Below are 228,338 nucleotides of genomic sequence, written 5' to 3'. Positions count from 1 at the left end.
GCCGGCTGGGGCTGGATTACTGGTTTGATTTAGGCAGCCACGGCAGCCTGTCGCTCAATGCTGGTGTCAGTATCAAAAGCAAAACCTATCTGACCGTCAGTAGCAGTGATGTACTGGCACAGCCCGGCTTCGCTCTGTACGATCTGTATCTTAGCTGGCAGAGCCAGAATGAGCAATGGCAACTGAATCTGTTTGGCAAAAACCTGACCGATAAACGCTATCGCCAGCATGGCTTTGATTTAAGTGCCTCACCGGGGGTACAACTGGGTTATTACGGCGATCCCCGCACCTTTGGCCTGCAACTAACTTACAGGTATTTCTAATGAGCATGGATCAAGCAACTGCAGCCCTTCTTGAGCAATTTAACCAACAGGCGGCAGAGCTGCAGCCGCATAAGCCAACCATCGAAGCTTCGCGTGCTGGCGCGCGGGCCATGTTTTTATCACTGGCCGGTGACAGCGACCCAGGCTGCCGGGTTGAGACGCTGCAGTTGGCCGCCACCAACCATTTAGTCCCAGCCCGGTTGTATCAGCCGCAGCAGTTGCAGGTGCCGGATGCCATCGTATTGTTTTTACACGGCGGTGGCTGGAGCCTTGGCGATCTGGATTGTTACGATGCGTTGGTCCGCTCACTGTGCCAGCAAAGCGGTGTGCGTTTTTTAAGTGTGGAGTACCGGTTAGCACCAGATCACCCCTACCCGGCGGGGCTAGACGATGCAAGTCTTGCTCTGCGCTGGTTGCATCATCAAGCGGCTGAGCTCGGCATTTCGGCCACTAAAATTGCCGTGATGGGCGACAGTGCCGGTGGCAACCTGGCGCTGGCACTCAGCATAAGGGCCAGCCGCAGTCTGCACCTGCCCATTGCAGCCCAGTATCTGATTTATCCGGTACTGGATGTACACAGCCCACACGATGCCTACCCATCCCGGCTGCAATTTGGCAATGGCGATTATCTGCTGGCACGGTCTGCCATTGACGATACCCGAAACTGGTATCTTACGGATAATGAGCGCAGCGATAACCCGGAAATCTCGCCCTTATTGCAGTCCCAACTGGACGATCTGCCCCCAACCTCTTTGTTGCTGGCCAACTTCGATCCATTGCTGGATGAAGGAAAAGTACTGGCAGAGCGGCTGCAAGCGCTTGGCTTACTACAGCGGCTGGATAGCTACGATAGCATCCATGCTTTTGTCTCTTTCGGCATCTTACCTATTTCACAGCACGCCAGAAGCCAGCTGGCAAAGCAACTGCGTGAGGATTTGCTGGCTATTGTCTAGGGATAGGATCCTGCACTTTGGTACTGTTGCCAGCTGAGCCAAGTTATGCTTTAGTCATTACAGGATTAAGCAGCGGCAAACAATGATGGCAACAGAGCATGTGACCAAAGACAGCTGGCAGATGTTATCTGAGATGATGGCAGCGCATGATGTCCGCATAGATGCGCTGATTGAGCAAACAGCGCCTGGGGATACAGGCAGCCCTGCCAGTATGTTGCGCTTGCTGGAGCGTTTTGCCATCGAAGTACAGGATGAGTCGCTGCACTTGTCGGAGCGGCCACTAATGCCGGGGACTAATGACTATGTGCTGTCCAGCCTTTGCCACTGCACCACAATTCAGCAGGCATTGCAGCAACTGGCGAATGCGTATAATTTTATTCATGCGGGCAACTACAATCAGCTGGAATGCAACGAGCGGCACTTGATTTACCGCATTGATGATCGCTGTTTTCCCTATACCGCCGATGCCCGCCAGTACATTGCTTTTAACCTGGATATGGTACTGGTGTTTATTCATGGGGTGATCACCACTTTGGCAGGCTCTGCGGTGCCTTTATTGAAGATCAAAAGTCGGAATCAAGCGGCCAGCCAATCCCCCTTGCCTGCCACCTTTACCGAAACGGCACTGAGCTTTTCCGCCAGCTGTTTTGAGCTGCACTACCCGGCAGAGTTGGCAACACGAGCCATTCAGCGACCTGACGGCCAAATCCTGAACTCTGCCTTGGTTTACAGCGAATTGCAGCGCCTTGGCACGGAGCCTTTCGAGCAGAGCGCGACCAACTTTCCGCTTAAAGTCAGATTGGCTTTGGAATCCGGTTTACGCGATCAGGCCAGTGTAGCCCGCACCTTAGGCTGCAGTGTGGCCACGCTGCGCCGGCGCCTGACAGCGCACCGAACAAGCTTTCGCCAGTACAAAGAGCAGTTATTAAACCAGGAAGCTAAGTTGCTGCTGATGCAGCAACTAACCTTGGAAGATATTGCCCATAAGCTGTCTTTTTCCGACGCCCGCAGCTTTAAGCGCGCCTTTCGCAGCTGGAATGGCATTAGCCCACGGCAGTACGCTGAGCGGAAAAGCTGATGGCTGGCAGGGGCTAGCCGTACGGCAAGCTAGCCACCAAACATCTCTTTCGCCCGGCGTTCCAGCTCTGGCTCTGATACATCTTCGATATGGGTCGAGAACATCCAGCTATGACCAAACGGATCCTGCAAACAGGCCATGCGGTCGCCATAAAACTGATCGGCTGGCGGCATGGTTAAGGTCGCACCAGCAGCAACCGCTTGCTCCACCAAGGCATCAACATCCTTCACATAAATCATCACGCCAACCGGAGTGCCATCTAACATCGATGGGCTTTTGGTGCCCCAGTCATCGTTTTGTTCGCTCAGCATAAACAGCGCCTGCCCTACCCGCATTTCAGCATGCATCACACCCCCGCCCGGCATCTCCATTTTTACGATCAACTTGGCACCAAAGGCCTTTTGATAAAAGCCGATGGCATCGGCAGCGTTTTTAATGGTCAGATACGGAATGGCTCCGCTGTAGCCTTCTGGTATTGCTTGAACTTGCGACATAACCCTTCTCCTTGTTGCTTAGGCCCGTCATCATCATCCGGGCATTTGTATTCACCAGGACAGCAACCAACTCTGGTATGGGACATGGCTATCCTGAACTTCAGGATGGCGCAAACTTGGCAAAGACTTCAGCCTCGGTCAAATCCTTGGTTTGCTCACGGAAATTGTAAAAATCCGGCTTTTGATCAATAAAGATTTGCTCCGTCAGGGCCATGCCTGCTTCATCCTGAAACAAGCCAGCAGGCAGAATGTATTCGTTAGCATCCAGCAAATGGTAATACAAATGAGTGCCGCAACGACGGCAAAATCCGCGATTGGCCCATTCGGAAGACGAATAATCGGTGACAAACTCCCGGCCTTCAAATTGAACATCCTGGCCGCAATGCACGGCAAACAAAGGCCCACCGCCCCAGCGGCGACAGATACCGCAGTGGCAGACACTGACCTGATGTTGCTCCTTGGCGGTTACTTTCACGGAACCACATAAACACTGTGCTTGCATCAAAACCTCCTTGCGTAGGAGCCTTTACTATAAAAGGAAAATCCAGCGGCTGCTGGATTTTTTTGTGACAAGTTTTTACCAGCTCAGGGAGCTTTGGCGGCTGGCTTCACCCAGGCTCGAAGAGCCAGGATCCAGCTAAAGTCTGCGCCGGCTCGTTGTGCTCCCTGATGACAGTTCATGCAACTGTCGTACTGATGGTAGGTTTCCATCGTCACATGGAGCAGCCGGCAAGGACGGAACCTTGCACCAGCTTGATTAGGCCCGGATACAGAGCAAAAGAACACCGCATCCAGGAGCAGAGTTTAGTGAATACGCAGTGAGAAAACGCCTTGGCCTGCGCCATAGGCCATCACCTGGATCCGATAGTCTCCGGCAGGAAAGGTTTCATGGATCAATGAGTTGGTACCGATGCCACCATCATCATCCGAGAAGCGGATCCCGGCCCCTTGCACTTCCAGTACGGTATCAAAAGAGTCAGAGTCCAGAGCAATCCGCAGTCGTCGTTCCTGTTGCAGGCTAAAGCTGTACTCAACGACTTCACTCTGCTGCATCATCCCCTGCACTCGTTGCCCCACTTCCAGTTCACCACCTTGCTGCAAATCCTGCATCGTATTGAGCTGCTGCAGCCGAAGTTGGTACTGGCCAAAGCCATGCTCTTCGACACTGTATGAGGTTGAAGCACCCAACTGATAAACCCCGGGTTGCAGCATCAATACAAGGCGAGCATTCAAACCATCTCCACCGTCATCATCGGTCTGGTTTAGTCCCAAACCAGTCAGTGTCAGGTAGCTATCCAGCTTGGAACTGCTCATATCAAATTGATACATGCCGAACTGCTCTATCGTAACCTCGTACTGGTTTACTGAGCCAGTAAGATAACCGGTCACTTCCTGGTTTACCTCCAGGCTCCTTTCGCTCATTACCTCCAGCCATTCCGTTTCCAGCCGAAAAGGCCCATAGGCACTGGCAGAGGCACCACTGACAACCAGTGTTAAAGGTGTTTGACGACTGGTTTCATCAATCAAGACATAAAGCTCATCCAGGACGCTGTTTTGAATGATTTCATGGTCTGCATTCAATAGCGTCAAGTGGCCTTCAAGAGCCCCATGCTGCTGGATGCGCAACAAACCAGCTTGAGCTGGCAGAAATCTGAATGCCTGGTAACGTGAACCATCTTTTAAATTGATGGCACTAGCCTGAGTTAACTCTCCACGGCTAGTACTTCCAAGCTCCAGAGTTGTCAGGCTATGCTGTGAAGCGCCAGTTTGCGGGCCCACCCTATCCAACTGCTTCAATGCAACAGCACCAGCGACCCCACCAAGAATGAAACTAACAACAATAGCCAATGTATTTACTTTCACTTGTATCTCCGAATGAAAAAACTGCATTTAAAGCAAGCTTCAGTGCAGCATTCTATGCTGATTTATCAGTTATTGAGACAAAAATTTCTTACTTAATGAATAAGCTGCCCCCAATCAGAGTAAGACGAACTCTAAGATGAGCTAACAGCGCTTTTAACGGGTGTTTTTTACCACCAAAGTCCCTGCCAGCTTATCGTGCCATCCCTGCTTCTTTTTATCAAAACCCACCCAGATAATACCAAGCAACAGCGGGATACTGGCAAGGTAATACCCCAGATAGCGCAGCACCAATCGACCGGTGGGAACGTGCTGGCCGGTGCTGGCGTCTACCACTTTAAGACCCAGCAGCATTTTTCCTGGGGTTGCCGATTTATAAACCCAAAATAAAACCACAGCGATGGCTGGGAATACATAGTTTAACATCAGGCCCCAGCCTCTTAGCTCGTATGCATCTGCCAACCAGTACTCTTTGCCGTAAATAAGGGTAATGATCGGTAAAATCACCAGCATAAACAGCACACTGTCAATCAAAGCAGCACCCACCCGAACCCAAAAACCAGCGTATTCCACATCCTTCATTTCGTACTCCTGTAAAATAGTGCGCTAAGCAACAACGATAATGTCACTGATTTCCCTAATAAAGCCCCGCTAATGAACGAGCGCGTGCATTGTCTAGAGAACACCAGCAACACCTTAAAAGACTTTATTCCCTTACTCATGAATAATACTGCAGCTAGCGGCTTAGCTCATCAACCACTTGCAAGGCAGGGTAATGCTGCTGCAGAAAATGCAATAGCCGGTTGTTCTCCAAAAAATCGGCCTGGGTGACCTGCAACACTACTGGCAGATACCCTGCTTGTTTAATACTTACTCGATGGCAGGAACGCTGGCTCACTTCATAGTGCATGTACTCTGTATCAGCCAGCTTGAACTCCACACCCAACAAACTGATAGTGCCTTGCTGCACCTTGGCTGCATAAGGTTTAAAAGCACCTCTTGGCCACTGCTCAATCACCACGGTCACTACCGCAAGCAACGCAAAAAAAAGCAATTGCTGCAGCATAGGCCTGCCAACCATATCCGCCAGATAATACGCCAGTGCCGCCCCCAAAAAAGTGCGGTAAAGCACCACATACAACCAGGGGGTGGGCAATTTTTTTAGTTTAGGCAGAGTATCCATTCAATTATCTTTCTCCGTTGAGAGCACAGGTTGTAATCCAAGCACTGCGGGGCTATGGTCCAGCATGGCGATATCGCCATCACGATAAAAAACTGGCCAGAGCCCCGGGAGCAATAGTGATGAGAAAAACTGACAGCCTAAGTTCACTCATCAGGCTGCAACATCATTCATAAATCCAAGGATGACAGGAACAAAAATCGCAAATGTGGCATTGCAATTTTCCTGTGAAGTTGCTTGTTCCAGGTTGTGCTTCTGCAATATCAAGCTATAAGCCAAGCGCTCTAATGGATCAGTTACCTGCGTCTCAACCTCTTTTTTCAAGGCCGCTACAAGCAATGGGTTGTTACCTTCAGACAGATAATTTGTAGTATGTAATAGCCTGATAGCATCCAAATAATGCTGTTTCGTTGATAGAAAATCGTCCTTATTGAACTCTGGGCTCTGACTGGCACGAAGCGTATCAAACACATCCATCATTACATCCTGGATCTGGTCGTTAATCGAAGCGGGAAGATCTATAGTTTTCATATGCTATATCCATACTGGCGGGCAACAACCGGAGTATGCCTGGTGGTGGTTATCAGACTTGTGTATGCATAGACTGTAGATACACTAAGTCCAGAATCCTGAAAGATGCGAGTCTACCCTCACAATAAAATGTAAATCAAGGAATTTCCTGCATTCATCAATGTTACTACAAAGTACCAGAAATAAAACGATGGGTTATTGGGGCAACTCGAAACTAGCAAATATAGATTTGTTAAGGTCTAAAGCCATCTTCTACGCTTTTACAAAAAAGTCCCGGCGTGGTGTCCGGGACTTTGTCTGTTTCAGCTCGAAAAGAAAGCGGTTGGCTTTAGTCGACGTGACATGGCTTTAATTGCCATACCCGGTCGACATAATCCTGAATGGAGCGATCCGAGGTAAACTTGCCAACACAGGCGGTATTCATAATGGCTTTTTTCGCCCAGCCTGCTTTGTCACGATACCAGCCATCAATTTGCTGCTGTGCAGCCTGGTAGGCTTCAAAGTCGGCTAGCACCAGATAGGGATCGCCCCCCTCCAGCAAGCTGTGTTTAATAGCGGAAAGCTCCCCCGGCTTGCCTGGCGTGAAGTAATCGGTTTCTAACCAGTCCAGCACTGCTTTGATTTCCGGGTTGTTGTGGTAGTAATCACGGCTGTGGTAACCACTGCGATGCAGGTCTTTGACTTCATCCACGGTTAAGCCAAAGATAGCAATGTTGTCCGCTCCGACTTCCTCGGCAATCTCAATGTTGGCACCATCTAAAGTGCCTACCGTAATGGCGCCGTTGAGTGCCAGCTTCATATTACCGGTACCGGAAGCTTCCTTACCGGCAGTGGAGATTTGCTCCGACACATCGGCCGCCGGGATCATTTTCTCAGCCAGAGTCACGCGGTAATTCGGCATAAAGACTACTTTGATGCGATCTTTCACCCGTTTGTCATGGTTGATTTTCTCTGCCACCTTATTGATGGCATAGATGATCTCTTTCGCCAGTTTGTAGCCCGGCGCAGCCTTGGCACCAAAGATAAAGACCCGTGGTACCATGTCGTAATCCGGGTTTTGCAAAATACGGCGGTACAACGCCAGAATATGCAACAGATTCAGATGCTGACGCTTGTACTCATGCAGCCGTTTGATCTGAATATCAAAGATAGCCGCCGGATCCACTGCAACTCCGGTCAGCTCATTGATAACTTTGGCCAAATCGGCCTTATTTTGCTGCTTGATGGCCATGAAATCATCCTGCACTTTCACATCATCGGCATAGGCAGCCAACTTGGACAGTTGCTTAAGATCCGTTGGCCATTCGGTGCCAACCAGTCGATCCAGCATGGATGACAACCGCGGGTTGCAAGCTTTAAGCCAGCGCCGTGGTGTTACGCCATTGGTGACATTGGTGAACTTGTCCGGCCACAGAGCGACCATTTCCGGAAACAGATCAGACTGCACCAGTTTGGAATGCACTTCGGCTACCCCATTGACCCGGAAGGAGCCAACCACCGACAAATGCCCCATCCGCACCATCGGCTCATGGCCTTCTTCGATGATCGAGAGTTTGCGCTTTTTGTCGTTATCACCCGGCCAGCGTACATCCACCTGCTCCAGCAGAAAACGGCGGTTGATTTCGTAGATAATTTCCAAATGGCGTGGCAGTACTTTTTCAAACATCCGTACCGACCAGCTTTCCAGCGCCTCCGGTAACAGGGTATGGTTGGTGTAAGCAAACACCTGCTGGCAGATAGCCCAGGCTTCGTCCCACACCATATCAGCGCGATCCACCAAAATACGCATCAATTCCGGTATCGCCACTGCCGGGTGAGTATCGTTCAACTGGATCACCACCTGCTGCGGAAACTGGCTCCAATCATCGCCGTGAGCTCGTTTGTAGCGGCGGATCATGTCTTTTAGTGAACAGGAGCAAAAGAAATACTGTTGGATCAGTCGTAACTCTTTGCCTGCTTCGGTTTCATCGTTCGGATACAGCACTTTGGAAATGGTTTCCGCTTCGATGTTCTCGCGCGATGCATCGACATAACCGCCCGAGTTGAACACGTCCCAGTTAAAGAAGTCACTGGCCCGGCTTTCCCACAAACGCAATACGTTGACCGAGCTACCGTGGTAACCAACCACCGGGATATCCCAGGGAACACCTTTGATAATGCGGCCAGGGTGCCAGACTTTTTTCATCCGCCCTTGCAAGTCGTATACAGTTTCAACATAGCCGTACACCGAAACTTCCTGCACCGACTCTGGCCGGCAGATCTCCCATGGATTGCCGTATTCGCGCCAGCTGTCTGGCCGCTCAATTTGTCGTCCAGCCTGAAATTCCTGCTGAAACAGGCCATGCTCATAATGAATGCCATAACCGACGGCCGGCAGATTCATGGTCGCCAACGAATCAATAAAGCATGCAGCCAGGCGGCCCAGGCCTCCATTGCCAAGTGCCATATCTTCTTCTTGCTCTTCCAGCTCAGTAATATCATGGCCAAGTTCGGCCAGCGCCTGCTTGGCTGACTGATACAATCCAAGGTTATGCAGATTGTTGCTGAACAAGCGACCCATCAAATATTCCAGGCTGAAATAATGCACCGCCCTGGTGTCTTGTTCGTAGTGTTCGCGCTGGGTAGTGCGCAAACCATCAAACACGGACTCATTGACAGCCGCACAGGTTGCCCGCCACCAGGCTTGCGGGCTGGCTTTGTTTAAGTCTGTGCCCAGGGTCGCATGCAGATGACGGACGATACGCTCTTTTAGTTGTTCAGCAGTTAGCGGCTGCGCTGCCGTAGTCGGTTTGTTGGAGGTAGTTTTGTTAGTCATTGCCAATCCTGTTGGTTAGAAGCTCACCGGTCGTGCACTACTCCGGCAGATAAATGCATTCTGCCGGGGTCTTGCTAAGCTTAGCTTGTCGCCAAGCTCAGACAAGTGAAAGATTTCCTGCTATTAAATGTAAAAAGATTACAAAAAACAAGGCAGGAATACGTTTGCAGTGGCATTGACAATAAATTATCGTAAGAATATTACACTATTTAGCGCTTTTACTCCTTAATAGTGGCAAACACGGCCTCGACGAAGGCTTGGGCATCAGCTTCCAACCGGGCCATATGTTTGGCATCGACAAAGCTCTCCAAATAAATTTTGTAGGTATTTTCAGTACCTGATGGTCGGGCTGCGAACCAGCCATTTTTAGTGACGACTTTCACCCCGCCGATCCCTGCCCGATTGCCAGGGGCTTTGGTCATGACTGCCAAAATTGCATCACCGGCCAGTTCAGTTTGCGTAACACTGCTCGCATCCAGTTGTTTCAACGCTTGCTTTTGCGCCGGACTGGCGACGGCATCCAACCGCCGATACAGTGGATTACCCAACTCTTTGGTCAGTGCCTGATATTGCAGATAAGGGTCAACACCGGTCTTGGCCAACATTTCGGCTGCAAGCAGCCCCAAAATAAAGCCATCTTTGTCGGTACTCCAAGCTGAGCCATCAAAGCGCAGGAAGCTGGCACCAGCACTTTCCTCACCTCCAAAAGCAACGGTGCCAGAGGCCAGCCCGTCCACAAACCACTTAAAACCAACCGGCACCTCATACAAGCTGCGGCCACGTGCTGCCACGACCCTATCAATCAATGCACTGGACACCAGTGTTTTACCGATGAGAAGCCCGGCCGGCCAGTCGGGTCTGTTGCTAAGCAGATAATTAATAGCAACTGCCAGGTAGTGATTCGGATTCATCAGGCCGCCACTGCGGGTGACGATGCCATGGCGGTCAAAATCCGGATCATTGCCAATGGCAATATCGTATTGATCTTTCAATTGAATGAGCTGGCTCATCGCATAGGCCGATGAGCAGTCCATGCGGATCACGCCATCTTTATCCAGTGGCATAAAACCAAAGGCCGGATCGACCTTCTCATTGACCACCGTTAAATCCAACCCATACCGCCTGGCAATGACCGGCCAGTAATCAATACCTGAGCCGCCCAAAGGATCGACCGCAATGCGGATACCAGCTTTGGCAATAGCCGCCATATCCACCACTTGCTGCAAATCCTCCACATAGGGCTCAATGTAATCGATGGCTTCACACAAAGGTGATGCCAGTGCCTGCTCCAAGGGGATACGTTTCACACCATGAAGATTGGCCGCCATCAACTGATTGGCGCGGCGCTGAATAATGTCCGTCACATCGCTATCGGCTGGGCCACCGTGCGGTGGATTGTATTTGATGCCACCATCTTGCGGTGGATTATGCGATGGGGTGATGACCAGGCCATCGGCGTGCTCTGAATGCGTTTTGTTGTAGCAAATAATCGCGTGCGATATCACCGGCGTTGGAGTAAAACCTTGCCCTTGCTGAATGCGTACCTGCACCCCATTGGCAATCAGCACCTGCAGCACAGAGGCAAAGGCTGGCTCCGATAAAGCGTGTGTGTCTTTGCCGACAAAGAGCGGGCCAGTAATCCCTGCCTGCTGGCGATACTCGGCAACCGCCTGACTGATAGCCAGTAAATGCGGTTCATTAAACGCATGGGCTAATGCACTACCACGATGGCCTGAGGTTCCAAAGCTCACTTGCTGCAGCGGATTGGCAGCATCGGGCTTAAGTTCATAATAGCTGCTGATCAATTGGCACACATTGATCAACTGGTCCTTGCTGGCTACCTGGCCGGCCTTCGGGTGAACTGACATGGCACTTTCCTTATAATAAGTCGCGAATTTGTTCTGCTTCCGTTTCACTGTAACCCAGCTTGAGCGCCGCTTCGGTTAACATCATTTTTTTCCGGGTGGTATTGGAGTTGCTGATCACCCAAAAGTCACTATCTGGAATAGCTTTGGGGTTGGTGCTGCTGCCCGACTGCAACAGCTCACTGTCGCTGCGGCCAAAATACTGCCGATCGCGGCCTTTAATTTCCAGCACCTTGGCAAATTGTTTCGGATGGGTTTTAGCCAAGGCCGATAAAATCAGCAAAAAGCGGCCAACAATGCTCGACTCGGCCTGCAAATCCTGGCGGTTGATACGATCAAATACCGAGCCGGTGATCTCCTGGCTCGCCGGTTTCTTCCCGGTTTTATCCGTTTTCCCTACGGCAGGAGCCTCTGCCTCCACCACCGGCACAGCCGCCTCAGCCGAGCCTAACAGCAAGCGGCGCAGGATCTGGGAAGCACTTTCCCCGATTTGCTGGGTTTGACTGGCAATGTACTGGTACAACTCTTCATCTATTTCAATGGTTTTCATGCATTACGCCTGTTGCGGAAACTATCGGTATGTTCGGTCTGGCAGCATTATATAAAGCCACCCTGGCAGATGCCAGCCTGTATCGACTGCTTGCTCGTTTCTGCTACCATATACCAGAAAATGAACCAGCCCAATAATCCGGGCATAAAAGTTACAGGATGGTCATGAAACTTTTCACAGAGCAGCGCGGTAGTGGCCCTTATCTGGTGCTGTTGCATGGTCTTTTTGGCAGCCAGGACAATTTGGCAGGCATTGCCCGCGCCGCAGAGTCTGATTTCACGGTGCTGAGCATGGATTTACCAAACCATGGCCGCTCGCCCCACACAGATGCCATGAACTACCGCCAGATGGCGCAGGCGGTGCTGGACAGCCTGCCAGACGATGCCGACAGCTTTTATCTGCTTGGCCACTCCATGGGCGGCAAAACCGCCATGCAACTGGCGCTAATAGCACCACAGCGGGTTAAGGCTTTGCTAGTGGCCGATATTGCTCCGGTCGCCTACGAAGCCCGGCACAACCAGATTATCGAAGCCATGCAGGCTGTTGAGCTTGCCAAGCTGCAGACACGGCAGGATGCAGATAAGCAGTTGGCGCGCTCCATTGCTGAGCCAGGAGTACGGCAGTTTCTGCTGAAAAACTTACTTAAAACAGGCGAACAATTTAGCTGGCGCTGCAACCTGGCCGTCATAGCGAAACGCTATCACGAAGTGCAAGCCGCTCCTAAAGGAGAGCCCTACACCGGCCCGGTGCTTTTTATAAAAGGTGCCAACTCCGATTACATCCTGCCAGAGCACCAGGGCGCAATACAAGCCCTGTTTCCGCAGGCCAAAGCAAAAATCATCCATGGTGCAGGCCATTGGCTGCATGCAGAAAAGCCAGCTGCCTTCCATAAAATCGTGTTGGATTTTTTACACGGCCAGGCAAACTGAAAGCTCGTTTTTTATGCCATGAATTTGTGATAAAACAAGAAAAGACCAGGCATTTTATGCTATAGTGCGTCGGTTTTTTTCTGGCTGTGTGCACATTATGGGTTACGATATTGAGTTGTACGAATCTTTGGCACTCTGGGTTGGTCTGGCCGTGTTGTTTTTCTTTATCGGCATGGCCATTCAGGATGTGTTAAAACGTGGACAAGTGCCGATGTTCGGCCGCGTTTTTGTTTGGATCGTCCTTTTTACCGGTTGCGCCGGCTTTATCGCCAAAGGCATTATTCAGTTTATTTACGAAACACAAGGGCTGGGTTGATGGCCAAAAGCAGTACTGACCGCACCACGCCGGATTTATTCGCGCAGGAAAAGCGCCCCGGTCGCCCCAGAACCAACCTGCTGCCACGGCAGGAACAGTTAAAGTTTAACAAACGCAATCAGGTGAAACGCGATCGGGAAAAAGGCTTGAAGCGTATTGAGTTTAAAGTACCGGACGAGTTGTATCAGCAGCTCTCTGTAGCAGCAGATAAAGCGCAACTTACCCGAAGCGCTTATCTGGAGCAGGTTTTAACCACGATTTTAATTAAGTAAAAGGCATCGTTCAATGGCAACTGTAGGTATTTTTTTCGGCAGTGATACCGGCAACACGGAGCACATCGCCAAAATGATCCAGAAAGAGCTGGGTAAGCAATTGGTCGAAGTGCGGGATATTGCCAAAAGCAGCAAAGAAGACATCGCCAACTTTGATTTGTTATTGCTGGGTATTCCAACCTGGTACTACGGCGAAGCGCAATGCGACTGGGATGACTTCTTCCCTGAACTGGAAGCTATCGACTTCACTGACAAACTGGTGGCCATTTTTGGCTGTGGCGATCAGGAAGATTATGCCGAGTACTTCCTGGATGCCATGGGCACTTTGCGAGACATTATTGAGCCAAAAGGCGCCATCATCGTTGGCTTGTGGCCAACCGAAGGGTACGATTTTGTAGCGTCAAAAGCCTTAGCAGACGACTCTCATTTTGTGGGTCTGGGCATTGATGAAGACCGTCAGCCCGAGCTCACTGAACAACGCGTCAAAACCTGGTGCAAACAGGTGTACGACGAAATGTGCTTAAAAGAGCTGGAAGGCTTGTAATCACAAAATAAAGAGGGTGTGCCAGCCATACCCTCATTTTAGAGGCTTTTCTTCCCGCTTGGCGGCAGACAACGACGTGGCCTCTTTTTGCTCAGCCTCCTCATGCAAAGCCCCTTCTCCATCCTGCAGACCTTTTTTAAAGCTTTTAATGCCCGTTGCCAAATCGGACATCAATTGCGGTATTTTCCCACGACCAAACAGCAGCAAAAATAACACCACCACCAGTAACAGTTGCCAGAAACTAAGCGCCATCACGACCTCCTCCCGTTGATATGCAGCCATCAGCATGGCGCAACATTGTGACGGGAAAATGTCATTCAACAAACGTCCTTAAAAAAGCAGGCATGCCACCGCGTTACTGACACAGAAAAGTCACATTGCTTTGTTAGTTTCTGTGCATCAATACTTACTTTGAGACCGTTATGTTTGACCTCAGTTGGATGGAACTGGTGTTTCTGGCAATCTTGGCTTTGATTGTGGTAGGACCAAAAGATTTGCCCAGACTGGCGCGTGGGCTGGGCCACATCTGGGGTAAAGGACGACGACTTTATCTGGATTTGCAACGTAAGTTGCACCGGCTGGAAACGGAAATGGAGCTGGCAAAAGGAGAGGATCCAACCAAACAACCCAGCTATTACGATTTATTGCCCGAGCATATTCGCCAGGCAATGGAGCGCCCCGAGCCCAGTCGCGATCCAGCAGAGAATCAGCGTGTTGAACAGCAGTATCAACAAGCCATGGCTGATATTAAGCAACAACTTGCACAAAACACTAAGCCGCGGGGTGACCATGAAAAATGATGCATTGGATTTATCCCGCGCCCCCTTGCTTAGCCACTTACTTGAGCTACGCAGCCGGTTGCTGCTTTGCCTGGGGTTGTTCGTGCTCACCTTTATTGGTTGCTACCTGGTATCCGAGCACATCTACAATTTCCTGCTGCAACCTTTGGTCAATAGCTTTGATGATCTCAACGACCGCCGAATGATTTTTACCGGTCTGCATGAAGCCTTCATCACTCAATTAAAAGTCGCACTCTTTGCAGCAACCCTTTGCACCTTACCGCTGGCACTACTGCAATTATGGCGTTTTCTTGCTCCTGCCCTGTATCAGCATGAACGCCTTTCCATGCTTATGCTGCTTCTTAGCACACCTGTGTTATTTCTGGCCGGGGCTGCTCTGGCGTATTACCTGGTATTTCCGCTCGCCTGGGAGTTTTTCCTCAGCTTCGAAACACCTGCCACCGAGCAACGCATAGCCGTACAGCTAGAAGCCAGAGTAAGTGAGTACCTCAGTCTGGTGATGCGACTGGTATTAGCCTTTGGCATTAGTTTTGAGCTGCCAATCCTGTTATTCCTGCTGGCAAAAACCGGTATTGTCAGCGCCAAAAGTCTGGCTGAAAACCGCCGCTATGCCGTTGTTGCAACCTTTGCGGTGGCCGCTATTATCACGCCACCAGACTTGATCTCACAAATCGCCCTGGGTACGCCAGTGCTCTTGCTATATGAGTTATCCATTGTACTGATTCGACTGGAGCAGCGCAGGCAAGAGAGTTTGCAGCGGAAAACCTCGACGTCACACAATAGCCATACCAGCTAAATGAAACATTCATGCCCGCATCATATCATTGTCATTCACTCTGCTTACTTTATCGACTGTGCAGCTGAGCCTTCGCACAATCACAACAACAAACAACGGAGTAAGCAATGGACAACCAGACGATGATCGTAAATGCCGAGCATGCTGCTGCTCAGCCTATCTTAAACCGCCGTGACTTTGTCAAAGGCAGTGCTCTTGGCGCTGCCGCTATCTCTTTCGGTGCCCTTGCCAGTGGTAATGGCGCAACCTTTAGTAAAGATTATGGCCCGCTAGCCCCGGTTGACGACGAAGTCACCGGCCTGCCACTGCTGCAGCTGCCAGCTGGCTTTCGCTACTTATCTTATGGCTGGCAAGGCCAGACTATGCTGGATCGCACTCCGACACCAGGCCTGCATGACGGCATGGCAGTTGTGATGAGCCAGGGCAACAGCATATCACTGGTGCGTAATCATGAAGTAAGAGGCTCTGGTACTGCAGTTCCTTCACCTGCGGTGTACAACCCATCGGCACCGGGTGGTACCAGCAACTTGTTGTTTGATCCTATTGCAGGCCGCTGGCTGGGCTCGTATATGAGCATCAGTGGCACCTCAACCAATTGCGCTGGTGGTTTAACGCCATGGGGAACCTGGCTGACCTGCGAAGAAACCACAACCACCATCAACGGCATACCACATGGCTGGATCTTTGAGGTGCCTGGTTTTGGTCTGGCCAAACCGGTGCCACTCAAAGCCATGGGTCGTCGTGCCCATGAAGCTACAGCAACCGATCCTGTTACCGGCTATGTATACATGACCGAAGATGCAGGATCGTCATCCGGTTTCTACCGTTACAGGCCTTTTGTCTATGGCAATCTGGCCGCCGGAGGCATACTGGAAATGCTGAAGGTATCTGATATTTACAATGCCGACTTGCGTGCAAACTATCCAAATGGCACCAGTTGGCAAGCTGAATGGGTGGTGATCGATGAGCCTGAGTCCATCAATCCGCGAAATTATACTCAGGGATTTGCCAAAGGAGCGGCCCGTTTTGCCCGCTTGGAAGGCGCCTGGTACGACACCGGCTTGATTTACTTTGACTCCACCAGCGGTGGCGCTATTGGACGTGGTCAGATCTTTGCTTTTGATCCGCGCCGAAACAGCCTCACCATGGTATTCCAAACAACCAATGAACTGACACATCCGGTATCCCCTGATAACCTTGCGGTTAGCCCACGTGGTGGCATTATCATTTGTGAAGACCGCAGCGGTTCACTGCAACGTCTGATGGGGCTGACACCAAGCGGTAACGTATTCGAGTTCGCCCGCAACAATACGGTATTAAGTGCATCAGACATTGCCGCAGTAGACAGCATTTACCCGGGTGTAGCTAGCCGTATGAACCCGGGCAATTACCGTAGCTCCGAGATGGCTGGTGTTTGCTTTCACGATCGTTGGATGTTTGTCAATATCCAGACCCCAGGCATCACCTTCGCTATTACTGGTCCATGGAACGATGGTATTTTGTAAAAGGAGCTTCGTCATGAAATATTTTCTAGTTGTGTGTACCTTCTTACTGTCATTCCAGCTAAACGCTCTGCCTATGCATTATTTTGGTGAGCTGAATGGCTCAGGCAGCTATCAAGGCACAATATCGAGCGCCAGCAGCTGGGTAAATCCACCACTATTTGGTTTGAACTCGTTCAGCCAGCAGGTAAACTTGTGGGGGTTTGAAGCCAAAGCTGGCGATATACTCAGTGTAGACATGCTTACCGGTTTGGATTTTGCCGGTGGTTTCAGTATTTATTTTGGTGAAGTCAGTTCGCAGGATCTGTTGCTGGGTTTGTTCAACAACACAGGCGATACCGGCAATGCCCTTTACATTGGTGGAACCAGCACTTTTATGGCCGATCACTGGGTCAGTGACATACTGCTGGATAATACGGGGTTTTATACTTTGATTGCCGGGGGCAAGTCTGGCTTTGGTTTTGGGACTGAATACAACTATGTACTGAATGTGGTACAAACATCGGCTACGGCAGTTGCAGAGCCTGCTTCACTGGCGTTGTTGCTTAGCAGTTTGTTGTTGTTTGGCTGTATCCGCCGCCGTTGACACTCACATTGCGAAGGTGCCAACAATGGCACCCTCGCATTTCCAGCCTAACGAGCAGCACGCTTTTTGCGTACATACACAGTACGGTTTACTTCACAAACAATAGCTCCGCTTTGATCTTTAATGTGCACCAAAAACTCCGGAAAATGTTTGTCACCATCGTCGGTCGCCGCTTTGATATCGCGTAACACCTGATCGGAAAGCCAGAACTCTGCCGTTAAAGGCCCCCTGCCAGGCGCAATAAAGTCGATATCGGCTTTTTTATCCCAGACATAATAATCTGCACCTAACGCCCCCATAATCATTAACGGGTATATCGGATCCGTCATCGCAAACATTGAACCACCAAACTGGCTGCGGTTAATGTTCTTGGTCCAGGGCCGTGATTTAAGTCGTACTTGCGCATAACAGAAATCGTCCCTGATGGTCTCCACCTTGATACCACTGAAGAAAAATGGCGGCCACAGGTTCAGCACCCACTTCATCAACCCTGGCTTCATCGCCCAATTCATCCATCACCCCAACTGGTAAGACCTGATTGCGCTATTCTACCTGAGCCGGAAAACAGCGCAAGCCTAAGACTGCTTGCTTACCTGCTAAGCAGATGGCCGAATTAGCATTTGATAAAAGCTGCATTGGCTTTATAATCAGATCAATTGTTGGCTACCGAAAGCATCTTATGACTGATAATAATACCGAACTTCGTAAAGCGGGCCTTAAGGTCACTCTGCCCCGGGTGAAAATTCTGGAGATCTTGCAAGATCCCAACAATCAGCATATCAGTGCCGAAGATGTGTACAAACTGTTATTGGAATCTGGTGAAGACATCGGCCTTGCTACTGTGTATCGGGTACTGAACCAATTTGATGATGCCGGTATCCTAACCCGCCATCACTTTGAGGGCGGCAAGTCGGTATTTGAACTGACCGGCAACAGCCATCATGATCACTTAGTGTGCCTGAACTGTGGGCGGGTGATTGAGTTTGAAGACGACACTATTGAGCGCAAACAACTGGAAATTGCCAGCAAGAATGGCCTCAAACTCACCAACCACAGCTTGTATTTGTACGGTGAGTGCGAGAAAAAGAACAGCTGTCCACACAATACCGACAACTAAAGTGCAGTACGATTACCACAAGGCCTCACTGCGTTGAGGCCTTTTTTGTATCTGCTTCCGGTTGCCAGCTTTGCCAGCCACGGGTTAACCGGTAACTGGCGTAGCTAAACCACTCACCGCTTAGCTTGGCAAAAAAATCATAGTTGCTTAAATTCACCGTTAGCCAGCAGTGCCAGCGACAGGGTAAAGGGCGGTAGGTACTGGTGCTGGCTGCAGAGAAGCCCGCATTGAATTGATGCAACTGGATCAAACGCTGTACCCGCCAGCCATGATGATCACTGCTGACAAATAGCAAGGGTTGCTGCTGATCAAAACGGGCCGCCAGTCGATAAAACTCCTGATAGGTGTTGTCTCCACCATCAAAACAGTCGATAGCGCCGGCATAGCCCTGCTGCTGCAGATAGCGGGTATAAGGCTGGCAATGACGGGTTGTAATCACCACCGCATGGCTGTCCGTGGCTGTCCGTTGCAGCAAATGATCCAGCCGGTTGCGGGCACAAGCCGGTAAAACGTCAGCCGAGCCGCCACAGCCCAGCACAACCAGAGTAGGCTCCCCGACAAGTACCCTGCTGTTATCCAGTTGTTGCAATTGCCAATGCCGTACCTGATTGGCCACAAAGCTATTGCCAAGCAGATAAAATAGCAGCCACAGCAACCAGAGCCCTTTTTTCCGGTAGCAAACGGCAGCCAGCAGCAAGGAATACAAAAAAAGGTTGTGTGGGTACAAAGCCAACTGAATAAAATCGGTCATGATGCTGTCCTTTTCAAGGGCTGTTGTGCTATCAGCCAGCCACACCAACATCCCCAGGGTAACCAAAGCATACCAGAAGTCAGCACATGGCCGGCTAAAGCAGCCAGCAAAAATAACAAGGCATTGAGCACTATTAAAACACGGCCTGTAACCTGGGCCCTGGCCTGCCAACTGAACCAAAGCAACGCAGCAAACCAGCAAAGTGCATACACCAAAGCCAGTCCGCCAAAAAACAGTGGCAAATCAAAAAAGTCCGACTCGGCAAAATATTTTTTCTGATAGAGGGCAATGCCTGCCTGCCCCACTCCCAACAACCAATGCCAGGGAGGAAAGTGCTCGGCCACTACTTGCAGGTTTTGTTGCATATACAGCTCACGTGATGAGAGCAGAAGACCCAGCAGGCCTTTCTCCTGCCAAACCCAGAGCAATTTCTGATGCAAACCTAATTGCTGCAACACTGGGCTCAGCCACAATGGGCTGCTGCCAAGGAGTAATAAGCCTCCTATACCTATCCCCATCGCATAACGCCGCCGCCGCTCTGCTGTCTGGTGCAGCAAAGGGATCAAAGCCGCCAGCAGCAACACTCCCAGCAAAGCGGTTTTCGTCAGCAATTGCACTGCACAAAAAAGTGCCAGCAGCAGGATAATGCCATAAGGCATCAATCCTTTCGACCAGTGCAGATGCAATTGAAAGGCAGTGAGTATTAGCAACAATGCCGACAACTCATTGGCCGAAATAAAGAAACCACTGCTGCCAAGCGAACCAAGCTCTATCTGTTCCATCGGGCTGTAAGCAGCATAGCCAAAGCCCGCGAAACCCAACATAAAATTCAACAATAGCACCAGGCTAAAACCATGCATCAAGTGATGCAGGGTACGAAGCGCTAACGCGGGTTGCCAGCAAGTCAAACGATAAAAGGCCAGCAAAGCAAGCCATGGGGCCAACAGCTTCACCACCAATGTCAGTTCCCTGGTAAAACCAAGCGGCGGCTGCAAACGCCACTGCGTGAACAGCGGGCCCAGCAAAAATCCTACCACCAGAGCCGCCATCAGCAAGAGTGTGCGGCCATCGCTGGCACGCAGTAGCCATAGCATCGCAGCCAGCAAAAACGCTTTATAGCCTTGCGCCAATGGCAGCAGGGCAAGCCCCAGACTCTGCGCAACCCCTTGCAACATATCCAGCAGCAAACTAAGCGCTGCCAACAAAAAGACCGCGTTCAAAGACCTGGCTGTGTCACTGATCTGTTTAACCAAAGAATCCCCGCCAGCCTTTTTGCATCAGTTTTAACCGCAGCTGACTTAGCCAGCTAAACTTTTGTTTCAGATAATAACGCAGTTTCAGCCTTGTCAGGCCATAACGGCGGCTGCGCCATAACTGACTGAATGTCATTGGTAATTGTTGCATGCTGTAGCGATAAAATGCCTGGTTCTGCAGGTTACGCCCAGACATTAAAGCACGGTGCTTGGCAACAAAGTCATCGTGTGCCTGCAGCCGCTTCGGTGAACCGGTGATACGCCCGGCTTCGTGGCCGGCATTGACCTGATAGCTAATATGGCCAATGCGCCGGGCCGGACCAAAACGTGCAACCACCCGCACCCACATATCGTAATCCTGAAAAGCAGCAAGGCTGGTATCAAAACCACCCAGAGCTCGCATCGATTCAGTTGGCACCAACGCTTGATTGGACAAGGTGTGCAAATCCAGCAATTCATCCAGAGCAATGATAGCATCGCTGTCAAAGCGACGCTTTGTGGTCATGCCGTAATGCCACAGATAGCCAGAGCAAACCATAGAGTCACCCGGTTGAAAGGCTGCCATCAGGCTCGACAGGCGATCCGGATAAAACACATCGTCATCATCCAGCCCGGTAACAAAATCGCCCTGCGCTGCTGCAATCGCTGTGTTGCGGGCGGCACAAGCCCCCTGGCTTTGTTCGTGTCGTAACAAACGAATTTTGGGATCCTGACCATAGCGTTGCTGTAAAAACGACCAGCTGTCATCGGTAGAGCCATCATCGACCACAATCAGCTCAAAGTGCGGATAATCTTGCGCCAGCACAGAGTCAATCGCTGTCACCGCCATCTGCTTGCGGTTATGTGTTGGCATATAAACACTAATCAACGGTAAGTGCTGGCTCATAATTTACCTCGTATTGCCAACCAAAGATAATGCACTAAACGCCCCTGGCGACCGATGCGGCTGGGCTGGCTTAACAAACGGTATGCCCACTCCAGATGCAAACGACACCAGATGGCAGGCGCCCGCTTGACGGAGCCGGTAAACACATCAAAGCTGCCGCCAACCCCCATAAAAAAGCAGTCCGGCAACTGCTGACGCAAGCGCTCTATCAACAACTCCTGCCGTGGCGATCCCATCGCCACGGGTACCACTTTGGCACCACTGTGAAGAATAGCGGTAAGCAGTTGCTGTTCATCCTTAAAGTAACCGTCGGTTGCACCGACCACAGGCACCCCTTGTTGCTCTAGCCTGGCTTTGGTTTGTGCCAGCACCTCAGCTTTGGCTCCAACCAGATACACCGGAACCTGGTACTCGGCACAGCGCAGCATCAGGTTTTGCCATAGCTCACACCCAGGAATACGCTGCACAGGCTGCTTTAAACGCCGACGCATGAGTGCAACCACGCCAATGCCATCAGCATAACGCAGCTCGGCCTTGCTCAGCATCTTTGCCACTCCGGGATCTTCGCGTGCAGCCATTACTTTTTCGGGGTTAATGGCGATAGCCGCACCGGCAAACACCTTGCCATCGGCAGCAATAATGGTTTCCAATAACTGTTGTTGATGCAAAAAAGCACCCACCTGGACTGGTCCTATTTGTACTGTTTCTGTGCCTTTGGTCATAACTGGCCTTGTTGGTTGCAAAGGGATTGATAAAGCGCCATTAATTCAGTCGCAATCACAGGCAACAGCTGACTGACGGCATAGTTCCGACCAGCCTGCTGCATTCGTTGGTAATCCTGCTCCGGCAGTTGCCAGCATAGCTGCAATTGCGCCAGTAGCTGTTTCATCAGTTCATCTTCCGACTGCCGTTGATCTACAATCCAGCCAAAATCCGGCTGCAACTGCGCCCTGGCACCATCTGTATCGGTTGCAAGCACCGGGGTATAGCAGGCCAAAGCTTCCGTCATCACCAGGCCAAAAGACTCCTGGCGGGACAAACTCAGCAGGAGTTTCGAGCGTTGATACCAGACTTTCAGTTGCTCCGGTGTCTGGCTGGGAAACCAACTCAGGTTGGCATAGTGCGTCAACCATTGCCGGACCTGGGGAGCAGCAGGCCCCTGCCCAATAATGCAAATGTTTTTATCTTGCAACTTTGGTAAGAGCAGCTGCAGCCGATCCAAACCTTTGTTGTCATTCAAGGTACCAACAAACAGCAGATCAATATCCTTTTGGGCTAAAGGCAAAGGTTCACAATCGGCAAAGTGCGCTGCGATCCCGGCTGACAATACCCGGCTTTGGGCCGGCCTGATAAAAAAAGACTGCTGCAAAGCCGGACTGGTGAAAATCCACTGATCGGCCCAGCCTGCACACCAGCGATACCAAAATCCAGCTGGTTGATACTGATAAATATCACTGCCGTGGCAAGTCACAATAATACGGGCTGAACGATTACGCAGCCATTTGTACAGAATTGCCAGCCAAATGGTTGGGTAATAAAAATGCACATGCAAAATATCATATCGCTTGCGACTGCAAACAAAACGAAGCAAAAAATCCAGCAACCATACCGGGTATTTCAACAACCGATTTAGGGCGCTATCGCTGTGCCAGCGCATCCAATGATAAGCGGTTGGTTCAGACAATGCCTGACGTTGCTGTTCGATGAACTGCCCCTGCACAGGGGCAGAGGCTTTTGGCCCCATATTGCTTATCAGCAAAATTTGCATCAATCTATCTCAAGTTTCAGTTTTTTTAGCCTCTGTTCAGGTTAGTGCAAGCTGCCTGACTGTAAGCTGAATTCAGAACGGGCACTAACTTGTTGCCCAGCTTAACAAAAAAGGATGGTTATGTATTCGTTGTTTTGGCCAGTAGTGGCTTGCGCTCTGCTGACAATAGGCGCCTTGACAGTATTACGGCCTCTGGCACATCGCCTGGGCTTACTGGATATCCCCAAAGGTCGCAAACAACACCAGGGAAAGATCCCGCTGATTGGTGGTTTGTCAGTCTTTGTTGGCGTAAGTGCCGGCCTGCTCATTGCAGATAGTACCGCTTTTGAGCACTGGGCTTTTATTGGCTGTGCTCTGGTCATCGTTGTGTTGGGAGCCTTAGATGATGCTTTGGATCTGTCGGTTGCTATACGGTTAGTCATACAAAGCCTGGTTGCCATCGCTATGATGTGGTTACTGGATTTGCACCTGGCCCATCTTGGGAATCTTTTTGCTCTGGGCCCAATTGAGCTTGGCTGGCTTGGACCGCCTCTGACCATCATCGCCGTGATAGCAGCCATCAATGCATTTAACATGACCGATGGCATTGATGGACTGGCTGGCAGCCTGAGCTTACTAACTATGCTGGCTCTGACCTTCTTTATGCTGATGTGGGGCCAACAGGATACCGCTTTGTTGCCCATTTTGATGATGGCTGCTTTACTGCCTTATCTGGCAGCTAATTTGCAGTGCTTTGGTTTACGTAAAGTGTTCTTAGGCGATGCCGGCAGCATGCTGATTGGCCTGACCGTGATATGGTTGCTACTGCAAGGCAGCCAGAGCGCAGAAAGCAGTTTTCGCCCGGTTACCGCCTTGTGGATCATCGCAATCCCATTACTGGATATGACGGTGATCATGATTCGGCGCATACGCAAAGGCCAATCCCCCTTTCAAGCCGACCGGGAGCACTTACACCATATTTCTCTGCGACTGGGTTTGGCACCGCGCCATGCTCTGCTGTTTATCATCGGCCTGGCCGGTGTCGGTGTAAGTATTGGTGCCCTGGCCGAATATTTGCTGTTGCCTGAGCTTCTCGTGTTGCTGCTGTTTCTGGCCGTTGGTGCAGGCTATTTTTATCTGTTAACACATGTTTGGCGCATTGTCTCAACGCTGCGCCGTCGACGCAACTAAGCAAGGCTCAGGCAGAAAATGCCGCCTTGCGCCGGTTGTACTCTGCGATCATTGCTTCCATACTGGGCGCATCGTAAGGCGATAAGTTACTCAAAATCATGCGCTTGCGGCCTTTCCCCAGAGTTTCGCCCTGACAAGTCAGGGCGAAATCCAGCATCGCACTGCCTCGTTTACCGGCTACCTCCAGACTGGCATCGGCTAACTGCAGCTCAGGCAAAGTAGCTGGCAATGCCGTTAACTCCAGCGTCATGCTTTCATATATCACCATTGGCCGCTGCGGATGAATCATAACCGCCTGTTGCTGCATCAGAGGATGCAAAATGTGGGGAAAATTTTTCCCGGAAAACTGCACATAATCGGTAGCAATGGTCTCAATCAGTGGTAAATCCTTACTGACAGCCCCCTGTTGCGTCAATGACAGGTAAACTTTGCCATCCCGGTCGCAAATACGAATGTCTGCACCTTCTTGCTCAAAATGCAACCAGACGTCAGCCGCCACCATGCCAGAGAAAGTACAGCATAAGCGCTCACTCAGGCCATACTGGCTTAATAGCCAGGAAAACATCAAATCACCCGGCACACAAAAACGCTTAGCATCCTCATCATGCAATGGATTAAAATCACCGGCCACTTTTTTGGCAAAGACACTGCCCTGCTGACGACTGAAACTAAACTCACCGGCTTGCTGATTGACATAAGGAGTTAAAAACATGATGCTTCCATTGGTTTAATGCAAAACCCGTCGATTCTACCCTAATTTTTACTAAAATTGGTCTAGCCAGTTGTTATTTTCTGTCTTCACGCATCAACTGCAAGTCAACGCCTAACTCTTCGCAAAAAGCTGGCAAGCTTTATGCTTTATTTAACCTGGTGCAGCGAACCAATCAAGCAGCATGAGCAAAACTGCTTGCTGGTCCTCCTATGCTGTTGCAACAAGAGAGCAAATCATGACGTTTAAAACCAGCCGCCAGCATTTAGCGGCCATGAAAAAACTAACTCTGGCAGAGCTGGAAGATAAATTGCTGGAACATCAACAACTGCTGAATGCCCTGGTGAAAGACAGCGGCATCTTATTGCCGCAATTGCTGCAAGCACCTGCCCTGAATGAACTGAACGCCACCATTTTTACCGATGCGTTAAAGGCCTATGCCAAAAAAGATTACGCTATTGCTGCGCAAAAATTCCGCCAGGCAGCCATGCTGGGCCACGCCAAGGCGCAGTACTATTTTGGTTTGATGTTTTTGAAAGGCCTGGGGCTGCCTGCCTCAGCCAAACATGCGTACAGCTGGTTGTTGCTGGCAGCGAAACAACGCGATACATCGGCCGCACAACTGCTGCAATCGTTGCAATCGAAGTTGCCGGCAGAGTTACTGCAACAGGCTACTGAGCTGGCGGCAGAGCGCTATGAAAGTATTGAGGATAGAAAACACGCTTTGATTTAAAAAAGTGCTTGATTTATCATCGATAGCGAACTACTGTATATCCATACACTGTACATAATCACAGTTAGGAGCTTGTATGAACCCAGCAGACAGCCATAATGCTACCGACCTATTTGCCAGCAACCAACCTGGCTTGCATTATTGCACGCCCCTGGCGGCGCAAGATGAAAGCCGTTATCTGAGCAACTTGTTGCAGCAACAACAAGATAGCACCGGCTGGACACTGATCCTGGCGCCAGAGGGAGCCTCATTAAAAGTGCTGGCAGAAATGGAAACCTTGCAGCAAAACCGTACCTTGCTGGTACACCGCAAGCAAATTCAGGATCTGGCGGGCACCTTGAAAAAAGCTATTCTGGCAGGAACTTGCAGCTGCATCATTAACTTTGCTGAATTAACCGATCTGCAGCAATCCCAGGAACTGTCCAAGCTGGCCGCATGCTGTGGCTGTAGGGTATACTGCTTCTCAAGCAATACAGGCTGGTGCCACTAAAGCATCAGCTTTCATCTCCTTTACACGGAAATCTGCCAGATGCATTGTTACTGTGGTTCCGACTTGCCTTTTAGTGCATGCTGCCAACCCTATTTATCCAACCAACAGCAGCCAGAAAACTGTGAACAGCTAATGCGCTCGCGTTACAGCGCTTTTTGTCTGCAACACCTGACTTACCTGCACCAAACCTGCAGCCACGAGCTGCAAGCAGAGCAAGCCCCCGAACAGATGCGGGAGTTTGTTGCACAGGTACATTTTACCCGGCTGCAGATTTTACCATTGCCGGCCATGGCATCTATTGAAGATGAAGGCCATGTGCATTTTCAAGTCTGGTACCTGCAAGGCAATCAATTGCATAGTTTTCGTGAGCTGTCGCGTTTTAGCCGTCAACAGGGCCGTTGGTTGTATCAAAGTGGCACTCTTGCAGAATTGCCTGCTCAGAAAGTTGGCCGTAATGATCCCTGTCCTTGTGGTAGTGGCCGCAAGTTTAAAAGTTGCCAACCACATCTGTTATCGGCTCAGGCAGCAGCCTGAGGCTTGATGTGCTGTAACAACTCATAAAGCGCCGTAGCGTCAACCTCCACCGGCTCCTCTTTCTGCTGCCGGCGTCGACGCCGACTGTGCAAATCAAGGTTATCGGCTACCCGGGCATCCAGCTTTTTAGCATCATCCTGCAGCACTATGGGCAATGGGCTAAGCGCTTGCTGCAAGCGACAGGCAATAAAGCTCTGCTGCAGCGCATGGTTGCAAGCGGCCACACGCGCTATATCACCAGGTTGCAACGCAAAAACTCTGGGCTTTCCCAAACCAAAGCTTTGCCGTAAAGAAGGCTTTTCCGACGATTTCTCTGGCTGTTGCAAAACAAAAGCGGCTTGTTCTTCAACCGCAGCTGACAACAACGATCGCCACAACCGAAAATCGGCTGGTTGCTGTCGTTGCAGGGCCAGGTTCATTTCCGGGCCAATCTGCCATTCATGGATCAGCATGCATACCACACTATTTTTTGCTCTTGCTGGCTTTATCGGCAATCGAACAAATAAATAAAGGGCTTGGCTTTACATCAACGTTTTTTTTGGTATGATGCAGGCCTTGTGTGGAGGGGTTCCCGAGTGGTCAAAGGGATCAGACTGTAAATCTGCCGGCTCAGCCTTCGAAGGTTCGAATCCTTCCCCCTCCACCACTTTTCCTGCAGTACGCATACATTTTCCTTGCTATCCCTACCTATTTTACTGACACTTAGCTTATGAAATTCCAACACCGTTGTTTTAATGGAAAGCAAAGCACTTGAAAATCTGCGCGTACTGATTGTTGATGATCAACGCTCCTTTCAGTTGATGTTCAAAGGCATTCTCTATTCCATGGGCGCAACCAACATTGCTTTTGCCCCAACTGGTGAACAAGCACTGGCCAAGTGCATTAATATGGATTACGACGTACTCTTTGTCGACTATCACCTGGGCACAGGCAAAAATGGCAAACAGCTGCTGGAAGACTTACGTGAAAAGAAACTGCTAAAGCCCGGCAGTATTTTTATGATAGTGACCAGTGAAAACACTGTCCCCATGGTAATGAGTGCCGTAGAACTGGAGCCGGACGATTACCTGATAAAGCCTTTCTCTCAACGCGTATTGCGTAACCGCATCCAGAAAATACAACACAAAAAAAAGCAGCTGAAATCCCTGTATCAGGCGCTGCACGATGAACAATTGGAGCAGGTAGTCAACTTCTGTCGGCAGGAAATTAGTCAGGAGGGCCGGTATCAGCAATTTTGTAAGCGTGTTCTTACCGAAACACTGATCAAGCAACAGCAACTGGATGCAGCGGAGCAAGTCTTAGCGCATAATTTGCAGCAACACCGAAGCGGCTGGGCCTTGATGCTGCAGGCGCACATTTGCTATGAACGTCAAGCTTATGAGCAGTGCCTTGCCCTTTGTAACGAAGCACTGGAGTCCAACCGTTATTTTGCCGAGGCGCTGGATTTAACCGCCAAATGCTATATGGCACTGAGCGCACCGGAAGATGCGTTAAAGGCCATTCAGCAAGCAGTAGAGATAGCCCCACATTCGATGAGTCGCCAGCATCTGGTAATGGAAATTGCCCGGGAGTTGCATGATATTCCGCAGCAGGTCGCTGCCAGCAAACAACTGTACGAGATAACCCGACGTTCACTAAAACAGGATGTGATTCATTTGCAAAATTACATCCGCACGGTCATTGAAGCAGCGATGGAAGCTGAAGATCCTCAACAAAAAAACCGTTACCAACAAGAAACCTTGATTGCTTTGCAACGTGCCCGGCTGGATGAAGCCATGATTCGGGATATCGATTTCGATGTATTTGAAATACTTTGCCAGGCCAGGCTGGAGTCTCTTAGCGGCCAACAATTTCAGGCCAAACGAACCTATGCCAGCATTGCTGATTTATTAACCGAGCAAGAGCACAGCCTGGCAGATGCGGTACTGTTACTCAATCAAATCGGCGAGTACGAAGAAGCTGAAAGCCTTAGACAACGTTTGCCGGAAGCCACCCTGGAAAACCCTGTACTGAATGCCATTATGCGGCGGCAGGTGGATAGCACCGGCGAGCGACGAGCGCACTTTACCGAATTTAACAAAGAGGGCATTCGCTGCTACAAGGCTGGCAACTACCAGGAAGCGGCCAGACAGTTTGAGCTGGCGCTGGAACTGGCCCCGATGAATACCGGGGCAGCACTTAACTACATTCAAAGCCTGCTGCAACAGCTGACTCAACCTGCCAATGGACGTGCCAGAGCCGGAGATACCTTTGAACGCTGCCGTAAAACCTTCCGTGTGGTGGATCATATGCCGCTGCCGGAACATCACCGGGTTCGCTATCAGGAGTTACTAAGTCGCTTCGAAAAAATACGCAGCGAACAACGGCGTTAGGCTGTTTCTTGCAACGCCTGACACAGCTCCTGAAACAAAGTACTGGCGCCAATGCGCAGCGACTGAGGCTGCGCCTGCCGCCCGGTAATGCGCTCATACTGTTCCATCAACGCCAATGCCTGAGCCAGGGTGCGAATGCCGCCTGAAGCTTTAAAACCAACCAGCCGATCAGCACCGGCAATGACTGTCAGCATCACTTCAGCGGCCTCATCCGTTAAGCCTACCGGAACTTTGCCGGTCGATGATTTGACAAAATCAGCTTGGCTTTCAATCACCAACTCCGTTGCTTTAGCAACTTGCTGGCAGGTGATTAACTCACCACTCTCAATAATCACTTTTAATAAAGCGGAGCCTGTGGCTTGACGCACATCATGCAGGAAGCTTTTCACGCCCCCGATTTTGCCAGCCATGAGTTCCTGATACGGCAGCACACAATCAATTTCAGTTGCGCCGGCTGCTAAAGCATCCGTAATCTGCTGACTCACGACGTCTATACTTTGCTGGCCTGAGGGGAAATTCACGACCGTTGCGATACCTAACCTGGATTGTTGCCATACCGGAAACTCTGCCACCAGCGGCAGGTACTCGGGATAGAAACAGATGGCTGCCGGCTGATGCTTCGCCTGCGCAACCTGCTGCAGCCAATGACGCACGCCTTGCACATCATCCGGCTGTTGCAAGCGTGTAACATCAAGTAGTGACATTAATTGTGTAAGACGTTCAAACATGATCATCAGGAGCCTTTTAGATTTTTTTTCTTTTAGTGAAACTTTTTCAGTGTATCAGCGTCTTAAATGTAAGAGTGATAGTACTGTTTTTTTATAGTGTTTTATCTCGTTCTTGTGTTTCAACCTGTCCTTGTGTTTGTCTTGCCGGCCTTCGTGGCCGGTTTTTTTATGTCAGTAACCGAAGCTGGTGCTGCCGTAACCAACGCCTTGCAGCCTCCACATCCGGGTAATAACTGCGCACCAGTTGCCAGAAATCGGTAGAGTGGTCCATCCACTGCAAATGAGCTAACTCATGCACAATAACATAGTCAATCACCCAGTCGGGAGCTTTGATCAAGTGCCAGTTTAGTCCAAGCTTACCGGTACTGCTGCAACATCCCCAGCGACGGCGCCAGCTTTTAAGGTAAAAGCTCGAGCAAAACAGCTGCATGCGCTGCTGCCAGTGTTGAAGGCGCGGCTCCAGCCATAGGTGGGCTTGCTGCTGGTACCAACACTCAATTTGCTGCTGATAACTGTACCAGCGCCGCTCGGGCCGAACCCTGCTGCCAGAGTACAACAACAAGTGGCCCCCTTCAAATACGAAACTGCTTTTCTTGGCTTGTAACAATTGCACAGGAATGATCTGATCCAGCAATAACACACCATCCTCAACCGGGTTGCGTTTTGCTTGCTGCAATTGCAGTTGCTGCTGTTGCAGCTGCCGCTGGATCCAGGCTTTATTCTGCTGAATAAAGGCATGAATGTGCGCTTCACGACAATGAGGCGTCGCCCTGACAAAAAGTGACCCCGCTTTCACCTGCAATGCCAGACGCTTGCGCTTTGCACTGCGTACCAGCGTGTAGTTGAGCCCAGTGTCATCATGTTGCAGCATTTTTCCCGCCACCTATCATCCGGCCATTTTTTCTGGCTGCTAGCATAGGTATTTTTGTCCCTGTACTCAAGCATACATTCACCCCAGGCAGCTGTGGTGGTAAGATCAGCCTTATACTTTTCCAATCAGCAGCGAAAATGGACCAAGCATGAAAATTGTATCTTTTAATATCAATGGCCTAAGAGCACGACTGCACCAACTCGAGGCACTGATCAGCAAGCATCAACCTGAGTTGATTGGTTTGCAGGAAATCAAAGTGCACGATGACGAATTTCCGTTAAGTGCTATCGAAGCTATGGGCTATCATGCCTACTATTTTGGGCAAAAAGGTCATTATGGTGTTGCCATTTTAAGTAAGACACCAGCACTGCAAATGCAATATGGCTTTCCAACCGACGAAGAGGACGCACAGCGCCGCATGCTGATAGGCCACTTTGCATTAAAGGATGGCCGGCAGTTAACACTGCTGAATGGGTATTTTCCGCAAGGTGAAAACCGCAGCCACCCTATCAAGTTTCCCGCCAAAGAAAAGTTTTACGATGACTTGCAGAACTACTTGGTCAATCACCACCAACCGGATGAATTGCTGGCGGTGATTGGTGATATCAATATTTCGCCACAGGACATTGATATCGGCATCGGTGAAGCTAACGCGAAACGTTGGTTGCGGGAAGGAAAAACATCTTTTTTGCCAGAAGAGCGAGCCTGGCTGGCGCGCTTGCAAAACTGGGGACTGACCGATACCTACCGGCAACTTCACCCTGAGACCGGCGAGCAATACAGCTGGTTCGATTATCGCTCAAAGGGCTTTTTGGACAACCGCGGCCTGCGTATTGATGTGGTTCTGGCAACAGCCACTTTAACCAGTCATCTAACCGAATCAGGCATTGATTACGAATTACGGGGTATCGAAAAACCATCGGATCATGCCCCGGTCTGGTCCACTTTCGCACTGTAATCCTGTCACAGACTGTTGCGGATAAAGGCTTTATCCAACTGACGGTAAGCCTGCTGCAACAGCTGACCTAAATCGTAATAACGCAAAGTTTGCTCAGGTGCCTGCGGGGCAGGCACAACCGCAACCCCTTGCAATTGCATTTGTTGCATGATCTGCTGATACCATTGCCGCACAGCCGGGGGCAGGCGCTTGCGAGAACGCACACCTAACCAATACCATCCTTGCAGAGGTATGGAAAGCAATAGCAAGCTCATAGCGATCAGTAAAGGCAGTTGGCTGGCACCATGCCACTGATACTGAAGCACAGCATTCAGCACGGCAATGCCAGGAAGCACTCTCTGAGCCCATTGCGTCAACCGTATCATCCGGTTTTCTGGAAATACGCCATTCAACTCCGGTTGCATTGGCCAAACTTTACTGTAATGCATGCCTGTTCGAATGATCGTATACATCGATTGACGCATGTTTCCTCCTATGATCTGACCTATTCACTTTAGCATAAAACGCCGTGCAAATTTTTTTATTGCACGGTAGCGAACGCACAGAAAATCAAGTCGCATCCCCCTACACAGATAAGGGCTGGCGAGAAAAGTCAACCAAAAAAGTGCCTGAAACCATGACTTTACTGGGATTAACTGTGACTAAAATCAAAATGCACAACGCAAAGTGCGTTTATGGCATTTTTGTCTATATTTTAGCTTATAAACAAACAATCAAAAAATGTGCCAATAGACATAACTAATTTCAATCAATCACTTGCGCCAGTTACACATGAATACCCACAGAATTATCCACAGATTCTGTGGACAAGATAAATGCTGTTTCCAGCCACTCCCCAGGCTTTGTGTCAGTATTTTGTACAGCTAAAATGACACCTTCATCGCAAATTCATGCTTAGTTCATAAAAATATCATTTATTCCAAGGGTGACTAGTGGCAGTAGCTGGATAACGGGTGCATCAAAGCAGCAATTTAGCTATGCTAGAACACAGGGATCATTCACTATCACGAAAACCAGATGCAAACTGTAAACACCAGTAGCGCAAGCCGTCTTCAGGGTTTCTCTGTATTGGCACCAGCAGATGGTTACTTGCAAGCACTGAATCAAGCGCCCAATGCCGTTATTCGGCAGTTAACAAGCCTTGGTTTTTGCCTGCGACTCAGCGCTCCTCATGTGGTCAGCCCCTGCGCCGGTGACGCCCGGCTGGAATTTTGCCCGCACCCCTGCATCCGCTTGCGCCACAGCAGCGGCTTGCATTTGCGACTCGAGCTACCCGAAACACTGTTGTCCCGATATGGCCAGGGACTTCACTGGCAGCTACAGCAGGGCCCTGTCCGCCCGGGCCAGCCATTGCTGACCTTCGATCCTCTTTATTTGCAATACAAACCCATACTCAGCCTTGCCGTCTTCCCTCACCCGGCTATTTGGGCTGAACCGATAGCTGTTAACCGGGCTGTGCAAGCACTGGAGCCTTGTTTTTCAATTCAACTAGTAGGAAAAAATGCATGATTACGCTGTATGGCATTCCCAATTGTGACACCATCAAAAAAGCCTGTCGCTGGCTGGAACAACAACAGTTGCCCTATCAGTTTGTCGATTACCGCCAACACCCCTTAACCGAAGAGCAATTACAAAGCGCCATTGCCGAGCTGGGTTACGACAAAGTATTGAATACGCGAAGCACCACCTTCCGGCAATTGCCAGAGCAGGATAAAAGCCAACTGGATGCCAGCAAAGCACTTCGCTTGCTGCTGCAGCATCCAACACTGATTAAACGCCCATTACTGCATTGCAAGCTGGGGTATCGGGTTGGTTTTTCCGAAAGCAGTTATCAACAATTGCAGGAGCAACTGGCATGAGCGAACCAAGTGCCGTGATCAAACTGGCGATGGAGTTGATGGCCCGGCCATCGATCACTCCGGAAGACGCTGGTTGCCAGCAACTCATGGCGGAGCGGCTTGCTCCGCTGGGCTTTCGCATTGAGTCGATGTTTTTTGAAGATACCCTGAATTTATGGGCGCGCAAAGGCGATGGCAAACCATTGTTTTGCTTTGCAGGCCATACCGATGTAGTCCCGCCAGGTTCACTCGAGCATTGGCATACCCCGCCTTTTGAGCCAACCCTGATCGATGGTACTTTGTACGGTCGAGGTGCGGCTGATATGAAGGGCAGCCTGGCAGCGATGATCGTTGCTACAGAGCGTTTTTTAGCCCGGAAACCACAGCTGACCGGCGATATCGCCTTCTTAATCACCAGCGATGAGGAAGGGCCTTTTATCAATGGCACCAAGCGGGTCATTGAAACCCTGGAAGCCCGGCAGGAGAAAATCCGCTGGTGTGTCGTCGGCGAGCCATCCAGTAGCCATCAGGTAGGTGATGTTATAAAAAATGGCCGCCGTGGTTCATTAAGCGGCAATCTTGTGGTGCAAGGGGTGCAAGGTCATGTTGCCTACCCACAACTGGCTGATAACCCGGTCCACAAAGCCGCTGCGGCTCTGGCTGAGCTGGCAGCACAACAATGGGATCAAGGCAACGCTTTCTTTCCTGCCACCAGCTTTCAAATTTCCAATATCCATGCTGGCTCAGGTACTACCAATGTGATCCCCGGCGAGATGCAGGTACTGTTTAATTTCCGCTTTAGCACTGAGGTTACTGCTGAGCAGCTGCAACAGCGGGTCTATGCCATCCTGGATAAACATGCATTGAATTATCAACTAGACTGGGTATTAAACGGCGAACCCTTCCTGACGCAATCAGGGACTCTACTGGATTCCGCCGTGAAGGCTGTGAAGCAGGTACAAGGCTTTGCCCCTAAGCTGGAAACAAGCGGTGGTACCTCGGATGGTCGTTTTATTGCACCAACCGGAGCAGAAGTGATCGAGCTCGGCCCCTGCAATGCCACTATTCACAAAGTGAACGAGTGCGTGCTGGCGGCAGATCTGGATCGACTGGCCACGATGTACGAACAGATCTTAGAGCATAGCCTGACATGAGCACTGAGCTGTTGACGTCTTGGCAACTTACCGGTCAGGACGACAGCCATTTGCAGAAGCTTGCTAGCGGTGAGCTTTTACAAGCGGAGGCTGCCAATGCCTGGTTACAGCTGCGTCAATTGGCCAGACGGGATGGTATTGAGTTGGTGGCGGTATCCAGCTACCGCAGTTTTGAGCGTCAGGCGCAGATTTGGCAACAAAAGTGCAACGGCAGCCGTCCGGTACTCAACCAGCAACAACAGGCGCTGGATATCCAGCAGCTGTCTGGTTGGGACAAGCTCGAAGCCATTCTGTTGTACAGTGCTTTGCCAGGCACCAGCCGGCACCACTGGGGTACTGAGCTGGATGTGATGGATCAGGCGGCATTGCCTGCTGGTTATCAACTGCAGTTGGTCCCATCAGAATATCAACCCGGAGGGGTTTTTGCCCACCTGGCCGCCTGGCTGGACCGCCATGCGGCTGAAGCTGGTTTCTTTTTGCCTTACAGAAAGTACTGTGGCGGAGTCGCCGCTGAGCCCTGGCATTTAAGCTACCAGCCACTTGCTCACGCCTGCTTAAAGCAATTAAGCCTGGACACCGTCCGGCAGGCCTTATTACGCCAACCGATAGCGGAACAAAGCCTGGTCCTTACCAAGCTGCCAGAGATTTTCCAGCGCTATGTCCAGACCATCTGCGAGCCTGCCGCATGAACTGGGCCCTGTTCACTGCCCTGGTACTTGCCTTTGGTGTGATTCTGGGCAACCTGATGCTGCTGCGCCATCTGGACAAACTATCGGGAGCTAAAACCACAAAGCCAACCGCTAAAGCAGACGAGAATAAAAGCCTTACTGACAAACAGGGCCCTCTATCAGCAAAAAACCAGGGCCAAGCCAGCGAAACAACAAAGCCCGGCCCGGAATAACCACCTAAGACTGAGCGGTTGCGAAAAAACGTTGCAGCTGATCTTTTAAGTTAGGCGGCACACCACGAATGGTAAGTGTATCCTGCTGTGGATCGTATACTACCCGCTCACCCAGGTGCTTCTGTTCAAAGCTGACACTAACGCCGGCACCAGCACCACTGAACTTTACCAAGGTTTTCAGGCTTTTCACTTCCACTGGAAATTGCTCGGCTACGGCCAGTTGTTGCTCGGCACAATAATGCAAAAAGCCATGCTGATCATCCGGGTCCATGGCTTCAGACAACTCTTTTAGCACAACATCCTGCCCTTGCTTGCTTTGTTCTTCGCAATATTGATAGACCTGTTGCCGTACCTGATTTTTCTCGGTCGGATCAAACTCCGCTGCACTCAGGTACTCTTCCACGGAGCTAAGCATTTGCTTGCTGTTTTCTTTTGCATCCGAACCTTCCGCACAGCCAAGGAAATCCAGAAAAAAATCGGCTACTTTGCGGCCGGCACGGCCGCGAATAAAAGAAATGGCGTGCGGATGGTTGCGATTGAGTTGATATTCAGTCAAGTCAATACGAGCAGCCAGCTGCATTCGGGCAATATCAAGGTGTTTGGCGGCCGCCAGATCCAACTCGGCAGTGACGCTGAAATGCTCTTTACTACCCAGCAGGCACAGCAGCAAATAATCGGTGGCCAGATAACGATAGTGGCTAATCAGCAAATAGCCCGACTCTGCCAACTGATGTTCTGTCAGTTGCCGGACCAATTCAGCTGCCGCAGTCTTAGCCAGCTGTAAAAAATCCTCGGGTTGTTGCAGCCATTGTTCAAGGCTGTCTTGCACCAAAGGGGATTTTTCCTCACTAAAGCGGGCATAGCCCTTGGCCGGCTTTCCGTTGTATGACAAGTGCAACTGCTCAAGCAGATGGCAGACTTGGGCATTGGTTGGCACCAACGCCTGAGGCTCGCGGATTTGGGGGGCTTGCTGCTCATCCAGCTCAAGATAATGAATGGTTAACTGGAACACATCGACCGACATAAATTTTCCTAATGTTGCAGATTTCTGTTACTATTCACACCAGATAAGCGGACTTTCCCGGTACTCCCATGCCCATTGTATCAAAGTATTCTTCCTCGCAAATTGAAAATCTGGTCAATGCCCTGTTGGACGAGCTGCGTCAGCAAGAGGCCACCACGGAACTTAGCCTGATGTGTCTGGGCAATGCTGTCAGCCATATCGTCAATCAGAATGTGCCTGTATCGAAGCGTGCTGAACTGGTGCAGCAATTTTGTCTGGCGCTAAGCGACAGCATCTCCAGCAAAACCTGATAGCCTAGTTATGGTACTGGAGCATAACCTTTCACTGGTCAACAAAGTCAACCGACTGCTCAATTGGGGGCATTGGTTTACTTTTTTTAATATCCTGCTGGCCTTACTGGTCACTGCCAGTTATTGGCTTGCTGAGCCTTTGCCGCAAAGCCTGCTTGGCTGGAGTTACCTGCTGAGCAATTGGCTGGGGCATACGGCTTTCCTGTGTTTCTTATTTTTTATCCTGACGGTGTTTCCGATCAGCTTGTTGTTTCCATCACAAAAGCATGTGCGGGGTCTTGGTGCCGCTCTGGCGACCCTGGCCCTGGTTGTACTGATCTTTGATGCTTACGTCTATCGTAGCCTTGGCTACCATATTGGCAATACATCCTGGCAGCAAACCATCGAGTTGATGCAATCGCAGATTGTCACCAATTTGCGCAATTTCGTGCTGATTGTCAGCGTCACCGCAGCCGGCATACTGGCAATCCAACTAACGCTGAGTAATTTTTGCTGGAAAAAAGTAGGTCGGTTGCAGGCAACCCGCAGTGGCCGCCCTATCTGGATTTTCTTTGTTGGTAGCTTTACCCTGAGCCACCTGATCCATATCTGGGGCGATGCCCAACTGAACCTGGATATAGTCCGCCAGGACAATGTGCTGCCATTAACCTATCCGGCAACGGCTAAAAGCTTTCTGGCCCGCTACCGCCTGTTAGACCGACAAGAGCGCGCCAGCAGCCAACAACAGCAATTGGATGCACTGGATTATCTTAAGCCCGTGTCTACCCAGTTGCAGTGCCAGCCAGTGCAAACAGAGCCATTAACTCTGGTCATCACACCAAGATTAAGCCAGCAAGACAAGCAATGGCTGGATCAACAGGGACTGCGCAGGCTGGCTCCGCACTTTGCCCCCACCGAGCCCCAAGAAGCCTTGGTGCACCTGTTGTTTGGCCAGTTTGCTGCCCCAGAATACATCCCTACATTGCTGGAAACACCTCCGTCATGGCTGCTGCAACAGCCTGAACGTTTTGGTATTGAATTGGATGAAAATTTTTCGGTAGTTCCAGCCTGGATGCAAAACTTTTCGCAACCCGATGCTGCCGTGCAATTGCAGTTCCTGCGTCAGCCAGCCGATATCCAGCTACCTGCCGCGGGCCCATTACTGGTAGTGGAGCTGACCGGAAGCCACTCACAGTGGAAGCTGGCTCCGGCATCCGGCTGGTACCTCTGGCCTGAACTACGGCAGCAGCAGCAAGCTGCCGCCGGCTTGCATTTAGATCTGCTGCCTACCCTGCTGGCCTATGCTGGCTGTCAAAGTCAGCCTCTGTTAACCGGTGATAACCTGTTGGCACCACGCAACTTGCCCAAACTGGCGATTAGCCAACACGAAGTGTACAGCTTTTACAAAGATAAGCTGGTGATTATTCGTGAAGATCACAGCTTTGGTGTCTGGTCTGCCGCAACTGGCTTACCGCTGAATGAGCGTTTCGATATGCCGATGCTGGTCGATGCCATGCAGCGGTTACCAATACGCAACAACGATACCACCAGTCCTGATCACTAAAAGCTACCCAACCGCCATTTAAAAAGGAAATCTCATGCTGGCACTTGGTAAAATTAATCGGCTCGCCATTAAAAAGAAAGTCGAGTTTGGCTACTTTATGGATGGTCTGGAGTGGGGTGAAATCCTGCTGCCCAAGCGCTATGCTCCAGCAGATGCTGCACCTGGTCAGTTGTTGGATGTGTTTTTGTATCTGGACTCGGAAGATCAACTCATCGCCACCACTGAAACGCCAAAGATCCAGGTCGGAGGCTTTGCCTTACTGCAGGCTGTCGATGTAAACCGGGTTGGTGCTTTCTTGCAGTGGGGGCTGAGTAAGGACTTGCTGGTGCCCTACAGCGAACAGCAAATCCCAATGCAAGCGAACAAACGCTACCTGGTACATTGCCTGGTGGACAAGAGCAACCGTATTATAGCCTCCAGTAAGCTGGACAAATTCCTGGACAAAACTCCGGCCAAGTACCAAGAGAAGCAAGCGGTTGATATCATTATTGCCAACCACACAGAGCTGGGCTACAAAGCAATTATCAACCAACAACACTGGGGTTTGCTGTTTAAAGATCAGGTGGTCGAACGCTTGTACCCGGGGCAACAGTTGACTGCCTATATCCGCCAGGTACGTAGCGACGGTAAAATTGATTTAAGCCTGAATCCAATAGGTGCAGCCAAAGTTAAAAACCTGGAGCCTGTTATACTGGATGCACTGCAACAAGCGGGTGGGTTTTTACCCTTACACGATAAAAGCAGCCCGGATGAAATTTATCAACAATTTTCAGCCAGCAAGAAGGCCTTCAAGCAAGCCATTGGCAGTTTATTCAAAGCCAAGAAAATTCGTATCGGAGCTGATGGGATCTATTTACTGTAAATCAGCTCTTGCCGCTTTCAGCCAATCCATGGCTTGTTCAGCGCTAAGTGGCCTGGCAAACCAGTACCCCTGGCCGTAATCGCAACCAAGGCGCTGTAAAACCTGTTGCTGGGCCTTGGTTTCAATGCCTTCAGCTACCACACTCAGTTGCAAACCTTTCGCCAGAGCAATGATGGTATTCACAATGGGATGATCGGTTGCATCATCCGTCATATTACTGATAAAACTACGATCAATTTTTAATACATCCAGCCTGAACTCACTCAGGTAGCTCAGACTGGAATAGCCAGTACCAAAATCATCCAGCAGAATACGAATACCGCGCTGTCGCAGCTGCCGCAAGCTGTCTTTGGCCTGGCTGATATTTTCGATCAGCGACCGCTCGGTCAATTCCAGCGCCAGGCAACTGCATGGAATGCCATATTGTTGAAACAACTCATCTAACCAGGTCACAAAGCCCGGCTCCGAGAGCGTGGCACCACAGACATTCACACTAAGGTAAAAGCGCTGACCGGCAGCAAACCAAAAAGCCGCCTGACGCAGGGCTTTTCGCAAGACATAATGATCGATGCGAATAATCAACCTGCTTTGCTCTGCAATAGGAATAAAATGATCAGGAGCAATCAATCCCCGCTCCGGATGCTGCCAGCGGATCAAGGCTTCAAAGCCTTGTATTGCCATGCCCTGCAAAGCAACAATGGGTTGATACATCAAATGAAACTGATCATCCAGTAAAGCAATGGTCAGCTCCTGCTCTATACTCCAGCCAGATGCAGTCTCCGCTTGCATGCTCTCATCGTACACACGGTAGACGCCACGCCCATCTTTCTTTGCTTGATACATAGCAATATCAGCGCGGCGAATTAACTCATCCGGTACCAACCCCGGTGCATCCAGCTCGCAAAAGCTGATACCAATGCTGGTCGAAGCCAGCAAAGACAGGGTGCCAACCTGCACCGGACATTGCAGTGCAGCCAGGATCCGCCGGGCAACTTCTTCGATGGTCGTCAGACCCTCTACATCTTCCAGCAAAATAGCAAATTCATCCCCTCCCAACCGGGCTAAAGTATCACTTTGCCGCATGCAACTTTTTAACTGCTTGCCAACCGCAATTAGAAATGCATCACCGATGGTGTGACCATAGGTATCATTGACTGCTTTAAATTTATCCAAATCCAGATACATCACCGCCAGTTTTTGCTCCGGGAAACGTTGCATCCGTAAAAATGCATGATTCACCCGATCCAGAAACAGCGCCCGGTTTGGTAAAGCAGTCAGGCTATCGTGCAAAGCCTGATGTTGCAATTTTCGCTCGGAAAATACCCGCTCTAAAGCGTTGGAGATATGCTGTGCCACAAAGGTCAGAAGCTCCTGATCGCCGTGATCATAGTGAATTTGTTCAATGTAACTTTGCACTACCACCACACCATGCACACTATCGCCGGAATGAAAGGGAACGCCCAGCCAGCAAGCCGGCATTTTGCCGTACACTTTCAGCTGATGTTGTTGGTAAAAAGTGATCAGTTCATCCCGGTTGATCCGTAAGGGACGATCAGTGCGAAATACATAGCCGGTCAGGCTGCTCTTGAGGATCTCTTTGGGATACACCTTGTTAGGTGTTTCATCACCTCGCGTATCAACAAAGTACGGGAAATGCAGTTGATCTTTTTCATCATCGTACAAAGCGATAAAAAAGTTCGGTGCATACATCAGGGCGCTCACCACCTGATGAACATGACTGTAGAATTCGGACAAATCCTCTGCCAGGTAGGAAAAAGCGGCAATCTCATACAAGGATTTTTGCAGCTTTTCGGCATACTCCAGCTTATCGACCGACTCTTCCAGTTGCGCCATAGTGTGTAAGCTGCGCAGTTTACTGGCTAGAATGGAAGCTATGCTTTCCAGCAACCGCTGGTGACGCACGGTAAAGTAGTTTGCTTGCTGGTGTTCGGAATCAATCACCGCCAGCACCAAGCCTTCATCCACCACAGGGACAGCCAGCTCCGACAAACTGGGAGTAACATCCAGTAAATAATGCTCATTTTGACGCGTGTCATGGGCCAGAATAGTCCGGCGCTGCCTGGCGCAATAGCCCACGATGCCCTGTTGCATTGAGAGCTTGCGGTAACCACCATCATCGGTCAGGTTGCGCGAACCTGCTGCAGCGTAACGTACCAATTGCTGCTGGCTTGCATCGACCAGATAAATGGCGCAATCTTCAAAACCGAGCTCAAAAGCAAGCGTGCTGGCGACATAATCCGTCACCGCCTGCACATCATTTAGTTGATGCAGCTCTATGGCAAGCTGATTAATAATTTTGAGCTCATGATTTTGCTCAGTTAACTGAGCTAACTGGTGGTTTAGCTGGGTGACTTCAGGAGTATCCTGATAACGCTTCGTCATAGCTGCAGGGTCATCGCTCGCCGTTTCATTATTCTTTGTCTCGCTTATAACACAGAATAATGGCTTCATACCAGCGTAAAACCATGCCATGCACTACGTAAAACCATGCTATGCACTAAAGATGGCGCACTTTAGATAAAAATTGGCCATCTGGCAAAGACGGCCAAACACACAACCTTTGCTTTAAAATGCCGCCCGATTTGCAGGCTTACTTAGCACCAAATGCACCGTGCTGGTAGCGCGCTCTAAAAAGCCGCCCTCACAATAACACAGGTAATAATGCCACAGACGAATAAAGTCGCGATCATAGCCAAGCTTTTGAACTTCCTCTTTCTGCTGTAAAAAGCGTTCACACCAGTGGTTCAGGGTTTTGGCATAATCCAGACCAATATCCTGCAGCTGGCGAATCACCAGGTCAGTCCGCTTAGTCACTGCCTCCGACATGCGGTGAATGGATGGCAAGCAGCCGCCCGGGAAAATATAACGTTTAATAAAATCGACTTCCCTGACGTACTGGCGGTAACGTTGATCGACCATGGTAATGGCTTGCAGTACCATGATTCCATCAGGCTTTAACAAAGAAGAACATGCCTGAAAATAAGTATCCAGGTACTCATCCCCTACCGCTTCGATCATTTCTATCGACACCAGTTTATCGTAACTGCCAGTAAGATCGCGGTAATCCTGCAGCAAAAGAGTAATCTTATCTTGCAAGCCTGCAGCTTCAACCTGGCTTTTTGCATACAGGTATTGCTGCTCTGAAATAGTGGTGGTCGTCACTTTGCAGCCATAGTGCTGAGCCGCGTAAATTGCCATTCCCCCCCAGCCGGTGCCAATTTCCAGCAAATGATCATCAGCACACAACTGCAAGCGCTGACAGAGTAATTCCAGCTTGTGTTGCTGTGCTTGTTCCAGGCTTGCATCTGCAGTCGGGTAAACCGCGCTGGAATACATCATGCTCTCATCCAGAAACAAGCGGTACATAGCATTACCAAGATCATAATGGGCCGAGATATTTTTCCTGGCTTGCCGTTTCGAGTTGCTGTTACGCAGGTTTAATAATTTTAGCCAGGGGCGGCTAAGGCGGGTCCAGTTCGAGTCCATTTGATCAAGCACCGTCAGGTTACGGGCAAAAATACGAACCAAATCGGTCAGTTGATCGCAGCTCCAGGCGCCTTCAACATATCCCTCTGCCGCGCCAATAGAGCCACTGCTAAGCATTTTGCGGTAAAAAGCAGGGTCCTGCACCCGAATGGTTACATGCAAATCGGCTGACTTATCACCAAATTCAAGCAGTTGCGAGCCTTCAGTGATACGAATAAAGCCATGCTGAAGTCTGGCAATGAAGTTCAGTACCACACGACGGCTTAGTTTATCCAGCCAACTCAATTTACGGGCAACCGCCCCCTCCGTCAACGACATTGTCATTGGCATTATCCTTTTTTGCTATGGGCATACACTGGGGTTCTTTTCAGAAACAGCTTCAGTGCATGCCAGTAAATTCGTATTTTTACCAATACGTTAGGCCAGGGATTGCGGATCAGTACTTTCCATAGCTGTTTGCTGCACAGCAGCTGTCGCCGCAATGTCATCCAGGCACAAAATACCTGCTGCTCGTCTTTGTAATTCTGAATAGAGCAGCTCAATTGCTCTGCTGGTGCGTTAACACGCCAGTGATATTGCATGGCAATCGGATTAAATGGCGACACATGAAAAGTCTTGTCGTGCTGGAAACGACCATCAGGCCCGACCGGGATCAAATAGTGATGCCGTTCATTCCAGGGGGTATTGCTCACTTCAGCCAACAGATAGATCAACTGCTGGCTCTGATTGTAACAATAGTACAGAGTAAGCGGGCTGAAGTAATGCCCCCAGTTGGCCAAAGGGCTCAGCAAATAAACATCTGTAATGGCAGTTTGCCCACCCAACTGCTGCACTTTATCGCAGACCGCCTGGTACAAACAGGCAGCCCCTGTCAGGTAATCCTTGCGCCGGTAACTAAAAGCAGCAAAACCTTCGTACTTCAATAACCAACTACGGCCGAGGCTGGGTAACTGCTTGCTATTAAGCCAGAAGTAATGCACTCCATAACCAAAGCCATGTGATTTAGGTACGAAACGCTTGTGTCCTAACTCGCCCAGGTAGAAGGCGTGCCCGCAATCAGTCATCACCAAAAGGTACTCCCAGCGCCCGCGCCACATCAACAGCACTACGCACCCCGTCTTCATGAAAACCGTTGTACCAGTAAGCACCACAAAACCAACTGCGATTAACACCATTAATTTCAGCCCGCCGCTGCTGAGCAGCCATGCTGTAGCTGTTGAATACCGGATGATCGTATTGGAAACGTCGCAGGATCTTGTCACTGGCAATGGCAGCCGTATTATTCAGTGTCACACAAATGGTTTGCTTCGAATCCAACTGTTGTAAGATATTCATATTGTAGGTTAAGGTGGCTTTTTCGCTAGCATCCGCCGTCAGATTGTAGTTCCAGGCTGCCCAGGCAGCACGACGCTTTGGCAGTAAGGTACTGTCGGTATGCAACACTACGTCGTTGCGCTGATAAGCAATAGCCCCCAGCACCGCCTGCTCAACCGGACTGGCATCGGCCAGCAGCTTCAAAGCCTGATCGCTGTGACAGCCAAAAACTACCTGATCAAAGCATTCGATAGAGCCATAAGGCATCACCAACTCAACACCCGTGCTGGTGCGACGCACCGATTGTACCGGGCTGTTTAAGCGGATACTCTCTGCGGGTAGTAACTGCTGCAATCGACGGACATACTCACGTGAGCCGCCACAGATCACCGACCACTGCGGCCGGTCACTGACATTCAATAAACCATGGTTATTGAAAAAGCGCAAAAAGAACCGCACAGGAAAAGACGGCATATCGGACAACCCCGACGACCAGATAGCGGCCCCCATCGGCAGTAAGTACTGCTGCTGGACTGCCTCGCCAAAACGATACTTGGCTAAAAAATCTCCCAAGGTCAACTCCAAATCGGCATGATCATCAGCCAACAGCTTTTTCCCAAGCTTGTTAAAGCGCACAATATCAAGCAGCATGCCCCAAAATGAAGGGCGAAACAGATTACGTTTTTGGGCAAACAAAGTGGCCAGACTATTGCCATTGTATTCCAGGCCAGATTGTTGATGTTTCACCGAGAAACTCATCTCTGTCGGCTGAAATGGCACAGAGAGCTCTGCCAAAAAACGGTTGAACAATGGATATGTCCAGTTATTAAAGACGATAAAACCAGTATCCACCGCTAGTGTCTTTCCTGCTACCTCGACATCCACGGTCGCAGTATGACCGCCCAGATAATCATTGGCTTCAAACAACACCACCTGATGCTGACGCTGCAACAAATACAACGACATCATACCGGCGATACCACCACCTATTACCGCAATTTTCATAGGATCCCTTCTCAGGCTTGCGCCATTCGTTGCTTTACTTGTTTGGTTGCCCAGCCAATCACTGGCAAATGACGGTATACCAACTCAGTTAAATCATAATAGTCCCGATGAAAAACAATGCGCCCATCGGCATGCCAGCGCAGCTCTGTGCAACCATCGACTTGAATGGTCTTACCCTTGCCAATGGCTGGGTGAGCGAAGGTCATTTGCCAGCTGATAAAGCCACAATCCCCCTGTTCGCAGTGAGCTTTGGCTTCGAACTTGCAAAAACTCAAACGAGCGTAGGCGTGACTAAAGTAGCGCTCTAGTGCGGTACAGCCCTCCACCTCATGGACCGGATCGACAAAACGTATCTCCGGGTGATACAGATCCGACAGCCGGTGCAGTTCACTGCTAGTTAAACTATTATAAAAATTTAAAAAAGCTTCCAGTCGCTTCATACTATTATCCGTTCTGCTGCCTGGCTTGTTGAAACAATGCCAAAGTAACTTGCCGTGCCTGCGCATGGTCCACCACCGGTTTTGGATAGGACTTCACCATAGTGTCTGAATGCGGCCAGTGGATGTGTTTTGCCGGGCAAGCGGCCAGTGCCGGTAGCCAGGTACGGATAAAGGCACCATCGGGATCAAAGCGCTCACTTTGACTGACCGGATTAAAAATCCGGAAGTATGGTGCGGCATCGGTTCCGGTTGAAGCAGCCCACTGCCAACCGCCATTATTGGCAGCAAAGTCACCATCAATTAATTTGGACATAAAGTAACGCTCGCCCCAACGCCAGTCGATATGCAAATCTTTCACCAAAAAGCTGGCGACGACCATGCGCAAACGATTATGCATCCAGCCGCTTTGGTTCAGTTGCTGCATGGCTGCATCAACTAAAGGATAACCCGTTTTGCCATCGCACCAGGCCTGAAACAAGGCAGGATCATTGCGCCAGCGAATGGCTGCGGTATCAGCCTGAAACGGCTGGTGCTTGATAAGATCAGGCCAGGCTACCAAGACATGTTTGTAAAAGTCCCGCCAAATCAGCTCTGATAACCAAACCGAAGCACCTGAGTCAGCCTGCTGCAAGCTATCACCAGCTTCAAACTGCAACCGCGCAATGCATTGACGTACCGAAAGAGCACCTAATGCCAGATAAGGAGACAGTCTGGAAGTGGCATCCAGGGCTGGAAAATCACGCCTCTTTTGGTAATCTTGCACACGTTGCTGGCAATAGTTACGCAATTGCGACAACAAGGTGTCTTGCACCACTGGCCAGGCGGCAGAACTGTGATCACCAGGCTGCATCACAGCCAGTGCTAATGAGGGTATGCGAAGCGTTGGCTGCGCCTTGGGCCTGGGCAGTACTGTGACACCTTGTTCGGCAAAACGCTGCAGCCAACGTTTTTTAAACGGAGTAAACACCTGATACATAGCACCACTACCAGTGACAAAGCTGCCCGGTGCAAAGCCACACTGACGATCGCACTGCCACCAGCCAACACCCTGCTCTGCCAGCCATTGCTGCAGCATCTGATCACGCTGCTGCTCCCGCAGTTCGTATTCCTGCTCACTGTATACGGTATCAATTCCCAGTGGTAATAATGCAGTAAATACCGATTGCAATGCCCGATAATCGGTACCCTCAACCAGCAGCAAAGGTACTCCCAAAGCTGCCAGTTCGAGCTTTAATGCCTCTGCGCGGCGCCGGATAAGATCTTGTTTCATCGGAGCCATATCATGCTGCTGCCAACTCTTGGGGCAAGCCACAAACAGGGCCATGGTTGGCCCCTGCTCCATTGCTGCCAACAGCGCAGCATTATCGTAGGTACGTAAATCTGAGCGAAACCATACCAACTGCACGTTTTGCGTCATATTACCCCCGCAAACCTAATGCTTCCGGATAGGGCTGCAAGTAGGTTTGCGCAGCCAGATACGGGTGTTCAAAACGAGTCAAATGGTGTTGTAACAATGTCAAGGGTGCCATCAATGGCAGATGACCTACTCGGAAGCGTTCAATCAAACTGCTCAACTCCTGTCGCTCTTTTGCGGTTAAGTGCTTTTTAAAAAAGCCCTGCAGGTGCTGCAGCACATTGGCATGCGTTTTTCGACTGCAAGGCTGTTTCAAGGCATGCATCAAATCCAGCAGGTAACGTTGTTTCAGCGCTCCGGGTTCAAACAGCCGTGCCTGAGCGACCAAGCGACCAAGCTCACGGTAAGCTGAAGGGCTGTGCGCCATAATCAGGAACTTGTATCGGCTGTGAAAGGCTACCAGGGCACCGACGCTAAAGCCACTTCTGCACAGTTGCTGATAATCATGACAGGCAAAAATACGGGTGATAAAACTCTCTCGTAACTCCGTATCGTGCAAGCGACCATCTTCTTCCACCGGCAACCAGGGATAACGCTGCATCAGCTCACGGGTAAACAAACCTACCCCGGCTTTTCCCAGTTGATGGCCTTCTTCAGTGAATAGACGTACCCGCTCCATACCACAGCTAGGCGATTTAGCACAAACCACAAAGCCAGATAGCTGCTCCATCGTCGGCAGCACCTGATCGGTGTAGTCAAGCATAGCCTGGGTGTAATCACGACTTGCGTCTTTGACCTGTACCAGGTGAATATCACCGTGGCTTTTTTTCAGCAATCGAATAGGTGGCCTGGGTGTGCCAAGACCAATGGCATTTTCCGGACACACAGCCTGGTAACGCACAAACGGCTGCAACTGAGTCAAACAAAAATCTGAGGCTTTATGACCTCCGTCATACCGAACCTTTTGCCCCAACAGACAGGCACTGATGCCAATGGCTAATTGCATGCAGATTTCTCACTAAATTGGATAGATTTTGATACAGCACTGACCAAGTATTGGATCAGCGGCCCGGGAAAAAGAATAGCGACTGCTCAATCATTCAACAAGAAGGGAACTACCGTGACCAGCAACATAATCTCAGCCCAAATGATGAACATGCTGGCATAAAGCAAAGCCCTGATGAGTCAGGGCTTTGCGATGGAATACAATCAGAGCTTACTGGTACCTTCTTCAACCCTGGACTTTAACTTCTGTCCGGGACGGAAGGTCACCACACAACGGGCCGAGATAGGAATATCTTCACCGGTTTTCGGATTACGACCAGGGCGCTCATTCTTGACACGAAGATCAAAGTTACCAAAGCCAGACAACTTTACTTGCTCACCGGCTTCCAGAGCCGAGCGGATCTCTTCAAAAAAAGCTTCTACAATAAGTTTGGCATCACGCTTGCTCACCCCATATTTGGTAAACAATCGCTCTGCGATATCTGCTTTGGTCAGTGCCATGATTAATCCCTCAGCGTTGCATTGAACTCATTTTTCAGCGCTGCTACCACCTGATCAACAACCTGCTGGATGTCTTTATCTTCAAGGGTTCGCGCACTATCCTGTAACGTCAAAGCGATGGCGAGAGACTTGTAACCATCGGCCACACCCTGCCCGCTATACACGTCAAATAATTTTAGGCCAACCAGTTGATTTCCGCCAACTTTTTTTATAGTAGCAAGAATATCAGCAAAACGCACATCCGATTTTACCACTACAGCCAAATCACGGCGGTTCGCCGGGTAACGGGAAAGCTCCTGGCTTTGCACGATGGCACGCCCACCAAGCGCGGACAGCTCAAGTTCAAACAGGTAACACTTGCCTTTCACACCCAGCTTTCGCTCGGCTTCTGGATGCAAGGCCCCAACCCAGCCAACATGCTGGCCCTGACAACGGATCTCGGCAGTTTGGCCTGGGTGCAGTGCCGAATGCTCACCCGGTACAAATTCAAAGCGTTCTGAGGCAGAAGTGCTGGCCAACAAAGCCTCTACATCGCCTTTGGCATCATAAAAGTCGTAAGGACGCTCCGTCATATTCCATTGCCCTTGACCGACAGAGCCCACCAGCACAGCACCCAGCACTGGTACCTGACGGATGCCATTTTCCGCAGCTGCATCCGGCACAAACTTCAGGCCTGATTCAAACAGCCGCAGCTGCAGTTGCTGCCTGTTTTGGTTTGCTAACACAGTTTGCAGCAACCCAGGCCAGGTGCTTAATCGCATCGCAGACATATCGACTGAAATAGGATTTGGCAGCACCAGGGCGCTGACCCCGGGATACAACAGCTGCTGCACTTTGGGGTCAACAAAACTGTAGGTGATGGCTTCCTGATACCCTCTGTCAACCAGCATTTGCCGCAACTGACTGAGTGAGATCTCAGCTTCAGAGAAACGGCGCATAGTTAAACGAGCATTTGGTGCCTCATTCGGGATCTGGTTGTAACCATAGACCCTGGCTACCTCTTCAATCAGATCTTCGGCTATCGCCAAATCAAAGCGCCAGGATGGGGTCGAAACCTGCCAGCCTTCAGCCATAGTCTGAACATTAAGCCCCAACTGACGTAAAATACGTTCAACAGTGCTGGCTTCAATGGCAATACCCAGTAACTTGGTAAGGTGGGCAGCAGTCAGATTGATCTGATTAGCAGCTGGCAGATGCGATTCACTGACGGCCTCCACCACAGGACCGGCTTCACCGCCCACGATCTCAAGCAGTAAGGCGGTAGCACGCTCCATCGCCTTGCGCTGCAGCTGAGGATCAACACCGCGCTCATAACGGTGTGAGGCATCGGTATGCAAACCATATTGACGCGCTTTACCCGCCATCGCTGCAGGCGCAAAAAAGGCACTTTCTAAAAATATGTCACGGCTGTGTTCGGTAACACCGCTATGCAAGCCACCAAAAATACCAGCCATCGCCAGAGGCTTGTGCTGATCGGCAATCAGCAGCGTACCGGGCAATAAGGTTACTTCAGACTCGTCCAGTAAAACCAGTTTTTCATCAGCCTTGGCATAACGGACTTGAATATCCCCTTCGATCTTGGCTAAATCAAAGGCATGCATCGGGTGTCCAAGTTCCAGCAGGACAAAATTGGTCACATCAACAACAGGGTCAATTGAGCGCACACCGCAACGACGCAATTTTTCTACCAGCCATAGCGGGCTTTGCACTCCTGGATTGATATTGCGAATCACCCGGCCCAGATAACGTGGGCAGGCTTCCGGCGCCAACAGCTTGATCTGACGCTGCTCATCATGAGCTGGCGCCACTGCGTTGTACTCAGGAGTCTGAAAATCCAGAGCATTCAGCACTGCGACTTCCCGCGCCAAACCAAGTATCCCCAAGCAATCTGCCCGGTTAGGCGTTAAATCCACTTCGATGCTGACATCATCCAACTGCAGGTATTGGCGAATATCCTGGCCAATAGGCGCGTCGGCGGGCAACTCAAGAATGCCATCAGACTCTTCTGCCATACCCAGCTCAGATAAAGAGCACAGCATGCCCATGGATGGCTGACCACGCAGTTTGGCTTTTTTAATTTTAAAATCACCCGGTAATACAGCACCTACTTTAGCCACCGCGACTTTAAGGCCAAGTCGGCAGTTGCTGGCGCCACAGACAATATCCAGCAACTCCTCATCGCCGACATTCACCTTAGTCACCTGCAGCTTATCGGCGTCCGGATGCTGCGCACAGGCCACAACCTCGCCAACTACCACACCGCTAAAATCTCCCGCGACCGCAGTAACCGCATCCACTTCCAGCCCGGCCATCGACAACTGTTCAGACAGCAGCTCCGAACTCACTGCCGGATTGACCCATTCACGTAACCAACTTTCACTAAACTTCATGTCAATCGATCCTGCTTATCTGAACTGTTTAAGGAAACGTACATCATTTTCGAAGAACGAGCGCAAGTCTGTCACACCGTAGCGCAACATGGCTAAACGCTCTACGCCCATGCCAAAAGCAAAGCCACTGTATTTAGTTGGGTCAATGCCAACCGACTTTAGTACATTCGGATGGACCATGCCGCAACCCAGCACTTCCAGCCATTTGCCATTTTTGCCCATCACATCCACCTCTGCCGAAGGCTCGGTAAAAGGAAAAAAGGATGGCCTAAAACGTACCTGCAATTCTTGCTCGAAGAAGTTCTGCAAAAAATCATGCAAAATACCTTTCAGCTCAGTAAAACTAACATCGGTATCCACCATCAAGCCTTCCACCTGATGGAACATCGGGGTATGGGTTTGATCGTAATCATTGCGATACACCCGCCCCGGTGAAATGATGCGCAGTGGTGGTGCTTCAACTTCCATCGTGCGAATTTGCACACCTGAGGTCTGGGTACGCAGCATTAATTTTGGATTAAAATAAAAGGTATCATGATCAGCACGTGCCGGGTGATGCTCCGGAATATTCAGCGCGTCAAAGTTATGAAAATCGTCTTCAATTTCGGGGCCTTGCTTGACACTGAATCCAAGCTCAGCAAAAAAGCTTTCAATGCGCTGAATGGTACGGGTCACCGGATGCAAACCACCCATCTCCAGGCTTCGGCCCGGCAACGTTACGTCGATGCGCTCATTGGCCAGCTTCTCGGCCAGTTGAGCTTGCTGCAACTGATCACGTTTGTCGTTGAGCGCCTGCTGCACTTGCTGTTTTAACTCATTAATGTGCTGACCGGCAACTTTACGCTGCTCTGGATCCATAGCGCCTAACGACTTCAGCAGCTCGGTGATCCGGCCTTTTTTGCCCATATAATCCACCCGCACCTGCTCCAGGCCAGCAATATCCTTGCTTGCCTGAATGGCCTGGGTGGCTTGTTCTAACAATGCATTCAGCTCCATCGTTTCCTCAGCTCACTCAAATCAAAATGGTTTCAATCGTCATCGGCCAGTACCGTTTTGACGAATGGAATAGTAATCTTACGTTGGTGCACAATGGATGCCTGATCAAGCTGATCCAAAATTGCCACCAAAGCACGGATGTCGCGTTGTTGCCGGTTTAGCAAATAACGTGCTACTTCACTGGGTAGTTCGATACCCCGCACATGAGCTTTCAGCTGCAACAGCCGTTGCTTTTCGCTGTCACTCAGTAACCGCAACTGAAAACTGGTGCAGGCCTGTAGTCTGGAAACCAAATCAGCCAACCGGAACCCCAGTTGCATCGGAGGCTCATTTGCTACAATAATCAGACACTTACCTTGCTCTGCCATCCGGTTGTACAAATCAAAGACTGCCGTCTGCCAACTCAAATCGCCGGCAATAGCCTGAATGTTGTCCAGACAGACCAAGTCCAGATGCTCCAGATCATCCAGCACCCTGGCATCCAGTTGCTGCACATGCTCCAGTGCCAGCAACTGGCTGGTTAAGCCCATCTCTTGCGCCTGCACACAGGCAGCATACAATAAATGCGATTTGCCACAGCCACTGGCACCGAAAAGGTACAAGGGGGCTTTACCGGCCGGCTCGGCCAAATAGTGACGGATGTAATCAACCGCCGGATGCGGTGTACTGCTGTAAAAGCTATCCAGTGTTTCATCTTCCGGCAAAGTGACCGGCAATGTAAATTGGGTTGGCTGCATCTATGGGGATTCAAACCGTAGCTGAATCGCATCAGACGATTGTACCGCTGGCGGCAACAAACTCATGGCGCCTGTAGCCGGGGAAGCTGTCAGCAGCGACAGTCTTGGCTCAAGCGCTAGTAACGCCATAAACTCCGGTCGTGCAATGGCTAATTGCAACTCCAGCTGCAACCACTGTCCGGACCACTGCTGCAAGTCCAGTCGTTCAACTCCTGGCAGCCGGCTCATTAGCCGCTGCAACTGCACCCAATCGGCCCAGCTTGCTACCCCACTTACTTGCAGGTTAAGCAGCTCACTTTGCTCTGTATAGCGCACAGCATAGCGCTCTGCCAATTGGTTGGCTAAATCATCTACCCATTGCTCAGCCAGATCGGTTAGCTCGGTAGCTTGCAACTCAAAGCGATCCACCCGCCCTTGCTGGTCCAACTGCCAGTACAGTTGGTACTGCACTCCAGATTCACCTTGCTGCTCACTCAACTGAGCTGTAATAATAAGATCCGCTTGATAACGCACACTGGCACTGCGTATTTGTTGCCAGAAGCCTGCCCAGACATCGGTTTCATTCAGGCTAAGTAAGTCTTCCATATCGTACAAAGGCCAGACCAACGGCAGCATCCGCTCTGTGGCCTGCTGCTGTACCGCAACAATCAATTCATGCTGACGCTGATTTACAAACTGTCGGCCACGACTATCCTGCGCCACTAACCAAATCAGGCTCTGTGGCCGCCGGCTGTCCCAAATAGGTAATTGATGTTCGCGAAACAGCTGCTGAATTTTTTGTTGATCTATCAACACCCGAACTCCAGCTCCCTGCTCTGTCCGTATGGCCTCAAATTGTTTCACATAGGTGTTAGCACGCTGACGCTCTTGCTGTATGGCCGGGTGAGACAACACCTGAGGATCCACCGAAACTCTTCGTACCACTTGCTCGAAAGCGGCCCGTTGCCATTGCTGGCGCGACTGCTCAGCAGAGACATCAGCACTATACAAATGGTTTGTTTGCTCAGCCCAGGCGCTGCCATACCCTAGGCCTGACAGGCACAATAAGAACACCAGAGCCATGGTACGCCATCCACTGCGCTTTGCTTGAAACTGCATTGCCATTGGCTGCCTCATACGTGATAAAGCCACCAGACGGTGGCTTACGAATTAATCTAGTGGCACACCCAGGCGCTGGGCCACTTCTTCGTAGGCTTCTACCACTCCACCCAGACCTTGCCTGAAACGATCTTTATCCAACTTTTTGCGGCTGGCTTTATCCCATAACCGGCATCCATCGGGTGAGAACTCATCTCCCAGCACCACCTTGCCGTGGAACAGGCCAAACTCCAGCTTAAAATCCACCAGCATTAAACCCGCATCATCAAACAAACGACTTAAGACGTCATTTACCCGCAAGGTCAGTTGCTTCATCTCAGCCAATTGCTCTGCGGTAGCCCAACCAAAAGAGACCACATGCGAATCGTTGATCATCGGATCGTGCAACGCATCGTTTTTCAGAAACAATTCGAAAGTAGGCGGTGTTAATGCTTGGCCTTCCTCCACCCCGAGCCGCTTCACCAAAGAACCGGCAGCAAAGTTACGCACAACGCACTCGACCGGGATCATCGCCAGCTTTTTCACCAGCACTTCATCGTCACTGAGCAAAGCTTCTGCTTGGGTCGGAATACCGGCTTGTTCCAACTTCTGCATGATAAAGAAGTTAAATTTATTGTTGACCATGCCTTTGCGAGCCAACTGCTCGATGCGTTCACCATCAAAAGCAGAAGTATCGTTACGAAAATGCAGGATTAGCTTGTCTGCATCGGTGGTGTGGTACACAGTTTTAGCTTTACCACGGTACAATTCGGTTGTTTTTTGCGCCATCTGCGACTCCGGCCTGAGCGAAAATTCAGGGCGCAAAGTATACGAGTCTTTGCGCCATTCTCAAATCTCTTTTTTGCAATCCTGCTTACGCTACAACTCCAAACGTATCTGGCTCACAACATCCACCAGTACTTGCTCAATGTCTGCCACTGTCTGCTCAGGCAACACCTGGCCACTGTTGTCACGGAAACTGATGCTGGTAAGCTGATCGGCCCGGCCAAGTACAACCTGATAATCGCCATTAGCTAATGGCAACACCGGCATGGCTTTGCGGCGGAATAAACGTGACAGCATGCCCTGGGTTGGACGTTCATAACGCAGGTAGTAAGTACTGGTTGAGCGGTTCAGATCGGTTACATCCAAACTAACCTCTTCAAACAAGGCTTCCAACTGTGACCACACCACCTCTAAACTCTGCTCTGAGAGCAAAGCAGGCTGGCCCTGTGCATCGGTACCCACTTGCAGGCTGGTATCGGCAGGTCTGTTGCGTTGAGCCTGGGCTAGCTGAAACTCGTAGTCACCAACGAAGGCAGTAAAACTATTCAGAAAAGACGTTTCTTCCCGTTTAATGCCGGTTGCCAGCAGTTGGCCATCCCGTTGGAAAAACTGATGCTCGAGCATCTCTACCAAAACCGCAACGCTACGGCCATGGGGTCTAGGCTCCATACTTACCCGAAAACGCGCTTGATCGCGCGGCTGCTCAGACTTCCAGAACCACATGCCTTTGGTGTCGGTTTGAACCACCCAGTCCGTTAGCCAAACCAGCTCGGACTCTTGCTGATAATTGATACGGTTGTCGGCAAAAAATTCACCCAGTTTTTGCTCTAAAAAAGGCAATAAATCACCCGTGTAATCGTTACGATCAAACCAGACTCTGGCGCGAGTTTCTTCTTCATCGACCCGGCTGCTGCTGGATAAGGTCAACACCAGGCCCGGCGGTCGGGTGTCTACCCTCTGACTGGTGCCACTGAGTTGCGGGATGTCGTATTGCGCCGGCTGTGGCGGCGCTGTTAAATGTGCGGGCACTTCCAGTGCCTGCCCCGCCACCGCTTTAGGCTCTGACTTTGGTGATGAGAAAAATGAACAGCCGCTAAGCAGCAAACTGGCAATAACACAACTGGTTACCGAATAATGCACCTGATAAACTCCTAAAAATCGATGGTGGCGTGATGTAATGCTTCTTCGATACCGGCCTGGTGAATTGGTTCCAGTGTCGTTAAAGGTAAGCGAACAAAATCAGAGGCTATTAAGCCTATTCGGGCCAATGCCCATTTCACCGGAATTGGATTAGCCTCGACAAACAACTGCTTATGCAGTGGCTGCAAAGTCGCATCAATGGCTCTGCAACGGTCATCCTCACCAGACGCCGCCGCTTGCACCATCTGGGCAATCGCAGCCGGGGCTACATTGGCTGTGACCGAGATCACGCCATGCCCACCTGCCAGCAAAAACTCCGTACTGCTGCCATCATCACCACTGAACAGTGAAAATTCAGCTGGGCAGCAGTCTTTTAGATCCTGCAACCGCTCCAACGAACCAGTGGCTTCTTTAATACCAACGATATTGGCAATTTTGCTCAGCTCAGCCACAGTTTCCGGCAGTAAATCTACCGCAGTACGGCCAGGAACATTGTACAGTAGAATGGGCTTATCCGTAGCTGCTGCTATGGCTTCAAAATGCAACCGCATCCCTTTTTGCATTGGTTTGTTGTAATAGGGTGTCACCGTTAAAAAACCATCGACCGGCAGGGTGGCAAACAATTTGGTTTTTTCAACTGCGGCTTTGGTCGAATTCGCTCCATTACCAACAATGACCGGCACCGCACCAGCGACTTGCTGACACACTGCCTGAATAATGGCCAGTTGCTCTTCTTGCTCCAGGGTGGCTGCTTCAGCCGTGGTTCCCAGCACGACCAGACCTTCAGTGCCCTGCTCCAGCTGAAAGCGAACCAAACGATCTAAGCTGGCATAATCCACCTCACCCGATGCAAGCATGGGGGTAATCAATGCCACATAACTGCCTTTCAACATGCGCAAACAATCCCAAATTCATTCCGGCCGCCTATGTTAAAGATTGCGTCTGCTAAACACAAGGTTCGCTTGTAAAACAAGTTTGCCCACAGTGTTGGCCACATGACAGTCCCGGGCAATATGCTACAATGCGCAGCAGTTTCTCAGTACAGGAATTCATATGACACAGCATTTAGTGGTTACCGCCATAGGCACCGACAGAACAGGGCTGGTCAGTCAGCTGGCCCGGCTGGTAACCGATTGTCATTGCAATATTCTCGACAGCCGTATGGCTATTTTTGGTCATGAGCTCACGCTGATTATGCTATTGGCCGGTGATCCATCCGCTATTAGCCGGGTAGAGCACCTGCTACCCAGCCTGGGGCTGGAGCTCGACTTACTCACCATGATGAAACGAACCCCTGCTCACGAGCTACCCGCTGTGGCCAGCCATTATGTGTTGAGCTACCAGGGGCCGGATAAAGTTGGCACTTTACGCGCCATAACTGCCCTTCTGGCCCAGCATCAGGTATCCATAGCGGCACTGCGCTCAAAAACCATTACTAAAAATGGCATTCAGTGGATGGAAGCCAGCATGACATTGCAATTTCTCCAGGAACAATCCGTCCCCGATGTTGAGCAAGCAGTATCCACCTTGCTGGCAGAGCTGCAACTAAGCGGCGAATTCAGCGCCCAAAATTAAGGAGCCTTTGATGATCCCCGCCCTACCTGAGTTGAATTTGCACGGCAAAGTGTCTGAAGCAGAATGGCAACTGCGGTTGAATTTAGCCGCCAGTTACCGATTGGTCGCCCACTTTGGCTGGGACGATTTAATCTATACCCATTTATCAGCCCGCTTACACGGTACCGATCACTACCTGGTCAATGCCTTTGGTCTGGCTTTTGACGAAGTCACTGCCTCCAACCTGGTAAAAGTGGATTTGCAAGGGAACATTCTGGATGACACCCCTTTTCAGATCAATCCAGCAGGCTTTACCATTCACAGCGCCATTCATGAGGTGCGCGAGGATGCTCACTGCGTGATCCACTTACACACCCCAGCCACCATCGCCGTAGCCAGTATCGAAGGTGGTTTACGCCCTTACAGTCAATACTCCATGTTTTCACTGCCGTCGTTGTCTTACCATCAATACGAAGGCCTGGCGGTGAATGCTGAGGAGAAAGCCAGGTTGCAGAAAGATCTGGGCCAGAACAATCATCTGTTATTGGTCAATCATGGTGGATTAACGGTAGGGCCTACAGTAGGCGATGCCTTTATGCGGATGTACGATTTGCAACGTGCCTGCGAAATTCAGTTGTTGTTGCAAAGCAGCGGCCAAAAAATCATCGAAGTCCCGCAAGCCATTCAGGATGGTATTTACCAGCAGGCGAAGGTAGTGCATAGTGGCAGTACAGGCGGCCAGAAGGCCTGGCCTGCCATGTTACGCAAAGCCTGGCGACTGGATCCTGGCTTTGCCCGTTAATCTGGTTTCTGCTTTAAAAGGAAGCGCTATGAAAGTTACCCGTGTTGAAGTGTTTGATATCCACTGCCCTGAGCGTCCGGCCTGGACCCCGGTCTTTGTGCGCATCCACACCGACGAAGGCATTCATGGCGTCGGTGAAGCGGGCCTGGCCTACGACTTGGGCCACAGCGCAGCAGCAGCCATGATCAAAGAAATGGCCGAAGCTTTTTTGATTGGTCACGACCCTTTCCAAACCGAAAAGCTCTGGTCGCGGATGCTGCGCGAAAGCTTCTGGGGCTTAGGCGGCGGCCCTGTGGTGTATGCGGCCATGTCGGCCATCGACACCGCCTTATGGGACATCAAAGGCAAAGCCCTGGGCGTACCGGTGTACCAATTGCTGGGTGGTAAGGTCAACGACAAGCTGCGTACTTATGCCTCGCAGCTGCAATTTGACTGGGGCCCGGAGTTCAAGGCCTTAGTTCACCCAGAGCAATACGCCGAAGCCGCTTTAAAGGCCATTGCCGAAGGCTACGATGCGGTCAAGGTAGACCCTATTCAGTACGACAAAGACGGCAACACCTATTACGATCGCACCAACATTATTTCCCGCGCCGAAATGAAACTGTACCGTGCCCGGATGCAGGCCATTCGCGAAGCTGTGGGCGATGAAGTCGACATTATTTTTGAGTGCCACAGCCTGCCCGGTGCCACCAGCGCCATTCAGATTGGTGAAATTGCCGCAGAGTTTGACTGCATGTACTACGAAGAGCCGGTCAATTACCTGAACCATTCTTTGCACGACAAAGTCGCCCGTAAAGTCAAAGTCCCGATTGCAGGTGGTGAGCGTTTGTACAACCGCTGGGGCGTACGCCCCTATTTTGAAGATCAAAGCATCGATGTGCTGCAACCCGACATCGGCCTTTGTGGCGGCTTTACCGAAACCAAGAAAGTCTGTGATTACGCCGATATCTTTGACATTCGTATTCAGGCACACGTCTGCGGCGGCCCGGTGGCAACGGCGGCTTCTTTGCATTTGGAAACCGCCATCCCCAACTTCCTAATCCACGAGCACCATACCTATGCATTAAAAGCATGGAACCGTGAGCTCTGCCTGCAGGATCCGCAGCCGGTGAATGGCTTTTTCCAGGTCTCCGAAACCCCGGGCATCGGCATTGAGCTGAACGATGACGTGGTGATGCGCTCGCAACGGGTTGAGATTAAGTAAAGCAATTGGATTTTCAGGAATAAAAGGCGCTGCGGCGCCTTTTTTATTGGCAAAAGCGTCAGGTGCGGACTTGGCATAACAACCACAGCTTGCTACTCTGATGCTACATGTAATTAGCACCGATGAACTTCTGTGACCTACGATGCATTCAATCAATTTTGTGGCACTTTGCCTGCAACCACTTATGTGATGCAGTGGGGCGACGCTCATGTTTGGAAAGTTGGCGACAAGGTGTTTGCCATTGGTGGCTGGAGCAAGGATAAGCAACCAGCCTACACCTTTAAAACCTCGGATCTGAACTACGAATTCCTCTGCCACAAGGATGGCTATATCCCAGCCCCCTACTTTGCCAATCGTGGGATGAAATGGATCCAGCAAGTTGACACCAGCGGTGCTTTGGATGAGGAGCTTTGTTATTACCTGACCGAGTCTTACCGCTTAGTAGTGGCCGGTTTAAGCAAGTCCAAACGTCTGACGCTGGGGCTGATGACACCCTAAATGCCCTTGCAATGGTCAAAAAAAGCCCAATAACCGCAACTCAAACACAGAACGAGGCCTTATATGCTCACTAAGTCAAACATCTGGTGTCTGCTCCCGCTTTTAATCGCTGGCTTTTATCCAGCTACGGCAGAGGCCTGTCGCTGCTCCGATGTTACAGCACTGGACATGTTGAATGATTCCTATACCGCCTATATTTTCACCGGATTGGTAACAGAAGCCCGCTTAGAAAAGGTGAATGGCAACTACGTGAGCATTGAAATAGAGATTAAAGTAGAAGAGCGCTTTAAAGGCATTAGCGCAGAAACCCTGACATTTACAGCTGGTCAATCAAAGTTCTCCACTTCCTGCGGTGGCCCTATCTCCGTAGGTAGCCGCTATGTATTTGCCAGCAGTAAAGAGGGGGCGATTTTCTCTTGCACCAGTCGCCCCATTGATCGCTATGAAATAGACAACCATACCCGCAGATTATTGCAGGACTACCGTAATTTCGCCTCACTTTACAATTAATAGGCAGTCAGCCCATGCAGTGGTAAATAGTGCTAATGCTGCATGGCTGACATGCAGCGCTTAGCGCTGCATAAAACGATGGTTCAGTACCGGCAGTACCAGCAGGGTCAGCAAGGTCGCGCTAACAAGCCCGCCCAGCACCACCACCGCTAACGGGCGCTGAATTTCACTGCCTACCCCGGTTGCCAAAAGCAGTGGCAAGAGGCCCAGTGCCGTGGTACTGGCGGTAAGCAGCACCGGCCGTAAGCGCTGACTGGCACCAGCAAGCACCGCCCGTTTAATCGCCATGCCGCTGCCTTGCTGCTGATTCATCGCATCCAGCAACACCACTCCATTGAGCACCGCCAGGCCAAACACCATCATCAGGCCTATCAAAGCCGGCACCGACAGATACCAGTGCCCCAGCCAGAGCGCCAGCACCCCACCAAACAGTGCCATCGGAATAGCGGTTAGCAACAGCAGCAACTGCCGCACCGAGCGCACACTGGCGTAGAGCAGCAAAGCCATTGCCAGCAACGACAATGGGATCAACCATTGCAGCCGCTGCATCGCCTGTTGCTGCAGCTGATACTGCCCACCCAACTGCCAACTGTAACCGGCCGGCAGCTGCAGTTGACTTAAAGTCTCTTCCAACTGCTGAACGACCGAGCCGATATCCCGGCCTCGCACATTCGCCTGCACCATCAAGCGGCGCTGACCGGCATCCCGGCGAATGATGGCCGGAGCCGGTACAGCTTGAATATGCACCAGCTCCCCCAGCCGGATGCTTTGACCATTGGCGCGCCGCACCGGTAAAGCCGCCAGCGCATCCGCATCCTGCCGATAAGGACCGGCCAGACGCACCGCAATCGCATAGCGTGCATTGCCATCCAGCACGGTGCTGGCCGTGACACCGGCCACCCCCTGACGAATCAGCTGCATCAAATCCGCCACCGTGACGCCATAACGAGCCAGTTGCTCACGTCTGGGCTCAATCAGCAGCTGCATCTCTTGCTGAGTGACCTCGGTGGCTACATCGACTGCGCCAGGGATCTGCTGCAGCAACGCCGCCAGCTGCTCGCCCTGCTCTGCCAGCACCTGCAGATCGGGCCCGGCCAAACGCACCACCAGTTGGCCCTGCACGCCAGCTAGCAGCTCATCAACCCGGGTGGCAATCGGCTGGGAGAAATTGAGCAACAGCCCCGGAAACGCCGATAAGCGTTGTTGCATCTGTTGTTGCAATTGCTGACGATCGCCACCATTGTGCCAGGTTGCCATCGGTGTTAAGCCAACCAGGATTTCGATGTTGCTGACCGGCTCTGGATCACCACCCAGCTCTGCCGCACCAATTTTGCTAAGGGCATAGCGCACTTCCGGAAACTCCAGCAGCATGGCTTCCAACTGAGGGGCCACATATAAGGCGGTCTCCAGGCTGGCCGTTGGTGCCAGGGTCACCCGTACGTTCAACGTGCCTTCTTCCAGCTCGGGTACAAACTCTGTCCCCAACCGGGTCAGTAACACGACTCCTGCTACTCCCAGCAGCAGCACCAGCCCGGCCTGCCAGTAGGCAAAACGCAACAACCGGCGCAGTAAACGCCGGTAGCCCAGCTGCAGCAAGCGGAGCCCCCGTACAGGCCGGTAGCCGCTGGTTGGTTTTAGCAGCACAACCGCAAGCGCTGGTACCAGCAAGAGCGCACAAAGCAGCGCTGCGCCAAGTGCCAGCAGAATGCTGATGGCCATCGGCTGAAACAACTGACCACCAACCCCCGGCAGGGCAAACAGCGGGGCAAATGCCAGTATCACCACAAGGCTTGCCAGCAGTACCGGCTTTGCCATCTGACGCAGCACCTGCTGCATCAGCGCTCGCATGCTTTGTTCTTGCGGGTGCGCTAACGCCATTCGACGTAACAGCGCATCCACCACCACCACAGCACCATCCACCAGAATACCAATGGCCAGAGCCAGCCCACCCAACGACATCAGGTTGGCAGTCATGCCCAACTGCTCCAACACCAGCAGTGCCAACAGCAAGGCAACAGGCACTGTGATCACCACCAGCAGCATGGCTCTCAGGTGACGCAACAACCACCATTGCAGCAGCACTATCAACAACAGGGCCAACAACAGCGCCTGGCTGACGGTACGAATGGCCTGATCCACCAAATCAGCCTGATCGTAAAATACCTCCAGCCGGACACCTGAAGGCAAAGCCTGTTGCACCCGCGGTAATTGGCGCTGCAAGGCGTCGATGGTGGCTTTGGTATTGGCGGTACGATGCTTAACCACGATGCCGGCGACCACTTCACCCAGGCTGTCGGCCTGTCCATCGGCACTGCGCCGCGTCATGCTGACCGCCCCTGCTCTTGGCTCAGCACCCAAGGCGACAGTAGCCAGCATCTGCAGCTCTATGGGCCTGTCTTCCTGCCAGCCAATGGGGAGTTCCCGCAACAGCTGCAGCCCGGACTCGCCTGCCGGGACCAGGCCATAACCTCGCACCACCCATTGTTCCATGCCCTGCGGCAGATACCAGCCACCGGCATTCTGGTTGGCGCTTTGCAAGGCCGACACCACATCATCCAGCGTGAACTGATAGCTTTGCAACCGGTAGGGATCGACCTGTACCTGGTACTGCCGAACCTCTCCGCCAAAAGACAGTACCTCAGTAACCCCAGCCACCGGCATCAACAGCAATTTCACCAGGTAATCGTTCAGACTGCGAAGTGCGGCTGCATCCATGCCACTATCAGCACTGGCGGTCAGCACATACTGAAACACCTCACCAAGGCCAGAGGTATCCGGGCCAATCTCCGGCCGGCCAAAGCCTGCAGGGATCTGTTCACTGGCCCGCTCCAGTTGCTGAAATACCAGTTGGCGTGCCAACTGGGCATCGCTACCCTCAGCAAACACCACAGTCACCACCGACAAGCCGGTGCGTGATAGCGAGCGGATATCGACCACACCGGGTAAGCCAAACATCGCGGTTTCAATCGGGTAACTGATAAACTGCTCCACCTCTTCGGCGGCCAGACCATCGGCCTGAGTATTGATAACAACCTGCACCGGTGTTACGTCCGGGAAGGCATCGACATTAAGCTGCGGCAAACGCCACAGACTGACAACCAACAGTAAACCAAAGCACAGCAGCACCAGCACAGGTCGCTGCAAAGCGGCGCAAAGCCAGGAGTTCCACATGGCAACCTCCTAATGCTGGTGCGGGTCAAAGCCCGCCTTTTGCAGCTCGGAAGCCAGGAAAAAAGCGCCTTGCTTTACCAATAACTGGCCGGGCGTGATGCCCTGTACCAGATGCCAGCCCCGCTCGCTACGCAGCAACTCCACCGGATATGGCACAAAAAGCTCACGCTCCTGCACAAAAACTTGCCAGTGACCATCGGCATCACGACTGAGGGCGGCATCCGGTACCAGCACCCCAGAGACAGCTTCAGCACGCAGCACAATTTCCACAAAACTGCCGGGATGCCAGTGCAAGGCCCGATTATCCAGCCGGGCAAACCAGGGCTCGGTCCGGCTATGCAAGTCCAACTGATGTGAGCGGCCAATCAGCTCGGCTTCTGCCCATTGCTGCTCATAACGCACCAACAGCGTCGCTTTTGCATCAAGTAAGCCGGACTGACTGCTGGTTAACTCGACCTGCACCCACAAGCTGGACTCATCTGCCAAGCCCAGCAAGGTACTGCCCGCCGCCAGTTGCTCCCCTGGCAATGCCTGCAACCGGCTGACCACGCCAGACTGCGGCGCCAGCAGTTCAAAACGCCCCAATGATTCCGGCTGCTGCTGCAATGAAGCAATCTGCGCACTGGTCATGTGCAGAGCCTCCAAATGCGCCCTGGCTTGACTGGCCCGGACTTTGGCAATGAATTGCTCATTGGCACTGATGCTGTCGGCAGTAAGTTCAGCCAGACGTTGCCATTGACGCATCGCATCCAGATACTCTGCCTGCACATCAGCCAGCCGGGTGCCGCCCAGGGTTAACAGTGGCTGGCCGGCTTCCACCCATTGGCCGGGCCGGACATGCCGTTTCAGCACTTGCAGCTCAAAAGGGGTTGTCAGCAATTGGCTTTGCTCTGGATCGGCGATAAGGGTTGCCGTTGCCAGTTGTGTTGGCCAAAACTCGCTGATGCTGGCAGGCTGCACCAGGATCCCGGCCAACTGTTGTTGCTGCAAAGTAAGCTGCAACTCATGAGACTGGTGGCTGTGCTCCTGGCTGGCCGTCACTTTTGGATGACCGGCCAGCGGAAATGCTGTCCATAGCAGCTGCGCAGCCAAAACGGCCACGCGAATGGAATAAATACGCATAGAAACTCCTGAAAAAATACCGGGGTGCAGCCAGCTTCGCGGCCTGCTGCAGTTTAAGTGATATCAGGAGAGAAAAATGGGAGGGCGTAAATGCAAGGCAGATTGCGGCGGATAATACCAGAGCCGGTAATGACTATGGCCAAAGCTTGCGCTAACAGCAGATACACGAGGCAACCAGAACAAGGGCACCTGGCCACTGTGACAGTGACAATCCAGGCAAAGTTCGTCGCTCTCAGGCACCTGACTATCCGCCTGGAAGCGGCTTTCGGCCAGCCCGCTATCGCCAAGCGACAGATGCAGGTGATGACCAGTGCTGTCGCTCAACTCAGAAAAATGCCATGGATGCGCGCCAACCTGACCGGACAATGCTTGCCATAAAAAACAGCACAGCACCAGGGCGCTGATACGGACAGCACTTAAGCGGGTACTACTCAAATGGGCACTACTGACACGGATAGCTCGCAAACTAAAGGCCGAATGAGATCTGAGGTGAACATGAGTAGCAGTATACAGGCTGGTGTTGGTCCAGAGTCAAGGCTTTTAGTGAAACAACTCCATGACCGTTGTAACGGAAGTGCTTGATTATATTAGTTCCAGCCGGTACCAGCTCTTGGCACTGTGCTGGCTTAATTGCTGCCAGTCCACCGTACTGACACCAAGCTGCTGACAAAGCTGATGGTACTGCTGCCACAACTGTTGGTAGCTGCCCTGCCATAAACACAATGGAAAGTTACTGGCCAGCATCAGGCGATCTGTTGGTAGTAGCTCCAGAGCAGCAGACAGCACCCGCTGAAACCAACGGCTATCAAAGGAGCTCGTTACCCCGGCCTGCTGCATTTCCCAGCCGGAGAGTTTCATCGCCATAGTCGGGTATTGGCCAAGCTGCTGCAGTGCCAGTTGCCAGTCACTGAACCGCTCTGACGTGACCAGCCCGGCATGATTGAGCACCAGTTGCAGCTTTGGGTGTTTCACTGCCAGTTCAGCAAGGCGCTGCCAGTTGCTGGCTTTACTGAGATCGCACTGCACTTCAAGCAGCAGTTGATGCTGCGCCAGCCAAGCAGCAATGGTCTCAAGTTCAGGCCGCTGCAACACAGCCTCATCCTTCCCTTCAAAGATATGACGTACCCCGGCAGGATGATAGGGCAGTAATGCCTGTAGCTTCCGCTCTACCTCACCAAGCGGCGCGGCGCAATCCAAAAATGCCACGCTGCGATACGCAAAGGGCCAATGCTGCTGGCTTAACCAGAAAAGCTCCTGCTCTGGTTGCTGATTATTAAAACCTGCTTCAATGTGAACAACCCCCAGCAAGCGAAACGGCGACTGCAACGCTAAGTCTGCCGGCAGAAAATCCTGCTGCAGCAACGCTTTTTTGGGCCAGTGAGGTGGATTATTTGGGCGCAGCCAGTGGTAATGACCAGCGCTTAATTGCCAGACATGCAGATGTGGATCGATGATACCAATGCATTGCTCACTCATTGAGCGGTATAACCACCATCAATTAGCTGCAAACTGCCGGTGATAAAGGCGGCCTCCGGGCTGGCCAGAAATGCCACCAGTGCTGCCACTTCCTCGGGTTTTCCCAAACGGCCAAGAGGCTGCTCAGCTGCTTCTTCGCGGTGCACCTCCGCGGTATCACGACCACTTTGTGCGCAATAGCGGGCTATGGCCTGCTGGTACAAGGGCGTATCAATGGTGCCGGGACAGATGGCATTGCAGCGAATATTAAAGCTGGCGTAATCAAGCGCGGTGGTGCGTGCCATCGACGCCAGTGCGGCCTTGGTCAGGTTGTAGGCAAAGGAGTTGCGTTTACCAATGACCGCTTGATCTGAGGCCATCAGCAGAATAACGCCATCACGCTGCGACTTCATCAGCGGCAAAACCGCCTGCACCGCAGCAAAGGCCCCTTTCACATTGAGCGCAAACAGCTCATCCAACATCGCCTCTGAAGTGTGCTCAATATCGGCCGACAGATGCCGACCAGCATTGGACACCAGCACATCAATACGGCCGTATCTAGCTTTTATTTGACCGATCGCCTGCTGCACCGCTGCTACATTACTGACATCGCAAGCCAGATAGACACCTTCAGGGCCCGACTGAATATCCAGATTAATCACCTGATACTCCTGCTGCCGCAGTTTTTCCACCACAGCCGCCCCTATGCCGGCACTGCCACCGGTGACCACGGCAACCGGCTTTGAACCCTTGTTTTGCATGCTTACAAACCCCATAGGCCCATGGCCTGATCCAATCATTAAAACTCGTTGTATCATAACAGCTTTAGTCAGTCGCGGCTTGAGACTTCTGGCCGGGCTGTTACACTAAGACTCGTTTTCAATGCTCTAAGGATACCCTATGCAAACCCTGACTGCCGGACAAAGCGCACCTGATTTTACCTTGCAAGACCAAAACGGCCAAAGCGTCAGCCTGGCTGATTTTCGCGGCAAGAAAGTGCTGGTTTACTTTTACCCACGCGCGTCAACGCCTGGTTGTACCGTGCAGGCTTGTGGCCTACGTGATAGCAAAGCCGAGCTGGAGAAGCTGGGGGTTGTGGTGCTGGGTTTAAGCCCGGATACCCCGAAAAAATTGCTGAACTTCGCCACGAAACAGGAACTTAATTTTACCCTGCTGGCGGATGAAGATCACAGCGTGGCTGACGCCTTTGGTGTCTGGGGGCCAAAAAAGTTTATGGGCCGCGTCAGCGATGGTATTCATCGCACCAGTTTCCTGATTGATGAGCAAGGCACCATTGCCCATGTGTTCGATACCTTCAAGACCAAAGACCATCACCAGGTGGTGCTGGATTATTTAAGCCAATAAGCCATTTGCCCTGCCAGCTCTTGCTTTGGTCGGATCCGACATGCAAGAGCCGTGGCTTTGTGCATACTAAATAACATACTCATCGTTGCATGGAGGTTTTATGCACTTGCTCCCAAAGCTATCGCTCACTGCTACAGCCATCTTGTTGGCAAGCCTGGTTCAGACACAAAGCCAAGCCCAAACCATTGACACCGAGCATGGCCCAATCCAACTGAATACCATCGCCGAAGGGCTGCAACACCCCTGGGGTATGACTTTTTTGCCAGATGGCCGCATGCTGGTGACAGAGCGCACCGCCAATCTTCGCTATGTCAGCATGGATGGCAGCATCAGCGAGCCCATCGCTGGCCTGCCGGACATTCTGGTCGATGGCCAGGGTGGTTTACTCGACGTGGCGTTGCATCCGGAGTTTGCCAGCAATCAATGGGTGTATTTCAGCTACAACGAGCCCACCCCGGAAGGTAGCAGCACTGCCGTTGCCAGAGCTCGCCTGAACGGGATGCAGCTGGAGCAACTGGAGGTCATTTTCAGTGCCCAGCCCAAGATGCGTAGTCGCCATCACTTTGGCAGCCGACTGGTGTTTACCGACGATGGCTATCTCTTTGTTACCCTGGGCGATCGCGGCTCACGCCGACACGATGCGCAAACGCTGGATACCCATCATGGTAAAGTGGTTCGTTTGTATCCGGATGGCACTATTCCACAAAGCAATCCTTTTGTTGGCCGCGATGGGCTGGATGACATCTGGTCCTATGGCCACCGCAATATTCAAGGCGCCGATTTGCACCCACAAACCCGGCAGCTCTGGACCCACGAACATGGTCCTCAGGGCGGCGATGAATTGAACTTAACCGAGGCCGCTAAAAACTATGGCTGGCCCACCATCACCTATGGCGAAGAATACGGTGGCGGCCATATTGGCCCAACAGCAAAAGAAGGCATGGAGCAACCGGTGCACCAATGGACGCCGTCCATAGCGCCAAGCGGCATGGTGTTTTATACCGGTGAGCTGTTCAATGACTGGCAAGGCAATGCCCTGGTGGGCGCACTGCGTTATCAGTTGATCGCTCGCTTAGTGATGGATGGTAATACCGTGACCCACGAAGAGCGCATCGATATTGGTATGCGGGTACGGGATGTGCGCCAGGGCCCGGACGGTGCCGTCTATCTGCTGACCGACGAGCCCAATGGTAAGGTGCTGCAGTTAAAGCCTGCCTCTGAGTAACGGTTAGAAAAACGCGAAATCGGGCAAAGGGCTGTTGCAGCCCTTTGCTTTTTTACTCGGCTGCTTCCATCGCAGGCTGCACCCGGGCCGCCCAGGCCGTGATGGTTGCCTTGACCAAAGACGCCAACGGAATCGCAAAGAAAATTCCCCAGAAGCCAAACATACCGCCAAAAAACAGCACAGCGACAATGATGTAGACGGGGTGTAAATCAATAACCTCGGAAAACAACACCGGCACCAGCAAGTTACCATCCAGCGCCTGAATCACTCCATAAGCCAGCATCAGATAACCAAACTGCGGACTAAAACCCCATTGAAAAAGAGCCACTAAAGCAATCGGAAGCGTTACCACAGCAGCACCGATGTAGGGGATCAACACTGAAAAACCGACCAGCACACCAAGCAATAAAGGATAATTTAAGCCAAACAGAGCAAAAACTGCATAACTGACCGCTCCGACAATTATGATTTCCAGAATTTTGCCCCGGATGTAATTCATGATCTGAAAGTTCATTTCCTGCCAGACCTGACTGATCAATTTACGCTCTGTTGGCAGCAAGGCCGAGAAGCGCTCAATCAGCAGATTTTTGTCTTTCAACATAAAGAACACCAGCAGCGGCACCAGAATCAGGTAAATCATCAAAGCCACTAAATCAACAATGGATGCCAGTGACAGCGACAACATATCCCGGCCAAAGGCCATAAGCCGCTCATCGACTGACTGCATAAAGATATTTACCTGCTCGGTACTGACCACGCCAGGAAAGGCCTCAGGCAGCTCCAGCAAATATTGCCTGCCCTGCTCGATCATTTGTGGCATATCACGAAGCAAGGTACGCCCCTGATGCCAAAATAGCGGCATGGTCCACATCAGTATCATGGTGCTCAGACCAATAAAGGTAGAGACCACCAGGCTGGTGCTGATAGTACGGGATAAGCCAAGCCGGGTTAGCCGCGCTACCGGCCACTCCAGTAAGTAGGCAAAAGCGATGGCCACCAGCAAAGGTGCCAGAATACGCCCCAGCCAGTAAATGGATAAAAACCCCAGTAGCAGCATTAAAAACAGCACCACAACCTGAGGATCAGAAAACTTGTGGTGGTACCAATTTTTCAGCCAGGACAACATCGCAATGGGCTCCTTATCAACTTGCCTTGAGCAGAAGATACAGCAAACGCCTGAATCTGTCAGTTTTCTATGGTAGATTACCCGATATCCATGACAAGATAATTGCTGATTTCGCTTTGAACTTCAAAACAATTTCGCTGCCTAAAACGGCGATAGGTTTCCCGGACGGAATAGGCTGTACCCTGAATGATATCGAATACCCTTAGTGCCCACTTAATTTTTTCAACGCGATTGAAATCGGCCTGTCTCTGGTTGCTGTTGAGTTGTTTCTCGCTCAGCGCCTATGCCAGCTCGAACTTGCCCGACCTGGGCGGTACTGCCATGTCTACACTCACCCCAGAGAAAGAGAAGGTATTGGGTGATGTATTGATGCGCCAAGCCAAAGGCTCCTTGCCCATGGTGTTCGATCCCTTGCTGGATGAATACATTAATGCGCTAGGCAACCGCTTGGTGGCAAATGCCAACGATGTCCGCTTTCCATTTCGCTTTTACTGGGTGGATAATCGCAACATCAATGCTTTTGCTACCCTTGGTGGGCATGTAGCGTCCCATACGGGAACCCTGGCCATTTCGGACAGTGAAAGTGAATTTGCCTCTGTGATGGCTCACGAGATAGCACACGTCACCCAACGACACATTGCCCGCTTTGTGGAAGCTCAAAGCCAGCGAGCACCTTTAACACTTGCCGGCCTGCTGGGAGCCATAGTACTGGCCACAGTCAACCCTGAAGCAGGGATGGCAGCCATGATAGCGACCCAAGGTGCCAGCCAGCAAGCATCCATCAATTTCACCCGCAGCAATGAGCAAGAAGCGGATCGCGTTGGTATGCAAATCCTGGCCGATGCAGGTTTTGACCCCCATGCTGTGCCAGAGTTTTTCCGTAAACTCAGCGAGCGCAGCCGCTTTATGAATCAACAGTTGGCTTTTTTGCAAACACACCCGCTATCACAGGCACGGGTAAGTGATACCCGATTAAGGGCCGAACGATTCCCCAAACGCTTTGTACCAGACAGTCAGGACTACACCTTAGCCAAAGCCAGGGTGTTGGCGCGCTACCAACATAAAAATGAAGATGTGGTCGCCATTTTCCAGCAACGGTTACGCCAGCCAGGGGGCAATACCAAAGCAAATCAATACGGTCTGGCCATTGCCTACCTGGACAGCAATAACTATACCGAAGCGGAAACGCTGATCCTGGAGTTGCTGGAAAAAGATGAATACAATCTGTATTACCTGGATGTCTATACCGATGTGTTGCTGGGGCAAAACCGCGCGACTGAGGCACTGGAAATGCTGGAGCATCATTACCGGATCCGCCCAAACAACCAGGTCGTCACGCTCAATTACGCCAATGCGGCTATTAAAGCCGGTGGCAACCGGCTGGCGATTCATTTGCTCAAGGATATGCTGCATTACAAAGAGGATAATATTCTGGCCTATGATTTAATTGCCAAGGCGTACCAGAATCTGGAAGACTATGCCCGCTTTTACGAAGCCCGCTCAGATTTTCACTACCAATTGGCCAATTACCCCAGAGCTATTGATGACTTGCAAGAGGCGCTCAACCATTTATCCAGCAGCGATAAATTGGAAAACCGCCGCCTGGAAGCCAAAAGGCGGCAGATGCAAGCCGAATTTGATCGCTTGCGCCGCATGTAAACAGTCTATAGATAGCGCAGCCTGGACTTTGCGCCTGCGCCTGACTTTCTTTACAATAACCGTCTTTGCGAAAACGGAGCTGTTATGCTGACCATTCTTCACAACCCCCGCTGTTCCAAAAGCCGTCAGGCCCTTGAACTGCTGCAGCACCATCAGGTTGAAATCACTGTAGTGGATTATCAAAAAGCTCCCCTGACCAAAGCAGAGCTTGCCGCTGTACTGGAAAAACTTGGCATTCCAGCCAAAGCACTGCTGCGCAACAAAGAAGAGGATTACAAAGCCCTGCAACTGGACAATCCGGCTTTGACGGAAGATGATCTGCTGGATGCCATGTTAAGCCACCCCAAACTAATGGAGCGGCCAGTGGTGTTTGATCAACACAGAGCCGTGATTGGCCGACCTCCGGAGAAGGTACTGGAATTGCTGCCATGACCGTCAGAGTTTTGATTCTGTATTACTCAAAGCATGGTTCCGTAGCCAGGTTAGCCGACAAAATTGCCATCGGCGTGCAGCAGGCCGGTGCCGAGGCAATGGTGCGCTCAGTTGCTCCGCTGGATCCTAGCGAACAACCACGTCATCAGGTCCTGAATATCCAGGACCTGCCACACTGTGATGCACTGATTGTTGGCAGCCCGGTACGCTTTGGTGTCATGGCTGCCCCGCTAAAAGCCTTTTGGGACCAAACCAGCGAAGCCTGGATCCGCGGCAGTCTGATCGGTAAAGCGGCAGGAGTTTTTACTTCCTCCGGCAGCATGCACGGCGGCAACGAAAGCACTTTGCTCGGTATGATGCTGCCCATGCTGCATCATGGCATGCTGTTATGTGGCCTACCCTACAGCGAACCTGAACTTAATAACACCAACCAGGGTGGCACCCCATACGGCCCAAGCCATGTCAGTGGCTTGAGTGGCGACAAAGCCTTTAGCCGTGATGAGCAGCAACTATGTTTAGCACTGGGGCAGCGGATTGCACGCGTGACACAACAACTCAAGACAGGAGCACAACGCTAAATGAATGCAGGTAAACCGGAGCAGCTCTCCAGTGAAACCGTAACCATGGCAGACAAAACCAAACAATGCTTGCTGCTGGGCCGGATTGGTTTTTTTGGTCTTTTTGTGCTGATCCCAGTGTGGATACTCTGGTTGGCCCCTCCGAGTCTGGGTAATCCATACGTGCTGCTGGCACTGCTGTGGCTACCGTTGTGGTTTCCACTGCGGGGTATGATCAAAGGCGATCCCTACACCTTTGCCTGGGCTAATTTTATTGTAATGATTTACTTTGTACATAGCCTGACCAACTTGTGGGTCGCATCCGGACTTTATTTTTGGCTATCTGTGCTTGAACTACTGCTGTCGTTGGCAATGTTTATTGGTTGCACCTATTACGCTCGTTTTCGCGGGCAAGAGCTGGGCCTGAAGATCCCAAGACTGAAAGATGATCCCAGACCCTGAGTTTTTGCAATGCTAACGGCTGGCATACTCCTGTGCTTGCAAGGTGCAGAGATTCTGTTGACAACTCGGTAGCGGCTCTGGCAACAACTCACAGGTGCTAATGGTGCCAAGCCGCTCATGCTGCCGCTGTCGCAATGAGCTAAACTGTTCATTGGTATGCAGCAGCATGCTTTCGTCGGTGCTAAGCACGGAATACGCCAGATACTGCTCCGGGCCGCCACAGGGGCGAACCCCTTTGGCCAGCACCCGACACTGTTGATCTTGCTGGCAGCTGCGGTCTTCCGTCAACCGATCCATCCGCCGCTCCAACTGACGCAGATTGACCTGCAGTTGAGCCAGAGAGCCATCCAGCTCACTTAATAAAGCAGCACGCTGTTGTTCTTCAGTCAGTTGCACACAGCCGCTAAAACACAACACAGCCCCTAAAGTGACCAGCCGATACCATGCTGCCTTTGTTGTCATGTTTTGCTCCTTTTAGCTCTCTACCTTCCAGGCAGACAACTAACTGTTGGTCGTAATACGGGCCATTTGCAGTACAGACACGTAAGCTCCATACTGAAAAGCATAATCAGAAAGCTCTGCTTCCACTTCAAAACCAAAACGTTCATACAGGGCTACCGCCGCTTCATTATTGCTGTATACCTGCAGCTCCAGTCGACGAATATTCAACCAGTTGTCTGCCATTTCCAAAGCGGTACGCAGCAGCGCCGAGCCAATGCCCTGGCCCTGGAAAGGTTCCGACACCGCCATACCAATGTCGGCCGCGTGCCGGCGGCGCTGATTTTGGAACTGCTGCAGGCCAAGTTGCCCGACCACATCACCATCCAGCTCGGCCACCAGATTGTAAAAGCCGGGCCGGCTCTGGCATAACTGCTCCCAGTGATTCAGCGCCTGCAATGGCAATTGCAAGGTATTGGCGTATACACTGGGCTGCTGATAAATCTGCTGCATGGCTTTGGCATCAGCCTGTTCAGCATGACGGATTATAACCGGCATGAGTTCTTCCTTCTGTAAAAAAATGTATCAAGGTATTAACACTTCATCGTTAGCATGCAGTGCAGCAGGTATCAGGACACACCATAGCCAGGATCACATCAGGCAAATGCAATCATCATGCTTAGAATAATGAGGTATGCAGACAGGTACAAGTGAATTTGTACCTGTCCGAGCAAACTTAGAGTTGAGCTTCGAGCTCAGGGAGAACAGTAAAGAGATCGGCAACCAGACCATAATCGGCCACCTGGAAAATAGGGGCTTCAGCGTCTTTGTTGATAGCCACGATGACTTTCGAGTCTTTCATGCCTGCCAGATGTTGAATAGCACCGGAAATCCCGACAGCAATATACAGATCAGGCGCCACAATCTTGCCGGTTTGCCCAACCTGCATATCATTCGGCACAAAGCCAGCATCCACAGCGGCGCGGGATGCTCCTATGGCAGCCCCCAGCTTGTCGGCAATACCTTCCAGCAATTTGAAGTTCTCACCATTTTGCATGCCACGGCCACCAGAGATCACCACTTTAGCAGCTGTTAACTCAGGACGCTCAGAAACGGTCAGCTCCTCGTTGACAAAAGTGGAAACCGCCAAGTCTTTCACCAGGTCAAGGTTTTGGATCTGCGCCGCTCCCTCTTCAGACACGGCATCAAAAGCAGAGCTTCGAACCGTAATGACTTTGACCGTATCATCCGATTGCACGGTAGCAATAGCATTACCTGCGTAAATAGGGCGTACAAAGGTGTCAGCCGACTCAACAGCAATGATATCGGAGATTTGCGCTACATCCAGCAAAGCAGCCACTCGCGGCAGAAAGTTCTTACCGGTTGTAGTGGCTGCAGCCAAAATATGGCTATAACCTGCAGCCAGCTCCACTACCAAAGCTGCGATATTCTCTGCCAACTGATGACCATACACCGGGTTATCAGCCAACAAGACCTTGCTGACCCCAGTTAATTTTGCCGCCTGTTCAGCAACCGCCTGGCAACCGGCTCCTGCGACCAGCAGCTGAATATCACCGCCAATTTGCTGTGCTGCCTGCACCGTTTTGTGGGTTTCAGGCTTTAGCTGTTGATTGTTGTGCTCTGCAATAATCAGGATGCTCATTGGATCACCTTTGCTTCATTCTTTAATTTGTCTACCAGCTCCGCTACCGACTCCACAGTAATACCACCTGTGCGACCGGCCGGTGTCGCCACTTTGACTACTTTTACTTTGGAAACCAGCGCCACACCCAGTTCATCTGCCGGGATCACATCCAAAGGCTTGCGCTTGGCTTTCATAATATTTGGCAGGGAAGCATAGCGCGGCTCGTTCAGGCGCAAGTCGGTACTGACCACCGCAGGCAGGCTTAGCTCAACAGTTTGTAGTCCACCATCCACTTCACGGGTTACCTGGACTTTGTTGTCTGCGGTAAGCTCCACTTTGGAGGCAAAAGTCCCCTGACCAATACCCGCCAGGGCCGCCAGCATCTGGCCGGTCTGATTGTTATCAGAGTCGATCGCCTGCTTGCCGATAATCACTAGCTCAGGTTGCTCTTTGTCCATCAGCTTGTGCAGTAACTTCGCAACTTGCAATGAGTCCAGATCTGCCTCGGTTTCCAGATGGATGGCACGATCCGCGCCCAGAGCCAGAGCAGTGCGCAGTTGCTCCTGCACTGCTTTGCTACCAATAGATACCACCACCACTTCTGTCGCTTTGCCTGCTTCTTTTAGACGGACTGCTTCTTCCACCGCAATTTCACAAAACGGATTCAGTGCCATTTTCACATTGGCTAAATCCACACCACTTTGGTCGGCTTTAACCCGCACTTTCACGTTGTAATCGATAACCCGTTTGACCGGCACTAAAATTTTCATAGATTCCTCACATTACCCAGGGAAAACATCCGACTGCTACTGGCAGCTTGATTGACGTGAAGGTAAACTTATCCAGCAGAACATGCTCACAATCTACTTACTGTTGACGTAAACGTCAACCTGCAATAGGCTTTACGGGCTGTTTCGTACTGAATTCGCTGTAAATAATAACATCCACTACACTTGCAGACGAGTAGCAGGCACGCCAAATAGGGCGCGATATTGATAATGATCAGGGTAACGATGCCTGCAATGAGGTATTCCTTTGTTTCCCTGCAAAACAACGACAACAACGAACGAGGTCAGCTGTGGACGTGCAAAGAGAATCGATGGAGTTTGACGTAGTAATCGTAGGTGCAGGCCCTGCCGGCTTATCCGCTGCGATTAAGCTGATGCAACAAGCACAGCAAGCCGGGCAAGAGCTGATGGTTTGTGTAGTCGAAAAAGGCTCAGAAGTGGGCGCTCATATCTTATCCGGTGCAGTGTTTGAGCCAAGAGCCTTGCACGAGCTGCTGCCTGACTGGCAGTCATTGGGAGCCCCGCTGAATACCCCGGTTGTACACGACGATATTTACTTGCTGCAATCCGACAGTCAGGCCAAAAAGCTGCCTGGCTTTTCCGTGCCTAAAACCATGCACAACAGTGGTAATTACATTGTGTCTATGGGCAATGTCTGCCGCTGGTTGGCTGCGCAGGCAGAGCAACTGGGGGTGGAGATATTCCCCGGCTTCCCGGCAGCAGAGCTGATTATTGAAGATGGCGTGGTCAAAGGTATTATTACCGGTGATATGGGGCTGGATGTCGATGGCACGCCCAAAGATAGCTTTGAACCAGGCATGGAGCTACGTGCCAAATACACTATTTTTGCCGAGGGCTGTCGCGGTCACCTTGGCAAGCAGTTGCTGCAGCAATTTGCACTCGATAAAGACTGCTCGCCACAACATTACGCTATTGGCTTTAAAGAAATCTGGGATGTGGATGCATCCAGGCATCACCCTGGTTTGGTTGTGCACAGCGCAGGCTGGCCTCTGGATAAAAACACCTCTGGCGGTGGTTACCTGTACCATGCAGAAAACCAGCAAATTCTGGTGGGTTTAATCGTCGATCTGAACTACAGCAATCCACACCTCAGTCCTTTTGAAGAGTTCCAGCGCTACAAGCAGCACCCGGTGCTAAAGCAATACCTCGAAGGCGGGAAACGCGTCAGCTATGGTGCCCGAGCTATCACCAAAGGAGGCCTGAACAGCTTGCCCAAAATGAGCTTTCCCGGAGGCCTGCTGGCGGGCTGTGAAGCCGGTACTCTGAACTTTGCGAAAATCAAGGGCAACCACACGGCCATGAAATCCGGCATGCTGGCCGCAGAAACCATCTTTGAAGCCTTGCAACGCGGGGATGAAGGTGGCAAGGATTTAAACCATCACCAGCAACGCTTTGAGCAAAGCTGGCTGTACGACGAGCTGTATCGCTCACGCAACTTTGGTCCGGCCATGCACAAATTTGGCACCTTCTGGGGCGGTGCCTACAACACCATCGAACAAAACTGGTTTGGCGGCAAACTCCCCTGGACGCTCAAAGACGAGTCGCTGGACCATGCCCAGCTCAAACCAGCCAGTGAGTGCCCGGTGATCAACTACCCCAAACCGGACAATGTGCTGAGCTTTGACCGCTTATCGTCGGTGTATTTATCCAACACCAACCATGAAGAAAAGCAGCCTTGTCATCTGAAGCTGAAAGATGCCAGTCTTCCCATCAGTCAAAACCTGCCCCGCTTTGCCGAGCCCGCTCAACGGTATTGCCCGGCTGGGGTATACGAGGTTATCGAAGAGACAGATGGCCAGGCCCGTTTCCAGATCAATGCCCAGAACTGCATTCATTGCAAAACCTGTGATATCAAAGATCCGGCACAAAACATCACCTGGGTAACACCAGAAGGCCCGGGGGGCCCAAACTACCCCAACATGTAACTTTTATTCAGGGAGCCGGGTGCTCCCTTTTTATTGATCTGAACCAGGTTCAGTGCTAATCCCGCATTGTATTCAGCAGAAAAACGGTCTACTTTTAGTGCACAGTCGTATAAAAAACAGATGCAGGAAGAGGCTCTATGGCAACAAAAATACCGACCACCCAGCCGGACACAAATCAGGATGATCTGCATGATGAAGTAATTGCAGTGCGGCCTGCAGCCAGCAGCATAGCCCGACAGCCAGTCGTTTCCTTTGGTGGGGAGCGTTATATGTATTTTACGGAGCGCGATCTCAACCGTATTCTGGCTAACCTGGATGCACTTCGCCAAACCGTTTTCCCAAACAGCGGTGTGGAACACGAAATCAGTGCTCCAAGACAGCAACACTTTCCTTCTGTTTGTTTGATTGGCCTTGGCCGTTGTGGCTCCAACATTGCACTGGATGTGGCGTCTCTGGTCTACAATGCCCGTAATTTTTACCTGAATGAGTTTAACAACGAAGAAAAGCAAAACCGCGAACAGGAATACCGGCCCATGCGCTGGATTAAGCGCAGCCTGCATTTAAAACAATCGAATGCGTTAAAACCGGTATTTCTGATAGAGCCACTGGTGATGCTGGGTGATTTGGATAAAGACATCGAAGGCCGCATCCGCTTTTCCAACAAAGGTGAATCCAGCGGTTTCCTGCACGACTACACCAAAATGAAAATTATGGATTTGTCCGAAGTTCATGCAGGCGGCGCTGGCAATGCTCCTATTCTTGGCCAGTATCTGGCGAAAATTATTCTGAATAAAGACACACAGCGCTTTTCCAATGCGGACTGGAAGTTTATTCACTCCTACCTGATTGATTCCTGTGGCATCAAAGCCAACCAGTCGCGACTGTATTTTTATATTTTCAGTGCAGGCGGTGGTACCGGCTCTGGCATGGCTTCTGAGTTCGGCCTGGCCCAACAGTATGCCTACATGAGCAAAACCTTCGATACCCGAACCTTACCAGAGAACGAAGAAAACCGCGGTCACTCCTTTGTGTTTGAACCCATCTTTACCAGCGGCATCTGTATCCTGCCGAATATTTCTGACCATGGGGTGGAGATGTCCGAGGCGTTGCATATCAATGCCGGTCGTTTACTGTGCAAGTATCTGGCAGAAGAGTGGGACTTCTCCTACAACTTTGACCATGAGGATGGTAGCGACTCCAGTGTGATGCACCGCATCCGGCCCTGGAATGCGATGATGCTAATCTCCAACGACATCATGCGTTATGCCGAAGAAACCGATGACGGCGACATCCAGCACATTGATGTCAATGCCATGGAAAAATACGCCAATCAATACATTTCACAGCAAATATTCAATATCTTGACGGCCCAGGCTGTTACCACGGATTACGATGAAAACTATTTCCGCCGGGCCGGCATTGATATCGGCGAAACCATCCGTCTGGATGCCAATGATCTCTTTATGAGCCTGGCTGGGCCTGTTGCGGTAGCTTATGCCGAATCGGTGATCCCGGCTGAGAGCAGCAGCCTGGAAAAGGTCAAGCTATTCGACAAACAGGCTCCAAGTGGTTTGAACATTGACGATCTGTTTTTCCGCTCCATTGACTTGCCGCATTTTAACAAAGTCACTCAGGCCATTGAGGGTATCAGCTTACTGCCGATTGAGTCAGAACGCTACCGTGAGACACTGGCCAATTATCAGAAGAATAATTACAACGCGGCTGAGCTAAAGAACCTGCACTTTTTCAAAAACTGCTCATCCGTGGTGTCCATTGTTTCCTTGCCCAAAGACTACAAATTGTCGTACATCGATTTGAACAAGCTGAAGTCTCATCTGAACAACCTGTTCCCCAATACCACCTTAAAACGCTATGCTTTGGTAATTGGCGCTTCTGCCAACATTTCGCTGACCACGTTAATTGTGAAAAGCCCGTGCCTGAGTGATGATTTCCTGACACTGATTGTCGCCTACATCAAACGTTGCTTTGCCAAAGACAGTTACCGCTTTGATGAACAACTGGACGAGGCCATGCTGGAATTTATTCGTGATGAGCACTTCGATGAAGCGCTGCTGGATACCATGCTGAATGAGTTTGAGAATCCGGCCAAAATCCTGGATACCAACTGGTACGCAATCAAACCCATGTATGAGAAAAAATACCGCGAGCTGATTCATAGTAAAGATAAATTTATCTCGATCAACGATATCCGGTTATCGCGTGATAGCGTGAAAAAAGCCATCAAGTATCTGCGAGAAATTTACCGGCATAAGATCAGCAAAACCAGGGTGATTTCACTGAACCAGTTACCCGGCAAAAAAGAGAGGAAATCCAGTAGCAACGCTGCCAGCGAACCGGAAAAATAACGCCCGCAGACAGACAAGCTCTGCGCCTGTTCAGGGCAGCGCTTGTCCCCGCACCGCACAGTACAACCGATACCAATGTTCCCGGCTAAGTTCTATTTGTGTGGCCTGCAGGCAAGCTTGTATCCGTGCCACCGACAAGCTGCCAATCACGGGTTGAATAGCAGCCGGATGCCGCAACAGCCAGGCCAATACGATGGCTTCGGCTGATACCTGGTAGTCAGCCGCCAACTGCTGTACCAAAGTGGCGGTCTTGTGCTCGGCATCCGTTCGGGGCAAGCGCCCCCCGCTAAAGAGTCCCTGAGCCAGACTTCCCCAGGCTTGCAGTTGGATATCCCTGAGCTGACAAAACTCTACCGTCCCAGCCGAGAAGTGGCACTGACTGCCTGCTGGCATGCCAGTGAGAATGGTCTCTTCCAACCAGTGATAATTTGCCAGGCTCATTTCCAATTGATTGGCGATCAATGGTTGCTCCAGCGCCTGCTGCAACCACTGCAGTTGTGGCCAGGCCATATTCGATACCCCAAAAGCCCGTACTTTGCCCTGAGCATGCAAATCGGAAAAAACAGCAGCAACTTCTCTGGGTTGCATCAAGGGATCTGGCCGGTGCAGCAGCAACAGATCCAGATAATCACACCCCAGTCGTTGCAGGCTCGCATCCACACTTTGCCGGATGTGCGCCGCAGAGAAATCGTAATAGCCTGGTTGCTCACTGGTTGCCAGCCGAATGCCACACTTGCTCTGGATAAACAACTGCTCACGTTCAATACCAGACTGCCGTAGATAATCGCCAAACACCCGCTCAGATTTACCTAAGGTGTAAATATCGGCATGATCAAAGCAAGTGATACCGCCCTCAATGGCTGCATCCAAAGCACTGAAAGCGCGCTGATGCTGCAATGCGGTTGTAGCGCCACGATCCCAATCACCACCAAGCTGCATGCAGCCAAACACCAGACGGCTGGCTGCTGGAAAATGAGCCTGCAAAGGAAACTGCATAAAAAAATCCAGAAAAGCAACACAGACTTTCAGTATATACCCAAACATAATTGCGAATACAGTGTCTGCCACCTAGACTTGGCTTTATAACTCTTTCATTCACAGCGCTTTTATGACCAGCAAAAATACCCGCTATTTGCTTCCTTTGTTAGCTGGGCCGCTAAGCTTTCTGTTACTTAGCAGTCTGGAAGTTCCCTTTACCGGTATGAGTCAGCACGCCTGGCTGATGGCAGCCTTAACACTTTGGATGGCAATCTGGTGGATCAGTGAAGCGGTGCCCATCCCGGTGACCTCTTTGCTGCCCATCGTGTTAGTGCCATTGCTTGGGTTGGACGCGCTTGGTGCTGTGACAGCACACTACGCCCATCCGCTGATATTTTTATTCCTGGGCGGCTTCTTGCTGTCGATTGCGATGGAGCGTTGGGAGCTGCACAAACGCATAGCCCTGCATGTGATGCTGATTGTTGGTAGCAAGCCAAGCCAGCAAATTGCCGGCCTGATGGTGGTCACTGCTTTCCTCTCGATGTGGATGTCAAACACTGCAACTTCCGTCATGATGCTGCCAATTGCTCTGTCCATTCTGGCCTTGCAACAATCAGCAGCCAGTAAGGAGCAAGGATTTGACACCGCCATCATGCTGGCCATTGCCTACTCTGCCAGTATTGGCGGGATTGCCACTTTGATAGGGACCCCTCCCAATGCCCTGTTGGCTGCTTACCTGCAAAGCAACTACGACATTCAAATTGGCTTCGCTCGCTGGATGTTGATCGGGGTACCTATTGCGTCCTGTTTGCTGTTATTGTGCTGGTTTTGGCTAACCAAGCTTTCTTTTCAGTTGGATAAAGTGGCATTAACCGATACCAGAGCGCTGTATCAACAGGAGCTGCAGCAACTTGGCCCTATGTCTGGTGGAGAAAAGCGTGTGATGGCGATCTTTCTATTCGCCGCCATCGGCTGGATCTCACGTGAGTTTGTCCAAGGCCGAACCGGCTTGCCGATTGACGACACCATCATCGCCATCACAGCCGCAACCTTATTGTTTATCCTGCCAGTCAACTGGAGAAGCGGGCAACGTATTTTGCAATGGGAAGATACTAAAAAGCTGCCCTGGGGCATTTTATTACTGTTTGGTGGTGGTTTGGCGCTGGCCGGGCAAATTCAAAAATCTGGCCTGGCAGATTTTATTGCTTTGCAAGTCAGTGGCCTGGACGGTATTTCTATCTTGCTGTTGGTCTTACTGGTCACCAGCATTATTATCTTTTTAACTGAAGTCACCAGCAATACTGCGACAGCAGCGGGCTTTCTCCCCTTGCTCGGGCCCGTCGCACTGGCACTGGATACCAGTGTCGCCATGCTGGTGGTGCCGGCAGCACTGGCAGCCAGTTGCGCCTTTATGATGCCAGTGGCCACCCCACCCAATGCCATTGTCTTTGCTTCGGGTAAGCTGAAAATCATTGATATGGTGAAAGCCGGCTTTGCACTGAACCTGCTGGCGATTGTGGTGATAACGCTGTTTTGTTATTGGCTGGTGGAAGTTATATTTAGCTTTTAACCGCTGAGCAGCGGGCGGTAACTCATAGAGTCCAACCAAAGACTGGCTGCTTCTGCAGCCAGTCTGGTACAACCCAGGCCCGAGCAAGCGTATGCCTTGCTCATCCGGATGTTATCAAGGGTTGTACTCGATGGCACCGATGTCTGGTGCTGCACCACTATAGCTCAGGCCAATATTCACACCACCATCAACCATAAAGCTGCCCGATTTGGGCCGCAGCAGATGGGTTACCGGTAAAGATCCATCCGGCTGACGCGGACTCTTAGCCAAAGCTGTGTTCAAACTTTCAAACATACCACTGGCTGGTGTGCCCTCTTGCCAGCTGTTACCGCCTTGCGTGGCACCATTGGCAATGTCCACACTTCCATTCAGGCTCAGGTTGTTATAAAAAATATGACGCTTACCAGAGCTAGCAGGGTTATTTGGAAATACATAGTTCCGACCATTGTTAAAAGCGGTGTTATTTAACAGCGTTAACGCCCCGCTGTTATTATTGTGATCAAACCCTTTCGCATTGCCACTGCTGCCAAAATTATCAAAGGCTATGTTACGAACCACAATATGATCACCAGGATCGTTGTTGCCACCAAGCTTAAAGCCGTTGCCACCGCCCTCGAAATTGCTGGGATGACCAAATACTGCGGCATTACCATTACCAAATGCCCAGTTATTTTGTAGCACTATAGGATGAGGAGCGCGCCAAAAATCAAAGCCATCGTCTGAGTTTTCCCATGAGCGGTTGCCATAAAAGTGGTTGCCAGGCCCAAGATCTAACTGCTTAGCACCAAAACCATCGGCATTATTGCCAACCCGGTTGGTATAAATCGCCGAGTTAAAGTTATGATAGCTGTCACAATTCATAATCAGGTTGTGTGATGCCGAGCCTCCCAACAGAATACCAGTATCGTAGTTACCATGTGACACCAGTCGCTCCAACCGATTATGACTGCCATCAACCCGCAAGCCATTATGACCGGCATAACGGATCGTCAACCCATACAGATGCCAATAACTGGCATTAAGACGTACACCATGAGCGTTGTTTTGAATGGTTTGCGGGGTAAAATCCAAAATCGGCCGCTCACCAGGGTATGCATAAACCCGAATCGGATGGCTAGCCGTACCACTGACACTGTTAATACGAATGGTATCATCGTGGTAATAAACACCACCACGCATCACAATCACATCACCTGGCTGGGCACTGCTGACTGCCCTGTTCAAGGTTGCATAGGGCGAGCCTATAGTCCCTGAGTGACTGTTATTGCCATTGGGCGCTACATAAAAAGTCCGGCTGCCTGCGGGAATACTAAGATGAGGACTTGGGGTAGGTGCAGATGGCACCAGGTGGGAAAGATTTTCCACAATAGGTGCTGAACCACTGCACGATGGCTGTGGCAATGCGGCCGACTGACGCTCTATCCAAAGATCGCTTATCGTTACCATTGCTTCGCTTTCAACACGCAGCTGTAAAAAGGACCTTGCCGTGCCTACGGCTGAGTCCACCACCACCCGCTGCCCGGCAGAGAGGCTATTGACAGTGGCATCATAAATACGCGATGCCCCTCCATGGGCCGAGTTCGCCTGCCCGGTGGTATTGTTGTCCACATAGATCTGGAATTTCTTACTGCCATTGCCTGAAGTGCCCTTTACGCAAAAAGAAATACGGTAGGGCTGACCAAGATCCAACACGCCGGTTGTATTAGCAAGCATGTCACTGGATGACGTTTGCACCGTTGGCAAAGCATTACCGACACTGAAGCGAGCATTGCCAAAAGTAAACTGATTTCCAGCAACAGACATATTGTTTGAGCCGGCTAAAGCATAATAAAAAGGCGTATTCGAACTAGCAGTCACTGTTTTGTAACCAGAGCTAAAAAAGTGGTTTGCCCCAGCTGCACTGAAATGTTCCTGCACAGGCAAAGCTGCCCCAGCATGCTGTACTACTGCAAAAGTACCAGCCAATGATATAACTAAGGGCACCACCCCCAAACCGAATTGGTAGAAAATCTTTGTTAGTTGTCTCATCAGTTAACCTCTTGATGGTTTGACATTACCCAATAAAAAGCACCCTAGCTGAACTCAAATAAGCCATCGGTGCTTGCAGAGTATTAGACACACAAAGAAATAAACCAAAAAGATGAACGCAATATTTACTAATTTCACGCAAAAGTTTCAATAATGGATGGGAGACAGCAATGTGTCAGGCTGCTAACTAACCGGTGTGTCCTTGCAGCCCCCCGGAAGCATAGGCCTTGTTACAGCATAAGGCCTATATTCTGATGTGATGACGATGATTAAGCCAGGTTCTCAGCAAGTTGCAATTGATAATAGCGATTGCCATTGCGTTGATCAAAGCCTTGCGCTGCCATAAGGGCTTGTTGCGAAAAATACTCGCACAACTGCTGAGTAGAGTATTCACCTGCAGGATTAAACAATGCAAAGCTATTCGGCAAGCGCAATACTAACGAAGTTTGCCCCTGCTGCAGCGCTTTGTTTAACACCATGGCGGCTCCCATCTGGAATTGCAAACGGCCCCCAGGATCCATGCTTGCTAACAACCAATCGCAATGACTCTGTAAACGCTCCAGACCAGTGTCAATCAGTGCTTGTTCAGCACAATATTGCATCTGCAGACCTATCTGGTACAGGAACTCTGGATTACTGCGAATTAGCTGATAGCCGGACGTTAAAAGAAGCGTACCAAGCTCTTTATTACCCAATCGACTTGTACTGCTAAGGAGCGCAGCAAAAGTCAGATGAGGTACTTCTGCACAGCCTTCATTTCCTTGTAAAAGAGGCTGAGCAGCTTGAATAGCTTCCTGATCGCGCTTTAACGCTACCAGTGCAGTCACAATAAAGTTTACTTCGCAGGCTGAGCAATCGGCAAAGCGATCTTTCTCCAGGCCACGACTAATTTGCAGTTGCTGCAAGCAGTCTTCAAATTCGCCAGCGTATAGATGCATATGGGCACGCATGTAATGGACGGGACGCAAACTAAAACCGGCCTGCTCATAGTGACGATGCATGTTGGTTAGTAGCTGTTCCAACGTTTCACGACTAATCGAATGAAAGCCAACAGCGCACGCAATCACATACTTATATTTCCACAAGATATCCGGCAGAGGGAATTGCTCGGGAAACTTTTCGCATTGAGCAATACACCAGCCAAAGTTCACCAGAACTTTTTCCGGATGGCCAGAAAAAGCCGCGGCTTCCACCAAGGCAATACGACTTTTATATTGTAACCCAAGATCATTGCCCTGATCGGCCAGCGAAATAGCCTGCTCGTTTAACCGAATTTTCGCGGGCTCCCCATCCGGTAGGCGACGGGCCTGACTCAACAACTCGTTCACTGTGCTCATGCTGTTATCCTTGTCTTATAGCTTAGTGCTGGGTTTGGCTAGAACTTACTACATTCAGACTGTTGGCCATCATTGCCACTAAGCCTTCATTTAAAATTTCCATTTCATGGGCACTCAGCGGAAAGTGCCCCATCAAAAGTGACTGTACATAAATGATCTTTAAACACTTTGCCAACTGCACAGCATCATCACACTGTATCAGCGACATAACTAAGCTGTGATTAGCATTTAAGCATAACTCTGAAAATGCATAGCTTTCCAACGGCTCAATCACACTGTCTATGATCTCAGACCAAAGATCGTCGCTTTGCTCCTTATTTTTGGTAGCCGCCCGGATAAAAAACTGTTTCTCACAACTAATATACAAAGCTGGCACTTGCGCTGGCAGAAATCGCTTAACACTGATATTTGGGCAAACATCATGCATCAATAGTTTTGCTTTGTTAATAAAGCGGGCCAACAGCAACGGATCCAGTTCAGTCTCGCTCAACTGTGACACTAAACTCTGTGGATCCAGTGCTTCTATGTCAGTTTGGCTAAGATGGGCATACAAGGTGAGAATTTCGCGGCAATAGGAATAGCCAGCATTGATCAGACACTCTTGTTTTGCAGTCGATATCTGGGCAAACTGACGAAAGCTATCAACATGATCAACGAAGCGGATCTTTGGATACTTTTCAAGGTAGCAAGCCAGGGTCATAGTACCCAGATTTGTTTCAAAAGTAAGGTGAGGCGCAATTTTCAGGCAGAAGTAGTGGTTCTCCAGTACCAGTGATTTCAAGGCCATTTGATGGCAACTGACAAAGTGCTGAAACTTCTCAGGCTCGTTTTCTGCCATACTTACCAGATAACCGATTAACTGCTCTGCCAACTCTTCTTTGGCTGCCAGTAAGTTTGCATCTTCATACAGCGATTCCCTTGATGCCGTTGGTCGCAAATCATCTGCATTCACAATGGTACGAACAAAGAAAGCCCAATCCGGCAAAAGGTTTTGGCTGCTTTTGGTGAGCCGCATGCCTTTCAGGTGGATCAGATGCTGCTGCTGATGCTCACTGCTGGTACAGGCGGTAATATAGCCCAAACCCTGCACCTTCCCAGCCCGGGTCTTTAATGGGATCGTATCAAAAAAAGGTCCCCGAAAATATTTTTCCCCAATCACTATGGCTTTATCTAAAAATGCTTTACCCGAATAATCAGACCATAACCAGGGTGCCGGTTGTGGATTAATGCGAAAACCCGTCTCACTGGCAGTATCTAATGTAATGCTATAAGGCAAATAGCTTGCGTAATACAGCATCCAGCGCTGCAAAGCATTATCGGTGAAGTATTCCTCGCCCTCTGGCTTTGCTGTTAAAATAACCCGTGTTCCGATAGCCATGGACTGCTCAATGGCTATTACCTGATAAGTCCCATCCGGCCTGCCGGTCCACTGCAGTACCCTATCCGCTTGTTTCACACTGCGGGTTTGTAAGCAAATCGAATCTGAAACCATAAAGCAAGCCAGCAGCCCAATACCAAACTGGCCGATGTAATCGTGTGTTGGGTTTTCTAAAAACTCTTTCTTTGAGGATTGACCGATAACGGCTAAAAACTGATGGATCTCATCTTCAGTTAAACCACAGCCATTGTCTTCGATGATGAGCTGCGATGGCTGCTGCTCTGAGCGCTTAGGCAGCAAGGTCACCCTGATACTTCCGGGAGCTTCGCTCTCATTGCTATGATTCTTTCTGGCAGAAATAGCATCGGTGCTATTTTGTAGTAACTCACGGATAAACACTTGAGGACCGCTGTATAAATGCTTTGATAAAATATCAATAATGCCAGCAAGGTTTACCAAGAACCTTTGTTCCACTTCAGATGAGGAAGAATCCATTGTCATCCTTAAACTTCCATTAACTGTCTTTAGTCATTTAACTTATGATGTGTTAGCGGTCTATTATAACGATAAGCGTTGGCTTGGCAAAAAATAAGGTTATTCAGCATAGGAGCAACAGTGCGGCACCATGCCGACTTTGAAAACAGGCTCGACGGGCATGAACTTAAGGATAGAAAGCAAAAAAGCAGCCATTCGACTGCTTTTTATGAAATTTGGAGCGAGTAACGAGGTTCGAACTCGTGACCTCGACCTTGGCAAGGTCGCGCTCTACCAGCTGAGCTATACTCGCAAATCTTGTTTACCGCTCTGGTTGCAGTAAATGGTGCCCGGGGCCGGACTTGAACCGGCACGAGGTTTCCCTCGAGGGATTTTAAATCCCTTGTGTCTACCGATTTCACCACCCGGGCAGACAACTTGTGTTACGTATCAAACTATGGAGGCGGGTCCCGGAGTCGAACCGAGGTGGACGGATTTGCAATCCGCTGCATGGCCACTCTGCCAACCCGCCAATGTGAGGATGCATTACTTCACGTAATTGGAGCGAGTAACGAGGTTCGAACTCGTGACCTCGACCTTGGCAAGGTCGCGCTCTACCAGCTGAGCTATACTCGCATTGTCCTTCACTGTGCCTGAGCACGTGACGCATTCTACTGGTTTCAGGCATTCAGTCAACAATAAATTGTCACATTGTTGATCGACTGCTTATTTTTTTAGCTGCCAGTCAGGCGCCCTGCTCTGGCTCGGTACCAAAGTCATTGCGGGACGCATACACATACTGCACCATAGACGTTATCGTCAGTACCGTCGCAATATACAGCAACCCCCAACTAAGCGGCATAACCCAGCTTAGCCAGGCAGCGGCGGGTTGCCAGATCAGGCCAATCAATGCCAGCATCTGAAAAATGGTTTTCAATTTACCACTGCCAGAAACCGCCACACTGGCGCGGCGCCCTAACCCGGCCATCCACTCGCGTAAAGCCGAGATAATGATTTCCCGGCTGATCATAATCAATGCAGGAATGGTCATCCAAAGCAACTGCATATCCACCGTTACCAAAACCAGTGCCATAACCACCATCACCTTATCGGCCACAGGATCTAAAAAAGCGCCAAAGGGAGTGGATTGCTCCAGCTTTCGGGCCAGATAACCATCCAGCGCATCAGTGATGGCGGCCAGCACAAACACTAGAGCGGCCCAAAAACGCGCCGATTCAATCCCTGAATAAAACAACCATAAAAAAACCGGGATCAGCAACAGCCGAAACAACGTCAGAAGATTGGGAATATTGATCATGCGGGACATCTCTTTGCTGAATTCATTGTATGCTACTTGCTATGCAGCTGCTGGTAAATGGTTTCTGCCTGTTGCCGGGATATTCCCGGCACCTTGCTCAATTCTTCAACGCTGGCCTGCTGTACTCCTTGCAAACCACCCAAAAATTGCAACAAAGCTTGCCGGCGTTTACTGCCGATGCCGGGGATTTGCTCCAGAGGGCTTTTGAGCATGGCTTTGCCGCGTTTTGTGCGATGCCCCGTAATGGCAAAGCGATGCGCTTCATCACGTATTTGCTGAATTAGGTGCAGCGCCGGGTGATCAGCGGCCAGATTGATAGCTGGCTGGCCAGGGATCACTAAGGTTTCCAGACCAGGTTTACGCCCTTCGCCTTTGGCCACTCCCATCAACAGCGGCACCCGGGCAAAATTTTTCCCACGGAAAAAATCAATGGCGCGCTGCAATTGGCCCTTGCCACCATCGATCAACACCAGATCGGGCAATAAGCTTTCGTCAGTCAAATTGCCATAGCGCTTGTGTAAGGCAAAGTCCATAGCTGCATAATCATCGCCTGCAGTAATACCTTTGACATTATAACGCCGATACAGAGTTTTATTGGCCCCATGTCCATCAAACACCACGCAAGAAGCAATGGTTTCCTGGCCCATGGTGTGGCTAATATCAAAGCATTCCATCTGGTTTATTTCAGCATTGGGCTGGAACAGCGTATTCAGTGCCTGATAACCAAAGTGCACTTTCTGGCTCTGGCTAACTTTGCCATCACAGGCGGTCCGGGCATTTTTGCTTGCCAGTTCCAGGTAACGGGCTTTTTCACCTCGCCGGGCCAGGCTCAGCCGTAATTTACGGCCGGCTAGCTCACTGATGGCGGTTTGCAATGCCTCGGCACCTTCCGGTAGCTCACTAAGTACAATGTCTTTCGGCACTTGCTGGCCTCCCATGCGCTGCAGGTAAAACTGCATCAGAAAAGCCGGTAAGATGTCCACTGCCATGGTATTGGCCGGTAATTTAGGAAAATAGGTTTTGCTGCCAATTACTTTGTGCTGGCGAATAAAAAGCACATGAACAGCCGCAACACCATGTTGGAAACAAAAACCAATGACATCCATTTCTTCATGATCACCACTGACCGACTGCTGCTCTTGCACACGCCTGAGAGCCTGAACCTGGTCGCGCAGTTGGGCAGCTTTTTCAAAAGCCAGTTGCTGACTGGCCTGCTCCATCTGCTGCACCAAATCTGCAATCACTTGCTGATCTTTACCGGTTAAAAACAGCCGGGCCAACCGAACTTGCTCTTGGTAATCGGTATCGGAGATTTTGCCAACACAAGGCGCAGAGCACAGCTTCAGCTGATATTGCAAGCAAGGCCGGGTGCGGGACTGATAAAAACTGTCTTCACACTGGCGGATTGGGAAAATTTTCTGCATCAGCTTCAGACTTTGCCAAACAGCACCAGCATTAGGGTAAGGGCCAAAATACTGGCCAGGCACAGAGCGCGCTCCACGGTGTGACATTAAACGTGGATGTTTGTGGCTGGTCAGAATGATGTAGGGATAGGACTTATCATCCCGTAATAAGATATTGTACTTGGGGCGGTGCGCCTTGATCAGATTGTTTTCCAGCAACAGAGCTTCTGTTTCACTGTGCGTCAGTGTCAATTCGACCTGAGCAATCTGACTGACCAAAGCTCTGGTTTTGATGCTGTCGACCTGGGCACGGAAATAGCTGCTAAGCCGCTTTTTCAAGTTCTTGGCTTTACCAACGTAGATCACCACACCTTTGGCGTTCAACATCCGATAAACGCCAGGTTGCTGCGGCACGCCCGACATAAAACTTTTGGCATCAAACATTACAATCTACCACCAACGGCAATCAACACCGCATGCTGTCAGGCTTTGGCTATATCAATCATGCCGTGCCGTAAGGCCAAATGCGTTAACTCGACATCGCCATTGATTGATAGCTTTTCAAACATTCGGTAACGATAAGAATTGACCGTTTTGGCACTGACATTCAACTGAGTAGCGATATCATTCACTTTCTCACCACGAGTAATCATCAACATGATTTGCAGCTCACGGTCAGACAACTCATCGAAAGGATTCTGCCCCTGATGGTTTAGTTTACTCAGCGCCATCTTCTGCGCCACCTCATCCGAGATATGACGCACACCAGAATGCACCTTACGGATCGCAGAGACCATTTCTGATGGTGCGGCATTCTTCGAAATAAAACCCGCCGCACCAAGCTGCATTACCTTAGTTGGCACCGGTTCTTCACAGGTCACTGAAAGCGCCAGCACTTTGACATCCGGACAAAAGTGCAAAATACGCTTGGTTGCTGTCATCCCCCCCATACCGGGCATGTTCATATCCATCAACACAACATCTAGCGTATGTTGGCGACAAAAATGCAGAGCTTCTTCGCCGGTACCAGCTTCGCCTATCACCTTGATACCACGCTCATCCTTTAGTATGCGACTGATGCCAGTCCGAACAAGCTCGTGATCATCGACAATAAGTACGTTAATCAAGCTGCTTCTCCGCTTCACTGGTTTAGTTATTATTTATAGGCATAGCATAGCCGAGAACAGCTATAAACTCGACCAATTCACCACTTTGGATACAACAATTCGGTGCTGTAATAATGCGGAGGCTAGTCTGCCAGATTGGTGAACAAGATGGAATCAAAAATTGGGGTAGGAACTGCAATGGCTAGAAAAAATGGCGGAGGGAGAGAGATTCGAACTCTCGGTGGGCTATTAACCCACGCCGGTTTTCAAGACCGGTGCATTCAACCGCTCTGCCATCCCTCCGGCATAATCCAATACGGCATTGGAGGCTAATGTACACTTCACTTTTCCAAACTTAGCCAATCAGGAAAAAGTGGCGGAGGGAGAGAGATTCGAACTCTCGGTGGGCTATTAACCCACGCCGGTTTTCAAGACCGGTGCATTCAACCGCTCTGCCATCCCTCCAGCGAGGCGTATACTAATCAGTTTGCTGCTGAAAGAAAAGTTCTTTTTGTCATTCTTGCCTCTAGCCAGCCAATTTTTAGCCAATTTGCTTTTTTCAAGCATGCTTTGCAACGGAATCACTAGAGGTTCGGGAACTTAGCAGGTATGATAGTTATCAAAGCATTAACTCAATCTGGTTCTGTTCTATCACACAACCAAATGTAAGGAGACCTGTATGTCGTACAGAGAAACCCATACCATTAGCTCGGCGAGCCGTGGTGTTGAAATTAATAAGGTACTGCGCAATACCTATTTCCTGCTCGGCATGACGCTGGCAGTCAGCGCCATTGCTGCGGTGTTTGCCATGGCATTAAATATTTCGCCTATGGCATCGCTGGTCTGCATGATTGCTGGCTTTGTGCTGCTGTTTGTAGTCAACAAACAAGCAGATAAAGCCAGCGGTATTATCTGGGTATTTGCCTTCACTGCTCTGTTTGGCGCATCGTTAGGCCCAATGCTGAACTACTACGTTGGACTGGCCAATGGCCCAAGCCTGATTATGCAAGCTTTAGCAGGTACGGCAGTGATTTTCTTCTCACTCTCTGCCTATGCCCTGACTACCCGCAAAGATTTTTCCTTTATGGGTGGCTTTCTGTTTGTTGGCTTGATTGTGGTGTTGCTGGCGATACTGGCGAATTTGTTCCTGCAAATTCCGGCGATCTCACTGGCCATCAGCTCAGCGGTAATCCTGATCATGTCGGGTCTGATTCTGTTTGACACCAGTCGAATCATCCATGGCGGTGAAACCAACTACATCCGCGCCACCGTTGCGCTTTACCTGAACATCTTTAATATTTTTGTTCACTTGCTAAGCCTGCTTGGTGTGCTGAATAACGACTAAAACACAGCCAATACAGACGCTTTGTCGTTGGCTTATTTTCCAGTAAAATGCCTCCCTGATGTGAGGCATTTTTTTTGAGGCCGTGATGACTACCTTTGCCCTGCTGCTTACTGAGTCCCCTTTTGCCAGCCAGGCCTTTCAAAGCTGCCTGCGCTTTGCCAAAGCAGCCGTTCTAGCAAACCATCAGGTGGAACACATTTTTTTGTACCAAAATGCTGTACTGGCTGCCAGTGCGGCTATCGACTTACCCTCGGATGAGCCCAACGCAGCCGCTTTGCTGGCAGATTTTTGCCAGCAACAGCGCATTCCTTTATTGTTCTGCAGCACTGCGGCAGAAAAACGAGGCCTCAGTCTGCAGCCAGACCAGTTGAACGCTGGTTATCAACTGGCTGGCCTGGCCGAGCATGCCATGCGGCTAAGCCAATGCCACCAACTGGTGCAATTCTGATGAGCCAACCAACGTTAATCTGGTTACAAAGTAGCCCTTACAACAGCAGTGCGGCCCGTGAAGCACTGGATTATACCCTGGCACTGGCTGCGGTCGATTGCCCGGTGCAGCTGCTACTAAGCGGCCCGGCTGTCTGTCTGCTGCTGCCCAATAACGATTTTAGCGCGGCGCTGCAATTAAAAGACTGCAGCAAATTGTTGGGTTTATTGCCGCTTTACGATTTAGCTGCCCCTTTAGTCTGTCAGGATAGTCTGCATCAATACCAAATCGATCCAAAGCAGCTCCATCATGCGATCACACGACTTTCCAGGCAGCAATTGGCTGAGCGGTTGGCGCTGTGTCAGCAAGTCGTCACTTTTTAACAGGATATTCCCTGCCATGAAATTAGTGCACTGGATCTACCCCGAGCTACCAGCACAGCCCTTGCTATCACAGCTGGCCCCGCAGGATCTGTTGCTGCTGCGCCAGGATGGCTGTTACTCTCTGTTGCTGGACTGGCCCCAATTACCTTGCCGTTCATTGGTGCTGGCTACGGATCTTAAAGCGCGAGGCCTTAACGTAAAAGCAGCATGGCAGTCTATTGAAGATAGTGTCTGGGTGGAACTGGCGGCTCAGGCTTCACAGGTGGTGCTATGGCCGAAGTAATGCTAAACGGGCAACAGATCCCATTGGATAAACACGGCTACCTGGCTGATTTATCACTTTGGAGCCATGCACTGGCCGAATACTTTGCCAATGAAGAAGGCATTGAGCTGACTGAAGCGCACTGGGAGGTGCTTCATTTTGTGCGGGATTTTTATCAGGAGCATCAAACCTCACCTGCCATCCGGCTGCTGGTGAAAGCCATGGCACAACACTATGGGCCTGAAAAGGGTAGTAGTAAGTATCTGTTTATGCTGTTCCCGGATGGCCCTGCTAAACAGGCAACCCGAATTGCCGGCCTGCCCAAGCCTGCCCGCTGCCTTTAGTTGTAGCGCAAACAAACTGTGTTATCTGTGCGACCGGGCCAGTGCTGCGACACTTTAAAAGCTGTCGCGCACTATACCAATCACCGCTTCAAGGAAAAACAAGGCGGCAATCAATACCACTCCAAGCAGCAGCAAGCGATACAACCAAAAACGGATACGGGCAGGCGTTTTCAAATCAGGTGCTGTCGGCCGCAGTCGCCTTGAACTGCTGGCCTTGATAGGATGCTCCTTAACCGACTTGGAGGGCATGCTAAGCTAGCCTCTACTACCCTTTAGCCTTTAGCACCGCCTGCCCTTGCATATAAGGCTGCAGTGCCGTAGGTACCCGAATGGATCCATCGGCTTGTTGGTAGTTTTCCAAAATAGCCACTAAGGTTCGGCCTATGGCCAGACCCGAGCCATTTAAGGTATGCAGCAGCTCCGGTTTTTTACCTTCAGCCAGCCGGAAGCGAGCCTGCATACGACGGGCCTGGAAGTCTCCCATATTGCTGCAGGATGAAATTTCGCGGTAGGTATTTTGTGCTGGCAACCAGACTTCCAGATCGTAGGTTTTACAGGCTCCAAAGCCCATATCACCGGTGCAGAGCAGCATCACCCGATAAGGCAACTCGAGCAGTTGCAACACCCGCTCGGCATGCGCAGTAAGCTCTTCCAGCGCCTGCATCGAGTGATCCGGGTGCACCAATTGGACCAGCTCAACTTTATCAAACTGATGCTGACGAATAAGGCCACGGGTATCCCGGCCATAAGAGCCGGCTTCACTGCGAAAACACGGCGTATGGGCGGTCATTTTAACCGGCAATTCAGCCAAATCAAAAATGGTATCGCGAGCCAGGTTGGTCAGCGGTACTTCCGCCGTTGGGATTAAAGCCATGCCCTGACCTTCTTCGGTGGCAGGCTTGGTATGAAACAAATCACCACCAAATTTTGGCAACTGGCCGGTACCATAAAGGCTGTCATGATTGACCAGGTAAGGCACGTACATTTCGGTGTAGCCATGTTCATTGGTATGCAAATCCAGCATAAACTGCGCCAGTGCACGATGCAGCCGCGCCAGTTGACCACGCATCACCACAAAGCGTGAACCAGCCACCTTGACTGCACTTTCAAAGTCCAGCCCCTTATCCAGTGCTTCGCCTAAATCAACATGATCTTTTGGCTCAAACTCAAATGAGCTTGGCTCAAGGTGACGACGTACCTCAACATTGGCCGCTTCGTCTGCTCCCACCGGCACGGAGGCGTCCGGCAAGTTGGGAATACTCAGGCTGATTTGCTCCAGCTCGGCCAATAACTGATCCAGCTCGGTTTTGGCGGTATCCAGTTGCTCGCCCAGGCCGGAGACCTCCTGCAGCAAAGGCGCAATATCTTCGCCACGGGCTTTGGCCTGACCTATCTCTTTCGAGCGGCTGTTGCGTTGATTTTGTAACTCCTGGGTCCGCACCTGCAAGTCACGCCGGCGCTCTTCAAGTTGACTAAGCGCAGCCACATCCAGGCTAAAGCCCCGGCCGGCCAGGCGCTCTGCCGTGTGAGTTAATTCGGTTCGTAAAAACTTAGCATCCAACATAATGGTTCAAACTTCCCATTAAAAGGCCAGTCAGGCCAACCAAAAAGAGATAGGTTATTGTATCATTCCCGATACCGTTTGTTCGGACTTTGTGCATCTAACTGCTGCAAATAACGCATTTTTTCAGCCAGTTGCTTTTCCAGTCCGCGCTCGGTCGGCTGATAGACTTGCAGCTCGCTCAATGCCGCAGGCAAGTAATTTTCGCCAGCGGCATAGGCACCCTCTTCATTGTGTGCATAACGATACTCTGCACCCAGCCCCATTTCCTGCATCAATTTGGTGGGGGCATTTCTCAGATGATACGGCACCTCATGATCCGGCTGCTCACGCACCAGACGTCGCATTTGCTTAAACGCTGCATACAGCGCATTGCTTTTCGGAGCCAGTGCCAGATAGACGGCAGCCTGAGCGATAGCCCGCTCCCCTTCAGCCGGCCCTACCCGCTGAAAGGTATCCCAGGCATTCAGTGCCAGGGTTAGGGCTCTGGGATCGGCATTGCCGATATCTTCACTGGCAATCGCCAGCAAACGCCTGGCAACATAGAGCGGATCGCCGCCGCCCTCCAGGATACGGCAATACCAGTACAAAGCAGCATCTGGGGCAGAGCCGCGCACCGACTTATGAAAAGCCGATATCAAGTCATAAAACTGATCACCCTGATTATCAAAGCCTGGCAGCTTGCGCGGTACCAGTTGACGCACCAGCTCCGCTGTAACCGGCTGTTGAACGCCAGCAGCTGAGCTGTACTCGGCTATCAATTCCAGCAAGTTTAATAACTGCCTGGCATCACCACCGGCCAACAACAACAATAAGGCTTCCGCCTCGTCGCTCAGGCTCAGTTTCAAGGCCCCTAACCCCAAAGCAGTGTCGGTTAAAGCACGCTGGATCAGTGGCTTTAAATCCTCGTCAGTCAATTTGTTCAGTATGCAAACCCGGGCCCGGGATAAAATCGCATTGTTCAGCGCAAAGGACGGGTTTTCAGTGGTCGCACCGATAAACACTATGGTACCGTCTTCAATGAAAGGTAAAAACGCATCCTGCTGGCTTTTGTTAAAGCGGTGCACCTCATCCACAAACAGCAAGGTACGCTTTTGCCATTGCAATTGCCGCTCTTTGGCTTGCTGAATGGCATCGCGGATCTCTTTGATGCCCGATGTGACAGCCGATAACTTACACAGCTCCGCTTCTGCGTGGCGGGCAATAATTTCTGCCAAAGTCGTTTTCCCTGTACCGGGAGGCCCCCATAAGATCAGCGAAAAGACCTTGCCTTGTTCAATAGCCTGATGCAATGGCAAACCTGGAGCAAGCAAATGCTGCTGCCCCACGTAATCTGCCAGGCTCTGTGGCCGCATTCTGGCGGCCAGAGGACGAACATCGTCGTTAAAGTCGAAATTCAGTGTCGACACCACAACTTACCTTTGATCGTCAATATCAACATCCGCCGGAGGCTGAAACTGAAACAACCCGGCAGCAAAGCCTGCATCTGTGGGCACTGCCTTAAACACGAAAATACTGCGCTGACCATTTAGATCCAGCACCTGCATACGACTTAACTGATCATTGCTAAAGTTCAGTTGCAAATACTGCACCGGGCTGGCCGGGTCATCGGCCTCGATTCGGTAACCATCCTCGTGTTCAGTAATGCGGTATTGCTGCCACAAACTGGCATCATCAGACATCAATAGGGTAAAAGGGGTGCGCTCCAGCTCGGCCCTGGCATCATAAATGCTGACTTGCTCCAGCAGCTCATGGTAATACCACAGCGTTTCACCATCGCCAACAAACAGAATGGGTTCAGGCAGTTCCATCTTAAAACGGAACTTGCCAGGCTGCTGCAACCAAAGCTCGCCTTCCCCCTGCTGCACCAGTTGCTGTTGCATATCAAATACCTGCTGTTCAAAGCTGGCGTGAAAGTGCGGCATACGGCTAAGTTGCTGTTGCAGCGATAGCGCGGCCTGCTCATTAGCAAACACTGCCGGATTGAAGAAAATAGCCACAGCCAGTACAAAATGTTTCATCAATTCCCCTTGGGTGGTGGTGGTGCCAGAACTTCCCGGTTGCCGTTGTGACCAGGGCCACTGACCACACCACTGTGTTCCATTTGTTCAACCAGACGAGCCGCCCGGTTGTAACCAATACGAAAACGGCGTTGCACACCGGAAACCGAAGCTCGGCGACTTTCGGTCACAAAAGCAACCGCCTGATCGTACAAAGGATCAGCCTCGCCTTCATCCCCTTCGAGCGTCTCACCCGGTAATAAGTTCTCTTCGGTAGTTTCACCACTGAGAATTTCGGCAATGTACTTCGGCTGGCCTCGTCGTTTCCAGTCTGCCACCACCGCATGCACTTCGTGGTCATCCACGAAAGCACCATGTACCCGGTTTGGCACGCCAGAGCCCGGCGGCAAATACAGCATATCCCCCTGCCCCAACAAACTTTCAGCACCTTGTTGATCGAGGATGGTGCGAGAGTCAATTTTCGAGCTGACCTGAAATGCAATTCGGGTTGGAATATTGGCCTTGATCAGGCCGGTGATCACATCCACCGAGGGCCGCTGTGTGGCCAGAATAAGATGGATACCGGCGGCCCTTGCTTTTTGCGCAATACGGGCAATCAGCTCTTCCACTTTCTTACCGACTATCATCATCATGTCGGCGAATTCATCAATCACCACCACGATGGCCGGAAGTTTCTCCAGCCTGGGCGCTTCGTCGCGCATATCGTCCGAGGGCTTCCACAAGGGGTCAATCAATGGCTGGCCAGCCGCTATCGCTTCTTTTACCTTGGCGTTGTAGCCTTTTAAGTTACGAACCCCAAGCGCCGACATCAGTTTGTAACGCCGCTCCATTTCACCAACACACCAGCGCAAGCCATTGGCGGCATCTTTCATGTCGGTCACCACTTCGGTCAGCAAATGTGGGATGCCTTCGTAAATTGATAGCTCCAACATTTTTGGATCGATCATTAAAAAACGCACTTCATCCGGCGTGGACTTGTACAAAATACTGCAAATCATCACGTTTACGCCGACCGACTTACCAGAGCCGGTAGTCCCTGCCACCAGCAAGTGCGGCATTTTCGCCAAGTCAGCCACCATGGCTTTGCCGGCAATGTCTTTGCCAAGCACCATGGTTAGCGGTGAACGTGATTGCTCAAAGGTTGCATCCCCAATCACTTCGGATAAGCGTACAATTTCACGGTGTTTGTTTGGCAATTCCAAACCAATAAAGGATTTGCCCGGAATCACCTCCACCACCCGTACACTAATAGCGGATAGCGAGCGCGCCAAATCTTTGGCCAGGCCAGTAATTTTACTGACTTTAACCCCAGGAGCTAAATCCAGTTCAAAACGGGTGACCACAGGGCCGGGATGCACCCCCACCACTTTGGCTTCCACGTTAAAGTCCAATAGTTTGGCTTCTACCAAACGGGACACCCGCTCTAAATCTGCAGGATCAATCGGGTTTTGCGCTTTATCCGGCCGATCCAACAGCTCCAGCCCCGGTAACTCTGTGACTTCATGCGGCTCGCTTTCAGGCGAGTCATCATCATCCGGCTCGGGTTCAGGCACCCGGGCAGCTTTGGGTTTTAATTCGGTATGGCGAAGCGTTTTCTCAATTTGTTCTGGTAACTCGGGCTCATCCACAGCACTAAAAGACAAGGACTCATCGGCCAGGTCATCCACGCTGTAAAAAGCCCTGGCATCCCGCTCATCCAAAGGCTGCACCGGTAAACTCATCGCATTGCGCTCGGTGTTCACGGACAATGCTTTGTCGGCTTTGGGGTTGCCAACCTTGGGTGCAGTACTCCACTCATTCATCAAAGCTGCTTGCTTTGTCTCGCGGCTATCTTCTACCTCCTGTTGATTTTGCTGCCATTTTTGCTGCAACCAAGACGGCAACTGCAGCAACCAACAGCCCGCCTGCCAAACCCAGGCACCAAGGGCATCCATCACAGTAAACCAGGAAATGCCGGTCATCAGCGTTAGGCCAGTGGCAAAAAAGCACAACAGTAACAGTGTCGTGCCCACAAAATTCAGATAAGGCAATAACAAGCCGCTAAAAATATCCCCGACAACGCCGCCGGAGGAAAAATAATAAATGTCGTTAAAGTTCATGCTACTGATGGCAGTAGCGCTGATCATCGTCAGCAACAGGCCAATCAACCGCAGTCCCAGGATCAGATAATCCAGTTGCAGCACATGATGAAAGCGTTTAAACAATAAATAACCCAGACCGGCAACCAGCACAGGCAGCAAATAGGCAATCCAGCCAAAACTAAACAGCAATAAATCAGCCAGCCAGGCACCAACCGGCCCAGCATAGTTGGACACACCATGCTGATAGCCTGTTTGTGACCAGCTGGGATCGGCCGGGTTAAACGAAATCAGCGCCAGCAGCAAAAAAAGAGCCAGGCCACAGCATAAAATCAGGCCAACCTCCAACAAACGCTGGATGCCATTTAAATTAAAGAAAGATATCCGTGGCAAAAGAACGCCTCACTGTTGTTGTCTGTCATTGGTCGTCTCAGGTAGATCACAACCACCTGTGAAAGATACCAGACTGCAACCCTGGATGCATCTGTTTGGCAACAGAGCTGCAGAAAAACCCACCATTCCGGCCAGTATAATGGTTATTGGCTGAATCCAGGCTGGATAAAACTTAGGGTTTAATAAAATTACTTTGCTTAACTTCTTCCATCACCACATAGGTGCGACTTTCCCGCACGCTGGGTAAACGCAATAGGGTTTCCCCCAACAACTCACGGTAAGCCGCCATATTGGCCACTCTGGTTTTTAATAGAAAGTCAAAGCTGCCGGATACCAGATGGCACTCCTGGATCTCATCCAGTTTCTGTACCGCTTTACTGAACTCATCAAAATCTTCCGGCGAGGTTTTGCTTAAAGTGATTTCAACAAAGACTAACAGTGCCGCACCAATCTTTACCGGGTCCACCAAAGCGGTATAGCCCAGAATATAGTGCTCTGCTTCCAGCTTTCGAACCCTTTCTAAACAAGGTGTTGGGCTTAATCCCACCCGCCTCGCCAGCTCGACGTTAGAAACCCGGCCATCTCGCTGAAGTTCAGCTAAAATCTTACGATCGGTTCTGTCGAGCTTTTTAATGCTTTTACTTTGCGAAAACATCCAGTAGAAAACTCCAATTAATCGTAAATTAAAAGAATTATGCACTAGCATGGCACTTTAAAACAGGCATTAATCCCGAAAAATTCACTATATACTAGCACCAAATTTTATCACCCTACAAAAAAGGCAACTCAGTTATGTTGATTGGCATCCCAAAAGAGATTAAAAACCACGAATACCGTGTAGGTATGACACCTGCCAGCGTGCGGGAAGTGATCCAGCATGGTCACCAGGTTTGCGTAGAACACAATGCCGGTATCGGTATTGGCTTTACCGATGAAGACTACCAACAGGCTGGAGCAGAAGTCCTGACGACTGCAGCCGAGATCTTTGCCAAAGCGGATATGATCGTGAAGGTCAAAGAGCCACAAGCCGTAGAGCGCGCTATGCTGCGTGATGGCCAAATCCTGTTCACTTACCTGCACCTTGCACCCGACCTGCCACAAACCGAAGATCTGATCAAAAGCAAAGCGGTCTGCATTGCCTATGAAACCGTGACCGACAGCAAAGGTGGTTTACCACTGCTGGCACCAATGTCAGAAGTAGCTGGCCGGATGTCCATTCAGGCGGGTGCCCGCGCTCTGGAGAAATCCTGTGGTGGTTTAGGCATGCTGCTGGGCGGTGTGCCTGGTGTTGCCCCGGCTAAAGTTGTCGTGATTGGCGGCGGTATGGTCGGTACCAATGCTGCGCAAATGGCTGTTGGCCTGGGTGCCGACGTCACCGTACTGGATCGCAGTGTTGATGTACTGCGCCGGATTAACGCTCAGTTTAATGGTGCTGTCAAAGCGGTTTATTCCACTGCCGATGCACTGGAAAAAGAAGTCCTGGCTGCCGACCTGGTTATTGGTGGTGTCCTGGTTCCAGGTGCCGCGGCACCGAAACTGGTTACAGCCGATCATATTAAACGGATGAAACCTGGTGCCGCTATTGTCGATGTAGCCATCGACCAGGGTGGCTGTGTTGAGACCTCTAAACCAACTACCCATGCCGAACCAACGTACATTGTGGATGATGTGGTGCACTACTGTGTGGCAAACATGCCTGGTGCGGTGCCTCGGACCTCTACCTTTGCGCTGAATAACGTGACGCTGCCATACATCATTCGTTTGGCCAATAAAGGCTACAAGCAAGCCTTGCTGGAAGACGTGCACTTACGGAATGGCCTGAACGTTTACCGCGGTAAAGTTACCAATGAGTTTGTCGCTGAAGCTTTGAAGTTTGATTTCGTCGAACCGACAACCGCTTTAAACGGCTAGCAACTGCTTGTTTTTACTGAAACGCCCGGCTTTTGCCGGGCGTTTTGCATGCAAAAACTACCTTTTTAATGAAACCTTTATGACAGTGCAAAAAATAACTATACATTCACTAAATAGCTGTTATGATGATGTCTGGCCTGTAATGCAGACCTATGTACACAACTTGTTCCTGAACACTTCGCAGCACAGCTTCATAGTAAGTCATGTCCCTGAAGATTCACGCTGGTTGGCCACATAAGTAACATTTTTGCCGGCTACCAACGCATCATGCGTTACACACTTAAATTTTTATTTTTTTCAGGAGACATCATATGTCTAAATCAACTGGTATCGTTAAATGGTTCAACGCTGACAAAGGTTTTGGTTTCATCACTCCAGATAACGGTGGCGCTGATGCATTCGTTCACTACCGCGCTATCATGAGCGACGGTTACAAAACCCTGACTGAAGGCCAGCGCGTTTCTTTCGAAATCGAGCAAGGTCAAAAAGGTCCACAAGCTGCGAACGTAACTCCGCTGTAAGGCTGACTTACTTCGATCTAAAAAGGACACCGCGGTGTCCTTTTTTGTTACCCGCGCTTTGCAGCGGGCTCCCATTTATTGGATGAAATGCCCGCGTACCGCAGCTTACTGTTTAGCCGCGTCCTGCTCTGCCTGTTGCTGCCGCTTAAATACCGGTGCACCGTACATGGTTTTTAACCACTGTTGTTCAGCTTCACTGTGTTCTGCCAGCTTGGCTTGCCATATAGCGCGGTCTTCAGCACCAATACTATCGTGCTCTACCCCGGCAGCCAGGTAATTGATTGGGAATAAACGGTAGTTGCGGTATATTTCCGCATCCAGCGCCGCCGCCAGTTCATCGGCCGAATCCACATTGGGCTGCACCATCTTACCAAAAGCCACATGCACCCGGCCTTTCATGCCGGTGATGCCCTGGATAATGCTGTCGATGTCTTCAAACTCACCTTTTTGGTAATGCCCTTGCGTTTGCTTTTGCACCAGTTCCCGGACTTTGGCTTTATCGCATGGATCCAGCTCATAGCTGATGGTGACCGGCACGATATGCAATTGACCGATATCCTCGGCAAAACTCAGACCTTGCTTGCGACCTTCGATATACAGCATCTTTAGCATGGCTGCATCGGTATAATCGTTGCCGTCTTTGGCACGACCTTCCCGCTGGGCAATCCAGATCGATTGTTTTTCAGTGCCTAACGAATGGTGAATATAAGCCGACAGCTGGCCTAAGGCTTTTAGCATTTCACGCGGCCCTTTGGCAGAGCGGCGCACAATAAAGCTTTTGTTCAATCGCATCAGCGTGGTGACACAATCTTTCTTGAGCAGATTATCGCCAATAGCGATGCGAGCCGTGTTCATGCCGTATTTGTGCAAACACCAGTTCACAATGGCAGGATCCATCGCTATGTCACGATGATTGGAAATAAACAGGTAGGCCTGATCTTTTTTCAGCTGCTCCACCCCTGAGTAACTAAAATCCGTGGTGGTATTGGCCATGGTTTTTTTCATGTAGGCCGCAACCTGCAACTGCACATCCCGCACACTATTCAGGCTGGACCACTTCCGCTTCAAGGCGGCTTTCACCAAGGGCGATAACAGCCAGCCAAAAGGGCCGGATAAATGCGGAAACCGGTAATGCAAAATAGCTTTAATAAACTCCTGATCCGCAATCAGATCAGCAATAGCACCGGCAACCTCCTGATCGTGGTAAGGCCGGATATCAAAAAACGGGTCTTGTTCTGTTTGCGTCATGCGGTCACTTCAGTCGTGCATCAAAGCCTCCTATTCTACCGACTCTGAAGCTATTGACCAGTGCCAGCTACAAAAAATACAGCAAGCAGCTAATCCTTAATTCACTGATATAGTGATGGAAATTTGTGCAACCTGGTAAGGGTTGTTATGATAGAGCGCGTAATGTTTTTCAATGAGAACTCTATGTTATCTGGGCGCTGGTACATTTTATTTTTCTGTATCGCCATGCTTGGCTATAGCAGTTATCTAACGGCTTCACCATTGAGCAAGCTGGAGCCCGAGTTCAATGCGCTCTATGTTCAAAGTCAGCAGCAACCAGCTACCGCCCTGCAACAGATTGACATTCAGCTAAGCGCTGCTGCCGGGCCTTTACAGCAAGCACAATTGCTTTATATTCAGGCTGAGCTGCAAACGCTGTTGGTGTATCCGGAACAAGCGCTGGAAAGTGCAGCACAGGCACTGGCTCTGATTGATGGTACAGAGCAGCCCTGGCTGTATCATAGCCTGCAACTGGTTCGAGCCTATGCCTTTGATTTGGCAGGCACCCCAGCAGAAGGTATGCCGATTACTGAAAGCGCCCTGCAATTCGCCGGGGAGCTGCAGCACCAGCAGTTGTTCATTCAGGCATTGGTTGTTCGCGGCGTGCTGCAGTTAAGTCTGGTCAATTATGTCGAAGCCTTGCAAGATTTACTGCATGCGTACCAACTTGCCCCAACAACCGGTGCAGGGGTAATTACCAAAGGTCATATCGCGGGCTACATTGCACTGGTGTATGAATACCGCCGTGAGCATGAACTGTCCATACCTTATTTCGAAGAAGCCGTCGCTTTTCATCAGCAGCATAATAGCCCGGTCGAAGTGAGCATTGCTTTGTATGGTCTGGGGAAAGCCCACAGCAAGTTGGGCGATCACGCTCTGGGTAAGAGCAAACTGCAGCAATCACTGCAATTAGCAGAGTCAGCGGGCGACGATCAAGGCGTTGCTTACGCACAAAAAGAGTTGGCAGCCATTGCCATAAAGCAACAGGATCATGAGCAAGCCAAAACATTGCTGCTGCAAGCACTCACTAGTTTTGAGCAAGCCAATAATCGTTACATGCTACTGGATAGCCAACTTCAGCTGGGCCGAATTGCTTTACAAAGTGGCGATACAAGTATGGCAGAGCAACACTTGCAGCAGGCCATGCTTTATGCCGATCCCGAGCATATGCCCATTCAACATGCTGAAGTACAACGCCAGCAAGCAGAATGGCTTAGTCAACGTGGTCGCAGTGACGAAGCTTACCAATTGCTGAAAACAGCCAGTCAACGCCTGACTGAACTACAACGGGAAGAGAGTACCCAATTACTGCATCAACTCAGAGCCCAGCATGAACTGGATAGTCGGCAGCTGGAAAATGAATTGCTACAAAAAGAGCTGGAGCTGCAACACAGCCTGATCAGCAATCAAGCCAGGCATCAGCGGCTACTCACTGCACTGTTAATTGGTGCCATCGCAGGCAGCCTGCTCTTGCTGTTCCTGTTGGCCCGGATCTGGTGGCAACGTAAGCGGCTGCATCATCTGGCGCACTTTGATAGCCTTACCTCACTTCCGAACCGACACTACACCCTGAAACTGTTGGATCAGCAACTGCGTCTTGCCAGTCGCCACCATTACCCGCTTAGCATAGCCATGCTGGATCTTGATCACTTTAAACAAATCAACGATCAGTTTGGTCATGCCACTGGCGATCAATTGCTACGCGACTTTGCTGCAGAATGCCAAAAGCTGTTGCGTACCAGCGATGTGATAGGCCGCATTGGCGGTGAAGAATTTTTGGCCATACTGCCACACACGCCTGTTGATGCTGCAGTTTCTGTGCTGGAGAAAATCAGGAAAACCACAGAACAATTAGCAAGCCGCTACCATGAACCCAACATGATCACCACAGTCTCCATTGGTGTGTGCAGCTTTAGTGGTTACGACAATGCCGATACTCTGATGCTAAGCGCTGATAAAGCACTGTATGAAGCCAAAGCTAAGGGCAGAAATCAATTGCAATTAAGTCCGGTCAGCTAGCAGCTTTTCATCCTCCATTGATGTCATATTGCTGTCATCTCAGCCCAGTAAGCTAAAGCTACATTCTGTGCTGTGTGCTCAATGGAGGGTCTCAGATGCGAGCCATACAACCCATAGCAGAATTAGATTTAGCGTTTTCGTTGTTTTGTTTACGGCACCGCTTTACCAGGCAAGTGGCCAGTATCAGCAAAGTCATTTCACGCACCGGTGATGGCCACCTCTACCTGTTGCTGGGCCTGCTAACCTGGTGGCTGGATAGCCCTCGCTTCCTGCAAGCTGGCTTACTGGCCTTCAGCATTCATCTCCCCATCTATTGGTTAGCCAAAAACAGTTTTCGCCGCCGCCGCCCCAAAGAACTGTGCGAATTTCTCACCAGCTTTATCACCCCAAGTGATCGTTACAGCTTACCCTCTGGTCATACTGCTGCCGCCTTTTTAATGGCGACGCTCATCGGTCAGTTTTATCCGGAGTTTTATCTGCTGGCGCTGTGCTGGGCCACCTTAATCGGTTTATCCCGCATCTTACTGGGCGTACACTTTATGACCGATGTTTTGATTGGGGCACTGCTGGGCATGGCCTGTGCGCATATCGCCCTGTCCCTGTTAACTTAGGAGTTTTATGAAAATACTTTATGGTGTGCAGGGAACCGGTAATGGCCATATCGCCCGCGCCAGAGCCATGGCACAGGCATTAAACAAACAACCGGTGCAGGTGGATTTTTTGTTCTCAGGCCGTGCTGCCGATCAGTATTTTTCGATGGATGACTTTGGCGATTATCAAACCCGACGAGGCTTAACCTTTATCACCGAACAAGGCCGCATTCGCCCCATCAAAACGGCACTCAATAACCACCCGCTGCAGCTATGGCGCGATATTAAAGCACTGGATTTATCCGGCTATGATCTGGTGATTAACGACTTTGAGCCCATCAGCGCCTGGGCAGCGCGCAGGCAACAGATCCCATCGATTGGTATCAGCCATCAGAATGCCTTTCGCCATCAGGTTCCCAAGGTTGGTATGACAGCCTTAGACCGGCTGGTGATGCAATACTTTGCGCCGGTGCAGCACGCCATTGGTTTGCACTGGTACCACTTTGACCAACCCATTCTGCCCCCCATCGTGCACCAAATCGATGGCCAAACAACCGATGCAGAGCCTTATATTCTGGTGTATCTGCCGTTTGAGCAGCTGCAACAAATCCGCAGCTTGCTGCAACGTATTAAAACCCAGCGTTTTGTTTGTTATCACCCGGAGCAAAAAGAACATGAAATTGCCGATAACATCAGCCTGCATCCGCTGTCGCATCAGAACTTTCAGCGTCACCTGCAGCGCTGTGAAGGCGTTATTGCCAACGGTGGCTTTGAACTGCCGTCCGAAGCCCTATCCTTGGGTAAAAAGTTATTGCTCAAACCGCTGATGGGTCAGTTTGAACAGCAAAGCAATGTGGAAACCCTGCGTCAACTTGGTCTTGCCACTGCCATGCCCGAACTGAACGCCCAAACCATTATCCAATGGCTGCAAAGCAAAAGCGCCGGCCCGGTGCACTACCCCAAAGTAGCCGAAGCCCTGGCCAACTGGGTTGTGCAGGGCAAGTGGGACGATAGCGGACAGCTTTGGCAGGAATTATGGCAGCAGACCAAGTTCCCGAAAGGGGTTCAGTTGCCCTGAACTGGACTGCTGGCTGGGCTGACCGCCGCTCTAAAATAAGAGATAACTGCTATGAGCTGGCAATCCTGATTGGCAGTTGGTAGCTGCATGGCTGATCATGAGTATTACTGCATTCACCTTGTAATCTGTTACTTTATGCACCATACTAACTTTACACTTAATTATGTACATAACCAAGTGCAAAGTTTTGGATTTATTCGAGGTGTATTATGTCTTCGCATGCGATTTTGGCTGAAAAAGCAGTGTCAGTATCCGAAGCCCGCAAAAACTTAAGTCAGTACTTTATTGATGAGCCAGTGGCGGTGCTTTCAAACAACAAACCAACAGGTTACATGCTCAGTGCAGAGCTTTACGAGAAAATGCTACGTATTATTGAGGCCTCTGGTGCTGCAGAGCAAGGTTTATTCCGGCCTGCGGCAGCACGGCTTAAAGAAATAAGCCGGTTAAGTGAACAGCTGCTGCTAGAGGCTGATGCTGCAAAATTGCGTGAATTTACCGAGTGATTCGGGTATTTACTAGCAAGATCCTTGACGAAGCACTTAGCAAAGACGAGCGCTTAGAATTGATCGCAGATTTCAAAAAGTATAAATCTGGTGTATTGCCTGCGTGGTTTGGTAAAGATGTCCTCTACGATCACCCTTATAACCTTGATATCATCAAGCTAGAACAGGTTAGGCACATTCACCTGGCAACACATGGCGTTGGTTTCCCCCTTTTTATTGCTCAAGTTAAACGAACAAGTGATATCCACTTAGTTTATTGTCAGGGGTTTAGCAATAAGAATTGCTATTTACTGATGGCTATCCTTCAACCCAACGCACATGCTTTAGCTCGGTCGAATCAGATAATGTATAAGTTAGGCTTGATGGCAGAAGCTTTTCGGCAAAAATTCTAAAGCTTCAAATGAATACAGGTGTATAACTGAGAAATGATGTTCAATATCTGAATAGCAGGCACAAAAAAACCTGTTAAAAAACAGGTTGTTTTGTTGGTCGGTACGAGAGGATTTGAACCTCCGACCCCTGACACCCCATGATACAGCGCGGAATCGATTGTTTTATATTACCGATCAGCAACTTAATGCACTTTTTCAGCCTTTTTGCACCCGCCAAAAAACGCGAAAAGCGCCAAAATGCAAACATTGCAAAACAACAACTTAGCGATCTGAAACTACTGTATATTGGTGCGCTGATCTTGTGCTTTTTGCGGGGCGACTTTTTGTAAAACTGCGATCTGCTGCGGGCATGCCCTTGGGCTATGGCACCCTCCCCCTTTATGGTTTGTTTCAACGCTTGCGGGCGCGTAGCACCAACCGCAATCCCAGTATGGGCAGCGGTGCTTTACCAGGTCAATCATTGCTGTTACGGCTCCGTTTAGCGCCGCGCACAAACAGCCAGGCTAGTAAGCTGCCGATCAACGTGGCTCCAATAATTAAAGCAATGGTCCATTCCATGTTTATCTCCGTTAGTTTTGCGCCAACAGTTGGCGGTTCTTGGCGTTGTGGTACTCGACCGGTGCTATCCAGTCGTACTTAAAAAATCTGGCTGGGAACGCTCTTTGGCGGCGGTTGTCGATCACAATGTCATCAACCATAGCTACCACATGCAGTTCGTTTGTTTCTGTGCGAACTACCCACAGGTCGGCTTGGTAGGCGTGCTGGCGCAACAGCGCTTGCATGTACAGTGCGTAATCCTCACAATCCCCGACCAAGCTGGCTACCCACTTTTCCGGTACGCCGTATTGCTCCAGGTCGGTGATGTAGGTATGCTGGGCCATGGCCTGGCGGTGCAGCCGGTCTAAGTCGCGCATGCTGGCGGTTGCGGCCAGAGGCAAAAGCAACAGCATTAAAATTAACGAACGCATAGCCGATCCTTGTAAATCATGTATGATATACAATATAGATGGGTTGCCGTGGGAAGTAAATCATTTTTGATATGCAGACAGACAAGAAATTTGCCGAAGCTGTAACGGCCAGCATCAAATCAGCGGTATCTGTACGGGATTTGTATGTGCGGTTGCATGGGAAAGAGCCCACGCGCACAGAGTTGCAGCAACTAGTGAATCGGCTAAACCCGGCTCGGAGCAACCCCAGTGCGGAAGCCCTGGGGGAATGGTTGGCGGTAATGCCAGAGCTGCATAACACAACCCTGGCGGAGTTTTTTAAGCTTCGTTAATTACCCACCACCAGCACCGCATCCGCTGTGCATTCAAACTCAATTTTTAAATCATAGGTTCTGATGGTTCCGGCTTCCGGTTGGCCAGATATAACATTAACCGCATCGTAAGTGGCCCCATCGTCGTGGGACACTTTGATTCGGCATTCTCCGCTGCCTGGGCGGGCACTGATGTTCCGGCCGCGCAGGTAGAATGCATCCAGGTCGTGGAATCGCCGCTCTGCTACTGGGGTGCTAGCTGTGATTGTTTTCATGATGCTTTCCTTACTCATCGTCTTTAATTTCGGGTAAATAGCGGAATACTTCGTTGTGGAGCAATAGCGAAACCAAGCCGCTGCCAATGGTTATTTCCCCGAACTCTACAGCACCACCAACGTACTGAAACAATTCAAGGCAGCGGCTGCTTGGTATGGATAAAACAACAAGATCCACCCCAGCATGTTCAACATGGCGCGGGGAAGAACTGAGATTTTGAGCAACAGGATCGGCCTGCCAGGCTTCTTTAGTAATTACTGCAAATTTCAGTTCGGGCGATTCTGAAAAATCATTTATGGTCGTAGATTGCACGGTACTACCCCCCAGTTTTCTGGCACTGTATTGAACAGAGTCAATGGGTTTCCATTGTTTGGTTCGGCCTGTTGAACCGCACTTCCTTTGGAGCGCATCGGGTAGTAGTTTCCGTTAACTTCAATCCAGATAAACTGCCCCATAAATCTAATCCCTCCGGTTGGAAGGCCTGCCAGGTAGGTCTTTGCTGTCGGCTGAGAACCAGAGCCGTAAGAAAGCGCCAAGTTCTCTTCTGTACCCTTAGTTACGTTTTTAACTCTAAAATTGCTGGAAAAGTAATCCACAGTGATTTCATACAGACAAAACGATTCCAATCGAGTCAACGAGGTTCGAAAGCTTGAGCTACCAGCTTGCAGCTGAATATATCCCGAAGGATCCGTGATTAAATGAAACTCTCGCTGATCCCATGCTGTTACACCAGGGATGTGCTGAGTAATGATTACAGACCGCTGTGTTCCATTTGTTGTTTCTGCCGGCACAAAACCCGTTTGGAATCGGATTAAATTTATGCCTCCAATAGTAATCAATCTGCTTTCAAACTCGCCGTAAGCATTCACCCCGTTAAAATAAAGCGCAAAACACTCGCTGATAGTTGAGCCCAATAGAGCCCTTTCATACAGTGGCTTGAGCAACTGTTCCACTAAATTTAGATTCATTAGAAAGTCCTTCCCCTGCTATCAATTGACCGCTCAATCTCAAAAGCAAACGATGAATTAAATTCGCAGTTGTTTTTAATGGATAAAAGCAGAGCATCACCCGACAATGATACAGATACCACTTCAAACTCAAACCCTGAGAAGCCGCTTAACCTTTCGATTATTGGTTCGGACGATGGGGAATTAACATCCAGGTTAAAGTTTACCGGCAGGTACAACCGCCCGTAGCTGGTTCTGTTGTTTGTGCCATACGCCACCCAATGACCATAGAAAATGATTGTCATGTACTCGTTGTTAGAATAACTGTAATCATAATCCAGGGTGACAATGATATTTTGAGTGGAACCAGCCGGGAAATCGCCCTGTCCTATTACATAGCGATTCTTGCGAACTATGTTGTTATATCTGGCTGCCTCACTTGTGCACCCATACACAGTTTGCCGGCGCATTCGCTCGACTTGAGCACCTGCTGATGCCGTCTTTGCAGGGCAATCAACACCGGATATAACGTTGTTTTTAACATCAGGGCCAAAAAAGAACAGGCTACCCAAGTGCGTTGTGCCACCACGCACTGCCACGTTATGAATTTGATTAAAGTCACTGCCATTTGCGAAGTTGAAAGCCCGAAAATTAGAGCCTAGCTCTCCAGCATTACCAGGCTTCAAAACATAGGTATTAACCAAATGCGCTGATCTGGAGTTTCCTAAAAACCAAACTCCGTTACGTAAGCAGCTATCAATGAAGGTGTTCGTCATGTGCACAGGGTTGCCATTATCCCTGATCTGAAAGCCATCAACACAGCGAACGGGGTGGACCATATTAGCTTCCAGTCCTGTCGTGGTGTTAACGCCAACACGGCACTCTTCAATGATTGTAGAGTGTATTTCCGAATCCCATCGACTAATATCAACCCCTGTACGGCAGAGCCTGATGTGACCGTGAAACAGCTTGTTTTCAGCAGTAAACGTACCATCCGAGCGAGGTGCAATCCTGACGCCAATATCCCCTCCTAGCGCCCGGAATCGGGTCAGCGAACCTCCAAACGTTGTTAAATCAAAGCAGTGTACGGGATTGGATGGAGCTGTAACCTGAAACTTATCCCTTTCGTACCTTGATGCCGGTACCTGTGCATTGATGTTGATACAGGATGACCAGTCCCCATCCAAGTGAACAACGGACTGATGGCTGGGGAAATCATCTGATGCGATCAGCTTGGAGCCAATGAAGCCACTTGAACCCTCAAGAACCCGAGTGTTACCAAGTCTTATTTTTTTGCTCACTGTAAAATTGCCGCTCGGTACAATTAACCTTGTACCATTGCCACCACCCACACCGAGATTTACACTGGCGGCCTTGTTAATCGCATCTGCAGCAGATGCGCCATTATGAGTCAAACCGAAATCAAGGGCATCCAGGGCTATATCCCTTTTGTTGTAACAGCCATTCCCCGAACCTGACCATTCCAACAATTGATTTAGATTTTCCTCGGTGCCATCCCATTGTTCAATAGCTTCTGGGGCAAGCACCGAACCTCCGTTATGCCCTGATTTTGGGGTGTACTGGTTGTAAACATATACCCCACCGCCCGCTGACGTTCCTGGGTAAAAACCACCGACATGCTGAGTAATATCAGGTAGTGGCTTTAAGTTCTTGATGCCCGCTACTCTAATCGTACTTTGAGCAATTTCTTTCGCAGGAATCCCGGAAACTAGAAAATCACTATCAGGATTTCTTAAGTCATTGAGGCTATTATTAACATTGCCTATCTGTTCATCTGTGGATGATTTCAAGTTTCCAAGTTCACCCTCAAACTCCTCAGCAGCTTCAATAGCATCCAGTACATCCTGGGGCGTTTTAAATGCCTCAATCAGCTCACGGGTAAAGCTGGTGGCACTAGCTACCTTGTGGGCGCTTTGGCCGGCAATGCTGGTGGCGCTGAACGGGTGTTCCAGTTGCTCTTTTAGCGGGTTGACTGCTGCACGAAGGTCTTGCAGTTTGTAAATAGCGGCCAGCAAGTCTTGATAGCCCATAGAGGCCAGCAGCTGTTCACCGGTTACATCCGGGCCGGCCCAGGGCCGCGCCAGGGTGATGGTGCTGATGCCGTTTTCATCCGGCTCTGTGCCGCTGGTGGCGGTGGTTGGGCCGTAGTTGCCAATGTGCAGCACGGTGCCTACGTTAAAAGCGCTGCAATCGACGTTGCCGGTAACCGTTACCTGGTAACTCCCCTGCTGTACAGAGACTGCAGGGGAGAAGATGGGTGCTAGTGGTCGCATGATTACCTGTTTTAGTAAGTGTTTGCCACTTCCGTTATGAAAATGCGTAGCCGCAAATTCATGCTGCTGGAAGATAAGTTCACTGCGGGATCGCGGGAATGAATGCTCACGCGGGCTTCATAGTTCACGTTTGAACCATAGGTTTTTGCTGTGTTATCGACGTACTCGATCAAGCTTTGCCTGGAGCCGTTATCCATAACTTCATACATCGGTGGATTAAGTGCACCGATATAAATCACGGCCAAGTTATGAACGTATTGCCCAATGAAAACACCATCTGCATACAAGTTAATGCTTAAATAAATGGTTTCATGGGTGTTGTTTATAACTGTGCTTGCAGACAGCTGCCCGAATACCTGATCCGTTAGCACATGCATATCAGCAAATCCAGATATGCACGGCATGGTTATATTTCGGGTTTGCGTTTCGGTGCCTTGTAAACTTATTGGGTAGGATTGCCGGCCAACATTGGCGTTGCCTTTGTACTGGCCGGAGTTATCCAGCCACCATCTGCCATTGCTGCGCGTCTGCTCATGGGCCGGAACAGATGATGGACCAAACCACAAAATAATTTCACTGGCAGGATCAATCCTTAATCGCCAGCCATCTTTTACCGCATTGTAAACCGCTGCATCGATCTCGCCGCTAAAAACTATGCGATTTCGGACAGCGCTCCAATACAACTGAGGCACACCATCCAAACCAATCCAGCGCATAGCACCGGTTTGAAATTCAATGGTGTTGGTTTCGCCATCTATCAGGACGCCATTCACTCGGGCCACGCCGGCTGTAACGCTGGTGACGCCAAGAAAAGCACGGCTGTTCATCTCGCCCAGTTCGTTACGCCAGCTTTGCAATATCAACTCGGCGCTGGTACCGGTGTCATCACCCTGTATCGCGGTGCGGATAGCAGCCAGCGATTCGGCGGTACCATCCGCCTTGTCGCTCACTGTCATTATCTGCTGAGCAAGGGCTGCATCATTCGCGTTTAACGTGAGTATTTGCGCTGCGCGAGTTTCCGCTTCGGTAGCTATGGCAAACTGCAAGCCTTCGACTGTGGCATGAAACTCATACTCATCAATCACAGTGAGTAACGTGCGGTTGTAGTCTACTCGTGGATCGCCTATCGCGGCTTCCATCAGCGCGTCTACTTCGGCAGCAGTTGGGAACGCATTTAAAACGGTTTCCTGCAGCTCAGTAACCACCCTGGGGAAAACAGCATCAGCCATTTCTTCTTCCAGCATATCCACCAGCACGCTGTAATCGTTGGTTTCAATCTGCCGGTTGATCCAGCCGCTTTCTCCCAGCACATTGACTGTTTGCGCAAAAACGGTATGCAGCGTGTTGGGCTTTAACCCCACAAAAACCGCTGTACTGCCGGTGGTGCGTGGGCTTGGCGTGTGCCCCGCGCCGTCACCTTCCACGCAATCGTAGTTAAACACCGTTGAAAACCCACGGCCGGCCAGTTGGGCGGTGGCTCCTATGGTGTCGTGGGTGGCTTCCAGTACAATGTCGCTGGGTGGAACTGGCAACACCATGGTAAAGGCCAGAGCGGCCGCTGGTGAGTAAGTGCCCAGCGAGCTAATAGCACGTACGGTGATGCTGTACTCGCCTACGTCCAGCAATGGCAGTGTGATGGTTCTGGCTACGGTTTCCTCGCTGAACAGCAACGTGGTACCTGATAGTACATTGACCTGATACCGGCGCACGAAAGCGTTGGCCGGACTGGACCAGGTAAGGCGGCCGCCAGTTTGCAGCGTTTGATCCGGTGTTAGCGTTAAACCGCTGGGCGCTGGTATGTTGGTTGGGTCGCCAAGATTGGTACCACCTATCCGTTGCTCGTAACTGGTACCAGACCAGGGGTATACAGCATTCTGGTGCTCAACAAAATCCAGTTCTACGCTACCATCTTCATTGTGCTTGGTTTGCTCTACCCGGAACGGCTTGGCATCCCATCCCCGGGTGTCGTCTGTAATGCCAACAATATCGCCAGGCTCACACAATATTGCCAGCGGGCTGGCGGGGAATGAGCAGCTAAGCTGGTTGCGGCTGCGCTTGGCGATAATTTCCGCCATCTGCAGCGCTTCGGCTTTGTTTGTGATGCCCGGGAACTCGAATGATTGCTCCAGACGCACACCGTTGTCTTCGTCAAGCCATTGCTGGGCCAGAGGGTGATCGTTGGCTGGCCAGAACACTTCATCTTGTTCGTAGTCGGCATCTTTGTTGGCAAAGCGCACGATCACCCGGTTGTAGCGACCGTTCTTTTTGCCACTGCTGCTTTTGATTGGGCCCACGATGGTGGCGTGGTTTAACCCATCGCTACGGTCGTGGGAAAAGAAAAAGACCGGTTCGCCTTCACCTTCCAGCTGCGAGCGGATCTGGCCGGTACCAATCGGCAGCATGCCGCGCATGCCCTGGAGCATTTGATGCACGTTGGCGAATACAGACCGGCTGGTATCGATCACCTGGTTGCCGGTAAAACGCTTGGCTACCTGGCCAGTTACCACGCCATTGATGATAGCGGTGTTATCGACGGTTTGATCGCACAGGTTGGCAGCAGCAATAAAACTGGCAATGTTCAGACGACCAACTGGCATGCCTTTGCCGTACACCGGGTTCAGCAGGTAATCCAGCAACTGGATGGCAGGGTTTTCGCTGTAGGCGGTTTGGCCGGTGCGTGGATCATGAATGGTTCTGCCAGCAACACGGGCCACAATTTCAGGCTCGCCCCTCCAAATGGATTGCTGCTCATCCATTTGAACCCGGATATATACATAGGCAACGCCTTGCAATCGATGATTTATAGTCCAGTTCGGAATCCCGGACACTGCTGCAGCGGATGCAGGTTGGTCGTGGGCGCCAAGATGCCGGCTGATGGTAAACCATTTTCCGCCGCCATCTTTGTTCCACTGCGCATCGTTTTCACTGATGCCATTAAAGAACACTTCCTCGATGGCGTGCACCGGGCCCTCACAAAAAACAGCAATTAAATGCAGGAACTCATTCTCAGCACCGCCCGGTGCATCAGTAGAGAATTTGTGTATTTTTACAGCACCAACCTTGCGCTTCCCATAGATTAAAAGCAGAGGGTGATCACTACCTTGCTTTTCGACCATCACGCCCTGAATGTCAGGCATATCCGGCATTGGATAAATCCAGGATAAAACTTTGCGCAGTGGTGCAGTGACAGCCCTAAAAAGCTTTCGCCCCAACTTCTTAATCACACGCCACCCCATTTAATGTCTTTTTTCACCTGGGTGGCAAATTCAAACCCACGATCTTCGGGATAAAACCTGCGTTGGCTGGCATCTGTCGTTCTGCGTCCACGCGGGGCTTCAAAGTCGGCCCACTCACTGGCAAGGCTTACCGTGATCTGTGAGCTGTCATTACTGTCTGACACATCGGTTCCAGTGATTAGCCAAGCATGCATCAGGATCGGGTTTGGGATGATTTCACCATCAGCCAGATAGGCCCGATAAATGTACACGTAGCGGTTAATCTGGTTTTGGCCCAGCATCATGGCCACCATTGTTTGATCCACAGCGGTGAATGCCAGCTGGATTTCCCCAATGCGCAGCTCGGTGGTAAAGCGTGGGGCATCCATCCCCAGCAGCAGACCATCGGCCAGGTACTGCTCGCCGTTCCAGTCAATGTCGTAGCCGTTGTCGGTGAGGCGCACTGTGGTGTTGTTGGCCAGCTCCATCCGGATCAAATGGCAATACTCATGGTCGCCGGCAATAGCTGCAGCGACTTGTGGCGTAACATTCAGCATGGGTTATAGGGCCTCGTAGCAATCCAGCTCAAGCGTTGAAATGCGGCCGTCCCGGCCATCGGCGTTGAATTCCTGAATATCCCCGCGTTGGCGCAGGGTAAATGGCACATTGTTAATTTGCACAGCCGTGCCAACGGTGAGCGGTTTGCGCAGCTCCGGAAAGATCTGAATGGTCAGCTGGCCGTTGACGTTGGAGTTCACATCGGCCAGCACCATGTAGCATTTGCTGTGGTTGCCAAACTTGATGAAATCACCGGCTTTTAACTGCCCCACCACCGGACCGCTAAAACCTTGCAGCTGAATGCTGGTTGCACCTGGGCTTGCCGCTGTGCGAACCGTGGGGCTACCAGAGCCAACGCCTTTGGTGTGGCTGTAATACGGGATCACGGCGGTGAATACACCGTGCGAACCCTTCAGACCAGCTTGCCAGGCAAAAGCAGCCAACACCTGCTCGGCTAGCATCGGCTTACTGCGCAGGACGAACTCCCAGCGCTGGGCTGGTATGCGTCGAGCATTGGTGATCAGGTTTTTGCTTTCACTGGCAAAGTTGGGCGCGTTGCTGCGGATCCTGGCGGATTGTATGGCAAAGGCTGGTGGTAGTTGGCTCATGAAAGCACCTTAAACCAAGTAGATGCCGCAGCGATAAGTGCTGCTGCACCAAATAATACTGAGGCGATCAGTGCAGCGTTTGCCAATTTATTTCCAACCTTTCCAGCATCATGTTCGTTCATTTTTCCATCTACCCTTACTTGGTGTTTGGGGTTATACTGCATACATGCGTTTCTCCTAAGGTGGTTTAGGGGTTACAGCAAGAAACCTCGAAGGTGGCCGCCTTCGGGGTTTTGCTTTTTCTGGGGTTAGTTTAAGAGTGATTCGAGTGGCCGCGGGGGATTTGACACCCCAAAAACAGCCCCTCAAATTAAAAACTTTTCTGGTAGTCATACTATAAAAGCCAATTGAACTGGCTTTCTGGATATATTTTTTGCTTTCTTACTGTGGTATTAGATCAATCCAGCCGAACGCCCTGATCCTCCAGTGCCATCTGCACCATATCCGCTATAGTCCCCCGATTATCCAGAAGCATTTCAAGCAAGCTGTCGTTATCCAAACCAGTGAAATTGAAGTTTAAGTCCACTTTCTGCCCCACCCCAGCACCTTTCCTTTTGCCCTGCATTCCATCGGTCGCCCGCAGGAACCTTGATAGATCCTCGTTCTGCCTGGCACTTAACACCCGCTCACCTTTATCCAGCAACCAGGTGCCTTCGCTTGGTATGTAATCAATACCGCTGTGCGCCATACCGGCTAAGGTTGTGCTGGCTGCGGTAATAGCGCCAGCAGCAAAGCCACCAGCTACGCTTGTCGCAGCAGCGGCCGCCCCCGGGGCTAAAGCTGGGCCAACTATCGGGATGGCTGCCGTTGAAGTGAAGGCATTAAGACCGGCCATGAAGGTTTGAGCCGATGCCTGCCCCGTAATTTGTGCAATGTATCCTGCAGCTGCTGCGGTGCCTATTGTTTTATCCAGGGCCATGCTGGCGAGCTTTTGCACCCCAATCCGGATTAGCATACGGATCACATCATCAGCAATAGATGCCATCAGCTCACGCATACTGAACTCGCCAGTTTTCACAAATTCGAGGACGTTATCCTCCAGCCCGCTAAACAGTTTGCCGAAAATATCTTCAGTCTGGCCAGCAATATCCTGAGCATGATCAATGTAGTTCTGCAGGGCCGACATCATGCCGTTCGTCCAATCACCTTCTTGCTCAGCAAGTTGGGCATAGTAGTTGTCAAACAACTCCAAGCGCTGAGATAAATGATCGTCTAACAGCTCGATTTGTGCCTTGTACTGATCGTTATTGATGTCACCAGCCTGCATGGCCTGCAGAGCCATTTCCTTTTGGCGGGTGATGTCGCGGGTTATTTCAAGGCGCTCAAGTTCTATCTGTCGCTGCTTTGCTCCCATTGCAAACAGCTTCAGCTGAATGTCGTACTCTTCTGCCAGGCTGCCGGTGGAAAGCCTTAAGTTTCGCTCTTGCTCAGCCAGCGCCACCGCTGCACGCCTCTGGCGCACTTCGTTCTCTAGGGCCGCATTTTTTTCAAGCTGGGCTCTGGTTGAATCTGCCTGCGCTAAAAACTCTTGCTCGTAGGCAGACAGCACATCTTTGCTCTTGATTTCAGCAAACTGTGTTTCAAACCGGATCAGCTCTTTTTGCGCGTTGCCAATTCTATTGGTACCGTCCAGCTGCGCTTTAAGGACTTGCTCTGTCTCTCTGGCTTTGCTGATAAATGCGTTGACAGCCTCTATCGCTTTTTCCTGTTCTGCATGGTACTTCTGAGCTGCAGCGGCACTTTCATTCAAGTAATCGACTTTCTGAGCGAGTGCCAGTAAAGCATTTTGCTCTTGCTCGCTCAATTTTCCGGCCAAAGAACCTGTTTGAATTTCATAAAGCATCTTGGCGGCTTGGGTGTTTTTGCCAAATAGCTCAATTTGGCGTACCAGGGTAGCGGCTTGCTTTTCAAAGTCTTCAGACAATGCCCGAACAGCGCTGCCATCTGCACCTTGGTTTAAGGTTGCTTGAAGCTGCGACACCACACTTGCAGCGTTGGCGGCTTCTTGCTGAGCGGTGGAAAAGGATCCTGCCAGCTTTATCCATTCGTTAATGCGGCTTTGTGGAACACCGGCCTCTTCACCGGCTTTTTGCAGTATGGGAGTAATGCTTTCACCGGCCTGCCTTGCTTGATTTAACTGATCAATCAGAGCGAATCGTTCGGGGGTTAACTTTTCAAAAGCACCTTGAAACCCAAATAGCGTCTGGCTGAGTTTTCCCCACTCGCGATTTGCAATTTTTGCGGCCTCTTCCTGAGCCTCTCCCCATTCGAGTATTTTTGCAGCTCGCTGATCATCATTCAGTTCTTTGAATGTGTTTTTAATGCTTTCTAGTGGCCCCTGCAGTTCATTAATGGCTGCAGTAAGTTGCTCTGTGGTTAGTTTGGCATCCCGGTTCGACATGGCATAAATTGTTGCTGCGGTGGCCGCTGTGAAGAATAAACCGGCACCACCACCAAAAAACCGAAGCACAGAAGCGGCTCGCGTGCTTGCAAAACCAAGCTGTGTATTAATCGCAGCAGACCTGGCTGCTGACTTGTTGTAAGCCTCGATGGCAGTTAATGCCTGTGCTTTTGCTGCCGTTAGTCTTGCCGTTGCATCCTGAACGGCTTTTGCCGATGTGGCATTAGCCAAATCAGCCCGCGCTGAATTGAGCGTTGCTATCGCTGACTGCTTTTCAACTAAAGCACGGCGGGTTGTTGCATCAGCTGCCAGTTGCTGGCTCGCTGCATTGGCATGCGCCGCCTGCGCGTTTTCTATAAAGCTGCGGGTACTGTCGATCATCGAGGCTACCAACCGACCGCCAATGATGGTGGAGGCATACAAACCAACTTTGACTACCGTTTCCAGGTTATCTGCCAGCTTCATAATTGAGGCTGCCAGCAAGCCAGATGCATTTGTTCCCTCGGCAAGGCTACCAAACACTTTTAAAGCTGCATTATCCAACTGCAAAAAAGCATCGCCAACGGTTGTGGCCATGCCATCTGCTTTTTTCTGCAGCTCGTCGAACTGATCGATTAAGCCGCCCACAAACTTGTCTGTAGTAAGCTCACCCGCCCTGGCCATTCGGTCCAGCTCCGCCCGTGTTACACCAAGGCTATCAGCCAGGGCATCCACCACCAGGCCGCCCTGCTGCACAACAGTGTTCCAGTTCTGGCCGCGCAACACACCCTCAGCAATGGCTTTAGACAGGGCGTTGGTTACAGAGGCTGCACGCTCAGTTTTGGCGCCACTGGCAACCAGGCCAGAAGCCAGGGCGTTGGTGAACTTTAATTGTTCTTCTGTGCGATAGCCAAGCTCCGTCAAGATAGTGGCGTTAAGCAGATAGCCTTCAGCTGTGGTTTCCAGGGCCGAGTAACTGCGGCGGGCAATTTGTTCAAGCTCTTGCATCACCCCATTGGCATCCCCCATGGGGCCAACTGCCAGCCGAACCCGGCCATTTAAGTCTTTCCAGGCATCGCTGTATTTGCGAATTTCATTTAAAGAAACACCAATACCCAATGCCGCAAATGACCGCTTCACCATATCACCGGCCGATTGAGCGCTTTTCTCAATCTCTTTCATTTGGTGCTTGGTCTGGCGCGTGGTTCTGTCCAGTGGCTCTGTATAACTGCCAGTTTTCAGGATCAGATCAAGCGTCAGCTGGCCAAGTGATTTGGTGGACATTCAGATCTCCGGGTATAAAAAAACCCGCCGTGGCGGGTTTATGTGCATAGTTTTGGTTGTGGCCGGTTCTTGCTAACTGCCAATAATATTCGCGGCCACCTGGGCCGCTGCTGCTTTAATGGTATCGAAAGATAAATCCAACCCTTTGTCTCTTAATACAGACAGGGTTTTATTCCACATGCCTTGGGATCGGATTTTATCCAGAAACTCATGCCCCTGCCAGGTAAGCTGCCTGGCAAAGCACTCTACCCGCCCATCCAGGTAGGTAGAGCATGAACCTTTTACCAGGCCAGCATCGTTTAGCAGTTGCAGATGGTAGTTCACCACCTCTGGGGCAAAGCCCGGAATATCATTGGCAGCAACGGCCTGTTCTTCTACGGCCAGTTGCTCTACAGCCAGCAGTATCTTCCGGATTAATTCCCAGTTTCGTTTCATTGTTTACTCTCAAACCCGCCAAATCGGGTTTACCAGGTTCATTAACTGTTCAAAGCCAGAGCCAGCTTGCGCCAGTCCGGCCTGGCCGGTAGTGTTTTGGTTCCGCCCATCCTTCGCATAATCCAAGGGATGTAAGGCGATCCCCCGCTGATCACTTCTTTTAAGAAGGCTTGCTTGCCGCGTGAGATAAAGCACACAAACTCGCGCACATCGGCATCTAACTGATCAAGAAGCCTTTCCACCTTTGGCCAATCTTTCGCGTAGATGTCTGCTATTTCATTCACACTGAAATCGGTGCGAATTCGGTTGCGAGCCCAGGTTAAGAAAGATGAATCACCGCGAAACAGCGAGCAATCCTGAATTTCACGCAACCGGCTGTTGATAAAGCGCATGTGATCTTCTGTCAGAGTTTCCTGCGGCGTTAGCGGCGCCCTTAGCTGCAGCTGTGAAATGTACACAATGGCTTCGGCCAACTGCGTCCTTGGCAATTGATCGTACTTGGCGATCCGAAATTTGTTGTGCACCCGGCTCCAAATTTCTGCCAGTGCTTTGCCTGTGCTCTGGTGCAGTGCCGCTTTCTTATGCGCTACTTCACTAAGCGTTTGCTGTTCGCTTGGTGTTACAGTTTCAGCTGGGCGGTGTCGCTCTGAAAGTTGATCAGCCATGACATTAAAAGCATTAATGTAGGCCTCAAAGATCTGCGCTGCCAGTTTTCCATTGAAACGACCAACCAGAAAGATAAAGCCATCTTTGGTCATTTCGTAAATCTTTGATTCACGGCTCGCCCCATTGCCAATGGTTACTTTTTGAACATGAGCGAAAAAGTTCGTTGATGCAAATTGCTCTGAGCAATCAAGCTTATTTATGGTAGCGATAACGTCAGCATGCCGACGACCAAAAGCCTCGGCCACCTTAATAGAGGTGGTTCGTATTTCAGCTTCATGGATAATAACTGCATCTGCCGGGATGATAGATAATGTGGTCATAAGACCTCCTTACTGTTTTTCTCAATTAACCCACTCTCAAATGGGTGCCGGGAGGTTGAGAACAGCCAGTAAGAGCTGCGGATTTATTCCCCGAAGGTATTGTATTCATCGCCCTCCCGACATAGAAATCGGGTGCTTTTATGCTGTTTTAAAGGGTAACAGGCATAAAAAAACCAACGCTGTCGGGGCTGGGCTTCCGCTTACTGACTGAGGTTCTCACGCCTCACTGCGGATTATGGCCTTGATCACGCTGGTTGTAAAGCTAGAGTGTTAATTTAACACTCATAGCGAACAGGAAATACGTAAAAATTGACGGCGCGAAGAATAAAAACTAATCTCTCAAAAATTTAAATGTATGAGTATTTTATTGTGAGTGAAAACAGTTTTGTTGTTATAGATATTGAAACCTCCAATTCTAATCAGTCATCTATCTGCCAAATTGGTTTGGTTGAGTTCTCCAATGGAGTAATTGTTGATGAGTGGCAAAGCTTGATAAACCCACAAAGCCACTTCGATCCATTAAACGTTACTATTCATGGCATTCAACCAGAAGAAGTTGAAAGCGCACCCGCACTTCAAGATGCCTTGCCATGCATCCTTTCTTTTATTGGTTCTAAAATTGTTGCATCTTATGGCCAATTTGACCGCTACTCACTTTTAAAATCTCTGGATAATATTAATCAACCATTCATTGCAAACCCTTGGCTGGATATTACTAGAGTAGTGCGTCAAACATGGCCAGAAAGGTATGCACTGCGAGGCTATTCTTTGGCTAATGTCTGTTTTGATTTAGATGTTTCACTTACATCACATCACAACGCCTTATGTGATGCCCGCGCTGCAGGGAAAGTGCTGGACGTTGCTATCCAGAAATCTGATACCACTCTAATCGAATGGCTTAATATTTCAAATAGCATGGCCTACTTGCCTATGGCCAAGGAAAAGATCGATATTATCGTTAACCCAGATGGCCCCCTTCTTGGTGAAGTCGTCACTTTTACCGGCCCCCTTGGCATATCAAGAGATAAAGCAATGCAACTGGCTGCTGATGCAGGCTGCACTATAAAGCAAAGTTTTACGAAAAAAACTACAATTCTGGTTGTAGGTTCAAGCGACTATAGAGTTACGCACCCATCAGGTTTAAGCAGCAAACACCGTAACGCAATAAAAGCAGCGCAAGAAGGTCAGAAGGTTAAAATTATAGATGAAACTGATTTTTATAACCTAATCAAGTGCAAATGAGCTGTCAGGTTCAACACCAAGCTTTTGGTTATCATGTGTAAAAACTGTCTCATTACCTGTCTTGCTACAAGATAAAACATACTCCTGATCAGTATCTATGTGCAGATCCTCGCCCCGCAATGCTTGCCATTGTGCTAAATAGTTCAGACTTCCTATTTTTTGCTTTTTCTTGAGCGATTTAGCATAACCACCTTTGAAGTCGAGCACCGGCAACTCACCATTACTAGCTTTAACGGCAAGTTCTGGAGATGACCGCCTCAGGTGACGGCCAACTTCCCAGCTTGTGATTAAACCCGCATCCTCACCTTTCCAGCGTTCTTCCCATGTAGGGTTTTCTCTATCCGGCTCGGTAAATTTTCTTTTAATTAATGGCATAAGTTAATAAATAACAAATTTAGCTTCATGCCGATGACTATAACCACTAATAGATATCCTGTTCAAGCTATACTTTAGACAGGGCCGCCGCAGTTAAAACACTTCTCATCTGTTGCAGATATTTCAACCTGACAATATGCGCAAAACGTTAGATCACCATCAACTTCAGTGAAATATTTTACTTTTCGCGGCTTCAATATTAACCAAAACAGATAAGTAGCACCAAATAATACAGAGGCGATTATCGCCACTGCCAAATAAACCCCAATTACGGCAGCAAAAACCAAAAACAAATTAAGGATTAGTGGTGATAAAACTAAGAGAATAAGCGTCAGAATTATCAAAATAGCAAGCTGCATTACGTCCACCAAAGTCAGGCCATTCATATTAACTATACCCACTCTTCCATAGCCTGTTCAAGAGATACTTCCTGATCTTCCTTACGCGTCCACAACATAAAATCATCAACTGTTTGCGATGAATTCTTGCTGTTGGCCCGGTGGAACTGAAACATTTGCAGCGCTGATAAACGCTCTATCCTCAACTGCATGCACAGCGGGCCATGCTTCTTTCGGTAAGCCACCCAGTCCAGAAACTCGGAGTAGCTTATGCGCTCTTTGGCTTCCGCGATCGTTTTGCCGCCGACGCCGGCGAGCACGATTTCGTGCCAGACTTCATCGGCGGCTGTGAGTTTTTTTCCTCACCTTTCAGATTGTTCACTTCGGCAACGGCTTTTAATAAAGCAAGGCCAAGCGATTCACAGATAGGGCCGCGCTCTTCATTGCCGATCAAGTCATCAGCAGTGAACACAGGCTTGCCTTTGGCATCCACCACGCTGGCAGCGATACGGGCGGCAATAACGTTATCCCGATAATTCATGCTCATACTTTCAGCTGAAAGCGTGGCGAACGACAGCTTGCGCACATAGATGGTGGCTTTAAAGTCTTTTTTGCTGCCATCTTCCTTCATCACAAACCATTCGATTTCGCGTTTTTCTGGGCGAGCCGGCATAAATGCGCCGGCCTCCTCCAGTGCTTGCATACTAAATTCCATGCGCTACTCCTTAAGGGGTGCCGTTTTTCTTAACCCACTGGCTGCCGCCGGTGCGCTGAATAGCAACCTGGGTGGTAACTACGGCATTTAGCTGGAAGTCGAACGGGAAGTCCGATACGTAGCCACGGAACTTAAACCAGGTGCGACTATCCGGGAGCACCCATGCACCATCCACAAATGTTGGCTCTGCGGTACCATCAGACCAACCAATTACCCAATCAAGCGTGGTGTCACCTTCTTGCTGTGATAGCTCGTGCAGGCGAATGTGGGACGCTTGATTTGGGTCGGCATTGATTGTCATGGATGCCTGGCCTGGGGTGCGCATGCCTTTTTGGTAGGTGCGGTCAAAGTCTTCCAGCCCGGTATCTTCGATTTGGTCGGCAGGGTTGCCGCCTGGGTTGAATTGCGTTGCTTTAACAACCCGAACGACGCCACCACCATCAGCCGGGTCTTTAAAGAAAATGTGTGTTCCTTGGGTTAATACTGACATGGTTATGTCTCCTGCGTGGTATAAAAAAACCGCCTATTTGGCGGTTCGTTGAATAATGATTTCGATTCGATTCATCAGGTCATTCATTACCTGATTTGTTCTTTGTTGCAGCGTTCGCCCCATAATTGGCTTGGCCGCCACAGGCCCAACCCGGCGCCCAAAGTTCTGGCCGGTTTGTGGGTTGTACAAACTGGATGGCCTGCCATTCACGCTTTTAGAACGGATAGTAAAGCCAGCACGGCCAAACTCTACAAGACGCCAATACCAGGTATCTCCACCGGGGTTCTTGCTGCTGCCACCGGTTTGATATGCTTGCCCGGCGCGACCTTTACGGCGGTTCTCTGCGCTATCGGCATAACGTCTGGCCCCGCCAAGTATCCCAACGCTGATACCAATATCAAACCGGCTACCGCCTGCCTGGCGTAGTTTCCTTCGTGGCATGGCTCTGATGGCTACGTTGCGGGCAATGCTGTTTGGGGTGCCGGGGTTGTCAATTTTTGCTGCATTGTTTTGCACTTCGCGCCGGACCGATCGCATTCCTGATCGTGCTGCTGCGCGGTAAGCTTGCCGCTGTTTTTTGGGGGATGTGTTTTCAAGCTTTTGCATTACCTGCTCAAGCCCTATAACACTGAACTGAATTGACACTTATTCCACCTTAACTGTGATTTCAGCAGTAAATTCAATGACCATGGTGTTGCTGTCCCAATCCCGGCTTTCCTGCCCTGGTTCACAGTTGATGGTAAGAACCTGGTGGCCGTACAAGTTACCACTGGCATTATTCAGAGTGGCGATCACTGTGCTGAGTAACGTTTTTGTTTCCATGTACCCATAGCCCCAAACTTCAAAGGCCATCAGCAAGGAAGCCATTTCCGAAAAACTTCCGTCCAGGTAGCGCTCACGCTCCGGATCGCCGCCAGAGTATACAATTGCCGGCAACGGCTCTTCAGCATCCCGAACCAGTGGCGTGATCCGGCTACCAACTTTGGTGGCGATGGAGGGGGTGCTCAGAAGGAGTTCGACAATTGCGCCCTCGATGGTTTGTTTGCTCATGGCTTCATTTGCTCGCAGGTAACTATCAGTTCCCGGTTCATCCCTCTTGCGTTCTCAACATCCTTCACTTCGTAATGCTGGCCCTGATAAAAAATTGCCGTGCCGGTGCTTTGAATGCGCGGGTCGTATCGGCATTGAATAACAAAGTTTGTTGGTGTTGCTTTGCCATTGGCTATCCGTTCCAGCTCTTGTTTTTTGCTCAGAAACCCGAAACGGATAGTCTTAATTTCAGTAAATTGTATTGTGCTGCGATGCAGCTTTTCCCCAGATTCATCCCGGCCAGCTCGGTCAATACTTACCAGCTTTGCGGCAAAGCGTAGTACCCCGGCTCTCATCCGATACTCCGGATCATGTAAGGTTCAAGCAGCATTGAAACACCCATAGGCAATGATGATGAAATAGTGCCGATAACGACAGATTCCCGGTTGGCATACCAGTTGCCAATCATCAACAACATAGCCGCCTGGGCATCGGCCGGTGTTTCCTCATACCCCACCGCCAGAGTGATATGCACAGACTCTGGCTCTGCAATCGTTTTTGGCCAGCTCGTGCCGAATTGTGGGGCCAGGGTTGGGTAAAGTGGCCGCTTATCCAGCCTCATGGTTTCTGCCGGTAGTTCGAGCGTGTCGCCTTGCGGGTCCACGAAACTGAACTCAACCACTTCGCGCACTGGCGTAACATCCAGTTTGATTGGCTCGGCGCCATGCGGCAGATGATCCAGCGTAATGGTGACTTCTTTTGGCTCAAAGCAGGTATTGGTTTTATTCTCCGCATGCAGATATGCAGCTTTGATTAAACCTTGTATCAGCACATCATCTTCGTCGTGGTCGACTACCAGATGTTTTTTTGCCAGCTCTAAACTAATCATGCTTTCAGCCAAAAAAAGAACCGGCCCGAAGACCGGTTAATGGTTACCAGGGAGTGTTATTCTGCTTTCGGGGCTTCGGGTAATTTGGTGCCTGATACGGCTACCTTGACACCTTCAACCAATTGCTTGGCGCGATCTGCCGGGAAGCCGGCAATATCACCGCGGCTGTAACGGCCCCACGGCTTGGTGAATGTGACGGAGACATTCTTGCCAGCCGCTGCTTCTTTTGCCTTGGCTTCCGCTTCGGCCTTGGCTGCTGCTTCAGCAGCTGCCAGTTCTTCTGGTGTTTGGGTTTTCTTTGCGTTGGACATGGTTCTGTACCTTCTATCCGGTTTTCATTGAATGGCGGAGCGCTATTGCTCCACCACTAAATTGCAGGCTTTACTTGCCAGGCAAATTACCAGGTAACGCCGGTACCGAGTGCCAGGCCTTCGACGTGGCGGAAGCCTACATCGTGCTCTGCAACAACTCGGATCAGCGACTGATTACGTGCATAAGCAGATACCAGGTTGCCACCGGCATCTTTATAAGTCGCCTCTTTGCTGAAATCGATGGTCATGTTATCCATTTCACCGATCACAACATCGTTCCAGTCGGCAAAGTAGATTTCAGACTCGTTCGATCCAGCGCCCAGGTTCACCGGAATAGTGGTGCTGTGCTTGATTGGATAACCTTTCAAGAAGCCCTGATCCATTTCCGGATACACCTTGTTGCCGTTGCCATCACGCAGGCCCTTCAGCTTCATCAGGCTGCGCGGTGACAGGGACCAACCCGGACGGATCAGCAGGCTGTCGGACTGCATCAGCATCAGGATCAGGTAATCCAGATAGGCATCAATTGTGACTAAGTCAGCGGTACCTGCCCAGGCATGAGTACGACCGGCATCCGTTGCCCGCTTTTTAAAACCGGTTGGAGTATTACTGGTACCGTCGTCGCGCAAAAACGCTTTGTCTTCACGAACAGACATAGCACCCAGAATATCATTCAGCACCAGGTTTTCCACCTGGAAACCGGCACGGCCAATCAGCTGGTTACTGATAGGTACCAGTGTGATCATGGTTTTGCCAGACAGTTTCACATCGTCGAACTGTGATTCAGTGGCATTCACATCGGTGCCTTCACCAACGTAGCCGGAAGTTGCACCAGACGCCAGGCGTGGTAAGGACAGGTTGCCATTAGGCAGTGGCACAGTCTGTGCACCCAGGCTGCGAACAACAGTGCGCGAACGTAACAGCTCGATCACTTCGTCGTGAATGTTCTGAGGTACCAGGGCGCCACCAGAACCCGCTGAGGTTTCAATTGCCATGGCCACATCAGCATCACCAATTTCAGTGCGGGCAAACTTGGCAGCATCGGCCAGATCACCTTTGGATGCAGCAATGGACATGACCATGCGGGAAAGCTTGGAGCCCAGGTATTGCTTGGGCGCTTCTTTCACCTTAACAGCGGCAGACTTATTACCAAATGAGGCTACCGGCGCTGCGGTGGCTGCGGCCATTTGCTCTGCCGATTCAAGCCGCTCGATCTGCTGGGTGAGTTGTTTAAACTCAGTGCCCAGGGTTTCGAAATTAGTCAGCTGCTCTGCGCTTAACTGGCCATCTTCTTCTTCAACTTTTGCAAGCGCCTGAATTTGTGCGTTGATTTCAGCGCGCTTGCGGCGGAGTTCTACGATTTTAGACATGGTATGTACCTTTCTTCGGTTATAAAAAAGCGCCCTTAGGCGCTTGGTTGTGTTGCTCCGCCGCCAGGCTAGAGCATCAAACTGGTGTTGATGGCCGCGGCCTGGGCACGAATGCTGCGGCTGCGGTTACTTGAAACATATTGAAGCGCGATGCTGTTAATGGCCTCTTGTGCCGGTGCGATTTCATCAATCAATTTAAGCTGCAGGGCTTCTTCTGCGCTGTATAATTTGGCTTGAGTATCCATCACTGCTTCCGGCTTTAACTTGCGGTAACTGGCCACTGAATTCACAAATCCTTCGTAGGCTTGATCGAGGCGCTTTTCAATTTCAGCCACGGCCTGATCTGTAATTTCTTCATGCGGTGACATATCGTTTTTATGGGCGCCGCGGTAAAAGGTGTTGTACTTGATACCTACCGTTTCTTCCCACTTGCTTACTTCGTAGGTTTCAATAATGACGCCAATGGAGCCAACGCCAGCGGTAGGGCTGGCAATGATCCGACTGCAGGCCGATGCCAGGTAGTAGCCAGCACTGTAAGCGGCGTAATTGACCAGCGCGGTGATGGGTTTGATTTTGGTGCAGGCCCGGATGAAGTCGGCTGTTTCTTTGCAGCCAATGGCCTGGCCGCCGCCGGTGTGAAAATCGAGCACCACTTCTTTTACCAACTCGTGGTTCATGGCACCGGTGATCTGGTCACGCAGCTTCTCGTAAGACAGCAACTCTTCACAAGCAGCATTGATGGCACCCCGGCGGGCCACTAAGATGCCGTGCACAGGAATAATGGCCAGGTTGCCTGTAATGGTAACGCCGCGAAGTTGTCGCTCTTCATCGCGCCCCATCTGTGCGCCATCCATTTCAGACAGCTCGATATCACCGGCAATCTGGCCAAGCAACCGGGGTTCCAGCACGGATTTAACAGCCATAACCAGTTCTGGGGTGGCGTAAAGCGGCGAACCAAACACCATTGCCGCAATGTGCGGGAAGTTGATTAAACGCGGCATAAGATGTCCTCTATGTCTTTCATTTGCTCTGGGGTTGCATTCAGTGAGCCTTGCAGCTTTTCTGAATCCACCATGTTGAGCGGAGTTAAGTAGCGATCACCGCCTGGAATTGGCGGCATGTTTTCCAGCCGGCGAATGTCGTTCACCGACAACCAGCCCCAGTTCCGGCCGATGGCATAGGCCTCATAGCGTGATTTCTGATCGCCACGCAGTAGGCCTGAGATATTGAATTCGATGTAGTAATCGTTGCGCTCTTCGGGCAGCAGCAAATCACGCATCATGGCGGCTTCGTGCCGCTTCACCCAAGGCAATAAGGTGTAAATTACGTACTGCAGGCCCTGGTGCTCGATGTTATTGAATGAGGCTTTATCCAGGTGCTGGATCATGTGCGGCGGCACTTTGTAAAGCCGGCACACCTCGATAACACCGAAGCCCCGGCTTTCAATAAGCTGGGCTTTTTCGTTGTCCATGGCCAGTTGCTTGTACTGCATGCCTTCTTGCAACAGCGCAACGCTGAAGGCATTGCGTAAGCCACCGCCATGGCGCTCGGTGAACTTGTTCAGCAAAGCATCTACTTTGGTCTGATCGGATATAGCGCCTGCTGCTTCTGGCCGCTCGATCACCCCCGACATAGTGGCGCCACGCTGGAACACTGCGGCAGCATGCTGCTCAGTGGCGATAGCCAAGCCAATGGTGTCGGTATTTGTTTGCAGAGGTGACAAGCCCACATAGCCATCGATGCTGAAATGCTTAATATGGTGGATCATGTGCATCGGCACAGTTTCGTTGTAATCCAGCAGACGGTAATAAGGCAAACCATCGGTCCCCTTCAGAACTTTCACCTTGTTGAAGTTCACCGGGATCAACTCTTTCGGGTAACCGTAAGAATCACGCTCAATCAATGCAACGTGATTTCCTTCAATGCCCAGTGAGCCTTGCGCTTGCTCATAGTATTCAAAACTGGTGTCTTTGCGGTTTGGGGTGCTGTGGATTAGTGAATACACCGGGTGATCGGTGGCACGCTCCCGGCCGCCATCGGCAGTTCTGCGGTAAAGCTCGCAAGGTAACTGGGCAATGCTCTCGGCCAGCAAGGTGACGCAGGCCCGAAATGCAGCAACACCCATCGCTGATTCATTGTTCACCATAACCCCTGCTGCACTTTGCCGGCTGGCTATAGAGCTGATCCAGCTGCTCCAGTTCTGCCGGATATTCACACCTTTATCGGTGCCGAACAGGTTAGGTAAAAACATTAGCTATCTGCCTTTTTCTGATGCTGCACAGCTTGCTGAAATGCCAGCTGCCGGGTGTACATAAAGCTGGCCACCAGGCAAAAGATGCCAATGCAGATATAGCCGGCAGCTGGGTGCAGTAACCAAACACCAAGGCTTACCAGGCCGGCACCTATCAGGCCCAGCATGAACAGAAACAGTTGAGTTAACATAGTACGTCCGAAGTGTCGTAAATTGATTGCTTTGGCTCTTCCATCGATACCACCATGGCTCGCCCTATCGCCATTAAACCGGCAATGATGCCATCAATCTTGTTTTCATCCCGCTCTTTGCGCGGGTAGATGTTGTCCTTGGCATCGGCCTTTGCTACTACATTGCTGGCCATCCAGGTTAATACCGGATCAGCAGCATGCCGGAACCTGCCACTGGTTATGGCCGCTTCCCACTCCCGCATTGCCGGGCTCATGTTTTGCACTGTGTTGCGGTACTCAATGACGTTTGCACCGTCTTTCATCAGCTGGTGAGCAAGCTGTGTTGCCCGCCAAGGATCGTATGGCAGCTCTACGATATCGAACTTGCTGGATAAGTCTTTGATGTCGTCACGGATCTGGTCGAAATCAATTTCATCACCATCCATCAGCACCAGGTGGCCGGAGTTCACCCAGGTTTCATAAGCCGCCCGGTTATTCCCAGCCCTCTGCAATGCACCTTCAGGCAGATAGCTGCGGGTAAAGTAGGTCCAGCGGATCCGGCCTGATTCCAGCATTTCTTTAAATAAGAATCCGAGCGAGCAAATGTCTGTTTTGCTGGCTAAGTCAACCGACAGCCAGCAGGATTTGCCAACAAACTGCTCCAGCGACAAAGCGATATCCGCGCACTTGTGCCAGTCAGCCATATTTAGCCAGGTGCTTCTGGCAGATACCCAAACATTCAAATGCTTGGTCAAAAAGCTGTTCGTTCGACTGGGGTAACGAATCGCGTCTTGCTGCTGCTTCAGCAGGTAATCTTCACTGACTGATATCCCAAAGTTTGGGTTGGCTTTCTTCAGTACAGCCGGATCCTGCCAGTCATCATCAACATCAATGCCGTAGATGATGCCGAACAACTCTTCATTCGGCATGACGCCATCCAGCATCTGCTGAACTTGCCGGCGCTTGTCGTAACAAGGCCCTGCCAGGTTGAAGCCAGCGGTGGTAATGATGAACATCAACGGGTGTTCCCGTGATCCCATACCAGTCAGCATGGTTTCGTACAGATCTGGCTTATCGTGTTCGTGGTACTCGTCAATCAGCGAGCAGCTGGGCGAACTACCATCACCCGGGTTACCGATCAACGGCTCGAACCGGCTTCCATCCGATGGGATGCTGATGTTCTTGGCCATCACCTCGATACCGGCCAAAGTGGTTAAGTCCGGCGTCTTTTCCAGCATAAGCTTTGCTGGCCTGAACACTTCCCAGGCTTGCTTTTCTGTGGTTGCCCCACAATAAACTTCGGCGCCAAACTCGCCATCGGCTACCAGCATGTACAGGCCAATCCCGGCGGCAATAACTGTTTTGCCGTTCTTCCTGGGGATTTCGCAGTACGCCTCTGTAAAGCGCCTTAAATTGGTTTTCTTATGAAGCCAGCCAAACACACAGCAGATGATCAACTTCTGCCAAGCTTCAAGCTTAATCAGCTGCTTATCTCTTGCCCACTTGCCTTTCGTGTGCGGCAACAGCTGTATAAAGTCACAGGCCCGTTCTGCAGCATCCCGATCAAACTTAAACCGGTAATTTCGCTTCTCGGATCTTTTTAAATCATCCAGATGTCGCTGGCAGCATTGGCGGACTTCCTTACAGGCAGCGATACGCCCAGATACAACATCCCGCGCATACTTGTTTGCTGCGTTGACATTTGGGTACCTGGCCATTCATTAACATCGCTATTTTCCGCCCTTCTTCTGAAGCAGAGCTGCAAATGGATTTTCCTGTGGGTTATCACCACCGCCACCCAGACGGACACGGCTGGCAGGGTCAAGCCCGAGCGCAGAGCCGAACGTAGTCATTTGCTTTAATGATTCATTGATCACAGTTGCCGCCGGGTTCTTTACTGGCCCACCGGTCGCGCCTTCAACCACCGGCCCTTTTGTTGCATAAATGGTTTCAGCTTCACGCCACCGATGATAGGCAGCGCAAAAAGCCTCCAAGTTATGAAGGTCAGTTGCTGTCAGAATTTTATTCTTAGTCAACCATGGTGCTAGGTGCTTCCAGGCCTCTTGGCCGAGCTCCCCGATCCAATCCGGACATGCCGGAATGTGGCTGAGCAATTCACCCTTTGGCTCATCGCCGTTGATGGCCCGCTTCCCTGCGTTGCCTTGTAGTAACTTCAGCGCAGTCGGCTTCGCCCGCCGACCACTCCGGGGGGTTCCTGCCATTTCGAGCGCTCCCGATTTAATTTCATATTTCGCGGCTGTAAAAATTTGACTAGGGTGGCGGTGTAGGCTGGCGAAAGGCTATAGAGATTTGATCCCCCCTACCCCCTGCCGCGCCTCGATTCTCGCTGCGTCTTCTCGTCGTGGTGACGCTTACACAATGCCTGCAGGTTATCATCTGCATCTGTGCCGCCCTCTGCCAGCGGCTTTATGTGGTCGATTACAGCGGCTGGGGTGTACCTGCCTTCGCGCAAGCATTCCTGGCACAAACCTTTGTCGCGCTTCAGGATCCGCTGGCGTATTGCTTGCCATTTAGCGCCCCGGGTGCGCTTGCCGGCATGGCGGTTGGTATGCCAGTTAACAGCTAAGTGCTGGTGCTCGTCACAGTAACCATGATCCGCGGTGGTGGTGCCAGGACAGAAAGGTTGCCGGCACGGCCTTGGGGGCTTAGCGGGCATGAGCCACCAGACTAAAACTACCAGAGACAGTAATCAGCCTGGTATCATCCTTTCTTCCGTTCAGCAGAACATTGCCATGCTGATCAGTAACCAATCTGGTCAGAACGCCGGCCTCATCATCGCAACGGACAACTTTATCAACCTCATTGCCAGTGGTCTGGTCAATAACTGTCCAGCGAACAAACCGGCCAAGACTATCAGCCATGGTGGATTTATCGTTGGCATCTACGAACATGGTTTACCTTTCATCGTTACCTTGTTCATTTAGTTTGCCCGCATCATCCAGCCCTGAGTAAGGTTCAGTGCTACCGTTTTTAATTCTTTCCATGCGGGCCATGTGATGCTCATGATCTCTTAAATCCTGAGCCGCTTTGAATTCAGCATCTAGCTTTGCTAATGCAAGTAAGTGATCAAACTCCCGCTTTTCTCTGCGATGCTGATACCACCAATTCACTGCGAACGTCAGGGCTGCAAAGAATACTGCAGCAATAACCATTACCCATTCTGATAATGCAAGACCGCCAATGCCAACAGTGCCAGATGTAACATAGCTGACAGTTGAAGTTGTCTTATCCATAATTGTCCTTGCTGGCATAACTACTGGCCCCCATGTTCGGCAGCCCACTGACGGATCTGGTTGATTCGTGAATTGCACTGCAGCAGCATTGATTCCAGCCACACTGAATAATCAATGCCATCTGCATTAGTTCTAACGCTAAAACGCTCGATTGGTAAGCAGGGCTGCGTTAAGTCCTGCGGCGGGGCCATGTAAACCGCTTCGGTCACTGTCACCGTCCGGTAAACCGTCTGCACATTCGGACCACTTGAGCAGCCGGCAAGCATCGCCAGGCACAGTAGTGTTGGCCCACATTTGCACTTGTTCATTATCGGATTGCCTCAGCTCGTTGATCTGATTGCGGGTAGCCTGCAGCTCTTGTCGAAGTCGCTCCCGTTCTTGATCTGCTTCGATACGCATCAGGGCAAGTCGATTGCGATCAGCCACCAGCAGTTGATGTTGTGCGTTACCGAACTCAATCGCATCGGCCAGGTGATTTACTTCAGCTTGCTTGTACTGAACTTCGCCCTGTAGGTACTCGACCTGGGTCGTTGCATCATGCAGTTTTGATTGCAGCGAAACAGACATAATCGAAAGGCCAGCGATAATCAGGCCGATGATGTAGAACTTAATTTGCTTCATGTGATAAAGCTCCTTGTAGGCACAGGTCGCGCTCTTCACGCCTGCGCGTTACCAAACCCGGCAGCTGACGGCCACCGGCATAAGTCCAGCCTTCGCATGTACCACGGGTTTTACTGCAGGCGTGGGTTAGCTCAATGCAAGCATCAACACGATCACCTGCATTCAGTTTTCTTAATAAGGTAGAGCTGCGGAAGTTACCCGGGCCAACATTATAATGAAACGATAGATAAGCCTGATACTCTTGTTCGGACAGTTGAACCCGCACAACCTGAGTCAGTTGCCGGTCATGCTTCTTTATATCTTCTGCTAACTGAGCTACACACTCGTCAGGACTAAACACCTGGCCAAGTTGATGCGACGGATCTGCGCGGCCATAACATGAAGTAGTCATGCCAACCGGATCAGAATAAGTACCTAACACCTCACCTTCATGCTTGGCAATGAACACACCTCCACCGATAAGCGCAGTGCCAAGCCCAAGGGCTGCCAGTTTGGATGCCAGGTTAGCCATGGTGAACTCCTAATAAACAGGCAATAAAAAACCCCGGCTGAGGACCGGGGTTTGATGCGCTGGGGAATAAGGTGTAACTCTCGCAAGCTTAGCGAAATATAGCCGTTTTTAAGGGTGTAAAACAGATCATAAATGAGCCTTTTTGCTATCAGATTGTTAAATCTGCCAATTAAATCGACTTTTTCGCCTGAATGATCAACTCCTGGCAGCTTTGATGCACCATACCGGCCAGTCTGCCCGCACTTTGCACATGCTCTATCAGTTGGCGGCCTGGCTTCGAATCCAGCTGTCGCAGGAACCGGCGCATGCCGCACTCATCAAACACTTTCAGTGTCATTTCCGCATGACGGCACAGGGCGTGCAGGTTTGTCCAAGTGGCGTTGGCTTCTTGCTCGCTGGCAAAGCCTGGCAGAAGGTTGCTGCTGGCGGGCAGGTATTCCCCTTCCAGTACCAGCCGGTGAACGTACTCCACAGCTTGGGGCAGTTGATCTTTGGTTAGTTCGTCCAGGTGCTCTACATTAAAGCGGTGGTGGATCAGGTTGTAAGCCTCTGGGTACATCAAACCTTTTTTGCTAACCAGCAGGTTTACTGCATTGCGCAGGCCTGTGCGTTCGTCTGTACTGGTTTTACTGAATGACTGTTTTTTCAGCTTCTCAGCCATCCAGTTAAAGGCGTTGATATAGGCCTCTTTGATCTGGGCCGCTTTCTTGCCGGTAAATCCCATCACCAGGAAGATAAAGCCATCTTTGGTCATTTCATACATTGGCATTTTACGGATAGCACCATCACCACCAGGAACATCTCTTAGCACCTCCTTAAAATTAAGGAGGTGGAATTCTGGCGAGCAATCCAGTGATTTTAGTTTTGAAAGCACATTGTCGTGGCGTTTACCGAAGCACTCAGCAACTTTCAGGGAAGTGGTTTTGACTTGATCGCCGATAATATTAACGACTGAATCTGGAACGATTGATATTTGAGCCATGGGAGGCCTCCTTGAGATTTTAAGTTTATATCGACCACCAGTTAGTAGCTGGTAGCCGGGTGTCAACTAGAGCATCTCAAGAAGCTCCGGGCCTATTCCCCTTTCGGGTATTGTATTAACGCCTCTCCACCCGGCCATATTAGACAGGGATTTGCACCTAAATTACAGGCACAAAAAAACCGCGAGGCTTTCGGGTGCGGTTAACCGCTTGAGAATTTCTAGTACCAAGAACTATAAACCCGAAGCCAGTACTTGTAAAGACAGGCCAACACTGTAAGCCTGCAACTGCACAAAAAACACGTGAAACATTACAAAAAGCCCTGCAAATCACGCTCGGCCAGCAGCAAAAGACGCCTTTGGTTGCCATGCAATCGCCTGTTCTTCACGTAACGCCGGTTAATGATGGCAATGTATGCCGGCTTCAAAAAACTGACCTTGTGATCAATATCAGCCACCCATTGCGGCGGCCGTATGCTGTCACTGCCATGCGAAAATAGATGCTTATCCGAACTGGCCCAGATGCCTGTGCGCTCTATGTCGATGATCCGAGCCGTCACAGAAGTGGATGCATAACCCTGAATGGTTTCCCTGGCTTCCCACCAGCGACCCCAGTTTTTTAATAGTCTTCGCATTTCTGGTAATGTCATGCTGCTACTCCTTCAGGATTGGCCAGTGCTATTGCTTGCAGTAAGTCCATCTTGAATACGATTTCGCAGATCTGCAACACATGGCTGAAGTCAGGCTCTGTGACACCCTGCTCCCACCTTTTATAGGTTGCAAGGTTCATATCCATCAGCATGCACACTTCTTCCTGCGTCATGCCTATGTGCTTACGAGCGCAACGAAGTATGTTACCGCCATGCATCCAATCAGGTTCCTGGTCATTCAACATGACGCCACCCATTACCTGCAGACCAACTTTGATACCTTGGGTGAAACCATCGGTAAAAATAAATGCTGCTGCAGATGCCAATGGCTCCAGCCCAGCCGCTTACCCAAAATGCTATTGCCGGGTTATCTGCAGCTGACACTACTCGAGTAAATGTAAACTGTGCGGCGGTAATGCCCCAACTCACCATAAAACAAGCTGCAACACGCTGATCACGAACCAGCTGGCTATTCACGCCCAGCAAGAATACATTGGCAGCGGTCGCTATAAAGAGCCAGACAAGTTCCATCTAGCCCCCAAACAAAGCTATCAAGGCAGCGTCTCGCTGGTCTTCGTTACTGCGGCCATCCCAGCCGGTGATCTGGTTAAAATACTTTGCATCACGCTTAGCCAGGTGCTTCATAGCGCCCTGCAGAGGCCGAACCGGCTTTACCTGGTGCCCGGCATGCTCCAGCAGCTGCATGATGATGGTGGCAACTGCTTTTACCTGGCCAACCTTCTGGCTGATGTTGTTCATCACTGCCTGCTTGTTTTTAGCCTTTGGCATTGCTCTGGGGAAAGTTGGCTTAATCAGGTTCGGATCTTCCATCCGGATCACCAGCTCGCCACGAGCATACGCCCATTCCTTGCTGACCCACAAAACCAGATCCGGAACAGCCACGCGCTCCAGTCGGATGATTTTATTGCCCTCCACCAGGGCCACTCCGCTGGCGGTCAGGTCTGGATCTATCCCGATAATTCGCACTAAAAACCCCTTGTGTGTGTTCCATATTGAAAAACGCCAAAATACGCTACAGCCCTTGCCATATATGGCGGCAACTAATTTCTAGCAATTCTGCGTGGCCTGCTCTTGGCCTGTTTGAAACTGCTCAAAAAGCCAAGTGTGGTACCGCTGCATCGCCTCTTGTTTTACCTTGTAGGAATCGGCCCCACCGATGTACACCAAGTCCAATCCCTTCGGTTTATGGTTCAGCAGGCGCTCACTAACCCAGTAATCAATGCCAAGCTCTGCCCATGCACTACGGGCCGCCTTGCGTAAATCGTGGGCACTGAACTTGCGGCCAGAAACAGACCGGATCTGCTTGTCTGCTTCACTGGCACTGATGGCCTCTTTACCACCAAACAGATAAGGGCCACTGGATAACTGTTTAAATGCCTGCAGCTGCTCGCTGGCCTGCTCAGTCAGTGGCAGCACATGCACCACACCGGTTTTGGTAATGCTCTCTGGGATCACCATTTGCCGGGCGTCAAAGTCGATATAACTCCAGCGCATCTGGCGGGTTTCACCAATGCGGGTGGCAAACATCAGCATGAACAGCAGCAGCTGCTTGATGTGCTCGGGCAACTCCATGATCAAAGCGCCCAGCCGGCCAATATCCTGCACCTGCAGCTTGCCGAACTTAGGCAGGATCCGTTTCTGCACATGGTCACTGAATTTCATACCGGCCATTGGGTTGATGGTAATCAGCTCCAGTTCGGCCGCACTGGCAAACACCCGCTTTAGCACAGCGAAGTACTGGCGGATGGTTGAAGGTTTAAGCTCAGCGTTTTGCAGGGGAAGGATCAGCTTTTCATCCATGGTTATCTTGCGAACGTCACACAGCAGCACATCGCTAAGTCTGGGCATCAAATGCTGCTTAATGGCACTGACCACCCCTTTGCGTCGGCTCTTGCTCTTGATGGTTTCCAGCTCGATGCGCTGCAGGTACCAGGTCAGCAAATCGCCCACCGTGGCAAACTCCGTACTCTGCAGCTGCTCGCCCTTACCAAGGCGCTTTAGCAGATCGGGCAGCATGGCCTGCGCATCTTTGGTTTTCAGCACTGGCCAGTAGCCAATGCGATGGCGTTTTTTCCGGCCTTTCTCGTAGCGTACCAGGCACCAGGTCCCTTTGGTGCGGCAGCGGTGAAACCGTAATTGCAGCGGGTTGCGCAAGTCGGCCAGAGAATCGACCTGCGGATCGTCCGCATACCGCTTGATTTGAGAATCCGACAACGCAACCGCTACTGAACCCATGCACTACTCCGATTGCTGCACAGCGTTACGTAACACGTTGCGCAAGTACCGAACCTTATCCTCTACCAGCAACACCTCATTACCGAACAGATCAATGGCCAGCAACTTACGCCGCGGATCATCCGCTGGCATTTGCATCATTTCAGCGCTCACCGCCTGCAGGTGGTTGAGCGCTTCGGTTAAGTGGTAATCGGATTCAAATTTATGCATGCTTCACGGCTTCCATGGCTGACACTGTGGCTTCAAAGGATTTGCGCTGGCTGGCTCCTTGGAAAGCCAGTACCTTGCCGCCATCTTCGCGCAGCCGGTCAACGACACGCTCCCCTATGGCCTGCTTTACGCCATAAATATCGAGGTTGCTGATCATCACCGTGGGCAGCATGTTCTGGTACCGGCCATCCACCACATCGAAGATAAACAGCTTTTCGGTGTCGCTATCGAACTGCATGCCCACCTCATCGATCACCAGCAAATCCAGCGTAGAGAAATGCTTAATCAGCTTGGTTTCGTTGGTTTCAGAGCCCTTACGCCAGGTGTCTTTGAATTCGCGAATCAGGTCAATCAGCTTGATAATCCGGCAGCGCTTTCCTTTGCGCAGCAGGGCATTCACCACCGCGCAAGCCAGCATGGTTTTACCGGTGCCTACTCCGCCAGTCATCACGATGTTGCCACGGCCACCACTGGCAACGGTTTGGGTGAATTCCTGAATGGTTTTCAGGTTCGCAGCCTGAAACTGGTCGTTTGGGAAATAATCCTCAAACCCAACATCGCAATTGCGAACCGACACCCCGGCTTCCAGCCGCTGGCGGCGCAAATGCTCGCTGGCCAGGCGTTTCTGCTCGGCCAGTTCCTCGGCTTCACGGCTGGCGTTAGCCTCTGCCGCACACTTCGGGCACTGCTCGTTCAACAGGAATCGGTTACCCATAGGCAGGTACCGCACTTGGTAATCACCGTGCTTGGCACAGTGTTTGGTTTCTGGTTTGGTTGGCATATCGCTCGCAAAATTCATAAAACCCCCGATTCATAATTTTGGCTTTCAAAGCTGTGAGGCTGTTTCGTTCGGGCTTGGGGGGAAGCCCTGGCGTTAGCCAGCCACTGGTATTCAAACCCAGTCCAGCCCCGGGTGATGCATTCGGCCAAGCAATCGTCCACCGACCAGCCTGCAGCTGCAGCCAGGTTGAACTGACGGGATAGCCGGTTAATCACCGTTTGGCTTACCGGTGCCCGTTTGGTCTTTCGCATGGCAAGCCAGTCTTTCAGCACTGGTGCTGATGGCTTTGCAGGCCATGAGGAATAATCCAGATCCTTGGCTGCCTTCGCCCGTTCAGTTTTTTGCGCATCCGCTTCAGCGGTGCGAATATCTTTTAAGGGATCAGGTAAGAGGGAATCAGGATCCAGTAAGAGGGAATCAGCAGGATTACTAGTAGAGTGCTCTGGTTCCGCTCTGGATAAATCGCGATTAATCGTGAGTTCATTTAAATCAACAAGTTGGCGCATATCCTGAGTGAAGGCCGGTACTTCACTGCCTGATACCTTCTCGTTCTTGTGCGGGTTCTGGTGTTTGTCGAACTTCGGGATGTTGATGTAAATTTTGTCGCCGTCCGAGTAGAACCGTATGAATCCAGATTTATCCAGATTAATCGCGAGTTGTTTGATATCGCACTCGTCATAGGGCAGTAATTGGGCTTTTATCCGACCGGCCCGCCACTCCAGTTCGCCTTTAAAATCAGCCAGGGTCCACAGGCCAATGAATAGCAAGCGGCCTAATGCACAGTTCTGCTCTGCCAGGTCATCGTTCAGGAAAAATGCCGGCTTGATATTTCTTGCTCTGGCCATGCTATTTTTCCTTGTTCTGTTGGTGACTTGGGTTTAGAATTTTCATTGGTGATTAACTCCTATCTAGTTAGTTGCCATAGCCCCGACCGTGAATCGGGGCTTTCTTTTATCCTGGGGGTTGGTATGCGGACACCTGAAGAATATGAGCAGCTTCGCCAGAAGCTCGAAAGCGATATGCAGCTTCGTTTTTCTCTGTAGCAGTACGGCGATCACCTGCAAGATCAGCACGGCTACATTGATTTCGGTATGAAGGCAATTGCATATTATTTATTCCAAAAGTACCACTGGCCATTAAATACAATAAAGACCATGCCCCTTAGCGACCTGGTTAAGGTTCTTGAACCAGATTTCAGTAACTGGCTCATGAATAAAACCAACTGACCGCGCCGGTCAGTATCAGCGGCAAATAAGCGATTACGCTCACAATCACTGCCACCAAAAGCGATGGCACCAGCCTTAGTTGCGGATCATGGTTTCGGGCCCACAGGTACACCAGCAGCAGCACCCAGCAGAAGCACAGAATGACGATATGGAATGTTGATAACATAGCGTTCCCCAGTTGTTATTTAGGGCCGACCTTCCAGCCGGCATGGAGCTTGAACCAGTGCATCGCACTGTTTGGGCTCTAGGCGGGATCGGCAATCACGGGGCCGCCTCATTGTTCCGTGATTGCCACTGCGGTTTTTTAGTCCTGCAGTTGACTGGGTAATGAACTGGCCGTTGCTTAGCACCGCACGTACTCGTGGCCTACGCTTCTCACTGTTTAACCCGGCGTGTTCGTAGAAAAACCTTCCGGTTACCAGCTCATTGGTGCTTGCTACTGGCGCCGCTTGAGTGGCGAACCATGTCGAGCAGTGTGAATAGCAAGCCCAATAAACTGATCCCGCTTACCATCGTACGGGGACGCTTCTATTGGCGCCGGGTGCAACGTATTACGCTGATCAGCATCATTAAACTGGCCTACCATTCAACCGGATGATGCTCCAGTATCAGGATTCCCGAAGGTGCGGCCTCGCTGTGATGTATCTGCTTATTCGGCCTGCTGCCTGCGAGGGCCCACCGAATGGCTCCCCAGTCCACACCAGCCTTGCGCGGCTAATGCTTCCTGTTTTATCAGCACAGGCGCAACTGTCTTTATACACAAGCAGCAGGCGAATAAACCCCGCGCTTACCCGGCGCGGGACGGGAACCCTTTTACAACCCAACTTCTGCGCTGTTGCCAACGCATTAAGCTGATCACTGCACCGCTCAGCGGCAGCATCTCGGATTGGCTGCCATCCATACCCTGAAGCAATAATCAGGTTAATACGCGCCTGCAGTGCCAGGCTTACCATTCAAGCTATTTGGTAATTCTGTGTTATTGCCAAATTTTTCTTGTAACAATTGCATGAGCATGCCCCTTTGATTTGAGACCAAAAGCACTAGCTAACTGGCTAAAAGTACATTTCTTATCTTGGTAGTAATCTCTGACGGCCTCAGCAAATTTTCTGTCATATTTTGCGTTATGGTTAGCCTCACCAATTTGCTTACCAGCCATAACTGAGAATCTTCCTTTCTGAATAGCGTCATCAACGTTCTGCTTTATCGTCCCCAGAAATAAATGCTCAGGATTAACACAAAGTCCGTTGTCACAACGATGGCAAACACACATCCCTTCAGGAATGTCGCCATGAGCCAATTCAAATGAATATCTATGAGCCATGATTAACGGACCACCAGGAAGCCTGCCATACCTACCGCTGGAGCATTTTTTACCTTGCCATATCCAACAGCCCGATTCGTTAACTTGGTAATTCAGCTCATCCATATTTAAGAAACCTATGCTTTTCTTGAAACCGGCAGATCGCGCACCTGCCCTTTCACCAGCGACTTTAAGGCAACAGCTTCACGGATCATGCTGATGATTTTTGATTGAATCCCTTCAAATTCAGCTGGTGTGATCACGCCATCCGATCGGGCCTGGCGGATGTAGCCCATGGTTTCCCCCATTTCTTCGGATAGCCTCATTACCTGATCGCTCAGCTCTTCATCGCATCCAACCACATCAGGAACGTGCACCAGCACACAGCCACGGCTATGAGCCCAGGATTCAAGGATCCGGTCATCGTTTGAAAGTTCGGTAATTGCAACCGCCTCACCCAAGGTAAGCCGGTGGAACTCTTGATGCGGGTTTAGCTTATTGGCCAACACCACAGGGCTGATGCCCAGCTTTCGCGCCAGCTCACTGGCATTGTTGGCCTTGCCTAACTGGTAAGCGGCCTCCATTGGGCAGCTGTGTAAAATTTGAGCTGCTTTTTTCGTGTGTTTACTCATAAGGTTGGTATCCTTAAGCTACATGTTCGGAAGGCGGAAAAACATCGTCGAAACAACAAGAGACGCCAGCTGATTTCAGCGCTGAAACAATTAAACGGCAGTCATGAAGGCTTGGCATTCTCGCACCGCTCTCGTAATTAGAGATTCGACCCTGACTTTGCCATCCACATAGTTTGGCCAGATCGGCTTGAGTGATACCTGCTTTCTCTCGCCACTCTGTGATTCTGTTCATTATGAGAACCCCGTTAAAACACATTTCGTGTTATTAAAAATCACAAAACGTTGTTTGTCAAGCATCACAGAGCGTGATTAAATATGCTTATGAATACCAAAACAGTATCCAAAAGAATCGTTGAGGCCAGAGAAGCTGCTGGATTAACGCAAAAAGAACTGACAACCAAGATTGGTTGGGGTCAGTCTCGCCTTTCAAATTATGAACGTGGTGAACGTGAGCCAAAGCTTGATGATCTAAAAGCCATTAGTAAAGCTTTAGGTATTAAAATTTACGACCTGCTGGACAGTGAAACTGACCATCAAAATATTGATAAAAATAAAAATTATACCTTAGGGTCTTTCGACCCATGGGATAGCAACACCCCGCTTGGTGATGATGAAGTTGAGCTCCCCTTTTACAAGGAAGTGGAATTGTCTGCAGGGAATGGCAGTATTGTGGAAAAAGAAAAGAAAGGTTTTAAGCTAAGGTTCGCCAAGTCGACACTGCGGCGCTACAACATTCAACCCGAGCTGGCCGCCTGCGTTACCGTTACCGGCACCAGTATGGAGCCAGTTCTGCCAGACCAGGCCACCGTTGGCATTGATACCGGCAACACCAAAATCAAAGACGGTGATATGTACGCGCTGGACCATGAAGGCCTGCTAAAAGTGAAGCGGCTGTATCGATTGCCTGGTGGAGGTATTCGGATCCGAAGCTTCAACCAAGATGAATACCCAGACGAAGACTACCCCGCAGAACATGCTGTGCACATCAAAGTCCTTGGCCGCGTTTTTTGGTACTCGGTGCTGCGCTAACCAAAGTGATCATTGCAAATGTCAACTAAACCACGCATAAAGCTAAGGTTTTGTGCTGTAAAATGTGCTTGCGGATCAATGATGGCGATCAATAAATAGTGGTTGTAATCATAAGGGCTGGAGGCATACACAAGATGCTTGTCACTGGTGCGGTGGTAGAGCTCTTTCTTTACCTGTTCATATTCTCGGTAATCTTTGAGCGTTAGCAAATGAACATGCCTGAGATTAAACTCGGTAACAGATGGTGGTCTGTGATATGGGACATCACGACCAAAAGACCAATACCTGTTGTTTTGCTTGTATTCTTTGAACGTTTCAATTAGTGATTTTGCCGAGTGGCAATTTTGGTTTGAAAAACCGCCGCAGTATAAATCAACCTTCATCCAGTACTCAGCTCATCATGGCTTCAAAGTGTGCTGCTGAATCTTTGGCAAGCGCAGCAACATCTTCATCAGACAAGAATGAGCCAGTGATATCAACATGAGTTAAACCAGTCTGGTTTACCAAATTAGTCAGCTCAGAAAAGAAGCGGCCACCTTTAATCAATGACTTTCTTAACAGCTGGGCATTCGCAAGGGCTTCAATATCAGGACCACGCTTCAACACATGGCTTTCAAACCCGGATATTTTAACGTCCATATCATCCATGATTGAACGGGTCATGCCATCAGCACGAACCACGAACTCGGCAAAATCAACTTTGTGCTCTTGTTGAAACGATGCCAGGAACTCTTTAAAGGAATCGATATCCTCATAAAACGAGTAAATCGCTTTATTGGCCTCATCAATTAGATTTAAAAAATCCAACTCACGCAGAAAGGAAGCGGCCGTATCAATGGCTTGCTTCTCCGCCTTAAAATCAGCGTCATTAATGCTGGTTTCAGCAGAGATCTGCTTAATGGGAGTAATAACTTTAGCCATAACCTGGTCGCTGCCTTGGTTAGGCGCAAAGAAGGTATTCATAATCATGATGATGGCATTAAGCTTCATGGTTCATCCTGTTTCACTGCGAGCACGTAGAAAATTCTACGGATAAAGCGGCTGCAGATTATAGCAATCGCAGCGCTCACATCAATTTATATCGACCAAAAACGCAAAAATTGCAAAAATTCGCTCAATTAAGTTGTACACCTTTCTGAACTAAAAATCCACAAATCACCGGCTTTCACTGGTTGTACCATGACAACTGGTCTGACCACAACAACAAAAACACGATTCGTGTTGACACCTAAAACACAATACGTGATATTTAAAGCACGATATGTGTTTTGAGCATCACAATGAAACCACTCACCGACTACATCAACCTGAAACCAAAGCGCGAGAATTGCACCTTTGTCGTTGTGCTGGCCGTGGTGGCCTTGCTGATGCTGTGTGCCGCATTGATCTGGGGGTAACCATGATTGCATCAACACTAACCCAGGCCTGCCAGGCCAAGGCAGCTGCAGCAAAGCAAGGAAGTCTTATGAGCATAAAACCGCACCAGCAAGGATGGCAGTTGGTGAACCGCATGCACGATTTAACCCTGCGCCAGCGCGCTGGCCTGGCCATGGCCTACGAATGGCACCGGGCATTCCCGCGCAGCCACGATGACTACTGCTTTCAACCTATCCAGTTTGAAATTCACGGCATTCAGGAGCCTGGTCGCGGCGCTGCCCTGGCTATCGAGCTGCAGCAAATGGGGTTACTACAAAGCCATGAGGGCCGGTTTTGGATCAGTCAGGCAGGCTTGAACATGATGAAAATGGTGGAGGAAGTCTGATGACTGCATTACGCATGAGAAAACCCGACGAACTGAGTGCTGCAGAGCTGCGCCTACTGGAGTTTGCCAGCACCAAGCAGCGCAGCCTGAAAGCTATTCGCCAGCACCTAGCGCTAACGCCACAAGCCACCAGCCAAATGCTGACCAAACTGGTCGAACTGGAGCTTATCACTTACCAGCAAAACGGCATGTACCGCACCCGCAGCCGTGATGTGGCGGCTTGCATTGCAGCCAATGAACAGACGGCAGCAACTGCACCAAAGCAGCCCGCTGAAGCGCCCCAGGCATCAAATGATGCACCAGAGCAGCAGGAAGCTGCACCAGAAACAGCACCGGCAGCCATCTACGACATGGCCCCACTAATGGGTGATGAAGAAGTGATCGACATCGATGCCGCCGAGCCACCACAGCCCAGTTCACGCCAGGCCGCCATCGCCGCAGAGATTGAAGCGCTGAACCTGATGGTTACGCCTGCCCTACCGCCCGTTGAAAAGCTGGATGACAAAATGCTTGCCCTGGAGCGGCTGCGCAATAACTTCCTGAAACCGCACGGCGCCAGCGAGCTGACAGCTTGCATCGATGAAATCATTGCAGATCTGGCAGAAATCCAGCTGCACCAGAATCGCAAGGGGGGCGAGCTATGTTTGCAGTCTTTGGTGTAAGTGTCGAAAAAGCCCGGTCAATGGCCCTAAAAAAGACCAAGCGCACTGTGGGAAAAGGCCAAACCCTACGCACGTTAACCGATGCGGAGTACCAGCAGGCGCTGGCCGAGGCCACCGAGAAGTTCATGCGGCAAATGAAGCCGGTGATTCTGAGCCCTGAATACAGCACGCCGGCCATTGCCGAGCAGTTCAAAGCCATGGCTCTGCAGGGGGGGGTAAAACGCGCCGAAGTGCGGATCAAGGCCCCTATTCAATCCAAAGACAAGAAAGGCCGTCCACGCACCAGCAAAAGCTGGATGCTGTACGAACCTGGCCGCGACTACGAGCTTAAGGGGGCAATGTGAGCGTTGAAACTATTTACCTGGTGATGGTGAACGGCAACCCAGTGTATTCAAGTCGCAGAAAAAGTGCGGCGGAAGAAGAAGCGAAACTTCAGGGCGGGATTGTTACGCCTGTTTATCTACACAGCTAACCAAGGAAGCAGCATGACAACTATCAACATTAAGGCTGGCAAAGTCAGTATCACATTAAACGATAGCAGCGAATCCGTTCACGGCGTTGATTTTACGGCGGTAACTGGCCAGCAGCCTGATCTGGAGTGGAGCGCCACGCTACTGGATGGCGAATCAGTCACCTATGAAAAGGCTGAGAAAGCTGTTGCCGAGCTGGGTGAATGTTGGCGTTTGCCTACCCGGCAAGAGCTGGAGTCTCTGCTCGACCTCACTCGCCATGAACCAGCCATCGATACAGAAAAGTATCCGGACACTAAGAGTACGTACTACTGGACAAGCACGCCCTGCGCTTGGAATTCAGCGGCCCGCTGGGTCGTCTATTTCGGCAACGGTGATGTCCTTGACCATCCCCAGGACTACCACGCCTGTGTTCGGGCGGTTCGCGCCAGTCAGTAACTTTGTTTTTTGTTAATCAATGAGGAAACACCTATGGAACAGTTCGAAAAAAATGAAGATGGAACAGTGACGGACACCAAGAACGGTCTGATCTGGTCGAAAACTCTGGCTGAAGATGTCGATTTAAGCGATGCAGAAAAAGCAGTTGCGGAACTCGGTGATGGATGGCGATTGCCAACTATTGATGAGCTGCAGCTTATTGTTGACCGGTCAACGCATTCCCCAGCTGCCAACGAAGAAATATTCCCGGATACGAAATCTGACTGGTACTGGAGCAGCACTCCCTGTGCCTGGAATACAGCGGCCCGCTGGGTCGTCCATTTCGGCTACGGGTCTGTCGGTGACGATCACCTAGCCTACTTCGCCTGTGTTCGGGCGGTTCGCGCCAGTCAGTAACTTTGTTTTTTGTTAATCAATGAGGAAACACCTATGGAACAGTTCGAAAAAAATGAAGATGGAACAGTGACGGACACCAAGAACGGTCTGATCTGGTCGAAAACTCTGGCTGAAGATGTCGATTTAAGCGATGCAGAAAAAGCAGTTGCGGAACTCGGTGATGGATGGCGATTGCCAACTATTGATGAGCTGCAGCTTATTGTTGACCGGTCAACGCATTCCCCAGCTGCCAACGAAGAAATATTCCCGGATACGAAATCTGACTGGTACTGGAGCAGCACTCCCTGTGCCTGGAATACAGCGGCCCGCTGGGTCGTCAGTTTCGGCGGCGGTGTTGTCGATGTCAATCTCCGAGGCTACTACGCCTGTGTTCGGGCGGTTCGCGCCAGTCAGTAACTTTGTTTTTTGTTAATCAATGAGGAAACACCTATGGAACAGTTCGAAAAAAATGAAGATGGAACAGTGACGGACACCAAGAACGGTCTGATCTGGTCGAAAACTCTGGCTGAAGATGTCGATTTAAGCGATGCAGAAAAAGCAGTTGCGGAACTCGGTGATGGATGGCGATTGCCAACTATTGATGAGCTGCAGCTTATTGTTGACCGGTCAACGCATTCCCCAGCTGCCAACGAAGAAATATTCCCGGATACGAAATCTGACTGGTACTGGAGCAGCACTCCCTGTGCCTGGAATACAGCGGCCCGCTGGGTCGTCGATTTCTACGACGGTCATGTCGGTGACGGTCTCCGGGGCTACTACGCCTGTGTTCGGGCGGTTCGCGCCAGTCAGTAGTTTTTGATTTTTTGGGGTAATGTGATGACGGCTAACAAGTTACCAGAAATTGCGAGAAAGGCGGAGCGCCTTACTGTGGATATTGAAAATGCAGTAAGAGGTTTTGCCCGGTATCAAAAATACACCCTTGGAACAGACCTTAGACAAGCAGCAATGCTGGTAGTTAAGGTGTGCAACAGAGTGTGGCGTGACCGGGGCCGTCAACATTATTGGGTTACTGAACTGATTTGGGCTGTAGATGAGTTAAAGCTATCTCTGCAGCTTGCCAGCCAGCTTAAAGCTTTTAAGAGTTTTAAGCAGTTTGAGGCCATTATCCGGTTAGCGGATGAGGTTGGCCGTTGTGCTGGCGGCTGGAAGCGTTCATTGCGTGAAAAGAGTCAGAATTCGGCGGGCCAGCTATCGCCGGAGCGTGCTCAGATACTGAGTGGCCGTTACACCTCAACAGAGCCGGGGTTAAATCAAGACAACATCATGCTACCTGGGAGGATGTGTGATGGCGTATAAAGTTAACGGCAACACAGCGGCCCGCTGGGTCGTCAATTTCAACAACGGTAATGTCAATGACAATCACCAAGACAACAACGCCTGTGTTCGGGCGGTTCGCGCCAGTGAGTATCAATGCAATGAACCCGTTTCACTAAAGCACATCTACGATGCTTGGGTAAAAGCCCGGAAAGGCAAAAAGCCAAGCTCAAATCAGTATGGATTCGACACCAACTGGGCTAGCCAGCTATTGCAGTTACAGCAAAGCGTGAATGACTGCACTTGGCAGCCAATGCCCAGCACCTGCTTTATCGCGGTCAGGCCAAAAGCCAGAGAAATTCATGCCCCGGACTTTTCTGATCGGGTTGTGCATCACTGGCTGGTTCCTCAGCTTGAAGCTTTGTGGGAGCCAGCATTTATCCATGACAGCTATGCCAACCGCAAGGGCAAAGGTTCACATGCAGCGGTAACCAGGCTCCAACAGTTTATCAGGCAAGTGCCGGATGCATGTTACCTGCAGCTGGATATCCATAATTTCTTTAACTCCATCCATCGGCCTACGCTGTGGGCCATGCTGAAAAACAAGTTGATCAAAGCCAGTGCGCCAGCACAGGTGATGCATGCAACCCACGCACTGCTGAAGCATCATCCGTTAAAAGCAGGTGCTAAATATCACTGCTCAGCCGAAGAACGTGCCGCAGTTCCTATGCATAAGCGACTTGAAAATTCAGCCCGGGGCTGTGGCCTGCCGATCGGCAATCTTAGCTCTCAGTTTTTTGCCAACGTTTATCTAGATGCTCTGGATCAATTTGTTAAGCACGAACTGAAAGCAAAGCGCTACCTGCGGTATGTAGACGATTTTGTCCTTATCCACCAGGACAAAACGCAACTGACACAGTGGCAGCACCAGATAGAAGAATTCATTGCCGCCAGCCTGCAGCTGAAACTCAAGCAAGATATCAGATTGAAGCCATTAACCGATGGTGTTGATTTCCTCGGCTACGTAGTAAGGCCAACGCACACATTAACCAGGCAGCGGGTCGTTACCCATTTCAAAGAAGCCCTTTCGGCCTGGGAACGTGACCACGTCACAAACGAGCTTATCAAGGCGACACCTGAAAGCCTCAGAAACATCAAGTCTGTAATATCCAGCTACATGGGCCACATCAAACAAGCAAGCAGCCAGCGCCTGATCAGGAAAATAGTACAGCGGTATCCGTGGATCAACGCTGCATTGGCAAACCGAAAATTTGACTACCGGCTTGAGGGCCAGTTAATCGAAATATCTATAGGGGATAACGCATGAGCTTTTCAACAGTAACTACTCGCACTGCTCGTAAGGAGCACAAGTGCGAATTCTGTGGCAAACCTATCGCTAAAGGCGAGAGCTACCAGAGTGTTTTCATTGCTAATGAAGGATCTGCTTACAGTTATAAGCTGCATATGTTCTGTGACGACATTTGCAACACAGAAGCCAGGGAGGCTGATGAATATTCAACTCTTGATTTTCTGTTCGATTGTGCCAGAGACAGGGTTACCTACGTAAAAGACAACGCTGATATGGCTGACTATTACGGCGTAACTGAAGAGCAGATCAGCTTTTTATTTGGCGAGGTGGCTGCATGAACCAGTACACCCAATCATTAGCGGCCCTAAAAGCCCAGCCGGCCCACCTGCTGAAAGAAGTAGGCGACCAGTGGCAAACACCCCCAGCGTTGTTTTGGGGCATCAATGCTGTATTTGGCCCCTTCGTGCTGGACCTGTTCACGGATGGAGAGAACAGCAAGTGCCCGAAGTTTTACACAGCTGATAACAACGCCCTGGTACAAGACTGGGCAGCGGATCTGGCCGGTGGTAAAGCCTTTGGTAACCCGCCCTACTCGCGCAGCAGCTACGACGATGATAAAACCCCAATCACCGGCATGCGCAACATCATTGCCAAAGTGATGGCCGAGCGCGATAAGGGCGCCAAGATTGTCCTGCTGCTTAAATCCGCCACCAGTGAAGTCTGGTGGCCAGAGGAAGCGGATCATATCGCCTTTGTTCGCGGCCGTATCAGCTTTGATCTGCCAGCCTGGTTTGTGCCGGCTACCAAAAAAGACCAGGCCAGTAGCGCCGGGTTCGCCGTTACCATTTGTGTGTTCGATAAGGAGTGGCGCGGCCAGCCAATGCAGTACATCGAGCGTGACACTCTGGTGGCCCAAGGCAATGCTTTGATTGACATGATCGAGCAACGCGCCAGCGAACTGGCTCAACAATACGCCAGCGCCACCATTGAATCGCGGCCCGATGATGCAGAGCCAGGCGAACCATCAAGCAATCCTTGTCAGTTGCCAGAGCCAGACGAACTATCCGGAAACTCCGGAGAGTTGCCAGAGCCTGAGTTGTCATCTGATGGTGTACAACTGGAAGCCCATATCGAGGAAAGCCACGAAATGGTAGAGCCAGATGGTACCGACATCGATGGCGGTACCAAAGCGCCAGAGTTAATCACGCTGGAGTTTACCAGCGAACAGCTGGAAGAGCAGATCGAAAGCGGCAAGCTGCCATTTAGCAGTAACCACCTGATGCTGATGTTCCAGCTGAAACTTATGTTTGGCGCTCAACCAACCTACACCAGCAAGCAGGTTAAAGCTGCCATTCTGGCGTATGACGAACCAGAAATGGTTAGCAAAACCGAACAGGAACCGGCAGCGCAGCCTGATCCCGAAGTGCAGCCTGAACCAGCTTCGGTTGAACCACCAGCCAAAGTGGCCAAGAAAAGCCAGGATCGGCATGACCTGTATGAAGTGCTGAGTATTCCAGAACCACTACGCAAAATGCTGGAGAAGTTAGATGACTGGTCACTGCGTGGGGATAATGTTTGGATAAAAGGCAAAGAGCATAAAGAGGCCCCGCGAATTCAAATCGAGTGTGATGGCAACTTTAAAAAGGGCTATTGGTACCGGCCCAGCCTGATTGCTTTCGTTAATGCAGAACAAATTGGCACATTCACCCATTGGGATGATGCTGTTGCAGCGATTGATGCCAAACAGAATGAAGCGCAAACACCAAAGGGCGAAGACCACCCATTCTTTAGTGGCTTTTATGCAGGCCACCCAACTTACACGCAAACCGTGCCCGACAAAGTAGCCAGGGTAAAAACATTTACCTTGGAACAGTGCGAGGCCGCTTTGAAACTGCCACACCTGCAAAGCACCGTTGTTGCTGCAGTCGAAGCCAGGATCCGGAAATTGCAAAAGGAACAAGCAGCATGAACAACCTAATGATCGACATTGAAACACTGGGCACCGGCAAGAACGCTGTCATTATCAGCCTGGGGGCCGTGTTCTTCTGCCCCGAAACCGGAAATCTTGGCGCAGGGTTTTACCAAACCATCACCCGGGGCAGTTGCGAGCTTTACGGCCTGGAAGCAGACGAAGATACCGTGCGCTGGTGGAGCGAGCAATCAGCCGAAGCGCGGGCCGTACTCACCTGCCCCGATGCCGGTGATTTGGATGATACCTTGCGTGAGTTTGCTGGCTGGCTATGGGAAAGCACCGAGGAAGGTTCAGATATTCACGTATGGGGCAACGGCCCGAGTTTTGATAACGCCATACTGGCCAACGCCTACAATCGATGCAATGTAAAACTACCATGGAAATTCCGCCACGAGCGCTGCGTTCGCACCATCGTTGCCCTGGGACGTGAGCTGCTGGGTATCGACCCGAAAAAGACCATCGAACGCAAGGGCACCCATCACCACGCGCTGGCCGATGCAGAGCACCAGGCGCTTTATGTCAGTGCTGTTTATCAGGCCTTGAAGGCCAAGGTGGCAGAATGAAACCAGATTACAAAACAATTTATTTAGTGCCGACTGATGTTGAAGCTGGTCAGGTTACTTATTCCTGGTGTGACTGCCCAACACCAGGCGAAGGCATGCGCGAAGAAGATGCCACGCGCTATGTGCGGGAGGACTTGGTGCCGGCCAGCAATCAAGTGCTGGCTCTGCGCATTGCGGAGCTTGGGAGCTGGCTAATTTTCCAATACCTGATGGCTACATGGTTTGCCACTCATGCGACAACCCAAGCTGCTGTAATCCAGGCCACCTATTCCTTGGAAACGCCCGATCTAACTTCACTGATATGGTGCGCAAGGGGCGCGCTCAACTTAGGAAAAACAAGGCTATTGGCGAGCGAAATGTAAACTCAAAACTAAATGCCGAAAAGATTGCTGAAATTAGGAACAATTACGCATCTGGTGCGGCCACTCAATATCAACTAGCTAAAACATACGGCGTTTCACAGCCCACTATAGGCTGCATCGTGAGGCGCGAAACTTGGAGACACATTTGATGGCTAACGACTTAAACCAATGTAACTTCATCGGCAACTTAGGCGATGACCCCACAGTAAGATACATGCCAGATGGTGGCGCGGTTGCTAATTTCAACATCGCATGCGGCTGGAAAACCAAAGAGAAGGAAGGCACTGAATGGATCCGCATTGTGGTGTATGGCCGACTGGCTGAGATATGCGGCGAGTATCTTCGAAAGGGATCAAAGGTGTTTGTGTCCGGTCGATTTAAAACCCGTAAGTGGCAGGACAAAGACGGCATCGAGCGCTACACCACAGAGATTATCGCCAACGAAATGCAGATGCTGGATGGTCGGCAGGATGGCCAGTCAAATGGCAGTCAAGGACAGAAGCCTCAGCAGCAAAGGCCTGCACAACAAGCTGGTGGTTATCAGTCAAATGGGCCGACACAGCGCCAGCCAGCTCCGGCAGGATACCAGGGCCCGCAAGCACGGCGCCAGCAGAAGGCCCCGATGCATCCGCCGGTCGATTTTGATGATGATATTCCGTTCTAAGCTACGGGAGGGATTATGGGAGTTAGAAAGCTGAAGCCCAGCGAATACATTGATGAATTTTACCCGGGGTCTGGGTACACCACCCAGACTGTCCGGAACTGGGCCCGTAAGGGTAAGCTGCGATTTGAAATGACGCCAACGAATCGTATGCTGATCATCGTGGATAATGGCGGCAGATCTTCTACAGTAGATAAACTTGTCGGGATGTTGGAAAGCTGATGGCACCGAAAAGAAGAACAGATCAGAACAAGGACCTGCCGGTTGGCCTGCACCGAAAGATCGTGCGCGGTAAAGAGCGCTTTGTTTTTATCCGTGAAGATGGAACTAATAAGTGGCTGCCGGCCGGAGTGAGCAGAGCTGATGCCATAGCGGCAGCCCATGCCTACAACAGCAAGTACCGTTATCCTGATACGGTTATTTCTGAACGGGGCAATAAGTACAACAAGCGTTTATCTGACTGGGTGCCAGTTGTGCTGGAGCGGGTGAAAAAGGAAGAATCATTGAGCGACAACGCCATGAGTACTTTTGAAATGGATTGCCAGCGCTTACTCGAGTTGCATGCCGATGTTTACAGTAACCAGGTTTCACTGCTGCATGTTAACCAGTTCCTGGAAAAATTCTGTGCCGGCAAATCGAATAACGTCTACAACCGCAAGATCAGCTTTTTGAAAAAAGTATTTGATTACCTCTGCGATATGTCTGCAATGAGTACCAACCCTGCAGAGTTGAAGAAGGTAAAACCCAAAGCGACAAAGACCAGGCAGCGTCTTTCGATCGATGCCTGGCAGGCCATCCACGATGCAGCACCAGCATGGCTGCAAATTGCCATGCGACTGGCATTGCAAACCACGCATGCCGTGCTGGAGATTTCCCGCGTCAAATACCGGGACTGTGAAATGTTTGATAGCCCAGTGCTGCAAGATGGTTTAATGGTGTACGGTGTGATGCGGATCCACCGGCAAAAGGTCCACAAAAAAGAAGCCAGCCGGGTAGCAATACCCATCACCCAGCAACTGAAATCAGTCATTGATGATTCACGCGACACCGTGTTTAGCCCCTACGTGGTGCATAAGGTTAAAACAGACAGCAATCCAATTGCCAAAGGCCTGACGCATGAAACCCAGCTGACTACACGGCTGATCAGCTCGACGTTCAGCGATTTGCGGGACGAACTGGGGTTGTATAAGGAGCTTAACAAAGAAGCAAGGCCAACCTTTCACGAAATCCGAGCGCTGGCCATCCATCTTTACACGCAGATTGGTGTGGATCCACAAGCCAGGGCTGCACACACCGATGCCAAGTCGACAAAAATTTATCAGCGTGATCATGTGCAGTGGGTGGAAGTACCAGCAGCTGAAATCATGTTGGACAGGGTAAATAATGCCTAATTTGAAAATACTGTATATTGGTGCGGATTTGGTGCGGATTTGGTGCGCCCTACTACACACCCAAATTGCAGGCACAAAAAAACCTGTTAAAAAACAGGTTGTTTTGTTGGTCGGTACGAGAGGATTTGAACCTCCGACCCCTGACACCCCATGACAGTGCGCTACCAAGCTGCGCCACGTACCGACTTAGCGCCTATCATACGGATTATCGGGGGAAAATCAATGCTGCAGCGGCTGACTGCAGCAATTTTAGGCAGTGTCAGCCGGCTTGGCGTGGATCACTGCTGGCAACACCAGGCTGCTGCTGATTCTGACTTAAAAATTGCTGCAGCGCCGGAAAGGATCCCAGTGGCCATAGATTACGAAATGCGATCCAATCCAACAGGCAGTAAAGACAGATAGCAGCGTAATTCCAGTCATTGAATGCCTGGTCTCGCACTTGCTGCTCCAATACTGCCAACACTTCAGCAACCCGCTCACGCTGCAGATTGAAAAACAACTTATCGTCATTGGTATCAAAGCCTGAGCGCTGGCAGATCAACAGTTCTACCAGGGAGTCATTGGCAGCATTAATCAGTATGATCTGGTTTTCCTGCGGCCAGCTTAAGGCAGGTAATTGCAGTTTGTGACAGAGATAACGGTAAATCAAACCAGAATCGAAAATAACCTGGTCGCCATCGACCAGCATCGGTATTTTGCGGGTAGGATTGAGCCGGATCAGGGTGGCTCTGTCTTGTTCAGCAAAAATATTCAGGTTGACAAACTCATAGGAGGTATCCGCCAGCAACATCCGGATACGACGCACATAAGGTGATGGAACAGACCCAAAAAGTTTCATAGCGGCTCCTTTCATGCAACAGGTTACAAAATAAAAAACGTTAAGTATTTATGCGCTCACTCTTGCCAGACTATGCAATTTTATTGCATAATCATCACGCTTCATTTTTGCTTTATTGCTTATCTTTGGCCCATGCTCTGCATGGGCTTTTTACTTTCTGAGCAACCACGCTTCTCAGCCTGTTATAACGCAGGCCCTTTATCGTCTTCACCAATCCGACTGGCTACGGCGCCAGTTTGCTGTTTGTATTTGGCATCATCCCGCTTGTTGTAGGGCCGCTCGGCTTCGCCGGTCATTAACTCAAAGTTCAAGGCACCGATCTTCATATTGGGCCGTAACGCCAAAGGCAGTTTGCCGCTGTTGTAAAACTCCAGCACGATATTGCCAGACCAACCCGGGTCAATACGGTGCGCGGTGACATGCACCATCAGGCCAAGCCGCGCCAGGGAAGAGCGACCATCCAGCCAACCAACAATATCTGCCGGTAAAGTCACTGACTCCAATGTTACTGCCAAAGCAAGCTCGGCCGGGTGCAGAATAAAAACACCGTCGTCAGCAATTTCTATTTCATCACTCATTACGGAGTTCAGCGCTTTATCCACAGCCGCACGTGGGCCGCTTAAATCAATGTACGGGGCGGCATGGGCCTGAAACACCCGAAACTTATTGCCCAGGCGAATATCTACGCTGACCCCACTGATCATGTCCTTATCTGGCCTTGGTTCAATGCAAATTCGTCCTTCGTCCAGATAACGCTCTATATCACGATCACATAATCTCATGCTTGGTTTCCATGGTTTTGGCCTTTGCAGCCAGTCATTATTGCTAGTATTCGTCTTATCAGCTAGTCGTCGGTAAACACAATTTCAGGGCGATGCTGCTTGCCCGGCAGTGCTGCCAGTTGCTCTATTAGTTGTTGTGCCATCTGCAGGTAAGGTAGGCACAAGGCATCATCAGCCGGGTCCTCACTTAGCAGCAACGGTACCCCCTGATCGGCATGCTGCCGTACCCGACTGTGCAGCGGCAATTGCGCCAATACCGGTAGCTGGTAACGCTGTGCCAAGTGCTTGCCACCATCGGTGCCAAAAATAGCTTCCTGGTGGCCGCAGGCGCTGCATTGATAGTAACTCATATTTTCTACCAAACCGAGTACCGGAATCGACACCTGCTCAAACATGGTAATGGCTTTTTGCGCATCACTCAGCGCCACATCCTGCGGTGTGGTTACAATCACCGCGCCAGTGACTGCCAGTTTTTGCGATAAAGTCAGCTGAATATCCCCAGTGCCTGGCGGCATATCAACAATCAGGATATCCAGCTCTGGCCATTGGGTTTCATGGATCAGCTGCAACAAAGCCTGGCTGGCCATAGGGCCTCGCCAGACGGTGGCTTTTTCCGGCGCAATCAAAAAGCCGATTGATTGCACCGCCAGGCCACCAACCTGCTGCGGCAGCATGGTTTTGCCATCCGGGCTATCGGCTTTGGCCTGCTCCAGCCCCAACATGATTGGAATGGATGGTCCATAAATATCTGCATCCAGAATACCGGTACGCAGCCCTTCGGCTTGCAGCGCCATCGCTAAGTTGACTGCTGTGGTCGATTTGCCCACCCCGCCTTTACCGGACGCCACCAAAATCAGTTGACGCACCTGTTGAAAGGCATAGTCTGGTGCACTGTTTTGGGGTGCAGAAGCCGTGGCCGTATTCCTTACAGCTGACGCCTGCTCAGCACTGGCTGGTGGTGGCGTTGCCTCATTGTTGGCTTGCTTGGTTGTATTCGTGGGCCCTGGACGCTTTGAAGAAAACCAATTGAACATGCAGCTTGTTCCTTTTCTACTTTTTTGTGCCTTGCTTTGGGTTACTTTGTAAAACAAAGCACTTTTTAGGCGGTATCGGCTCCCAATGGGATGCGATTATGCCGCAGGTATTGTATCATCCATCCATTAATTTTCCTGTATTTTGCCAAGAGTTATCATCGATGTCGAAACGCCAGATCCTGATCACCAGTGCTTTGCCTTATGCCAATGGTCCAATCCACCTTGGCCACCTGCTGGAATACATTCAGACCGATATCTGGTCGCGCTTTCAAAAAGGTCGCGGCCATGAGTGCTACTACGTGTGTGCCGACGATGCCCATGGCACTCCCATCATGCTGAAAGCCCAGCAGCAAGGCATCAGCCCGGAACAGATGATTGCCCAGACCAGCATTGAACATCAGGCAGATTTTCAGGAGTTTGGCGTTGCCTTTGATCAATACCACTCCACCCACAGCCCGGAAAACCAGGAACTGGCCAATCTGATTTATCAGCGACTGGATGCGGCAGGCCACATCAAGCGTAAAACCATCAGCCAGTTGTTTGATCCGGAAAAGCAAATGTTCTTGCCGGACCGCTTTATCAAAGGCGATTGCCCCAAATGCGGTGCGCTGGATCAAAATGGCGACAGCTGTGATGTCTGCGGTGCCACTTACAGCCCGACCGATGTGAAAAATCCACGCTCGGTGATTTCCGGTGCTACGCCAGTGCTGAAAGACAGCGAGCATTTCTTTTTTGATTTGCCTGCTTTTGAGCAGATGCTGAAAGACTGGACCCGCAGCGGCTCCTTGCAGGAGGAAATGGCCAATAAACTGCAGGAATGGTTTACCGATGGCTTGCAGATGTGGGATATCAGCCGGGATGCCCCCTACTTTGGCTTTGAAATTCCGGGCGCTCCTAACAAGTTTTTCTATGTCTGGCTGGATGCCCCTATCGGCTACCTGGCCAGTTTTAAAGCCTTGTGCCAACAACAAGGTCTTGATTTTGATGCGTTCTGGTCCAAAGACTCAACGGCTGAGGTCTACCACTTTATTGGCAAAGACATTATCTATTTCCACAGCCTGTTTTGGCCCGCCATGCTGGAAGGCGCTGGTTTTCGTAAACCAAATGCGGTTTATGCCCATGGTTTTGTCACCGTCAATGGTGCCAAGATGTCCAAGTCCAAGGGTACCTTTATCAAAGCCCGCACTTACCTGGATCACTTAAACCCGGAGTACCTGCGCTATTATTTTGCGTCCAAACTAACCGCTGCTATTACCGATCTGGATTTAAACCTGGATGATTTTGCCCAAAAAGTGAATGCCGATCTGGTGGGTAAAGTGGTGAACATCGCCAGCCGCTGCGCCGGCTTTATCACCAAGCGTTTTGACAGCACCCTGGCCGGCACTCTGGCTGAGCCTGAGCTGTTCAGCGAGTTCACCGCCGCCGGTGAGCGTATTGCCAGCCATTACGAAAAGCGCGACTACGCCCGCGCTATCCGCGATATTATGGCACTGGCTGATAAAGCCAATCAGTACATCGATGCCAAAGCACCCTGGGTGCTGGTCAAAGATGACAGCAAGCAGCAGGAAGCCCACGACGTTTGCTCGATGGGACTGAACCTGTTCCGGGTGCTGATGCACTATTTAAGCCCGGTATTACCACAGATGACCGCGCAATCTCAGGCATTTTTGCAGGATAATTTCGGCTGGCACAATTACCAGCAAGCCTTGCTTAACCACAGGATTGAGCCATTCAAAGCACTGATGCAACGGGTAGAACCCGCAAAAGTAGCTGCCATGCTGGAAGCCTCGAAAGAAAACCTGCAACCGCAAGCGGACCAAACAGCGCCGGCAAAAACTGCCACTAAAACAGATGCAGCAAAGCCAGTGCAAGCGATTGAACCGATAGCCGACACCATCAGCATTGATGATTTTGCTAAGATTGACTTGCGGGTAGCACGCATTGCACACGCCGAGCCGGTTGAAGGCGCTGATAAGCTGATCCGATTGGAGCTGGATATTGGCAGCGAAACACGTCAGGTCTTTGCTGGTATAAAGTCAGCGTACGAGCCGGCGGATTTAATCGGCCGCTATACCGTGATGGTGGCCAACCTGGCACCACGTAAGATGCGCTTTGGCCTGTCCGAAGGCATGGTACTGGCGGCAGGCCCTGGCGGCAGCGAGCTGTTTATTTTATCCCCGGACAGTGGTGCCACCGCCGGCATGCGCGTTAAATAAACCCAACCAGAACAGGGAGCCGTTATGCAGCAAACCGGAACCATCAGGGCTTTTTCTTCCCTGTACTTCTCCACCTTTTTAATGGTGCTCGGAGCCGGTTTGCTCACCACCTACCTGGGTCTGTTCCTGGCCAAAGAGCAGGTCGATCCGCTGTGGATTGGTGCTCTGATGTCTTTTTATTACCTGGGCCTGGTGCTGGGCTCTAAAGTTGGCCATAAGCTGATTGCCCGGGTTGGTCATATCCGGGCTTTTGTTGCCAGTGCTGGCGTGGTTACCGCTTCGGCATTGGGCCATGGCCTGATCCCCGATCTGACTTTCTGGCTGCTGCTGCGTTTTCTAGTCGGCATGGGCATGATGTGCCAATACATGGTGCTGGAAAGCTGGCTGAATGAGCAGGCCGACAACCACCAGCGCGGTACGGTGTTTGCCAGTTACATGATCGTGTCGTATTTTGGCATGGTCGCTGGCCAGCTGGTGATTGGCTCTTTCCCTGAGCTCGGCCTGGAGCCCTTACTGCTGGTAGCCATTGGTTTTGCTCTGTCTATTGTGCCTATTGGCATTACCCGGCGCATCCACCCGGCTCCGCTGCATTCAGCACCGCTGCAAATTACTACCTTCTGGCGGCGCATGCCACAATCACTGACCACCATCACCGTAGCCGGCATCATTGTTGGCGCCTTTTATGGCCTGGCACCGGCTTACATCAGCAATACCGGCTTACCGAATGAAAAGGTGGCCTTGTTTATGTCAGTCACCATCATCGCCGGCTTACTGGCACAGTGGCCAATGGGTAAGCTATCCGATCGCATTCCACGCAGTCGCTTACTTCGAACCAACAGCGCTCTGCTAACCATCGTTGTACTGATATTGGCATTGTTGCCACTCAGCGGGACCTTGCTGTTGCTGGCTACGTTTTGTTTTGGCTTTTTGGCTTTCTCGCTGTATCCGGTGGCTACTGCCCTGGCCAACCAACATGCAGAGCAAAGTGAGCGGGTCGCCTTATCGGCTGTTCTCTTGCTCACCTTTGGTCTTGGTGCCTGTTTTGGTCCTTTGCTGGCCTCGGCTTTAATGCAACTGCTAGGCAATTTCATGCTGTATGGCTTTATGGCCTTGTGCAGCTTTACGTTATTCCTGCGGCTGCAGCGGGTGAATTACAGCCAGAAACAAGCCGCACGCATTGTCGCGGCGCAACAATCCGACGATTATGTGATGGCGTCCAGTGATGTGTTCTCATCACCTTTAGCGGCAGCACTGGATCCCCGGGTTGATGAGCAAATGGTGCAGGAGCAGATGCTGGAGCCGAAAACAGAGCCAGCGCAAGGCGATACAACGGTTAGTACCGAGGCGGCAAGTACTGAGGCGGCGAGTGCTGAGGATAGCGCGGTAGTACCAGAGCAGGCCGAACCAGCTCAGTCAGAAACAACTGTCGCTGCTAACACGACCGCAGCTCCCCCGGAGCAACACCAGCCGGCAACGGATGCTGAAGATGCAGAAGATGCAGAAGATACCATTGTCAGCAGGCTGGCTAAACGGCAGCAGCAGGATAAAGGCGATTAAAAGTTTTGGTTAATCGCCTTGTTCCATAAGTTCTGGTTGCGGGCATAAGAAAAATACTCCCCCGGATGCCAGCACTTTGGGATCAGATCCATGTCTTTTCGTTCTTCAAAGTTTGATACCAGCTTCATCAGGATCTCTTTAAGTCGCTCAGGCTTGATTTTCTCCAGTTTTTTCCTGGCCGGCGGAAAGAACAAGTTATTCTCTACCCGCACAGTGCAGCCCATAACCGAAATTTGATACGACAAATTACGGGTCACTATCCGGCAGATAGGTACATTGGGATGAGGCGGGTACAAAGAGGTAACTATGGCATACTCGTAACGATCCAAGTCCTGCCGATCTGAATCTTTTGGAATATAGGTAATACCGTAACCTTGTGGAAAAACTCCGGTGATTTGCATTAACGCATCGGCGGCGGCTTTGCTGCACATGCCCTTTTCAACCGCTTTATCAATCACCAGGCCAACTTTAGGCAGGCTTTCGTAACTGTAGTTTTGCTTGGTGGATAAAACCACCGAGGTATAGATTTGCGGTATTTTCAGTAAATTACCAATACCTTGTTCGGGTTTAATGGAGTTTTTCAACAAAGTGACCATAAACCCCAGTTTTTCCTGCTCATTGCGTTCAAACCAGCTACGCTCCTCTTTGCTGTTACCTATGTATTTGTCTTTGCCTAGCGCCTGGGTTAAAAACTTCAGACTTTCTTTATAATTGGTCTGCAGCATGGCAACGCGCTCTGCATTGTCCAACACACGAAACTCATCCAGCGTCTGATCAGCACCCCGCAAAATCAGTTGCGCTTCCGGGTGCTGCTGGCCAATATCCTGTACCAATGCCGCCAGCAGCAAAGGGATCTGAACATCATCACGGAATGGCTGATAGGTACGGCCGCCGGTCACTTCAATCTCACGAGCCTGGTTGTTTTGGTAACGTTTTAATACATAGCTGTTGGTGATTTGCGCATCCAACAACAGGCGGTCGAGTAAACGTAACGCCAGCACAGCCTTGTACAAGTGCTTGCTTTGCTGATTACTGCGAGCTATCTGCTTACCCTCAGTGGGTGACAGCAGTTGAATAGTCCCCAGCATTTTCGCTGTCAGTAAGTTGGTCTCATCAAAGTCGGCACCCTGCACCATCTCCAAGATGCCATAGCACAGCTCTTTTAACTGTGACAGCCTGGCCAAGCGCACCTCTTCCATCCCCTGACTCAGACTGGTAAGGCTTTTCTCCGCCTGCTGCAAGCGCTGCTCGATTTTGGCCTGATCAGCGCCAGAAACCTGTTGCAGACGCTGACGAAATAAAAATGCCTCTTGTTCAGCAGCCATCTGCTGCTCTTGTTGTTTATCTGCATCAATAAAATACAGTAAGGCCTGCTCATACAGAGAGTCCTGTACATCGGTCTGATCACAAATCTTACGAATGATGGATTGTACAGCTTTGCTGTAACTGGACTTGGCAATCTTTCCCAAGTTCATAGCCGTTAGTTCCTTAGCTTATGCCAGAATCAAGTGTAGCAGCCGGATCGGCTCCCGCGATCTGTAACACTACTTTTCCTATGGTCTGATTGGTTGCTAACAGCTGATGCGCCTGCTCTGCCTGAGTCCAGCACAGCACCCGGTCCAGTTTCGGTCGGATGTTGCCAGCAGCAAAGCTCGCCGCAAAATCAGCCAGCAAAGCTTGCACCAAAACCGCTTTGTAATCATGGCTGCGATTTCGCAGCGTCGACCAAATCAGCTGTGCTCTTTTACGAAACCAGGGTGCAAAATCAAGCTCAGCCTGTCGCCCTGCCATCATCGCGTAAATAACCACTTTGGCATCCATAGCCAATAAAGCGGCATTCTTTGCGATGTAATCACCGGCGACAGGATCCAAAATCAGATCCACCCCGGCTGGCCATTGCTGTCTGAGCACTTCGACAAAATCCTGCTGCCGATAGTTGATCGCTAGCTCCGCTCCCAATGCAAGACAACACTGCGCTTTTTCATCCGAGCTAACCGTCACTGCCACTTCTGCACCACGCGCCTTGGCCAGCTGAATAGCAGCAGTACCAACACCACTAGCACCAGCATGCAGTAATACCCGTTGCCCAGGTTGCAATTGCCCAATACTAAACAAGAGCTGATAGGCCGTTAAAAACACCTCCGGGGTTGCTGCAGCCTGAATCAGGTCCCAGCCTTGTGGTACTGGCATGACATGAGCTGCAGGCACCCGTACATACTCAGCATAGCCGCCTCCGGGCACCAAAGCCATTACTTCTTTGCCCAACCAACCAGCTAACTCCGGTTCAGCGGCAGCCACCACCACCCCACTCACTTCCAAACCCAGGGTTGGACTTTCATCCGGCATGGCTGGATACAGGCCTCGACGCTGCATTAAATCGGCCCGGTTTACCCCTGCGGCTGCTACTTGTATCAGCACTTGCCCGCAAGCCAACTCTGGCAACGGCTGTCGGGAAAATTGCAAGCGGCTGTGCTTGCCCGGCTCCAGCACTTCGATGCATCGCATCTGTGCTGGTAATCCGGTTCGTATCAAAGCGGCTTCGGCCATAACAGCTCCTGGAACCATATTTTATTGCAATAGCAAGTATTGTTGTTCCTTTATTTGATAAAATCAATAACTTAAGCTAAGCCTGAACTTAAATAAACATGATATGAAACTGAAAGCAAGTGACTTTCCGGCGGTTTTTTTAGACTTTATTTCTATAAAAAAACATTAACTCACAAAGTTAAGCTATTAAAAACCAAGTTTTCAGCTGTCACAAAATTAGCAACAAGTGAGGAATGGCCGCTTATTCAGAGGATAAACTGGGGATAAGCTCTTAGCAAGCTGGGGGCAAGCCCCTAAAAACCACACAAAACATATCGGGAACTCCGCAGGAAAAACTGCATCAAAGTTACTACACTTGATTACAGTTTCTCCCTGGTAATTGTTTTCGATAGCGCACGGCTCATTCCCGATGAGCCATTCCCCTGAGCCCAGAACAGGATTAGTTCTGGGCCTTTTTTTATGAATTTTGGGGTTGAATACCACCAAATAAGCGGTAAAAATTAGCCGTGGTTTGTTGAGCCAGTTGCTCGATAGAGATTCCTTTTAGTTCTGCAATGGCTGCAGCAACATCGGCCACATAGGCGGGCTGATTGGTTTTCCCCCGGTGCGGTACCGGAGCAAGATAAGGCGAGTCTGTTTCAATCAGCAGTGCATCCAGCGGCAACTTTTTGACCACCTCACGCAGTTCCACCGCATTTTTAAAGGTCATGATGCCAGAGATAGAAATATAAAACCCCATATCCATAGCCGCCTTCGCCATGTCCCAACTTTCAGTAAAGCAGTGCAGCACACCGCCTGCCTGGTAGGCCTGCTCGGATCGCATCAAAGCCAGCGTATCGCTGCTGGCATCACGGGTATGAATAATCACTGGTTTACGTAGCTGACAGCCAACCTGCAAGTGCTGAACAAAAGCTTCCTGCTGTGTGGCTTTGCTGTCAGGGGCATAGAAGTAGTCAAGGCCAGTCTCGCCCACTGCCACCACTTTTTGTTGTTGGCACAGCGACAGTAACAACTCAGGATCAAGTGCGTCCGTTTGATGCAGCGGGTGCTCGCCACAGGAAACCGAAACCATAGGGTAAGGTGCTACCAGTTCAGCCATGGCGGCAAACTCCTGCAAACTGACTGAGACACAAAGCATATGCTGTACACCAGCGCGGCGCGCATTTTCCAGTACTTCAGGCAACTCAAGTTTTAGCTTGTCCCACTCAAGGCGGTCAAGATGACAATGTGAATCTACAAACACAGCAAGTCCTGTAACAACTAAAGGGTATAGGTGATCTCATGGCTGGCTTGCATACCTGCTACCAGCTTCACAATTTGATCATTCAAATGGTGCTTATCGTCAATAAAAGCCACACCAACTCCGGCCGGGCTGGCATTTTGTGCGCCATGGGGGGTAACCCAGGCAACTTTACCCGTCACCAGTATTGGCTCTAATGCATCCGGTAAGGTGACATTCAAGGCCAGCGACTGCCCCATCTTGTAGACCTTAGCAGTACGGACAAAGAGTCCGCCCTGCTTTAAAAACGGCATGTAGCAGCGATACAACTCTTTGATATCCATAAAATCCAGTGGGATTTCTTCCATCGTCCACCTCGTATCAAGCCTTAATACGCTTTAGCTCTATCAGTAAAGCCGTTAGCGACAGGCTCTTATTTTGCCCTAAAAGCTGCTGTTCGTCACGGCACCAGCGCTGAAAGGACTGCAATAGTTGCCAATAACGCTGTGGCAAATAGTCCATCAGCTCAGGTACGCGTTCAGCAATAAACCAGCTAAGCAACAACGGCAGATGCTGGTTTTTCAGCAGCAGTTGAACCGTAGCTATCATATCGGCTTCATCCTGAACATACCTTTCCAACTGTAGCAGGGTTTCTGCTGCTTGCTCTGCCTGCCCATGCTGCAACCAGTCCAGCGCTTGCAAAGGTGCCGTAACCGACATCGATTTCAGCAAAGCTGGTATCGGCTGTTTGCTGTGCTGCTGCAACCAGCCGATAGCCTGTTCGGGCTGACGCACAGCTAAGGGCCACTGCTGGCAACGGCTCAGGATGGTTGGTAATAACAGAGCCGGCTGATGACTGGTTAATATCAGATAAGCATGTTGCGGAGGCTCTTCCAGCGTTTTTAGCAAAGCATTGGCTGCAGCCTCTGTCATGCGCTCAGCCTTGGGTAATACAGCTACCCTGGCCCCTCCTTGCTGAGCATGTTCATGAAAAAACCGGCTCAATTGACGCACGGCATCCACCCCAATTCGGCCCTCGCTGTCAGTTTCCTGCCAAAAATCGGGGTGATGACCAGCCTGGTACAACTGACAGGCTTTGCATTGACCGCATGGTTTTTGTAACGTTTCAGACTGACATAACAACAACTGTACCAACTCTGCAGCCAGCAGGTGTTTACCAAGCCCCTGGTTGCCGCTTAGCAACAAGGCATGCGACAGGCTGTGTTGCTGATGCAATGCTGCCAATTGCTGGTAGCTATCCTCAAGCCAGGGCAGCATAACCTTGCTCCCAGAATGCATCCAGAGCTGCCAGAATACTTTGTTGCACCTCTGGTAGTGGCCGGGATGCGTCAATCACCACAATACCGGGTTCCGTGGCTGCAATGTGCAAATACACCTGGCGGGTGCGCTGAAAAAAAGCCAGTTGTTCCTGTTCAATCCGATCCAGCTCGCCACGGGCTTGAGCCCGGGCTAAACCAATAGCCGGATCAATATCCAGGTAAAGCGTCAGATCAGGATGACAATCGCCCAAAACAGTCTGTCGGATGCCATTGATCAGCCCTGTATCCAATTGCCGGCCTCCTCCCTGATAGGCCCGGGATGACAAATCATGGCGGTCGGCCAATACCCAGTTACCGGCTGCCAAGGCCGGCTCAATCACATTGCGCAGCAACTGCACCCGGGCGGCATACATCAGCAACAGCTCGGCTTCAGCAGTTAGTGGCTCGGTATGCACCTGCTTAACCAAAGTACGGATTTGTTCAGCCAGCGGTGTCCCCCCCGGTTCCCGGGTACATACTACTGGTTGCTGCTTGCCTTCCAGCCATTGCCGGATAGTGGCGATAGCGGTGCTTTTTCCTGCCCCTTCCAGGCCTTCCACTACTAAAAAACGGCCCTGCTTAGTCATTGCGGTTCCTTAAAATATAGCGCCGAACTGCCGCATTGTGTTCTTGCAATGTTTCAGAAAACACATGGGTGCCATCACCACGGCTGACAAAATAATACAGCGTCGTTTCTTCGGGTTGCGCAGCAGCCCGCATCGAGCTGGCACTGACCGATGAAATAGGCCCGGGCGGTAAGCCATGATGACGATACGTATTGTATGGGTGCGGGTTGTTCAAATCTGCCCGGGTGATACGACCACTGAAGTTTTCCAACCCATAAATCACTGTAGGATCGGTTTGCAGCCGCATATTGCTGCGCAACCGGTTCACAAACACCGAACTAACCAGAGGTTTCTCCGGCTCATGACCGGCTTCTTTTTCAATAATAGAAGCCAGAATCAGCAGCTCATAGGGCGTTTCAAGCGGATGATCCAAGCTGCGCAACTGCCAGTTGGCTTCCAACTGCTGCAGCAGACTGTGATGTGCCCGGCTCAGTAACTGACTGGCCCGACTGTGGGCTGTGTAATAATAAGTTTCAGGGAAGAACAAGCCTTCGGCTACCTGCGGCGGCTGGCCCCAATCCTCTGGCCAACGCAACAACTGCAGCAACTGCTGCTCAGTGAGATCGTACTGCAAATAATCCGCTTGTTGCAGCCGCTCCAGGGTTTGTTGCAGCGTTTCTCCTTCGCGCCAGGTAAAGGCAAACTGAGCCACCTCTCCCCGCACAAAACGCTCAAGCAGTTGCACCAGTGATAAATCGTCGGTTACCCGATAGGTGCCGGCCCGCACAGCAGACAGCTCAGGTCGCAACCAGATGGTAAGCCGCAGCAGGTGGCAATCTTGTTCATCCAGCAGTTGCTGGCGTTGCCATTGTCGGCATAAACCCAGCGCGGACGCCCCTGCAGGCACCGTGAATAAATCACCGGTTAATTGCAGTGGCTGCACTGCCAGTTGCTGCATTTTATTGTAAACAAGCACGGAAGCGAGAAACAGCAAGGATAAAGCCAGTATCACTAAACGACGTAGCATGCGAGCTCCTGTTGTACCTGCCGAACCGGGGCCAGTTGCAACGGCTTCTCTGCAAAAGTATGCACTGGCAGTACCCCACAAAGCGCATTGCAGCAGAATAAAGCTTCGATCCCCTGCAACTTGTCCAGTGGCCACTGCACCAGCTCAGCCTGCAGCTGTTGCTGCAAGACCTGCCGCATAACCCCTGCAACGCCTGCCTGGTCGAGTAATGGTGTGAACCAGCGTCCATCCCGGTAAAAAAACACATTGGCGGCAATGGCCTCGGTAACAAAGCCGCGTTGATCCAGTACCAGCAAGTCATCAAAACCCGTGCCTGCCAGCTCTTGCTTTAGCAACACTTGCTCCAGCCGGTTGTTGTGTTTGATGCCCGCCAGCAAAGGCTGGCAGCCCAACTGTAGTCTGGCCAGGCCAAGACCAATCCCCAACTGCTGCTGACGCTGATAATCTGGCAAGCCAGCGGTACTGATGTAAATATCTGGTCCAGAGACGGCCGCAGGGCTGTAACCACGACCAGCATGACCGCGTGAAATCACCACTTTAATTACTTGCTCTCGGGCCGAAATCGCCTGCTGTACCTGGTTGCTTAATTGCTGCCAGTCTGGCTCGCGAAAGCCCAGCCGGGTGACGCCTTGTTGCAAGCGCGTCAGATGCAATGGCCAATACTCAGCAACACCAGCCCGCACCCGGATGGTGGTAAATATGCCATCGCCAAACTGAAAGCTGCGATCGCCTGTGGTAATACCTGCTTGCACTAGAAAATCCATCAAAAAACATGCGGCTATCGGCTGAAGTATGCCTGATCCGCGAGCTGAATACCAACCGGAACAGGCAAAGCCAGGATCAGCTGCCGAATCATTCGGCAACCTGTCGTTTCAGCAAGTTGATTTGATTCAAGCTGGCACGAAGTGCCGCCGGCTTAATCGGCTTGGCCAGAAACAACAACCCCAGCCGCTGAGCCTGCCGGGCTAAATCAGCCTGAGGCGAAGCCGACACCAGAATACCAGGCACATGCTGCCAGTACACTTGAAGTTGCTGATACAAATCCAGCCCATTGCTATTTTGACCCAATTGATAGTCAATCAGCAGCACATCGGGTGCCGGGTGCTGAGCGGCAAAAGTCAGCAGACTTTGCTCATCATAAAACCCCTGCACCTGCTCTATCTGCCATTGCTGCAACAGCACCTTCAGCGCCTCCAGATTGATGGCATCGTCATCAACACAGATCACCTTCAGGCCAGCTAAAGCGCTACGAGGCCGGCTGTACTCTTCAACCGGCCTTGCCGCTGCAGCAAAGACCAGCGGCAGAGTCAGGCTAAATACCGTACCATGTCCCGGCCGTGAGTGAACAGCGACGCTATGCCCCAGCACACGCGCCATACGGTGAACCACCGCCAAACCCAGACCGACGCCTTGTTGCCCTTTTGCAGTGGCATCAATGCGGTAGAAATCATCAAAAATCCGCACCAGGTCCGGCTCTGCAATGCCTGGGCCGGTATCCCACACCTGCAGCAACAGATGCTCACCCCGTCGCCGGCAGCTCAGCAGTACCTTACCTTTTGGGGTGTATTTAATGGCGTTGGACAGCATATTTTGCACAATACGCCGCAAGTAAGTAGCATCGGTCAATACCTGCACATCCTGACTACGAACCTTTAGTTGCAAGCCTTTTTGCCTGGCCAACAGATTGTATTCATCGGCCAGATTCGACAGCAGCTCACCAAGAGCGACTGGCTGTACCGAAGGCTGCAGCTTGCCATCATCCAGTTTGGCGATTTCCAGTAACGTAGAAATCAACTCCTCAGTCGCTTTTAAAGAATTATCCAACTGCTGCACAATGTGCTGGTGCTGTTTGTCATGATGCCGTCCCGATAAGGCAGCAGTAAATAACCGCGCTGCGTTCAGTGGCTGTAAAATATCGTGGCTGGCCAGTGCCAGAAAACGGGTTTTCGATGCATTGGCCGCTTCAGCCTCGGCTTTAGCATGCAATAATTGTTGCTCGGTGAGCTTGCGCCGCTCCACTTCTGCCAGCAACTCATGGTTCATTTCGCTGATGGTCTGGGTACGCTCCTGCACCCGCTGCTCTAAATGTTGCTTGGCCTCCGCCAGGGCCTGTACCGCTTGCACATGATCGGTAATATCGGTAAAGCTGGTAACAAAACCTCCACCGGGGATTGGGTTACCACGCATTTCGATCACTTTACCATCTGGCCGCACCCGCTGAAATACATGCTGAGTACCGTTTTGCATATGCTGAATACGTTTGTTGACGTGATCTTCGATTTCTCCTTTACCGCACAAACCGCGCTCTGCATTCAAACGCACAATATCCGCAATCGGTCGCCCAACCCGAACCATCCCTTCCGGATACTCAAACATTTCCAGATACGCTTTGTTCCAGGCCACCAGATTCAGATCCCGGTCAACTACACTGACGCCCTGACTCAAGTGCTCCAGGGTGGAAAACAGAATTTTGCGTGAAAACTGAATGGCCTGAGTGGTGTCATCAAAGAGCGTAACCACATCCTCAAAGCCCAGTTGCTTGCCCTCCAGCACAGCATTGACCATAGTAGAAGCCGAAGAAGCACCGATCACGCCAGAGAGCTCACGCTCCACATGCTCGACCAGACGCACGCTGGGCTGATCATCCGGGTCCAGTTCTTGTTGTTGCCTGCGACCAAACTCCTGCAAACATTCCAGCGCCCGCTGCTGACCAACAAAGCGCTCCAGCAAGGTACGTAAATCCGAGTTACGAATTTTAATTCGCCGCGCCGGCGTGTCCTGATGATCGATCGGCAGGTTGGGCTTCACAAAGGCAACCGCCTGCAAACGGTCTTTAAGCGGTACCCGGGTAAGCAGTGACACCAGCACAAAGGCCACTATATTCAGCCCCAGCGATAAAATAACACCGTGCGTCAGGCTATCGGTCCGAATGCCAAACATGGCCTCGGGGTGCAACCAGGACAGACCAAATAAACCACTTTGCATAATGTCGGTGCGGATCACACCGGCGCCAACCAGTTGCGGCAGCATCAGCGTAAAAAACCACAAACCAAAGCCAACCGCCAGGCCAGCATAAACACCACGGGCATTGCCATGACGCCAGTACAACCCACCAACCACTGCAGGGGCCAACTGAATGGTCAGCGCAAAAGCCAGTAAACCGGTTTCTGCCAGATCGTAGTTGCGGGCAAAAAAGACGTAATAAAGCCAGGATAGCCCCATCACCAGTACAATCATGCTGCGCCGAACCAACAGCAGCAGCAGGCTGTAATCGTGCTGCATGCCCTGACGCTTAGCTCGCCGTAACAGCCCCGGCAACACCACATCATTGCTGATCATGGTACTTAACGCCAACGTAGCAATGATGATCATAGAGGTCGCAGCAGAAAAACCACCAATAAACACCAGAGCACTTAAAGTGTCCCAGCCATTGGACGCCGGGATAAGCAGCACAAAACTATCGGCTTGCTGCCAGCTATCCGGGAACATCAACATCCCAGCGACCGCAATAGGGATCACCACCAGGGTGACCATCAGCAGATACCCCGAAAACCAACGTCTGGCATGGCGTAAATGCTGATTGGACACATTCTCGACAAAGGCGACATGAAACTGGCGCGGCAGCAAAAATACCGCCGCTGTTGCCAACAGAGTTTTGGTTAGAAAACCAACCCAGCCGGTACCTGCATTTTGCTGCTGTTGTGCATTGGCATGGCTGACAAAGTGCTGCAACGCTGAACGATCGGTATCCAGGAAAAATACATAGACCACCCCTGCCAGTAGCAACAAAGCAAAGAGCTTGACCACAGACTCAAAAGCAATGGCTACCATCACCCCACGATTTTGTTCGGTCAGATGCACCTTGCGGGTACCAAATAAAATCGCAAAGAAAGCCATGGCCACGGCACTGAGCAAGGCGCTGTCCTGATACCAGGCGACGGTGCCAACACTAAAGTCCTGCCCCAGCAGCACCTGATACGAGCTTGCCACCGCTTTTAGTTGCAAGGAAATATAAGGCACCACCACGACCAGACAGATCAGTGCTACCACCAGGGCTATATTGCGGCGCTTGCCATAACGGGAAGAGATAAAATCGGCGATGGAAGTCACATTGTGCTTTTTTGCCACATACAAAAGCTTGAATAAAAATGGCTGAGCAAATACGAACAACAAAATGGGTCCCAGGTAAATCGGGATATAGTCCCAGCCCTGAGTAACAGCTGTGCCAACGGCACCATAATAAGTCCAGGAGGTGCAATACACCGCCAATGCCAGGCTATAAATGAAGCCCCCATACTTTCGTATCAGACGATCGTCGGCATGTCGCTCCCCCCAGTTGGCGATCCAAAATAAGCCGCCAACATACAACAATGCCAGTATTGCTACGGTCCAGGCTGCCACGCGGCACTCTCCTTTTATTCACTCTGCTGATACTTTTGGCCGAACACCGGCCAAAGTCAACCATTGCTCAGCTTTGCTTCGACTAAAGTCGGGCTTTCGCAATTTCTGGTCGCTGCTAGATTAAAACCGACCAAGGTGACCAAAAAGACAACAAGGGGAGCACAACCATGGTAGAGCATAAAAAAAATGCCGCTGCGTACTGGCAGGCCAATCTCCGACTGATCATCATCAGTCTGGTGATTTGGGCGCTGGTATCTTACGGCTTTGGTATCTTACTCCGCCCGTTACTGAGCGGAATTGTCATAGGTGGTACTGATCTGGGTTTTTGGTTTGCCCAGCAAGGCTCCATTCTTACCTTTATCGGCCTGATCTTCTTCTATGCCTGGAGAATGAATAAGCTGGATAAAGAATTCGGCCTGGACGAGGAGTAAGCCATGAGCCAATTTGCCATTAACTTAATTTTCGTCGGCGCATCCTTTGCGCTCTATATTGGTATCGCCATCTGGGCACGTGCCGGCTCTACCAAAGAGTTCTACGTAGCAGGCGGTGGTGTGAACCCCGTAACCAATGGTATGGCAACCGCCGCCGACTGGATGTCTGCGGCGTCTTTTATTTCCATGGCCGGCCTGATTGCGGCCGGGGGTTATGCCAACTCCAGCTTCCTGATGGGCTGGACCGGTGGCTATGTGCTGCTAGCCATGCTGCTGGCACCGTACTTACGCAAGTTCGGTAAATTTACCGTGCCGGATTTTATCGGCGATCGATTCTACAGCACAGGTGCCCGCTTAGTAGCAGTAGCCTGTTTGATTATTGCTTCAGTCACCTACGTTATCGGCCAGATGACGGGTGCCGGTGTAGCGTTTTCCCGCTTCCTGGAAGTAGAAAATGACACCGGTCTGTTAATTGCTGCCGTAGTGGTCTTTATGTACGCTGTCATGGGTGGTATGAAAGGCATCACCTATACCCAGGTAGCGCAGTACGTGGTATTGATCATCGCTTACACCATTCCGGCGGTGTTTATTTCACTGCAACTGACCGGCAACCCAATTCCACCTCTGGGTTTGTTCTCTACCCACACCGAATCGGGTATGCCATTGTTGCAGAAACTTGATGAAGTAGTGCGTGAGCTTGGTTTCCAGGATTACACCGCCGATGTCAGCAATAAACTGAACATGGTGCTCTTTACCCTGTCCCTGATGATTGGTACCGCGGGTCTGCCACACGTTATTATTCGCTTTTTCACGGTACCTAAAGTAGCCGATGCCCGCTGGTCTGCTGGCTGGGCGCTGGTATTCATTGCCCTGTTGTATCTGACTGCGCCTGCTGTGGCATCTATGGCCCGGTTAAACCTGTTAACCACCATTTACCCGGCAGGTCCAACCGCAGAGTCCATTCACTACGACGAACGTCCTGACTGGATCCGCACCTGGGAAACTACTGGCCTGATCCGCTTTGATGATAAAAATGGTGATGGACGCATCCAGATGTACAATGACGTACCAGCATTCCAGGAAACGGCTGAAGCACGTGGCTGGGCAGGAAACGAGCTAACCGTGAACAACGACATCCTGGTACTGGCCAATCCGGAAATTGCCAACCTGCCTGGCTGGGTGATTGGTTTGATTGCCGCTGGTGGTCTGGCAGCTGCGTTATCAACAGCCGCAGGCTTATTACTGGCCATCTCCTCGGCAATAAGTCATGATTTAATCAAGGGATCCATCAATCCAAACATCAGCGATAAAGGTGAGCTGTTAGCAGCACGGATCTCGATGGGGGTCGCCATTGTGATTGCTACCTGGCTCGGTATGAATCCGCCTGGCTTTGCTGCGCAGGTGGTCGCACTGGCCTTTGGTATAGCGGCGGCGTCTATCTTCCCGGCACTGATGATGGGTATCTTCTCTAAACGGGTGAACAGCAAAGGTGCTATTGCCGGTATGCTGGCGGGCTTAATCAGTACCGTGGTCTACATCTTCCTGTACCTGGGCTGGTTCTTTATTCCTGGCACGGCGACCTTTACCAACGTGGAAGCCAACTGGTTGTTCGGCATATCCCCACTGTCCTTCGGTGCAGTTGGTGCCATGATCAACTTTGCGGTTGCCTTCACAGTTTCCTCGCTGACTGAAGAACCACCACAGGAAATTCAGGATCTGGTTGAAAGCGTGCGCTTCCCACGCGGTGCTGGTACCGCCACGGGCCACTAAATGCAGCAACTCTGTAATGCTGGAAAAGTAGTGTAAACTAAACGGGCTTTCCAACAGGAAAGCCCTTTTTTATCCGCGAGGTATGCATGTTTTGGGAATTAGTTGCTACAGTTTTTGCCGGTTTGGGCGCAGCCGGTTTGGCTTTATCCGCCCGCTGGATCAGTCGGGGAAGATTAGCACGCTGGTGGATCCCGGTCTCGGCCGGTATCGGCATGATAGCCTTTCAAATTTATTCGGAATACAGCTGGTTTGATCATCAACAAAGCCTACTCCCCGCTGGAGTTGAAGTCGTTCGTAGTAGCGAGCAAACCGCTTTCTTTCGGCCATGGAGTTACCTGTTCCCGCAAACACTGCGTTTTATCGCCGCAGATTTTAACAGTGCAGAAGTGAATCAAATGAACCCCGAGCTGGTCCGCCTGCCGATTTATCTGTTTGAGCGTCGGATGTCCGCCATAGGGCTCACCCTGATTATTCATTGTGGTCAACAAGCTCAATTAACCGAACGGGCGCAGTTGCAGTTACCAATGCCTGGTGAGGCGCTGTCCGGCGAGTGGCAGCAATTGGAGCCTGAGAGCCCGCTACTTCAAGCCTGCCATTGATTTTTTCGAGCATGGTTCGACTAAAGTCGTCTGGTATCCTGGCCTTACTGTTGCTAGATTAGTAAACGGATAGAAGTCATTGCAGGCACACGATGGAAGTCACAGAGGTCACCAAGTTCCTGGCGGAAACCACTCCTTTTGATCAGTTGGATGCTGAGCAATTGCAGGCGCTGGCACGGCAAATGTCGGTGTATTACTTCCGGGCGGGTGAAGAGGTCAATACCGACAGCAACCGCTTGATGATAGTCCGCACCGGTGTGTTTTCATTGTACAGTGATCAGCAACAACTGTTGACCAAGCTGCAAAGCGGTGACTTCTATGGCTATCAGCAATTGCTGACTGATTTGCATGATCAGGATACCCTGCTATGCGATGAAGACGGGCTGGTGTATTGGCTGACCGCCGAAGGCTTTCAGCATATCCGCTATCAGTTCAAAAACATTGAGTTATTTTTTCAGCGGCTGTTTGGTCGACGCTTGCATCAATACAAATCCCAATCAACCAATCGCTTTACCTTAAAAATCAGCGATGTTGCCAAAGCCCGCAAAGTCAGTATTCCTCCTGATGCAACCGTGCAGCAGGCTGCAGCACAAATGACCGAACAACGGGTCTCATCCTTACTGGTGGAGCGAAACAACAAACTGGTTGGCATTATTACCGATCGGGACTTACGCAGCCGGGTGGTGGCTGAAGCATTGCCGGCCGATAGCCCGGTCAGCGACGTGATGACCAGCCAACCCCACACCATCGATTTGCACGCCTATTTGTTTGAAGCGGTGCAGTTGATGAGCCAGCACAATATTCACCATTTACCCGTACTAAAAGATGAGCAGCTTTTTGGCATGATTACTGCCACCGATGTTATTCGGGCGCAGCAGGATCACCCGGTGTATCTGATTGGTGAGATCCATCGCCAACACACTGAAGAAGGTATTTTGCAGTGTGCCAGCCAGATTTTGCATCTCAGCCAAAGTCTTAGTGCCCAGCAAGTTCCAGCGCACGAGGCCAGCCATGTGCTGACGACAGTCACGGATGCTCTTACCCAAAGCTGGATTAAACTGGCGATCAAGCAGCTTGGTGCTCCGCCTTGCGTCTTTACCTGGCTTGGTTTTGGTTCCCAGGCCCGGATGGAGCAAGGCTTAAACGCCGATCAGGACAATGCCCTCTTGCTGGAAAAAGAACCGGAAGGCGAGATCGCGATGTACTTTGAGCAACTGGCAAAAATCGTCTGTGATGGTCTGAACGAATGCGGTATCGTCTATTGCCCGGGCAATATTATGGCCAGTAATCCTGAGCTGCGTCTTAGTTTAAAAGGCTGGTCAAATCAATTCGCCCGCTGGATCCAGACACCGACCCAGGAAGCCTTGCTTAAATCGAGCATTTTCTTCGACTTGCGGCCTATTTATGGCAGCAAAAGCCTGTTTAATGCTCTGCAGCAGGACATACTGGCACGCACCACCGACAAAGCTGTATTTCTGTACCATTTAAGCCACAACGCCCTGAAAGGCAAACCACCGCTCGGCTTTTTCAAAACCTTTACGCTGGAGCGGGATGGCAAGCAGAAAAAAGGCCTGGATTTAAAAAAGCGCGGTTTAATTCTTATCACCGATATGGCACGTATTTATAGTTTAAGTAAGGGTATTAGCGCCATCAATACCCGTCAACGCTTGATCCAATTAGCACAGCAAAAAGTGATGGATGCCAAAGACAGCCAGAATCTACTGGATGCTTTTGATGTGCTGGCCCAACTGCGCTGGGACAAACATCAGCACGATGTGGCTCAGGGCCATGAAGCATCTAACTTACTGGATCCTGCGGTGTTATCGGGCCTGCAACGTCATCAGCTTAAAGATGTGTTTGAGGTAATCAATCAAACACAAAGTCAGATGAAATATCGTTTTTGCCGGGAGCTTTGATTATGTTTGGCTGGTTTAAAAATCCTCCGTTACCCATCAATGAAATTGTCCGCAGCTATGAGCATGCCGCCCAGCCCTCGCCGAAAACGGCTCTGTCTGACGTCAATTTTCTGGTACTGGATTTGGAATTAACCGGACTGGATGCAAAAAAAGATCACATCATTAGTGCCGGCTGGGTACCGATCCGCCGTCAGGAAATCATGCTGGGCGACAGCGCCCATTATCTGGTGAAGTCACCGGTAGGCGTTGGCCAAAGCGCCGTGATCCACGGTGTGCACGACCATCAGTTAACAACAGGTATAGAACTGTGTGAGCTCATGGCGTTGCTGCTGCAAACTTACCCGGGCTATGTGCTGGTAGCGCACCATGCCCAAATGGATCTGGCCTTCTTAACCATGGCCTGTGAGCGCTGCTTTGGCCGCAGTCCTAAATTTAAAGCCATTGATACGCTAAAGATTGAATGGCAGCGGCTGCACAACAAAGGCAAGGTATTAACCCGTGATATGCTGCGCCTTAGCAGTTGCCTCGAACGCCACAAGTTACCCAAGGCGCCTCAGCATCATGCGCTGGCCGATGCTTTTGCCTGTGCCCAGCTGCTGCTAAGCCAAATCCGTCAGCATAGTAGCAGCATGACGCTGGGTGAATTGCAGGCTCTGTCGCGTTAGCTGCTATTATTTTGTATGACATTCCTAAGTCGTCCCAGCTACTCAGAATGATGGTTTCAGCTGTCGACTTATTTGGAAACCAGATAGGATTGTGCTTTATCTTATGAAAAAGGAAATGGCCCAGACAGACCCTATCAAAAAAGGAGCCGAAGCTCCTTTGTTGTTGCCAATGTCGGTGTTTAACTTTTCGCCCGACTGCGGTATTCATCGGTGCGGGTATCAATTTCAATACGATCACCGGTTTCAACGAATGCTGGAACCATCAGCTCAAAACCAGTATCCAGTTTGGCTGGTTTCATTACTTTGCCGGTGGTATCCCCTTTAGCCGCTGGCTCGGTATACACCACTTCACGCACCACTATGGTAGGCAAATCTACCGAAATTGGCCGCTCGCCATAGAACACCAAGGTACACTGCATGCCATCACCCAGGTATTTTAATGCACTTTCCATGTTCTCGGCTTCCACTTCGAACTGGTTGTACTCTTCATCCATAAAGACATACATAGGATCAGCGTAGTAGGAATAAGTGACTTCTTTGTTTTCCAAAATCACTTGCTCAAACTTATCATCGGCCCGGTAAACGGTCTCAGTCCCCTGGCTGTTCAGCAGGTTCTTTAGCTTCATTTTAACCACAGCTGAGTTGCGGCCAGATTTGTTGTATTCCGCTTTCAAAATCACCATTGGCTCGCTTCCAACCATAATCACCTGGCCAGCGCGCAGCTCTTGAGCAGTTTTCATCATAACAGTAGCTTCTTCTTTCTAGGAAAAATTTGCCGTTAGTATAAATTTATTTTCAACAAAACGCACCAGATTCTTTGCCAGATCCCCCTGTTGGCACAGTTGACCCCGCCACTTCAGACAATGCCATTGCCATTCGGGTCGTAGCCCGGTCAATTGCTGCCAGGGAGCAACCAGCGCCGCTTGCTGGTTCCAGTTCAACCAGAATTGCCATAAGGCTTGCTGCAACGCATCCTCCATCCCCGCTGCAAAACAGTGCCAAAATGCCTGCAACTTGTCCAGGTGCGCATCCTCATCCTGAGGATACAGCTGCCAGACAAAAGGCTTGCCTGCCCAGATAGCGCGCACTAATGAGTCTTCACCCCGCACAAAATTGATATCAGCACACCATAGCAGCTGATCAAACTGCTGCTGATTGATAAAAGGCAACACCTGCAGCGTTGTATTACCCAGCTGTACCCAAGAACGAGCGGTTAGCTCAGGCAGCAAAGCTCGTAACTCATCTGCCAAAGCTCCCTCAGGCACCAGACAAAGCTGCCTCGCCTCCTGCTCCGCCCAGGTGGAAAGCAAAGACAAGAGTTCTGAATGACGATAGGCAAATAAGCAAATCAACTGCTGATAGCGCTCTGGCTCGGCGATGCCAAGCTTGCCAAGCAACCGCTTTTTGCCACCTTGCTGCAGCCAGGCCGTCATGTCGTCAATCAAACGACCTTCGCGCAGCAAGCCGCCCGTACCAGGCAAAAAGCCCGGAAAGAAAAAGTGCTTTTGCAATGGCAAGCTTGGATGTGGCGATGGCAGCGCATGACAATCAAGCACCCAGCTTTCTGCCGACAAGTATTCCAGATTTAACCAAACCGGCTTAACCGGTGCCGCCGCCATGGCGTGCACATAACCTTCAGGCAACTCACAGGCAAAAGCTTCAATCACCACTTCGGCACAACCTGCTTGCTGTATTAAGGCATCAGGTTCAGGCTGCCAATGCCACACTTCGACACCTTCTGTCAGCACTTGCCGGCTTAGCCCGGGCTGCACTTCGGCACAGATACGCTGAAAGCTAAGCAAATCATCCACCCAAAGTCGCACTTTGCAGCCATGCTCAGAACTCAACTGTCGCGCCAGGCGCCAACAGACGCCAATGTCACCAAAGTTATCAATGACCCGGCAAAAAATATCCCAGCGCATCATCAATGCCCCAAGAGCAAACGAAGCAGAGCACCTGTGCCAACCCGCAGACCAAGCAATACAATGGCCAGCAGTATCAGAGTAGTCATCAGCGCTAACAGGTAGTAACCCAGGCGGATCAGGCGTATTTTCAGCCGCTGGAAAAAGCCGGCTTTTGCATTCTGCTCTGGGGCTGGTTGCACAAAAAGTTTGATCACCAGTAAGCAGCCAAGCGACGCCAACATCGCAAGTAGCCAAAGCAATACGCTGCTCTGATGCGGCTGTTCCGCACTCAGCACCTGCCAGATAAAAGCAGCGCCACTGAGCACAGCCAACACTAAAATCAACCAGAAAGCCGGCTGCATCATAGTGGCAATACGATGATAGATCCTCAGCATAATTAGTCTCTTTTTTTAGGGGGGGCTGGCTGATGCTGTGGTGGAAAGAGCGCCAACAAACCGGACTCACCAGCCATGTCTCCAATAACCCACACCTGCTCAAAGGGGTGTTGTTTCGGCAGATGTAATTTGGGGAAATGAGCCAACATCTCATCTTTGGTCCAAAGTGGATTGGCATTCCGGATCACCAGCCAGACCCGCTCGGAGTCGTAACGTTTTTCCGCCTTACTGGCCAGCAAGCTATTGAGCGCAGCCACCAAGCGGGCTTCGGCCGGCATACGCATCAGCGTTAACAATTCCCGGTGAGTGTGTGGCGATAACTCACGCCCAAGAATATGCATGGCTTCAGCTTCACTGCCATACAAATGGGCAATCTCCAAATCCAGCTTTTGGTCGTCGTAGTAACAGGAAACATCGGGACGGCGCGGCTCGTTGTGCCAGATATGACGCATTTTGATGCCAAAGCGCCGTTCATACAAACGCATAAAAATTCGGGCTGCCTCATGCTCCAGCTCTATTTTTTCGTCCCGACCGGACCCCATGGCTGTTGCCTCCATTCTGATAATCAATTGCGCGGGTTATCTCCCCAAGCAAGCACTAAAGTGGATATCATGCTAAGCTTTTCAAAATAGTACGCAATTTTACTACGCTCGACCAGGCTTTAACTTTAATCAAGGAGAACAGGATGCAACGTATTATTGGAGTAGCTGCACTGATAGCCGGAGCCATTTTACTGTACTTTGCCTATACCGAGTACAACTCCACCGCCTCACAAATCACCGAAGTCATTACCGGCAACCCAACCGATAACACAGTATTGTATTTAGTTGCAGGTACTGTAGCCGCCGTTATTGGCCTTGGGTTGTTACTTAGAAAAGGCCGTTAACGGCCTTCATTATGAACAGGGCCATCACCCGGATGGCCCTGTCTATCAAAGCCCGGCGTTAAGACGCATCGCTCCAGCTATCGCGTAAGCCGACAGTACGGTTAAACACCAACTGCTGGGGGGTTGAATCTTGACTATCTGCGCAGTAATAACCTTCCCGCTCAAACTGATACGCTTGCCCGGCAACAGCTTGCTGCAAAGACGGCTCCACCAGCCCTTGCTTGATTAACAAAGACTCTGGATTTACGGACAGAAGGAAATCATCTTCGGCCGCCGGGTTTGGCACGCTAAAAAGGCGATCGTACACCCGAAACTCAGCAGGTTTGGCCTGGCTGGCTTCGACCCAGTGAATCACTCCCCGAACCTTACGGCCATCGGCAGGATTCTCTCCCAAAGTTTCCGGCAAATAACTACACAGCAGTTCGATTACCTTGCCATCAGCATCTTTCACCACCTCATCAGCCTGAATCACATAGGCATTGCGAAGCCGCACACAACCACCAGTGACCAATCGTTTGTATTTTTTGTTGGCTTCTTCGCGGAAATCAGCCTGATCAATATACACCACTTTGCCAAAGGGCAACTGACGCTGTCCCAAACTATCATCATTTGGATGATTGGGCACATCCAGCCACTGCAGCTCGTTATCCGGGTAATTGGTGATGGTCACTTTCAGTGGCTCCAACACCGCCATGGCGCGCGGTGCCCGCGCATTTAAATCATCGCGGATGCAGGACTCAAGTGCGCTGATCTCTATAATGTTGTCTTGTTTGGTCACACCAATGCGCTTGGCAAATTCCCGAATCGACTCTGGTGTGTAACCACGACGGCGCAAACCAGCAATGGTTGGCATCCGTGGATCATCCCAGCCCTGCACCACCTGTTTTTCTACCAGTGTTTGCAGCTTGCGCTTGCTCATCACGGTGTATTCCAGATTTAAACGGGAAAACTCAATCTGCTGTGGGTGACAGTCAATACTGATGTTGTCCAGGATCCAGTCGTACAAACGGCGGTTGTCCTGAAACTCCAGGGTACACAGCGAGTGAGTAATGCCTTCCAGTGCGTCGGAAATACAATGGGTGAAGTCGTACATCGGATAGATGCACCATTTATCCCCGGTCTGGTGGTGATGGGCAAACTTCACCCGGTAAATCACCGGATCACGCATGCAGATAAAAGGCGAGCTCATATCAATCTTAGCCCGCAGTGAGCACTCGCCCTCTTTGAAGCCACCAGCCCGCATTTTCTCAAACAAGGCCAGGTTTTCTTCCGGCGAGGTATCGCGGGTTGGACTGTGCTTGCCGGGCCTGGTCAGGCTACCGCGGTATTCACGCATATCCTCTGCATTGAGAAAGCAGACATACGCCAGACCTTTTTGAATCAGCTCGACTGCATAACCATACAACTGTTCAAAGTAATCCGATGAATAATGGACAGGTGATTGCCACTCAAATCCCAACCACCGCACATCCTGCTGAATGGAGTGAACAAAATCGATGTTTTCTTTTTCCGGGTTGGTATCATCAAATCGCAGATTGCAACTGCCCTGATAATCCTCAGCAATGCCAAAGTTCAGGCAAATGGATTTGGCATGGCCTATGTGTAAAAAGCCGTTTGGCTCAGGCGGAAAACGGGTATGCACCGAGCTGTGCTTGCCACTGGCTAAGTCTTTATCAATAATTTGACGAATAAAATTGCTGGGGCGATGGTCTACGTCCGCCATGGTAATGATAATCCTCTGCTAATTCGCTGCCGGCGCAGCTTAAGAATGCAGGCATTATAACACCAGCATGGCTGCTGGCTAGTGCTCTCAAAAGCGATGGTAGCAAAAGCACGAAAATAAAAAACCCGCTGAAGTCAGCGGGTTTTGATGCGAAGCAGAAATAAGCTTACCAGCCAGTCAGCTCGCGCAGTGCTTTACCGATATCGGCCAAAGAACGGACGGTTTTTACGCCAGCGTCTTCCAGCGCACGGAACTTGTCATCCGCAGTGCCTTTACCACCAGAAATGATGGCGCCAGCATGGCCCATACGCTTACCCGGAGGAGCCGTTACACCAGCAATGTAAGATACCACAGGCTTAGTTACATGCTCTTTGATGTAAGCAGCGGCTTCTTCTTCAGCCGTACCGCCGATTTCACCGATCATCACGATGGCTTCGGTTTTTGGGTCTTCCTGGAACAACTTCAGAATATCAATGAAGTTAGAGCCTGGGATTGGGTCGCCACCAATACCTACACAGGTAGACTGGCCAAAGCCTTCGTCGGTGGTTTGCTTAACCGCTTCATAGGTCAGAGTACCAGAGCGGGAGACGATGCCCACTTTACCGGCTTTGTGGATATGGCCAGGCATAATACCGATTTTGCACTCGTCCGGCGTGATCACACCCGGGCAGTTTGGACCAATCATCCGCACGCCTTTACGGTCGATGTACTCTTTGGCAAACAGCATGTCGATGGTTGGGATCCCTTCAGTGATACAAACGATCAGCTCAATACCGGCATCGGCCGCTTCAATGATGGCATCTTTACAAAATGGTGCAGGTACGTAGATCACAGTCGCAGTTGCGCCGGTAGCTTCCACCGCATCACGCACTGTGTTAAATACCGGCAGGCCCAGGTGAGTAGAACCACCTTTACCAGGACTTACACCACCAACCATCTGAGTACCGTACTCGATAGCTTGTGTGGAGTGGAAAGTCCCCTGGCTGCCAGTAAAACCCTGACAGATCACCTTGGTGTCTTTATTAATCAGAATGCTCATTAGTTGCCTCCAGCAGCTTTAACCACCGCCAGAGCGGCTTCGCTCAGCGAGTTGGCTGCAATGATGTTCAGTCCGCTCTCTTGCAGTTTTTTCGCGCCCAGTTCAGCATTGTTGCCTTCTAAACGCACCACTACAGGGACATTCACACCCACTTCTTCCACAGCACCAATGATGCCTTCAGCGATCATGTCACAGCGTACAATGCCACCAAAGATATTGACGAAAACAGCTTTCACTGCAGAGTCAGACAAAATGATTTTAAAGGCTTCGGAAACACGCTCTTTGGTCGCACCACCACCAACGTCCAGGAAGTTGGCTGGCTTACCACCGCTTAGCTTGACGATGTCCATGGTGCCCATCGCAAGACCTGCACCATTCACCATACAGCCAATGTTACCTTCCAGCGCTACGTAGTTCAGTTCCCACTGGGCGGCACGGGCTTCACGCTCATCTTCTTGTGATGGATCGTGGAAATCACGCAGTTTAGGCTGACGGTACAGTGCATTGCTGTCTACCACCAGCTTCGCATCCAGACAGTGCAGGTTGCCGTTGGAGGTAATCACCAATGGGTTGACTTCGATCAGGGCGATATCCAGATCGACAAACATCTGCGCCAGGCCCAGGTAGATTTTAGTGAACTGCTTGATTTGCTCAGGTGTCAGGCCCAGCTTAAAGCCAATTTCACGCGCCTGGAACGGCTGAGCGCCTACCAAAGGATCAACCGCTACTTTGATGATTTTCTCTGGCGTTTCTTCCGCCACTTTCTCGATATCCACACCACCTTCAGTCGATGCCATAAAGACAATACGACGGCTGGCACGGTCTACCACGGCACCCAGATACAGCTCTTTTTCGATATCGGTGCAGGACTCAACCAGGATTTTGCTGACCGGCTGGCCTTTCTCATCAGTTTGGTAGGTCACCAGGTTCTTGCCCAGCCAATGCTGCGCAAAATTACGAATTTCTTCTTTGGAAGAAACCAGTTTCACACCACCCGCTTTACCGCGGCCACCAGCGTGAACCTGTGCTTTAACGACCCAGCGATTGCCACCAATACGGTCTGCAGCTTCAGCAGCGGCTTGAGGAGTTTCCTCCGCAAAGCCTTCAGAGACTGGTAATCCGTACTCGCGGAACAGCTGTTTTGCCTGATACTCGTGCAAATTCATGGCTATTTTCCGTTATTTAAAAATGAAAGCTGGCCTACTGGCACAGCCTGACCTACAGATCGGCGCATAGTATAGCGCTTCACTGCCTGATTCGAAATGCTACAGACGTCTAACTGCGGCATTATTTCGCAACTTTTTGGCATAATCAGCCAGATCTGAAACAGCGACAACCAAACAGAAATGGCTTTTAGCAAGACAAAACGAGCAGTCACCATGGACTGCTCGTAACACGGCAAGGTCAGCAACCTTGCCGGGACCAACCACTCTGCGATTAGATATCCAGCAGAATGCGGGTTGGATCTTCCAGCAACTCTTTGATGGTTACCAGGAAACCGACCGACTCTTTGCCATCAATAATACGGTGATCGTACGACAATGCCAGATACATCATTGGCAGGATTTCAATCTTGCCGTCTACCACCATGGCGCGATCCTGGATCTTATGCATTCCAAGGATAGCAGACTGTGGTGGGTTGATGATTGGCGTCGACATCAGGGAGCCAAAAACACCACCGTTGGTGATGGTGAAATTACCACCTTGCAAATCGTCCATCGACAATTTGCCATCGCGGCCTTTGATGGCCAGATCTTTAATGGCTTTTTCAATTTCCGCCAAGTTCATCTTGTCGCAGTCACGCAGTACCGGCGTCACCAAACCACGCGGTGTGGAGACCGCAATGCTGATGTCAAAGTAGTTGTGATAGACAATATCGTCACCATCAATGCAGGCATTGACTTCAGGGAAGCGCTTCAGTGCTTCAGTCACTGCTTTAACATAGAAGGACATAAAGCCTAAACGAATGCCGTGACGCTTTTCAAACACATCCTGGTACTGCTTACGCAGATCCATAATCGGCTTCATGTTCACTTCGTTGAAGGTAGTCAACATGGCAGTCGAGTTTTTCGCTTCCAGCAAACGGTTGGCAATGGTTTTACGCAGCCGCGTCATCGGTACCCGTTTTTGCGTACGATCGCCTGTTACAGCGGCTGGCGCTGCTGCTGCAGGTTTTGCTGCTTCTTTGCTGCCGGCAGAGGCCAGGTGCTTCTCTACATCTTCTTTGGTAATGCGGCCATTTTTGCCACTGCCTTTGATTTTGCTGGCATCCAGGCCTTTTTCCGCAATCAGACGACGCACAGACGGGCTCAGCGCATCATCACTGCTGTCATCGGCATCTGCTTTGCTGTCGGCTTTGTCGTCCGCTTTTGCTTCCGCTTTGCTGTCGCTCTTGGCAGGTGCAGCACCGGCTTCCAGCTTACCAATCACTTGTTCGGCCTGTACGGTCGCACCGGTATCTTCCAGAATGTCGCCCATCACGCCATCGGCCTGAGCCACCACTTCCAGTACCACTTTGTCGGTTTCAATATCGACCAGCACCTGGTCGCGGGTCACAGCTTCACCTGGCTTAACATGCCAGGTTGCGATGGTTGCATCAGCAACGGATTCAGGAAGTACAGGTACTTGAATGTCCACTTGTTCACCTTTTGCGGATTGTTCAGATTGAGAGGGTTCTGCAGCATCGTCATTTGGGCTGGATGCAGCAGAGGATTTGGTATTGCCAGCAGCTTTGCTACCAGCACTCAGGGTTGCAAGCACTTGCTCGGCGGTTACCGTGTCGCCTTCCTGATGCTTAATGGAATCGATCACGCCATCATCCGGCGCAGCCACTTCCAGCACCACTTTATCGGTTTCGATATCCACCACGATTTGATCACGGCTCACGGAATCGCCCTCTGCCACATGCCACTTGGCAACAGTGGCATCAGCAACAGACTCCGGCAATACAGGTACTTTAATATCTGTCATTGTTTTTCCTCGTGATTCAGTGTCAATGCGTCGTTAATCAGCGCCTGCTGCTGCTTGTTATGCACCGACAAATAGCCAACAGCTGGCGACGAAGAAGCTTCACGGCCGGCATAAGTCAGATAGCCAGCTTTGCCAATGGCTGCACGGAAATGATGCTGGCTGCAGTACCAAGCGCCCTGGTTTTGCGGCTCTTCCTGACACCAGACATAATCGGTGACATGGCTGTACTGCGACAGGATCTGATCCATTTCTTCGTGCGGGAATGGATACAACTGTTCCACCCGGACAATGGCAATATCGGTAATTTCGCGCTTACGACGTTCTTCCAGCAGCTCGAAATACACCTTACCACTGCAGAATACCACCCGCTTCACATCGGCTGGTTTGATGTCATCAATCTCACCAATCACATTCAGGTAGCGGCCAGATGCCAGCTCTTCAAGTGTAGAAGTAGCTAGCGGATGCCGCAGTAAGGATTTAGGTGACATCACAATCAGTGGACGACGCATAGGCCGAACCTGCTGGCGGCGCAACATATTAAAGACCTGCGCCGGTGTAGTCGGGATACAAATTTGCATGTTGTGATCAGCACACAACTGCAGGAAACGCTCCAGACGCGCTGAAGAGTGTTCCGGGCCCTGCCCTTCATAACCATGTGGCAACAACAGGGTTAAGCCACAAAGCCGGCCCCATTTTTGCTCACCAGAACTGAGGAACTGATCAATCACCACCTGGGCACCGTTGGCAAAGTCACCAAACTGACCTTCCCAGATCACCAAAGCCCGCGGCTCAGCGGTGGCGTAGCCATACTCAAACGCCAAGACGGCCTCTTCCGATAAGGCAGAATCGTACACCTGGAACGGGCCTTGCTCGTCAGAAATATGCTCCAGCGGCACATAGGTGCTGCCATCGGTCTGATTGTGCAATACCGCATGGCGATGGAAGAAGGTGCCACGGCCAGAGTCCTGGCCTACAATACGAATGCGGCTGCCTTCATTCACCACAGAGGCATAGGCCAGAATTTCAGCAAAGCCCCAGTCGATCTTCTTCTCGCCCTGCAGCATCTTAGCGCGATCTTCATAGACCCGGCCCACCTGACGCTGCAGCGCATGGCTGGCAGGTACATCGATGGCTTTCTCGCCTAAAGCAACCAGAGCTTCGACGCTCATACTGGCATCGTAATCAGAATCCCAATCATGATTCAGGAAAGGAGTCCAATCCACCGAGCTGGTGTGATCCATCTGACGCCACTCATCCACCACGCAGTCGCCTTTATCCAGCGCATCACGGTAATTGGCCATCATGGCTTTGACATCATCGTCGCTGAGCAAGCCTTGCTTGGTTAGTTTTTCAGCATAAAGCTCACGCGGCGTTGGGTGCTTCTTAATCTTTTGGTACATCAGCGGCTGGGTTGCGTTCGGCTCATCCGCTTCGTTGTGACCATTACGGCGGTAACAGACCAGGTCAATCACCACGTCACGCTTAAAGGTATTGCGGTAATCCACCGCCAATTGTGCCACCAGCACCACGGCTTCCGGATCATCGCCGTTCACGTGGAAAATCGGTGCCTGTACCATCTTGGCAATATCGGTACAGTATTCGGTAGAGCGGGTATCTTCGCGCTTTGAGGTAGTAAAACCAACCTGGTTATTAATCACAATGCGAACGGTACCGCCCACTTTAAAGGCACGGGTTTGTGAAATATTGAAGGTTTCTGCCACTACACCCTGACCGGCAAAGGCTGAGTCACCATGGATGGTAATTGGCAAGGCCAAAGAGCCGTCGCTGCAACCACGACGGTCCAAGCGGGCACGAACGGAGCCCATCACCACCGGGTTCACAATCTCCAGATGCGACGGGTTAAAGGCCAATGCCAAATGCACATTACCACCTTTGGTGGCAAAATCGGATGAGAAGCCCATATGGTACTTCACATCGCCGGCACCCACTACGGTGTACTTGCCGGCAAACTCATCGAACAAATCCGACGGGTTTTTGCCCAAGACGTTGATCAGAGTATTCAGACGGCCACGGTGCGCCATACCAATCACACAATCTTTCGCGCCCTGCTCACCAGCACGATGGATCATGGTTTTCAGCATCGGGATCATGGCATCGCCACCCTCCAGACCAAACCGCTTGGCTCCCGGGAACTTAGAACCCAGGTATTTTTCCAGGCCATCGGCAGCAATCAGATCTTTTAAAATCCGGCTTTTGCTGTCTTTATCGAAATCAGGGGTGGAATGAATACTTTCCAGGCGCTGTTGGATCCAGCGTTTTTCATCAGTAGACACGATGTGCATGTACTCGGCACCAATGGAGCCGCAGTAAGTTTTTTCCAGGGCCTTGTGCAAATCGCCCAATTTCATCGTTTCCGGGCCGCCGGCGAATGATCCAACATGGAACTCAGTATCGTAATCAGCTTCAGACAGTTCGTGATGCGACAACTCGAGATCGCGAACCCGTGGCTGCTTCCATAGATCCAAAGGATCCAACCGGGCATGCTGATGCCCACGGAAACGATAGGAATTGATCAATTGCAATACTTTAACCTGACGCAAATCGGCCGATTGACTGCCCGGCACCGTGACCACTTCACGATGTTTATTGCGTGCAAGCTCAGCAAACTGCTGTCGGATATCCGAGTGCCGCACTTCCAGATCAACACCATCAAGCTTTGGCAACTGAGCGAAAAACTCACGCCACTCGTCCCCTACACTGGTAGGTTCCGCCAAGTAGGATTCATAGAGCTCATCCACATAGGCCATGTTGCCACCGCCCAGATGAGACGACTCTAACCACGCCTTCATCACACCTTCGTGCATTTAGTTTCCCTTATTTCTGCGCACCTGGAAAAACCGCAAAAAAATAACAGTATAGTCTAAGTTACTGTTATTTTTATGCTTGCATCAGTTACTTGCTCAAAAGGGGCGCTTTACAGCGCCCGGCTCAACAACATGGATTTAATCTGACCAATAGCCTTGGTCGGATTCAGCCCCTTAGGACAAACATTGACACAATTCATAATACCATGGCAACGGAATACGCTGAAAGCATCATCCAGGTCGTTCAAACGCTGTTCGGTCGCGGTATCACGGCTGTCCGCCAGGAAGCGGTAGGCATGCAACAAGCCCGCCGGGCCAATGAACTTATCCGGGTTCCACCAAAATGATGGGCACGAGGTCGAACAACACGCACACAAGATACACTCGTACAAACCATCCAGCTTAGCGCGCTCTTCCGGCGACTGCAAAAATTCACCGGCAGGTGGCAGCTTGCTGTCGTTAATCAGATAAGGCTTCACTTTCTCGTACTGGGTATAGAACTGGCTCATATCCACCACCAGATCGCGCACCACCGGCAAGCCGGGTAAAGGACGGATGACTATCTTGCCGCCTTTTAAACCAACCGCTGACAAAGGCGTAATACAAGCCAGACCATTTTTACCATTCATGTTCAAACCGTCGGAGCCACAAACCCCTTCACGGCACGAGCGACGGAACGACAAAGTTGGGTCCTGCTCTTTTAGCTTTAACAGCGCATCCAGCACCATCATGTCCCGGCCTTCCGGGTTGTCCAGCGTGTAATCCTGCATGCGCGGCGCATTGTCGACATCAGGGTTGTAACGATAGACGGAGAATACTAACTTCTTCATCGCATTGCCCTCTTAGTAAGTACGCGCTTTGGGTGGGAAAGCTTCACGGAACTTCGGTTCCAGATTGACTTGCCGCTTAAACATCGACTCAGTCTCCGGGCTGTACACACTGTGACACAACCAGTTTTCATCGTCGCGATCCGGGAAGTCAAAGCGCGCATGAGCACCACGGCTCTCGGTACGGAAGTTTGCTGCAACAGCGGTAGAGTATGCCGTTTCCATCAGGTTATCCAGCTCCAGACATTCAATACGCTGAGTATTGAAGTCCGAGCTCTTATCATCCAAACGGGCGAACTTTAAACGCTCACGGATGGTTTTCAGCTCTTGCAAACCTTCTGCCATAGCTTCGCCTTCACGGAATACCGAGAAGTTCAGCTGCATGCAGTTCTGCAGGTCTTTCTTAATTTGCACCGGGTCTTCACCCTGGCCTGGCTTGCTGTCTTCCCAGCGACGGGTCCGTGCCAGGGCAGCATCCAAATCCGACTCGGAAGCGGCACGACCTTCAGAGGTAGCAGCCAGTGCTTCACCCAGGTGCAGACCAGTCGCACGGCCAAACACCACCAGATCCAGCAGCGAGTTGCCGCCCAGACGGTTGGCGCCATGTACCGAGACACAAGCAATTTCACCACAGGCAAACAAGCCCGGCACAATGGCATCATGACCATCAGCCGTTGGCTTAATAACCTGGCCATTCACGTTGGTTGGAATACCACCCATCATGTAGTGGCAGGTTGGGATCACCGGGATCGGTTCTTTCACCGGATCAACGTGGGCAAAAGTGCGCGACAGCTCACAAATACCAGGCAGGCGGCTTTCCAGCACCTCTTCGCCTAAGTGATCCAGCTTCAGTTTAATGTGCACGCCCCAAGGGCCATCGCAACCGCGACCTTCACGAATTTCAGTCATCATCGAGCGGGCAACCACATCACGGCCTGCCAGATCTTTAGCATTCGGCGCGTAACGCTCCATAAAGCGCTCACCATCTTTATTCAGCAGGTAACCACCTTCACCACGACACCCTTCAGTGACTAGCGTACCAGCACCGGCAATACCGGTTGGGTGGAACTGCCACATTTCCATATCCTGCAGTGGCACACCAGCACGCAGTGCCATCCCTACGCCATCACCAGTATTGATGTGCGCATTGGTGGTCGATGCATAAATACGGCCGGCACCACCGGTCGCCAGCACAGTAGCACGGGCTTTAAAGTAAACGATTTCGCCGGTTTCGATATCAATGGCGGTACAACCCACCACAGCACCATCCTGATTTTTCACCAGGTCCAGCGCATACCACTCACTGAACACCTGAGTGCGGTTTTTGACGTTTTGCTGGTACAGCAAATGCAACAAGGCATGGCCGGTGCGGTCAGCTGCTGCAGCAGTACGAGCGGCCTGCTCGCCACCGAAGTTCTTCGACTGGCCGCCAAACGGACGCTGATAGACCCGGCCGTTTTCAAAACGGGAGAATGGCAGGCCCATGTTCTCTAATTCGGTAATGGCCTCAGGGCCAGTTTTACACATATACTCGATCGCGTCCTGATCACCGATGTAATCGGAGCCTTTGACGGTATCGAACATGTGCCATTCCCAGTTATCCGGGTGGGAGTTGCCTAACGCAACGGTAATACCACCCTGGGCAGATACTGTGTGCGAGCGGGTTGGAAAAACTTTCGATAGCAAGGCACAGGTTAAACCGGACTGGGTAATCTGTAAGGCGGCACGCATACCAGCACCACCAGCGCCAATGACAATGGCATCAAACTCACGAACTGGAATACTCATTACTCTGCTCCCACAACTTTAAGGCCCCACAACACAAAGAGACCGACAGCAACATAGCTAAATGCCATTACACTCACGATAAACTGCACCAGAGCACGCAACTGAGCATTTTTGATGTAGTCAGTGACCACCTGCCACAAGCCGATGCGGGCATGAATGGCAACTGAGATCAGCGCAAGAAGCGTAAAGACTTTCATCCAAAGCTGAGCAAACAGGTTGTTCCACACTTCGTAGGTAACTTCTGGCGTGACCAAAAAGAAACCCAAAACAAAAAGGACGTACAAACCGAGCACAGTCGCGGTCGCACGAATAGACACATAATCCTGCACGCCATCACGTTTCAGGGATGCTTGATTCAGAACCATAACCAACCTCCGGCCAGAACAGCTAATACAATCCACAGGCCAATGGCCACACGCGCACTGGTGTTGCCAGAAGACAACTCTTCCCAGTAGCCTAAATCCATTACCATATGACGAATACCACCAATCAGGTGATACAGCAGCACCGTGATGGTGCCCCACGCCAGGAATTTAGCGAAGTGAGAGGTCAACACAGATTTCACCAGCTCAAAGCCTTCCGCAGAAGACAACGAGACGGCCCAGGCCCATACAACCAGAATCAGGGCAATAAACATTGCCACGCCGGTGATACGATGCAGGATAGAGGCTTTGCCAGAGGCAGGAAGTGAAATTGTGGTCAGGTCGAGGTTTACAGGTCTTTGCTTTTTCACAGTTTCTTGTCCATCGACGCCCGTACACGAGCTTTAGTTGTGATTATTGAAGAACTGAATAATCAGTCATCACCCTCAGCATATACTGCAGGAAACCCAAGCTGGTTCAGCTGAAATTACTGAGGATGGTGAACTGTTTCAGCACCGGCAATAGTATATATTTCATGCCTGGTTATTACAATTTTTGTTTGGTTTAACAGGAAAAAATCCTGTGCCGGCACGGTGCCATAAACCGCTTGGCACTGCAATACGACCAGAGTCGTATACTTATTGCACAAAAACGCATTAAAATTGACTTTTGGGGTGGATTTGCAGTTAGAATAGCTGCAGCATCCCTCTTCTGATACTTAATCAATTAATAGGAGAAATCCAATGGCAGATAAGAAAGCCGTCGTGCAGATCGATGAGACATCGTTCGAGTTGCCTATCTATTCAGGTACGGCTGGCACCGACGTAATTGACGTTCGCGCCTTGGGTCAGCATGGGTACTTCACCTTTGATCCTGGTTTTATGTCGACCGGATCCTGTGAATCAAAAATTACCTATATTGACGGTGACAAAGGCGTGCTGCTGCATCGGGGTTACCCTATTGAACAATTGGCGGAACAATCCAATTATCTGGAATTGTGTTATCTGCTGCTGGAAGGTGAATTACCGAATCAAGCGCAGTACGACCAGTTCGAAAACACCATTACACGCCATACCATGGTGCACGAAAAAATCGCCTCGTTCTTCCAGGGCTTTCGGGTAGATGCCCACCCCATGGCTATGCTCTGTGGTGTGGTTGGTGCTTTGTCGTCTTTTTACCACTCAGACCTCGATATCAATGACCCAGAGCAGCGTAAACGCAGCGCTCACCGCTTGATTGCCAAGTTGCCGACCATCTCGGCCATGGCCTATAAATACACCGTCGGTCAACCTTTTGTATATCCACGCAACGAACTGAGCTACGCCGAAAACTTCCTGCATATGATGTTCTCAGTGCCAGCAGAAGACTATAAAGTGAGCCCGGTACTGGCTAAAGCCATGGACCGCATCTTTATGTTGCATGCCGACCATGAACAAAATGCATCCACTTCCACAGTACGTCTGGCTGGTTCCTCAGGTGCCAACCCATACGCCTGTATCGCCGCGGGTGTTGCCTCGTTGTGGGGCCCGGCCCATGGTGGTGCCAACGAAGCCTGTCTGAAGATGCTGCAGGAGATCGGTTCGGTGGAGCGCATTCCTGAATTCGTCGCACGCGCCAAAGACAAAAACGACGCCTTCCGCCTGATGGGCTTTGGTCACCGTGTGTACAAAAACTTTGACCCACGCGCCAAAGTGATGCGGGAAACCTGTCATGAAGTATTGAAAGAACTGAACATCAAGGATCCGCTGCTGGATGTGGCAATGGAGCTGGAACGCATCGCGCTGGAAGATCCGTACTTCATCGAGAAAAAGCTGTACCCGAACGTCGATTTCTACAGCGGTATTATCTTAAAAGCCATCGGCATTCCAACCAGCATGTTCACTGTCATCTTCGCTATGTCGCGCACTGTAGGCTGGATCTCACACTGGGATGAGATGCTAAGCGAGAAAGGCCATAAAATCGGCCGTCCTCGCCAGCTGTATACCGGCTACACCAGCCGTGATTTAAAAAGCATCAATCAGCGTTAAGCGCTTCGCTTACACTAGTTGCAAAGCGACCTTCGGGTCGCTTTTTACTTTCCACACGCATTATCATAGACTGTTGCCCTGTTAAGACAGCACACCGGAGTAGCTATGTCCTTTCATCTTGCCAGCACCCTTGAAACTACCACCACAGCCTTGCAGCATGTCCAGCAGCAACTGCCAGAGCTGGCGCAGCAAGGACATTGGCAGGAACGCTACCGGCAACTGATGCAACTGGCAAAACAACTCCCATCCATCCCTGAAGAGCATCGCCCTGCCAGTGCGATAATTTCTGGCTGCGAAAGCCGGGCCTGGCTGCTGCACTATCACGATGGTTCCAGCGACAAACACTTCTTTATTTTTGAGTCGGATGCACGTATTGTTAAAGCTTTGCTTGCTGTTTTATTGTGCCAAATCAATGGCATGTCTACAGCTGAGCTCAAAGAAACCAAGTTGGAGCACTGCCTGCAACGCCTGCACCTGACACAACATCTTAGTCAGTCCAGAGCCAAGGGTCTGACAGCTGTTATTCAAAGGTTAAAAAAAATACAGTCAAGTTAAAGTTCAGCTTGCATTCAGCTTTTTTGCTATAATCTGCCGATGATAGATCCCATTCGGAGCATGCTGCATGTCCTCTCAACCCCCCTCACACTCTCAGCAACCTCTGCTGCAACCACTGCGCCAGCAGATTGCAGAACAATCCGCCCGCACCTTTAGCTGCCAGTTCGAAGGCCAGACCGTCTGGGTGAAACGAGCGGAATACCATGCATCCCCACGTTGGCGCTGGCTAGCGTCTTGCATCGCCCGAATCAGCAATAACCCACTCTACATTCCTACCCAGGCTCCGGCCGGAGTTGTCGCTATTCAAGAGGAAGCCAAACGGCTGCAACATCTCAGTGATTTAGGTGTCCCTGTGCCGAAATTAATCGCCGCCGAAGCAGATTGGATTGCACTTGCAGATGCCGGGCCCTCGTTAAAACAGTGGTTATTAAGCCCTGATTGCAGCGAGCAGGAAAAATCCACGATTTTACTGGCTGCAGCGAAAGCTCTGGCGGATTTGCATCAGGCAGGCCGTTGGCATGGCCGCCCTGCATTGCGCGATATGGCCTGGGATGGTGAGCGTATTTGCTTTTTAGATTTTGAAGAAGATCCGGCTAAAGTACTAACCAATGAGCAATGCCAAATTCGCGATGTGCTGGTTTTTATTCATGGTTTGTACCGTTATCTGCCAGCAGATAGCAGCTTAATTACTCAGGCCATTCTGTGCTACAAAACCCATGCACCACAGCATATCTGGCAGCAGAGCGTGCAGCTGGTTGATCGGATGTGGGTCCTGTATCGATTGGTGCATCTGCTATCGCCAATAGCAGGGAAAGATGTGCGCCAGGCTTATTTCATGCTTCGTTATCTGCGCAGCCCTGAGGCGCGTCGACGCAGCCGGCTACGCTGGTTGCTGCTTACAACCTTAGGGCTATGCTTTACTCTGGCCAATCACATTGATTAGTTTTGTGATTCGTTCTGTGCCTTTTTCGCCAGCTTTTGCAGCAGTCGTGCCACCGCGGCCATACCAAAGCTGGCAGTTACCACAGTAGCAGCTCCAAAGCCACCGCTGCAATCCAACCGCATAGGGCCAGCCGTTGTTTGTTTTTGCTGACAGACGGTGCCATCAGGCTGTGGGTATTTCAGCTGCTCGGTCGAATACACGCAATCAATGCCATAGCGGCGCTTGGGGTTACGACTGTATTGGTAATCCCGGCGCAAGGTATTGCGCACTTTGGCCAACAAAGGATCGTTGGTCGTTTGCGTCAAATCAGCCACCTGAATTTGCGTTGGATCAAGCTGGCCGCCAGCTCCACCGGTACAAATCACTGGGATTTTCTGCCGCTTACAATGCGCCAGCAGCGCCACTTTAGCTGCCACCGAGTCGATGGCATCTACCACATAATCCATATCCGGAGTAATAAGCTCGAACAGATTGTCTTTACTGATAAAATCAGAGACCTCATTGACCAGACAACCAGGCCAGATAGCCCGCAGACGTTCCGCCATCACTGCAACTTTATCACGCCCTATGGTGTCACAGGTGGTATGCAATTGCCGGTTGGTATTGCTTACGCAAATGTCATCCAGGTCAATCAGGGTAATACGACCCACGCCTGAGCGTACCAGAGCTTCTGCGGCCCAACTCCCAACACCACCAATACCAATCACACAAACATGCGCCTGTTGAAAATGCGCCAGGGCCTTCACGCCGTACAGGCGCGCTATGCCTGCAAAACGCTGCTCATCCCGGATCTCTCTAGCTGTCGTTTCAGCCGGAAGCTTATTTGCCACCTGAATCACTCACTCTTGTTGTTGGTTGTTGGAAAGATGGCCAACTCAATTGCCAGGGAGTTAGCCAGGGTAACGTCTGCCGGGCAAAAGCATCTCCCTGTTGCGGTGTACAGAGTAACTCGATGCGTTGACCTTGCCAGTCGAAACAGAGCGCATAAGCATGCAGATAGCCCCGATCAGCCGGGCTGCCGCCATAGAGCTCATCACCAAGAATAGGACTGCCCAGGCTCTTCAGGGCCACCCGTATCTGGTGCGTCTTGCCAGTCCAGGGTTTTAGCAGAAAGAGCCGGCTACCAGTCGCGGCTGCTCCCTGACTGATAAAATAGGTCACAGCTGGCTGCTGCTGGCTGGCCAGTAGCTTCCAGGCACCTCGCCGGGCTTTCACCATATCGCCTTTCACCCAGCCTTGCTTGCGCTTTGGCTTACGATCGCTCAGCGCCAGATAGTACTTTTCCATCTGCTGTAGCCGGAATTTAGCGGCAAGCTCAGCAGCCGCCGAAGATGATTTAGCCAGCAACAAGATACCGGATGTCATTTTATCCAATCGATGCACCGGGTACAGTTTCAGACCAAGCTGCTGCTCAGCCTGCACCACCAGGCCAGCTCCCGACTCAGAATGAAAACTGATCCCGGCAGGCTTATGCAGCGCCAGCCAGTCCGGGTGGTCTTTTAACAAGGTTAGAATAATTCAATCTCTCTGCTGCTGAGCCAACGACTGGCAAAATGCCCGTGCGGCCGCCAGATCATCGGGAGTATCCACACCATGGGGTGGATACTCCAGCGCCAGTGCCACATGGATTTTTTCACCATACCAAAGCACCCGTAACTGCTCCAGTGACTCAAGCTGCTCCAATACCGAAGCCGGCCAATTGATATAGCGGCGGATAAAGCCTGCACGGTATGCATAAATGCCAATATGCCGGCGATAATGCAATGCCAGTTGACTGCCAAACTGGGCGTCCCGGTCAAAAGGGATACAAGCCCGGCTAAAATACAACGCATAGCCTTGCTGATCACAGACCACTTTTACAGTATTCGGGTTTGCCAGCTCAGCCTGATCTTCAATAGCAACCGCCAAAGTTGCCATTTCAGCCAGTTGTTGGTTTACCAGGTTAGTCGCCACCTGATGAATGATCCGGGCAGGAATAAAAGGTTCATCCCCTTGCACATTGACCACCACAGCATCGTCAGCTAACGCAAGTTGTTGAACGACTTCGGCCAGCCGCTCAGTGCCAGAGCTATGGTCAGCTTGCGTCATGCAGACATCGCCACCAAAAGACTGCACCGCTGCAAAGACCCGCTGATCATCGGTAGCAACGACCACCCGGCTGGCCCCACTGGCCAGTGCCTGCCGATAGACACGCTCAATCATGCTCATGCCAGCGATGTCTGCCAAAGGCTTCCCTGGCAAACGGCTACTGGCATAGCGGGCAGGTATTACGACGATGAAGTCCATGCTTCCAGTTCCTCTGCGGTCAACTGACGGGCTTCTGTCTCCAGCATCACCGGCACCTGGTCGTGTACAGGAAATGCCAGCTTATCAAAGGTACAAATTAATTCCGCTTGCTTCGCACTGTATTTCAACTTTCCTTTACACAGCGGGCAAGCCAGAATTTCTGTTAAAGCAACGGGTAAGCTCATATCAGCTCCGTAATGCCGCCAACAGGGCGGACAGTTTCTGTACAACCTCAGGCTCAGGTACCGCTGCAACCTGCAACTGATACCAGCCAGCCCGGGCAAATGGGCGGCATTTTACCGCATCTTTTTCTGTCATGAGAAGCGGAACCGGCAAGGATGCCAATTCCGCCGCACTGTATGCATGATGGTCCGGGAAAAAAAAGCACTGCAACACCTGATAACCTGCGTCCCTGGCCGTCCGCTCAAAACGGCGCGGGTTGCCAATCGCAGCCAATAAATGCACCGCATCGGCGGTCAGTGGTTGTTGATCCAATAACGCGGTAGCAGCAGTCACCTGCAACTGCATCTGGCCCGTTGCCAGGGCATGCGATCCGCTATTGGCAATCACCAAATCGACCCCCTGCAACCTGCTAACCGGCTCACGCAATGGACCGGCTGGTAACAGCAACTGGTTACCAAGCCCTCGCTGGCCGTCGATCAAAACGATTTCAACAGCGCGCTGCATGCGGTAATGCTGCAAGCCATCATCACTGATAATAATATCGCAGTCCTGCTGCTCCAGCAGAAAGTGACCGGCAGCGACACGATCCGGACAAACCACCACCGGGCAACCTGAGCGTTGCGCCAACAGCAGCGGTTCGTCTCCCACCTCGTTGGCATTCGCATCTGGTGTCACTTGTGTTGGGTATCGGATCTTTGCGCCATAGCCGCGGCTGATAATGCCTGGTTTATACCCTTGTTGCTGCAACCAGTGGCACAGCCACAGGGTAAAAGGGGTTTTACCAGTCCCCCCGACACTGATGTTGCCCACCACAATCACAGGAACAGGCAAGGCCTCACTGGCAAGCCACCCTTGTCGGTAAGCAAAGCGCCTTAACGCCGTCACACCAGCAAAGAGCCAGCTTAGCGGCCACAGCAGCCAACACCACCAGGCAGACCGATACCAGCCGCGCTCCAGCCAGCTCATGCCGGTTTGGAACCAAATTGCATCTTGTACAGCTGGGCATAGGCTCCATCCTTGGCCAGCAGACTGGCGTGATTGCCCCGCTCAATAATTTGGCCTTGATCCATCACCAGAATTTGATCGGCATTTTCAATGGTGGATAAGCGGTGCGCAATCACAATGTTGGTACGCCCTTTGAGCAGCTCATCCAGTGCCGCCTGAATTTTTCGTTCCGACTCAGTATCGAGCGCCGAGGTAGCCTCATCCAGGATTAAGATGGGCGCCTGACGCAGCAAAGCACGGGCAATCGCTATTCGCTGACGTTGGCCACCACTGAGTGAAACACCATTTTCCCCAATGATGGTATTAAGCCCATCTTTCATCTGGCTGGAAAACTCCAGCACATGCGCTTTTTCTGCCACATCCAATAGCCGCTCTTCACTGACCGGCTGCTCCAGACCATACATGATGTTGTTGGCAATGCTGTCGTTAAACAAAGTCACGTGCTGAGAAACAATGGCCATTTGTTCACGCAGCGAACTTAAAGTGCAACTTTTAACGGAGATATCATCCAGCAGGATGCGGCCTTTCTCGATTTCATAAAAACGCGGCAGCAAACTGGAAATGGTGGTTTTACCACTACCGGAGCGTCCAACCAGGGCTACGGTCTGGCCTGGCATGACTTCAAAGGTAATATCTTTCAGCACTTGCTTTTCTTCATGCCCCGGGTAACTGAAATCAACATGATCAAAGCGGATATGCCCGGATATTCTTCCCAGTTCTCGACTACCGGTATCCTGCTCGGGTATTTGATCCAGGATCCGGAACACGCTATTGGCCGCTGCCAGACCACGCTGGAAATCACCATTGACCGTAGTCAATTGTTTCAAAGGCCTTAGTAACATCACCATGGCCGATACAATCAGCGTAAACTTACCGGCGGTCAAGCTTTCCAGCATCGCCGGCTGGCTGGCCAGAAAAAGAACAAATGCCAGTGCAAAAGAGGCGATCAATTGCACCACCCCGGTGCTCATGGCTTTGGCCGACTCCAGCTTCACATCCTGCTGACGGGTTACATTATTAACCCTGGAAAAGCGTTCTTTCTCAATGGCCTGGCCACCGAAAGATAAAATAACTTTATGGCCATTCAACATCTGTTCCGAGCAGGTCGTCACCTGGCCCATCGCTGTTTGAATACGATTGCTGATTTTACGGAATCGTTTGGATACAAAGCCCACGATAATCGCAATGATAGGCGCTATTAACAAGAAAATCAGTGACAACTGCCAGCTATGCCAAAACATCAGGCCAATTAAGCCAAACACAAAGGCCCCTTCCCGGATCAGCACAATAAGCGCCTTGGAAGTCGCCTGTTTCAGTTGCTCAGTATCGTAAGTAATTTTGGAAATCATATCGCCGGTAGAGTGTTTATCATGGAACGACACCGGCAAGCGCATCAGATGCTCAAACAGTTGCTGCCGCATATCTTTGACAATATTGGCTCCAACCCAGCTCAGGCAGTAGGTGGCAATAAAATGCGACGCACCACGAAATAAAAACATCACGATTATAAACAGCGGAGCATATTTCAGAAAATCAGCATCTTTCCCTTCAATGCCATCATCAATAAAAGGCTGCAGCATGGAAATAAAGCCAACATCCACCAGGGCGTAACCCACCATCCCGAGCATAGCCAGGACAAAGCCAATACGATACGGCTTTAAATAACCCAACAGTCGTTGGGATGTTTTGTTCGAAATATCACTGATATGCAAATTCATAATCCTGATTGTATCGTTGCTGACATTCTAACGTCTCTGCGATGGAGGCACAGCAGTTAGTTGCATAGAATCCAGCCAAAATGGTAGCCGGGTGGCTCGTTTGCTATATATTTGCACAGAATCAGGGGCAATGGCTATCTGAATCGTGCCAAGCTGTGCCGTGCTTAGGAGTGGGATCTCCAGCGCATCCAGCCGCAACTGGACTGCTGCAGCAGGAGCAGGCACGCGACCACGCTGGCCATGGCTGCTCAATGCCAGCCGGGGTCGCAGCTGCATCAAAAAGTCCAGGCCGCTGGCAGTATCCCGCCCCTGCCCGGACAGTAACAGCATATCTACCGTTAACTCTGGATACTGCCGCAACAAACGCTGCTCATCCGCTAGCCGCATAGCGCCGGGCAACAGAATGCGCCATCCTTCCACCTCAAGTAAGATCACACAGGACGGAGCCTGCTCAGCAGCATGCAGAGTGCTGTCCTGCAGAACCACCAGCTCTGCAGTATAAAACTGCATAGGCAACTGGGCGCAACCTTTCGAATGATGTGCCGTAGGCACATCGGTATAGACTTGCAGCCCGGGATAATGCTGCCGCAGCACTGGCCAGTGCCCAAGCGATCCCGCCTGCTGCTGACTTAACACCAAGTAATGCAGCTGCTTGATACCAACGCTTCGCAAATAAGGTAAAATCAACCGTTCGGTGGCACTGCTATCGCCCCAGCCAGGTCCGGCATCATACAGCAAGGCATGCTGCTGATACTGCAGCACAATAGCCTGACCGGCCCCCACATCCAGCAGATGCAAGCGCCAGCCCTGCGGCTGTTGTACGGCAGCAAAGAACGGAATAAAAGCCAACACCACCAGCAAGGCGATAGCGACACGACGAACCAGTAACAGCATCAACAGGCTCATCGCCGCCGCCAGCAACAACCAAAACGGCATCTCAGGTCGTTGCCACCAAAACCAGGATTGATCAGCGGCCCACTCCAGCCACCAGAGCAAAGGCAGAAACAACTTATCCATCCAGGGCCACAGCCCTGCGGCCCATTCCGGCTGCATACTTTGCAATAAAGCAGTCATCAGCAATGCCGGGATGGCCACCAAAGAACACCAGGGCACAAACAACAGATTTGATATCAGTGCAAACAGCGAGAAGCCGCCAAAAAACAGCAATGTGACGGGTATCATGCAAAAGGTCATAAATACATGGAAGCCCAGGAGTTGCTTCAGACGCAGCCAGCTCCCTGAGCCAGCCGGGGCAAAACACCATAGATAGATAAAAATGAAGCCAACGGCCACTACCGACAACCAGAAGCTCTGGCTTAAAGCCCACATCGGCTGCCACAAGAGCAACAGAGCAACCAATAGCAGCCAAAAGCGATGATAGGTCAATCGTTGCAAGTACCAGTTGTACATCACCAACAACGTCAGTGCCAGTAAGGCCCGCACCGTTGGGATCGCAAAACCAGCCAACCAGGCATAAACCAAAGCGGCCATCAAAGCGAGTAGCAGTCGCACTCGTTGTTGCCAAATAGGATCCAGCCCAATCCAGCGCAAGGGCAGTAACAGCCAACAGCACCAGCCAAACACCAGGCCAATATGAAGCCCGGAAATTGCCATTAAATGGCCCAGGGAGGCATGCTGCAGTCCTTGCCACAAGTTCTGTGAAAAAGAACGCTCACCAAAGGTAAGCGCCAGCAGCAGGGCCTGGCTATCAAGTGACCTGGTCGCTTGCCAAAACTGTGCGTACAGTCGCTGACGCAGGGCAATGCGATTCCCAAGTAACATGGCTGGCTGCTCTGTGCGGACACTGGCCCGGGCTAACTGCTGGCGGATCAAAGCCTGACGCTGTGCTGAGTAGCCTGCCCGGCTGGCCTCATCCCGGATTGCACTGAGCTGAACAGGTAATTGCCATACCTGACCGGCAGCCAGCTGCTCTGGCGCATTGTACCAGCGCACCTGAACCCGATAGCCGGCAGCCGGCCCCTGCAGCAACTCCAGCTCAAACTGAGCAGAAGTATCAAAATAGCGTGGTATAGTTGCAATCCGTCCTTCTACGTGGGTGGCAGCGGTCTGTAATAACTGTAAAGACGCCTGCTGATGGTGCCAGACCGTCCAGTGCCAACTGAGCAGATACAAAGCCGCACCGAGGCAAAACCAACAGCGCCGCCAGCCGAAAAATGCTACACTGAGCAACAGAAGCAAAAATACAAAAAAAGGTGGCACTGCCGGTAAAAATAGCGACAATAGGCAACCAAACAGTATTCCCAACCCCAGAGCCATCATGTTTACTTTGAGTAAATGAGTTGTAATGCCAAAGAAGACTATTCGAAAATACCTGCCAAATCCAGAGGTAATTCGTCAAAGTAAGGCGCTGCAAATTTTCGGCACCCTGCTGCACGATGCCAATCTGTGGCATTTAAACCGCCGATCGGCGCGCGGTGCTATTGCTATTGGCTTATTCTGGGCCTGGATGCCGATGCCTTTTCAGATGGTGGCTTCAGCCGCTGTGGCTATTCCGTTGAGGGTTAATTTACCGCTGGCGGTGGGCTGTGTCTGGTTATCGAATCCGCTGACCATGCCGGTGATGTTTTATCTTTGCTATCTGGTGGGTAGCGCCGTACTGGCGGCCCCGCTGGAGCCCTTCGCGTTCGAAGCCAGTATTGAATGGTTGGTCAGCAGTATGGCGACCATCGGCAAGCCCTTCTTACTGGGCTGCCTGCTGATGGGCACCACCGCCAGTATCGTTGGTTACTTTTTAATTGACTGGCTTTGGGTGCTGTCGATACGGCGGGCGCAGCGCGACCGCCGTAATGGCAACGGGAATGGTAACGGGATGAAGTAGTGCCCGGTCCTGAAGGATGGGCACTAGCCCAAGCTATTTTTGCCCCAAGACCCGGGCTGGTTGCACCCGACTGGCACGCCAGGCCGGGTACAAAGTTGCCACCAGGCTTAAGCTAAGCGCAATACTGACCGTCCAGATAAGATCACGCCACAAAAATACCGACGGTACAAAGTCGATAAAATAAATACTGGGATCCAGAAAGCTTTTACCGCTTAGTCTGGAAAACAAATAAAACAACGGCTCGATGTAACGGCTCAGCAACCAGCCGGTCAGAGCGCCCACGCTGGTACCAATCAAGCCATTGAGCCACCCCAACCACATAAAGGTTCGGATCACGGCACCGGGTGCCAGTCCCATGGTCAGTAAGATGGCGATATCGGACTCTTTCTCCCGCACCGCCATCACCAAAGTAGCGACAATATTAAAACAGGCCACGGCTATCACCAGCGCCAGTACCAGGTAAACAATACTGCGTACCATCTGAATATCCTGATACAAATGGCCCTGGGTCCGCATCCAGTCCTGTAGATACACATAATCATGCGACCAGCTGCCCAGTTGCTGGGCTACCCTGGGGGCAGCGAACAGGTCGTTTAATTGAAAGGCAAAGCCATGCACGCTGTCGGCTGGCATCAGCAGCCAGGAAGCCAAAGCAGGCATCGCCACCCAGGCTTGCTGATAATCCAGCTGCCCGCCAACCTGAATGATGGCCGATACGGTCAACACCACCGTCTGACTGCGCGCCAGCCGGCCATCCGGATTAAATTGCGGTAACATCAGCTGCACCTGATCACCGACATCCAGTTGCAAAGCCTCGGCCAGCCCCCGCCCCAGAATGATGCTATCGTCAGGCAATGCATCCAGTGTTCCTGCGTGCAGGTAACGGGAAAAATCGGTAATGCCCTGCTCTTCCGCCAGCAAGACACCACGCACAGCCGCCCCTTTCACCTGCTGCCCCTGCCGTAAGATGCCATTACTTTTAATGTAAGGTGCAGCAGCAGTCACCGCCGGATGCTCCGCCATGCGATCCAGCTTCATCGGCCAGTCAAGGATTTGTCCGTCGACCGACTGCAGCTCAATATGCGGGATCACCGCCAACAGCCGGTCTTTCAAGGCCTGCTCAAAGCCATTCATCACCGACAAAGCCAGGATCATCACCGCCACGCCAAGACCTATTCCCAGGGTAGAAGAGGCCGAAATAAAACGGATAAAGGCATTGCTGTGGCGGGTGCGACGGTATCTTCGTGCCAGTTGCCAGGACAAGGATTGAAACCATGCACTATGCATCAGGCTGCTCCAGCAAGCCATCCTGCATTAAATAGTAGCGATCACATTTAGCCGCCAATTGCTGATCATGGGTCACAATAACAAAACTGGTGCCAAGCTGCTGATTGAGCTCACGCAGTAATGCATAAATTGATTCAGCCGTCTGATGATCCAGGTTCCCAGTCGGCTCATCCGCCAGCACCAGTGCCGGCTTGGCAACCAGGGCCCGCGCAATCGCTACCCGCTGCCGCTCACCACCACTCAGCTCGGCAGGCCGATGCGTTAAACGGTGCGCCAAACCAACCCGCTCTAACATACTTTTTGCCGCCTGCCCGGCCACCGCTTCAGACTCACCGCGAATGCGCAGTGGCATGGCGACATTTTCCAGCGCAGTAAAGTCCATCAGCAAATGATGGAACTGGTAAATAAAGCCCAGATGCAGATTACGCAAGCTGGCTTTCTCGCGCTCAGATAATGAGCCCACATCCTTTCCCATCAAGCACAGACTGCCACTATCGGGCTGCTCCAGCGTTCCAAGCAGATGCAACAAAGTGCTTTTGCCCGAACCTGAGCTACCCACAATGGCCACCATAGTGCCGGCTTCCAACTGGATACTAACGCCATTGAGCACTGGTGTGCGGTAAGATCCGTCCCGGAATGCTTTTACCAGTTGGCGCCCTTCTAATACTTTATTCATCACGCAATACTTCCGCAGGTTGGATCTGCACTGCCCGCCAGGCCGGATACAACACGGCCAGAAAGGTCAACAGCAAGGCACTGCACACAATAACAAGGATTTGCGACCCTTTCATCAACACCGGCAGCTCAATACCGCCTGCAATTTGCAAACCAAACAGCGCCAACAAAGCATTGATAGAGCCACTTAGCAACACACCGGCAATGGCACCCAGCACAGCACCCAGCACCCCATTGCTCATGCCTTGCACTGCAAAAATGGTAAAGAGTTGATGATTCTGCATGCCTTGAGTTTTTAAAATGGCGACTTCGGCTTGCTTTTCCGTCACCATCATCACCAGGGCCGAGACAATATTAAAAGCAGCTACCGCGACTATCAGCAACAGCAGGAGCCACATCATGGCCTTTTCCATCGCCACAGCGGCAAATAATTTGCCATGACTTTGCCGCCAGTCCTGGACCGCCTGGAAATGACCATCCCGGATAAGCTGGGCACCAAAGGCCGGTGCAGCAAAAGGGTCCTGCAACTGAATTCGCCATTGAATGGAGTCCGGCTTGTCAGTGCCGGGTTGCTGCACCAACCGCTGCAAGGCATCCAACTGAACCACCGCTAACACCTGATCCAGCTCTGAGCCGGTTTCCAGCAACCCGACCACCTGAAACAGACGTTGTCGCGGCATCCAGCCGAGCGGTGTATAACTACCGCCTTGTGCTAACGATAAACGCAGCGAGTCGCCCAGCCCGACCTCGAGCTCATCGGCCAACTGACGGCCAAGCACGATAGGAAAACGCTGCTGCGCCAATTGCTGCCACTGTCCCCGTACCAGACTTTGTGCCATAAAGTCTGGCAGTTGCTCTACATCCACGCCTTGCAACTGCACCGGCATCAATTGCCTGGGTGACTGCACCATTGCCTCAGCCTGAATAAAAGGGCTGATCTGGACAATACCGGGATAATCCTGTTGCAGCTGTGCTTGCCAGTTTTCGGCACTCTGACCATCCGGCTGCACTATCAGATGGGGCAATACACCCAGAATGCGCTTTTTTAGCTCGGCTTCAAAGCCGTTCATCACCGAGCTGACTATCGTCAATGCCATGACACCGAGAAAAATCCCGGCAATAGAAAACAACGTAATAAAGGAAATAATCGCATTTCCTTTGCGGCTCTGGCTGTAACGCAGGCCGATCCACAAGCTGACTGGTAGCTGCATAGACGGTATCGGATCTTCAGGACAATGTCGTCGTAAAGTGGTAAAGTGAGCGACATAGTACCAGACAAACTCTTGTTCAGCATCCGGAAAACAGGCAACCGCATGGATCCAGCACAACTAGCCCGGCTCAAAGAAGACTTTGCCGACTATTTTCAAATTGAGCACAGCATTGCCCTCAACGCCCAACCCTATCCGGGCGACGGCGACACTTTGACGGAAGACGACTTTCTGGCACTGATGCCAGAGCCGTTTCGTCTTGCCAGCGAGATGGTACAACTAAACAGCTCATCCATTCGCAACCTGTCCCGTTTAGGGGATGCTGCCGATGAGCTCAGCCGTTATTTGCAGCAGTTGGCAAAAAAAGTCGACATGATGATGCATTACATTCTGCAACAGCAGGATCAGGCCGAGTACCGCTACCACACCCTTAGTTATGGTGGCTCGGGCCTGTGTTTGCAAAGCAAACAGGCATTAGCAACCGGTGACTGGCTGCAGCTGAAAATATTTCTGGCGCACGGCGAAGGCGCAGTGTTTTGCCTGGGCCAGGTGCTGGAGTCCAGGCCTGTTGCAAATAGCGACGAATGGCAAGTGGATGTGGTGTACCGCCATATCCGCGAATTGGATCAGGAACTCATTGTACGGGCCAGCCTGCATGAGCAAACCCGGCAACTGAAACTGAAAAAAGAACAGCGCGACCGATAATTCGCTTACCAGCAAATCGCTCGCAACAGAAAGGAAAGAATCAAGGTGTCCGATTATTCACTACCGGCTGAATGGGCCAAACAAGATGCCATTATGCTGACCTGGCCGCACAGCGCCACCGACTGGGCTCCGATGCTGGCTGAAGTAACAGAAGTATACCGCCAATTGACCAAAGAAATTGCCAGCCGGCAGCAATTGGTCATTATCTGCCACGATGCGCAGGTACAGCGGCAGGTCGAAGCAATAGTAGCCGAACTCGCCGTACCCGCCGGTCGCATTCACCTGGTACAGGCACCTTGCAACGACACCTGGGCACGCGATCACGGCCCTATTACCGTGCTGGATAAAAACGGCAACCCTTGCCTGTTGGACTTCACCTTTACTGCCTGGGGCGATAAATTTGCAGCCAATCTGGATAACAACATCAATCAGCAGCTGTTTCAGGCTGACTGCATAGCCGATATCCCCAAGCGCAAAGTGGAGCTGGTGCTGGAAGGTGGCGGCATTGAATCCGATGGCAAAGGCAGCCTGCTGGTCACAAAAAAATGCTTGCTCAACCCCAACCGCAATCCAGAGCTTAACCAGGCCGAGATTGAACAACAGCTGTGTCAGCAGCTGGGTATGCAACGGGTGCTGTGGTTGGAGCATGGCTATCTGGCCGGCGATGATACCGATGCCCACATTGATACCCTGGTACGTTTTGCGCCGGACGATACCTTGGTCTATGTAAGCTGTGATGATCCGAAAGACGAACACTTTCGGGAGCTGCAAGCCATGGCGCATGAGCTGACCGATTTCAAAACGCTCGATGGCAAACCGTACCACCTGATCCCATTGCCCTGGCCTGCCGCCAAATTCAACGCCGATGGTGAGCGCCTGCCGGCCAGTTATGCCAATTATCTGATTATGAACGATGCCGTATTGGTACCAACTTACCACGACAGTCAGGATACCGTGGCCTTAGCACAAATTCAGCGTGCTTACCCACAGCATCAGGTGATTGGTGTACACTGCCTGCCACTGATCCACCAATACGGCAGCCTGCACTGTGTCACCATGCAATTGCCTGCAGGTGTGTTGCACCGCAGCATTTAACCATGAGATCCTAGTCTAATTCATGATAGCTTCCATTTTAAAGACGCTGCCTCAGCTGAAACAGCAAGGCGATTTGATCCAGTGGGGACAGCTGCTGGGTGCCAGCCTGCCCTTGCTGCTGAGCAAGCAAGCCCAACAAGACGCCAAAGTCTACTTGCTGGTGGTACCGGATACGCCCACGGCCTTACGGCTGGAACAAGAGTTGCGGGTTTTTGCCGGGCCAGAGCTCAACCTGCTCAGCTTCCCGGACTGGGAAACACTGCCCTACGATGTGTTTTCACCGCATCAGGATATCATCTCCCAGCGGCTGCGTACGCTGTATCAACTGCCAAGGCAGCAACAAGCCATGGTGATAGTGCCGGTCAACACCCTGTTGCTGCGGGTCTGCAGCCCGGCCTACCTGAACCAGCACAGCTTGCTGGTACAGACTGGCCAGCAACTGGATTTGGTGCAGCTGAAACAACAACTCACGGCTGTGGGTTACCGTGCGGTCGAGCAAGTGATGGAACATGGTGAGTTCTCGGCTCGCGGCTCGCTACTGGATCTCTACCCGATGGGCAGCGCCCTGCCTTATCGTATCGACTTTTTTGACGATGAAATTGATGGGATCCGGCTGTTCGATCCGGACAGCCAGCGCACGCTGGAAAAAGTAAACCAAATAGAGCTGCTGCCAGCGCATGAGTTTCCAACCGATCAGACGGCCATTGAACGCTTTCGCAGCCAGTACCGCCAACAATTTACTGCCCGCACCGAGCCAGAGTCGCTGTATCAGCAAGTCAGTAAGGGCGTCTTCCCGGCAGGGATCGAATACTACCTCCCGCTGTTCAGTGACAGTACCGCCACGCTGTTTGATTTTTTACCCACTGATTGCACCTGCCTGCTGCTTGGTGATCTGGAACACAGTGCCGACAAATTCTGGCGGGAACTGAACAAACGCTATCAGGACCGTGGCGTGGATCCATTACGGCCCTTGCTGCCACCAGAGCAGCTGTACCAGCCGGTGGATCAACTCTTTCGTCAACTGAAACGCTTTAGTCGTATCAAGCTGTCTGCCGCCAGCCTGCCGCAAAAAATGGGCACTGGTAATGCACCATGCCAGTTGTTGCCAGAGCTCGGAATTGCCCATCAACACAAACAGCCGCTGCAACAACTGAAAGACTTTTTACTGCAGCTAAAACAGCAGCAGGGCCAGGCGCTGTTCTGTGTTGAAAGTGAAGGCCGGCGTGAAAGCCTGCTGCAACTGCTTAAAACCATTCAGATCAGCCTGCCACAATTTGACAGTCTGGATGCCTTTATTTCCAGCCAGCAGGATCTTGGCATTCTGGTGGGTCAACTGGAACAAGGCATCCTGCTCAACGACGACAAGCCACTGGCTCTGATCAGCGAAAATGAGCTGTTTGGTCAGAAAATCAGTCAACGCCGGCGACAAAAACGCAGCCAGCAAGTCTCGGCAGATACCATCATCCGGAATCTGGCAGAGCTTAGTCCAGGCCAGCCGGTGGTGCATTTGCAGCACGGCATTGGTCGTTACCAGGGCTTGCAAGTGCTGGATGCCGGCGGCATCACGGCAGAATTTGTCACCATTGAATACGCCGGGGGCAGCAAGCTCTATGTCCCGGTAGCCTCCTTGCATCTACTTAGCCGCTACAGTGGTTCCGAACCGGAGCTGGCCCCATGGCATAAATTGGGTACCGATGCCTGGGAGCGGGCACGCAAAAAAGCGGCCGAAAAAGTACGGGATGTGGCAGCAGAGCTGTTGGATATCTATGCCCAACGCGCAGCACAAACCGGCTACGCTTTTCAATTGGATGCTGGTGAATACGCTGCCTTCGCCGACAGCTTTCCATTTGAAGAAACCGCCGATCAAATCGATGCCATTGCCGCGGTACTTGGCGACATGCAGCAAGCCAAAGCCATGGATAGACTGGTCTGTGGCGATGTAGGCTTTGGTAAAACCGAAGTGGCGATGCGGGCTGCTTTTGTCGCAGTGCACGACCGCCACCAGGTGGCCATACTGGTACCTACTACCTTGCTGGCGCAACAACATTACGAAAACTTCCGGGACCGTTTTGCCAACTGGCCGGTACGGGTAGAAGTGATTTCGCGCTTCGTCAGCCCCAAGCAGCAAAAGCAAGTACTGGAAGACGCTGCCAATGGCAAAGTAGATATACTGATTGGCACCCATAAATTGTTGCAAGACGACATCCGTTTTGCCAACCTTGGCCTGCTAATCGTAGATGAAGAGCACCGCTTTGGCGTCAAGCAAAAAGACAAAATCAAAGCGCTCAGAGCCAACATTGATATTTTAACCCTGACCGCCACCCCCATTCCTCGTACACTGAATATGTCACTGTCGGGCATGCGCGATTTATCCATTATCGCCACACCACCAGCCAAACGGCTGGCGGTGAAAACCTTTGTCCGTGAATTCGACGATACCCTGATCCGCGAAGCCGTACTGCGGGAAATTATGCGCGGTGGCCAGGTGTATTTTCTGCACAACGATGTGGCCACCATTGAAAACATGGCCGAAGAGCTGGCAAGCCTGCTGCCCGAAGCCCGTATTGCGATTGCCCATGGTCAGATGCGCGAGCGGGAGCTGGAGCGCATCATGGCGGATTTTTACCACCAGCGTTTTAACCTGCTGCTCTGCTCCACCATCGTAGAAACCGGCATTGATGTACCTACCGCCAACACCATGATCATCAACAGAGCCGATAAATTTGGCCTGGCACAACTGCACCAACTGCGCGGACGGGTTGGCCGCTCCCACCACCAGGCCTATACCTATCTGCTAACACCACCGGTGAAACGATTAACCCCGGATGCGGTCAAACGGCTGGATGCCATTGCCAGCCTGGAAGACTTAGGCGCCGGCTTTACCCTGGCTACCCACGATCTGGAAATTCGTGGCGCTGGTGAGCTGCTGGGCAGTGAACAAAGCGGCCAGATAGAGTCGGTTGGCTTTAATCTGTACATGGATATGCTGGAGCAAGCGGTAGAGGCACTGAAATCCGGTAAAGAGCCGTCGCTGGACCACCTGCTTAGTCAGCAGACTGAGATTGAGCTGCGTATTCCGGCCTTGCTGCCAGAAGATTACATCCCCGATGTGAGCATGCGGCTGTCGTTTTACAAAAAGCTGGCTTCGGCCAAAAGCGAACAGGAACTGGATGAAGTTCAGGTCGAGTTAATCGACCGTTTCGGATTATTACCCGATGCCAGCAAAAATCTGGTCACTGTTTCGACCTTTAAATTGCAGGCTCAGACCCTGGGCATAAAACGGATTGAAGCCAGTGCCAAAGGCGGTACCTTAGAGTTTATGGAACAAACCAGAGTCGCGCCCAGCTATATAATTGAATTGATCCAAACCAAAAGTCGTGAGTTCAAACTGGAAGGTGGACAAAAGCTGCGCTTTACTGCAGATTTAACCGATAGTCAGGCCAGACTCAGCTATATTCAGCAATTGCTGCACAATTTCGCCAGCCATCAGACGGAGCATGCATGAAACGGAACCCTTTCATCAACTTGTTAAGCCCAATCAGCCTTATTGGCCTCTTGCTGATGCCGGCCCAGGCAACAGAGATTGCCGCAGAGCGGGTTGTTTCAGGGAATCGCTGGTTTGAAGTGGAAATGATTATTTTCCAGCGTCAGCCAGACTCAGCTCTGTTGGAGTCGTTTGAAACCTCTGCTCAGCCAGAACTGCCGAACCGCTTCTTTGACATCCTGAAGCCTTTTTATCAGGCAGATATTCAGCCGCTGTTGCGCCAACTCGAGCTCTGCCCAGCCCGCAACACCCCGATAGCAGCCGATACGTTCGCCGAAGATCCGGCCAAACAGCTGCTGCAGTTTATGCCTCGTTTTCACTATAGCCAAACCGATTCTGTCTGCATTTTTGAGCCGCAACCAGCGCTTTGGCAACAGCCGTTGTTTGCTTCACCACAATGGATAGACAGTTTGCCAATGCCTGAACGCCTGGCACTGCGTCCTTCTGGCCGGCAACAGCATCAGGCCGCACCTTACTTGCTGGCCCGCGAAGCTTTGCAGTTGGCTGATATTGCCAATCAGTTGCAACGCCAGCCAGATCTGGAGCTCCTGCTGCACACTGGTTTTCGCCAGGCACCGGTCACCGAGCGCCGTAGTATCCCCAGCCGCTGGTATGCCGGACGAAATTTGCAAACCGATCACAAGCAGAGCACCACAACCCCGTTAATGTCAGACCCTCTTAAACCAGGCCAGATTAGTTTGCGCCAACCGGATCTGCTGCAGCGCATCGAGCAGCGCCAGCAACAGCTGCAACAAGACGGTATCCGCAGCCTCGCCGCCACGCTGCAAGCCGATAATCGCCACGCAGAACAGCCGTCTGACACAGATCCCCTATGGCAGCTTGATGGCTTTTTCCGGCTGCATCTGGATCACTACCTCTTCGTGAATACCGATTTTTTGCTCAGAGAGCCGTCAGCCGGACAAGGGCTCCCCAACCAGCACCGTATCCGTTTTAGCCGGCGTGTCATCAGTGGTGAAATGCACTACATTGACCACCCGCGACTGGGTATTATCCTGCAAATCCGGCGTTTTCAGCCCCCTGAAGCAGCCGACTAACCGCTCAAAAGTTGCGCAAGCCGAAGTTGACACCTGGTTTACTTTCAACTAACCTACGGAGCGTAACAAAACAAAACATTTTTCGACTTACAAAGCGTTGACCGGCCCCTTAGAATTGAAGGACCATTCAAGCAAGATTAGGTGAAGCATGGAGCCACTAGAGTCACAACCTCAGTTTACAGCCTGGCACATCGTGCTGATGCTGCTGCTGCTGTTTTTGACAACAGTAGGTCAGCCAATAGCGACCTGGTTATTTCCCGGGCTGGAACAAGCCTTTCATTCAACCAGTTTACAGATTTTAATGCCGCTCTGTGGCCTTGGACTGATTGTGATGTTGTTTGAACAGTGGGGCGTGATCCGCTTAAAAACAGTCTTAATGAATACCGGCTTGACCCTGCCATTAATGGCAAGCTTTGCTCTGCTGTACCCGTTATTGTCTTATTTCTGATTTATTTTCAGTTCACAAGCTGTCAAACACCAAGTCTGGTTTTGCCTGTCGGGTGAATCCAGTATACTGAAGCATCCTGAATCCAACCAAGTTCACCCAGACTATGTCGATTAACTGGTTCCCGGGCCATATGCACAAAGCCCGCAAAGAAATCGCTGAGGTTATGCCTCAGGTCGATATCATCATTGAAATGCTCGATGCCCGTATTCCTTACTCCAGTGAAAATCCACTGGTCAGCCAATTACGCAAAGAAACACCCTGCATCAAGGTCCTGAATAAAGCCGATCTGGCGGATCCGGAGTTAACCAGGCTGTGGGTACAGCATCTGGAGCAAGAGCGTGGCATTGCCGCCTTGCCAACCAACCAACATGAACCACATGCCATTAAGCGCCTGCTCGATCTGTGCGAACAGCTGTTACCAGACAGAAACCTGGCGCTTAAAGGGGCGCGCGCCATGATTATGGGGATCCCCAACGTTGGGAAATCCACCTTTATCAATATTTTGGCGGGCCGTACCATCGCCAAAACCGGCAATGAAGCGGGCGTCACCAAAAGCCAGCAGCGCATCAAACTGGAGCAGAATGTGATCCTCACCGATACACCGGGATTTCTCTGGCCCAAGTTAAGTCCGGCCAGTTGCGGCTATCGGCTGGCCATTACCGGCGCCATCAAAGATACAGCCTTTGATTATGCCGATATCGCTCTTTTTGCCGCCGATTATTTATTAAAACACTACCCACAAGCCTTGCAGGCGCGCTACCAATTGGATGAATTACCCAACGAAGGTTTGGAACTTATGGATCAAATAGGTGCCAAACGTGGCTGTATGCGCAAAGGCGGTGTGGTTGACTTGCAAAAAACCGGCACCTTGCTGATTGGCGATATCCGCACCGGCCAACTAGGGCCTTTAACCCTGGAAACACCACAGATGGTGCAACAGGAATGTGCCGATGCAGAGCAGGAAGCTGCCGCCAAAGCGGTCGAGAAAGCCGAGCGGGAAAAACTACGCCAGCAACGCGCTAAAAAGAAATACCGCTAAAACCTGGGACAATCTGCCTTATCATGCTATCCAAACTGACCAAGATACTCAAAGCCCGGGCTGTGATCATGCTGGGAGACAAACTGGTAAAATTAGCTGCCGGTGCTGTACTCACCATCCTGCTGGCCCGGATGCTCGGAGCTGCAGAGCTCGGTGTCTTCGCCATTGTAATGGCCTGGAGTGCCTTTCTGGTCCCTATCGGCAGCATGGGCCTGAACAACATCGTCGTGCGGCGTATGCAGCAGCAACCGAGCAGCGAAAGTGCCATGAGCTTGCTGTATACCGCGGTTGCGCTGCGACTGGCTACCGCCTTATTGGCGGCTTTGGTTGCAATTGCCTTATTTTGCTGGTTCTACCCCGAGCTGATGCAAGGGCATACAGCAATAGCCATCCCCATGCTGTTTGTGCTGCAAAGTTTTTTCGGCTTGTTGCTGTTCGAGTTTTACCTGAACTATCAGGGTACCTTTCGTAGCCTGGCACTGGTAAAAATTGCCATTACCTGTGTCAGCTTTGCTGCCAAACTGGCCTTATTAATTCATGGCTATGGCATCGCCAGCCTGATCTGGATGACATCGGTTGAATTTCTGCTGGTTGGGCTCAGCCAGTACCTGCTGTTCCGTCGCCGACAACAACCCTGGCAAGACAGCAGCACCACCTGGCCGGGGTTTTCTTTTCGCTACGTCCGGTTAGCGCAGGCCAAAGCACTCTTAAAGCGCTCCAGCTGGCTCTGGTTGTCTGGTATTGTTTCTGTCATTTACCTGAAAATTGATTTGGTGATGCTGGGAGCCATGGCCGGTACCGAACAAGCCGGTTTGTATGCCGCAGCCAGTCGTTTATCCGAACTTTGGTATGTATTCCCGGCAACGCTCGCTGCCCGCTATTACCCGGATATGCTCAAAGCCTATCAGCACAGCTGGCCAGGTTACCTTGCCAGATTACGTCGTTTTGCCGGGATCTTTTTGGCGGCGGCCATAGTGATTGCTCTGGTCATGACTGCCGCATCCCACTGGCTGATCCCTGGTCTCTTTGGCGCGGAATTTACCCCCGCCATAGCCGTGCTGCAAATCCATATTTGGGCCGGTTGTTTTATTTTTGTGCGCTACCTGATTAGCCAACACCTGGTAATCACCGAGCAGGAGCCGCTATCCTTGCTCAGCCACGGCATTGCCGCCCTGCTTAATGTTGGCCTGAACTGGTGGCTAATCCCCATCATGGGGATCCAGGGTGCCGCCTGGGCAACTCTGATCGCCTACGCCTACGCCTCTTTTTTCTTTTTGTTCTTTTCCGCGACTACCCGCAAACAGCTCTGGCAGGTGCTTAACAAGCGCGCCGTAGCAACAGCAAAGGATCTCGAATGAATAAGCAACAATCCCCTTATCGTATTGAAATTAAAGGTGTGCAATTTCGTAACAAGGGGGCCTACCTGATGCTGCTGGCCTGCTTGCAAGGCCTGCAGAACGTGAAAAATATGGAGCTGGTGCTGTCACCCGGCCCTAACCTGCCCTACCCGGAGCGAGCCAGGCTGGGCGCCTGGCAAAAACTGGCATTCCGCCGTAAGTCCATTGATCTCACGCACTGGATCAGCCGCTTGCCAAGTCCACTGATCCGGCTGTTTAACCGTTATGGTATGGTGACAGAACAACAGGTAGATGCCGTACTCGAAGCCAGTGGTTTTGCCTACGGCGACCAGTGGCCACTGCAGTTTTTACAAAACACCGCCCGGGAAGTAGAACGATTCGCCAAAGCAGGCAAACCCTTTATTTTTATGCCGCAAGCCTTTGGCCCCTTTGAAAGCAAAGAAAGCAAAGCCGCGATGCGAACCATTATTCAGCATGCCCGTTTGCTCTTTGTACGTGACGCAGTGTCACGACAGCATCTGGAATCCTGCCTGTCGCCCTTACCAGCGCACGTGATCCAATCGCCTGACTTTACCGTTGGCTTGAGCCCACAAGCCTTGCCAGCCGCTGCCAGCCCCTATGCAGCGCTGATCCCGAATAACAAAGTGATTTCACCTTATCACCACGCCAATGCCGACCAGTTAAAAGATGATTACCTGGCCGCTTTTGTGCAAGCAGCCGATCAGCTGCATCAAGCCGGTTATGCGGTGAAACTGGTGAACCATGAAGGCAAGGAAGACGCCGAATTGTGCCAGCATATTCAGGCCAGAGCCCAACATGCTGAAGTGGTCGAGATCGCGAACCCGCTGGCCGTCAAAGCATACATCGGAGGAGCCAGCCTGGTGGTCAGCTCGCGCTTTCACGGTGCCATCAATGCACTGAGCCAGGGCGTGCCCTGCATCGCCACCAGTTGGAGCCACAAGTACCGTCAGATGATGCAGGATTTTGGCATGGAAGCGTACTGCATTGAGACCCTGACTCCGGCAAGCATACAGCAGAGCATCAACCAACTTTTGGCCGAGCAGGCAACCGCCTGCGCAGAACTGAAAGTACGGAAAGAGATCTTACTGCAGAAAAACCAACAGATGTGGCAACAGCTTTATCAACAGCTACCGGTTGACTAACCGGTAGCTGTCTTAAAACCGGGGCAGCTAACCTCCGAAGCGTGAGCGGCGTTCGGTTATGTCAATTAGATTGACCGGACGATTTAACGGCTGGCCACCATCCCGGGCAATAGGTACCCAAGGGATCATCCCCTTACCTCTGGCCGAGCGCAGCGAGAATAAATCAAACGGAATGGACACATAAAAGCCTTTGGTAAAGCTACCTTCTCCATAATCCGCCGACGACATATTGGTTATAGCGGCATGAGCGCCCACCACAATGCCACTTTGGAAGCGTCTGGAAAAGTCGACCTTAACGCCATCGTCCCCTGCCAGAAAACGACCGACATTAAAAGTCAGCAGCACATCATCAAAAAAATCAGGCTGCCAGTAAATATTGGCGTGACCGGTCACCACACTGTAATCTCTGAAATCAAAGTCATTTTCAAAAGAGCGTTGTTTTACCCAGTTGATATCAAAACCAAGTGCCAGATTGCTATCGACAGGGCGGAATAACACCTCACCACCAACACCACCGTACATGGACTCCAAATAGCCGGAATAGGCCTGCATATACCAGTTGGCAGCAGGGTTAGCCTGCCAGCCAAGGTAGAGGTTTTCCATGGTGACTTTGCTGCGGGTAACATATTCCCGTACGTATGTCCGTACCCGCGGCACGGTACTCTCTTGTGCATCTACTTTGAAATTAAACTTATCAAAGTTCTCCAGCAGGGTTACTTTGGCGGTGGATTGCAGCGACAGTCGTGGAGTAAACGAATAGCCGGCCGAGGCCATCACACCGCCCTGGTACATAAAAAACACTTCCGGGCTGCCAAAGCTTTGCAACCAGAAGGTCTCCAGGCCATAGTTGATGGACGAAGCCCTGCGGTTATCGATATAAGCGCCGCTGGCCACAGGATCCAACCGGGTAAAGGTGGAAGGGACATCCACCCTCAAGCTCTGATGGGTAACTGCGGCAATAAAGTCGGCAGCATTAACCCGGGTTTCCACCATTGGGTGCGGCCCCTCAATCTCGACAATGCGGTATTCAGCAATACTTCGTGGCAACTCTGCTGCCAATACGCGCGCTACCCGCTCGGTGGCCACAAGCTGATCGTTGTATTGCAGTTGGTAGCCGGCTACCGTGATGACATCCTCTGTCAAAGTAATTTCCGTCACCACAAAGCCAGCTTCCCGTTGCAGCATGGCACTAAACTGCATCCGGTCTATGGTATCCATAGTGATGTGCTGACTTTCCGGCACCTGTCGTAGGGGAGGATCAATTTTCATCTGCCGGATGCTGTGAAAATTCAAGCCATAACTAAAACCAAAGCCAAAGGTATTGCCACGCTGGTAGTTGGCGGTTAGATCCAAATCTTTCCAGCGGTACACAGCGCCAATATTCCAACGGCTGTCCTGGCGCATCTCCCCTGCTCTGTCCCGGCTGTAATCATTGCCTTCGTATTCCAGTTTTAAACGCAGTGGCTGCCATGGCGTCTGGTATTCAATACCCCCATATAAAGAGGCAGGACCTTTAAAAAAGCGCTGATAATCAATCTTGCCGCCCTGGCCGGAATATCCGCGGGGGCGTTGACAAAAAGACTCCCGCACATCGCAAAACGGATTGCGGGTATTGCCGGCAGTACCTAAGTAACCCCAGCCCATCCCCAGATGCAAATCAAAGGGGCCAAACCGTTTGCTGGCTGCAACAAACTCGCTCTCGAAAAAGCCGGTACCGCCGAAATCCCGAAAGCCAACACTCAGTTCCGGCCACCAGTAATCCTCTTTCAGCAAACGAAACTTGGCATCGATACCTTTGTCTTTCAGCGTTTGATCGCCACTAAAGCCAGGAAAAGGGCTATACAGTTGAGTACGGACATCGGTGTAACGAATGGTCGATTCCATCCAGGGAAACAGCTGCAGGCTGGCACTCCAGAAACGGTATTCTTCGTTATCGGTGTAATTAAAGCGAAAACTGCCATCGGTCTGCATACGGGCAGTCGGTGTTTGAATTAAGCCAACACCGCCATGCACGGCCTCCGATAAATAAAATTCGGACGCTAGCACCGGAGCTGCCGCTAAGCCAACAGCAGGCAACAACCACAAGGCAGGTAGCATCGAGAAAACGTCTTTTTTCATCACTCAAACACCCTGTGCATGGCCAAATCAATCAACGTCTGATTCAGGTGCCGATACTTAGCCGGTAAAGCTCTGGGGCCAAAAGGCACCAGAATTTGTGCCCCAGGTTGCACTGCAATCCGTTGCCGGTTCCAGTAGGCAACCCCAACCCATTGCTGGCTGCCATCGGGTTGCAGCAAGAGTACCTGGTTAATATCGGCCAAAGGCAGGCGATACCCTGTAGTTAAGTATTCACCCACCATCGACAGGCGCTTATGAGCTAAGGGTGCCGTCTCCTGGTAAAGCCCGGCCGGGTAAACCCATTGTGGCCGTGCTGGTAACTGCAACAGATAATGGCCTGCATCCAGTCGTGGATTGTGCTGCAGCGCAGCCCGGGCCCGATCCAGATCCACAGGGACGATCACCGGCTCAGCCAACTGCCAGCTTCGAACCTGCACTAACAGCGCATGCACCGCATTGGCTTGCTTGCGTTGCTTGCGCGCCAGGAAGTGCTGCTGCAACTGCTGCAATTCAGCAATAAATTGCTGCTGTTGTTCAATCAAGCCTGGGCTGTCACGGTACAACCGGGCCGCCGGCCAGTAAGTGCGCTCATCAAGCTGTGCATGTTGCAGTAGATCCAACAAGCGGGGACGCTGCTCAAATTGCAGCAACTGCCCCTGCACAGCCACAGTCACCACAGGTGCCGCCTCTGCAGCGGTTTCTGCCACCACGGGCCTTAACAACAAGCACAACAGCACTGCTGTGACACTGAACAATCGCATCATAAATCTGCTCCGGCAGGGCTAATTAACCGGGCATAACGGCTGATAAAGGTCATGGTATACACCGGGCCCTGTGGCCGTAACTGCTGCCGGCTTTGCAATAAAGTGCCGCTGGCAGCATCAAACCAATAACGGTTTTCAAACTGCTCAGCACTGTCAATGGCGGTAACACGTTCGACAAAAACCCGGCAAGCAATCTGCTGCTCCAGCAAGTTCAGAAATTCCGGCTCGGCCTCGGTAAACACCGACTGCAGCGGCAGGCCGCTGGCATCGGTCCAATCGGTTAAACGCAACCAGGGGGCTGCCTGCTTAAGCTGATCCGGCCCATACTGCAAAGGATCGCCGCTGATATGGGTACTGTGGTGTAAATCGCTGGTAAAGCCAACGGTACGGACCACCCGGCCATGCTGTAAAATCAGGTAAGCATTGTCTGCCGATACCCACTTTTGCTGGCCATGCTCAATAAAAGCCAATGCCAATGAAAGCACAGGCCCGTCATCACGAGTAAAATACAAGGAATCAAATGAGCTGCTTTGCAGCTGCTGCAAACTAAGGTTGGCATCCGCTGGCCTGGATAGTGCGGCCTTAAAATCCTGGTAATAAATCCGGCTGGTACCGCTGCAGCTGGCAAGTACAGCAACCATCGCAAACATACAAAGCAAACGCACAGGCATGATCCCTGAAAACTTTTCTGCAAAATAACAAAAAGCCGCTGAATAGCGGCTTAATCGGGATAACGTTAACAGCTTACTTAACAGTTGGTGCGTAAGTAGAAGTTACCAACTGAGTGAAGGTATTGGTACCAGTACCAGTAACAATTACTTCCTCTTTCAAGCAAAAACCATCCGGGCGGGTTGGTACATTGCCATCGTCACAAGTAGCAACCTGCTCTTCCGGGTTAACAGTAGTGCCACGGCTGTTTGAAATCACAGCAGCAGCTACAGCAACACCAACAGCACCTGCAGCAATAGTAGTAGCACTAATCTCGCCAAAAGCGCCAGAAGACGAACCACCAGCCTGATCCTGAGCAACGGCTGTGCCCATAGTTAAAGCCAGAACAGCAGCTGCCGTGCTTACAAATACTTTTTTCATTTAAGATCCCTCAATTATTGGATTTCATAGCCAAAGACTATCTGAAAGCAGCGTAAAACTCAAGTGCTAATTGCAAACAGCAGCGCATAAAATTAAAACGCTGCTTACACCAAGTACCACACAATTCATGCCGACTGCGGGTGAATTCTGGCGACTACCGCCGTGTCATCAATGGTCTGGTCAGGCTGGCTGTATACCAGGTCACAGCAGGCATCTTTGTAATTAAAGCCGGTCGGTGCCACTTTCATCAACTGCACAATATCCTGTACCGCAAAGTTCGCACAGTGATGCTCCAGCTCCGCCAGCAATGTTTCTACCGCCGGCCAACTCATGCAAACCTCCAGCGCCGACATAATGCGTGGGTGGTCGGTATTGCGGACATTATCGCCTATCAGCAGCTCTTCGTACAGTTTCTCGCCCGGGCGCAAGCCGGTGTAACGAATTTCTATATCGCCATGCGGATGGTTGCTATCTTTTACCTCCAGCCCCATCAGATGGATCATACGCCGGGCCAGCTCGGAAATACGAACCGGTTCGCCCATATCCAGCACAAAAACATCGCCCCCATTGCCCATAGCACCGGCCTGGATCACCAGTTGGGCGGCCTCGGGAATGGTCATAAAATAACGGATAATGTCTTTGTGGGTCACAGTAACGGGGCCGCCTTTGCGGATTTGCTCGCGAAACAGCGGCACCACAGAGCCGGACGAACCGAGCACATTGCCAAAGCGCACCATGCAAAAACGGGTACTTTGTTGCCGGGTCGATAAAGCCTGCAACACCAGCTCGGCCAGGCGCTTGGACGCGCCCATCACATTGGTGGGACGCACTGCTTTGTCGGTAGAGATCAGTACAAAATTTTCTACCCCGGCGGCAATGGCCGCTTCTGCCGTATGCCAGGTACCAAACACATTGTTACGTACCCCTTCAACAATATTAAACTCTACCAGAGGGACATGCTTATAAGCAGCAGCATGGTAGACGGTTTGGACCCCAAAGCAGCGCATTACGCTTGCAACCCGATCGCGCTGCTGCACCGAGCCCAGAATGGCTTTTAACTCGACCTCGTAGTCATTTTTCTGCTTTAGTGTGGCCAGCTCCTGCTCTATGCTGTACAAACCGTACTCCGACAGCTCAAACAGGATCAACGCCTTCGGTTCGTACTGGATAATCTGGCGGCACAGCTCAGAGCCTATCGAGCCACCAGCGCCAGTCACCATCACAACTTTACCGCGGATATGCGCATGCATCAGCTTTAGCTTGGGCTCGACCGGATCCCGCCCCAGCAAGTCTTCCACCCGCACATCCTGCAGCTCATCAATCCGCATGCTGCCATCGACCAACTCGTTCACTGCCGGTATCGATTGCACCGGAATGGGCAAAGACTCCAACTGGTCCAGCACTTCGCGCCGGCGCGAGCGCCCAACAGAAGGAATAGCCAGTAAAACACGATTCACGCTGTACGCTTTGATCAAACTGGCAATATGCGCCGGGTTACCCACCGGAATACCAATGATGGTTGAACGCTGCAAGGTCGAGTCGTCATCAACAAAGAGCACCGGGTGAAACTGCTCGCCATTAAATAAAGACATCGCCAACTGCCGCCCGGCAGAGCCGGCACCATAAATCAGCACCCGCTCTTTACGGGCATTGTTGCGCTGATCCAAAAACATTCGGACCAGCAAGCGGCTGCCACCAGAGCTAAGCAGCGCCAGCAGCGCATAGACAAAAATAAGGTTGCCCTTGTCTTCTACCCGGAAAACAGCAAACAACAAGGTAAGGATAAAAGCGCTGGATACAATACCAGCCAGCACAGCACCAAGGGCATGCTGACCGATGTAGCGGATCACCGCCCGGTACAACCCGAGCTTGGTAAAAATAAACAGGGTAACCGGCAATGAAATACTAAAAGCCAGCGCAATATCGGCTATTGCAACCTGGCTGCCATTCTGGGTTAGAAAGTAAGCACCAATAAAGGAGCCAAGCAAAAACAGGGTATCCGCACAAACAGAAAAAACACGCTTAAAAGAACGCGGAAGACTTAAAATCCAGCTGAGCAAAGTGAGTTCCTCGGGGTTATTGCCTCGCATAGTATATGCGTGAACCACGATTTAAGCCAGAACGCTGGTAACAAGGCCCTGGCTCAGGGTTAGGATGACGGCTTAGCAAGCAGTTGCTGCATAGCATCGGCAAAGCGTTGTCCCAGCACAGGATCACGCAAGCCAAACTCAACAAAAGCTTTCATATAACCCAGCTTATTACCGCAATCATGGCTGCGGCCTATGATATGGTAAGCATTAACAGGCTGCTCTTTCATCAAAATAGCGATGGCATCCGTTAGCTGAATTTCATCGCCGGCCCCAAGCGGCGTATAAGCCAGCGCTTCCCAGATAGCCGGGGTAAACACATAACGCCCTACCACCGATAAATTCGATGGTGCTTCATCAACGTCGGGTTTTTCGACAATAGCACACATAGCAACGGATCCACCGGCTTGCATTTTGTGCCCTTCCACATCGGCAACACCATAACTGCTAACACTTTCCATCGGTACCGGCTCGACCATCACCTGGCTAATACCGGTATCGGTAAATAATTGCCCCATTTGCGCCAGATTATCACGCTTTAAATCGCTGTCGTAACCATCAATCAACACATCCGGCAGTACAACCGCAAAAGGCACATCTCCCACCAATGGCCGGGCACAAAGTACCGCGTGGCCCAGTCCTTTGGCTTCCCCCTGCCTGACATGCATAATGGTGACATCCTTGGGACAAATATTTTGCACCTCATCCAGCAACTGACGTTTCACCCGCTTTTCCAGCATGGACTCCAGTTCAAAGCTTTTATCAAAATGATTCTCAATGGAGTTTTTTGACGAATGTGTTACCAAAACGATTTCTTTAATGCCCGCAGCAATGCATTCCTGCACCACATATTGAATCAAGGGCTTATCCACCACAGGCAGCATTTCTTTTGGAATAGCTTTGGTTGCAGGCAGCATACGGGTGCCCAGGCCTGCAACAGGGATCACTGCTTTACGAACTATATTGTTTTTCATAGCACCATCTCTTTAATAGTGTTGAGTGTTGGGTTTTAAATGTTGAATTCAAAACACCAAAATCATCAGAATCATCAGAATCATCAGAATCATCAGAATCATCAGAAGCAAACCACAACTATACTAAAACTAAAAACCTTACCGACGATCCAACACTAAACTCAACATTCAACATTCATAATACATTCTGTACCAATCGACAAAACGCTGCACACCAAGTTCAATCGGCGTTGCCGGTTTAAAGCCAACAGCCTGCTGCAAGTCATCAATATCGGCAAAAGTTGCCGGAACATCACCATCCTGCATCGGTAGATATTCCTTCACCGCTGCCACCCCCAGTGCTTGCTCAATCGATTCAATAAAGGTCATTAACTTCACAGGCTGGTTGTTACCAATATTAAAAATCTTATAGGGCGCACTGCTTGCCGATGTATCTTGCCCGTTCCAGTCGGCATCAGACTGCGGCGGCTTATCCTGAATACGCAGAATGCCCTCAACAATATCATCGATGTAAGTGAAGTCACGCTGCATCTGGCCATGATTGAAAACCTTGATCGGTTTCCCTTCCACGATGGCTTTGGTAAACAGGAACATGGCCATATCCGGCCGGCCCCATGGCCCATACACGGTAAAAAAACGCAGCCCTGTGGTAGGAATGCCATACAAATGACTGTAGGTATGAGCCATCAACTCGTTGGACTTTTTCGTGGCCGCGTACAAGGATACCGGATGGTCCACCCGATCCTGGGTACTAAACGGCATTTTGCTGTTCATACCATAAACCGAACTGGACGAGGCATACACCAAATGCTCCACCTGATGGTGGCGGCAGCCCTCCAAAATGGTGAGCGTACCAATCAGATTGCTGTCGGCATAAGCCAGCGGGTTTTCAAGCGAGTAACGGACCCCAGCCTGAGCGCCCAAATGTATCACCCGGTTAAACTTTTCCCGGGCAAACAAATCAGCGACGCCCACACGATCAGCCAGGTCCAGCTTTTCAAAAGTAAAATTCGCCGCTGTTTCAAGCTGAGCCAGACGGTCCAGCTTTAATTGCACCTCGTAATAATCATTCAGATTATCCAGCCCCACCACCTGGTGGCCAGCAGCCAGCAAACGCTGGCACACATAAAAGCCAATAAAACCGGCAGCACCAGTCACTAAAAATTTCATCTCACAATTCCTGCCGACCCAACATTCAACATTCAACATTCAACATTCAACATTCAACATTCAACATTCAACATTCAACATTATACTAATCACTGCCAAATAAATCGCGAGTGTAGACTTTCTCTGCCACATCGGCCAGTGCTTCACTGCGCCTGTTGGCAACAATTACATCCGCCATCTGCTTAAACTCAGCCAAATCCCGAATCACCCGGGAGTGGTAGAACTCGCTTTGCTTTAACTCCGGCTCGTACACCACCACCTCAATACCTTTGGCTTTAATGCGCTTCATAATGCCCTGAATCGCAGATGCCCGAAAATTATCAGAGCCCGATTTCATCACCAAGCGATACACTCCAACGATCTTGGGAGCACGCTTAATAATGGAATCAGCGATATAGTCTTTGCGGGTTCGGTTGGCGTCGACAATGGCCTGAATCATATTGTTTGGAACATCGCGATAATTGGCCAGCAATTGCTTGGTATCTTTCGGCAAACAGTAACCACCATAACCAAAACTGGGGTTGTTGTAGTGGCTACCGATACGAGGGTCCAGCCCCACCCCTGCAATGATCTGCCGGCTATCCAGGCCATGGCTCTCGGCATAGCTATCAAGCTCATTGAAGTAAGCCACCCGCATCGCGAGGTAGGTGTTAGAAA

Annotated in this window: 242 protein-coding genes and 8 tRNA genes (2 of these 250 cut by a window edge); 93 read left to right on the top strand and 157 right to left on the bottom strand. The window is 51.0% G+C overall.

Going from position 1 to position 228,338, the window contains the following annotated elements:
* The 3 genes from ABC502_RS08590 to ABC502_RS08580 all read left to right on the top strand — a co-directional run.
* Positions 1-323, top strand: the 3' portion of a protein-coding gene (locus ABC502_RS08590; RefSeq protein ID WP_345915570.1) for a TonB-dependent receptor. It extends 1,945 nt beyond the left edge of the window; the window shows 323 of its 2,268 coding nt (coding positions 1,946-2,268); its start codon lies beyond the left edge, outside the window; it ends in the stop codon at positions 321-323.
* Complete coding sequence (locus ABC502_RS08585; RefSeq protein ID WP_345915569.1) at positions 323-1,276, top strand: alpha/beta hydrolase; 954 nt, start codon at positions 323-325, stop codon at positions 1,274-1,276. Before ABC502_RS08590 ends, ABC502_RS08585 begins: the two co-directional genes overlap by 1 nt.
* Positions 1,277-1,358: 82 nt before the next feature.
* The gene (locus ABC502_RS08580) at positions 1,359-2,354 is read left to right on the top strand and encodes a helix-turn-helix domain-containing protein (RefSeq protein ID WP_345915568.1); all 996 of its coding nucleotides are present in this window, start codon (positions 1,359-1,361) and stop codon (positions 2,352-2,354) included.
* A 29-nt stretch (positions 2,355-2,383) separates the two neighbouring features.
* Here the strand turns inward: ABC502_RS08580 and ABC502_RS08575 are convergent, their stop codons facing one another.
* The 10 genes from ABC502_RS08575 to seqA form a co-directional block, all read right to left on the bottom strand.
* On the bottom strand, positions 2,384-2,848 hold the full coding sequence (locus ABC502_RS08575; protein WP_345915567.1) for a VOC family protein: 465 nt from the start codon (positions 2,846-2,848) through the stop codon (positions 2,384-2,386).
* Positions 2,849-2,948: 100 nt separating this feature from the next.
* A complete protein-coding gene (locus ABC502_RS08570; RefSeq protein WP_345915566.1) occupies positions 2,949-3,350 on the bottom strand; it encodes a GFA family protein in 402 nt (133 codons plus the stop codon).
* A gap of 83 nt (positions 3,351-3,433) precedes the next feature.
* The gene (locus ABC502_RS08565) at positions 3,434-3,565 is read right to left on the bottom strand and encodes a hypothetical protein (RefSeq protein WP_345915565.1); all 132 of its coding nucleotides are present in this window, start codon (positions 3,563-3,565) and stop codon (positions 3,434-3,436) included.
* An 87-nt stretch (positions 3,566-3,652) separates the two neighbouring features.
* Positions 3,653-4,711: a hypothetical protein gene (locus ABC502_RS08560; protein WP_330088471.1), complete on the bottom strand. Its 1,059-nt coding sequence runs from the start codon at positions 4,709-4,711 to the stop codon at positions 3,653-3,655.
* 153 nt (positions 4,712-4,864) lie between these two features.
* Positions 4,865-5,290, bottom strand: a complete 426-nt coding sequence (locus tag ABC502_RS08555; protein WP_330088472.1) for an RDD family protein — start codon at positions 5,288-5,290, stop codon at positions 4,865-4,867.
* Positions 5,291-5,444: 154 nt separating this feature from the next.
* Positions 5,445-5,891, bottom strand: a complete 447-nt coding sequence (locus ABC502_RS08550; protein ID WP_345915564.1) for a hypothetical protein — start codon at positions 5,889-5,891, stop codon at positions 5,445-5,447.
* Between the two features lie 150 nt (positions 5,892-6,041).
* Entirely contained in the window at positions 6,042-6,419 is a 378-nt protein-coding gene (locus ABC502_RS08545; protein WP_330088474.1) for a hypothetical protein, read from the bottom strand.
* A 328-nt stretch (positions 6,420-6,747) separates the two neighbouring features.
* Complete coding sequence (locus tag ABC502_RS08540) at positions 6,748-9,234, bottom strand: glycogen/starch/alpha-glucan phosphorylase (protein WP_345915563.1); 2,487 nt, start codon at positions 9,232-9,234, stop codon at positions 6,748-6,750.
* Positions 9,235-9,452: 218 nt separating this feature from the next.
* On the bottom strand, positions 9,453-11,102 hold the full coding sequence (pgm, locus tag ABC502_RS08535) for a phosphoglucomutase (alpha-D-glucose-1,6-bisphosphate-dependent) (protein WP_345915562.1): 1,650 nt from the start codon (positions 11,100-11,102) through the stop codon (positions 9,453-9,455).
* A 10-nt stretch (positions 11,103-11,112) separates the two neighbouring features.
* Positions 11,113-11,649 carry a replication initiation negative regulator SeqA gene (gene seqA, locus ABC502_RS08530; RefSeq protein ID WP_345915561.1) on the bottom strand — a complete coding sequence of 179 codons (537 nt, stop codon included), beginning with the start codon at positions 11,647-11,649 and terminating at the stop codon, positions 11,113-11,115.
* Between the two features lie 164 nt (positions 11,650-11,813).
* On the opposite strand from seqA, the gene ABC502_RS08525 reads away from it, so the two are divergent.
* From ABC502_RS08525 to fldA, 4 genes are all read left to right on the top strand, one after another.
* Positions 11,814-12,578 (top strand): alpha/beta fold hydrolase, encoded by a 765-nt coding sequence (locus ABC502_RS08525; protein WP_330088478.1) that lies wholly within the window; start codon positions 11,814-11,816, stop codon positions 12,576-12,578.
* Between the two features lie 97 nt (positions 12,579-12,675).
* Positions 12,676-12,894, top strand: coding sequence for a DUF2788 domain-containing protein (locus ABC502_RS08520; RefSeq protein WP_330088479.1), 219 nt, complete (start codon positions 12,676-12,678; stop codon positions 12,892-12,894).
* Complete coding sequence (gene ybfE, locus ABC502_RS08515; protein ID WP_330088480.1) at positions 12,894-13,166, top strand: LexA regulated protein; 273 nt, start codon at positions 12,894-12,896, stop codon at positions 13,164-13,166. The genes ABC502_RS08520 and ybfE overlap by 1 nt, the downstream gene beginning before the upstream one ends.
* Positions 13,167-13,179: 13 nt before the next feature.
* Entirely contained in the window at positions 13,180-13,710 is a 531-nt protein-coding gene (gene fldA / locus ABC502_RS08510; protein WP_330088481.1) for a flavodoxin FldA, read from the top strand.
* 33 nt (positions 13,711-13,743) lie between these two features.
* On the opposite strand, the gene tatA is transcribed toward fldA, so the two are convergent.
* The gene (tatA, locus tag ABC502_RS08505) at positions 13,744-13,962 is read right to left on the bottom strand and encodes a twin-arginine translocase TatA/TatE family subunit (protein WP_330088570.1); all 219 of its coding nucleotides are present in this window, start codon (positions 13,960-13,962) and stop codon (positions 13,744-13,746) included.
* Positions 13,963-14,132: 170 nt separating this feature from the next.
* On the opposite strand from tatA, the gene ABC502_RS08500 reads away from it, so the two are divergent.
* The 4 genes from ABC502_RS08500 (at position 14,133) to ABC502_RS08485 (ending at position 17,394) form a co-directional block, all read left to right on the top strand.
* A complete protein-coding gene (locus ABC502_RS08500) occupies positions 14,133-14,510 on the top strand; it encodes a twin-arginine translocase TatA/TatE family subunit (RefSeq protein ID WP_330088482.1) in 378 nt (125 codons plus the stop codon).
* Positions 14,500-15,306 carry a twin-arginine translocase subunit TatC gene (gene tatC, locus ABC502_RS08495; protein WP_330088483.1) on the top strand — a complete coding sequence of 269 codons (807 nt, stop codon included), beginning with the start codon at positions 14,500-14,502 and terminating at the stop codon, positions 15,304-15,306. Before ABC502_RS08500 ends, tatC begins: the two co-directional genes overlap by 11 nt.
* A 107-nt stretch (positions 15,307-15,413) precedes the next feature.
* A complete protein-coding gene (locus ABC502_RS08490) occupies positions 15,414-16,811 on the top strand; it encodes an alkaline phosphatase PhoX (RefSeq protein ID WP_330088484.1) in 1,398 nt (465 codons plus the stop codon).
* A 13-nt stretch (positions 16,812-16,824) separates the two neighbouring features.
* The gene (locus ABC502_RS08485; RefSeq protein ID WP_345915560.1) at positions 16,825-17,394 is read left to right on the top strand and encodes a hypothetical protein; all 570 of its coding nucleotides are present in this window, start codon (positions 16,825-16,827) and stop codon (positions 17,392-17,394) included.
* 47 nt (positions 17,395-17,441) lie between these two features.
* Here the strand turns inward: ABC502_RS08485 and ABC502_RS08480 are convergent, their stop codons facing one another.
* Positions 17,442-17,906 carry a DUF4442 domain-containing protein gene (locus ABC502_RS08480; RefSeq protein ID WP_330088486.1) on the bottom strand — a complete coding sequence of 155 codons (465 nt, stop codon included), beginning with the start codon at positions 17,904-17,906 and terminating at the stop codon, positions 17,442-17,444.
* Positions 17,907-18,073: 167 nt separating this feature from the next.
* On the opposite strand from ABC502_RS08480, the gene fur reads away from it, so the two are divergent.
* Positions 18,074-18,511, top strand: coding sequence for a ferric iron uptake transcriptional regulator (gene fur, locus ABC502_RS08475; RefSeq protein WP_330088487.1), 438 nt, complete (start codon positions 18,074-18,076; stop codon positions 18,509-18,511).
* Positions 18,512-18,536: 25 nt separating this feature from the next.
* Here the strand turns inward: fur and ABC502_RS08470 are convergent, their stop codons facing one another.
* The 5 genes from ABC502_RS08470 to ABC502_RS08450 are packed head-to-tail and all read right to left on the bottom strand — an operon-like array spanning position 18,537 to position 23,169.
* Positions 18,537-19,262, bottom strand: coding sequence for a YdcF family protein (locus ABC502_RS08470; protein WP_330088488.1), 726 nt, complete (start codon positions 19,260-19,262; stop codon positions 18,537-18,539).
* Complete coding sequence (locus tag ABC502_RS08465) at positions 19,259-20,482, bottom strand: O-antigen ligase family protein (RefSeq protein WP_345915559.1); 1,224 nt, start codon at positions 20,480-20,482, stop codon at positions 19,259-19,261. Before ABC502_RS08465 ends, ABC502_RS08470 begins: the two co-directional genes overlap by 4 nt.
* Positions 20,483-20,507: 25 nt before the next feature.
* On the bottom strand, positions 20,508-21,401 hold the full coding sequence (locus ABC502_RS08460) for a glycosyltransferase (protein ID WP_345915558.1): 894 nt from the start codon (positions 21,399-21,401) through the stop codon (positions 20,508-20,510).
* Positions 21,398-22,123 carry a WecB/TagA/CpsF family glycosyltransferase gene (locus ABC502_RS08455; protein ID WP_330088491.1) on the bottom strand — a complete coding sequence of 242 codons (726 nt, stop codon included), beginning with the start codon at positions 22,121-22,123 and terminating at the stop codon, positions 21,398-21,400. The genes ABC502_RS08460 and ABC502_RS08455 overlap by 4 nt, the downstream gene beginning before the upstream one ends.
* Positions 22,120-23,169: a glycosyltransferase family 4 protein gene (locus ABC502_RS08450; protein ID WP_345915557.1), complete on the bottom strand. Its 1,050-nt coding sequence runs from the start codon at positions 23,167-23,169 to the stop codon at positions 22,120-22,122. Before ABC502_RS08450 ends, ABC502_RS08455 begins: the two co-directional genes overlap by 4 nt.
* 120 nt (positions 23,170-23,289) lie before the next feature.
* Here ABC502_RS08450 and wecA point away from each other — a divergent pair, with 120 nt between their 5' ends.
* Positions 23,290-24,339, top strand: coding sequence for a UDP-N-acetylglucosamine--undecaprenyl-phosphate N-acetylglucosaminephosphotransferase (gene wecA / locus ABC502_RS08445; protein ID WP_345915556.1), 1,050 nt, complete (start codon positions 23,290-23,292; stop codon positions 24,337-24,339).
* Positions 24,340-24,346: 7 nt separating this feature from the next.
* On the opposite strand, the gene ABC502_RS08440 is transcribed toward wecA, so the two are convergent.
* On the bottom strand, positions 24,347-25,051 hold the full coding sequence (locus ABC502_RS08440; protein ID WP_330088494.1) for a DUF3581 family protein: 705 nt from the start codon (positions 25,049-25,051) through the stop codon (positions 24,347-24,349).
* A gap of 235 nt (positions 25,052-25,286) precedes the next feature.
* On the opposite strand from ABC502_RS08440, the gene ABC502_RS08435 reads away from it, so the two are divergent.
* The 3 genes from ABC502_RS08435 (at position 25,287) to ABC502_RS08425 (ending at position 26,805) form a co-directional block, all read left to right on the top strand.
* The gene (locus ABC502_RS08435) at positions 25,287-25,781 is read left to right on the top strand and encodes a hypothetical protein (protein ID WP_330088495.1); all 495 of its coding nucleotides are present in this window, start codon (positions 25,287-25,289) and stop codon (positions 25,779-25,781) included.
* A 76-nt stretch (positions 25,782-25,857) separates the two neighbouring features.
* On the top strand, positions 25,858-26,271 hold the full coding sequence (locus ABC502_RS08430) for a hypothetical protein (protein ID WP_330088496.1): 414 nt from the start codon (positions 25,858-25,860) through the stop codon (positions 26,269-26,271).
* 39 nt (positions 26,272-26,310) lie between these two features.
* Positions 26,311-26,805 carry a YchJ family metal-binding protein gene (locus ABC502_RS08425; protein WP_345915555.1) on the top strand — a complete coding sequence of 165 codons (495 nt, stop codon included), beginning with the start codon at positions 26,311-26,313 and terminating at the stop codon, positions 26,803-26,805.
* Here ABC502_RS08425 and ABC502_RS08420 read toward each other — a convergent pair.
* Complete coding sequence (locus tag ABC502_RS08420) at positions 26,790-27,257, bottom strand: VC2046/SO_2500 family protein (RefSeq protein WP_345915554.1); 468 nt, start codon at positions 27,255-27,257, stop codon at positions 26,790-26,792. The genes ABC502_RS08425 and ABC502_RS08420 overlap by 16 nt on opposite strands.
* A gap of 109 nt (positions 27,258-27,366) precedes the next feature.
* Here ABC502_RS08420 and ABC502_RS08415 point away from each other — a divergent pair.
* Positions 27,367-27,451, top strand: a tRNA-Tyr gene (locus tag ABC502_RS08415).
* An 88-nt stretch (positions 27,452-27,539) separates the two neighbouring features.
* Positions 27,540-29,177 (top strand): response regulator, encoded by a 1,638-nt coding sequence (locus ABC502_RS08410; protein ID WP_345915553.1) that lies wholly within the window; start codon positions 27,540-27,542, stop codon positions 29,175-29,177.
* Here ABC502_RS08410 and deoC read toward each other — a convergent pair.
* Positions 29,174-29,905, bottom strand: coding sequence for a deoxyribose-phosphate aldolase (gene deoC / locus ABC502_RS08405; protein ID WP_345915552.1), 732 nt, complete (start codon positions 29,903-29,905; stop codon positions 29,174-29,176). The genes ABC502_RS08410 and deoC overlap by 4 nt on opposite strands.
* A gap of 166 nt (positions 29,906-30,071) precedes the next feature.
* The gene (locus tag ABC502_RS08400) at positions 30,072-30,788 is read right to left on the bottom strand and encodes a SprT family zinc-dependent metalloprotease (RefSeq protein WP_330088501.1); all 717 of its coding nucleotides are present in this window, start codon (positions 30,786-30,788) and stop codon (positions 30,072-30,074) included.
* A gap of 136 nt (positions 30,789-30,924) precedes the next feature.
* Here ABC502_RS08400 and xthA point away from each other — a divergent pair, with 136 nt between their 5' ends.
* Positions 30,925-31,734: an exodeoxyribonuclease III gene (xthA, locus tag ABC502_RS08395; protein ID WP_345915551.1), complete on the top strand. Its 810-nt coding sequence runs from the start codon at positions 30,925-30,927 to the stop codon at positions 31,732-31,734.
* Between the two features lie 5 nt (positions 31,735-31,739).
* On the opposite strand, the gene yfbV is transcribed toward xthA, so the two are convergent.
* Positions 31,740-32,198 (bottom strand): terminus macrodomain insulation protein YfbV, encoded by a 459-nt coding sequence (gene yfbV / locus ABC502_RS08390; protein ID WP_345915550.1) that lies wholly within the window; start codon positions 32,196-32,198, stop codon positions 31,740-31,742.
* Between the two features lie 553 nt (positions 32,199-32,751).
* On the opposite strand from yfbV, the gene ABC502_RS08385 reads away from it, so the two are divergent.
* The 5 genes from ABC502_RS08385 to ABC502_RS08365 are packed head-to-tail and all read left to right on the top strand — an operon-like array spanning position 32,752 to position 35,627.
* Positions 32,752-33,243 carry a hypothetical protein gene (locus ABC502_RS08385; protein WP_345915549.1) on the top strand — a complete coding sequence of 164 codons (492 nt, stop codon included), beginning with the start codon at positions 32,752-32,754 and terminating at the stop codon, positions 33,241-33,243.
* A complete protein-coding gene (locus ABC502_RS08380; protein WP_330088505.1) occupies positions 33,240-33,593 on the top strand; it encodes an ArsC family reductase in 354 nt (117 codons plus the stop codon). The genes ABC502_RS08385 and ABC502_RS08380 overlap by 4 nt, the downstream gene beginning before the upstream one ends.
* Positions 33,590-34,726: a succinyl-diaminopimelate desuccinylase gene (gene dapE / locus ABC502_RS08375; RefSeq protein WP_330088506.1), complete on the top strand. Its 1,137-nt coding sequence runs from the start codon at positions 33,590-33,592 to the stop codon at positions 34,724-34,726. Before ABC502_RS08380 ends, dapE begins: the two co-directional genes overlap by 4 nt.
* The gene (locus tag ABC502_RS08370) at positions 34,723-35,415 is read left to right on the top strand and encodes a M15 family metallopeptidase (RefSeq protein ID WP_345915548.1); all 693 of its coding nucleotides are present in this window, start codon (positions 34,723-34,725) and stop codon (positions 35,413-35,415) included. Before dapE ends, ABC502_RS08370 begins: the two co-directional genes overlap by 4 nt.
* Positions 35,412-35,627: a DUF2897 family protein gene (locus ABC502_RS08365; protein WP_345915547.1), complete on the top strand. Its 216-nt coding sequence runs from the start codon at positions 35,412-35,414 to the stop codon at positions 35,625-35,627. The genes ABC502_RS08370 and ABC502_RS08365 overlap by 4 nt, the downstream gene beginning before the upstream one ends.
* 4 nt (positions 35,628-35,631) lie before the next feature.
* Here the strand turns inward: ABC502_RS08365 and yejK are convergent, their stop codons facing one another.
* Positions 35,632-36,651 (bottom strand): nucleoid-associated protein YejK, encoded by a 1,020-nt coding sequence (gene yejK / locus ABC502_RS08360; protein ID WP_330088509.1) that lies wholly within the window; start codon positions 36,649-36,651, stop codon positions 35,632-35,634.
* 68 nt (positions 36,652-36,719) lie between these two features.
* Here yejK and ABC502_RS08355 point away from each other — a divergent pair, with 68 nt between their 5' ends.
* From ABC502_RS08355 to ABC502_RS08345, 3 genes are read left to right on the top strand one after another with little or no spacing between them, the layout of a single operon-like run.
* A complete protein-coding gene (locus ABC502_RS08355) occupies positions 36,720-36,941 on the top strand; it encodes a DUF1414 domain-containing protein (RefSeq protein WP_330088510.1) in 222 nt (73 codons plus the stop codon).
* Positions 36,942-36,951: 10 nt separating this feature from the next.
* Positions 36,952-38,484, top strand: a complete 1,533-nt coding sequence (locus tag ABC502_RS08350) for a DUF3413 domain-containing protein (RefSeq protein ID WP_345915546.1) — start codon at positions 36,952-36,954, stop codon at positions 38,482-38,484.
* Between the two features lie 34 nt (positions 38,485-38,518).
* Positions 38,519-39,346 carry a S1-like domain-containing RNA-binding protein gene (locus ABC502_RS08345; RefSeq protein WP_330088512.1) on the top strand — a complete coding sequence of 276 codons (828 nt, stop codon included), beginning with the start codon at positions 38,519-38,521 and terminating at the stop codon, positions 39,344-39,346.
* Here the strand turns inward: ABC502_RS08345 and ABC502_RS08340 are convergent.
* From ABC502_RS08340 to dapA, 15 genes are all read right to left on the bottom strand, one after another.
* Positions 39,338-41,749 (bottom strand): EAL domain-containing protein, encoded by a 2,412-nt coding sequence (locus ABC502_RS08340; protein WP_345915545.1) that lies wholly within the window; start codon positions 41,747-41,749, stop codon positions 39,338-39,340. The genes ABC502_RS08345 and ABC502_RS08340 overlap by 9 nt on opposite strands.
* A 183-nt stretch (positions 41,750-41,932) precedes the next feature.
* Positions 41,933-43,177 (bottom strand): cyclopropane-fatty-acyl-phospholipid synthase family protein, encoded by a 1,245-nt coding sequence (locus tag ABC502_RS08335; RefSeq protein ID WP_330088514.1) that lies wholly within the window; start codon positions 43,175-43,177, stop codon positions 41,933-41,935.
* Positions 43,178-43,182: 5 nt separating this feature from the next.
* Positions 43,183-43,917 carry a DUF1365 domain-containing protein gene (locus ABC502_RS08330; RefSeq protein WP_330088571.1) on the bottom strand — a complete coding sequence of 245 codons (735 nt, stop codon included), beginning with the start codon at positions 43,915-43,917 and terminating at the stop codon, positions 43,183-43,185.
* Positions 43,910-45,172, bottom strand: coding sequence for an FAD-dependent oxidoreductase (locus tag ABC502_RS08325; RefSeq protein WP_345915544.1), 1,263 nt, complete (start codon positions 45,170-45,172; stop codon positions 43,910-43,912). The genes ABC502_RS08330 and ABC502_RS08325 overlap by 8 nt, the downstream gene beginning before the upstream one ends.
* Positions 45,173-45,183: 11 nt before the next feature.
* Positions 45,184-45,612, bottom strand: a complete 429-nt coding sequence (locus tag ABC502_RS08320) for a nuclear transport factor 2 family protein (protein WP_330088516.1) — start codon at positions 45,610-45,612, stop codon at positions 45,184-45,186.
* A 4-nt stretch (positions 45,613-45,616) separates the two neighbouring features.
* Entirely contained in the window at positions 45,617-47,017 is a 1,401-nt protein-coding gene (gene phrB / locus ABC502_RS08315; RefSeq protein ID WP_330088572.1) for a deoxyribodipyrimidine photo-lyase, read from the bottom strand.
* Positions 47,018-47,030: 13 nt separating this feature from the next.
* Positions 47,031-47,972 (bottom strand): DUF523 and DUF1722 domain-containing protein, encoded by a 942-nt coding sequence (locus ABC502_RS08310; RefSeq protein WP_345915543.1) that lies wholly within the window; start codon positions 47,970-47,972, stop codon positions 47,031-47,033.
* A gap of 203 nt (positions 47,973-48,175) precedes the next feature.
* Complete coding sequence (gene ihfA / locus ABC502_RS08305) at positions 48,176-48,472, bottom strand: integration host factor subunit alpha (RefSeq protein WP_091341292.1); 297 nt, start codon at positions 48,470-48,472, stop codon at positions 48,176-48,178.
* A gap of 2 nt (positions 48,473-48,474) precedes the next feature.
* On the bottom strand, positions 48,475-50,862 hold the full coding sequence (gene pheT / locus ABC502_RS08300) for a phenylalanine--tRNA ligase subunit beta (protein WP_345915542.1): 2,388 nt from the start codon (positions 50,860-50,862) through the stop codon (positions 48,475-48,477).
* A gap of 15 nt (positions 50,863-50,877) precedes the next feature.
* Positions 50,878-51,858, bottom strand: coding sequence for a phenylalanine--tRNA ligase subunit alpha (pheS, locus tag ABC502_RS08295; RefSeq protein WP_330088519.1), 981 nt, complete (start codon positions 51,856-51,858; stop codon positions 50,878-50,880).
* Between the two features lie 32 nt (positions 51,859-51,890).
* Positions 51,891-52,595 (bottom strand): DnaA regulatory inactivator Hda, encoded by a 705-nt coding sequence (hda, locus tag ABC502_RS08290; RefSeq protein ID WP_345915541.1) that lies wholly within the window; start codon positions 52,593-52,595, stop codon positions 51,891-51,893.
* A complete protein-coding gene (locus tag ABC502_RS08285; RefSeq protein WP_345915540.1) occupies positions 52,596-53,699 on the bottom strand; it encodes a DUF2066 domain-containing protein in 1,104 nt (367 codons plus the stop codon).
* A 45-nt stretch (positions 53,700-53,744) separates the two neighbouring features.
* Positions 53,745-54,461: a phosphoribosylaminoimidazolesuccinocarboxamide synthase gene (gene purC / locus ABC502_RS08280; RefSeq protein ID WP_345915539.1), complete on the bottom strand. Its 717-nt coding sequence runs from the start codon at positions 54,459-54,461 to the stop codon at positions 53,745-53,747.
* 90 nt (positions 54,462-54,551) lie between these two features.
* A complete protein-coding gene (gene bamC, locus ABC502_RS08275) occupies positions 54,552-55,598 on the bottom strand; it encodes an outer membrane protein assembly factor BamC (RefSeq protein WP_345915538.1) in 1,047 nt (348 codons plus the stop codon).
* 11 nt (positions 55,599-55,609) lie between these two features.
* A complete protein-coding gene (gene dapA / locus ABC502_RS08270) occupies positions 55,610-56,491 on the bottom strand; it encodes a 4-hydroxy-tetrahydrodipicolinate synthase (protein ID WP_345915537.1) in 882 nt (293 codons plus the stop codon).
* A gap of 160 nt (positions 56,492-56,651) precedes the next feature.
* On the opposite strand from dapA, the gene ABC502_RS08265 reads away from it, so the two are divergent.
* The 5 genes from ABC502_RS08265 to ABC502_RS08245 all read left to right on the top strand — a co-directional run bounded on the left by ABC502_RS08265 (position 56,652) and on the right by ABC502_RS08245 (position 60,166).
* Complete coding sequence (locus tag ABC502_RS08265; protein ID WP_345915536.1) at positions 56,652-57,173, top strand: ACT domain-containing protein; 522 nt, start codon at positions 56,652-56,654, stop codon at positions 57,171-57,173.
* A gap of 13 nt (positions 57,174-57,186) precedes the next feature.
* Positions 57,187-57,954 carry a class II aldolase/adducin family protein gene (locus ABC502_RS08260; RefSeq protein WP_345915653.1) on the top strand — a complete coding sequence of 256 codons (768 nt, stop codon included), beginning with the start codon at positions 57,187-57,189 and terminating at the stop codon, positions 57,952-57,954.
* 28 nt (positions 57,955-57,982) lie between these two features.
* A complete protein-coding gene (locus ABC502_RS08255; RefSeq protein ID WP_345915535.1) occupies positions 57,983-59,158 on the top strand; it encodes a mandelate racemase/muconate lactonizing enzyme family protein in 1,176 nt (391 codons plus the stop codon).
* A gap of 132 nt (positions 59,159-59,290) precedes the next feature.
* Positions 59,291-59,656: an MmcQ/YjbR family DNA-binding protein gene (locus ABC502_RS08250; RefSeq protein WP_345915534.1), complete on the top strand. Its 366-nt coding sequence runs from the start codon at positions 59,291-59,293 to the stop codon at positions 59,654-59,656.
* Positions 59,657-59,824: 168 nt separating this feature from the next.
* On the top strand, positions 59,825-60,166 hold the full coding sequence (locus ABC502_RS08245; RefSeq protein ID WP_345915533.1) for a hypothetical protein: 342 nt from the start codon (positions 59,825-59,827) through the stop codon (positions 60,164-60,166).
* 60 nt (positions 60,167-60,226) lie between these two features.
* Here ABC502_RS08245 and ABC502_RS08240 read toward each other — a convergent pair whose 3' ends face one another.
* The 5 genes from ABC502_RS08240 to ABC502_RS08220 form a co-directional block, all read right to left on the bottom strand.
* Positions 60,227-63,337 (bottom strand): CusA/CzcA family heavy metal efflux RND transporter, encoded by a 3,111-nt coding sequence (locus ABC502_RS08240; protein WP_345915532.1) that lies wholly within the window; start codon positions 63,335-63,337, stop codon positions 60,227-60,229.
* Between the two features lie 9 nt (positions 63,338-63,346).
* Entirely contained in the window at positions 63,347-64,459 is a 1,113-nt protein-coding gene (locus ABC502_RS08235) for an efflux RND transporter periplasmic adaptor subunit (RefSeq protein ID WP_345915531.1), read from the bottom strand.
* A gap of 63 nt (positions 64,460-64,522) precedes the next feature.
* A complete protein-coding gene (locus ABC502_RS08230) occupies positions 64,523-64,894 on the bottom strand; it encodes a hypothetical protein (RefSeq protein WP_345915530.1) in 372 nt (123 codons plus the stop codon).
* A 147-nt stretch (positions 64,895-65,041) separates the two neighbouring features.
* Entirely contained in the window at positions 65,042-65,935 is an 894-nt protein-coding gene (locus ABC502_RS08225) for an amidohydrolase family protein (RefSeq protein ID WP_345915529.1), read from the bottom strand.
* Positions 65,932-66,675, bottom strand: coding sequence for an SDR family oxidoreductase (locus tag ABC502_RS08220; RefSeq protein ID WP_345915528.1), 744 nt, complete (start codon positions 66,673-66,675; stop codon positions 65,932-65,934). The genes ABC502_RS08225 and ABC502_RS08220 overlap by 4 nt, the downstream gene beginning before the upstream one ends.
* 139 nt (positions 66,676-66,814) lie before the next feature.
* Here ABC502_RS08220 and bcp point away from each other — a divergent pair, with 139 nt between their 5' ends.
* On the top strand, positions 66,815-67,279 hold the full coding sequence (gene bcp / locus ABC502_RS08215; protein WP_345915527.1) for a thioredoxin-dependent thiol peroxidase: 465 nt from the start codon (positions 66,815-66,817) through the stop codon (positions 67,277-67,279).
* Between the two features lie 100 nt (positions 67,280-67,379).
* Positions 67,380-68,504, top strand: a complete 1,125-nt coding sequence (locus tag ABC502_RS08210) for a PQQ-dependent sugar dehydrogenase (RefSeq protein WP_345915526.1) — start codon at positions 67,380-67,382, stop codon at positions 68,502-68,504.
* 52 nt (positions 68,505-68,556) lie between these two features.
* Here the strand turns inward: ABC502_RS08210 and ABC502_RS08205 are convergent, their stop codons facing one another.
* Positions 68,557-69,630, bottom strand: coding sequence for an AI-2E family transporter (locus tag ABC502_RS08205; protein WP_330088535.1), 1,074 nt, complete (start codon positions 69,628-69,630; stop codon positions 68,557-68,559).
* Between the two features lie 321 nt (positions 69,631-69,951).
* On the opposite strand from ABC502_RS08205, the gene ABC502_RS08200 reads away from it, so the two are divergent.
* The 4 genes from ABC502_RS08200 to ABC502_RS08185 all read left to right on the top strand — a co-directional run bounded on the left by ABC502_RS08200 (position 69,952) and on the right by ABC502_RS08185 (position 72,740).
* On the top strand, positions 69,952-71,289 hold the full coding sequence (locus tag ABC502_RS08200) for a M48 family metalloprotease (RefSeq protein WP_330088536.1): 1,338 nt from the start codon (positions 69,952-69,954) through the stop codon (positions 71,287-71,289).
* 84 nt (positions 71,290-71,373) lie between these two features.
* Positions 71,374-71,721: an arsenate reductase (glutaredoxin) gene (gene arsC / locus ABC502_RS08195; protein ID WP_330088537.1), complete on the top strand. Its 348-nt coding sequence runs from the start codon at positions 71,374-71,376 to the stop codon at positions 71,719-71,721.
* Complete coding sequence (wrbA, locus tag ABC502_RS08190) at positions 71,718-72,299, top strand: NAD(P)H:quinone oxidoreductase (protein ID WP_345915525.1); 582 nt, start codon at positions 71,718-71,720, stop codon at positions 72,297-72,299. The genes arsC and wrbA overlap by 4 nt, the downstream gene beginning before the upstream one ends.
* Positions 72,300-72,740 carry a DUF2069 domain-containing protein gene (locus ABC502_RS08185; RefSeq protein WP_330088539.1) on the top strand — a complete coding sequence of 147 codons (441 nt, stop codon included), beginning with the start codon at positions 72,300-72,302 and terminating at the stop codon, positions 72,738-72,740.
* 12 nt (positions 72,741-72,752) lie between these two features.
* On the opposite strand, the gene ABC502_RS08180 is transcribed toward ABC502_RS08185, so the two are convergent.
* From ABC502_RS08180 to ABC502_RS08165, 4 genes are all read right to left on the bottom strand, one after another.
* Positions 72,753-73,202 (bottom strand): hypothetical protein, encoded by a 450-nt coding sequence (locus ABC502_RS08180; RefSeq protein ID WP_330088540.1) that lies wholly within the window; start codon positions 73,200-73,202, stop codon positions 72,753-72,755.
* 39 nt (positions 73,203-73,241) lie between these two features.
* Positions 73,242-73,736 carry a GNAT family N-acetyltransferase gene (locus ABC502_RS08175; protein WP_330088541.1) on the bottom strand — a complete coding sequence of 165 codons (495 nt, stop codon included), beginning with the start codon at positions 73,734-73,736 and terminating at the stop codon, positions 73,242-73,244.
* A gap of 178 nt (positions 73,737-73,914) precedes the next feature.
* Positions 73,915-74,841, bottom strand: a complete 927-nt coding sequence (locus ABC502_RS08170) for an FAD-binding protein (protein ID WP_345915524.1) — start codon at positions 74,839-74,841, stop codon at positions 73,915-73,917.
* Entirely contained in the window at positions 74,838-75,593 is a 756-nt protein-coding gene (locus tag ABC502_RS08165) for an electron transfer flavoprotein subunit beta/FixA family protein (protein WP_345915523.1), read from the bottom strand. Before ABC502_RS08165 ends, ABC502_RS08170 begins: the two co-directional genes overlap by 4 nt.
* 314 nt (positions 75,594-75,907) lie before the next feature.
* Here ABC502_RS08165 and ABC502_RS08160 point away from each other — a divergent pair, with 314 nt between their 5' ends.
* The gene (locus ABC502_RS08160) at positions 75,908-77,557 is read left to right on the top strand and encodes an electron transfer flavoprotein-ubiquinone oxidoreductase (protein ID WP_345915522.1); all 1,650 of its coding nucleotides are present in this window, start codon (positions 75,908-75,910) and stop codon (positions 77,555-77,557) included.
* Between the two features lie 137 nt (positions 77,558-77,694).
* Positions 77,695-79,923 carry a hypothetical protein gene (locus ABC502_RS08155; protein WP_345915521.1) on the top strand — a complete coding sequence of 743 codons (2,229 nt, stop codon included), beginning with the start codon at positions 77,695-77,697 and terminating at the stop codon, positions 79,921-79,923.
* A 30-nt stretch (positions 79,924-79,953) separates the two neighbouring features.
* Here ABC502_RS08155 and ABC502_RS08150 read toward each other — a convergent pair whose 3' ends face one another.
* Positions 79,954-80,919: an aldo/keto reductase gene (locus tag ABC502_RS08150; RefSeq protein ID WP_330088545.1), complete on the bottom strand. Its 966-nt coding sequence runs from the start codon at positions 80,917-80,919 to the stop codon at positions 79,954-79,956.
* Between the two features lie 112 nt (positions 80,920-81,031).
* Between ABC502_RS08150 and ABC502_RS08145 the strand changes: the two genes are divergently transcribed.
* The gene (locus ABC502_RS08145; protein ID WP_345915520.1) at positions 81,032-82,471 is read left to right on the top strand and encodes a DASS family sodium-coupled anion symporter; all 1,440 of its coding nucleotides are present in this window, start codon (positions 81,032-81,034) and stop codon (positions 82,469-82,471) included.
* 114 nt (positions 82,472-82,585) lie between these two features.
* On the opposite strand, the gene ABC502_RS08140 is transcribed toward ABC502_RS08145, so the two are convergent.
* The 12 genes from ABC502_RS08140 to ABC502_RS08085 form a co-directional block, all read right to left on the bottom strand.
* Positions 82,586-84,274, bottom strand: a complete 1,689-nt coding sequence (locus ABC502_RS08140; RefSeq protein WP_330088547.1) for a right-handed parallel beta-helix repeat-containing protein — start codon at positions 84,272-84,274, stop codon at positions 82,586-82,588.
* Positions 84,275-84,768: 494 nt separating this feature from the next.
* Positions 84,769-85,836: a hypothetical protein gene (locus tag ABC502_RS08135; RefSeq protein WP_345915519.1), complete on the bottom strand. Its 1,068-nt coding sequence runs from the start codon at positions 85,834-85,836 to the stop codon at positions 84,769-84,771.
* Between the two features lie 22 nt (positions 85,837-85,858).
* Complete coding sequence (locus tag ABC502_RS08130; protein ID WP_345915518.1) at positions 85,859-87,709, bottom strand: HSP90 family protein; 1,851 nt, start codon at positions 87,707-87,709, stop codon at positions 85,859-85,861.
* Positions 87,710-87,925: 216 nt separating this feature from the next.
* A tRNA-Gly gene (locus ABC502_RS08125) sits at positions 87,926-88,001 on the bottom strand.
* Positions 88,002-88,032: 31 nt separating this feature from the next.
* Positions 88,033-88,119 (bottom strand) — tRNA-Leu (locus ABC502_RS08120).
* Positions 88,120-88,146: 27 nt separating this feature from the next.
* Positions 88,147-88,220: transfer RNA gene (locus ABC502_RS08115), tRNA-Cys, on the bottom strand.
* A gap of 28 nt (positions 88,221-88,248) precedes the next feature.
* Positions 88,249-88,324 (bottom strand) — tRNA-Gly (locus tag ABC502_RS08110).
* Positions 88,325-88,433: 109 nt separating this feature from the next.
* Positions 88,434-89,006 (bottom strand): CDP-diacylglycerol--glycerol-3-phosphate 3-phosphatidyltransferase, encoded by a 573-nt coding sequence (pgsA, locus tag ABC502_RS08105; RefSeq protein WP_330088550.1) that lies wholly within the window; start codon positions 89,004-89,006, stop codon positions 88,434-88,436.
* A 32-nt stretch (positions 89,007-89,038) separates the two neighbouring features.
* The gene (gene uvrC, locus ABC502_RS08100; protein ID WP_345915517.1) at positions 89,039-90,853 is read right to left on the bottom strand and encodes an excinuclease ABC subunit UvrC; all 1,815 of its coding nucleotides are present in this window, start codon (positions 90,851-90,853) and stop codon (positions 89,039-89,041) included.
* Between the two features lie 38 nt (positions 90,854-90,891).
* The gene (gene uvrY, locus ABC502_RS08095) at positions 90,892-91,536 is read right to left on the bottom strand and encodes a UvrY/SirA/GacA family response regulator transcription factor (protein WP_330088552.1); all 645 of its coding nucleotides are present in this window, start codon (positions 91,534-91,536) and stop codon (positions 90,892-90,894) included.
* Between the two features lie 191 nt (positions 91,537-91,727).
* Positions 91,728-91,818, bottom strand: a tRNA-Ser gene (locus ABC502_RS08090).
* 71 nt (positions 91,819-91,889) lie between these two features.
* Positions 91,890-91,980: transfer RNA gene (locus ABC502_RS08085), tRNA-Ser, on the bottom strand.
* Positions 91,981-92,194: 214 nt separating this feature from the next.
* On the opposite strand from ABC502_RS08085, the gene ABC502_RS08080 reads away from it, so the two are divergent.
* The 5 genes from ABC502_RS08080 (at position 92,195) to ABC502_RS08060 (ending at position 94,276) form a co-directional block, all read left to right on the top strand.
* Positions 92,195-92,860, top strand: coding sequence for a Bax inhibitor-1/YccA family protein (locus tag ABC502_RS08080; RefSeq protein WP_330088553.1), 666 nt, complete (start codon positions 92,195-92,197; stop codon positions 92,858-92,860).
* Between the two features lie 85 nt (positions 92,861-92,945).
* The gene (locus ABC502_RS08075; protein ID WP_345915516.1) at positions 92,946-93,308 is read left to right on the top strand and encodes a DsrE family protein; all 363 of its coding nucleotides are present in this window, start codon (positions 92,946-92,948) and stop codon (positions 93,306-93,308) included.
* The gene (locus tag ABC502_RS08070) at positions 93,308-93,670 is read left to right on the top strand and encodes a DsrE family protein (protein WP_330088555.1); all 363 of its coding nucleotides are present in this window, start codon (positions 93,308-93,310) and stop codon (positions 93,668-93,670) included. Before ABC502_RS08075 ends, ABC502_RS08070 begins: the two co-directional genes overlap by 1 nt.
* 16 nt (positions 93,671-93,686) lie before the next feature.
* Entirely contained in the window at positions 93,687-93,953 is a 267-nt protein-coding gene (locus ABC502_RS08065) for a DsrH/TusB family sulfur metabolism protein (protein ID WP_345915515.1), read from the top strand.
* Positions 93,941-94,276 carry a TusE/DsrC/DsvC family sulfur relay protein gene (locus tag ABC502_RS08060; RefSeq protein ID WP_330088557.1) on the top strand — a complete coding sequence of 112 codons (336 nt, stop codon included), beginning with the start codon at positions 93,941-93,943 and terminating at the stop codon, positions 94,274-94,276. The genes ABC502_RS08065 and ABC502_RS08060 overlap by 13 nt, the downstream gene beginning before the upstream one ends.
* A gap of 265 nt (positions 94,277-94,541) precedes the next feature.
* On the opposite strand, the gene serS is transcribed toward ABC502_RS08060, so the two are convergent.
* The 5 genes from serS to lrp all read right to left on the bottom strand — a co-directional run bounded on the left by serS (position 94,542) and on the right by lrp (position 100,984).
* Complete coding sequence (serS, locus tag ABC502_RS08055; RefSeq protein ID WP_345915514.1) at positions 94,542-95,840, bottom strand: serine--tRNA ligase; 1,299 nt, start codon at positions 95,838-95,840, stop codon at positions 94,542-94,544.
* 62 nt (positions 95,841-95,902) lie between these two features.
* On the bottom strand, positions 95,903-97,246 hold the full coding sequence (locus ABC502_RS08050) for a replication-associated recombination protein A (protein WP_345915513.1): 1,344 nt from the start codon (positions 97,244-97,246) through the stop codon (positions 95,903-95,905).
* 6 nt (positions 97,247-97,252) lie between these two features.
* Positions 97,253-97,858, bottom strand: coding sequence for an outer membrane lipoprotein chaperone LolA (gene lolA, locus ABC502_RS08045; protein ID WP_345915512.1), 606 nt, complete (start codon positions 97,856-97,858; stop codon positions 97,253-97,255).
* A complete protein-coding gene (locus ABC502_RS08040) occupies positions 97,858-100,329 on the bottom strand; it encodes a DNA translocase FtsK 4TM domain-containing protein (protein WP_345915511.1) in 2,472 nt (823 codons plus the stop codon). The genes lolA and ABC502_RS08040 overlap by 1 nt, the downstream gene beginning before the upstream one ends.
* 172 nt (positions 100,330-100,501) lie before the next feature.
* On the bottom strand, positions 100,502-100,984 hold the full coding sequence (lrp, locus tag ABC502_RS08035) for a leucine-responsive transcriptional regulator Lrp (RefSeq protein ID WP_330088562.1): 483 nt from the start codon (positions 100,982-100,984) through the stop codon (positions 100,502-100,504).
* Between the two features lie 137 nt (positions 100,985-101,121).
* Here lrp and ald point away from each other — a divergent pair, with 137 nt between their 5' ends.
* A complete protein-coding gene (gene ald, locus ABC502_RS08030) occupies positions 101,122-102,240 on the top strand; it encodes an alanine dehydrogenase (RefSeq protein ID WP_330088563.1) in 1,119 nt (372 codons plus the stop codon).
* A 311-nt stretch (positions 102,241-102,551) separates the two neighbouring features.
* Positions 102,552-102,761, top strand: a complete 210-nt coding sequence (locus tag ABC502_RS08025) for a cold-shock protein (RefSeq protein WP_091340618.1) — start codon at positions 102,552-102,554, stop codon at positions 102,759-102,761.
* 105 nt (positions 102,762-102,866) lie between these two features.
* Here the strand turns inward: ABC502_RS08025 and ABC502_RS08020 are convergent, their stop codons facing one another.
* Complete coding sequence (locus tag ABC502_RS08020) at positions 102,867-104,009, bottom strand: 1-acyl-sn-glycerol-3-phosphate acyltransferase (protein ID WP_330088564.1); 1,143 nt, start codon at positions 104,007-104,009, stop codon at positions 102,867-102,869.
* Positions 104,010-104,192: 183 nt separating this feature from the next.
* On the opposite strand from ABC502_RS08020, the gene ABC502_RS08015 reads away from it, so the two are divergent.
* The 5 genes from ABC502_RS08015 to ABC502_RS07995 all read left to right on the top strand — a co-directional run bounded on the left by ABC502_RS08015 (position 104,193) and on the right by ABC502_RS07995 (position 108,630).
* On the top strand, positions 104,193-106,067 hold the full coding sequence (locus tag ABC502_RS08015; RefSeq protein ID WP_345915510.1) for a diguanylate cyclase: 1,875 nt from the start codon (positions 104,193-104,195) through the stop codon (positions 106,065-106,067).
* 95 nt (positions 106,068-106,162) lie between these two features.
* Positions 106,163-106,678, top strand: a complete 516-nt coding sequence (locus tag ABC502_RS08010) for a phosphatase PAP2 family protein (RefSeq protein WP_330088566.1) — start codon at positions 106,163-106,165, stop codon at positions 106,676-106,678.
* 7 nt (positions 106,679-106,685) lie between these two features.
* Positions 106,686-107,735, top strand: coding sequence for an MJ1255/VC2487 family glycosyltransferase (locus ABC502_RS08005; RefSeq protein WP_345915509.1), 1,050 nt, complete (start codon positions 106,686-106,688; stop codon positions 107,733-107,735).
* A 209-nt stretch (positions 107,736-107,944) separates the two neighbouring features.
* Complete coding sequence (gene yafN / locus ABC502_RS08000; protein ID WP_330130397.1) at positions 107,945-108,238, top strand: type I toxin-antitoxin system antitoxin YafN; 294 nt, start codon at positions 107,945-107,947, stop codon at positions 108,236-108,238.
* Entirely contained in the window at positions 108,238-108,630 is a 393-nt protein-coding gene (locus tag ABC502_RS07995; protein ID WP_330088575.1) for a type II toxin-antitoxin system YafO family toxin, read from the top strand. The genes yafN and ABC502_RS07995 overlap by 1 nt, the downstream gene beginning before the upstream one ends.
* A gap of 569 nt (positions 108,631-109,199) precedes the next feature.
* Here the strand turns inward: ABC502_RS07995 and ABC502_RS07990 are convergent.
* Positions 109,200-109,598, bottom strand: coding sequence for a transglutaminase-like cysteine peptidase (locus tag ABC502_RS07990; RefSeq protein ID WP_345915508.1), 399 nt, complete (start codon positions 109,596-109,598; stop codon positions 109,200-109,202).
* Between the two features lie 71 nt (positions 109,599-109,669).
* On the opposite strand from ABC502_RS07990, the gene ABC502_RS07985 reads away from it, so the two are divergent.
* Positions 109,670-109,909 carry a hypothetical protein gene (locus ABC502_RS07985; RefSeq protein ID WP_345915507.1) on the top strand — a complete coding sequence of 80 codons (240 nt, stop codon included), beginning with the start codon at positions 109,670-109,672 and terminating at the stop codon, positions 109,907-109,909.
* Here the strand turns inward: ABC502_RS07985 and ABC502_RS07980 are convergent.
* From ABC502_RS07980 to ABC502_RS07930, 11 genes are all read right to left on the bottom strand, one after another.
* Positions 109,906-110,163, bottom strand: coding sequence for a hypothetical protein (locus tag ABC502_RS07980; protein ID WP_345915506.1), 258 nt, complete (start codon positions 110,161-110,163; stop codon positions 109,906-109,908). The genes ABC502_RS07985 and ABC502_RS07980 overlap by 4 nt on opposite strands.
* A gap of 10 nt (positions 110,164-110,173) precedes the next feature.
* A complete protein-coding gene (locus ABC502_RS07975; protein WP_345915505.1) occupies positions 110,174-110,476 on the bottom strand; it encodes a hypothetical protein in 303 nt (100 codons plus the stop codon).
* A complete protein-coding gene (locus tag ABC502_RS07970; RefSeq protein ID WP_345915504.1) occupies positions 110,458-111,132 on the bottom strand; it encodes a hypothetical protein in 675 nt (224 codons plus the stop codon). Before ABC502_RS07970 ends, ABC502_RS07975 begins: the two co-directional genes overlap by 19 nt.
* Positions 111,132-113,405 carry a hypothetical protein gene (locus ABC502_RS07965; protein WP_345915503.1) on the bottom strand — a complete coding sequence of 758 codons (2,274 nt, stop codon included), beginning with the start codon at positions 113,403-113,405 and terminating at the stop codon, positions 111,132-111,134. Before ABC502_RS07965 ends, ABC502_RS07970 begins: the two co-directional genes overlap by 1 nt.
* A gap of 11 nt (positions 113,406-113,416) precedes the next feature.
* Positions 113,417-116,551, bottom strand: coding sequence for a phage tail protein (locus ABC502_RS07960; protein WP_345915502.1), 3,135 nt, complete (start codon positions 116,549-116,551; stop codon positions 113,417-113,419).
* 74 nt (positions 116,552-116,625) lie between these two features.
* Positions 116,626-117,177 (bottom strand): hypothetical protein, encoded by a 552-nt coding sequence (locus ABC502_RS07955; RefSeq protein WP_345915501.1) that lies wholly within the window; start codon positions 117,175-117,177, stop codon positions 116,626-116,628.
* A gap of 3 nt (positions 117,178-117,180) precedes the next feature.
* Positions 117,181-117,786, bottom strand: coding sequence for a hypothetical protein (locus tag ABC502_RS07950; protein ID WP_345915500.1), 606 nt, complete (start codon positions 117,784-117,786; stop codon positions 117,181-117,183).
* Positions 117,783-117,950 (bottom strand): hypothetical protein, encoded by a 168-nt coding sequence (locus tag ABC502_RS07945; RefSeq protein ID WP_345915499.1) that lies wholly within the window; start codon positions 117,948-117,950, stop codon positions 117,783-117,785. The genes ABC502_RS07950 and ABC502_RS07945 overlap by 4 nt, the downstream gene beginning before the upstream one ends.
* Before the next feature lie 233 nt (positions 117,951-118,183).
* A complete protein-coding gene (locus ABC502_RS07940) occupies positions 118,184-121,450 on the bottom strand; it encodes a phage tail tape measure protein (protein ID WP_345915498.1) in 3,267 nt (1,088 codons plus the stop codon).
* Positions 121,451-121,522: 72 nt separating this feature from the next.
* Entirely contained in the window at positions 121,523-121,885 is a 363-nt protein-coding gene (locus tag ABC502_RS07935) for a DUF2513 domain-containing protein (RefSeq protein ID WP_345915497.1), read from the bottom strand.
* 41 nt (positions 121,886-121,926) lie between these two features.
* Positions 121,927-122,871, bottom strand: coding sequence for a Rha family transcriptional regulator (locus tag ABC502_RS07930; protein WP_345915496.1), 945 nt, complete (start codon positions 122,869-122,871; stop codon positions 121,927-121,929).
* A 369-nt stretch (positions 122,872-123,240) separates the two neighbouring features.
* Here ABC502_RS07930 and ABC502_RS07925 point away from each other — a divergent pair, with 369 nt between their 5' ends.
* Positions 123,241-124,113, top strand: coding sequence for an exonuclease domain-containing protein (locus ABC502_RS07925; protein WP_345915495.1), 873 nt, complete (start codon positions 123,241-123,243; stop codon positions 124,111-124,113).
* Here ABC502_RS07925 and ABC502_RS07920 read toward each other — a convergent pair.
* From ABC502_RS07920 to ABC502_RS07780, 29 genes are all read right to left on the bottom strand, one after another.
* Positions 124,096-124,488, bottom strand: coding sequence for a hypothetical protein (locus tag ABC502_RS07920; protein ID WP_345915494.1), 393 nt, complete (start codon positions 124,486-124,488; stop codon positions 124,096-124,098). The genes ABC502_RS07925 and ABC502_RS07920 overlap by 18 nt on opposite strands.
* Before the next feature lie 74 nt (positions 124,489-124,562).
* Positions 124,563-124,874: a hypothetical protein gene (locus ABC502_RS07915; RefSeq protein ID WP_345915493.1), complete on the bottom strand. Its 312-nt coding sequence runs from the start codon at positions 124,872-124,874 to the stop codon at positions 124,563-124,565.
* Positions 124,875-125,094: 220 nt separating this feature from the next.
* Positions 125,095-125,541, bottom strand: a complete 447-nt coding sequence (locus ABC502_RS07910) for a phage tail assembly chaperone family protein, TAC (protein ID WP_345915492.1) — start codon at positions 125,539-125,541, stop codon at positions 125,095-125,097.
* 10 nt (positions 125,542-125,551) lie between these two features.
* Positions 125,552-126,031, bottom strand: coding sequence for a phage tail tube protein (locus ABC502_RS07905; RefSeq protein WP_345915491.1), 480 nt, complete (start codon positions 126,029-126,031; stop codon positions 125,552-125,554).
* A 33-nt stretch (positions 126,032-126,064) separates the two neighbouring features.
* On the bottom strand, positions 126,065-126,676 hold the full coding sequence (locus ABC502_RS07900; protein WP_345915490.1) for an HK97-gp10 family putative phage morphogenesis protein: 612 nt from the start codon (positions 126,674-126,676) through the stop codon (positions 126,065-126,067).
* The gene (locus ABC502_RS07895; protein ID WP_345915489.1) at positions 126,677-127,081 is read right to left on the bottom strand and encodes a hypothetical protein; all 405 of its coding nucleotides are present in this window, start codon (positions 127,079-127,081) and stop codon (positions 126,677-126,679) included.
* A complete protein-coding gene (locus ABC502_RS07890; RefSeq protein ID WP_345915488.1) occupies positions 127,078-127,416 on the bottom strand; it encodes a phage head closure protein in 339 nt (112 codons plus the stop codon). Before ABC502_RS07890 ends, ABC502_RS07895 begins: the two co-directional genes overlap by 4 nt.
* Positions 127,413-127,949 carry a head-tail connector protein gene (locus ABC502_RS07885; protein ID WP_345915487.1) on the bottom strand — a complete coding sequence of 179 codons (537 nt, stop codon included), beginning with the start codon at positions 127,947-127,949 and terminating at the stop codon, positions 127,413-127,415. The genes ABC502_RS07890 and ABC502_RS07885 overlap by 4 nt, the downstream gene beginning before the upstream one ends.
* A 56-nt stretch (positions 127,950-128,005) precedes the next feature.
* A complete protein-coding gene (locus ABC502_RS07880; protein ID WP_345915486.1) occupies positions 128,006-128,260 on the bottom strand; it encodes a hypothetical protein in 255 nt (84 codons plus the stop codon).
* 86 nt (positions 128,261-128,346) lie between these two features.
* A complete protein-coding gene (locus ABC502_RS07875) occupies positions 128,347-129,630 on the bottom strand; it encodes a phage major capsid protein (protein WP_345915485.1) in 1,284 nt (427 codons plus the stop codon).
* 68 nt (positions 129,631-129,698) lie between these two features.
* Positions 129,699-130,631, bottom strand: a complete 933-nt coding sequence (locus ABC502_RS07870; protein WP_345915483.1) for a S49 family peptidase — start codon at positions 130,629-130,631, stop codon at positions 129,699-129,701.
* Positions 130,619-131,881 carry a phage portal protein gene (locus tag ABC502_RS07865; RefSeq protein WP_345915482.1) on the bottom strand — a complete coding sequence of 421 codons (1,263 nt, stop codon included), beginning with the start codon at positions 131,879-131,881 and terminating at the stop codon, positions 130,619-130,621. The genes ABC502_RS07870 and ABC502_RS07865 overlap by 13 nt, the downstream gene beginning before the upstream one ends.
* Positions 131,881-132,072 carry a hypothetical protein gene (locus tag ABC502_RS07860; RefSeq protein ID WP_345915481.1) on the bottom strand — a complete coding sequence of 64 codons (192 nt, stop codon included), beginning with the start codon at positions 132,070-132,072 and terminating at the stop codon, positions 131,881-131,883. The genes ABC502_RS07865 and ABC502_RS07860 overlap by 1 nt, the downstream gene beginning before the upstream one ends.
* Positions 132,066-133,769 carry a terminase TerL endonuclease subunit gene (locus tag ABC502_RS07855; RefSeq protein WP_345915480.1) on the bottom strand — a complete coding sequence of 568 codons (1,704 nt, stop codon included), beginning with the start codon at positions 133,767-133,769 and terminating at the stop codon, positions 132,066-132,068. The genes ABC502_RS07860 and ABC502_RS07855 overlap by 7 nt, the downstream gene beginning before the upstream one ends.
* A 12-nt stretch (positions 133,770-133,781) precedes the next feature.
* Positions 133,782-134,273: a phage terminase small subunit P27 family gene (locus ABC502_RS07850; protein WP_345915479.1), complete on the bottom strand. Its 492-nt coding sequence runs from the start codon at positions 134,271-134,273 to the stop codon at positions 133,782-133,784.
* A 98-nt stretch (positions 134,274-134,371) separates the two neighbouring features.
* Positions 134,372-134,728 (bottom strand): HNH endonuclease signature motif containing protein, encoded by a 357-nt coding sequence (locus tag ABC502_RS07845; protein ID WP_345915478.1) that lies wholly within the window; start codon positions 134,726-134,728, stop codon positions 134,372-134,374.
* The gene (locus ABC502_RS07840) at positions 134,718-134,963 is read right to left on the bottom strand and encodes a hypothetical protein (protein WP_345915477.1); all 246 of its coding nucleotides are present in this window, start codon (positions 134,961-134,963) and stop codon (positions 134,718-134,720) included. Before ABC502_RS07840 ends, ABC502_RS07845 begins: the two co-directional genes overlap by 11 nt.
* 3 nt (positions 134,964-134,966) lie before the next feature.
* The gene (locus tag ABC502_RS07835) at positions 134,967-135,305 is read right to left on the bottom strand and encodes a phage holin (RefSeq protein ID WP_345915476.1); all 339 of its coding nucleotides are present in this window, start codon (positions 135,303-135,305) and stop codon (positions 134,967-134,969) included.
* A gap of 138 nt (positions 135,306-135,443) precedes the next feature.
* Positions 135,444-135,926 (bottom strand): hypothetical protein, encoded by a 483-nt coding sequence (locus tag ABC502_RS07830; RefSeq protein WP_345915475.1) that lies wholly within the window; start codon positions 135,924-135,926, stop codon positions 135,444-135,446.
* Positions 135,913-136,437: a lysozyme gene (locus ABC502_RS07825; protein WP_345915474.1), complete on the bottom strand. Its 525-nt coding sequence runs from the start codon at positions 136,435-136,437 to the stop codon at positions 135,913-135,915. The genes ABC502_RS07830 and ABC502_RS07825 overlap by 14 nt, the downstream gene beginning before the upstream one ends.
* Positions 136,438-136,606: 169 nt before the next feature.
* Positions 136,607-137,419, bottom strand: coding sequence for a Rha family transcriptional regulator (locus ABC502_RS07820; RefSeq protein WP_345915473.1), 813 nt, complete (start codon positions 137,417-137,419; stop codon positions 136,607-136,609).
* 308 nt (positions 137,420-137,727) lie between these two features.
* Complete coding sequence (locus tag ABC502_RS07815) at positions 137,728-138,066, bottom strand: hypothetical protein (RefSeq protein WP_345915472.1); 339 nt, start codon at positions 138,064-138,066, stop codon at positions 137,728-137,730.
* Positions 138,063-138,392, bottom strand: a complete 330-nt coding sequence (locus tag ABC502_RS07810; protein WP_345915471.1) for a helix-turn-helix transcriptional regulator — start codon at positions 138,390-138,392, stop codon at positions 138,063-138,065. Before ABC502_RS07810 ends, ABC502_RS07815 begins: the two co-directional genes overlap by 4 nt.
* Positions 138,393-138,597: 205 nt before the next feature.
* A complete protein-coding gene (locus ABC502_RS07805; RefSeq protein WP_345915470.1) occupies positions 138,598-139,053 on the bottom strand; it encodes a hypothetical protein in 456 nt (151 codons plus the stop codon).
* Positions 139,054-139,134: 81 nt separating this feature from the next.
* Positions 139,135-140,322 carry a tyrosine-type recombinase/integrase gene (locus ABC502_RS07800; protein ID WP_345915469.1) on the bottom strand — a complete coding sequence of 396 codons (1,188 nt, stop codon included), beginning with the start codon at positions 140,320-140,322 and terminating at the stop codon, positions 139,135-139,137.
* Positions 140,323-140,325: 3 nt separating this feature from the next.
* Positions 140,326-140,532: a hypothetical protein gene (locus tag ABC502_RS07795; RefSeq protein WP_345915468.1), complete on the bottom strand. Its 207-nt coding sequence runs from the start codon at positions 140,530-140,532 to the stop codon at positions 140,326-140,328.
* Entirely contained in the window at positions 140,525-141,331 is an 807-nt protein-coding gene (locus ABC502_RS07790) for an ATP-binding protein (RefSeq protein WP_345915467.1), read from the bottom strand. The genes ABC502_RS07795 and ABC502_RS07790 overlap by 8 nt, the downstream gene beginning before the upstream one ends.
* Positions 141,328-142,158 (bottom strand): hypothetical protein, encoded by an 831-nt coding sequence (locus ABC502_RS07785; RefSeq protein ID WP_345915466.1) that lies wholly within the window; start codon positions 142,156-142,158, stop codon positions 141,328-141,330. The genes ABC502_RS07790 and ABC502_RS07785 overlap by 4 nt, the downstream gene beginning before the upstream one ends.
* Positions 142,159-142,519: 361 nt before the next feature.
* The gene (locus tag ABC502_RS07780) at positions 142,520-142,705 is read right to left on the bottom strand and encodes a hypothetical protein (protein WP_345915465.1); all 186 of its coding nucleotides are present in this window, start codon (positions 142,703-142,705) and stop codon (positions 142,520-142,522) included.
* A gap of 297 nt (positions 142,706-143,002) precedes the next feature.
* Between ABC502_RS07780 and ABC502_RS07775 the strand changes: the two genes are divergently transcribed.
* On the top strand, positions 143,003-143,137 hold the full coding sequence (locus ABC502_RS07775; protein ID WP_345915464.1) for a hypothetical protein: 135 nt from the start codon (positions 143,003-143,005) through the stop codon (positions 143,135-143,137).
* A 378-nt stretch (positions 143,138-143,515) separates the two neighbouring features.
* Here ABC502_RS07775 and ABC502_RS07770 read toward each other — a convergent pair whose 3' ends face one another.
* From ABC502_RS07770 to ABC502_RS07760, 3 genes are read right to left on the bottom strand one after another with little or no spacing between them, the layout of a single operon-like run.
* The gene (locus ABC502_RS07770; protein WP_345915463.1) at positions 143,516-143,965 is read right to left on the bottom strand and encodes an HNH endonuclease signature motif containing protein; all 450 of its coding nucleotides are present in this window, start codon (positions 143,963-143,965) and stop codon (positions 143,516-143,518) included.
* Positions 143,966-143,976: 11 nt separating this feature from the next.
* Entirely contained in the window at positions 143,977-144,471 is a 495-nt protein-coding gene (locus tag ABC502_RS07765) for a phage regulatory CII family protein (RefSeq protein ID WP_345915462.1), read from the bottom strand.
* Between the two features lie 13 nt (positions 144,472-144,484).
* Complete coding sequence (locus tag ABC502_RS07760) at positions 144,485-144,703, bottom strand: helix-turn-helix transcriptional regulator (RefSeq protein ID WP_345915461.1); 219 nt, start codon at positions 144,701-144,703, stop codon at positions 144,485-144,487.
* 89 nt (positions 144,704-144,792) lie between these two features.
* On the opposite strand from ABC502_RS07760, the gene ABC502_RS07755 reads away from it, so the two are divergent.
* Complete coding sequence (locus ABC502_RS07755) at positions 144,793-145,500, top strand: S24 family peptidase (protein ID WP_345915460.1); 708 nt, start codon at positions 144,793-144,795, stop codon at positions 145,498-145,500.
* Here the strand turns inward: ABC502_RS07755 and ABC502_RS07750 are convergent.
* Together ABC502_RS07750 and ABC502_RS07745 are read right to left on the bottom strand one after the other, a co-directional pair.
* Positions 145,497-145,883 carry a type II toxin-antitoxin system YafO family toxin gene (locus tag ABC502_RS07750; RefSeq protein ID WP_345915459.1) on the bottom strand — a complete coding sequence of 129 codons (387 nt, stop codon included), beginning with the start codon at positions 145,881-145,883 and terminating at the stop codon, positions 145,497-145,499. The two genes, ABC502_RS07755 and ABC502_RS07750, sit on opposite strands and share 4 nt — an antisense overlap.
* A gap of 7 nt (positions 145,884-145,890) precedes the next feature.
* Positions 145,891-146,490 carry a hypothetical protein gene (locus ABC502_RS07745; protein WP_345915458.1) on the bottom strand — a complete coding sequence of 200 codons (600 nt, stop codon included), beginning with the start codon at positions 146,488-146,490 and terminating at the stop codon, positions 145,891-145,893.
* Positions 146,491-146,965: 475 nt separating this feature from the next.
* Here ABC502_RS07745 and ABC502_RS07740 point away from each other — a divergent pair, with 475 nt between their 5' ends.
* From ABC502_RS07740 to ABC502_RS07665, 16 genes are all read left to right on the top strand, one after another.
* Positions 146,966-147,262: a hypothetical protein gene (locus ABC502_RS07740; RefSeq protein WP_345915457.1), complete on the top strand. Its 297-nt coding sequence runs from the start codon at positions 146,966-146,968 to the stop codon at positions 147,260-147,262.
* Positions 147,262-147,924: a helix-turn-helix domain-containing protein gene (locus ABC502_RS07735; RefSeq protein ID WP_345915456.1), complete on the top strand. Its 663-nt coding sequence runs from the start codon at positions 147,262-147,264 to the stop codon at positions 147,922-147,924. Before ABC502_RS07740 ends, ABC502_RS07735 begins: the two co-directional genes overlap by 1 nt.
* Positions 147,903-148,268 (top strand): hypothetical protein, encoded by a 366-nt coding sequence (locus ABC502_RS07730; RefSeq protein WP_345915455.1) that lies wholly within the window; start codon positions 147,903-147,905, stop codon positions 148,266-148,268. The genes ABC502_RS07735 and ABC502_RS07730 overlap by 22 nt, the downstream gene beginning before the upstream one ends.
* A complete protein-coding gene (locus ABC502_RS07725) occupies positions 148,265-148,396 on the top strand; it encodes a hypothetical protein (protein WP_345915454.1) in 132 nt (43 codons plus the stop codon). Before ABC502_RS07730 ends, ABC502_RS07725 begins: the two co-directional genes overlap by 4 nt.
* Before the next feature lie 13 nt (positions 148,397-148,409).
* A complete protein-coding gene (locus tag ABC502_RS07720; protein WP_345915453.1) occupies positions 148,410-148,832 on the top strand; it encodes a DUF1566 domain-containing protein in 423 nt (140 codons plus the stop codon).
* Positions 148,833-148,865: 33 nt separating this feature from the next.
* Positions 148,866-149,228 carry a DUF1566 domain-containing protein gene (locus tag ABC502_RS07715; protein ID WP_345915452.1) on the top strand — a complete coding sequence of 121 codons (363 nt, stop codon included), beginning with the start codon at positions 148,866-148,868 and terminating at the stop codon, positions 149,226-149,228.
* Positions 149,229-149,261: 33 nt separating this feature from the next.
* Complete coding sequence (locus tag ABC502_RS07710) at positions 149,262-149,624, top strand: DUF1566 domain-containing protein (RefSeq protein WP_345915451.1); 363 nt, start codon at positions 149,262-149,264, stop codon at positions 149,622-149,624.
* A gap of 33 nt (positions 149,625-149,657) precedes the next feature.
* Positions 149,658-150,020 carry a DUF1566 domain-containing protein gene (locus ABC502_RS07705; RefSeq protein ID WP_345915450.1) on the top strand — a complete coding sequence of 121 codons (363 nt, stop codon included), beginning with the start codon at positions 149,658-149,660 and terminating at the stop codon, positions 150,018-150,020.
* Positions 150,021-150,200: 180 nt separating this feature from the next.
* Complete coding sequence (locus tag ABC502_RS07700; protein WP_345915449.1) at positions 150,201-150,524, top strand: hypothetical protein; 324 nt, start codon at positions 150,201-150,203, stop codon at positions 150,522-150,524.
* Positions 150,525-150,753: 229 nt separating this feature from the next.
* A complete protein-coding gene (locus ABC502_RS07695) occupies positions 150,754-151,809 on the top strand; it encodes an RNA-directed DNA polymerase (protein WP_345915448.1) in 1,056 nt (351 codons plus the stop codon).
* A complete protein-coding gene (locus ABC502_RS07690; RefSeq protein ID WP_345915447.1) occupies positions 151,806-152,129 on the top strand; it encodes a hypothetical protein in 324 nt (107 codons plus the stop codon). The genes ABC502_RS07695 and ABC502_RS07690 overlap by 4 nt, the downstream gene beginning before the upstream one ends.
* Positions 152,126-153,760, top strand: coding sequence for a phage N-6-adenine-methyltransferase (locus ABC502_RS07685; RefSeq protein WP_345915446.1), 1,635 nt, complete (start codon positions 152,126-152,128; stop codon positions 153,758-153,760). The genes ABC502_RS07690 and ABC502_RS07685 overlap by 4 nt, the downstream gene beginning before the upstream one ends.
* A complete protein-coding gene (locus tag ABC502_RS07680; protein ID WP_345915445.1) occupies positions 153,757-154,326 on the top strand; it encodes a 3'-5' exonuclease in 570 nt (189 codons plus the stop codon). Before ABC502_RS07685 ends, ABC502_RS07680 begins: the two co-directional genes overlap by 4 nt.
* The gene (locus tag ABC502_RS07675; protein ID WP_345915444.1) at positions 154,323-154,688 is read left to right on the top strand and encodes a hypothetical protein; all 366 of its coding nucleotides are present in this window, start codon (positions 154,323-154,325) and stop codon (positions 154,686-154,688) included. Before ABC502_RS07680 ends, ABC502_RS07675 begins: the two co-directional genes overlap by 4 nt.
* Before the next feature lie 148 nt (positions 154,689-154,836).
* Positions 154,837-155,352, top strand: coding sequence for a single-stranded DNA-binding protein (gene ssb, locus ABC502_RS07670; protein WP_345915443.1), 516 nt, complete (start codon positions 154,837-154,839; stop codon positions 155,350-155,352).
* A gap of 218 nt (positions 155,353-155,570) precedes the next feature.
* Entirely contained in the window at positions 155,571-156,740 is a 1,170-nt protein-coding gene (locus ABC502_RS07665; RefSeq protein ID WP_345915442.1) for an integrase, read from the top strand.
* A 107-nt stretch (positions 156,741-156,847) separates the two neighbouring features.
* Here ABC502_RS07665 and ABC502_RS07660 read toward each other — a convergent pair.
* The 4 genes from ABC502_RS07660 to apbC all read right to left on the bottom strand — a co-directional run bounded on the left by ABC502_RS07660 (position 156,848) and on the right by apbC (position 159,394).
* Positions 156,848-156,924 (bottom strand) — tRNA-Pro (locus ABC502_RS07660).
* 75 nt (positions 156,925-156,999) lie between these two features.
* A complete protein-coding gene (locus ABC502_RS07655; protein WP_345915441.1) occupies positions 157,000-157,578 on the bottom strand; it encodes a glutathione S-transferase family protein in 579 nt (192 codons plus the stop codon).
* A 182-nt stretch (positions 157,579-157,760) separates the two neighbouring features.
* Positions 157,761-158,360, bottom strand: coding sequence for a dCTP deaminase (gene dcd, locus ABC502_RS07650; RefSeq protein ID WP_330089020.1), 600 nt, complete (start codon positions 158,358-158,360; stop codon positions 157,761-157,763).
* 62 nt (positions 158,361-158,422) lie between these two features.
* Positions 158,423-159,394 (bottom strand): iron-sulfur cluster carrier protein ApbC, encoded by a 972-nt coding sequence (apbC, locus tag ABC502_RS07645; RefSeq protein ID WP_345915440.1) that lies wholly within the window; start codon positions 159,392-159,394, stop codon positions 158,423-158,425.
* A gap of 161 nt (positions 159,395-159,555) precedes the next feature.
* Between apbC and metG the strand changes: the two genes are divergently transcribed.
* Positions 159,556-161,610 carry a methionine--tRNA ligase gene (gene metG / locus ABC502_RS07640; protein ID WP_345915439.1) on the top strand — a complete coding sequence of 685 codons (2,055 nt, stop codon included), beginning with the start codon at positions 159,556-159,558 and terminating at the stop codon, positions 161,608-161,610.
* Positions 161,611-161,634: 24 nt separating this feature from the next.
* Positions 161,635-163,167 carry an MFS transporter gene (locus ABC502_RS07635; protein ID WP_345915438.1) on the top strand — a complete coding sequence of 511 codons (1,533 nt, stop codon included), beginning with the start codon at positions 161,635-161,637 and terminating at the stop codon, positions 163,165-163,167.
* On the opposite strand, the gene ABC502_RS07630 is transcribed toward ABC502_RS07635, so the two are convergent.
* From ABC502_RS07630 to ABC502_RS07590, 9 genes are all read right to left on the bottom strand, one after another.
* Positions 163,164-164,642, bottom strand: coding sequence for a hypothetical protein (locus tag ABC502_RS07630; RefSeq protein ID WP_345915437.1), 1,479 nt, complete (start codon positions 164,640-164,642; stop codon positions 163,164-163,166). The genes ABC502_RS07635 and ABC502_RS07630 overlap by 4 nt on opposite strands.
* 13 nt (positions 164,643-164,655) lie before the next feature.
* Positions 164,656-165,714, bottom strand: coding sequence for an NAD(P)H-quinone oxidoreductase (locus tag ABC502_RS07625; RefSeq protein WP_345915436.1), 1,059 nt, complete (start codon positions 165,712-165,714; stop codon positions 164,656-164,658).
* Positions 165,715-166,171: 457 nt separating this feature from the next.
* A complete protein-coding gene (locus tag ABC502_RS07620; protein ID WP_345915435.1) occupies positions 166,172-166,957 on the bottom strand; it encodes a TatD family hydrolase in 786 nt (261 codons plus the stop codon).
* 17 nt (positions 166,958-166,974) lie between these two features.
* A complete protein-coding gene (locus tag ABC502_RS07615; protein ID WP_345915434.1) occupies positions 166,975-167,301 on the bottom strand; it encodes a PilZ domain-containing protein in 327 nt (108 codons plus the stop codon).
* A 13-nt stretch (positions 167,302-167,314) separates the two neighbouring features.
* A complete protein-coding gene (gene holB, locus ABC502_RS07610) occupies positions 167,315-168,211 on the bottom strand; it encodes a DNA polymerase III subunit delta' (RefSeq protein ID WP_345915433.1) in 897 nt (298 codons plus the stop codon).
* Positions 168,195-168,839, bottom strand: coding sequence for a dTMP kinase (gene tmk, locus ABC502_RS07605; protein WP_330089011.1), 645 nt, complete (start codon positions 168,837-168,839; stop codon positions 168,195-168,197). Before tmk ends, holB begins: the two co-directional genes overlap by 17 nt.
* Positions 168,832-169,845, bottom strand: a complete 1,014-nt coding sequence (gene mltG / locus ABC502_RS07600; RefSeq protein ID WP_330089010.1) for an endolytic transglycosylase MltG — start codon at positions 169,843-169,845, stop codon at positions 168,832-168,834. Before mltG ends, tmk begins: the two co-directional genes overlap by 8 nt.
* On the bottom strand, positions 169,830-170,609 hold the full coding sequence (gene pabC, locus ABC502_RS07595; RefSeq protein ID WP_345915432.1) for an aminodeoxychorismate lyase: 780 nt from the start codon (positions 170,607-170,609) through the stop codon (positions 169,830-169,832). The genes mltG and pabC overlap by 16 nt, the downstream gene beginning before the upstream one ends.
* 88 nt (positions 170,610-170,697) lie before the next feature.
* Positions 170,698-174,246, bottom strand: a complete 3,549-nt coding sequence (locus tag ABC502_RS07590; RefSeq protein ID WP_345915431.1) for a PAS domain-containing hybrid sensor histidine kinase/response regulator — start codon at positions 174,244-174,246, stop codon at positions 170,698-170,700.
* Positions 174,247-174,413: 167 nt separating this feature from the next.
* On the opposite strand from ABC502_RS07590, the gene ABC502_RS07585 reads away from it, so the two are divergent.
* The 5 genes from ABC502_RS07585 (at position 174,414) to ABC502_RS07565 (ending at position 179,627) form a co-directional block, all read left to right on the top strand.
* Positions 174,414-174,677: a DUF4212 domain-containing protein gene (locus ABC502_RS07585; protein WP_330089007.1), complete on the top strand. Its 264-nt coding sequence runs from the start codon at positions 174,414-174,416 to the stop codon at positions 174,675-174,677.
* 3 nt (positions 174,678-174,680) lie between these two features.
* Positions 174,681-176,447: a sodium:solute symporter family protein gene (locus tag ABC502_RS07580; RefSeq protein ID WP_330089006.1), complete on the top strand. Its 1,767-nt coding sequence runs from the start codon at positions 174,681-174,683 to the stop codon at positions 176,445-176,447.
* An 86-nt stretch (positions 176,448-176,533) separates the two neighbouring features.
* A complete protein-coding gene (locus ABC502_RS07575; protein ID WP_330089005.1) occupies positions 176,534-177,046 on the top strand; it encodes a hypothetical protein in 513 nt (170 codons plus the stop codon).
* A gap of 92 nt (positions 177,047-177,138) precedes the next feature.
* On the top strand, positions 177,139-178,962 hold the full coding sequence (locus tag ABC502_RS07570; protein ID WP_330089004.1) for a putative nucleotidyltransferase substrate binding domain-containing protein: 1,824 nt from the start codon (positions 177,139-177,141) through the stop codon (positions 178,960-178,962).
* Positions 178,963-178,964: 2 nt separating this feature from the next.
* Positions 178,965-179,627, top strand: a complete 663-nt coding sequence (locus tag ABC502_RS07565; RefSeq protein ID WP_345915430.1) for a 3'-5' exonuclease — start codon at positions 178,965-178,967, stop codon at positions 179,625-179,627.
* A 179-nt stretch (positions 179,628-179,806) separates the two neighbouring features.
* Here ABC502_RS07565 and efp read toward each other — a convergent pair whose 3' ends face one another.
* From efp to ABC502_RS07545, 4 genes are read right to left on the bottom strand one after another with little or no spacing between them, the layout of a single operon-like run.
* Positions 179,807-180,367, bottom strand: a complete 561-nt coding sequence (efp, locus tag ABC502_RS07560) for an elongation factor P (RefSeq protein WP_330089023.1) — start codon at positions 180,365-180,367, stop codon at positions 179,807-179,809.
* Positions 180,368-180,388: 21 nt separating this feature from the next.
* A complete protein-coding gene (earP, locus tag ABC502_RS07555; RefSeq protein ID WP_345915429.1) occupies positions 180,389-181,552 on the bottom strand; it encodes an elongation factor P maturation arginine rhamnosyltransferase EarP in 1,164 nt (387 codons plus the stop codon).
* A complete protein-coding gene (locus tag ABC502_RS07550; RefSeq protein WP_345915428.1) occupies positions 181,552-181,926 on the bottom strand; it encodes a hypothetical protein in 375 nt (124 codons plus the stop codon). The genes earP and ABC502_RS07550 overlap by 1 nt, the downstream gene beginning before the upstream one ends.
* Before the next feature lie 2 nt (positions 181,927-181,928).
* Positions 181,929-182,468, bottom strand: a complete 540-nt coding sequence (locus tag ABC502_RS07545; protein WP_330088997.1) for a hypothetical protein — start codon at positions 182,466-182,468, stop codon at positions 181,929-181,931.
* Positions 182,469-182,611: 143 nt separating this feature from the next.
* Here ABC502_RS07545 and ABC502_RS07540 point away from each other — a divergent pair, with 143 nt between their 5' ends.
* Entirely contained in the window at positions 182,612-182,812 is a 201-nt protein-coding gene (locus ABC502_RS07540; RefSeq protein ID WP_330088996.1) for a DUF3185 family protein, read from the top strand.
* Positions 182,813-182,870: 58 nt separating this feature from the next.
* Here ABC502_RS07540 and glnS read toward each other — a convergent pair whose 3' ends face one another.
* The 9 genes from glnS to sdhC form a co-directional block, all read right to left on the bottom strand.
* Complete coding sequence (gene glnS / locus ABC502_RS07535; RefSeq protein WP_330088995.1) at positions 182,871-184,535, bottom strand: glutamine--tRNA ligase; 1,665 nt, start codon at positions 184,533-184,535, stop codon at positions 182,871-182,873.
* A 166-nt stretch (positions 184,536-184,701) separates the two neighbouring features.
* Entirely contained in the window at positions 184,702-185,574 is an 873-nt protein-coding gene (sucD, locus tag ABC502_RS07530; protein ID WP_345915427.1) for a succinate--CoA ligase subunit alpha, read from the bottom strand.
* Positions 185,574-186,740, bottom strand: a complete 1,167-nt coding sequence (gene sucC / locus ABC502_RS07525; RefSeq protein WP_330088990.1) for an ADP-forming succinate--CoA ligase subunit beta — start codon at positions 186,738-186,740, stop codon at positions 185,574-185,576. The genes sucD and sucC overlap by 1 nt, the downstream gene beginning before the upstream one ends.
* Positions 186,741-187,011: 271 nt before the next feature.
* A complete protein-coding gene (odhB, locus tag ABC502_RS07520; RefSeq protein ID WP_345915426.1) occupies positions 187,012-188,544 on the bottom strand; it encodes a 2-oxoglutarate dehydrogenase complex dihydrolipoyllysine-residue succinyltransferase in 1,533 nt (510 codons plus the stop codon).
* Positions 188,541-191,369: a 2-oxoglutarate dehydrogenase E1 component gene (locus ABC502_RS07515; RefSeq protein ID WP_345915425.1), complete on the bottom strand. Its 2,829-nt coding sequence runs from the start codon at positions 191,367-191,369 to the stop codon at positions 188,541-188,543. The genes odhB and ABC502_RS07515 overlap by 4 nt, the downstream gene beginning before the upstream one ends.
* A gap of 110 nt (positions 191,370-191,479) precedes the next feature.
* Entirely contained in the window at positions 191,480-192,199 is a 720-nt protein-coding gene (locus ABC502_RS07510) for a succinate dehydrogenase iron-sulfur subunit (RefSeq protein ID WP_330088987.1), read from the bottom strand.
* 12 nt (positions 192,200-192,211) lie between these two features.
* Positions 192,212-193,984: a succinate dehydrogenase flavoprotein subunit gene (gene sdhA, locus ABC502_RS07505; protein ID WP_330088986.1), complete on the bottom strand. Its 1,773-nt coding sequence runs from the start codon at positions 193,982-193,984 to the stop codon at positions 192,212-192,214.
* Entirely contained in the window at positions 193,984-194,349 is a 366-nt protein-coding gene (sdhD, locus tag ABC502_RS07500) for a succinate dehydrogenase, hydrophobic membrane anchor protein (protein WP_345915424.1), read from the bottom strand. The genes sdhA and sdhD overlap by 1 nt, the downstream gene beginning before the upstream one ends.
* Positions 194,340-194,717 (bottom strand): succinate dehydrogenase, cytochrome b556 subunit, encoded by a 378-nt coding sequence (gene sdhC, locus ABC502_RS07495; protein ID WP_330088984.1) that lies wholly within the window; start codon positions 194,715-194,717, stop codon positions 194,340-194,342. The genes sdhD and sdhC overlap by 10 nt, the downstream gene beginning before the upstream one ends.
* Positions 194,718-195,089: 372 nt before the next feature.
* Here sdhC and gltA point away from each other — a divergent pair, with 372 nt between their 5' ends.
* The 3 genes from gltA to ABC502_RS07480 all read left to right on the top strand — a co-directional run bounded on the left by gltA (position 195,090) and on the right by ABC502_RS07480 (position 197,871).
* Positions 195,090-196,373: a citrate synthase gene (gene gltA / locus ABC502_RS07490; protein WP_330088983.1), complete on the top strand. Its 1,284-nt coding sequence runs from the start codon at positions 195,090-195,092 to the stop codon at positions 196,371-196,373.
* A gap of 105 nt (positions 196,374-196,478) precedes the next feature.
* On the top strand, positions 196,479-196,928 hold the full coding sequence (locus ABC502_RS07485) for a SufE family protein (protein ID WP_345915423.1): 450 nt from the start codon (positions 196,479-196,481) through the stop codon (positions 196,926-196,928).
* A 67-nt stretch (positions 196,929-196,995) separates the two neighbouring features.
* Positions 196,996-197,871: a lipopolysaccharide kinase InaA family protein gene (locus tag ABC502_RS07480; protein WP_345915422.1), complete on the top strand. Its 876-nt coding sequence runs from the start codon at positions 196,996-196,998 to the stop codon at positions 197,869-197,871.
* Here ABC502_RS07480 and tcdA read toward each other — a convergent pair.
* From tcdA to ABC502_RS07445, 7 genes are read right to left on the bottom strand one after another with little or no spacing between them, the layout of a single operon-like run.
* Positions 197,868-198,662, bottom strand: coding sequence for a tRNA cyclic N6-threonylcarbamoyladenosine(37) synthase TcdA (gene tcdA / locus ABC502_RS07475; protein ID WP_330089022.1), 795 nt, complete (start codon positions 198,660-198,662; stop codon positions 197,868-197,870). The two genes, ABC502_RS07480 and tcdA, sit on opposite strands and share 4 nt — an antisense overlap.
* 28 nt (positions 198,663-198,690) lie before the next feature.
* Entirely contained in the window at positions 198,691-199,377 is a 687-nt protein-coding gene (locus ABC502_RS07470; protein WP_330088980.1) for a TIGR01621 family pseudouridine synthase, read from the bottom strand.
* Between the two features lie 12 nt (positions 199,378-199,389).
* Positions 199,390-200,157, bottom strand: coding sequence for a 3-deoxy-manno-octulosonate cytidylyltransferase (kdsB, locus tag ABC502_RS07465; RefSeq protein WP_345915421.1), 768 nt, complete (start codon positions 200,155-200,157; stop codon positions 199,390-199,392).
* Complete coding sequence (locus tag ABC502_RS07460) at positions 200,139-200,342, bottom strand: Trm112 family protein (RefSeq protein WP_330088978.1); 204 nt, start codon at positions 200,340-200,342, stop codon at positions 200,139-200,141. Before ABC502_RS07460 ends, kdsB begins: the two co-directional genes overlap by 19 nt.
* 1 nt (position 200,343) lies before the next feature.
* Positions 200,344-201,306: a tetraacyldisaccharide 4'-kinase gene (gene lpxK / locus ABC502_RS07455; RefSeq protein WP_330088977.1), complete on the bottom strand. Its 963-nt coding sequence runs from the start codon at positions 201,304-201,306 to the stop codon at positions 200,344-200,346.
* Positions 201,303-203,063 carry a lipid A export permease/ATP-binding protein MsbA gene (gene msbA / locus ABC502_RS07450; RefSeq protein ID WP_330088976.1) on the bottom strand — a complete coding sequence of 587 codons (1,761 nt, stop codon included), beginning with the start codon at positions 203,061-203,063 and terminating at the stop codon, positions 201,303-201,305. The genes lpxK and msbA overlap by 4 nt, the downstream gene beginning before the upstream one ends.
* 27 nt (positions 203,064-203,090) lie before the next feature.
* Positions 203,091-205,340: a DNA internalization-related competence protein ComEC/Rec2 gene (locus tag ABC502_RS07445; RefSeq protein ID WP_345915652.1), complete on the bottom strand. Its 2,250-nt coding sequence runs from the start codon at positions 205,338-205,340 to the stop codon at positions 203,091-203,093.
* A gap of 28 nt (positions 205,341-205,368) precedes the next feature.
* On the opposite strand from ABC502_RS07445, the gene ABC502_RS07440 reads away from it, so the two are divergent.
* A complete protein-coding gene (locus tag ABC502_RS07440) occupies positions 205,369-205,902 on the top strand; it encodes a DUF2062 domain-containing protein (protein WP_345915420.1) in 534 nt (177 codons plus the stop codon).
* A gap of 33 nt (positions 205,903-205,935) precedes the next feature.
* Here the strand turns inward: ABC502_RS07440 and ABC502_RS07435 are convergent, their stop codons facing one another.
* Genes ABC502_RS07435 through ABC502_RS07425 form a run of 3 tightly spaced genes read right to left on the bottom strand, consistent with a single transcriptional unit; the run spans position 205,936 to position 209,192 of the window.
* A complete protein-coding gene (locus ABC502_RS07435; protein ID WP_345915418.1) occupies positions 205,936-207,189 on the bottom strand; it encodes a lipoprotein-releasing ABC transporter permease subunit in 1,254 nt (417 codons plus the stop codon).
* On the bottom strand, positions 207,182-207,865 hold the full coding sequence (lolD, locus tag ABC502_RS07430; protein ID WP_345915417.1) for a lipoprotein-releasing ABC transporter ATP-binding protein LolD: 684 nt from the start codon (positions 207,863-207,865) through the stop codon (positions 207,182-207,184). Before lolD ends, ABC502_RS07435 begins: the two co-directional genes overlap by 8 nt.
* Entirely contained in the window at positions 207,858-209,192 is a 1,335-nt protein-coding gene (locus ABC502_RS07425; protein WP_330088971.1) for a lipoprotein-releasing ABC transporter permease subunit, read from the bottom strand. Before ABC502_RS07425 ends, lolD begins: the two co-directional genes overlap by 8 nt.
* On the opposite strand from ABC502_RS07425, the gene ABC502_RS07420 reads away from it, so the two are divergent.
* From ABC502_RS07420 to ABC502_RS07385, 8 genes are all read left to right on the top strand, one after another.
* Positions 209,178-209,777 (top strand): PilZ domain-containing protein, encoded by a 600-nt coding sequence (locus tag ABC502_RS07420; RefSeq protein ID WP_330088970.1) that lies wholly within the window; start codon positions 209,178-209,180, stop codon positions 209,775-209,777. The two genes, ABC502_RS07425 and ABC502_RS07420, sit on opposite strands and share 15 nt — an antisense overlap.
* Positions 209,778-209,822: 45 nt before the next feature.
* Positions 209,823-210,872 carry an agmatine deiminase family protein gene (locus ABC502_RS07415; RefSeq protein WP_345915416.1) on the top strand — a complete coding sequence of 350 codons (1,050 nt, stop codon included), beginning with the start codon at positions 209,823-209,825 and terminating at the stop codon, positions 210,870-210,872.
* 22 nt (positions 210,873-210,894) lie between these two features.
* Positions 210,895-214,377 (top strand): transcription-repair coupling factor, encoded by a 3,483-nt coding sequence (gene mfd / locus ABC502_RS07410; protein ID WP_345915415.1) that lies wholly within the window; start codon positions 210,895-210,897, stop codon positions 214,375-214,377.
* Positions 214,374-215,471, top strand: coding sequence for a CsiV family protein (locus ABC502_RS07405; RefSeq protein WP_345915414.1), 1,098 nt, complete (start codon positions 214,374-214,376; stop codon positions 215,469-215,471). Before mfd ends, ABC502_RS07405 begins: the two co-directional genes overlap by 4 nt.
* A gap of 148 nt (positions 215,472-215,619) precedes the next feature.
* Entirely contained in the window at positions 215,620-215,919 is a 300-nt protein-coding gene (locus ABC502_RS07400; protein WP_345915413.1) for a hypothetical protein, read from the top strand.
* Between the two features lie 103 nt (positions 215,920-216,022).
* On the top strand, positions 216,023-216,958 hold the full coding sequence (ylqF, locus tag ABC502_RS07395; RefSeq protein WP_330088965.1) for a ribosome biogenesis GTPase YlqF: 936 nt from the start codon (positions 216,023-216,025) through the stop codon (positions 216,956-216,958).
* A 23-nt stretch (positions 216,959-216,981) separates the two neighbouring features.
* Entirely contained in the window at positions 216,982-218,316 is a 1,335-nt protein-coding gene (locus ABC502_RS07390) for a flippase (RefSeq protein ID WP_330088964.1), read from the top strand.
* Positions 218,313-219,479, top strand: coding sequence for a polysaccharide pyruvyl transferase family protein (locus tag ABC502_RS07385; protein ID WP_345915411.1), 1,167 nt, complete (start codon positions 218,313-218,315; stop codon positions 219,477-219,479). The genes ABC502_RS07390 and ABC502_RS07385 overlap by 4 nt, the downstream gene beginning before the upstream one ends.
* A gap of 27 nt (positions 219,480-219,506) precedes the next feature.
* Here ABC502_RS07385 and ABC502_RS07380 read toward each other — a convergent pair whose 3' ends face one another.
* The 8 genes from ABC502_RS07380 to ABC502_RS07345 form a co-directional block, all read right to left on the bottom strand.
* Positions 219,507-221,597 (bottom strand): YjbH domain-containing protein, encoded by a 2,091-nt coding sequence (locus tag ABC502_RS07380; protein ID WP_345915410.1) that lies wholly within the window; start codon positions 221,595-221,597, stop codon positions 219,507-219,509.
* Positions 221,597-222,361 (bottom strand): capsule biosynthesis GfcC family protein, encoded by a 765-nt coding sequence (locus tag ABC502_RS07375; protein ID WP_345915409.1) that lies wholly within the window; start codon positions 222,359-222,361, stop codon positions 221,597-221,599. The genes ABC502_RS07380 and ABC502_RS07375 overlap by 1 nt, the downstream gene beginning before the upstream one ends.
* The gene (locus tag ABC502_RS07370; protein WP_345915408.1) at positions 222,358-223,026 is read right to left on the bottom strand and encodes a YjbF family lipoprotein; all 669 of its coding nucleotides are present in this window, start codon (positions 223,024-223,026) and stop codon (positions 222,358-222,360) included. The genes ABC502_RS07375 and ABC502_RS07370 overlap by 4 nt, the downstream gene beginning before the upstream one ends.
* 79 nt (positions 223,027-223,105) lie before the next feature.
* On the bottom strand, positions 223,106-223,450 hold the full coding sequence (locus ABC502_RS07365; protein WP_345915407.1) for a hypothetical protein: 345 nt from the start codon (positions 223,448-223,450) through the stop codon (positions 223,106-223,108).
* A gap of 125 nt (positions 223,451-223,575) precedes the next feature.
* Positions 223,576-225,540: a nucleoside-diphosphate sugar epimerase/dehydratase gene (locus ABC502_RS07360; protein WP_345915406.1), complete on the bottom strand. Its 1,965-nt coding sequence runs from the start codon at positions 225,538-225,540 to the stop codon at positions 223,576-223,578.
* A 59-nt stretch (positions 225,541-225,599) separates the two neighbouring features.
* Positions 225,600-226,511 (bottom strand): UTP--glucose-1-phosphate uridylyltransferase GalU, encoded by a 912-nt coding sequence (gene galU / locus ABC502_RS07355; protein WP_345915405.1) that lies wholly within the window; start codon positions 226,509-226,511, stop codon positions 225,600-225,602.
* A gap of 168 nt (positions 226,512-226,679) precedes the next feature.
* Positions 226,680-227,681, bottom strand: coding sequence for an NAD-dependent epimerase (locus ABC502_RS07350; RefSeq protein ID WP_330088956.1), 1,002 nt, complete (start codon positions 227,679-227,681; stop codon positions 226,680-226,682).
* A gap of 85 nt (positions 227,682-227,766) precedes the next feature.
* Positions 227,767-228,338: the 3' end of a nucleotide sugar dehydrogenase gene (locus tag ABC502_RS07345; protein ID WP_330088955.1), read on the bottom strand. 604 nt of this gene lie beyond the right edge of the window; 572 of the gene's 1,176 nt are visible here — the last part of the coding sequence; its start codon lies beyond the right edge, outside the window; the stop codon is at positions 227,767-227,769.

It is taken from the genome of Alkalimonas sp. NCh-2, assembly GCF_039631345.1.
Taxonomy (GTDB): domain Bacteria; phylum Pseudomonadota; class Gammaproteobacteria; order Enterobacterales; family Alteromonadaceae; genus Alkalimonas; species Alkalimonas mucilaginosa.
Note: the sequence above shows the minus strand (reverse complement) of the source record. Positions and strands in the feature narration are given on the sequence as shown.

Bases quoted from the DNA above. Each gene is read 5' to 3' on its own strand.
- ABC502_RS08075 (WP_345915516.1), top strand. From the start codon at position 92,946: ATGACTACCTTTGCCCTGCTGCTTACTGAGTCCCCTTTTGCCAGCCAG.
- fur (WP_330088487.1), top strand. From the start codon at position 18,074: ATGACTGATAATAATACCGAACTTCGTAAAGCGGGCCTTAAGGTCACT.
- ABC502_RS08180 (WP_330088540.1), bottom strand. From the start codon at position 73,202: ATGACAACAAAGGCAGCATGGTATCGGCTGGTCACTTTAGGGGCTGTG.
- xthA (WP_345915551.1), top strand. From the start codon at position 30,925: ATGAAAATTGTATCTTTTAATATCAATGGCCTAAGAGCACGACTGCAC.
- earP (WP_345915429.1), bottom strand. From the start codon at position 181,552: ATGATGCGCTGGGATATTTTTTGCCGGGTCATTGATAACTTTGGTGAC.
- ABC502_RS08145 (WP_345915520.1), top strand. From the start codon at position 81,032: ATGACCAGCAAAAATACCCGCTATTTGCTTCCTTTGTTAGCTGGGCCG.
- wecA (WP_345915556.1), top strand. From the start codon at position 23,290: ATGTATTCGTTGTTTTGGCCAGTAGTGGCTTGCGCTCTGCTGACAATA.
- ABC502_RS07855 (WP_345915480.1), bottom strand. From the start codon at position 133,769: ATGGCCAGGTACCCAAATGTCAACGCAGCAAACAAGTATGCGCGGGAT.
- ABC502_RS07910 (WP_345915492.1), bottom strand. From the start codon at position 125,541: ATGGAATTTAGTATGCAAGCACTGGAGGAGGCCGGCGCATTTATGCCG.
- ABC502_RS07735 (WP_345915456.1), top strand. From the start codon at position 147,262: ATGACTGCATTACGCATGAGAAAACCCGACGAACTGAGTGCTGCAGAG.
- ABC502_RS07615 (WP_345915434.1), bottom strand. From the start codon at position 167,301: ATGGAAGAAATCCCACTGGATTTTATGGATATCAAAGAGTTGTATCGC.
- ABC502_RS08450 (WP_345915557.1), bottom strand. From the start codon at position 23,169: ATGCAAATTTTGCTGATAAGCAATATGGGGCCAAAAGCCTCTGCCCCT.
- ABC502_RS07980 (WP_345915506.1), bottom strand. From the start codon at position 110,163: ATGAAAACAATCACAGCTAGCACCCCAGTAGCAGAGCGGCGATTCCAC.
- purC (WP_345915539.1), bottom strand. From the start codon at position 54,461: ATGGCGCAAAAAACAACCGAATTGTACCGTGGTAAAGCTAAAACTGTG.
- ABC502_RS07385 (WP_345915411.1), top strand. From the start codon at position 218,313: ATGAATAAGCAACAATCCCCTTATCGTATTGAAATTAAAGGTGTGCAA.
- ABC502_RS07705 (WP_345915450.1), top strand. From the start codon at position 149,658: ATGGAACAGTTCGAAAAAAATGAAGATGGAACAGTGACGGACACCAAG.
- ABC502_RS08185 (WP_330088539.1), top strand. From the start codon at position 72,300: ATGAATGCAGGTAAACCGGAGCAGCTCTCCAGTGAAACCGTAACCATG.
- ABC502_RS08220 (WP_345915528.1), bottom strand. From the start codon at position 66,675: ATGCAAAACAAGGGTTCAAAGCCGGTTGCCGTGGTCACCGGTGGCAGT.
- ABC502_RS08065 (WP_345915515.1), top strand. From the start codon at position 93,687: ATGAAATTAGTGCACTGGATCTACCCCGAGCTACCAGCACAGCCCTTG.
- sdhA (WP_330088986.1), bottom strand. From the start codon at position 193,984: ATGAGTATTCCAGTTCGTGAGTTTGATGCCATTGTCATTGGCGCTGGT.
- ABC502_RS07845 (WP_345915478.1), bottom strand. From the start codon at position 134,728: ATGCCCGCTAAGCCCCCAAGGCCGTGCCGGCAACCTTTCTGTCCTGGC.
- ABC502_RS07920 (WP_345915494.1), bottom strand. From the start codon at position 124,488: ATGCCATTAATTAAAAGAAAATTTACCGAGCCGGATAGAGAAAACCCT.
- ABC502_RS07870 (WP_345915483.1), bottom strand. From the start codon at position 130,631: ATGCCGCGTTTAATCAACTTCCCGCACATTGCGGCAATGGTGTTTGGT.
- ABC502_RS07890 (WP_345915488.1), bottom strand. From the start codon at position 127,416: ATGAGAGCCGGGGTACTACGCTTTGCCGCAAAGCTGGTAAGTATTGAC.
- ihfA (WP_091341292.1), bottom strand. From the start codon at position 48,472: ATGGCACTGACCAAAGCAGATATCGCAGAGCGATTGTTTACCAAATAT.
- ABC502_RS07730 (WP_345915455.1), top strand. From the start codon at position 147,903: ATGTTTGCAGTCTTTGGTGTAAGTGTCGAAAAAGCCCGGTCAATGGCC.
- ABC502_RS08005 (WP_345915509.1), top strand. From the start codon at position 106,686: ATGAAAATACTTTATGGTGTGCAGGGAACCGGTAATGGCCATATCGCC.
- ABC502_RS08175 (WP_330088541.1), bottom strand. From the start codon at position 73,736: ATGCCGGTTATAATCCGTCATGCTGAACAGGCTGATGCCAAAGCCATG.
- ABC502_RS07460 (WP_330088978.1), bottom strand. From the start codon at position 200,342: ATGAGCTTACCCGTTGCTTTAACAGAAATTCTGGCTTGCCCGCTGTGT.
- ABC502_RS08585 (WP_345915569.1), top strand. From the start codon at position 323: ATGAGCATGGATCAAGCAACTGCAGCCCTTCTTGAGCAATTTAACCAA.
- lolA (WP_345915512.1), bottom strand. From the start codon at position 97,858: ATGAAACATTTTGTACTGGCTGTGGCTATTTTCTTCAATCCGGCAGTG.
- ABC502_RS08580 (WP_345915568.1), top strand. From the start codon at position 1,359: ATGATGGCAACAGAGCATGTGACCAAAGACAGCTGGCAGATGTTATCT.
- dapA (WP_345915537.1), bottom strand. From the start codon at position 56,491: ATGTTGAAAGGCAGTTATGTGGCATTGATTACCCCCATGCTTGCATCG.
- ABC502_RS08420 (WP_345915554.1), bottom strand. From the start codon at position 27,257: ATGCTGATCCATGAATGGCAGATTGGCCCGGAAATGAACCTGGCCCTG.
- ABC502_RS07565 (WP_345915430.1), top strand. From the start codon at position 178,965: ATGTTTGGCTGGTTTAAAAATCCTCCGTTACCCATCAATGAAATTGTC.
- ABC502_RS07570 (WP_330089004.1), top strand. From the start codon at position 177,139: ATGGAAGTCACAGAGGTCACCAAGTTCCTGGCGGAAACCACTCCTTTT.
- ABC502_RS07380 (WP_345915410.1), bottom strand. From the start codon at position 221,597: ATGAAAAAAGACGTTTTCTCGATGCTACCTGCCTTGTGGTTGTTGCCT.
- ABC502_RS07690 (WP_345915447.1), top strand. From the start codon at position 151,806: ATGAGCTTTTCAACAGTAACTACTCGCACTGCTCGTAAGGAGCACAAG.
- msbA (WP_330088976.1), bottom strand. From the start codon at position 203,063: ATGAATTTGCATATCAGTGATATTTCGAACAAAACATCCCAACGACTG.
- ABC502_RS08330 (WP_330088571.1), bottom strand. From the start codon at position 43,917: ATGACTGATTGCGGGCACGCCTTCTACCTGGGCGAGTTAGGACACAAG.
- ABC502_RS07930 (WP_345915496.1), bottom strand. From the start codon at position 122,871: ATGACCACATTATCTATCATCCCGGCAGATGCAGTTATTATCCATGAA.
- ABC502_RS07750 (WP_345915459.1), bottom strand. From the start codon at position 145,883: ATGAAGGTTGATTTATACTGCGGCGGTTTTTCAAACCAAAATTGCCAC.
- bcp (WP_345915527.1), top strand. From the start codon at position 66,815: ATGCAAACCCTGACTGCCGGACAAAGCGCACCTGATTTTACCTTGCAA.
- ABC502_RS08545 (WP_330088474.1), bottom strand. From the start codon at position 6,419: ATGAAAACTATAGATCTTCCCGCTTCGATTAACGACCAGATCCAGGAT.
- ABC502_RS08170 (WP_345915524.1), bottom strand. From the start codon at position 74,841: ATGAGCATCCTGATTATTGCAGAGCACAACAATCAACAGCTAAAGCCT.
- ABC502_RS07405 (WP_345915414.1), top strand. From the start codon at position 214,374: ATGAAACGGAACCCTTTCATCAACTTGTTAAGCCCAATCAGCCTTATT.
- ABC502_RS08435 (WP_330088495.1), top strand. From the start codon at position 25,287: ATGACGTTTAAAACCAGCCGCCAGCATTTAGCGGCCATGAAAAAACTA.
- ABC502_RS07550 (WP_345915428.1), bottom strand. From the start codon at position 181,926: ATGCTGAGGATCTATCATCGTATTGCCACTATGATGCAGCCGGCTTTC.
- ABC502_RS07665 (WP_345915442.1), top strand. From the start codon at position 155,571: ATGGCACCGAAAAGAAGAACAGATCAGAACAAGGACCTGCCGGTTGGC.
- mfd (WP_345915415.1), top strand. From the start codon at position 210,895: ATGATAGCTTCCATTTTAAAGACGCTGCCTCAGCTGAAACAGCAAGGC.
- ABC502_RS08370 (WP_345915548.1), top strand. From the start codon at position 34,723: ATGAGCACTGAGCTGTTGACGTCTTGGCAACTTACCGGTCAGGACGAC.
- ABC502_RS08015 (WP_345915510.1), top strand. From the start codon at position 104,193: ATGTTATCTGGGCGCTGGTACATTTTATTTTTCTGTATCGCCATGCTT.
- ABC502_RS08480 (WP_330088486.1), bottom strand. From the start codon at position 17,906: ATGAATTGGGCGATGAAGCCAGGGTTGATGAAGTGGGTGCTGAACCTG.
- ABC502_RS08410 (WP_345915553.1), top strand. From the start codon at position 27,540: ATGGAAAGCAAAGCACTTGAAAATCTGCGCGTACTGATTGTTGATGAT.
- ABC502_RS08500 (WP_330088482.1), top strand. From the start codon at position 14,133: ATGTTTGACCTCAGTTGGATGGAACTGGTGTTTCTGGCAATCTTGGCT.
- lpxK (WP_330088977.1), bottom strand. From the start codon at position 201,306: ATGAGCTGGCTGGAGCGCGGCTGGTATCGGTCTGCCTGGTGGTGTTGG.
- ABC502_RS07675 (WP_345915444.1), top strand. From the start codon at position 154,323: ATGAAACCAGATTACAAAACAATTTATTTAGTGCCGACTGATGTTGAA.
- ABC502_RS07860 (WP_345915481.1), bottom strand. From the start codon at position 132,072: ATGTTAACTCAACTGTTTCTGTTCATGCTGGGCCTGATAGGTGCCGGC.
- ABC502_RS07630 (WP_345915437.1), bottom strand. From the start codon at position 164,642: ATGAACTTGGGAAAGATTGCCAAGTCCAGTTACAGCAAAGCTGTACAA.
- ABC502_RS08350 (WP_345915546.1), top strand. From the start codon at position 36,952: ATGGTACTGGAGCATAACCTTTCACTGGTCAACAAAGTCAACCGACTG.
- ABC502_RS08235 (WP_345915531.1), bottom strand. From the start codon at position 64,459: ATGCGTATTTATTCCATTCGCGTGGCCGTTTTGGCTGCGCAGCTGCTA.
- holB (WP_345915433.1), bottom strand. From the start codon at position 168,211: ATGCTGCCCTGGCTTGAGGATAGCTACCAGCAATTGGCAGCATTGCAT.
- metG (WP_345915439.1), top strand. From the start codon at position 159,556: ATGTCGAAACGCCAGATCCTGATCACCAGTGCTTTGCCTTATGCCAAT.
- ABC502_RS08335 (WP_330088514.1), bottom strand. From the start codon at position 43,177: ATGACAATGTCGTTGACGGAGGGGGCGGTTGCCCGTAAATTGAGTTGG.
- ABC502_RS07885 (WP_345915487.1), bottom strand. From the start codon at position 127,949: ATGATTAGTTTAGAGCTGGCAAAAAAACATCTGGTAGTCGACCACGAC.
- ABC502_RS08365 (WP_345915547.1), top strand. From the start codon at position 35,412: ATGAACTGGGCCCTGTTCACTGCCCTGGTACTTGCCTTTGGTGTGATT.
- ABC502_RS07480 (WP_345915422.1), top strand. From the start codon at position 196,996: ATGTCCTCTCAACCCCCCTCACACTCTCAGCAACCTCTGCTGCAACCA.
- ABC502_RS07715 (WP_345915452.1), top strand. From the start codon at position 148,866: ATGGAACAGTTCGAAAAAAATGAAGATGGAACAGTGACGGACACCAAG.
- ABC502_RS07625 (WP_345915436.1), bottom strand. From the start codon at position 165,714: ATGGCCGAAGCCGCTTTGATACGAACCGGATTACCAGCACAGATGCGA.
- ABC502_RS07915 (WP_345915493.1), bottom strand. From the start codon at position 124,874: ATGAATGGCCTGACTTTGGTGGACGTAATGCAGCTTGCTATTTTGATA.
- ABC502_RS08060 (WP_330088557.1), top strand. From the start codon at position 93,941: ATGGCCGAAGTAATGCTAAACGGGCAACAGATCCCATTGGATAAACAC.
- ABC502_RS07840 (WP_345915477.1), bottom strand. From the start codon at position 134,963: ATGTTCGTAGATGCCAACGATAAATCCACCATGGCTGATAGTCTTGGC.
- ABC502_RS07510 (WP_330088987.1), bottom strand. From the start codon at position 192,199: ATGAAGAAGTTAGTATTCTCCGTCTATCGTTACAACCCTGATGTCGAC.
- ABC502_RS08025 (WP_091340618.1), top strand. From the start codon at position 102,552: ATGTCTAAATCAACTGGTATCGTTAAATGGTTCAACGCTGACAAAGGT.
- ABC502_RS08130 (WP_345915518.1), bottom strand. From the start codon at position 87,709: ATGGATTCTTCCTCATCTGAAGTGGAACAAAGGTTCTTGGTAAACCTT.
- ABC502_RS07435 (WP_345915418.1), bottom strand. From the start codon at position 207,189: ATGCATAGTGCATGGTTTCAATCCTTGTCCTGGCAACTGGCACGAAGA.
- ABC502_RS08135 (WP_345915519.1), bottom strand. From the start codon at position 85,836: ATGAGCACAGTGAACGAGTTGTTGAGTCAGGCCCGTCGCCTACCGGAT.
- ABC502_RS08210 (WP_345915526.1), top strand. From the start codon at position 67,380: ATGCACTTGCTCCCAAAGCTATCGCTCACTGCTACAGCCATCTTGTTG.
- ABC502_RS07945 (WP_345915499.1), bottom strand. From the start codon at position 117,950: ATGCAGTATAACCCCAAACACCAAGTAAGGGTAGATGGAAAAATGAAC.
- ABC502_RS07635 (WP_345915438.1), top strand. From the start codon at position 161,635: ATGCAGCAAACCGGAACCATCAGGGCTTTTTCTTCCCTGTACTTCTCC.
- ABC502_RS07545 (WP_330088997.1), bottom strand. From the start codon at position 182,468: ATGGGGTCCGGTCGGGACGAAAAAATAGAGCTGGAGCATGAGGCAGCC.
- glnS (WP_330088995.1), bottom strand. From the start codon at position 184,535: ATGGCGGACGTAGACCATCGCCCCAGCAATTTTATTCGTCAAATTATT.
- ybfE (WP_330088480.1), top strand. From the start codon at position 12,894: ATGGCCAAAAGCAGTACTGACCGCACCACGCCGGATTTATTCGCGCAG.
- fldA (WP_330088481.1), top strand. From the start codon at position 13,180: ATGGCAACTGTAGGTATTTTTTTCGGCAGTGATACCGGCAACACGGAG.
- tmk (WP_330089011.1), bottom strand. From the start codon at position 168,839: ATGACTAAGCAGGGCCGTTTTTTAGTAGTGGAAGGCCTGGAAGGGGCA.
- yejK (WP_330088509.1), bottom strand. From the start codon at position 36,651: ATGTCGGTCGATGTGTTCCAGTTAACCATTCATTATCTTGAGCTGGAT.
- ABC502_RS07360 (WP_345915406.1), bottom strand. From the start codon at position 225,540: ATGCGAGGCAATAACCCCGAGGAACTCACTTTGCTCAGCTGGATTTTA.
- ABC502_RS07685 (WP_345915446.1), top strand. From the start codon at position 152,126: ATGAACCAGTACACCCAATCATTAGCGGCCCTAAAAGCCCAGCCGGCC.
- ABC502_RS07575 (WP_330089005.1), top strand. From the start codon at position 176,534: ATGTTTTGGGAATTAGTTGCTACAGTTTTTGCCGGTTTGGGCGCAGCC.
- ABC502_RS08150 (WP_330088545.1), bottom strand. From the start codon at position 80,919: ATGCAGTTTCCTTTGCAGGCTCATTTTCCAGCAGCCAGCCGTCTGGTG.
- ABC502_RS08225 (WP_345915529.1), bottom strand. From the start codon at position 65,935: ATGAGTGAGCAATGCATTGGTATCATCGATCCACATCTGCATGTCTGG.
- ABC502_RS07830 (WP_345915475.1), bottom strand. From the start codon at position 135,926: ATGAAGCAAATTAAGTTCTACATCATCGGCCTGATTATCGCTGGCCTT.
- tatA (WP_330088570.1), bottom strand. From the start codon at position 13,962: ATGGCGCTTAGTTTCTGGCAACTGTTACTGGTGGTGGTGTTATTTTTG.
- ABC502_RS07795 (WP_345915468.1), bottom strand. From the start codon at position 140,532: ATGCATAAATTTGAATCCGATTACCACTTAACCGAAGCGCTCAACCAC.
- ABC502_RS08455 (WP_330088491.1), bottom strand. From the start codon at position 22,123: ATGACCAAAGGCACAGAAACAGTACAAATAGGACCAGTCCAGGTGGGT.
- ald (WP_330088563.1), top strand. From the start codon at position 101,122: ATGTTGATTGGCATCCCAAAAGAGATTAAAAACCACGAATACCGTGTA.
- ABC502_RS08265 (WP_345915536.1), top strand. From the start codon at position 56,652: ATGACACAGCATTTAGTGGTTACCGCCATAGGCACCGACAGAACAGGG.
- ABC502_RS08155 (WP_345915521.1), top strand. From the start codon at position 77,695: ATGGCAACAAAAATACCGACCACCCAGCCGGACACAAATCAGGATGAT.
- ABC502_RS07985 (WP_345915507.1), top strand. From the start codon at position 109,670: ATGCAGACAGACAAGAAATTTGCCGAAGCTGTAACGGCCAGCATCAAA.
- ABC502_RS07875 (WP_345915485.1), bottom strand. From the start codon at position 129,630: ATGTCTAAAATCGTAGAACTCCGCCGCAAGCGCGCTGAAATCAACGCA.
- yafN (WP_330130397.1), top strand. From the start codon at position 107,945: ATGTCTTCGCATGCGATTTTGGCTGAAAAAGCAGTGTCAGTATCCGAA.
- ABC502_RS08385 (WP_345915549.1), top strand. From the start codon at position 32,752: ATGCAAACTGTAAACACCAGTAGCGCAAGCCGTCTTCAGGGTTTCTCT.
- dcd (WP_330089020.1), bottom strand. From the start codon at position 158,360: ATGAGATTATGTGATCGTGATATAGAGCGTTATCTGGACGAAGGACGA.
- ABC502_RS07780 (WP_345915465.1), bottom strand. From the start codon at position 142,705: ATGTTATCAACATTCCATATCGTCATTCTGTGCTTCTGCTGGGTGCTG.
- ABC502_RS07990 (WP_345915508.1), bottom strand. From the start codon at position 109,598: ATGCGTTCGTTAATTTTAATGCTGTTGCTTTTGCCTCTGGCCGCAACC.
- pabC (WP_345915432.1), bottom strand. From the start codon at position 170,609: ATGGATTTTCTAGTGCAAGCAGGTATTACCACAGGCGATCGCAGCTTT.
- ABC502_RS07745 (WP_345915458.1), bottom strand. From the start codon at position 146,490: ATGAAGCTTAATGCCATCATCATGATTATGAATACCTTCTTTGCGCCT.
- ABC502_RS07865 (WP_345915482.1), bottom strand. From the start codon at position 131,881: ATGTTTTTACCTAACCTGTTCGGCACCGATAAAGGTGTGAATATCCGG.
- ABC502_RS07880 (WP_345915486.1), bottom strand. From the start codon at position 128,260: ATGTCCAACGCAAAGAAAACCCAAACACCAGAAGAACTGGCAGCTGCT.
- ABC502_RS08140 (WP_330088547.1), bottom strand. From the start codon at position 84,274: ATGTCTGTTGCTGGAAATCAGTTTACTTTTGGCAATGCTCGCTTCAGT.
- ABC502_RS07825 (WP_345915474.1), bottom strand. From the start codon at position 136,437: ATGGCTAACCTGGCATCCAAACTGGCAGCCCTTGGGCTTGGCACTGCG.
- ABC502_RS08345 (WP_330088512.1), top strand. From the start codon at position 38,519: ATGCTGGCACTTGGTAAAATTAATCGGCTCGCCATTAAAAAGAAAGTC.
- ABC502_RS08440 (WP_330088494.1), bottom strand. From the start codon at position 25,051: ATGTTTTTAACTCCTTATGTCAATCAGCAAGCCGGTGAGTTTAGTTTC.
- ABC502_RS07655 (WP_345915441.1), bottom strand. From the start codon at position 157,578: ATGAAACTTTTTGGGTCTGTTCCATCACCTTATGTGCGTCGTATCCGG.
- ABC502_RS08310 (WP_345915543.1), bottom strand. From the start codon at position 47,972: ATGCAATTAGCCATTGGCATCAGTGCCTGTCTGTTGGGGCAAAAGGTT.
- pheS (WP_330088519.1), bottom strand. From the start codon at position 51,858: ATGGAGCTGAATGCATTGTTAGAACAAGCCACCCAGGCCATTCAGGCA.
- pgm (WP_345915562.1), bottom strand. From the start codon at position 11,102: ATGTCAGTTCACCCGAAGGCCGGCCAGGTAGCCAGCAAGGACCAGTTG.
- ABC502_RS08490 (WP_330088484.1), top strand. From the start codon at position 15,414: ATGGACAACCAGACGATGATCGTAAATGCCGAGCATGCTGCTGCTCAG.
- ABC502_RS08540 (WP_345915563.1), bottom strand. From the start codon at position 9,234: ATGACTAACAAAACTACCTCCAACAAACCGACTACGGCAGCGCAGCCG.
- ABC502_RS07515 (WP_345915425.1), bottom strand. From the start codon at position 191,369: ATGCACGAAGGTGTGATGAAGGCGTGGTTAGAGTCGTCTCATCTGGGC.
- ABC502_RS07710 (WP_345915451.1), top strand. From the start codon at position 149,262: ATGGAACAGTTCGAAAAAAATGAAGATGGAACAGTGACGGACACCAAG.
- ABC502_RS07785 (WP_345915466.1), bottom strand. From the start codon at position 142,158: ATGGCCAGAGCAAGAAATATCAAGCCGGCATTTTTCCTGAACGATGAC.
- ABC502_RS07905 (WP_345915491.1), bottom strand. From the start codon at position 126,031: ATGTCAGTATTAACCCAAGGAACACACATTTTCTTTAAAGACCCGGCT.
- ABC502_RS07755 (WP_345915460.1), top strand. From the start codon at position 144,793: ATGAATACCAAAACAGTATCCAAAAGAATCGTTGAGGCCAGAGAAGCT.
- ABC502_RS08460 (WP_345915558.1), bottom strand. From the start codon at position 21,401: ATGAGCCAGCACTTACCGTTGATTAGTGTTTATATGCCAACACATAAC.
- ylqF (WP_330088965.1), top strand. From the start codon at position 216,023: ATGTCGATTAACTGGTTCCCGGGCCATATGCACAAAGCCCGCAAAGAA.
- lrp (WP_330088562.1), bottom strand. From the start codon at position 100,984: ATGTTTTCGCAAAGTAAAAGCATTAAAAAGCTCGACAGAACCGATCGT.
- ABC502_RS07375 (WP_345915409.1), bottom strand. From the start codon at position 222,361: ATGATGCGATTGTTCAGTGTCACAGCAGTGCTGTTGTGCTTGTTGTTA.
- ABC502_RS07400 (WP_345915413.1), top strand. From the start codon at position 215,620: ATGGAGCCACTAGAGTCACAACCTCAGTTTACAGCCTGGCACATCGTG.
- ABC502_RS08080 (WP_330088553.1), top strand. From the start codon at position 92,195: ATGTCGTACAGAGAAACCCATACCATTAGCTCGGCGAGCCGTGGTGTT.
- kdsB (WP_345915421.1), bottom strand. From the start codon at position 200,157: ATGGACTTCATCGTCGTAATACCTGCCCGCTATGCCAGTAGCCGTTTG.
- wrbA (WP_345915525.1), top strand. From the start codon at position 71,718: ATGACCGTCAGAGTTTTGATTCTGTATTACTCAAAGCATGGTTCCGTA.
- seqA (WP_345915561.1), bottom strand. From the start codon at position 11,649: ATGAAAACCATTGAAATAGATGAAGAGTTGTACCAGTACATTGCCAGT.
- ABC502_RS08570 (WP_345915566.1), bottom strand. From the start codon at position 3,350: ATGCAAGCACAGTGTTTATGTGGTTCCGTGAAAGTAACCGCCAAGGAG.
- ABC502_RS08165 (WP_345915523.1), bottom strand. From the start codon at position 75,593: ATGAAAATTTTAGTGCCGGTCAAACGGGTTATCGATTACAACGTGAAA.
- ABC502_RS08430 (WP_330088496.1), top strand. From the start codon at position 25,858: ATGAACCCAGCAGACAGCCATAATGCTACCGACCTATTTGCCAGCAAC.
- mltG (WP_330089010.1), bottom strand. From the start codon at position 169,845: ATGCTACGTCGTTTAGTGATACTGGCTTTATCCTTGCTGTTTCTCGCT.
- ABC502_RS08070 (WP_330088555.1), top strand. From the start codon at position 93,308: ATGAGCCAACCAACGTTAATCTGGTTACAAAGTAGCCCTTACAACAGC.
- ABC502_RS07935 (WP_345915497.1), bottom strand. From the start codon at position 121,885: ATGAAACGAAACTGGGAATTAATCCGGAAGATACTGCTGGCTGTAGAG.
- yfbV (WP_345915550.1), bottom strand. From the start codon at position 32,198: ATGCGTCAATCGATGTATACGATCATTCGAACAGGCATGCATTACAGT.
- ABC502_RS08550 (WP_345915564.1), bottom strand. From the start codon at position 5,891: ATGGATACTCTGCCTAAACTAAAAAAATTGCCCACCCCCTGGTTGTAT.
- ABC502_RS07680 (WP_345915445.1), top strand. From the start codon at position 153,757: ATGAACAACCTAATGATCGACATTGAAACACTGGGCACCGGCAAGAAC.
- ABC502_RS07765 (WP_345915462.1), bottom strand. From the start codon at position 144,471: ATGAGTAAACACACGAAAAAAGCAGCTCAAATTTTACACAGCTGCCCA.
- ABC502_RS07365 (WP_345915407.1), bottom strand. From the start codon at position 223,450: ATGAAAAAAGTATTTGTAAGCACGGCAGCTGCTGTTCTGGCTTTAACT.
- ABC502_RS07760 (WP_345915461.1), bottom strand. From the start codon at position 144,703: ATGAACAGAATCACAGAGTGGCGAGAGAAAGCAGGTATCACTCAAGCC.
- ABC502_RS08245 (WP_345915533.1), top strand. From the start codon at position 59,825: ATGTTGAATGATTCCTATACCGCCTATATTTTCACCGGATTGGTAACA.
- apbC (WP_345915440.1), bottom strand. From the start codon at position 159,394: ATGTTCAATTGGTTTTCTTCAAAGCGTCCAGGGCCCACGAATACAACC.
- ABC502_RS07740 (WP_345915457.1), top strand. From the start codon at position 146,966: ATGAGCATAAAACCGCACCAGCAAGGATGGCAGTTGGTGAACCGCATG.
- ABC502_RS08470 (WP_330088488.1), bottom strand. From the start codon at position 19,262: ATGACCGATTTTATTCAGTTGGCTTTGTACCCACACAACCTTTTTTTG.
- sucC (WP_330088990.1), bottom strand. From the start codon at position 186,740: ATGAATTTGCACGAGTATCAGGCAAAACAGCTGTTCCGCGAGTACGGA.
- ABC502_RS07540 (WP_330088996.1), top strand. From the start codon at position 182,612: ATGCAACGTATTATTGGAGTAGCTGCACTGATAGCCGGAGCCATTTTA.
- ABC502_RS07390 (WP_330088964.1), top strand. From the start codon at position 216,982: ATGCTATCCAAACTGACCAAGATACTCAAAGCCCGGGCTGTGATCATG.
- pgsA (WP_330088550.1), bottom strand. From the start codon at position 89,006: ATGATCAATATTCCCAATCTTCTGACGTTGTTTCGGCTGTTGCTGATC.
- ABC502_RS07720 (WP_345915453.1), top strand. From the start codon at position 148,410: ATGACAACTATCAACATTAAGGCTGGCAAAGTCAGTATCACATTAAAC.
- dapE (WP_330088506.1), top strand. From the start codon at position 33,590: ATGAGCGAACCAAGTGCCGTGATCAAACTGGCGATGGAGTTGATGGCC.
- ABC502_RS07835 (WP_345915476.1), bottom strand. From the start codon at position 135,305: ATGGATAAGACAACTTCAACTGTCAGCTATGTTACATCTGGCACTGTT.
- ABC502_RS07850 (WP_345915479.1), bottom strand. From the start codon at position 134,273: ATGGCAGGAACCCCCCGGAGTGGTCGGCGGGCGAAGCCGACTGCGCTG.
- ABC502_RS08380 (WP_330088505.1), top strand. From the start codon at position 33,240: ATGATTACGCTGTATGGCATTCCCAATTGTGACACCATCAAAAAAGCC.
- uvrC (WP_345915517.1), bottom strand. From the start codon at position 90,853: ATGTTTGATGCCAAAAGTTTTATGTCGGGCGTGCCGCAGCAACCTGGC.
- ABC502_RS07820 (WP_345915473.1), bottom strand. From the start codon at position 137,419: ATGGCTCAAATATCAATCGTTCCAGATTCAGTCGTTAATATTATCGGC.
- tatC (WP_330088483.1), top strand. From the start codon at position 14,500: ATGAAAAATGATGCATTGGATTTATCCCGCGCCCCCTTGCTTAGCCAC.
- ABC502_RS07895 (WP_345915489.1), bottom strand. From the start codon at position 127,081: ATGAGCAAACAAACCATCGAGGGCGCAATTGTCGAACTCCTTCTGAGC.
- ABC502_RS07960 (WP_345915502.1), bottom strand. From the start codon at position 116,551: ATGCCGGATATGCCTGACATTCAGGGCGTGATGGTCGAAAAGCAAGGT.
- ABC502_RS08575 (WP_345915567.1), bottom strand. From the start codon at position 2,848: ATGTCGCAAGTTCAAGCAATACCAGAAGGCTACAGCGGAGCCATTCCG.
- ABC502_RS08485 (WP_345915560.1), top strand. From the start codon at position 16,825: ATGAAATATTTTCTAGTTGTGTGTACCTTCTTACTGTCATTCCAGCTA.
- ABC502_RS08255 (WP_345915535.1), top strand. From the start codon at position 57,983: ATGAAAGTTACCCGTGTTGAAGTGTTTGATATCCACTGCCCTGAGCGT.
- ABC502_RS08240 (WP_345915532.1), bottom strand. From the start codon at position 63,337: ATGTGGAACTCCTGGCTTTGCGCCGCTTTGCAGCGACCTGTGCTGGTG.
- ABC502_RS08325 (WP_345915544.1), bottom strand. From the start codon at position 45,172: ATGAAAATTGCGGTAATAGGTGGTGGTATCGCCGGTATGATGTCGTTG.
- ABC502_RS07955 (WP_345915501.1), bottom strand. From the start codon at position 117,177: ATGCTGAATGTTACGCCACAAGTCGCTGCAGCTATTGCCGGCGACCAT.
- ABC502_RS07445 (WP_345915652.1), bottom strand. From the start codon at position 205,340: ATGGCTCTGGGGTTGGGAATACTGTTTGGTTGCCTATTGTCGCTATTT.
- serS (WP_345915514.1), bottom strand. From the start codon at position 95,840: ATGTTGGATGCTAAGTTTTTACGAACCGAATTAACTCACACGGCAGAG.
- efp (WP_330089023.1), bottom strand. From the start codon at position 180,367: ATGAAAACTGCTCAAGAGCTGCGCGCTGGCCAGGTGATTATGGTTGGA.
- ABC502_RS08010 (WP_330088566.1), top strand. From the start codon at position 106,163: ATGCGAGCCATACAACCCATAGCAGAATTAGATTTAGCGTTTTCGTTG.
- ABC502_RS07770 (WP_345915463.1), bottom strand. From the start codon at position 143,965: ATGGATGAGCTGAATTACCAAGTTAACGAATCGGGCTGTTGGATATGG.
- deoC (WP_345915552.1), bottom strand. From the start codon at position 29,905: ATGTTTGAACGTCTTACACAATTAATGTCACTACTTGATGTTACACGC.
- ABC502_RS08285 (WP_345915540.1), bottom strand. From the start codon at position 53,699: ATGGCAATGCAGTTTCAAGCAAAGCGCAGTGGATGGCGTACCATGGCT.
- ABC502_RS08320 (WP_330088516.1), bottom strand. From the start codon at position 45,612: ATGAAGCGACTGGAAGCTTTTTTAAATTTTTATAATAGTTTAACTAGC.
- sdhD (WP_345915424.1), bottom strand. From the start codon at position 194,349: ATGGTTCTGAATCAAGCATCCCTGAAACGTGATGGCGTGCAGGATTAT.
- ABC502_RS08205 (WP_330088535.1), bottom strand. From the start codon at position 69,630: ATGTTGTCCTGGCTGAAAAATTGGTACCACCACAAGTTTTCTGATCCT.
- ABC502_RS08520 (WP_330088479.1), top strand. From the start codon at position 12,676: ATGGGTTACGATATTGAGTTGTACGAATCTTTGGCACTCTGGGTTGGT.
- ABC502_RS08020 (WP_330088564.1), bottom strand. From the start codon at position 104,009: ATGACGCAAACAGAACAAGACCCGTTTTTTGATATCCGGCCTTACCAC.
- ABC502_RS07585 (WP_330089007.1), top strand. From the start codon at position 174,414: ATGGTAGAGCATAAAAAAAATGCCGCTGCGTACTGGCAGGCCAATCTC.
- odhB (WP_345915426.1), bottom strand. From the start codon at position 188,544: ATGACAGATATTAAAGTACCTGTATTGCCGGAGTCTGTTGCTGATGCC.
- ABC502_RS07440 (WP_345915420.1), top strand. From the start codon at position 205,369: ATGCCAAAGAAGACTATTCGAAAATACCTGCCAAATCCAGAGGTAATT.
- ABC502_RS07485 (WP_345915423.1), top strand. From the start codon at position 196,479: ATGTCCTTTCATCTTGCCAGCACCCTTGAAACTACCACCACAGCCTTG.
- ABC502_RS07970 (WP_345915504.1), bottom strand. From the start codon at position 111,132: ATGAATCTAAATTTAGTGGAACAGTTGCTCAAGCCACTGTATGAAAGG.
- ABC502_RS08525 (WP_330088478.1), top strand. From the start codon at position 11,814: ATGAAACTTTTCACAGAGCAGCGCGGTAGTGGCCCTTATCTGGTGCTG.
- lolD (WP_345915417.1), bottom strand. From the start codon at position 207,865: ATGAATAAAGTATTAGAAGGGCGCCAACTGGTAAAAGCATTCCGGGAC.
- ABC502_RS07950 (WP_345915500.1), bottom strand. From the start codon at position 117,786: ATGAGCCAACTACCACCAGCCTTTGCCATACAATCCGCCAGGATCCGC.
- hda (WP_345915541.1), bottom strand. From the start codon at position 52,595: ATGCAGCCAACCCAATTTACATTGCCGGTCACTTTGCCGGAAGATGAA.
- ABC502_RS07775 (WP_345915464.1), top strand. From the start codon at position 143,003: ATGTCGAGCAGTGTGAATAGCAAGCCCAATAAACTGATCCCGCTTACC.
- ABC502_RS08355 (WP_330088510.1), top strand. From the start codon at position 36,720: ATGCCCATTGTATCAAAGTATTCTTCCTCGCAAATTGAAAATCTGGTC.
- ABC502_RS07940 (WP_345915498.1), bottom strand. From the start codon at position 121,450: ATGTCCACCAAATCACTTGGCCAGCTGACGCTTGATCTGATCCTGAAA.
- ABC502_RS07350 (WP_330088956.1), bottom strand. From the start codon at position 227,681: ATGAAATTTTTAGTGACTGGTGCTGCCGGTTTTATTGGCTTTTATGTG.
- ABC502_RS08425 (WP_345915555.1), top strand. From the start codon at position 26,311: ATGCATTGTTACTGTGGTTCCGACTTGCCTTTTAGTGCATGCTGCCAA.
- ABC502_RS08200 (WP_330088536.1), top strand. From the start codon at position 69,952: ATGTCTACACTCACCCCAGAGAAAGAGAAGGTATTGGGTGATGTATTG.
- ABC502_RS07580 (WP_330089006.1), top strand. From the start codon at position 174,681: ATGAGCCAATTTGCCATTAACTTAATTTTCGTCGGCGCATCCTTTGCG.
- ABC502_RS08555 (WP_330088472.1), bottom strand. From the start codon at position 5,290: ATGAAGGATGTGGAATACGCTGGTTTTTGGGTTCGGGTGGGTGCTGCT.
- sucD (WP_345915427.1), bottom strand. From the start codon at position 185,574: ATGAGCATTCTGATTAATAAAGACACCAAGGTGATCTGTCAGGGTTTT.
- arsC (WP_330088537.1), top strand. From the start codon at position 71,374: ATGCTGACCATTCTTCACAACCCCCGCTGTTCCAAAAGCCGTCAGGCC.
- ABC502_RS07800 (WP_345915469.1), bottom strand. From the start codon at position 140,322: ATGGGTTCAGTAGCGGTTGCGTTGTCGGATTCTCAAATCAAGCGGTAT.
- ABC502_RS07790 (WP_345915467.1), bottom strand. From the start codon at position 141,331: ATGAATTTTGCGAGCGATATGCCAACCAAACCAGAAACCAAACACTGT.
- ABC502_RS07420 (WP_330088970.1), top strand. From the start codon at position 209,178: ATGGATCCAGCACAACTAGCCCGGCTCAAAGAAGACTTTGCCGACTAT.
- ssb (WP_345915443.1), top strand. From the start codon at position 154,837: ATGGCTAACGACTTAAACCAATGTAACTTCATCGGCAACTTAGGCGAT.
- ABC502_RS07815 (WP_345915472.1), bottom strand. From the start codon at position 138,066: ATGACATTACCAGAAATGCGAAGACTATTAAAAAACTGGGGTCGCTGG.
- pheT (WP_345915542.1), bottom strand. From the start codon at position 50,862: ATGAAGTTTAGTGAAAGTTGGTTACGTGAATGGGTCAATCCGGCAGTG.
- gltA (WP_330088983.1), top strand. From the start codon at position 195,090: ATGGCAGATAAGAAAGCCGTCGTGCAGATCGATGAGACATCGTTCGAG.
- ABC502_RS08340 (WP_345915545.1), bottom strand. From the start codon at position 41,749: ATGACGAAGCGTTATCAGGATACTCCTGAAGTCACCCAGCTAAACCAC.
- ABC502_RS07965 (WP_345915503.1), bottom strand. From the start codon at position 113,405: ATGCGACCACTAGCACCCATCTTCTCCCCTGCAGTCTCTGTACAGCAG.
- galU (WP_345915405.1), bottom strand. From the start codon at position 226,511: ATGAAAAACAATATAGTTCGTAAAGCAGTGATCCCTGTTGCAGGCCTG.